At 41.3% G+C, this 230686-nt stretch carries 249 protein-coding genes, 1 pseudogene, 7 riboswitches and 1 other annotated feature (2 of these 258 cut by a window edge); of the genes and pseudogenes, 63 read left to right on the top strand and 187 right to left on the bottom strand.

Annotated elements, in window-relative coordinates:
- Window positions 1-257, bottom strand: the start of a protein-coding gene (locus C6Y06_RS08130) for a 2-dehydropantoate 2-reductase (RefSeq protein WP_106036769.1). 643 nt of this gene lie to the left of the window's left edge; 257 of the gene's 900 nt are visible here — the first part of the coding sequence; the start codon lies at window positions 255-257; the stop codon falls past the left edge of the window.
- 210 nt (window positions 258-467) lie between these two features.
- Between C6Y06_RS08130 and C6Y06_RS08125 the strand changes: the two genes are divergently transcribed.
- The gene (locus C6Y06_RS08125; protein WP_106036768.1) at window positions 468-947 is read left to right on the top strand and encodes an N-acetyltransferase; all 480 of its coding nucleotides are present in this window, start codon (window positions 468-470) and stop codon (window positions 945-947) included.
- A 46-nt stretch (window positions 948-993) separates the two neighbouring features.
- Here the strand turns inward: C6Y06_RS08125 and gerR are convergent, their stop codons facing one another.
- The 3 genes from gerR to C6Y06_RS08110 form a co-directional block, all read right to left on the bottom strand.
- Window positions 994-1533, bottom strand: a complete 540-nt coding sequence (gene gerR / locus C6Y06_RS08120) for a sporulation-specific transcriptional regulator GerR (protein ID WP_060596186.1) — start codon at window positions 1531-1533, stop codon at window positions 994-996.
- A gap of 138 nt (window positions 1534-1671) precedes the next feature.
- A complete protein-coding gene (gene rpmF, locus C6Y06_RS08115) occupies window positions 1672-1845 on the bottom strand; it encodes a 50S ribosomal protein L32 (protein ID WP_008354700.1) in 174 nt (57 codons plus the stop codon).
- Between the two features lie 26 nt (window positions 1846-1871).
- Window positions 1872-2390 (bottom strand): YceD family protein, encoded by a 519-nt coding sequence (locus tag C6Y06_RS08110; RefSeq protein WP_034662575.1) that lies wholly within the window; start codon window positions 2388-2390, stop codon window positions 1872-1874.
- Between the two features lie 206 nt (window positions 2391-2596).
- Between C6Y06_RS08110 and C6Y06_RS08105 the strand changes: the two genes are divergently transcribed.
- Window positions 2597-3841 (top strand): nucleotidyltransferase, encoded by a 1245-nt coding sequence (locus C6Y06_RS08105; RefSeq protein ID WP_060596400.1) that lies wholly within the window; start codon window positions 2597-2599, stop codon window positions 3839-3841.
- Between the two features lie 38 nt (window positions 3842-3879).
- Here C6Y06_RS08105 and C6Y06_RS08100 read toward each other — a convergent pair whose 3' ends face one another.
- Both C6Y06_RS08100 and C6Y06_RS08095 read right to left on the bottom strand, forming a co-directional pair.
- Window positions 3880-4908, bottom strand: a complete 1029-nt coding sequence (locus tag C6Y06_RS08100) for a SepM family pheromone-processing serine protease (RefSeq protein WP_060596185.1) — start codon at window positions 4906-4908, stop codon at window positions 3880-3882.
- 4 nt (window positions 4909-4912) lie between these two features.
- Window positions 4913-5692 carry a patatin-like phospholipase family protein gene (locus tag C6Y06_RS08095; protein ID WP_034662583.1) on the bottom strand — a complete coding sequence of 260 codons (780 nt, stop codon included), beginning with the start codon at window positions 5690-5692 and terminating at the stop codon, window positions 4913-4915.
- Window positions 5693-5850: 158 nt separating this feature from the next.
- On the opposite strand from C6Y06_RS08095, the gene ylbJ reads away from it, so the two are divergent.
- Window positions 5851-7059 carry a sporulation integral membrane protein YlbJ gene (ylbJ, locus tag C6Y06_RS08090; protein WP_106036766.1) on the top strand — a complete coding sequence of 403 codons (1209 nt, stop codon included), beginning with the start codon at window positions 5851-5853 and terminating at the stop codon, window positions 7057-7059.
- A gap of 13 nt (window positions 7060-7072) precedes the next feature.
- On the opposite strand, the gene coaD is transcribed toward ylbJ, so the two are convergent.
- The 9 genes from coaD to C6Y06_RS08045 all read right to left on the bottom strand — a co-directional run bounded on the left by coaD (window position 7073) and on the right by C6Y06_RS08045 (window position 12131).
- Window positions 7073-7555: a pantetheine-phosphate adenylyltransferase gene (coaD, locus tag C6Y06_RS08085; protein ID WP_106036765.1), complete on the bottom strand. Its 483-nt coding sequence runs from the start codon at window positions 7553-7555 to the stop codon at window positions 7073-7075.
- A gap of 3 nt (window positions 7556-7558) precedes the next feature.
- Complete coding sequence (gene rsmD, locus C6Y06_RS08080; protein ID WP_258182064.1) at window positions 7559-8146, bottom strand: 16S rRNA (guanine(966)-N(2))-methyltransferase RsmD; 588 nt, start codon at window positions 8144-8146, stop codon at window positions 7559-7561.
- Between the two features lie 280 nt (window positions 8147-8426).
- Window positions 8427-8699: a YlbG family protein gene (locus C6Y06_RS08075; protein WP_003212137.1), complete on the bottom strand. Its 273-nt coding sequence runs from the start codon at window positions 8697-8699 to the stop codon at window positions 8427-8429.
- A gap of 66 nt (window positions 8700-8765) precedes the next feature.
- Window positions 8766-9215 carry a regulatory iron-sulfur-containing complex subunit RicF gene (ricF, locus tag C6Y06_RS08070; protein WP_007499807.1) on the bottom strand — a complete coding sequence of 150 codons (450 nt, stop codon included), beginning with the start codon at window positions 9213-9215 and terminating at the stop codon, window positions 8766-8768.
- A gap of 57 nt (window positions 9216-9272) precedes the next feature.
- The gene (locus tag C6Y06_RS08065; RefSeq protein WP_060596181.1) at window positions 9273-9680 is read right to left on the bottom strand and encodes a hypothetical protein; all 408 of its coding nucleotides are present in this window, start codon (window positions 9678-9680) and stop codon (window positions 9273-9275) included.
- A 72-nt stretch (window positions 9681-9752) separates the two neighbouring features.
- Window positions 9753-10001 carry a YlbE-like family protein gene (locus C6Y06_RS08060; RefSeq protein ID WP_034318044.1) on the bottom strand — a complete coding sequence of 83 codons (249 nt, stop codon included), beginning with the start codon at window positions 9999-10001 and terminating at the stop codon, window positions 9753-9755.
- A gap of 19 nt (window positions 10002-10020) precedes the next feature.
- A complete protein-coding gene (locus C6Y06_RS08055) occupies window positions 10021-10434 on the bottom strand; it encodes a YlbD family protein (RefSeq protein ID WP_034662600.1) in 414 nt (137 codons plus the stop codon).
- Window positions 10435-10542: 108 nt separating this feature from the next.
- Window positions 10543-11586, bottom strand: a complete 1044-nt coding sequence (locus tag C6Y06_RS08050; RefSeq protein ID WP_060596180.1) for a CAP domain-containing protein — start codon at window positions 11584-11586, stop codon at window positions 10543-10545.
- Window positions 11587-11708: 122 nt separating this feature from the next.
- Entirely contained in the window at window positions 11709-12131 is a 423-nt protein-coding gene (locus C6Y06_RS08045) for a CBS domain-containing protein (protein ID WP_034663862.1), read from the bottom strand.
- A 161-nt stretch (window positions 12132-12292) separates the two neighbouring features.
- Here C6Y06_RS08045 and C6Y06_RS08040 point away from each other — a divergent pair, with 161 nt between their 5' ends.
- Window positions 12293-12658, top strand: a complete 366-nt coding sequence (locus C6Y06_RS08040; protein WP_060596179.1) for a YugN family protein — start codon at window positions 12293-12295, stop codon at window positions 12656-12658.
- 79 nt (window positions 12659-12737) lie between these two features.
- On the opposite strand, the gene ctaG is transcribed toward C6Y06_RS08040, so the two are convergent.
- The 6 genes from ctaG to cyoE all read right to left on the bottom strand — a co-directional run bounded on the left by ctaG (window position 12738) and on the right by cyoE (window position 18905).
- Window positions 12738-13616, bottom strand: a complete 879-nt coding sequence (ctaG, locus tag C6Y06_RS08035) for a cytochrome c oxidase assembly factor CtaG (protein WP_060596178.1) — start codon at window positions 13614-13616, stop codon at window positions 12738-12740.
- 30 nt (window positions 13617-13646) lie between these two features.
- Window positions 13647-13976: a cytochrome c oxidase subunit IVB gene (gene ctaF, locus C6Y06_RS08030; protein ID WP_003211520.1), complete on the bottom strand. Its 330-nt coding sequence runs from the start codon at window positions 13974-13976 to the stop codon at window positions 13647-13649.
- 2 nt (window positions 13977-13978) lie between these two features.
- The gene (ctaE, locus tag C6Y06_RS08025; protein ID WP_034662610.1) at window positions 13979-14599 is read right to left on the bottom strand and encodes a cytochrome c oxidase subunit III; all 621 of its coding nucleotides are present in this window, start codon (window positions 14597-14599) and stop codon (window positions 13979-13981) included.
- A complete protein-coding gene (ctaD, locus tag C6Y06_RS08020) occupies window positions 14599-16470 on the bottom strand; it encodes a cytochrome c oxidase subunit I (RefSeq protein WP_106036764.1) in 1872 nt (623 codons plus the stop codon). The genes ctaE and ctaD overlap by 1 nt, the downstream gene beginning before the upstream one ends.
- 170 nt (window positions 16471-16640) lie before the next feature.
- Window positions 16641-17708, bottom strand: a complete 1068-nt coding sequence (coxB, locus tag C6Y06_RS08015) for a cytochrome c oxidase subunit II (protein WP_034662616.1) — start codon at window positions 17706-17708, stop codon at window positions 16641-16643.
- Window positions 17709-17987: 279 nt separating this feature from the next.
- Window positions 17988-18905 (bottom strand): heme o synthase, encoded by a 918-nt coding sequence (cyoE, locus tag C6Y06_RS08010; protein ID WP_003211774.1) that lies wholly within the window; start codon window positions 18903-18905, stop codon window positions 17988-17990.
- Between the two features lie 394 nt (window positions 18906-19299).
- On the opposite strand from cyoE, the gene C6Y06_RS08005 reads away from it, so the two are divergent.
- Window positions 19300-20223, top strand: coding sequence for a COX15/CtaA family protein (locus tag C6Y06_RS08005; RefSeq protein WP_060596176.1), 924 nt, complete (start codon window positions 19300-19302; stop codon window positions 20221-20223).
- Between the two features lie 40 nt (window positions 20224-20263).
- Here the strand turns inward: C6Y06_RS08005 and C6Y06_RS08000 are convergent, their stop codons facing one another.
- From C6Y06_RS08000 to glsA, 5 genes are all read right to left on the bottom strand, one after another.
- On the bottom strand, window positions 20264-21697 hold the full coding sequence (locus C6Y06_RS08000; RefSeq protein WP_106036763.1) for a cryptochrome/photolyase family protein: 1434 nt from the start codon (window positions 21695-21697) through the stop codon (window positions 20264-20266).
- Window positions 21698-21796: 99 nt separating this feature from the next.
- Entirely contained in the window at window positions 21797-25243 is a 3447-nt protein-coding gene (gene pyc / locus C6Y06_RS07995) for a pyruvate carboxylase (RefSeq protein ID WP_106036762.1), read from the bottom strand.
- 80 nt (window positions 25244-25323) lie between these two features.
- Window positions 25324-26535: a putative lipid II flippase FtsW gene (gene ftsW, locus C6Y06_RS07990; protein ID WP_034662626.1), complete on the bottom strand. Its 1212-nt coding sequence runs from the start codon at window positions 26533-26535 to the stop codon at window positions 25324-25326.
- Between the two features lie 210 nt (window positions 26536-26745).
- Complete coding sequence (locus C6Y06_RS07985) at window positions 26746-27027, bottom strand: Fpa/YlaN family protein (RefSeq protein WP_003212509.1); 282 nt, start codon at window positions 27025-27027, stop codon at window positions 26746-26748.
- A 122-nt stretch (window positions 27028-27149) separates the two neighbouring features.
- The gene (gene glsA, locus C6Y06_RS07980; RefSeq protein ID WP_106036761.1) at window positions 27150-28079 is read right to left on the bottom strand and encodes a glutaminase A; all 930 of its coding nucleotides are present in this window, start codon (window positions 28077-28079) and stop codon (window positions 27150-27152) included.
- A 120-nt stretch (window positions 28080-28199) separates the two neighbouring features.
- Here glsA and C6Y06_RS07975 point away from each other — a divergent pair, with 120 nt between their 5' ends.
- Window positions 28200-28682: a hypothetical protein gene (locus C6Y06_RS07975; protein WP_034662633.1), complete on the top strand. Its 483-nt coding sequence runs from the start codon at window positions 28200-28202 to the stop codon at window positions 28680-28682.
- Window positions 28683-28697: 15 nt separating this feature from the next.
- Here C6Y06_RS07975 and C6Y06_RS07970 read toward each other — a convergent pair whose 3' ends face one another.
- The gene (locus tag C6Y06_RS07970) at window positions 28698-30020 is read right to left on the bottom strand and encodes a PhoH family protein (protein ID WP_106036760.1); all 1323 of its coding nucleotides are present in this window, start codon (window positions 30018-30020) and stop codon (window positions 28698-28700) included.
- Window positions 30021-30160: 140 nt separating this feature from the next.
- On the opposite strand from C6Y06_RS07970, the gene C6Y06_RS07965 reads away from it, so the two are divergent.
- Together C6Y06_RS07965 and C6Y06_RS07960 are read left to right on the top strand one after the other, a co-directional pair.
- Window positions 30161-30778: a YhcN/YlaJ family sporulation lipoprotein gene (locus C6Y06_RS07965; RefSeq protein ID WP_034662638.1), complete on the top strand. Its 618-nt coding sequence runs from the start codon at window positions 30161-30163 to the stop codon at window positions 30776-30778.
- Between the two features lie 101 nt (window positions 30779-30879).
- Complete coding sequence (locus C6Y06_RS07960) at window positions 30880-31110, top strand: YlaI family protein (RefSeq protein WP_012009835.1); 231 nt, start codon at window positions 30880-30882, stop codon at window positions 31108-31110.
- A 31-nt stretch (window positions 31111-31141) separates the two neighbouring features.
- On the opposite strand, the gene C6Y06_RS07955 is transcribed toward C6Y06_RS07960, so the two are convergent.
- On the bottom strand, window positions 31142-31423 hold the full coding sequence (locus C6Y06_RS07955) for a YlaH-like family protein (RefSeq protein ID WP_044334035.1): 282 nt from the start codon (window positions 31421-31423) through the stop codon (window positions 31142-31144).
- Between the two features lie 96 nt (window positions 31424-31519).
- A complete protein-coding gene (gene typA / locus C6Y06_RS07950) occupies window positions 31520-33358 on the bottom strand; it encodes a translational GTPase TypA (RefSeq protein WP_106036759.1) in 1839 nt (612 codons plus the stop codon).
- A 113-nt stretch (window positions 33359-33471) separates the two neighbouring features.
- Here typA and C6Y06_RS07945 point away from each other — a divergent pair, with 113 nt between their 5' ends.
- Both C6Y06_RS07945 and C6Y06_RS07940 read left to right on the top strand, forming a co-directional pair.
- The gene (locus C6Y06_RS07945; RefSeq protein WP_034662648.1) at window positions 33472-33651 is read left to right on the top strand and encodes a DUF5325 family protein; all 180 of its coding nucleotides are present in this window, start codon (window positions 33472-33474) and stop codon (window positions 33649-33651) included.
- A gap of 275 nt (window positions 33652-33926) precedes the next feature.
- The gene (locus tag C6Y06_RS07940; protein ID WP_106036758.1) at window positions 33927-34562 is read left to right on the top strand and encodes a hypothetical protein; all 636 of its coding nucleotides are present in this window, start codon (window positions 33927-33929) and stop codon (window positions 34560-34562) included.
- Window positions 34563-34603: 41 nt separating this feature from the next.
- Here the strand turns inward: C6Y06_RS07940 and C6Y06_RS07935 are convergent, their stop codons facing one another.
- The 6 genes from C6Y06_RS07935 to C6Y06_RS07910 all read right to left on the bottom strand — a co-directional run bounded on the left by C6Y06_RS07935 (window position 34604) and on the right by C6Y06_RS07910 (window position 38839).
- Window positions 34604-34900, bottom strand: coding sequence for an anti-sigma factor family protein (locus C6Y06_RS07935; RefSeq protein WP_060596170.1), 297 nt, complete (start codon window positions 34898-34900; stop codon window positions 34604-34606).
- Window positions 34897-35415, bottom strand: coding sequence for a sigma-70 family RNA polymerase sigma factor (locus C6Y06_RS07930; RefSeq protein ID WP_060596398.1), 519 nt, complete (start codon window positions 35413-35415; stop codon window positions 34897-34899). Before C6Y06_RS07930 ends, C6Y06_RS07935 begins: the two co-directional genes overlap by 4 nt.
- Entirely contained in the window at window positions 35415-35678 is a 264-nt protein-coding gene (locus tag C6Y06_RS07925) for a hypothetical protein (protein ID WP_060596169.1), read from the bottom strand. The genes C6Y06_RS07930 and C6Y06_RS07925 overlap by 1 nt, the downstream gene beginning before the upstream one ends.
- Window positions 35668-37599 (bottom strand): hypothetical protein, encoded by a 1932-nt coding sequence (locus tag C6Y06_RS07920; RefSeq protein ID WP_106030792.1) that lies wholly within the window; start codon window positions 37597-37599, stop codon window positions 35668-35670. Before C6Y06_RS07920 ends, C6Y06_RS07925 begins: the two co-directional genes overlap by 11 nt.
- Before the next feature lie 111 nt (window positions 37600-37710).
- Window positions 37711-38517, bottom strand: a complete 807-nt coding sequence (locus tag C6Y06_RS07915; protein ID WP_060596168.1) for an inositol monophosphatase family protein — start codon at window positions 38515-38517, stop codon at window positions 37711-37713.
- 133 nt (window positions 38518-38650) lie between these two features.
- A complete protein-coding gene (locus C6Y06_RS07910) occupies window positions 38651-38839 on the bottom strand; it encodes a hypothetical protein (protein WP_003211901.1) in 189 nt (62 codons plus the stop codon).
- 288 nt (window positions 38840-39127) lie between these two features.
- On the opposite strand from C6Y06_RS07910, the gene C6Y06_RS07905 reads away from it, so the two are divergent.
- The gene (locus C6Y06_RS07905; RefSeq protein WP_106036757.1) at window positions 39128-39763 is read left to right on the top strand and encodes a DUF1054 domain-containing protein; all 636 of its coding nucleotides are present in this window, start codon (window positions 39128-39130) and stop codon (window positions 39761-39763) included.
- Between the two features lie 230 nt (window positions 39764-39993).
- On the opposite strand, the gene C6Y06_RS07900 is transcribed toward C6Y06_RS07905, so the two are convergent.
- Complete coding sequence (locus C6Y06_RS07900) at window positions 39994-40263, bottom strand: UPF0223 family protein (RefSeq protein ID WP_060596166.1); 270 nt, start codon at window positions 40261-40263, stop codon at window positions 39994-39996.
- Between the two features lie 190 nt (window positions 40264-40453).
- Here C6Y06_RS07900 and C6Y06_RS07895 point away from each other — a divergent pair, with 190 nt between their 5' ends.
- Window positions 40454-41926, top strand: a complete 1473-nt coding sequence (locus tag C6Y06_RS07895; protein ID WP_106036756.1) for an aminotransferase class I/II-fold pyridoxal phosphate-dependent enzyme — start codon at window positions 40454-40456, stop codon at window positions 41924-41926.
- 43 nt (window positions 41927-41969) lie between these two features.
- On the opposite strand, the gene C6Y06_RS07890 is transcribed toward C6Y06_RS07895, so the two are convergent.
- On the bottom strand, window positions 41970-42089 hold the full coding sequence (locus tag C6Y06_RS07890) for a GapA-binding peptide SR1P (protein ID WP_003212464.1): 120 nt from the start codon (window positions 42087-42089) through the stop codon (window positions 41970-41972).
- Between the two features lie 316 nt (window positions 42090-42405).
- On the opposite strand from C6Y06_RS07890, the gene C6Y06_RS07880 reads away from it, so the two are divergent.
- The gene (locus C6Y06_RS07880; RefSeq protein ID WP_223251442.1) at window positions 42406-42786 is read left to right on the top strand and encodes a hypothetical protein; all 381 of its coding nucleotides are present in this window, start codon (window positions 42406-42408) and stop codon (window positions 42784-42786) included.
- Between the two features lie 118 nt (window positions 42787-42904).
- On the opposite strand, the gene lpdA (C6Y06_RS07875) is transcribed toward C6Y06_RS07880, so the two are convergent.
- The 5 genes from lpdA (C6Y06_RS07875) to C6Y06_RS07855 form a co-directional block, all read right to left on the bottom strand.
- Window positions 42905-44317, bottom strand: a complete 1413-nt coding sequence (gene lpdA / locus C6Y06_RS07875; protein ID WP_106036755.1) for a dihydrolipoyl dehydrogenase — start codon at window positions 44315-44317, stop codon at window positions 42905-42907.
- Between the two features lie 4 nt (window positions 44318-44321).
- Window positions 44322-45662, bottom strand: coding sequence for a dihydrolipoamide acetyltransferase family protein (locus tag C6Y06_RS07870; protein WP_024426891.1), 1341 nt, complete (start codon window positions 45660-45662; stop codon window positions 44322-44324).
- A gap of 107 nt (window positions 45663-45769) precedes the next feature.
- Complete coding sequence (gene pdhB / locus C6Y06_RS07865; RefSeq protein WP_012009824.1) at window positions 45770-46747, bottom strand: pyruvate dehydrogenase complex E1 component subunit beta; 978 nt, start codon at window positions 46745-46747, stop codon at window positions 45770-45772.
- A 3-nt stretch (window positions 46748-46750) separates the two neighbouring features.
- A complete protein-coding gene (gene pdhA / locus C6Y06_RS07860; RefSeq protein ID WP_060596162.1) occupies window positions 46751-47866 on the bottom strand; it encodes a pyruvate dehydrogenase (acetyl-transferring) E1 component subunit alpha in 1116 nt (371 codons plus the stop codon).
- A gap of 411 nt (window positions 47867-48277) precedes the next feature.
- Complete coding sequence (locus C6Y06_RS07855) at window positions 48278-48946, bottom strand: YkyA family protein (protein WP_066030955.1); 669 nt, start codon at window positions 48944-48946, stop codon at window positions 48278-48280.
- Window positions 48947-49180: 234 nt separating this feature from the next.
- Between C6Y06_RS07855 and C6Y06_RS07850 the strand changes: the two genes are divergently transcribed.
- Together C6Y06_RS07850 and def are read left to right on the top strand one after the other, a co-directional pair.
- Window positions 49181-49369, top strand: coding sequence for a YjcZ family sporulation protein (locus C6Y06_RS07850; protein ID WP_034663866.1), 189 nt, complete (start codon window positions 49181-49183; stop codon window positions 49367-49369).
- 112 nt (window positions 49370-49481) lie between these two features.
- Window positions 49482-50039 carry a peptide deformylase gene (def, locus tag C6Y06_RS07845; protein ID WP_034662672.1) on the top strand — a complete coding sequence of 186 codons (558 nt, stop codon included), beginning with the start codon at window positions 49482-49484 and terminating at the stop codon, window positions 50037-50039.
- A gap of 39 nt (window positions 50040-50078) precedes the next feature.
- Here the strand turns inward: def and C6Y06_RS07840 are convergent, their stop codons facing one another.
- Window positions 50079-50858, bottom strand: coding sequence for a Cof-type HAD-IIB family hydrolase (locus C6Y06_RS07840; protein WP_034662673.1), 780 nt, complete (start codon window positions 50856-50858; stop codon window positions 50079-50081).
- Window positions 50859-51253: 395 nt separating this feature from the next.
- Here C6Y06_RS07840 and C6Y06_RS07835 point away from each other — a divergent pair, with 395 nt between their 5' ends.
- Window positions 51254-51463 (top strand): DNA-dependent RNA polymerase subunit epsilon, encoded by a 210-nt coding sequence (locus C6Y06_RS07835; RefSeq protein WP_003211882.1) that lies wholly within the window; start codon window positions 51254-51256, stop codon window positions 51461-51463.
- Between the two features lie 5 nt (window positions 51464-51468).
- A complete protein-coding gene (gene rnjA, locus C6Y06_RS07830; RefSeq protein WP_012009818.1) occupies window positions 51469-53136 on the top strand; it encodes a ribonuclease J1 in 1668 nt (555 codons plus the stop codon).
- 104 nt (window positions 53137-53240) lie between these two features.
- Here rnjA and ade read toward each other — a convergent pair whose 3' ends face one another.
- The 5 genes from ade to abhA form a co-directional block, all read right to left on the bottom strand.
- Entirely contained in the window at window positions 53241-54971 is a 1731-nt protein-coding gene (gene ade / locus C6Y06_RS07825; protein WP_106036754.1) for an adenine deaminase, read from the bottom strand.
- Window positions 54972-55233: 262 nt separating this feature from the next.
- Window positions 55234-55902, bottom strand: coding sequence for a potassium channel family protein (locus C6Y06_RS07820; protein WP_034662681.1), 669 nt, complete (start codon window positions 55900-55902; stop codon window positions 55234-55236).
- 37 nt (window positions 55903-55939) lie between these two features.
- Entirely contained in the window at window positions 55940-56776 is an 837-nt protein-coding gene (locus C6Y06_RS07815) for a gamma-glutamylcyclotransferase family protein (RefSeq protein ID WP_106036814.1), read from the bottom strand.
- Between the two features lie 4 nt (window positions 56777-56780).
- On the bottom strand, window positions 56781-58091 hold the full coding sequence (locus tag C6Y06_RS07810) for an ATP-binding protein (RefSeq protein WP_034662683.1): 1311 nt from the start codon (window positions 58089-58091) through the stop codon (window positions 56781-56783).
- Window positions 58092-58235: 144 nt separating this feature from the next.
- Window positions 58236-58514 (bottom strand): transcriptional regulator AbhA, encoded by a 279-nt coding sequence (gene abhA, locus C6Y06_RS07805; RefSeq protein WP_034662686.1) that lies wholly within the window; start codon window positions 58512-58514, stop codon window positions 58236-58238.
- A gap of 276 nt (window positions 58515-58790) precedes the next feature.
- Between abhA and mreBH the strand changes: the two genes are divergently transcribed.
- From mreBH to C6Y06_RS07795, 3 genes are all read left to right on the top strand, one after another.
- The gene (gene mreBH / locus C6Y06_RS07800) at window positions 58791-59798 is read left to right on the top strand and encodes a rod-share determining protein MreBH (protein ID WP_034662688.1); all 1008 of its coding nucleotides are present in this window, start codon (window positions 58791-58793) and stop codon (window positions 59796-59798) included.
- Between the two features lie 74 nt (window positions 59799-59872).
- On the top strand, window positions 59873-60004 hold the full coding sequence (locus C6Y06_RS20070; protein WP_003210922.1) for a protein YkpC: 132 nt from the start codon (window positions 59873-59875) through the stop codon (window positions 60002-60004).
- 106 nt (window positions 60005-60110) lie between these two features.
- A complete protein-coding gene (locus C6Y06_RS07795; protein WP_060596159.1) occupies window positions 60111-61343 on the top strand; it encodes an aminopeptidase in 1233 nt (410 codons plus the stop codon).
- A gap of 236 nt (window positions 61344-61579) precedes the next feature.
- Here the strand turns inward: C6Y06_RS07795 and C6Y06_RS07790 are convergent, their stop codons facing one another.
- Window positions 61580-63199 (bottom strand): ABC-F family ATP-binding cassette domain-containing protein, encoded by a 1620-nt coding sequence (locus tag C6Y06_RS07790; RefSeq protein ID WP_034662692.1) that lies wholly within the window; start codon window positions 63197-63199, stop codon window positions 61580-61582.
- A gap of 143 nt (window positions 63200-63342) precedes the next feature.
- On the opposite strand from C6Y06_RS07790, the gene C6Y06_RS07785 reads away from it, so the two are divergent.
- A complete protein-coding gene (locus C6Y06_RS07785) occupies window positions 63343-63618 on the top strand; it encodes a hypothetical protein (protein ID WP_060596158.1) in 276 nt (91 codons plus the stop codon).
- A gap of 65 nt (window positions 63619-63683) precedes the next feature.
- Here the strand turns inward: C6Y06_RS07785 and lepB are convergent, their stop codons facing one another.
- From lepB to yknW, 8 genes are all read right to left on the bottom strand, one after another.
- Window positions 63684-64256: a signal peptidase I gene (gene lepB / locus C6Y06_RS07780; protein ID WP_034663870.1), complete on the bottom strand. Its 573-nt coding sequence runs from the start codon at window positions 64254-64256 to the stop codon at window positions 63684-63686.
- A 211-nt stretch (window positions 64257-64467) separates the two neighbouring features.
- On the bottom strand, window positions 64468-66363 hold the full coding sequence (locus C6Y06_RS07775) for a PTS fructose transporter subunit IIABC (protein ID WP_106036753.1): 1896 nt from the start codon (window positions 66361-66363) through the stop codon (window positions 64468-64470).
- A gap of 13 nt (window positions 66364-66376) precedes the next feature.
- Window positions 66377-67288 (bottom strand): 1-phosphofructokinase, encoded by a 912-nt coding sequence (gene pfkB, locus C6Y06_RS07770; RefSeq protein WP_060596156.1) that lies wholly within the window; start codon window positions 67286-67288, stop codon window positions 66377-66379.
- The gene (locus C6Y06_RS07765; protein WP_034662703.1) at window positions 67285-68040 is read right to left on the bottom strand and encodes a DeoR/GlpR family DNA-binding transcription regulator; all 756 of its coding nucleotides are present in this window, start codon (window positions 68038-68040) and stop codon (window positions 67285-67287) included. Before C6Y06_RS07765 ends, pfkB begins: the two co-directional genes overlap by 4 nt.
- A 320-nt stretch (window positions 68041-68360) precedes the next feature.
- A complete protein-coding gene (locus C6Y06_RS07760; protein ID WP_106030782.1) occupies window positions 68361-69554 on the bottom strand; it encodes an ABC transporter permease in 1194 nt (397 codons plus the stop codon).
- Window positions 69541-70242, bottom strand: a complete 702-nt coding sequence (locus C6Y06_RS07755; RefSeq protein ID WP_106036752.1) for an ABC transporter ATP-binding protein — start codon at window positions 70240-70242, stop codon at window positions 69541-69543. Before C6Y06_RS07755 ends, C6Y06_RS07760 begins: the two co-directional genes overlap by 14 nt.
- Complete coding sequence (locus tag C6Y06_RS07750) at window positions 70239-71345, bottom strand: efflux RND transporter periplasmic adaptor subunit (RefSeq protein ID WP_106036751.1); 1107 nt, start codon at window positions 71343-71345, stop codon at window positions 70239-70241. The genes C6Y06_RS07755 and C6Y06_RS07750 overlap by 4 nt, the downstream gene beginning before the upstream one ends.
- A gap of 9 nt (window positions 71346-71354) precedes the next feature.
- Complete coding sequence (yknW, locus tag C6Y06_RS07745) at window positions 71355-71981, bottom strand: YknW family membrane protein (RefSeq protein ID WP_106036750.1); 627 nt, start codon at window positions 71979-71981, stop codon at window positions 71355-71357.
- A 516-nt stretch (window positions 71982-72497) separates the two neighbouring features.
- Here yknW and C6Y06_RS07740 point away from each other — a divergent pair.
- Window positions 72498-72875, top strand: a complete 378-nt coding sequence (locus C6Y06_RS07740) for a Rok-like winged helix domain-containing protein (protein WP_003211488.1) — start codon at window positions 72498-72500, stop codon at window positions 72873-72875.
- Window positions 72876-72921: 46 nt separating this feature from the next.
- On the opposite strand, the gene moaD is transcribed toward C6Y06_RS07740, so the two are convergent.
- From moaD to C6Y06_RS07710, 6 genes are read right to left on the bottom strand one after another with little or no spacing between them, the layout of a single operon-like run.
- Window positions 72922-73155 (bottom strand): molybdopterin converting factor subunit 1, encoded by a 234-nt coding sequence (gene moaD, locus C6Y06_RS07735; protein ID WP_060596152.1) that lies wholly within the window; start codon window positions 73153-73155, stop codon window positions 72922-72924.
- Complete coding sequence (locus C6Y06_RS07730) at window positions 73148-73636, bottom strand: molybdenum cofactor biosynthesis protein MoaE (RefSeq protein ID WP_223250461.1); 489 nt, start codon at window positions 73634-73636, stop codon at window positions 73148-73150. Before C6Y06_RS07730 ends, moaD begins: the two co-directional genes overlap by 8 nt.
- Window positions 73636-74160, bottom strand: a complete 525-nt coding sequence (mobB, locus tag C6Y06_RS07725) for a molybdopterin-guanine dinucleotide biosynthesis protein B (protein ID WP_034662725.1) — start codon at window positions 74158-74160, stop codon at window positions 73636-73638. Before mobB ends, C6Y06_RS07730 begins: the two co-directional genes overlap by 1 nt.
- Window positions 74142-75419, bottom strand: coding sequence for a molybdopterin molybdotransferase MoeA (locus C6Y06_RS07720; RefSeq protein WP_060596150.1), 1278 nt, complete (start codon window positions 75417-75419; stop codon window positions 74142-74144). The genes mobB and C6Y06_RS07720 overlap by 19 nt, the downstream gene beginning before the upstream one ends.
- A 9-nt stretch (window positions 75420-75428) precedes the next feature.
- Window positions 75429-76445, bottom strand: coding sequence for a thiazole biosynthesis adenylyltransferase ThiF (locus C6Y06_RS07715; protein WP_060596149.1), 1017 nt, complete (start codon window positions 76443-76445; stop codon window positions 75429-75431).
- Between the two features lie 29 nt (window positions 76446-76474).
- Window positions 76475-77056 carry a molybdenum cofactor guanylyltransferase gene (locus tag C6Y06_RS07710; protein WP_060596148.1) on the bottom strand — a complete coding sequence of 194 codons (582 nt, stop codon included), beginning with the start codon at window positions 77054-77056 and terminating at the stop codon, window positions 76475-76477.
- Window positions 77057-77140: 84 nt separating this feature from the next.
- Here C6Y06_RS07710 and C6Y06_RS07705 point away from each other — a divergent pair, with 84 nt between their 5' ends.
- Complete coding sequence (locus tag C6Y06_RS07705) at window positions 77141-78058, top strand: sigmaE regulated sporulation protein (protein WP_106036748.1); 918 nt, start codon at window positions 77141-77143, stop codon at window positions 78056-78058.
- A gap of 49 nt (window positions 78059-78107) precedes the next feature.
- On the opposite strand, the gene C6Y06_RS07700 is transcribed toward C6Y06_RS07705, so the two are convergent.
- From C6Y06_RS07700 to ahpA, 3 genes are all read right to left on the bottom strand, one after another.
- A complete protein-coding gene (locus C6Y06_RS07700) occupies window positions 78108-78689 on the bottom strand; it encodes a Rok-like winged helix domain-containing protein (protein WP_034662739.1) in 582 nt (193 codons plus the stop codon).
- A 481-nt stretch (window positions 78690-79170) separates the two neighbouring features.
- Complete coding sequence (locus C6Y06_RS07695; RefSeq protein ID WP_034662741.1) at window positions 79171-79629, bottom strand: TlpA family protein disulfide reductase; 459 nt, start codon at window positions 79627-79629, stop codon at window positions 79171-79173.
- An 82-nt stretch (window positions 79630-79711) separates the two neighbouring features.
- Window positions 79712-80254, bottom strand: a complete 543-nt coding sequence (gene ahpA / locus C6Y06_RS07690; protein WP_034662744.1) for a biofilm-specific peroxidase AhpA — start codon at window positions 80252-80254, stop codon at window positions 79712-79714.
- Window positions 80255-80526: 272 nt separating this feature from the next.
- Between ahpA and C6Y06_RS07685 the strand changes: the two genes are divergently transcribed.
- The gene (locus tag C6Y06_RS07685; RefSeq protein WP_060596146.1) at window positions 80527-81336 is read left to right on the top strand and encodes a mechanosensitive ion channel family protein; all 810 of its coding nucleotides are present in this window, start codon (window positions 80527-80529) and stop codon (window positions 81334-81336) included.
- Between the two features lie 26 nt (window positions 81337-81362).
- Here C6Y06_RS07685 and C6Y06_RS07680 read toward each other — a convergent pair whose 3' ends face one another.
- The 15 genes from C6Y06_RS07680 to fadH all read right to left on the bottom strand — a co-directional run bounded on the left by C6Y06_RS07680 (window position 81363) and on the right by fadH (window position 92455).
- Window positions 81363-81605 (bottom strand): YkuS family protein, encoded by a 243-nt coding sequence (locus C6Y06_RS07680; protein WP_003211408.1) that lies wholly within the window; start codon window positions 81603-81605, stop codon window positions 81363-81365.
- A gap of 50 nt (window positions 81606-81655) precedes the next feature.
- Window positions 81656-82786 (bottom strand): N-acetyldiaminopimelate deacetylase, encoded by a 1131-nt coding sequence (locus tag C6Y06_RS07675; protein ID WP_106036747.1) that lies wholly within the window; start codon window positions 82784-82786, stop codon window positions 81656-81658.
- Between the two features lie 84 nt (window positions 82787-82870).
- Entirely contained in the window at window positions 82871-83581 is a 711-nt protein-coding gene (dapD, locus tag C6Y06_RS07670) for a 2,3,4,5-tetrahydropyridine-2,6-dicarboxylate N-acetyltransferase (protein ID WP_034662753.1), read from the bottom strand.
- 109 nt (window positions 83582-83690) lie between these two features.
- Window positions 83691-84149 (bottom strand): flavodoxin, encoded by a 459-nt coding sequence (locus tag C6Y06_RS07665; RefSeq protein WP_081311417.1) that lies wholly within the window; start codon window positions 84147-84149, stop codon window positions 83691-83693.
- 16 nt (window positions 84150-84165) lie between these two features.
- A complete protein-coding gene (locus C6Y06_RS07660; RefSeq protein ID WP_060596393.1) occupies window positions 84166-85059 on the bottom strand; it encodes a WD40/YVTN/BNR-like repeat-containing protein in 894 nt (297 codons plus the stop codon).
- Complete coding sequence (locus C6Y06_RS07655) at window positions 85049-85525, bottom strand: flavodoxin (RefSeq protein ID WP_060596144.1); 477 nt, start codon at window positions 85523-85525, stop codon at window positions 85049-85051. Before C6Y06_RS07655 ends, C6Y06_RS07660 begins: the two co-directional genes overlap by 11 nt.
- Window positions 85526-85711: 186 nt before the next feature.
- Entirely contained in the window at window positions 85712-86134 is a 423-nt protein-coding gene (locus tag C6Y06_RS07650) for a DUF4275 family protein (protein WP_066030966.1), read from the bottom strand.
- A gap of 118 nt (window positions 86135-86252) precedes the next feature.
- Window positions 86253-87134, bottom strand: coding sequence for a transcriptional regulator CcpC (ccpC, locus tag C6Y06_RS07645; RefSeq protein WP_003211236.1), 882 nt, complete (start codon window positions 87132-87134; stop codon window positions 86253-86255).
- A 95-nt stretch (window positions 87135-87229) separates the two neighbouring features.
- The gene (cbpB, locus tag C6Y06_RS07640; RefSeq protein WP_034663872.1) at window positions 87230-87673 is read right to left on the bottom strand and encodes a cyclic-di-AMP-binding protein CbpB; all 444 of its coding nucleotides are present in this window, start codon (window positions 87671-87673) and stop codon (window positions 87230-87232) included.
- Between the two features lie 146 nt (window positions 87674-87819).
- Window positions 87820-88011 (bottom strand): antirepressor AbbA, encoded by a 192-nt coding sequence (gene abbA / locus C6Y06_RS07635; protein WP_003210802.1) that lies wholly within the window; start codon window positions 88009-88011, stop codon window positions 87820-87822.
- Window positions 88012-88160: 149 nt separating this feature from the next.
- Entirely contained in the window at window positions 88161-88676 is a 516-nt protein-coding gene (locus C6Y06_RS07630) for a ribonuclease H-like YkuK family protein (protein WP_034662766.1), read from the bottom strand.
- A gap of 145 nt (window positions 88677-88821) precedes the next feature.
- Window positions 88822-89064 carry a YkuJ family protein gene (locus C6Y06_RS07625; RefSeq protein WP_003212254.1) on the bottom strand — a complete coding sequence of 81 codons (243 nt, stop codon included), beginning with the start codon at window positions 89062-89064 and terminating at the stop codon, window positions 88822-88824.
- 184 nt (window positions 89065-89248) lie between these two features.
- Window positions 89249-90145, bottom strand: coding sequence for a manganese catalase family protein (locus tag C6Y06_RS07620; protein ID WP_060596142.1), 897 nt, complete (start codon window positions 90143-90145; stop codon window positions 89249-89251).
- A gap of 260 nt (window positions 90146-90405) precedes the next feature.
- Window positions 90406-91626: an EAL domain-containing protein gene (locus C6Y06_RS07615; protein WP_060596391.1), complete on the bottom strand. Its 1221-nt coding sequence runs from the start codon at window positions 91624-91626 to the stop codon at window positions 90406-90408.
- A 64-nt stretch (window positions 91627-91690) separates the two neighbouring features.
- On the bottom strand, window positions 91691-92455 hold the full coding sequence (gene fadH, locus C6Y06_RS07610; protein ID WP_034662771.1) for a 2,4-dienoyl-CoA reductase: 765 nt from the start codon (window positions 92453-92455) through the stop codon (window positions 91691-91693).
- A gap of 137 nt (window positions 92456-92592) precedes the next feature.
- Between fadH and C6Y06_RS07605 the strand changes: the two genes are divergently transcribed.
- The 5 genes from C6Y06_RS07605 (at window position 92593) to C6Y06_RS07580 (ending at window position 97169) form a co-directional block, all read left to right on the top strand.
- On the top strand, window positions 92593-93450 hold the full coding sequence (locus C6Y06_RS07605) for a metallophosphoesterase (RefSeq protein WP_106036746.1): 858 nt from the start codon (window positions 92593-92595) through the stop codon (window positions 93448-93450).
- Between the two features lie 156 nt (window positions 93451-93606).
- Window positions 93607-94104, top strand: a complete 498-nt coding sequence (locus C6Y06_RS07600) for a L,D-transpeptidase family protein (protein WP_060596140.1) — start codon at window positions 93607-93609, stop codon at window positions 94102-94104.
- 73 nt (window positions 94105-94177) lie between these two features.
- A complete protein-coding gene (locus C6Y06_RS07595; protein ID WP_034662784.1) occupies window positions 94178-95455 on the top strand; it encodes an MFS transporter in 1278 nt (425 codons plus the stop codon).
- Window positions 95456-95775: 320 nt separating this feature from the next.
- Window positions 95776-95991 (top strand): hypothetical protein, encoded by a 216-nt coding sequence (locus C6Y06_RS07590; protein ID WP_003211341.1) that lies wholly within the window; start codon window positions 95776-95778, stop codon window positions 95989-95991.
- 716 nt (window positions 95992-96707) lie between these two features.
- Window positions 96708-97169: a YkyB family protein gene (locus tag C6Y06_RS07580; RefSeq protein ID WP_012009774.1), complete on the top strand. Its 462-nt coding sequence runs from the start codon at window positions 96708-96710 to the stop codon at window positions 97167-97169.
- Window positions 97170-97202: 33 nt separating this feature from the next.
- Here the strand turns inward: C6Y06_RS07580 and C6Y06_RS07575 are convergent, their stop codons facing one another.
- From C6Y06_RS07575 to C6Y06_RS07565, 3 genes are all read right to left on the bottom strand, one after another.
- A complete protein-coding gene (locus tag C6Y06_RS07575) occupies window positions 97203-98111 on the bottom strand; it encodes a chemotaxis protein (protein ID WP_034662787.1) in 909 nt (302 codons plus the stop codon).
- A gap of 73 nt (window positions 98112-98184) precedes the next feature.
- Entirely contained in the window at window positions 98185-99495 is a 1311-nt protein-coding gene (locus tag C6Y06_RS07570; protein ID WP_181185446.1) for an MFS transporter, read from the bottom strand.
- 125 nt (window positions 99496-99620) lie between these two features.
- A complete protein-coding gene (locus C6Y06_RS07565; RefSeq protein WP_060596139.1) occupies window positions 99621-100160 on the bottom strand; it encodes an RDD family protein in 540 nt (179 codons plus the stop codon).
- 301 nt (window positions 100161-100461) lie between these two features.
- Here C6Y06_RS07565 and C6Y06_RS20065 point away from each other — a divergent pair, with 301 nt between their 5' ends.
- Complete coding sequence (locus tag C6Y06_RS20065; RefSeq protein ID WP_162839369.1) at window positions 100462-100614, top strand: hypothetical protein; 153 nt, start codon at window positions 100462-100464, stop codon at window positions 100612-100614.
- Window positions 100615-100676: 62 nt separating this feature from the next.
- Here the strand turns inward: C6Y06_RS20065 and C6Y06_RS07560 are convergent, their stop codons facing one another.
- Window positions 100677-101561 (bottom strand): cation diffusion facilitator family transporter, encoded by an 885-nt coding sequence (locus C6Y06_RS07560; protein WP_106036745.1) that lies wholly within the window; start codon window positions 101559-101561, stop codon window positions 100677-100679.
- A 292-nt stretch (window positions 101562-101853) separates the two neighbouring features.
- Here C6Y06_RS07560 and C6Y06_RS07555 point away from each other — a divergent pair, with 292 nt between their 5' ends.
- Complete coding sequence (locus C6Y06_RS07555) at window positions 101854-103023, top strand: aminotransferase A (protein WP_106036744.1); 1170 nt, start codon at window positions 101854-101856, stop codon at window positions 103021-103023.
- Window positions 103024-103048: 25 nt separating this feature from the next.
- On the opposite strand, the gene C6Y06_RS07550 is transcribed toward C6Y06_RS07555, so the two are convergent.
- Both C6Y06_RS07550 and C6Y06_RS07545 read right to left on the bottom strand, forming a co-directional pair.
- Window positions 103049-104878, bottom strand: coding sequence for a PAS domain-containing sensor histidine kinase (locus C6Y06_RS07550; protein ID WP_106036743.1), 1830 nt, complete (start codon window positions 104876-104878; stop codon window positions 103049-103051).
- A gap of 155 nt (window positions 104879-105033) precedes the next feature.
- The gene (locus C6Y06_RS07545) at window positions 105034-107160 is read right to left on the bottom strand and encodes a peptidoglycan D,D-transpeptidase FtsI family protein (RefSeq protein ID WP_095285084.1); all 2127 of its coding nucleotides are present in this window, start codon (window positions 107158-107160) and stop codon (window positions 105034-105036) included.
- 336 nt (window positions 107161-107496) lie between these two features.
- Here C6Y06_RS07545 and C6Y06_RS07540 point away from each other — a divergent pair, with 336 nt between their 5' ends.
- Entirely contained in the window at window positions 107497-108297 is an 801-nt protein-coding gene (locus tag C6Y06_RS07540; RefSeq protein ID WP_034662807.1) for a CAP domain-containing protein, read from the top strand.
- Window positions 108298-108535: 238 nt separating this feature from the next.
- Here C6Y06_RS07540 and C6Y06_RS07535 read toward each other — a convergent pair whose 3' ends face one another.
- From C6Y06_RS07535 to C6Y06_RS07490, 11 genes and pseudogenes are all read right to left on the bottom strand, one after another.
- On the bottom strand, window positions 108536-109408 hold the full coding sequence (locus C6Y06_RS07535) for an NAD(P)-dependent oxidoreductase (RefSeq protein WP_034662811.1): 873 nt from the start codon (window positions 109406-109408) through the stop codon (window positions 108536-108538).
- A 13-nt stretch (window positions 109409-109421) separates the two neighbouring features.
- Window positions 109422-110207, bottom strand: coding sequence for an SDR family oxidoreductase (locus C6Y06_RS07530; RefSeq protein ID WP_034662815.1), 786 nt, complete (start codon window positions 110205-110207; stop codon window positions 109422-109424).
- A gap of 75 nt (window positions 110208-110282) precedes the next feature.
- Window positions 110283-111230 (bottom strand): methyl-accepting chemotaxis protein, encoded by a 948-nt coding sequence (locus C6Y06_RS20625; RefSeq protein ID WP_370876305.1) that lies wholly within the window; start codon window positions 111228-111230, stop codon window positions 110283-110285.
- A pseudogene (locus C6Y06_RS20620) lies at window positions 111222-112244 on the bottom strand (cache domain-containing protein); the annotation flags it as partial. The pseudogene C6Y06_RS20620 and the gene C6Y06_RS20625, both read right to left, overlap by 9 nt.
- 115 nt (window positions 112245-112359) lie before the next feature.
- Window positions 112360-113388, bottom strand: a complete 1029-nt coding sequence (gene splB, locus C6Y06_RS07520; protein ID WP_034662821.1) for a spore photoproduct lyase — start codon at window positions 113386-113388, stop codon at window positions 112360-112362.
- An 82-nt stretch (window positions 113389-113470) separates the two neighbouring features.
- The gene (locus tag C6Y06_RS07515) at window positions 113471-113713 is read right to left on the bottom strand and encodes a transcriptional regulator SplA domain-containing protein (RefSeq protein ID WP_044331928.1); all 243 of its coding nucleotides are present in this window, start codon (window positions 113711-113713) and stop codon (window positions 113471-113473) included.
- A 97-nt stretch (window positions 113714-113810) separates the two neighbouring features.
- Window positions 113811-115529, bottom strand: a complete 1719-nt coding sequence (gene ptsP / locus C6Y06_RS07510) for a phosphoenolpyruvate--protein phosphotransferase (protein ID WP_034662824.1) — start codon at window positions 115527-115529, stop codon at window positions 113811-113813.
- Complete coding sequence (locus C6Y06_RS07505; RefSeq protein WP_003211078.1) at window positions 115529-115795, bottom strand: phosphocarrier protein HPr; 267 nt, start codon at window positions 115793-115795, stop codon at window positions 115529-115531. The genes ptsP and C6Y06_RS07505 overlap by 1 nt, the downstream gene beginning before the upstream one ends.
- 93 nt (window positions 115796-115888) lie before the next feature.
- A complete protein-coding gene (gene ptsG / locus C6Y06_RS07500) occupies window positions 115889-117988 on the bottom strand; it encodes a glucose-specific PTS transporter subunit IIBC (RefSeq protein WP_034662827.1) in 2100 nt (699 codons plus the stop codon).
- Between the two features lie 202 nt (window positions 117989-118190).
- On the bottom strand, window positions 118191-119045 hold the full coding sequence (glcT, locus tag C6Y06_RS07495) for a glucose PTS transporter transcription antiterminator GlcT (RefSeq protein WP_034662832.1): 855 nt from the start codon (window positions 119043-119045) through the stop codon (window positions 118191-118193).
- 55 nt (window positions 119046-119100) lie between these two features.
- Window positions 119101-120090 (bottom strand): LacI family DNA-binding transcriptional regulator, encoded by a 990-nt coding sequence (locus C6Y06_RS07490; RefSeq protein ID WP_034662836.1) that lies wholly within the window; start codon window positions 120088-120090, stop codon window positions 119101-119103.
- Window positions 120091-120183: 93 nt separating this feature from the next.
- Between C6Y06_RS07490 and C6Y06_RS20060 the strand changes: the two genes are divergently transcribed.
- Complete coding sequence (locus C6Y06_RS20060) at window positions 120184-120327, top strand: hypothetical protein (protein ID WP_162839370.1); 144 nt, start codon at window positions 120184-120186, stop codon at window positions 120325-120327.
- Window positions 120328-120380: 53 nt separating this feature from the next.
- Here C6Y06_RS20060 and C6Y06_RS07485 read toward each other — a convergent pair whose 3' ends face one another.
- The 6 genes from C6Y06_RS07485 to C6Y06_RS07460 form a co-directional block, all read right to left on the bottom strand.
- The gene (locus C6Y06_RS07485) at window positions 120381-121475 is read right to left on the bottom strand and encodes a M24 family metallopeptidase (protein ID WP_106036742.1); all 1095 of its coding nucleotides are present in this window, start codon (window positions 121473-121475) and stop codon (window positions 120381-120383) included.
- A 104-nt stretch (window positions 121476-121579) separates the two neighbouring features.
- Entirely contained in the window at window positions 121580-123499 is a 1920-nt protein-coding gene (locus C6Y06_RS07480) for a heavy metal translocating P-type ATPase (RefSeq protein ID WP_034662843.1), read from the bottom strand.
- A gap of 294 nt (window positions 123500-123793) precedes the next feature.
- Entirely contained in the window at window positions 123794-124282 is a 489-nt protein-coding gene (stoA, locus tag C6Y06_RS07475) for an endospore biogenesis thiol-disulfide oxidoreductase StoA (protein ID WP_060596125.1), read from the bottom strand.
- A gap of 54 nt (window positions 124283-124336) precedes the next feature.
- Window positions 124337-125653 carry a polysaccharide biosynthesis protein gene (locus C6Y06_RS07470; RefSeq protein ID WP_034662848.1) on the bottom strand — a complete coding sequence of 439 codons (1317 nt, stop codon included), beginning with the start codon at window positions 125651-125653 and terminating at the stop codon, window positions 124337-124339.
- 115 nt (window positions 125654-125768) lie between these two features.
- Complete coding sequence (locus tag C6Y06_RS07465) at window positions 125769-126422, bottom strand: cell wall hydrolase (protein ID WP_095285075.1); 654 nt, start codon at window positions 126420-126422, stop codon at window positions 125769-125771.
- A 307-nt stretch (window positions 126423-126729) separates the two neighbouring features.
- Complete coding sequence (locus tag C6Y06_RS07460; RefSeq protein WP_024424688.1) at window positions 126730-126924, bottom strand: hypothetical protein; 195 nt, start codon at window positions 126922-126924, stop codon at window positions 126730-126732.
- A 167-nt stretch (window positions 126925-127091) separates the two neighbouring features.
- Here C6Y06_RS07460 and C6Y06_RS07455 point away from each other — a divergent pair, with 167 nt between their 5' ends.
- The gene (locus C6Y06_RS07455; protein WP_003211747.1) at window positions 127092-127280 is read left to right on the top strand and encodes a YkvS family protein; all 189 of its coding nucleotides are present in this window, start codon (window positions 127092-127094) and stop codon (window positions 127278-127280) included.
- Window positions 127281-127403: 123 nt separating this feature from the next.
- Here the strand turns inward: C6Y06_RS07455 and C6Y06_RS07450 are convergent, their stop codons facing one another.
- The 6 genes from C6Y06_RS07450 to C6Y06_RS07420 form a co-directional block, all read right to left on the bottom strand.
- Entirely contained in the window at window positions 127404-127622 is a 219-nt protein-coding gene (locus C6Y06_RS07450; RefSeq protein ID WP_034662856.1) for a hypothetical protein, read from the bottom strand.
- 271 nt (window positions 127623-127893) lie between these two features.
- Entirely contained in the window at window positions 127894-128391 is a 498-nt protein-coding gene (gene queF, locus C6Y06_RS07440) for a preQ(1) synthase (RefSeq protein WP_003211403.1), read from the bottom strand.
- A 15-nt stretch (window positions 128392-128406) separates the two neighbouring features.
- Complete coding sequence (gene queE, locus C6Y06_RS07435; RefSeq protein ID WP_106036741.1) at window positions 128407-129138, bottom strand: 7-carboxy-7-deazaguanine synthase QueE; 732 nt, start codon at window positions 129136-129138, stop codon at window positions 128407-128409.
- The gene (gene queD, locus C6Y06_RS07430; protein WP_060596123.1) at window positions 129131-129571 is read right to left on the bottom strand and encodes a 6-carboxytetrahydropterin synthase QueD; all 441 of its coding nucleotides are present in this window, start codon (window positions 129569-129571) and stop codon (window positions 129131-129133) included. Before queD ends, queE begins: the two co-directional genes overlap by 8 nt.
- A complete protein-coding gene (queC, locus tag C6Y06_RS07425; protein ID WP_024424683.1) occupies window positions 129572-130228 on the bottom strand; it encodes a 7-cyano-7-deazaguanine synthase QueC in 657 nt (218 codons plus the stop codon).
- A 158-nt stretch (window positions 130229-130386) separates the two neighbouring features.
- Window positions 130387-130431: riboswitch (PreQ1 riboswitch) on the bottom strand.
- Between the two features lie 72 nt (window positions 130432-130503).
- Entirely contained in the window at window positions 130504-131547 is a 1044-nt protein-coding gene (locus tag C6Y06_RS07420; protein WP_106036740.1) for a YkvI family membrane protein, read from the bottom strand.
- A gap of 243 nt (window positions 131548-131790) precedes the next feature.
- Between C6Y06_RS07420 and C6Y06_RS07415 the strand changes: the two genes are divergently transcribed.
- The 3 genes from C6Y06_RS07415 to motB all read left to right on the top strand — a co-directional run bounded on the left by C6Y06_RS07415 (window position 131791) and on the right by motB (window position 135820).
- Window positions 131791-133893: an ATP-dependent Clp protease ATP-binding subunit gene (locus tag C6Y06_RS07415; RefSeq protein WP_106036739.1), complete on the top strand. Its 2103-nt coding sequence runs from the start codon at window positions 131791-131793 to the stop codon at window positions 133891-133893.
- 375 nt (window positions 133894-134268) lie between these two features.
- Window positions 134269-135063: a flagellar motor stator protein MotA gene (motA, locus tag C6Y06_RS07410; protein WP_003212085.1), complete on the top strand. Its 795-nt coding sequence runs from the start codon at window positions 134269-134271 to the stop codon at window positions 135061-135063.
- Complete coding sequence (gene motB / locus C6Y06_RS07405; protein WP_060596120.1) at window positions 135056-135820, top strand: flagellar motor protein MotB; 765 nt, start codon at window positions 135056-135058, stop codon at window positions 135818-135820. Before motA ends, motB begins: the two co-directional genes overlap by 8 nt.
- A 29-nt stretch (window positions 135821-135849) precedes the next feature.
- On the opposite strand, the gene mhqR is transcribed toward motB, so the two are convergent.
- On the bottom strand, window positions 135850-136305 hold the full coding sequence (gene mhqR / locus C6Y06_RS07400) for a MarR family transcriptional regulator MhqR (protein ID WP_034662884.1): 456 nt from the start codon (window positions 136303-136305) through the stop codon (window positions 135850-135852).
- 205 nt (window positions 136306-136510) lie between these two features.
- On the opposite strand from mhqR, the gene kinD reads away from it, so the two are divergent.
- A complete protein-coding gene (kinD, locus tag C6Y06_RS07395; RefSeq protein ID WP_066030978.1) occupies window positions 136511-138016 on the top strand; it encodes a sporulation kinase KinD in 1506 nt (501 codons plus the stop codon).
- Between the two features lie 46 nt (window positions 138017-138062).
- Here kinD and C6Y06_RS07390 read toward each other — a convergent pair whose 3' ends face one another.
- The 6 genes from C6Y06_RS07390 to C6Y06_RS07365 all read right to left on the bottom strand — a co-directional run bounded on the left by C6Y06_RS07390 (window position 138063) and on the right by C6Y06_RS07365 (window position 143110).
- Complete coding sequence (locus tag C6Y06_RS07390; protein WP_034662891.1) at window positions 138063-138305, bottom strand: aspartyl-phosphate phosphatase Spo0E family protein; 243 nt, start codon at window positions 138303-138305, stop codon at window positions 138063-138065.
- 301 nt (window positions 138306-138606) lie between these two features.
- Window positions 138607-139137, bottom strand: coding sequence for a 1,2-dihydroxy-3-keto-5-methylthiopentene dioxygenase (locus C6Y06_RS07385; RefSeq protein WP_060596118.1), 531 nt, complete (start codon window positions 139135-139137; stop codon window positions 138607-138609).
- Window positions 139138-139153: 16 nt separating this feature from the next.
- Complete coding sequence (locus C6Y06_RS07380; protein WP_060596117.1) at window positions 139154-139792, bottom strand: methylthioribulose 1-phosphate dehydratase; 639 nt, start codon at window positions 139790-139792, stop codon at window positions 139154-139156.
- Window positions 139756-140451 (bottom strand): 2-hydroxy-3-keto-5-methylthiopentenyl-1-phosphate phosphatase, encoded by a 696-nt coding sequence (locus C6Y06_RS07375; RefSeq protein WP_060596116.1) that lies wholly within the window; start codon window positions 140449-140451, stop codon window positions 139756-139758. The genes C6Y06_RS07380 and C6Y06_RS07375 overlap by 37 nt, the downstream gene beginning before the upstream one ends.
- Window positions 140452-141702: a 2,3-diketo-5-methylthiopentyl-1-phosphate enolase gene (mtnW, locus tag C6Y06_RS07370; protein WP_189288351.1), complete on the bottom strand. Its 1251-nt coding sequence runs from the start codon at window positions 141700-141702 to the stop codon at window positions 140452-140454.
- A gap of 71 nt (window positions 141703-141773) precedes the next feature.
- A riboswitch (SAM riboswitch) is annotated at window positions 141774-141875 on the bottom strand.
- A gap of 44 nt (window positions 141876-141919) precedes the next feature.
- Window positions 141920-143110 (bottom strand): pyridoxal phosphate-dependent aminotransferase, encoded by a 1191-nt coding sequence (locus C6Y06_RS07365; RefSeq protein ID WP_106036737.1) that lies wholly within the window; start codon window positions 143108-143110, stop codon window positions 141920-141922.
- A 163-nt stretch (window positions 143111-143273) separates the two neighbouring features.
- Window positions 143274-143432: riboswitch (SAM riboswitch) on the top strand.
- 79 nt (window positions 143433-143511) lie between these two features.
- Between C6Y06_RS07365 and mtnK the strand changes: the two genes are divergently transcribed.
- Together mtnK and mtnA are read left to right on the top strand one after the other, a co-directional pair.
- Window positions 143512-144705 carry an S-methyl-5-thioribose kinase gene (gene mtnK / locus C6Y06_RS07360; RefSeq protein WP_066030982.1) on the top strand — a complete coding sequence of 398 codons (1194 nt, stop codon included), beginning with the start codon at window positions 143512-143514 and terminating at the stop codon, window positions 144703-144705.
- 6 nt (window positions 144706-144711) lie between these two features.
- Complete coding sequence (mtnA, locus tag C6Y06_RS07355; protein ID WP_060596112.1) at window positions 144712-145773, top strand: S-methyl-5-thioribose-1-phosphate isomerase; 1062 nt, start codon at window positions 144712-144714, stop codon at window positions 145771-145773.
- A gap of 25 nt (window positions 145774-145798) precedes the next feature.
- Here mtnA and C6Y06_RS20440 read toward each other — a convergent pair whose 3' ends face one another.
- The 3 genes from C6Y06_RS20440 to C6Y06_RS07345 all read right to left on the bottom strand — a co-directional run bounded on the left by C6Y06_RS20440 (window position 145799) and on the right by C6Y06_RS07345 (window position 148713).
- Window positions 145799-145933, bottom strand: coding sequence for a hypothetical protein (locus C6Y06_RS20440; RefSeq protein ID WP_258182057.1), 135 nt, complete (start codon window positions 145931-145933; stop codon window positions 145799-145801).
- Window positions 145934-146024: 91 nt separating this feature from the next.
- Window positions 146025-146516, bottom strand: coding sequence for a methylated-DNA--[protein]-cysteine S-methyltransferase (locus tag C6Y06_RS07350; RefSeq protein ID WP_066030983.1), 492 nt, complete (start codon window positions 146514-146516; stop codon window positions 146025-146027).
- 1 nt (window position 146517) lies between these two features.
- Complete coding sequence (locus tag C6Y06_RS07345) at window positions 146518-148713, bottom strand: PAS domain-containing sensor histidine kinase (protein WP_060596110.1); 2196 nt, start codon at window positions 148711-148713, stop codon at window positions 146518-146520.
- A 293-nt stretch (window positions 148714-149006) separates the two neighbouring features.
- On the opposite strand from C6Y06_RS07345, the gene C6Y06_RS07340 reads away from it, so the two are divergent.
- Entirely contained in the window at window positions 149007-150026 is a 1020-nt protein-coding gene (locus C6Y06_RS07340) for an acyltransferase family protein (RefSeq protein WP_106036736.1), read from the top strand.
- A 27-nt stretch (window positions 150027-150053) separates the two neighbouring features.
- Here the strand turns inward: C6Y06_RS07340 and C6Y06_RS07335 are convergent, their stop codons facing one another.
- The 5 genes from C6Y06_RS07335 to htpX form a co-directional block, all read right to left on the bottom strand.
- Entirely contained in the window at window positions 150054-150236 is a 183-nt protein-coding gene (locus C6Y06_RS07335) for a hypothetical protein (protein ID WP_034662925.1), read from the bottom strand.
- Window positions 150229-150393, bottom strand: a complete 165-nt coding sequence (locus C6Y06_RS20055; RefSeq protein ID WP_189288337.1) for a hypothetical protein — start codon at window positions 150391-150393, stop codon at window positions 150229-150231. The genes C6Y06_RS07335 and C6Y06_RS20055 overlap by 8 nt, the downstream gene beginning before the upstream one ends.
- Window positions 150394-150399: 6 nt before the next feature.
- Entirely contained in the window at window positions 150400-150918 is a 519-nt protein-coding gene (locus tag C6Y06_RS07330) for a DUF421 domain-containing protein (protein WP_034662926.1), read from the bottom strand.
- A gap of 97 nt (window positions 150919-151015) precedes the next feature.
- Window positions 151016-152362 carry a TrkH family potassium uptake protein gene (locus C6Y06_RS07325; RefSeq protein ID WP_081311421.1) on the bottom strand — a complete coding sequence of 449 codons (1347 nt, stop codon included), beginning with the start codon at window positions 152360-152362 and terminating at the stop codon, window positions 151016-151018.
- A 143-nt stretch (window positions 152363-152505) separates the two neighbouring features.
- Window positions 152506-153405, bottom strand: coding sequence for a protease HtpX (gene htpX / locus C6Y06_RS07320; RefSeq protein ID WP_034662931.1), 900 nt, complete (start codon window positions 153403-153405; stop codon window positions 152506-152508).
- A 280-nt stretch (window positions 153406-153685) separates the two neighbouring features.
- Here htpX and C6Y06_RS07315 point away from each other — a divergent pair, with 280 nt between their 5' ends.
- The gene (locus C6Y06_RS07315; RefSeq protein WP_060596106.1) at window positions 153686-154414 is read left to right on the top strand and encodes a DUF1836 domain-containing protein; all 729 of its coding nucleotides are present in this window, start codon (window positions 153686-153688) and stop codon (window positions 154412-154414) included.
- A 105-nt stretch (window positions 154415-154519) separates the two neighbouring features.
- Window positions 154520-154714: an alpha/beta-type small acid-soluble spore protein gene (locus C6Y06_RS07310; protein ID WP_003211343.1), complete on the top strand. Its 195-nt coding sequence runs from the start codon at window positions 154520-154522 to the stop codon at window positions 154712-154714.
- 39 nt (window positions 154715-154753) lie between these two features.
- On the opposite strand, the gene C6Y06_RS07305 is transcribed toward C6Y06_RS07310, so the two are convergent.
- The 4 genes from C6Y06_RS07305 to C6Y06_RS07290 all read right to left on the bottom strand — a co-directional run bounded on the left by C6Y06_RS07305 (window position 154754) and on the right by C6Y06_RS07290 (window position 158579).
- A complete protein-coding gene (locus tag C6Y06_RS07305) occupies window positions 154754-155935 on the bottom strand; it encodes an anti-sigma factor domain-containing protein (protein WP_066030986.1) in 1182 nt (393 codons plus the stop codon).
- Window positions 155932-156687, bottom strand: coding sequence for an RNA polymerase sigma factor SigI (gene sigI, locus C6Y06_RS07300; protein ID WP_034662939.1), 756 nt, complete (start codon window positions 156685-156687; stop codon window positions 155932-155934). The genes C6Y06_RS07305 and sigI overlap by 4 nt, the downstream gene beginning before the upstream one ends.
- A 215-nt stretch (window positions 156688-156902) precedes the next feature.
- Window positions 156903-157694, bottom strand: coding sequence for a TerC family protein (locus tag C6Y06_RS07295; RefSeq protein ID WP_106036735.1), 792 nt, complete (start codon window positions 157692-157694; stop codon window positions 156903-156905).
- 31 nt (window positions 157695-157725) lie between these two features.
- Window positions 157726-157896: riboswitch (yybP-ykoY riboswitch) on the bottom strand.
- Between the two features lie 68 nt (window positions 157897-157964).
- A complete protein-coding gene (locus tag C6Y06_RS07290; RefSeq protein ID WP_060596104.1) occupies window positions 157965-158579 on the bottom strand; it encodes a DedA family protein in 615 nt (204 codons plus the stop codon).
- A 245-nt stretch (window positions 158580-158824) separates the two neighbouring features.
- On the opposite strand from C6Y06_RS07290, the gene C6Y06_RS07285 reads away from it, so the two are divergent.
- Window positions 158825-161248: a bifunctional diguanylate cyclase/phosphodiesterase gene (locus C6Y06_RS07285; RefSeq protein ID WP_060596103.1), complete on the top strand. Its 2424-nt coding sequence runs from the start codon at window positions 158825-158827 to the stop codon at window positions 161246-161248.
- 30 nt (window positions 161249-161278) lie between these two features.
- On the opposite strand, the gene C6Y06_RS07280 is transcribed toward C6Y06_RS07285, so the two are convergent.
- The 3 genes from C6Y06_RS07280 to C6Y06_RS20050 all read right to left on the bottom strand — a co-directional run bounded on the left by C6Y06_RS07280 (window position 161279) and on the right by C6Y06_RS20050 (window position 162461).
- A complete protein-coding gene (locus C6Y06_RS07280) occupies window positions 161279-161743 on the bottom strand; it encodes a MarR family winged helix-turn-helix transcriptional regulator (protein WP_088004396.1) in 465 nt (154 codons plus the stop codon).
- A 359-nt stretch (window positions 161744-162102) separates the two neighbouring features.
- On the bottom strand, window positions 162103-162267 hold the full coding sequence (locus C6Y06_RS07275; RefSeq protein WP_034662950.1) for a hypothetical protein: 165 nt from the start codon (window positions 162265-162267) through the stop codon (window positions 162103-162105).
- Between the two features lie 38 nt (window positions 162268-162305).
- Window positions 162306-162461, bottom strand: coding sequence for a hypothetical protein (locus tag C6Y06_RS20050; RefSeq protein WP_164847173.1), 156 nt, complete (start codon window positions 162459-162461; stop codon window positions 162306-162308).
- Window positions 162462-162652: 191 nt separating this feature from the next.
- Between C6Y06_RS20050 and C6Y06_RS07270 the strand changes: the two genes are divergently transcribed.
- Window positions 162653-162982 (top strand): MerR family transcriptional regulator, encoded by a 330-nt coding sequence (locus tag C6Y06_RS07270; RefSeq protein WP_012009715.1) that lies wholly within the window; start codon window positions 162653-162655, stop codon window positions 162980-162982.
- Window positions 162983-163101: 119 nt separating this feature from the next.
- Here C6Y06_RS07270 and C6Y06_RS07265 read toward each other — a convergent pair whose 3' ends face one another.
- Entirely contained in the window at window positions 163102-163473 is a 372-nt protein-coding gene (locus C6Y06_RS07265; protein ID WP_080869519.1) for a cupin domain-containing protein, read from the bottom strand.
- A gap of 188 nt (window positions 163474-163661) precedes the next feature.
- Here C6Y06_RS07265 and C6Y06_RS07260 point away from each other — a divergent pair, with 188 nt between their 5' ends.
- Window positions 163662-164525 (top strand): LysR family transcriptional regulator, encoded by an 864-nt coding sequence (locus C6Y06_RS07260; protein WP_066030989.1) that lies wholly within the window; start codon window positions 163662-163664, stop codon window positions 164523-164525.
- A 110-nt stretch (window positions 164526-164635) separates the two neighbouring features.
- On the opposite strand, the gene C6Y06_RS07255 is transcribed toward C6Y06_RS07260, so the two are convergent.
- From C6Y06_RS07255 to C6Y06_RS07225, 7 genes are all read right to left on the bottom strand, one after another.
- Window positions 164636-165034, bottom strand: coding sequence for a hypothetical protein (locus C6Y06_RS07255; protein ID WP_106036734.1), 399 nt, complete (start codon window positions 165032-165034; stop codon window positions 164636-164638).
- Between the two features lie 101 nt (window positions 165035-165135).
- Window positions 165136-166494: a magnesium transporter gene (mgtE, locus tag C6Y06_RS07250; RefSeq protein ID WP_034662959.1), complete on the bottom strand. Its 1359-nt coding sequence runs from the start codon at window positions 166492-166494 to the stop codon at window positions 165136-165138.
- Window positions 166495-166702: 208 nt separating this feature from the next.
- Window positions 166703-166866, bottom strand: a riboswitch (M-box (ykoK) riboswitch).
- 132 nt (window positions 166867-166998) lie between these two features.
- Window positions 166999-167139 (bottom strand): hypothetical protein, encoded by a 141-nt coding sequence (locus C6Y06_RS20045; protein WP_003212346.1) that lies wholly within the window; start codon window positions 167137-167139, stop codon window positions 166999-167001.
- Window positions 167140-167215: 76 nt separating this feature from the next.
- Window positions 167216-167734, bottom strand: a complete 519-nt coding sequence (locus C6Y06_RS07240) for a PepSY domain-containing protein (RefSeq protein ID WP_034662966.1) — start codon at window positions 167732-167734, stop codon at window positions 167216-167218.
- Window positions 167735-167827: 93 nt separating this feature from the next.
- Window positions 167828-168517, bottom strand: a complete 690-nt coding sequence (locus C6Y06_RS07235) for a PepSY domain-containing protein (protein ID WP_066030991.1) — start codon at window positions 168515-168517, stop codon at window positions 167828-167830.
- 67 nt (window positions 168518-168584) lie between these two features.
- Window positions 168585-169934 (bottom strand): HAMP domain-containing sensor histidine kinase, encoded by a 1350-nt coding sequence (locus C6Y06_RS07230; RefSeq protein WP_060596099.1) that lies wholly within the window; start codon window positions 169932-169934, stop codon window positions 168585-168587.
- Window positions 169935-169937: 3 nt separating this feature from the next.
- A complete protein-coding gene (locus C6Y06_RS07225) occupies window positions 169938-170624 on the bottom strand; it encodes a response regulator transcription factor (RefSeq protein WP_060596098.1) in 687 nt (228 codons plus the stop codon).
- A 445-nt stretch (window positions 170625-171069) separates the two neighbouring features.
- Here C6Y06_RS07225 and C6Y06_RS07220 point away from each other — a divergent pair, with 445 nt between their 5' ends.
- The 3 genes from C6Y06_RS07220 (at window position 171070) to guaD (ending at window position 175384) form a co-directional block, all read left to right on the top strand.
- On the top strand, window positions 171070-172029 hold the full coding sequence (locus C6Y06_RS07220; RefSeq protein ID WP_060596097.1) for a S8 family peptidase: 960 nt from the start codon (window positions 171070-171072) through the stop codon (window positions 172027-172029).
- Between the two features lie 112 nt (window positions 172030-172141).
- Window positions 172142-172333: riboswitch (cobalamin riboswitch) on the top strand.
- Between the two features lie 153 nt (window positions 172334-172486).
- Window positions 172487-174775: a 5-methyltetrahydropteroyltriglutamate--homocysteine S-methyltransferase gene (gene metE / locus C6Y06_RS07215; RefSeq protein WP_106036733.1), complete on the top strand. Its 2289-nt coding sequence runs from the start codon at window positions 172487-172489 to the stop codon at window positions 174773-174775.
- A gap of 138 nt (window positions 174776-174913) precedes the next feature.
- The gene (gene guaD, locus C6Y06_RS07210; protein ID WP_034662982.1) at window positions 174914-175384 is read left to right on the top strand and encodes a guanine deaminase; all 471 of its coding nucleotides are present in this window, start codon (window positions 174914-174916) and stop codon (window positions 175382-175384) included.
- 59 nt (window positions 175385-175443) lie between these two features.
- Here the strand turns inward: guaD and ohrB are convergent, their stop codons facing one another.
- On the bottom strand, window positions 175444-175860 hold the full coding sequence (gene ohrB / locus C6Y06_RS07205) for an organic hydroperoxide resistance protein OhrB (RefSeq protein ID WP_034662985.1): 417 nt from the start codon (window positions 175858-175860) through the stop codon (window positions 175444-175446).
- 161 nt (window positions 175861-176021) lie between these two features.
- On the opposite strand from ohrB, the gene C6Y06_RS07200 reads away from it, so the two are divergent.
- Window positions 176022-176468, top strand: coding sequence for a MarR family winged helix-turn-helix transcriptional regulator (locus C6Y06_RS07200; protein WP_034662988.1), 447 nt, complete (start codon window positions 176022-176024; stop codon window positions 176466-176468).
- Between the two features lie 32 nt (window positions 176469-176500).
- Here C6Y06_RS07200 and C6Y06_RS07195 read toward each other — a convergent pair whose 3' ends face one another.
- The 6 genes from C6Y06_RS07195 to purU form a co-directional block, all read right to left on the bottom strand.
- Entirely contained in the window at window positions 176501-176929 is a 429-nt protein-coding gene (locus C6Y06_RS07195; protein ID WP_106036732.1) for an organic hydroperoxide resistance protein, read from the bottom strand.
- 198 nt (window positions 176930-177127) lie between these two features.
- Entirely contained in the window at window positions 177128-177262 is a 135-nt protein-coding gene (locus tag C6Y06_RS07190; RefSeq protein ID WP_034662996.1) for a hypothetical protein, read from the bottom strand.
- Window positions 177252-178388, bottom strand: a complete 1137-nt coding sequence (locus C6Y06_RS07185) for a Rap family tetratricopeptide repeat protein (protein WP_060596094.1) — start codon at window positions 178386-178388, stop codon at window positions 177252-177254. The genes C6Y06_RS07190 and C6Y06_RS07185 overlap by 11 nt, the downstream gene beginning before the upstream one ends.
- Window positions 178389-178517: 129 nt before the next feature.
- Window positions 178518-179765, bottom strand: coding sequence for a glutamate-5-semialdehyde dehydrogenase (locus tag C6Y06_RS07180; RefSeq protein ID WP_106036731.1), 1248 nt, complete (start codon window positions 179763-179765; stop codon window positions 178518-178520).
- Between the two features lie 12 nt (window positions 179766-179777).
- A complete protein-coding gene (gene proB / locus C6Y06_RS07175; protein ID WP_106030749.1) occupies window positions 179778-180875 on the bottom strand; it encodes a glutamate 5-kinase in 1098 nt (365 codons plus the stop codon).
- Between the two features lie 55 nt (window positions 180876-180930).
- Window positions 180931-181149 (bottom strand) — a binding site (T-box leader).
- A gap of 43 nt (window positions 181150-181192) precedes the next feature.
- Window positions 181193-182095 (bottom strand): formyltetrahydrofolate deformylase, encoded by a 903-nt coding sequence (gene purU, locus C6Y06_RS07170; RefSeq protein WP_034663009.1) that lies wholly within the window; start codon window positions 182093-182095, stop codon window positions 181193-181195.
- 162 nt (window positions 182096-182257) lie between these two features.
- Between purU and C6Y06_RS07165 the strand changes: the two genes are divergently transcribed.
- Window positions 182258-182443 carry a hypothetical protein gene (locus C6Y06_RS07165; RefSeq protein ID WP_060596091.1) on the top strand — a complete coding sequence of 62 codons (186 nt, stop codon included), beginning with the start codon at window positions 182258-182260 and terminating at the stop codon, window positions 182441-182443.
- Window positions 182444-182475: 32 nt separating this feature from the next.
- On the opposite strand, the gene C6Y06_RS07160 is transcribed toward C6Y06_RS07165, so the two are convergent.
- Both C6Y06_RS07160 and C6Y06_RS07155 read right to left on the bottom strand, forming a co-directional pair.
- Window positions 182476-182790, bottom strand: a complete 315-nt coding sequence (locus C6Y06_RS07160; protein WP_034663013.1) for a DMT family transporter — start codon at window positions 182788-182790, stop codon at window positions 182476-182478.
- Window positions 182787-183116, bottom strand: coding sequence for a DMT family transporter (locus C6Y06_RS07155; RefSeq protein WP_034663015.1), 330 nt, complete (start codon window positions 183114-183116; stop codon window positions 182787-182789). Before C6Y06_RS07155 ends, C6Y06_RS07160 begins: the two co-directional genes overlap by 4 nt.
- Before the next feature lie 66 nt (window positions 183117-183182).
- Window positions 183183-183290: riboswitch (guanidine-I (ykkC/yxkD leader) on the bottom strand.
- Window positions 183291-183569: 279 nt separating this feature from the next.
- Between C6Y06_RS07155 and C6Y06_RS07150 the strand changes: the two genes are divergently transcribed.
- Complete coding sequence (locus tag C6Y06_RS07150; RefSeq protein WP_060596089.1) at window positions 183570-184613, top strand: bifunctional transcriptional activator/DNA repair enzyme AdaA; 1044 nt, start codon at window positions 183570-183572, stop codon at window positions 184611-184613.
- A gap of 17 nt (window positions 184614-184630) precedes the next feature.
- On the opposite strand, the gene C6Y06_RS07145 is transcribed toward C6Y06_RS07150, so the two are convergent.
- The 5 genes from C6Y06_RS07145 to C6Y06_RS07125 form a co-directional block, all read right to left on the bottom strand.
- Window positions 184631-185176 (bottom strand): GNAT family N-acetyltransferase, encoded by a 546-nt coding sequence (locus C6Y06_RS07145; protein ID WP_106036730.1) that lies wholly within the window; start codon window positions 185174-185176, stop codon window positions 184631-184633.
- Window positions 185177-185194: 18 nt separating this feature from the next.
- Window positions 185195-185683, bottom strand: coding sequence for a small multi-drug export protein (locus C6Y06_RS07140; protein ID WP_106036729.1), 489 nt, complete (start codon window positions 185681-185683; stop codon window positions 185195-185197).
- A 120-nt stretch (window positions 185684-185803) separates the two neighbouring features.
- Window positions 185804-186556 carry an HAAS domain-containing protein gene (locus C6Y06_RS07135; RefSeq protein WP_106036728.1) on the bottom strand — a complete coding sequence of 251 codons (753 nt, stop codon included), beginning with the start codon at window positions 186554-186556 and terminating at the stop codon, window positions 185804-185806.
- A gap of 4 nt (window positions 186557-186560) precedes the next feature.
- On the bottom strand, window positions 186561-186887 hold the full coding sequence (locus tag C6Y06_RS07130; RefSeq protein WP_060596085.1) for a PadR family transcriptional regulator: 327 nt from the start codon (window positions 186885-186887) through the stop codon (window positions 186561-186563).
- A gap of 114 nt (window positions 186888-187001) precedes the next feature.
- Complete coding sequence (locus C6Y06_RS07125; RefSeq protein ID WP_060596084.1) at window positions 187002-187523, bottom strand: acyl-CoA thioesterase; 522 nt, start codon at window positions 187521-187523, stop codon at window positions 187002-187004.
- Between the two features lie 179 nt (window positions 187524-187702).
- On the opposite strand from C6Y06_RS07125, the gene C6Y06_RS07120 reads away from it, so the two are divergent.
- Window positions 187703-188584, top strand: a complete 882-nt coding sequence (locus C6Y06_RS07120) for a dimethylarginine dimethylaminohydrolase family protein (RefSeq protein ID WP_060596083.1) — start codon at window positions 187703-187705, stop codon at window positions 188582-188584.
- A gap of 39 nt (window positions 188585-188623) precedes the next feature.
- On the opposite strand, the gene C6Y06_RS07115 is transcribed toward C6Y06_RS07120, so the two are convergent.
- The 10 genes from C6Y06_RS07115 to proG form a co-directional block, all read right to left on the bottom strand.
- Window positions 188624-189592 (bottom strand): ABC transporter ATP-binding protein, encoded by a 969-nt coding sequence (locus C6Y06_RS07115; RefSeq protein ID WP_106036727.1) that lies wholly within the window; start codon window positions 189590-189592, stop codon window positions 188624-188626.
- On the bottom strand, window positions 189582-190499 hold the full coding sequence (locus C6Y06_RS07110) for a C40 family peptidase (protein WP_106036726.1): 918 nt from the start codon (window positions 190497-190499) through the stop codon (window positions 189582-189584). The genes C6Y06_RS07115 and C6Y06_RS07110 overlap by 11 nt, the downstream gene beginning before the upstream one ends.
- On the bottom strand, window positions 190499-191578 hold the full coding sequence (locus tag C6Y06_RS07105; RefSeq protein ID WP_106036725.1) for a mandelate racemase/muconate lactonizing enzyme family protein: 1080 nt from the start codon (window positions 191576-191578) through the stop codon (window positions 190499-190501). The genes C6Y06_RS07110 and C6Y06_RS07105 overlap by 1 nt, the downstream gene beginning before the upstream one ends.
- Window positions 191575-192516: a S66 peptidase family protein gene (locus C6Y06_RS07100; RefSeq protein ID WP_106030742.1), complete on the bottom strand. Its 942-nt coding sequence runs from the start codon at window positions 192514-192516 to the stop codon at window positions 191575-191577. The genes C6Y06_RS07105 and C6Y06_RS07100 overlap by 4 nt, the downstream gene beginning before the upstream one ends.
- Before the next feature lie 111 nt (window positions 192517-192627).
- On the bottom strand, window positions 192628-194250 hold the full coding sequence (locus tag C6Y06_RS07095) for a peptide ABC transporter substrate-binding protein (RefSeq protein WP_066030996.1): 1623 nt from the start codon (window positions 194248-194250) through the stop codon (window positions 192628-192630).
- Window positions 194250-195260 carry an ABC transporter ATP-binding protein gene (locus C6Y06_RS07090; RefSeq protein ID WP_034663040.1) on the bottom strand — a complete coding sequence of 337 codons (1011 nt, stop codon included), beginning with the start codon at window positions 195258-195260 and terminating at the stop codon, window positions 194250-194252. The genes C6Y06_RS07095 and C6Y06_RS07090 overlap by 1 nt, the downstream gene beginning before the upstream one ends.
- 7 nt (window positions 195261-195267) lie before the next feature.
- Window positions 195268-196230 (bottom strand): ABC transporter permease, encoded by a 963-nt coding sequence (locus C6Y06_RS07085; protein WP_044138912.1) that lies wholly within the window; start codon window positions 196228-196230, stop codon window positions 195268-195270.
- Window positions 196227-197162: an ABC transporter permease gene (locus tag C6Y06_RS07080; protein WP_034663045.1), complete on the bottom strand. Its 936-nt coding sequence runs from the start codon at window positions 197160-197162 to the stop codon at window positions 196227-196229. Before C6Y06_RS07080 ends, C6Y06_RS07085 begins: the two co-directional genes overlap by 4 nt.
- Before the next feature lie 18 nt (window positions 197163-197180).
- Entirely contained in the window at window positions 197181-198005 is an 825-nt protein-coding gene (locus C6Y06_RS07075) for a M55 family metallopeptidase (protein ID WP_066030997.1), read from the bottom strand.
- Window positions 198006-198194: 189 nt separating this feature from the next.
- Window positions 198195-199019 carry a pyrroline-5-carboxylate reductase ProG gene (gene proG, locus C6Y06_RS07070; protein ID WP_060596078.1) on the bottom strand — a complete coding sequence of 275 codons (825 nt, stop codon included), beginning with the start codon at window positions 199017-199019 and terminating at the stop codon, window positions 198195-198197.
- A 167-nt stretch (window positions 199020-199186) separates the two neighbouring features.
- Here proG and C6Y06_RS07065 point away from each other — a divergent pair, with 167 nt between their 5' ends.
- Entirely contained in the window at window positions 199187-200503 is a 1317-nt protein-coding gene (locus C6Y06_RS07065; RefSeq protein ID WP_106036724.1) for a S1C family serine protease, read from the top strand.
- 32 nt (window positions 200504-200535) lie between these two features.
- Here the strand turns inward: C6Y06_RS07065 and C6Y06_RS07060 are convergent, their stop codons facing one another.
- Window positions 200536-201492 carry a ring-cleaving dioxygenase gene (locus tag C6Y06_RS07060; protein ID WP_066031000.1) on the bottom strand — a complete coding sequence of 319 codons (957 nt, stop codon included), beginning with the start codon at window positions 201490-201492 and terminating at the stop codon, window positions 200536-200538.
- A gap of 318 nt (window positions 201493-201810) precedes the next feature.
- Here C6Y06_RS07060 and C6Y06_RS07055 point away from each other — a divergent pair, with 318 nt between their 5' ends.
- Complete coding sequence (locus C6Y06_RS07055; protein ID WP_060596076.1) at window positions 201811-203136, top strand: APC family permease; 1326 nt, start codon at window positions 201811-201813, stop codon at window positions 203134-203136.
- Between the two features lie 11 nt (window positions 203137-203147).
- Here C6Y06_RS07055 and C6Y06_RS07050 read toward each other — a convergent pair whose 3' ends face one another.
- The 14 genes from C6Y06_RS07050 to ggt all read right to left on the bottom strand — a co-directional run bounded on the left by C6Y06_RS07050 (window position 203148) and on the right by ggt (window position 216963).
- Window positions 203148-203477, bottom strand: a complete 330-nt coding sequence (locus C6Y06_RS07050; protein ID WP_008358910.1) for a hypothetical protein — start codon at window positions 203475-203477, stop codon at window positions 203148-203150.
- Between the two features lie 63 nt (window positions 203478-203540).
- On the bottom strand, window positions 203541-204497 hold the full coding sequence (locus C6Y06_RS07045) for a sugar-binding transcriptional regulator (protein ID WP_034663059.1): 957 nt from the start codon (window positions 204495-204497) through the stop codon (window positions 203541-203543).
- A 93-nt stretch (window positions 204498-204590) separates the two neighbouring features.
- Window positions 204591-205376: an SDR family NAD(P)-dependent oxidoreductase gene (locus tag C6Y06_RS07040; RefSeq protein WP_066031001.1), complete on the bottom strand. Its 786-nt coding sequence runs from the start codon at window positions 205374-205376 to the stop codon at window positions 204591-204593.
- Window positions 205354-206055 (bottom strand): SDR family NAD(P)-dependent oxidoreductase, encoded by a 702-nt coding sequence (locus C6Y06_RS07035; protein WP_223251439.1) that lies wholly within the window; start codon window positions 206053-206055, stop codon window positions 205354-205356. The genes C6Y06_RS07040 and C6Y06_RS07035 overlap by 23 nt, the downstream gene beginning before the upstream one ends.
- A 25-nt stretch (window positions 206056-206080) precedes the next feature.
- Window positions 206081-207463 (bottom strand): dihydrolipoyl dehydrogenase, encoded by a 1383-nt coding sequence (gene lpdA, locus C6Y06_RS07030; protein WP_106036722.1) that lies wholly within the window; start codon window positions 207461-207463, stop codon window positions 206081-206083.
- Between the two features lie 12 nt (window positions 207464-207475).
- A complete protein-coding gene (locus C6Y06_RS07025) occupies window positions 207476-208798 on the bottom strand; it encodes a dihydrolipoamide acetyltransferase family protein (RefSeq protein WP_106036721.1) in 1323 nt (440 codons plus the stop codon).
- Window positions 208799-208815: 17 nt separating this feature from the next.
- Window positions 208816-209796 carry an alpha-ketoacid dehydrogenase subunit beta gene (locus C6Y06_RS07020; protein ID WP_034620051.1) on the bottom strand — a complete coding sequence of 327 codons (981 nt, stop codon included), beginning with the start codon at window positions 209794-209796 and terminating at the stop codon, window positions 208816-208818.
- A gap of 31 nt (window positions 209797-209827) precedes the next feature.
- Complete coding sequence (locus C6Y06_RS07015; RefSeq protein WP_106036720.1) at window positions 209828-210811, bottom strand: thiamine pyrophosphate-dependent dehydrogenase E1 component subunit alpha; 984 nt, start codon at window positions 210809-210811, stop codon at window positions 209828-209830.
- 180 nt (window positions 210812-210991) lie between these two features.
- Window positions 210992-212023 (bottom strand): alcohol dehydrogenase catalytic domain-containing protein, encoded by a 1032-nt coding sequence (locus C6Y06_RS07010; protein ID WP_106031538.1) that lies wholly within the window; start codon window positions 212021-212023, stop codon window positions 210992-210994.
- Complete coding sequence (locus C6Y06_RS07005) at window positions 212020-212466, bottom strand: hypothetical protein (RefSeq protein ID WP_003211419.1); 447 nt, start codon at window positions 212464-212466, stop codon at window positions 212020-212022. Before C6Y06_RS07005 ends, C6Y06_RS07010 begins: the two co-directional genes overlap by 4 nt.
- 61 nt (window positions 212467-212527) lie before the next feature.
- Window positions 212528-212806, bottom strand: coding sequence for a PTS sugar transporter subunit IIB (locus C6Y06_RS07000; protein WP_003212259.1), 279 nt, complete (start codon window positions 212804-212806; stop codon window positions 212528-212530).
- Window positions 212807-212825: 19 nt separating this feature from the next.
- Window positions 212826-214199 carry a PTS galactitol transporter subunit IIC gene (locus C6Y06_RS06995; RefSeq protein ID WP_060596069.1) on the bottom strand — a complete coding sequence of 458 codons (1374 nt, stop codon included), beginning with the start codon at window positions 214197-214199 and terminating at the stop codon, window positions 212826-212828.
- 54 nt (window positions 214200-214253) lie between these two features.
- On the bottom strand, window positions 214254-214721 hold the full coding sequence (locus tag C6Y06_RS06990; protein ID WP_060596068.1) for a PTS sugar transporter subunit IIA: 468 nt from the start codon (window positions 214719-214721) through the stop codon (window positions 214254-214256).
- A 490-nt stretch (window positions 214722-215211) separates the two neighbouring features.
- Window positions 215212-216963 carry a gamma-glutamyltransferase gene (gene ggt, locus C6Y06_RS06985; protein WP_106036719.1) on the bottom strand — a complete coding sequence of 584 codons (1752 nt, stop codon included), beginning with the start codon at window positions 216961-216963 and terminating at the stop codon, window positions 215212-215214.
- A 227-nt stretch (window positions 216964-217190) separates the two neighbouring features.
- Between ggt and C6Y06_RS06980 the strand changes: the two genes are divergently transcribed.
- From C6Y06_RS06980 to C6Y06_RS06960, 5 genes are all read left to right on the top strand, one after another.
- Window positions 217191-217649 (top strand): ASCH domain-containing protein, encoded by a 459-nt coding sequence (locus C6Y06_RS06980; RefSeq protein ID WP_106031535.1) that lies wholly within the window; start codon window positions 217191-217193, stop codon window positions 217647-217649.
- A gap of 206 nt (window positions 217650-217855) precedes the next feature.
- The gene (locus C6Y06_RS06975) at window positions 217856-218473 is read left to right on the top strand and encodes a DUF47 domain-containing protein (RefSeq protein ID WP_003212390.1); all 618 of its coding nucleotides are present in this window, start codon (window positions 217856-217858) and stop codon (window positions 218471-218473) included.
- 15 nt (window positions 218474-218488) lie between these two features.
- Window positions 218489-219487, top strand: a complete 999-nt coding sequence (locus tag C6Y06_RS06970; RefSeq protein ID WP_034663089.1) for an inorganic phosphate transporter — start codon at window positions 218489-218491, stop codon at window positions 219485-219487.
- Between the two features lie 146 nt (window positions 219488-219633).
- A complete protein-coding gene (locus tag C6Y06_RS06965) occupies window positions 219634-220404 on the top strand; it encodes a type II toxin-antitoxin system SpoIISA family toxin (protein WP_106036718.1) in 771 nt (256 codons plus the stop codon).
- Complete coding sequence (locus C6Y06_RS06960) at window positions 220373-220549, top strand: type II toxin-antitoxin system SpoIISB family antitoxin (protein ID WP_080869520.1); 177 nt, start codon at window positions 220373-220375, stop codon at window positions 220547-220549. Before C6Y06_RS06965 ends, C6Y06_RS06960 begins: the two co-directional genes overlap by 32 nt.
- 220 nt (window positions 220550-220769) lie before the next feature.
- On the opposite strand, the gene C6Y06_RS06955 is transcribed toward C6Y06_RS06960, so the two are convergent.
- Window positions 220770-221669, bottom strand: coding sequence for an N-acetylmuramoyl-L-alanine amidase (locus tag C6Y06_RS06955; RefSeq protein ID WP_106036717.1), 900 nt, complete (start codon window positions 221667-221669; stop codon window positions 220770-220772).
- Window positions 221670-221979: 310 nt separating this feature from the next.
- Here C6Y06_RS06955 and C6Y06_RS06950 point away from each other — a divergent pair, with 310 nt between their 5' ends.
- Window positions 221980-222528 carry an ImmA/IrrE family metallo-endopeptidase gene (locus tag C6Y06_RS06950; RefSeq protein WP_060596065.1) on the top strand — a complete coding sequence of 183 codons (549 nt, stop codon included), beginning with the start codon at window positions 221980-221982 and terminating at the stop codon, window positions 222526-222528.
- A gap of 24 nt (window positions 222529-222552) precedes the next feature.
- On the opposite strand, the gene C6Y06_RS06945 is transcribed toward C6Y06_RS06950, so the two are convergent.
- Window positions 222553-223176, bottom strand: coding sequence for a poly-gamma-glutamate hydrolase family protein (locus C6Y06_RS06945; protein ID WP_034663100.1), 624 nt, complete (start codon window positions 223174-223176; stop codon window positions 222553-222555).
- A 247-nt stretch (window positions 223177-223423) separates the two neighbouring features.
- On the opposite strand from C6Y06_RS06945, the gene C6Y06_RS06940 reads away from it, so the two are divergent.
- The gene (locus C6Y06_RS06940) at window positions 223424-223795 is read left to right on the top strand and encodes a DUF5412 domain-containing protein (RefSeq protein WP_034663103.1); all 372 of its coding nucleotides are present in this window, start codon (window positions 223424-223426) and stop codon (window positions 223793-223795) included.
- 36 nt (window positions 223796-223831) lie between these two features.
- Here the strand turns inward: C6Y06_RS06940 and C6Y06_RS06935 are convergent, their stop codons facing one another.
- The gene (locus C6Y06_RS06935) at window positions 223832-224656 is read right to left on the bottom strand and encodes a methyl-accepting chemotaxis protein (RefSeq protein WP_106036716.1); all 825 of its coding nucleotides are present in this window, start codon (window positions 224654-224656) and stop codon (window positions 223832-223834) included.
- A gap of 331 nt (window positions 224657-224987) precedes the next feature.
- On the opposite strand from C6Y06_RS06935, the gene C6Y06_RS06930 reads away from it, so the two are divergent.
- Window positions 224988-225125 (top strand): hypothetical protein, encoded by a 138-nt coding sequence (locus C6Y06_RS06930; protein WP_189288326.1) that lies wholly within the window; start codon window positions 224988-224990, stop codon window positions 225123-225125.
- A gap of 32 nt (window positions 225126-225157) precedes the next feature.
- Here C6Y06_RS06930 and hag (C6Y06_RS06925) read toward each other — a convergent pair whose 3' ends face one another.
- The 5 genes from hag (C6Y06_RS06925) to C6Y06_RS06905 form a co-directional block, all read right to left on the bottom strand.
- Window positions 225158-225979, bottom strand: a complete 822-nt coding sequence (gene hag / locus C6Y06_RS06925; protein ID WP_044141245.1) for a flagellin Hag — start codon at window positions 225977-225979, stop codon at window positions 225158-225160.
- Window positions 225980-226269: 290 nt separating this feature from the next.
- Entirely contained in the window at window positions 226270-227136 is an 867-nt protein-coding gene (gene hag / locus C6Y06_RS06920; protein ID WP_060596061.1) for a flagellin Hag, read from the bottom strand.
- A 232-nt stretch (window positions 227137-227368) separates the two neighbouring features.
- Window positions 227369-228946: a Kelch repeat-containing protein gene (locus C6Y06_RS06915; protein ID WP_106036715.1), complete on the bottom strand. Its 1578-nt coding sequence runs from the start codon at window positions 228944-228946 to the stop codon at window positions 227369-227371.
- Between the two features lie 118 nt (window positions 228947-229064).
- Window positions 229065-230246, bottom strand: a complete 1182-nt coding sequence (gene alr, locus C6Y06_RS06910) for an alanine racemase (protein WP_106036714.1) — start codon at window positions 230244-230246, stop codon at window positions 229065-229067.
- A 165-nt stretch (window positions 230247-230411) separates the two neighbouring features.
- Window positions 230412-230686, bottom strand: the 3' end of a protein-coding gene (locus C6Y06_RS06905; protein WP_106036713.1) for a hypothetical protein. The gene runs 367 nt beyond the window's last position; only the last 275 of its 642 coding nucleotides appear in the window; the start codon falls outside the window, past its right edge — the gene reads right to left on this strand; it ends in the stop codon at window positions 230412-230414.

Here is a 230686-nt window from a genome sequence, read left to right as displayed (position 1 = left end):
GATAATTCATCGAGCACATCTTGCAAATGATGATATTTCACTGTCACGATGAGCAAATCAAATACTCCTGTTATTCCTGTCTGTGCATGAACAGCCGCCTGACATGTTTCTCCTTTTACTGTTCGCTGAATGCCTGATGCTCGAATCTCTTCTGCCTGCTCTTTTCTTCTTGTAAAGACCGTGATGTCATGATGCTGTGATAAATAACTAGCACAAAGCAGACCAATCGCACCGCCGCCAATGATTCCAATGTTCAACTGCCGCACTTCCCTTTTTCTGTTTACTTCATTATATCAATTATTGTAACAGGTTCTTGTCGTGATGCAAAAAGCAGATGGCGCGCTATGATTGAATTTTTTTAATTTAAAAACTATAATAATAAGTGTAAAAACTTTTCGAGGCGGGTGGGATGAAAACGCCTTCAATGACATCACTGTCGACATTATGTGTGTAAGGGGGAAGATCATATGGCACAAGTAAAACGACTTCTAATTAATTACAAAACTTTAGAGGAATTTAAACAATTTAAGGAATACGGCATACAAGAGCTATCCATGCTTGAAGACCTTGAAAGCAATATGATTGAAAATGACAGCAACTCTCCATTTTATGGGATTTATTTTGGAGATAAGCTAGTGGCACGTATGAGCCTTTATCAAGTGGACGGCTCAACGACAACGTATTTTAACCACAACCATGATTATTTAGAGCTGTGGAAGCTGGAAGTGCTTTCTGGGTATCAGCGCAAAGGGTACGGCGAAGCACTTGTTGAATTCGCCAAATCGTTCGGATTGCCAATTCGGACCAATCCACGCGTCAAATCTGCCGGTTTTTGGGATAAAATGGGCTTTGAAGCAGTAAAATATGATATGGAGCGCGATAAGGGTGAAAATCCACTCATCTGGGAGCCCGCACATATTCAAAAAAATACAGGTGAATCCGCTTAAAGACTGATCACAAAACGCCCCTCCTTTCTCTGTGAGGGGCGTCTCTTTATTTAGCATATTCTTTTAAGCTGATATTCTGTTTGACTCTTTCAACAATACCAATGAGTGCCCGGTAATCTTCTTCTGTCATTTTTAATTGCCGCTTTAAGTGTTCATTTTCTTCTGTAAGTGACTTCAATTGATGCTGTGCATCTGCCAGTTCCTCGCGTAAATGAGCAGGTCCATCAGGTTCTTTTTCAAGCTGCTCTAAAAACTGAATCACTTCTCGAAGGGTCAATTCAGCCTGAATTGAAGATGTCTTCTCTTCTATGGTTAACGCATGCTGTGGTAAACCAGAGGAATGAATACCGATTTTTTTACGCAGTTCTTTCCGCTGTTTTTTCGCCAGCTCTATGCCTGCCTGATATTGTTTTCTAACGTATGAGTTCCACCTGAAACCACATGCTGCAGCTGTTCTTGACAATGCTTTCCCGACTTCCTCAAATGCGGAAAGCTGCGTTCCTCCATCTCGAATGTGCCTTAAGACGACTTCTGCTAAAAGTAAATCTTCATCTTGTGTCCATGCGTCCTGCCTTGTAATCGTCAATTGATCATCCCCCCTGAATCTGAATACCACATCATATGCGCCTACTAGAGTAGATAGACTATTTGCAGGAGAGAAACCTAAAAAATAGACAAATAAAAAAACGCAAGGGAAGATTCCCTCACGTTTTTTTATCAAGCATTAGTTACTTTTTACGTCTTTGCCTTTGTATGTTCCGCAAGATTTGCAGACACGATGAGAAATTTTCATTTCACCGCATTCTGGGCAAGCTACCATACCAGGTACTTGTAGTTTGAAATGCGTACGACGCAATCTTTTTTTCATTTTAGAAGTTCTTCTAAAAGGTACAGCCATTATTCCCACCTCCTTAAAGAGTTAAGTTAAGATTCATTATTTTCTTCTAAGAGCTTCTTCAAGCCTTCCAGACGCGGATCAATTCGGTTTTGATGTGCATCTTCCGAAATGACCGCCCAGTCATTCCCTTCTTGTGGTGCAGCACCTTTTACATCCGTTTGGTCGCAAAAGATTTGCATCGGCACTTCAAGAAGAATTTCTTCCTTGACTATAGGCGTTAAGTCGATGATGTCGTCTTCTACAATAGAAACGTCTTCATCTTCTATATCGTCTGTCTTATGAAGTACAAATAGTTCTTTCGTTGAAATCGCAAATGGATAATTTACATCAACAAGCGTTCTTGAACAAGGCAATGTCATTTCACCTGTGATGGTTAAATCAAATGCGACTTGCTTTGATTCGATCACTCCAGTCCCTTTCACCTCTACCGGTGAAATGCGACGTATATCTGAATGAAGGCTAGTAAGTTCATTTAAGTCAACCGTCTCATGAAAATCGAAGCTGTTTTTAGCTTTTTGATGTAACTGATAAACTGTCCATTTCAATTGTATCACCTCTAAGAGCAACAAACATGATTATAGCTTTCATCATGTTATTTGTCAATATTTTTTCTTTACAGTCCTTTGTGATGTCAGAGGGTTGTTTGACATCAGTTCGCGGAATGCCTACACTGAAAAAAATGGGCTTCATTTTTCCCTTATGCTACTTTAGCATAGACCATTTAACCATAGCAAGAAAGGCGGAACATCTATTGAAAGCAACAGGAGTCGTTGTCGAGTATAATCCATTTCATTATGGACATGCCTATCATGTTCGTCAGGCGAAAACACATACCTCCTCAGATGTTGCCATTGCCGTCATGAGCGGTTCCTTCCTCCAGCGTGGTGAGCCTGCCATCGTCTCAAAATGGGCGCGGACAAAAATGGCGCTGCAAAACGGTGTAGACATTGTGTGTGAGCTTCCATACATATACGCAGTGCAAAAGGCAGAAACCTTTGCAAACGGTGCTGTGGCGATTCTAGATGCTTTAAAATGCCGCTCCCTTTTTTTCGGCAGCGAGGATGGTGACATTAAAGCATTTGAGCGAACGGCTCATGCTTGGCTTGAGAAAAAAGGAGAAATTGACCTTTTCACAAAAGAAAAGGTGAAAGAAGGCCTTAGTTATCCAGCAGCTGCAGCAGCTGCGTTTCAAGAGGTGATTGATCCTAAGCACTTACTGGATCTGTCCAAGCCAAATAACATTTTAGGTTTCCATTATGTCAAAGCCATCTTGGAGAGATCCCCTCACATGCAGCCCTTTACCTCTCAAAGGATTTCATCTGGTTATCATGATGAAGAACTTCCTAAAAATCAGAAAATCGCAAGCGCAACAAGTATACGAAAAGCCTTAAAAGATCACGGCACATTTGAAACAGTCGCCCCATATCTCCCAGAAGCTACGCTCAAGCAATTACATGACTATCATTCTTCTTATGGTCTTTTACATACGCAAGAAGCCTACTTTAGCTTCTTAAAACAAGTCTTTCACACAATGGATACAGCAGAACTAGAAGGCATCTATGAAATCGAAGAAGGCATCGAACACCGCATGCAAAAGGCGATTTCACATGCGTCCTCCTACGAGGAATATCTATCTCTTGTGAAAACAAAACGATATACGTGGACAAGGCTGCAGCGGATGAATACACATCTCTTAATGAGGGTGAAAAAGAGTGCCATGCATGAGCTGCTGAAAGAGAGAGAAGCGCCTTACATTCGTTTACTTGGTATGTCAAAGAAAGGGCAGCAATACTTATCTCTTGTGAAAAAAGAATTGGACGTGCCGCTCATAAGCAAGCTGTCTGCCTTTTCACATCCCGCACTTGATCTTGATATTCGCGCGTCCCGCGTCTTCAGCCTGCCCGTTAGTGAGCCAATGCAAACGGACTTAACGGAAGCGGAGTTTAAAACCTCACCGATCCGATATGATGAAGAGACTGGTCTCTTCCAGTCTTAACAAAAAGAGCAGCCTTGATGAAGGCTGCTCTTCTTTGATTAAGATGCTTTCTCTTTTAATTTGTTTAAATAGTTCAGGGCATCTTGCATCGTATCTACAGGCACAATTTTCATATCACTTTTAATATCTTTCGCTGTTTTGACAGCATTTCGGTAGTCTGAATTTGAATCACCTTTATCGTTTGGTGCAAAGAATATATCTTTTCCGGCTTTATCTGCCGCCACGACCTTTTGATCGATTCCGCCAATTGGACCGACCGTTCCATCGGCGTCAATCGTCCCCGTTCCCGCAATCGCATAGCCATGTGTTTCGTCTTCTTTTGTGAGCTGGTTATAAATTTCAAGTGACATCATGAGACCTGCTGATGGGCCGCCGATATTTTCAATATCCACCTTAATGGAAGGCGAGACTTTCACATTTCGATCTGTAAATAATGATACACCGATTCCAACTCGATTCGGCTCTTCTTTAAATGGTTTTAACGTCACTTTCTCCGTGATGTCTTTGCCATTTCGTTCAAGGACAAAACGGACAGATGTACCTGCTTTTTTGCTGCTGATATACGAAACCATTTTATCAGCAGAATCATAGGTCTTGCCATCAACGCTTTTGATTCGGTCGCCCACTTCAATTTTGCCGTAAGCAGGCATTCCTTTCATCACGTAGCTAGCATATACCCCGTTAAACGTATAATCTACTTTTTTGCCTGCTTTTGTATACGCTGCAATCATGGCATTTTCTTGAGAGCTTTTCATCAGCTGAAGCTGCCTTTTCATATAATCTTCATCCGACTCCCCGTCCGCTTTAATATTTTCTTCCGGGACGATCTCGTCATATTTATTCATTTTCGCAAGCAAATACGTATACGGATTGGCTGGACCTACTTTTATCGTCATAAGTGAGAAGCTGCCCTTCTCGTCATATCCGCCGTCTACTTGAATGTGGGGAGCAATCTCGGTTGCATCACCCGGCTTTGTCACGTAATATGGCAGTTTGACAAAGGTTAAGCCAAATAATACAAGGATAACGACAAAAAAGCTGAGCCAGCGAATATTCAATTTTTTCATTCGATTAACACTCCCATTTATCAATGACATCTTTCAGTTTACCTGTTAGTTGATCTGCGGCGAGCTCACCTGCTTCAATCATCTCCTGCACCTGTGTAAATGCACTCGAGCTAAATGTTTCAAGCCTCGGCCGGATCATGACATCAGCGTGAATGGTTTGATGGCGGACCAATTCATTTTGAAGGATGTCCAAACTTTGCATAATCACATCCGATAATCTCGTCGCCTTTTCTGTTTTTTTCACCCTTGATACATCAGAGGCGATAATGAGGTCTGCGCCCATTTCTTTTAAAACAGACACAGGAATGCGGTCAACAACCGCTCCATCGACTAGCTGTCTGCCGCCCATTTCATGAGGAACAAACACGCCCGGAATGCTGATGCTTGCTCTGACTGCTTGTGAAACAGACCCTTTTTTAAACACGACCTTCTCCCCTGTCTCGAGGTCACAGGCAACCACCGCAAGGGGCATTCTTAATTCTTCAAATTTCTTCCCATATGTAAACGTGTGAATCAGCTGCAACATTCGATTCCCTTTTAAAAGACCGATTTTTGGCAGTGTATAGTCAGCATAATACTTTCTTCTGAAGACAAGTGCAAGTTTTTTCATTTTTTCTACGTCTTGTCCTGCCGCATAAAAGCTCCCAACAAGTGCGCCAATACTGCTGCCAGCGATCATATCTACCTGAATTCCTTGTTTCTCAAGACTAGATAAAACTCCGATATGCGCCATTCCCCTCGCACCCCCGGAGCCTAACGCAAGTCCAATGACTGGTCGCCTCATGAAAATCCACCCTCCTCTTTTCTATGCATATATACGAATCTATTGGTCTAAACATGCCCCTTCTGCTCGTATAGTAATAGAAGACAGGCTCGGCTAGTGTCTTTCTTTTTTGATCACGAGCTCGCCAATAGATCATAACAGCAAGGGGCGAAATCTCCATGAAAAAATGGAACACTCTGTTCATCGCTGCTTTTTTTATCTTTTTAACAGCCACTGTGATTACACATCCACAAGCCTCTTTGCAAGCGTCTAAAAATGGACTTGCAATGTGGTGGGAGGTTGTATTTCCATCATTGCTTCCTTTTTTTATTTTGTCCGAGCTATTAATTAGTTTCGGGATTGTCAGATTTGTCGGGGTATTATTAGAGCCATTTATGCGCCCCATCTTTCGAGTGCCTGGTGTAGGGGGATTTGTCCTAGCAATGGGAATGGCATCAGGCTTCCCTTCTGGTGCGAAATTAACCACAAGACTCAGGCAGGAAGGACAACTGACACAAATCGAAGCAGAGCGCCTCGTTTCTTTTACAAATTCATCGAATCCATTGTTTATTTTCGGTGCGGTGGCTGTTGGTTTTTTTCATCATCCAGCTTTAGGGATTGTTTTGGCATGCGCACATTATTTAGGGAATCTCGCTGTTGGTGTGACGATGCGGGGATATAAAGCGCGGCATGATGCACATCTGAGAAGCCGTAAGCGATTTTTATTTCCATCGTTTCAAGAGGCATTCAGCGCTCTTCATACAGCAAGACTCGCAGAGAAAAGACCGCTCGGCCAAATTTTAAGTGATGCGGTGATGTCATCAGTCCAAACTCTCTTTATGATTGGCGGCTTTATTATCTTATTTTCTGTATTTAGTAAAATGCTGTCAGTTGTTCATGTGACGGACCTCTTATCCATAGGGATCGGATATATGCTGCAAACGATGCATCTTCCGCCAGAATTAGATCTTGCGATGATTGCCGGTTTATTTGAAATCACATTAGGAAGTCAGCTGACAGGGTCACAGGAAGTCACCCTTCTTGCTAAAACGATTGTCGTCAGCTTTATATTAGGATTCAGCGGGTTTTCTGTTCAAGCTCAGGTCGCTGGCATTCTGGCGGCAACAGATATACGCTTTAAACCGTTTTTCTTCGCTCGTTTGCTTCACGGAATTTATGCAGCTGTTTTTGCCTTTTTATTGTTCAAGCCTCTTTATGTCTCTCGATCTGACATGGCTCTCCCAGCAGGTGCCTTTGAAGCAAGCCAGCAGGTCGTCGTGTACAGCAGTGTGCTTTGGAATCAGCTTGTGACAGCTGGCCCATTGATCACGCTATGCAGCTTGATCTTGTATATCGCGCTATACTATCAGAAATTTAAAAAAGGATGAGTGCACGGTGCACTCATCCTTTAAATTTTTCTTTCAGCGCTGCTTCTACCTCTTTTGGGACAAGATCTTTGACTGATCCATGATATTTCGCTACTTCTTTGACAATGCTGGAACTTAAGAAGGAATATTGATTGTTGGTCATCATGAAAAACGTTTCAATTTCATCGTTTAACACTTTATTCATTGATGTGCCTTGCATTTCATATTCAAAGTCCGTCACAGCTCTTAATCCGCGTAAAATAACTTTGGCTTCTTTTTGTTTCGCATAATCAATAAGCAGACCGTGAAAGGATTCAACTTTGATATTTGGCAGATCCTTCGTCGCCTGGCGAATGAGCTCACACCGTTCTTCAACGGTAAATAACGGTTGTTTGGATGAGTTATTTAGTACACATACATACACTTCATCAAAGATATTTGCACCTCTTTTGATGATATCCAAATGGCCCAATGTGACTGGATCAAAGCTACCCGGACAAACGGCTATGTTTCCCATGCTTTAATTTCCCCGCTTTCTATAGATCGTAATACCAGTCAACCCGTACAGTTCCTGTCTTGATATGTAAAGCTGTCCAGCTTCCTCTGGCAGTGTGACGTCCTTATCATGCTCACACACGATCACGCCGTCATCTGTTAATAAGGCATGCTCGTCAATCATTTCAAGAAGTGCTTTCAGCTGTTGATCTTTATAAGGCGGATCAAGAAAGATCGCTTGAAAGGATTCCTCTCGTTTCACAACGGCTGAGAGTGCACGCTTTGCCTCGTTTCGAAACACTTCACTTTGATCGAGCAGCGACAATTGGTTGAGGTTTCCTTTAATCGTCTGAATTGCCTTCATATCTCGATCAACGAAAATGCAATGATCGAATCCTCTGGAAAGCGCTTCAATTCCTAAACCACCGCTTCCCGCAAATAAATCAAGGGCCCATCCGCCATCAAAATACGGGCCGATCATATTAAATATAGATTCTTTTACTTTATCTGTCGTCGGTCTTGTTGATTGACCTGGTACCGCTTTAAGTGTGCGGCCTTTTCTCGTTCCAGAGATGACTCTCATTTTCCCACCACTTTTTCTGCTTGCTTCTATTGGTTATTGTTTATGACAAAAAATTCAACATTATCTTACCACAACACTCCGCAGGGGACAATGCAAGGATTTTCATTCATTTTCTATGTATAGATCAAGGAATGCGGGGTCATACTATTTATAACAGCATCTGATGTGGTGCTGTTGCCAACCGCGGAGAAGACTTACGTTTCCCCATAAGTTCTTCCTCCGGTTTCTCCTCTCCCTTTGCCTTCTCCTTAATGAATCATTAAGAATAGAAGGACCCCGCGGGTGATGCCGCGGGGATTTTTTTGTGTCTTTAAAAGCCCACTTTATAATCATACTCTTTTGCTTTGTCCAATTTGGATTCGTACTCTAATTTAATAAAAGGTTTATATGAAGGCTCAACACGCTTCACAAATGGCAATGAGCTGAGCTTAGCCATATGACGCTCGAGATCATTCATATCACAATAGATCACTGCATACTTCATTTTCCTTGAAATATAGTGAACATTTCCAAATTTTCTTAGCGCCTTTGACTGCTTTAACGAATGCAGCCAAACGACCATCCCTTGACGTTTGGTTTCCATCTTTTCACCTGCCGCTTTTTCAATTCTTTTCAGTCATTATGTAAAAGACGAGACATTCAAGTCTCGTCAAGATACTTTACAGCCACAGCTGCCACCTGATCCACAGCCACCGCCGCATGATGATAGACCATCAAAATATGGGTTCCCTGTTGGAACTTTGATATATGCTGATACAGCTTGACCGATTTCAATACTAATCTCATCTAAGATGGATTGAATCGCTGTTTCTGCTTTTTTGAAATCAACCACTGTATCGTGAAGATCTAACTTTCTTTTGACCTCACGCATTTCCTTTGAGATCGTTCTATAGTCCGGATGGTATTTGCCGAACCGCTGCACATCCTCATATTGCTCTTTTACTTTTGTAAAATGGGCAATAATTTGTTGGGCTTCTTCGTCTTGCTGGAGACGCTTAAAGCAGTTGCGGTAATGTTCAGCCTCCTCCGACTGAAGAATCATGGCAGCCAATTGATTCGCTTCCTCTTGGAGCTCCACAGATTCGATTGTCGCATACATAAATGTTGCACCTCCAATTCATAGTTTACCACGAAACCTATGGATCAGAAAATGCTTTTACGTGACAAATACATCCCATGTTTCTCTTTTCTGCTTATATTCTGGATGACGAGAATTGAGCACAACGGTCATTTTATGCTTTCCTTTTGAAAGATGCTTGACCACAAATGCAGCAGTATACTCATTGCCTGCACGTTTTCCGTCTACATACACTGTAAAATATCCCGTCTTCTCATTCTTTTTTAGACGCGAAGGTTCAAGATGAAAATCTTGTAGTGTACTTTCTATATAGACAGAAGACCCCTGCACTTTGTATTTTAAAAAGCCTTGCTGCTTCATTTCGCTTTCGGCTTGCTGCATCACTGGTACAGCTGGATCTTGCTTCATGACTTGCTTCTCTCCATGTTGACTTTGACACCCGGTGACAAGAAAAAGCAATGCGCATATTGACAGCATCCATTTCATCTTCTGATTCTCCTTTCATCTACTTTTATAGGATGCTCAGGAAATAGACATCTTAATCAACTCAAAAAAGCCTCACCCGGCTCCATTTTGATTGCGCATTGCTTGGAACATTTGAATCATCATTTCAGCCATTTGAACACTGTTGCTCAACTGACTCACACGATGAGGAATGGTTTTTTCGTAAAAATTCATTTTATCTAATTCAAAGGACGATAGCTTTTCAGGATGTCGAGTCAGCTGTCTGTACCAGAGAGGACGCTGTCTGATGAATTTGATTCGATCCTCTTCGGCCATGACAAACTCCTGTACTTCTTTCCGCACCAAAAGCATCCCCTTTCAATTAATCTTTCCTGAAGGAGAATGGGTGCTGACTGCCTCCAGATGAACCTTTCTTTGAGCCATTTGATGAAAATTGTCCGAGTAAGCTTTGTAAAGAGGAAATAGACTGGCTCATTTTGTTGATTTGTTCATTCATTTGATCAGCGTCCATTTTTTTCACGGCAGAAACCATTTTAGACATAAAATCTGCTTTTCCCAATTCACTTGGCTTAGAGGCTTTTTCTTCTTTACCGCCTTCAGATTGCGTTTGCCGGTAAGGAGACCACATCTCGTCTTCTTCACCAAACATGATCCAATTTTCGTATACACTTTGCCAGCTTTTTTCTTGCGTTTGCACTTCTTGAATTAACTTCGGATGGCGTCTGACGAATTGTTTAAATTCATCAATGGATGTTTGTTTTTGTTTGTTTGTCATATCCTCACCCCCCATACAAATGCCTACTATACTATATACACCAGCAGCTATTTTGGTGAGCCTCTTTTTCAATCAAAAAAACAGCTGCGATTGTGCAGCTGCTTTCGTTTAAGATGTTTTCTTGATGAAGTTTTGAGTGTAGTATTTTTCTTTCACACCTACGCCAAGGTGTGTGTAATCTTTATTTAATAACGCCTTCCTATGACCTTCACTATTGAGCCAGCCTTCTACCGCTGCAGGTCCATCTACATAATTATAGGCAATGTTTTCACCTGCGAGCTGAAATGCCACCTCGCCTCTTTCTAACCGATCTTTCAGCGTACCGTATTTTTTTGATTCATGGGAGAAATAATGATTCTCTTTCATGTCCTCACTATGCATGAATGCCACTTCAGAGGTTTCATCATCCCACCTTAAGGTCGGCAGTTTGTACTTATGACGGATAATATTGGTCATATCAAAAATTTGTTTTTGACTGGAAGCTTCGATCTCTTTCCATTTTTCACCTGATATTGCCTCAGGTTCTATCAATTGACCACGATAGACGACCTCATATGGCTTTTGTTTCACAAATGTATCTGCGTTAAACGCCCTGATACTTGAAAGAGTGCTTTCAAACTTATCCATGTAAAGCTGAACATACACATCATCTCCCACTTTCACAGTGGGTCTTGTATTCATATCATCTTCTGAGAATTCAAAGCGGTATGAATTTTGTTCATCCTCTACATGAATGTAAGGTGCAATTTGTGTTTTTTTAAATACTTCACTTGTGGCTTGACCGATTTTAAACGGTTCGACATTGAGCCCGTCTCCTGTTGCAAACAGGGTCACCACTTTACTATCCTTTACCCCTACTTGAATATAGTGCTTCTTCGATTGGTTGTATATCCACCAGTCATAATCATATGCGGAAGGATCAATGCGATCTGGTTCTCCCAGCTGTTTAAGCACTTCGTTTGAAGATTTCCCCATAAAGGACATGAGCCCCTTTTTCGGGATGTTGATCGGCTTATCGCTAGATGTTTCTTCATTAGACACCTTCGGTTCATTGCTGTTTTCTTTTTCTGGTGAAGATCCATATTGAATAAACAGAACGTACGTTCCAGATATAATCAGGAGGATGAGGAGTGTTTTGAGCACAGTTTTCAAATAAACACCTCCGTTAAATTGGCAAGGTACAAAAAGTACCTTCTACTGTCATTTAAACAAAACTCGCTTCATTTATCAACGACAATACAGCCTATTTAACACGAATTTAAAATATGCCCCTCTTAATGAAGAAATCCTTGCCCGTGATCTTGATCCTGTTGAGAGATTTCTGTCAGTGCATCTCCCGCGCGATCATTTGATAAATCTTCGACTGATAAATCTCCAAGAGCGACAATCCCTGTTAATGCGCCATTTTTCACAACAGGAATGCGGCGGAGCTGGTGCTCTGACATCAGCCGGACAATTTCTTCAAGCGTTGCATCTTCTTCAGCTGTCAGTACTTCCTTCGTCATCAGCGAGCCCACTTCCTGTGAGTTTGGCTTTTTTTCTGCAATGCCTCTGAGTACAAGGTCACGGTCTGTCACTATGCCAACGAGCTGATCTCCGTCAACCACCGGAATGGCCCCAATGTCCGCGTCTCTCATTTTGACTGCCGCTTCATACGTATTGTCGTCTTGCTGACATGTCACTACTTTTTTTGTCATAATATCTTTGATTTTTTTCGTTTTCACATCGATTCCTCCATCTATTATTTTCTTTATTACTGTAACCAGGTTATAAAAGAACATACCTTTCACAGTTGAAAGTTTAACGCTTTCATACTATGATTGTCAGTAAAGGGAATTTTTATAAGGAGGGGTTTTGGGTGAAGTTTGAAGGTACGGGGATTGAAAAGGTAGCAGCTGACTTAAATAAATTAGATTTCATCATGGAAAGTGAAGGATTTGTACGAGCCGATCAATGGGATTATGAGCGTGTGACGTACGACAGAAAGTATAACATGGTAGAGGGAACCTTTTATTTACGGATTTCCGGCTACGCCACCGAAGGAGATGTTGGTTCCAAAAGAGCACACATACAGCTTCTAACACCTTTACTTGGAAAACATTATTATCCGCACGGTGTTGAATACGGCGAAGGCGAAGATTTCCCTAAATCTCTCATCCAATCAAGCAAGAAAACGCTTGAACAGCTGAAAGATAAACTAGAAGCAATGACTGCTGAAGCATAAAAGAAGACAAAGGGCTAAAATCAAGATCATTTTAGCCCTTTGTCAACAATCTGAGCACAGCCATACGGCTGTGCTTTTTTCATTCATATTTCGGAATCAGCGCATCTGGTACGGCATCTTTCGCTCTTTCTTTTCTTGCCCAGTCAAAGAACACAACAGCAAGGATCGAGCCGTACACAATCTCCTGAATAATTTTCATCAAAATCGCGCCTAGCTGCTGGTCCTCTAGCAGAGGCAAGGTATGGAACATTTCAGGACCTGTGAGCGCAAGGCCTGCCAGCATATCACTTGGCACGCATAAGTGCAGTGCCTGTATCCAAGCGCCAGCATCAGAATAGGTTGCATAGATCGGTGCCTCACTAAACATGATGAGAGCACACGCAGGAGTCATCAATATTCCGTCTGCCATGATATAACCAAGCTTTAAAATGCCTGTAATCTGCGGCTGACTTTGGACTTTATGAACGAGCGGCCACCACATGAAAAAGGCAGCGATAAAAATGACCACCGTCATCAACGCATGATAAAACGGATCTGTTTTCACAAAATCAAACACAAGCGGAATGTGATACATCGAAAACAATCCGTTAAATCCAAGCAATGCAATTAAAGGCTTGGAAAACAAACGAAAAATTTGCTGAATGCCTGGTGTTTGTATGATCCGCTCCCAAATGGCCGCAGGTAATCCTGTAATAAGGAGAGGCGGAATGACTAAATAGAGCACCGCCATTTGCGCCATATGTGCACTAAACATAATATGCCCCATTAAATCAATTGGGCTTCCTTTCACGGCGTATAACAGGACAAGCCCCGTCAGAAACAACGTTTTCTCTTTCACCGTCGCACGGTGCTTTCCCTTTGTCACAAGAAGCAGATAAAGAGCAGCTGCTATGACAATACTAGTCAAATAGTAAGGGCTCCATAATGCCCGAAATCCGAATATTTCTAAGTTCTCCATTGCTGCGCCTCCTTCAAGGGCAAAGCGGGCTTACCACCAAATAATGGTCAAAAAGGCTAATACGGTAATAAACGCGACAAACACACCTGAGTAAAGAAACAATGCGGGTGTTTCATGCCCTTTTTGGTTCATGTGCATAAAATAATAAAGCTGAAAAGCCACCTGAATAACTGCAAGCAATAAAATAAATGGTACTGCGAACCAGTTCCCAACGTCTTCTGAAGCAATTGTTAAAAAGGCAACAAAGGTTAATCCAATCATCAAGCCGAAAGAAATGAGCTGATGCTTCATTTCTTCGGCATTTTTCTTTTTACGGTATACAAGATCGACTTTAGACTGATTTGTGTTTTTATTTCCCATTCTTATCCCACCATTCCCATTAAATATACAACGGTAAAGATGAAGACCCACACAACATCAATGAAGTGCCAATACAGACTTGCCACATAATATTTCGGCGCATTGTATAAATCGAGTCCGCGTCTCATATTTCGAATCATAAGAGCGGTAATCCAGCAAAGTCCGAAGGCGACGTGAGCCCCGTGAGTTCCGACAAGTGTATAGAAGGAAGAACCAAGAGCTGAGCTGGTAATTGTAAATTCATACGCATGCACATAATGATAGAACTCATAAATCTCAACCCCTAGAAATGAAGCACCTAATAGCACAGTCACGCCAAGCCAAAGCTGCATCTTTTTAAAGGCAAAGTTTTTCATATGATACATTGCATACACACTCGTTAAACTGCTCGTCAGCAGAAGCATCGTGGCAATAAAGACAAGTGTGAGATCAAACATATCAGTTGTTTTTGCTCCGCCTGCATTAGAGTTTTTCAGCGCCAAATACGTGGCAAAGAGCGATGCAAACAGAACGGTTTCTCCCCCAAGAAACAACCAGAATCCGACGAACTTATTCTTTCCTTCTAACGTGGCTTTCTCAGGAGAAGCCGGAAAGGTTTCTGCTGTCATTTTTTGTGGTTCCATTATGCTTTCACCCCTTTATCATCGTCATCGGTCAAATCTTCTTTGTGAATATGGTACCCATGATCATCTTTAAGAGAGCGAACCAGCATGGTCGCAAATGTAATGCCAAGACCAATGAAAATCACTGGAAGTCCCCAGCTGTGCTCTTGACGATACATGAAGCCAAACGCTGAAACAAATAGACCGAATGAGATAATGACAGGTAAGATGGAATTATTCGGCATGTGAATATCATCGAGCGGTTCAGATGCTGTCATTCCTGTTTTACCATCCATTTTTTCAATCCATAATGGATCTAGTCCTCTGACAAGCGGAAGCTGTTTAAAGTTGTATTCTGGCGGAGGTGAAGACACTGCCCATTCAAGCGTTCTTCCGTCTCCCCAAGGATCGCCCGATACACGCTCTCCTTTTGCTGTAGTCCAGATGATGTTAATCAGCATGATGACAACAGCTACAAACATAAACAGTGCCCCAATCGTACTGATCAAGTTCCCAAGGTCTAGCCCCTGACCTGGCAGGAATGTAAAGACTCGGCGCGGCATGCCCCAAAGCCCGAGAAAATGCTGGATAAAGAAGGTTAAATGGAAACCGATGAAAAACAGCACAAAGCCAATTTTCCCAAGCTTCTCATTCAGTATTTTTCCAAACATCTTCGGCCACCAGTAATGCACACCAGCTAAAATACCGAATACGACCCCGCCAATAATGACGTAGTGGAAATGCGCCACGACAAAGTACGTATCATGGAACTGATAATCTGCTGCAGCTGCTGCAAGCATGACCCCGGTTACCCCGCCAAGTAAAAACGACGGTATAAAGGCAACGGAATACAGCATCGGCGTTGTAAACTTCACATTACCGCCCCATATGGTGAGCAGCCAGTTGAATACTTTAATTCCTGTAGGCACCGCAATCGCCATTGTGGCTACAGCAAAGATCGCATTGGCAATCGGACCAAGTCCTGTTGTGAACATGTGATGCGCCCATACCATGAATCCAAGGAAACCAATCAATACAGTAGCGAACACCATGGACGAATAGCCAAACAACCTTTTTCTTGCAAACACTGGAATGATTTCAGAGAATATTCCGAATGCTGGCAGGATTAAGATATATACTTCTGGGTGTCCGAAAATCCAGAACAAATGCTCCCAGATGATTGTATTTCCGCCGAGCTCTGGATTGAAAAAGCTCGTATCAAACATTCTATCAAGCATCAGCATCGCAAGCCCTGCTGTAAGTGGCGGGAATGCGAATAAAATCAGTGCTGAGGCGACAAATGTCGTCCATGTAAAGAGCGGCATTCTCATATACGTCATACCAGGCGTTCTCATATTAATAATCGTTGCAAGAAAGTTGATCCCGGCAATCAGCGTACCAATACCCGCTATCTGCAAACCTAAAATATAGAAATCCATGCCGTGCCCTTCTGAATTCAGCGTGAGCGAGGCGTATGCAGTCCAGCCTGCATCAGGTGATCCACCCATAAACCATCCAAGGTTTAAGAAAATTCCTCCGAAAAAGAACAGCCAAAAACCAAGTGAATTCACAAACGGAAACGCTACGTCACGTGCACCAATTTGAATGGGTACAACCGCATTCATTAATGCAAATAAAAGCGGCATTGCTGCAAGGAAAATCATCGTTGTTCCATGCATCGTCATGACTTCATTGTAAAACCCTGCACTTACAAAATCATTTTCAGGGATGGCTAGCTGAATACGGATAATCATCGCTTCCAGGCCGCCAATTAAAAAGAAAAATCCCCCTGCCACTAAATATAGTACGGCAATTTTTTTGTGGTCAACCGTCGTCAAGTAATCCCATAAGACAGCGCCAAACCCCCGCTTTTTAGCTATTGTACTCACCATGAAATCCCCCTCTTATCTCCCATTTGCCCCTTTTCATATAGATGTCTATCTTAACTTTACACAGACTGTGTCTGACAGATGGCTACTTCTCGGTTGTAGAGACATATTCGGGAGCTCTTAACAAAAACTTCACATCGATCACATACCCTCTTGCACATTCGCGTTAGAAATTACTCGATTTTAAGTCCTTTTAAATACTCATAAAGTGCATCTGCTTCTGAGTCATTTAATTTAGGGTACGTCCCTGTCATTTTATTCCCTGGTTTAAAACTCTCTGGATCTTTCAGCCATGCTTTCACATTTTCTTTGTTCATATCTTTGATTCCAGCTACTTTCGTTCGGTCTCCGAAGGTCGCAAGGTTTGGTGCCGTCCTTGCCGCTTCCGGCCGTTCGTCACCAGGCTCTACTGCATGACAGCTCAAGCAGTTTTTCTCTTTAAATAATTTTTCACCTTCAAGTGCGAGATCTTTTGTGGATGTAGGCTTCTTGTAATCAGCCATTTTTTTCGTCCATCCCAAAAACTCATCTTGAGAAAGCGTTTTAACTTTAAAGTCCATTAAAGCATGCGAGGGACCGCAAAGCTCTGCACATTTCCCGTAGAAATATTCTCCTGCATCTTTCGTTCGTTTTGAATCAAATGTTAAATAAAACTTGTTTTCATTTTCTGTGTTTGTATCAATTTTACCGCCAGCCGATGGAACCCAGAAAGAGTGTTTCACATCGGATGCTTTCAGCTTAAAGTACACCTTTTGATCTGTCGGTACAATCAATTCCTGACTTGTGACAATCCCATAATCAGGGTATTCGAATTCCCACCAATATAAACTGGCTCTTACATTGACAACAAGTGTCTTTTCAGGATCTCGTTTTTTCTTATCCATAGCGCTTGTATCCCCAAGCTCAAGCGTGTATGCCACAACAGGCACAACGAGAATAATGAGGAGAAGAATCGGAATCGCTGTCCACGTAATTTCTAGGTTACGGTTCCCTTCCACCTGCTTTGGAATCGTATCTTCTCCCACTTTAGAACGTTTGAATTTAATGATGACGTAAAAGAAAATGATCGATACAACAATGACGACAAGAACCATAATGAGTGTACTCAGTACCGTTAGGAAAAACTGTTTATCTGCTACTTCCCCAACTGGTTTGAGTGTTGATAAGTATGGTTCACCACAGCCCGCCAAAACGAGCGTCAGTAAGAGAAACAGTGAATAAACACGCCATTTTCTTATCATAATTTGTCCCAACCCCTTTTGCTTGATCTCCTTTGCCTTTCGCTTTTTACCTCTTATTTATAAAATCACTTTTCACCCATTCATAACCCCCGCCTCTTATAAAAGCACTTACATTTCCTCTTTTCATAAAAAAATGATGTTTTTACTCAAAATACCATCTATGTATAAACAGAAAGCCGCCTAAATAGAACTGAATATCAGGCGGCTTTCATAGTTGTTAGAAAATGTTGTGTTATAAGATATAGCCATTGTTTTGATGTGATCAAAGTGTATTTTACTCTAGAATAGTGTAATGATAATCATCGCGACGAAAAAGATGGTTAAGTAGTTTAATGAATAAACGAACATGAGCGTTGACCACTTCATGACGTCTTTCATTTTAAAGCCCATAAGGCCAATGACGAGCCATCCAATATTCAGCAATGTGCCAAGTGCGACAATCGGCCATCCTAATCCACCTAAGAAAAATGGAAGTGGAAGAAGACATGCTGTCCAAATGATAATTTGGCGTTTCGTGACTTCAAAGCCATAAACGACTGGCAGCATTGGAATACCTGCCTTACGGTAATCTTCCGTTTTCTTAATCGCAAGTGACAGGAAGTGGGGGATTTGCCAAATGAACATAATCATAAACAAAACCCAAGCCGTTGTGTCAATTGTACCTGTGACAGCTGTCCAGCCGATTAATGGCGGCACCGCACCAGATACACTTCCAATAACGGTATTGATGGTGTAATGACGTTTAGACCACATGGTGTAAAGAACTGCATAAGTAAAGACTCCGATAAAACCAATCACTGCTGATGTTATGGTTGTCATCAGAAGCATGATGAGTCCAAGTACAACAAGCAAAATACCAAATGCATACGCTTGCCCCGGCTGAATCTTACCTGTAACCGTCGGTCTTGTTTTTGTTCTTTCCATTAATATATCAATATCACGGTCAAACGCATTATTAATGGCGCATGAACCGGCAATAATAAGAGAAGAACCAATCATTGTTAACAGCACAATATCAAGATTCCCAAGGAAACTCATACCTGTAAAATAAAAAGCAAGCCACATTCCAGTAAATGTTGTAATGAAGTTGGAATTGACGATGCCCATTTTAATCAGAGCAAGAAAATCTTTCCAAGCTGTTGTTTCTTCTATTTGTCCATGAATAGCTGCTTCCGCGGCTGTTTTGGAATTTGCCAATGTGTATAACCTCCCTTGCCCAAACCTTCAAACGAACAAATGAAACGTAAATTCGTTACAACTCTATCATACAAGATAAACAGCTGTAAAAAAACATCCTATTAAATAATAAACGACAATCTTGAAGTTATTTGTGAACTTTTCGTGAATTTATAAGGATTTATGTGTGTTTCAGAAGGCGGTGCAAAATGAAATATTCTCTCCTCTATTTCTATCAGACTGTCAAAGAAAGATCAAGCACTCTAAATCTGTAAACTTTGTGAACTAACATATCATTTTTTTGTGAACTTTGGTCATTATGAATTGCAACAGAACACGCATTTGGCTTAAACTTGAGAGCATATGAGGTTTTTCATTTAGATCAGAAGTTTTTTAGAGAAGGTGAAATAATTTGATGAAATTTGCTTTAAGGTTATTGAGCGTGATCACAACGTTTGTGATGCTGATCGTTTTGATTGGCGGTGCGCTTGTGACGAAAACCGGCTCGGGTCTTGGCTGCGGCCGGCAGTGGCCCCTTTGCCACGGACGTTTCTTCCCTGAAATGAACCCTGCTTCCATCATCGAATGGAGTCACCGCATGTCAACAGGGGTTTCCACCATTCTTGTTCTGGCACTGGCGGTCTTATGCTGGAAAAAGATTAGTCCAGTATTCCGTGAAACCAAATTTTTGGTCATCATGTCGATTATATTCTTACTGCTTCAAGCGCTTTTAGGAGCTCTAGCCGTCGTGTTTGGTTCTAACGCCCTTGTGATGGCACTGCACTTCGGTATTTCACTCATTTCTTTTGCTTCAGTGTTACTGCTTGCGCTTCTTGTATTTGAAGCAACCAGATCTGAAACAAAGCTTGTGAAGCCGCTTCATATCGGCAAAAAAATGCAGTTCCATATTTATGGTTTGATCACCTATACGTATATCGTGGTGTATACGGGTGCTTATGTGAGGCATACAAAGTCAAGCCTTGCTTGTTCTGTCTTCCCGTTTTGTTCAAAAGACGGTGCACTTCCAGCGTACTTTAATCAGTGGGTGCAAATGTCTCACCGAGCAGCAGCACTTCTTTTATTCGTCTGGATATTTGTTGCGATGTTCCATGCCATGAAACATTATAAAGAACAAAAGCAGCTGTATTATGGATGGATTATTTCAGCCATTCTGATTACACTTCAAGCCATTTCAGGTGTGATGTCTGTTTATTCTCAGCTTGCACTTGGTTACGCGCTGGCTCATTCATTCTTTATTTCCGGTTTGTTTGGGATACTTTGTTACTTCTGCTTACTCATTGCCCGGTTTAAATATGAAAGCAAAGAACCATTCAAATAAGAATTTGTATCCCCCTTTCATGCGGAATGGGGGATTTGTTTTATTGTTGTTTTGCTTCTTCAAATAGCGAAATGGCTTTTTTGCGTCTTTCCTGATGATCAACTGTCGGCAGCGGGTATGTATCACCTAGCACACATTCCGATTTCAGTTGTTCATCTAATGGCATTTTAATTGGTTCATGTATCCACTTTTCATCGACATGCTCTAGCTCTGGTACATATCTTCTAATATATTCCCCGCTCGGATCAAATCGCTTCGACTGGGTCGTTGGGTTAAAAATACGGAAGTACGGCACGGCATCTGTCCCGACAGAGGCAGCCCACTGAAATCCTCCGATATTTGACGCCTCATCATAATCCACAAGTTTTTTTGCAAAATACGCTTCGCCCTTTCTCCAATCAATCAAATAATCCTTTGTTAAAAATGAGGCTGTGACCATTCGCAAGCGGTTATGCATCCAGCCCTCCTCATTTAACTGTCTCATCCCTGCATCAACGAGCGGAAAGCCTGTTTCCCCTTTACACCAAGCTTCAAACAGCGCCTCATCTTCATTCCATTTCATTCCTTGAAACGCCGAATTGATTTCTTTTTCTTTCATCTCTGGATAATGTGCATAAATCATATGGTAAAAATCGCGCCATGCCAGCTCTTTGATAAAGGTCTCTCTGCCCTCGTCTTCAAATAGTGCTTCTTCATACATCGCATGAAAAATCGTTCGGATCGAAATAGTGCCTGTTTTTAAGAAACGCGACAGCTTGCTCGTTCCAAAAAGAGACGGAATATCTCGTTTCTCATGATAACGCGTTAATCTTTTTTGGATAAAGTGATGCAGCGTGTTCATCGCTTTGTCTGAGCCGATTTGTTCAAACTTCCTTGAGCAGCCCTTTAACAAGTCTCGCAGTTTGTCATTTCCTTTTTGCGAAAGTGACTCATCACAAATCGTATGCTCGCTGCTGAAAAATGATTTGTCAACTTTTATCACAGGCTGCTTCTCTTGCTTCCGCCATGATTGATAGTATGGGGTAAACACTTGATAATGTGAGCCATCTGCTTTTAAAATATCTCGTGCCCCGTGAAGATGTGTATCTTGCCACGTTGACACATGAATGGCCTTCTTTTCTAAAAAATCGGTTACTTGCTGGTCACGCCTTTGGCCGATACCCACTTCATCTTCATTAAAAAAGACGGCTTTGATGTCATACACATCCATGACCTGCTGAAAGGCGCGCAGGACATCATCATGGAGAAGGTGAACATAAATTTGAGATTCTCTCGCTTCCTTGACGAAATGCGCCAAGTTTTGAAAGAAATGTTCGTTGTTTATATCCAGTTCCATTTCAGTAAAGAATGGATCTAGATGATAAAGAGCCAATAATTTGTACTCGTGTTTTTTTGCATATGTGATCGCTTTTGATAAGGCGATATGATGATCCAATCGCATATCTCGGCGAAACCAAATCACGACAATTTCCAACTTTCTTCACCTCACTCTATAGTGTAATTACTCTCGCAGGCTGCTGCACATTTTAATGCGCTCAAAAAAAGACACATCACGACGGATGTGTCTCACTTATTATTCAGGCCTTAACACAATCAGCAGATCACCGGTTTGAATCGGTTCTCCATTTGTCACATGTATTTCATCTACGACCGCAGTGAATGGCGCTTGTACAGTCGTTTCCATTTTCATGGCTTCATTGATCATCAAATGCTCACCTTGCGAGATTTTCTGTCCTTTTTCCACGAGCACTTTGATGACAGTGCCTGGCATTGATGCGGCAATGTGATTTGGATTTGAACGGTCCGCCTTCATTTTTTCTTGAACGGAGGATTTGATGCTTTCATCCTTAATCACCACTTCACGCGGCTGGCCATTTAACTCAAAGTAAAGAACTCTTGTGGCATCTGGATTCGGTTCTCCAATCGACACGAGTTTGACAATCAAGGTTTTTCCTTTTTCGATTTCTACCTCAATCTCTTCACCGAGCCTCATCCCATAGAAGAACGTTGGAGTGTCAAGAACAGAGATGTCCCCATAGCTTTCTGCTGTTTGGACAAATTCAGAAAATACTTTTGGATATAAGGCATACGCAATCGCGTCTTGCTCTGTCAGCGTCAGGTCATGAGATTCTTTGAACTGCTGCTGAATAGCTTCAAAGTCCACTGGCTTCAGCTTCTCACCAGGTCTGACAGTGAGCGGTTCTTCTCCTTTTAAAATCAGCTTTTGTAATTTTTCAGGGAATCCGCCATGCGGCTGGCCTAAATAGCCTTTAAATAATTCCACAACAGAATCCGGGAAGTCTAATGTTGCTCCTTTTTCATAGACATCTTCCTCTGTTAAATCATTTTGCACCATATAAAGTGCCATGTCTCCAACTACTTTAGAGGAAGGTGTGACCTTCACAATATCACCAAACATGTCATTCACACGTCTGTACATTTCTTTTACTTCGTTCCAGCGGTCGCCAAGGCCAACACCTTTCGCCTGCTGCTGCAAGTTACTATACTGACCGCCAGGCATTTCATGCTCATAAATTTCTGTATGAGGTGAGTTCATGCCGCTTTCGAATTCACGATAGTATTTTCTGACAGAATCCCAGTATTGAGAAAGGTGTTCGACAGATTGGACGTTCATGTATGGCTTTCTTTCATGTCCATCTAAAGCATAGTACAGTGAGCTTGCACTTGGCTGCGATGTGAGTCCTGCCATAGAGCTGACGGCCACATCCACAATATCAACGCCTGCATCAATCGCTCTTGCATAGGTGAACAGTCCATTTCCACTCGTATCATGCGTATGAAGATGGATAGGGATCGTGAGCTCATCTTTTAAAGCAGAGACTAACTCATAAGCTGCCTGCGGCTTTAATAATCCCGCCATATCTTTAATACCTAAAATATGTGCACCGGCAGATTCAAGCTCTTTCGCAAGAGATACATAATACTCAAGATCATATTTCGGACGAGATGGATCAAGAATGTCCCCCGTATAACAAATGGCTGCCTCTGCCACTTTGCCTGATTCACGAACAGAATCAATGGCAAGCGTCATGCCTTTGACCCAGTTTAAGCTATCGAAAATACGGAAGACGTCAATGCCTGCTTCGGCCGACTCCTTTACAAATGCTTTAATCACATTATCCGCATAGTTTGTATATCCGACAGCGTTTGATGATCTTAAAAGCATTTGGAACAACGTGTTTGGCACTTCTTGGCGAAGCTCTTTTAATCGTTCCCAAGGATCTTCTTTTAAGAAACGGTACGCAACATCAAATGTAGCACCGCCCCACATTTCCATACTAAACAGCTCTGGCCATAAACCTGCTGTTGGCTGGGCAACTTTCTTTAAATCATGTGTTCTGAAGCGTGTCGCAAGCAGAGACTGATGCGCATCCCTAAAGGTTGTATCTGTTAAAAGGACGCTATTTTGTTCTTTCACCCAATTGGCAAGGCCCTCAGGTCCATGTGTGTCTAACAATTGTTTTGTCCCAGACGGAATCTCTTGATGAAGAGGAAGCTTCGGTACAATTGGCTTGTCAAAATGAGGCTTCTTTTTCTCCGCTATACCAGGGAATCCATTAATGGTCACGTTACCAATATAAGTCAGCATCTTCGTTCCACGGTCTTTTTGCTTAGGGAAATTAAATAGCTCTGGCGTTGAATCGATAAACGACGTATCGTATTCCCCTTTTAGAAACTTCTCATGCTTTGCCACGTTTTCAAGAAACGGAATGTTTGTTTTAATCCCGCGAATCCTGAATTCCTGTAAATTTCGGACCATTTTAGCAGCCGCTTGGTCAAATGTGAGCGCCCATGTGGACAGCTTGACCAATAGTGAATCGTAATAAGGTGTAATGACTGCACCTTGAAAGCTGTTCCCTGTATCAAGTCGTACACCAAATCCCCCGCCTGAACGGTAGGCCATAATTTTTCCTGTGTCTGGCATAAAATCATTTAAAGGATCTTCTGTTGTGACCCTTGATTGAATGGCAAAGCCATGTGTAAAAATATCTTCTTGCTTTGGTATACCGACTTCCTTGCTGTGAAGGTCATGACCCTTTGCGACAAGAATTTGGGTTTGGACGATATCGACACCTGTGATCATTTCAGTGATCGTGTGTTCTACCTGTACCCTTGGATTGACTTCAATAAAGTAAAACTCTCCATTTGCGACAAGGAATTCTACAGTCCCTGCATTAATATACGATACATTCTGGGCCAACTGAACAGCCGCTTCACAAATATCTTCACGCAGTTTATCTGTAAGAGACACACTTGGCGCCACTTCAATGACCTTTTGATGCCGCCTTTGAACAGAGCAGTCACGCTCATATAAATGAATGATATTGCCGTGATTGTCACCAATCACCTGCACCTCAATATGTTTCGGATTTTCAATCAGTTTTTCAACGTATACTTCGTCATTTCCAAAAGCAGCTTTTGCCTCTGACTTCGCACGGTCATAGGCTTCCTTCAGCTCCTCTTTCGTTCTGACAATCCGCATACCTCGGCCGCCGCCGCCTAGTGAAGCTTTAATAATAAACGGGTAACCGTATTCTTCACCGAATTTTTCGACTTCTTTGACCGAATCAACTGGTCCGTCACTTCCTGGAATGACTGGAATTCCAGCTTTTTTCGCTTCATCTCTTGCCTTTACTTTATCTCCAAACATATCTAAATGCTGAGAAGTTGGACCGATAAATTTAATGCCTTCCTCTTCGCATCGTCTTGCAAAATGAATATTTTCAGATAAAAATCCGTAACCTGGATGGATCGCATCCACGTCATTTCGTTTTGCAATTTCGATGATCCCCTCGATATCAAGGTAGGCATCAATCGGTTTTTTCCCTTCTCCAACTAGATATGCTTCATCTGCTTTATAGCGATGATAAGAGCCCGAGTCTTCTTTGGAATAAATGGCCACTGTACGTAAATTGAGCTCCGTACAGGCCCTGAAGACTCTGATAGCAATTTCCCCTCTGTTTGCAACTAGAACCTTTTGAATTGTTCTCTGTGACATTTCTCACTCCTCCATATCCCTTAAAATTTTATATGTACTCTATAATAAAGGAAGAAATGAAAACTGTACACTTTTGTTTTCTAAAGATTCAAAGTTTTCTGCAATCCATTTTTTTGAACTGATGGCTTGCTCATTGATTTTTTCTTTTTGTAACGCTCTTTATATTCAGTAAACATGCTGATATTCAGCAATATTCCCATACAGCCGCTCAGTAAAATGATAGACGATCCCCCGTAGCTGATAAACGGAAGTGTGACCCCAGTAATCGGAATCAGACCTGAAACACCGCCTAAATTAATGCATGTTTGGATCGCAATCATGGAGGAAATTCCTATTGCAAGCAAACTTCCAAATGGATCTTCACACTTTCTTGCAATATAAAAACCTTTCACGACGATGAAGCCAAGGAGAGCGAGCACAAAAAATACTCCGAAAAAGCCAAGCTCTTCTGAAATGATTGCCATGATAAAATCTGTGTGCGGCTCTGGAAGATACCCGTACTTTTGAACGCTTTCTCCTAGACCCAGTCCAAAAAAGCCGCCTGATCCAATAGCGTAATAGGAATTAATCAATTGATGTCCAGTCGCCCCTGCATCTTTAAATGGATCTTGGAAACTCTCAAAACGCCCGAGACGATTTTGCGTGAAAATTTTATCCCAAAAAAGAATAATAAATGGGGTCACGACGACCATCACGGCACTAAATAGCGCCAGCAGCTTCGCAAGTGTTTTCCCGCTAAAGCCTGAGCATAAAATCATCGCAAGGGCAATCATTCCAATGATAAAGGCTGTCCCATAGTCTGGCTGCAAAATGATAAATCCGCATAAGATCGAGACAATCACGATGGGAGGTGTGACTCCTCTTAAAATATGATCAATATAATGCTGCTTTTTTGCATACACAGCAGCAAGATAGATAATGACGACAATCTTCACAAATTCCGCTGGCTGAAGACTAAATGGGCCTATTTTGATCCAGCTTCTTGCGTTCCCTGCAATATGACCGCCAAAGTACACATAGATGAGTGAAAACACTGATAGCAGCAGCATACCGATCTGGAATTTCTTATTTGAAAACAGCTGATATGGAACTAGTGCTGTAAAGAACAAGATGACCGCTCCAACGATCATAAATAAAAGCTGTTTCTTAAAAAAATTATCTGGTGCGGCATCGTATCTGATCACAGATGTAATCATACTTGAGCTATACACCATGACCAAACCGAATGCGCTAATTAAAATAATGGCGAACAATAATGAGTAGTCATACGATTTTAGCATTCTCTTTAACATATAATCCTCTTCCTAACGTCTGTTTCTACTGCTTGATATCCTCTTAGCTGTTTTTATTCTACTACATTTTCTCCGTTTGATCTCGTTTTACCTCTTTTATATTGTTCGTCATTCATGAAAGAATCAAGTCCGTTTGACATCAATCAATGAAAAGAAAATAGAGGACAAAAAAACTCAAACTTATGTTGAGGAAGTTTGAGTTTTCAATCATTATTTTTTTGTGAACGCATCATGAAGTGCGGAAAGCTCTCTCTCAAGTTTATCGAGTAGTTTCTTACCTTCATGTTGATCAACTAATCCAAGCCGGACAGCAAAATCAATTTCTCTCGATAATCCGAACATTTGAGTATCTAAAACCTCTTCATAAAGAGGACATTGCGGCATCGTTAAGTTGTCCATTTGCACTTGGATCAATTTTAAAATTTTATCTGCATCCAATTTTAATAAAGCCAGTGCTTTTTGCCGATGATCGACTAAAATTTCTGACGCCAAAAGTATCCCTCCGTTCCCCAGGCGAGTACCTAATTCTTCTATTTATCATAAAGCGAAACGCCCAAAATTGCAAGCAGATTTGTACAGTTCGCTTTGTAAAAATAAAAAGAAGCCTTCCTTCATTAAAAGATACTCATCTCATATTTTTCACTCATCAGCTCAAGCAGCTTAATCCCAGCAATACTATTCCCTTTTTCATCCAGAGCTGGACCGAAGATACCGATCCCGAATTCATATGGTGCCGCCCCCATAATCCCGCCTGAGACACCGCTTTTAGCAGGAATTCCGATGTTAATGGCAAATTCTCCGCTCGCATTGTACATGCCGCACGTCACCATAAAGGTTTTACAAATTCTAGCGACATCTTTCGAAAGAACCTGCTTACCCGTCTCTGGATGTCTGCCGTCTAATGAAAAAACACAAGCAATTTTCGCCAAATCCAAGCTGTTCATCATGATGGCACATTGTTTCGTATAGACGTCCATGACTTCTTCTACGTTCCCTCTAATAATATGATATTGCTTCATATAATAGCACATCGCCCGGTTAATCATGGATGTCTCAAATTCGGAGGCAGCTGTTTCTTTGCAGTATGTAATGCTTTTGTCATTTGCCAGCTCTCTAATGAAGCCAAGCAAACGGCTCAGCTGATCTTGCGGAGTCGCTCCTCTGATTAAACTCGTGACTGCGAGCGCCCCTGCATTAATCATTGGATTCAGCGGTTTATTCGGGCTCGCTGTTTCCAGTTTGATCATCGAATTAAACGGGTCACCTGTTGGTTCTTGTCCAACAAATTGAAATACTTTTTTTGGTCCTTCTTCTGAGAGCACGAGCGCAAGTGCTAATACTTTTGAAATGCTTTGAAGAGTAAACCGTTTATCTACATCTCCTGCCGAGTGGCACGTATTACTCACATGATACACAGCCACAGATAAATCCGTCTGATCCGCTTTGCCGAGTGCGGGAATATAGGATGCTACTTGACCATCTTTGGCCACTTTTTTTGCTTCTTCTACAAATCGCTGAAGCTCTTCATTGTCGCGACATGCCATGCCTAATATCCTCCCTATCCTTCATGTAAGATTAGTGTGTACAAGGAGACGCATGTTTATGAAAGTGACAAAGCGGGGGAAAACTTCTATAATTTATGTTGGAAAGGGGTTGTCTTGAACATGAGCATCATTCAAATCAAGGGGAACGTACAGTACAAGATCACCATTGATCCAAGTGTATGGATTTTTGATGACCGTAAATTTTTAATGGATTCATTCTTTGAAAAAAGTGCAGAAAGTGAAGAGAATCAGCTAGATCAGGAGCTTGACCAAGAGCGGGTCATAAGAGAAGGTCAAACACTTCCACCCACGTTAAAAACAGAGAAGAAGTACGAAAAGGAAAGACTCGTCACAGGCAGCTTCGGGATGAAGCTTGGCGATATGCTAAAAAATGCTGAGCCGCTTGAACATGCGGATACATGCGAATTTGTCACAGAAACAGGTACAATTGCTGTGCCGCTTTCTCAGGCAATGGAGAGCATTGCTCATTTCAGTCAAAATGGTAAGCCAATCACAGAAGAAGGACCAATCCACGTCTATTTCGCGGATCAGTCCAACCTCACTCAGCCGATAAAAGGTGTCAAAGAGCTGATGATTACATAAGTCAGAGGGTCTGGACTATAGCAAATCAGCGGCAAGCTGTGCAAGTCCAGACCTTTCTCCTTTGACAAGCTTGACATGTCCAGAGATTTGCTGTCCTTTGAACCGCTCGATCACATACGTAAGCCCATTATTTAAGCTGTCTAAATAAGGATGATCAATCTGCTCTGGATCTCCCATCAGCACAATTTTACTTCCTTCTCCGACTCGCGTTAATAATGTTTTCACCTCGTGCTTTGTTAAATTCTGTGCCTCATCAATGATGATAAATTGATCAGGTATACTTCTTCCCCGGATATACGTTAATGCTTCGACTTGAATAGATCCAATTCCCGCCAAAATCGCATCAAGCTCACCTGGTTTTTTTGTATTAAATAAAAACTCTAGGTTGTCATAGATCGGCTGCATCCATGGTCTGAGCTTTTCTTCCTTTTCTCCTGGCAAGTAGCCTAAGTCTTTCCCAACAGGCACGATTGAGCGCGCCACGATCAACTTTTTAAACATACCGAGATCCTCTGTCTGCATTAATCCGGCAGCAAGTGCAAGCAATGTTTTACCAGTCCCTGCTTTTCCGATCAGCGTCACGAGCGGAATGTCACGGCGCAAAAGCAGCTCGAGTGCCATCGTCTGCTGGACATTTTTTGGACGGATTCCCCAAATATACTCTTGATCATAAACGAGACGTTTCATATGCTCTGCCTTTTGATCAAGCATTCCTAAAGCAGAACCGCCTTCATTTCCCTTCATGATGACAAATTGATGAGGGTTAAATGGTGCACTTGTGACCTCTTTTATTGGTAATTGATTGTGCTTATAAAATGTATTCAATTGCTCAGTCGGAATGTAGAGCTCATGATAGCCATTATCGATGTCTTCATTTTGCAGGACACGGTCACTTAAGAAGTCTTCTGCTTGAAGCCCTATAGCATCTGCCTTTACCCGCACTAACACATCCTTGCTGACCAAAATGACAGGCCGGCCATGAGGCTTTGTTTCTTCCTCTAAGCTCAAATTTTTCGCGACTGCCAAAATCCGATTATCGTTCGTTTTTTCAATAAAAATTTCTTGAAGCTCATGGAAGGAGCGGTGATTCAGTTCAATGCGCAGCGTCCCTTTTGATTCTAGTGTAATTTTTTCATGCAGTTTCCCTTTCGATCTTAAACCGTCGATTAAGCGTGAGACACGCCGGGCATTTTGCCCAACCTCGTCCATATATCTCTTTTTCGAGTCTACTTCTTCTAACACAACGGCTGGTATGACGACCTCGTTGTCTTCAAATGAAAAGATTGAATTCGGATCCTGTAATAACACATTTGTGTCTAATACATAAATTTTACTCAGGTCCTTCGCCTCCTGATCGGGGTTTCATTCATCCTTGTCTTTCCCAAAACGATTGTTAAAATATATGTTTTCATGAATAAAGTTAGAAGGTTAATTCAACAATAAAATAAATCATGCAGTTTGTGAAGGAGGGAATATAGATGCGACTATTTATGACATTATTCATGATTCAAGCCATCATTCTGTTGGGCGCTTGCCAGCAGCAGGAAAAGCCAGAAGCACTGGACAAGCAAGATGGACGCCAGCACGTAGTACGGGTGTCAGACTCAACAAAGAAAAAGACCAATCAAGCCCGGTCATCCACAGATGTTGCGCAGCATCTTGTCAAAGTGACAGAGAACGTAGCAGATGTCAATGATGCAACGGCGATCGTCATCGGCCGCTATGCTGTTGTTGGTATTGATGTAAAAGATGATTTAGATAGAAGCAAAGTAGAAACCATTAAATATTCAGTTGCAAAAGCGCTGAAAAATGACCCAGAAGGTGCGAATGCTGTTGTAGTCGCTGATCCGGATACAGTCAGCCGGTTAAAAGAAATGGGCAAAGAAATACAAGCAGGCCGTCCTGTAAGTGGGATTATGGATGAACTAGCTGCCATTGTCGGCCGCGTGATGCCAGAGATGCCGAGAAATGAAATCGATCGTCACGAAAAAGACCCGACGAATGAGCCAAATGATCAGCTCAAACAAAACGATCAAAAGCAGTTAGACAAACATCAAAATGATCAATCAAACCATCATATGAATCAGAAGAAATAAAGAGAACGGCTTATATCTCCTGTGATATAAGCCTTTTTCTACGCTGATTTCAAGTGCTTGGAAAACATGCTATAATAAATGCAATAAGTGAGGTGAAAATGATGAGAGTGAAGTGCTCATTATGTGAGAAGCTTGAAACAATTGATGATGATACACTCGTTGCTAAGCGGTTAAGAAATCGACCGATTCATACATATATGTGCGATGACTGTCAGGAACGCATTAAAGTAAAGACAGAAGCACGCATCAAAACTGGCAGATTCTCTCTTTATCAAGATCCTGCGACGAAAGAGAAAAAGAAGAAAAAAGGAAAAAAAGAACAAAAGACATAAAAAAGACCTGACACATGTTCAGGTCTTTTTTTTACGTATTCACTGTTCCTTCTTTTTTTGCACGATGCAGCCGTATTTTATAAATAATCAAAATGGCAGCTGCCACGACTAGGCCTTCCGCTACTGGCAGAAAGATTCCTAGAAATGTGAGAAACGTGCAGCCAAAAATCAAAAACAAGTAAATCACGAGTGCTTTTAAAATCGGTAAACGTCTAGCAAAGCCGAGCTTAAAAACAATAATCGCTAAAACAAGGATGGTACCATATAGGAGCCACATCCCTGTTTGCGGATTTTCATCGACACGAAACAGCATCGCGAAAAAGGATAGATTTTCACTTACTTCCTGATCATTCAAAAAGATTCCCTCCCCTTATCTTTCAGGGTTCTATCTTTTTAATTCTTCATGGAATTACGATAATCCTGCTAGCTTTTTCTTCTTCGCTGCTTTCTCACGTTCGTTTTTATCTAAAATTTTCTTTCTTAAACGAATCGATTCAGGTGTAACCTCACAGTATTCGTCTTCATTCAAGTACTCAAGAGATTCCTCAAGTGACATAATACGTGGTTTCTTCATGCTCACCGTTTGATCTTTCGTCGCTGAACGTACGTTTGTTTGTTGTTTCATACGGCTAACGTTGACAACAAGATCGTTCTCACGGTTATGCTCACCAACAATCATTCCTTGGTATACTTCAGTACCCGGCTCAACGAAGATCACACCGCGCTCTTCAACGCCTTGGATTCCGTAAGCAGTCGCTTTACCTGTTTCCATTGAAACAAGTACACCTTGACGGCGTCCGCCAACTTGGCCAGACTGCATTGGCTGGTAGCTGTCAAACGTATGGTTTAAAATACCAAAACCACGAGTTAATGAAAGAAATTCAGTTGTATATCCGATTAAACCACGTGATGGCACTGTAAAGATCAGGCGAACTTGACCGTTACCATTATTGATCATGTCAATCATTTCACCTTTTCTTGCGCCCATTGATTCCATGATAGAGCCAGTGTGCTCTTCTGGCACATCAATTTGAACGCGTTCAACAGGCTCACATCGAACACCATCAACTTCTTTTACAATAACTTCTGGCTTCGATACTTGTAATTCAAATCCTTCACGTCTCATATTCTCAATAAGAATGGATAAGTGAAGCTCTCCGCGTCCAGATACAACCCAGGCATCAGGTGAATCAGTTGGATCCACACGAAGACTGACGTCTGTTTGAAGCTGCTGCTCTAAGCGCTCTTCAATTTTACGTGATGTCACGTATTTTCCTTCACGGCCTGCAAATGGGCTGTTGTTTACAACAAACGTCATTTGAAGTGTCGGCTCATCAATACGAAGGATTGGCAGGGCCTCTTGGTGTTCTACCGGACAAACCGTTTCACCTACGTTGATGTCTTCCATTCCCGATACAGCAACAAGATCTCCTGCTTTCGCTTCGTTGATTTCCACTCGTTTTAACCCTTGGAAACCAAAAATCTTTGTCACACGGAATTGTTTCACACTGCCGTCAACTTTCATTAAGGCCACTTGCTGTCCTACTTGCATTGTTCCTCTGAAGACACGGCCGATCCCGATTCTTCCAACATAATCATTGTAATCAAGTAGTGCCACTTGGAATTGAAGCGGCTCTTCATGGTTATCAACTGGGCAAGGGATATGGTTAACAATGGCTTCAAACAAAGATTCCATGTTTTCATCTTGCGTGCTCGCATCGTTACTTGCTGTACCATTGATTGCTGATGCATAGACAACTGGGAATTCAAGCTGTTCTTCTGTTGCATCCAATTCAATGAACAAGTCAATTACTTCATCGACTACTTCAGCCGGACGAGCAAAGTCGCGGTCAATTTTGTTGACAACAACGATTGGTGTTAAGTTTTGCTCAAGTGCTTTTTTCAGCACAAAGCGTGTTTGAGGCATACAGCCTTCATAAGCATCCACAACGAGAAGTACACCATCTACCATTTTCATGATACGCTCAACTTCACCACCGAAATCGGCGTGTCCTGGTGTATCTAAAATATTAATGCGTGTATCTTTATAATGGATCGCAGTATTTTTAGCTAAAATCGTAATACCGCGCTCTCGCTCTAAATCATTTGAATCCATGGCTCTCTCAGCGATATTTTCATTCGCACGGAAAGTACCAGCTTGATGGAGCAATTGGTCAACAAGCGTCGTTTTACCATGGTCAACGTGGGCAATAATTGCGATGTTGCGAAGATCTTTTCGAAGTTTCACATTTTCATCTCCTAAAATAATTAGATAACTTTCATATTATATCACAATCCCCTTTAAATGCCGATCGTTTTTCTGTAAACTTATATTAACTCTAAAAAAAGGGATGGAGACAAATGAAACAAATCAAATGGCTTCTATTATTATGTGCATTACTTGCAGTTGTCAGTATGGCGTTTATTGGGGTATCTCTTGCAGAAAAAAACGTGCTGGGTATTTGTCTAAGTATTATGTTCGCCATGATTTTCATGGGTACAGGATTTACATTAAAAAGAAAATTAAACGTGCAATCATAAAATTCCCCAAAAGCCTTTTACATTCTACATGTAGAAGGCTTTTTATTTTGAGTAAAAATAAGACCAACCACCTATGAAAGCTCGAGTGTAGAGACAAAACATATCATATAGAATTGGCAAAAGTAAGCAATCTGAACCTCTTCATTTTTCGACAATAACGTTTATAGTTCTCCAAAACCAAACATAAAGTTACAATTTTCCTATTCTTCCACAAAGTTTCTCATGGTATGCTGTTCTTGCAACAAAATTTAACAGAAAAGGGAGAGAAAAGAAGCATGAAGAAGTTTTTGAGTAAATCGCTCAGCTCTGTTGTATTTTTCGCTTTAGCTATCATCCTTACTTTCACAACAGTAGCTCCTGGGCAAGCAAGTGCTGCAACTTTCAAAGGGATTCCTTTTGAACAGCAGCAAATCATTAAAGAATTATTGGAGAAAAACGAGCGCGTCATCAACATTCTCATCAATTCATTTGTTGAAGAAGACAACAGCTACACATTTGATGTGAAAAAAGCTGTTGAGCTCGGACTAACTGAAGAAGAAGCGGCGACTGCTGAGAAATTCTTAGATCGCGCAGCTGTTCTTACAATCGTTTTCAGTGAAAGCATCACTAAAAACGAAAAAGGGAAATTGATCTTTGATGCAGCAAAAGCTGTTGAACTTGGTCTTACGAAAGAAGAAGCTGCTAAATTCGAAAAACTTTTCAAATCAGTGATCAGACTTGCTGATCTTGCTGGTGATGCACTTGTTCTAGACAAAAAAGGAAACGTTGTAATTGATTCAAAAATTGCAAAAGGTCTTGGATTCAGCTCTACTGAATTACTTGTTTTCAACCAAATGCTGAAGAAAATTCCTCAAGAGCAATTAAAAACGTTCTATGATGCAGTTCAAATTGCGAAAGAAAAATTAAGCTAAGCTCGAAAACCCCCCACCTGGTTCGCCCAGATGGGGGGTTTTTATTTCAGCCAATAAAGAATGATCATCATGACGTACCCTAAACCAAACACGATGCTTGCTCGGAATATTAACTTGCCATAGTAGCGCTTCTCGAACCTTCTTTTTTCTTCCTTTTCATTTATATATGGCGTCCGATCAGGTGTCTGTATAAGAGTGATTGGTTCTTTCATTTCTTGATAAAGTTGCCGGCAGCTCTCGCAAGATTGTAGATGCTCGGCTATTATTTTATTGGTTTCTGCACTTGTGTCTCCCTCTATATAAAGTGGTAACAATTCTTCGATCAAATAACAGCTCATTTATTGAACTCCTCACAATGTAGCATTCGCTTCAGCTCTAATCTGGCTCGATGAAGGGTTGTTTTGACTTTAGATAAAGTCCAATTCAAAATTTCAGCTACTTCTTCATATGACAATTCCTGAATATCTCTTAAAATGAGGACCTCTCGGTATGAATCCTTCAGCTGATTGATATGATGCCACAGCCTTTGAATGTCAGCTTGTGTTTCGATGTGGTCCTCTGGTGTCATAAAGGACTGCTGCTCTAAGTAATCAACATCTTCTACATTCGTAAATGTCCATTTGATTTTCCGGCGATAGTCATTCACAAATGTATGATAAGCAATGGTATAAAGCCATGTTTTCATACTAGAGTGTCCTTTAAAAGAGGATAATCCATGTAAAGCCTTCATAAAAACATCCTGCGCAAGATCCTTGGCCGTTTCCATATTTCCTGTCCGCCGATATAAATATTTGGTGATTTCCTGAAAATATTCTTCATAGATTTTTTCAATTTGATCAGCTGGTCTGGACATTAGAAATAAAACCACACAGTCATCCAAATCGATAAGACAATGAAAAAGAAGTATAACGAGTAAATAAACCCCTTCATGCGCTTTAACTCATTATAGTCATTCTGATCTTCAATCAGCGCTGAACCCTGTTCATTCCCTATGACAACATGCTGAAATTGCTGTTCATGTGTCTTCATCCAGCTGGCTGCCTCGTCACCCAGCTCCCCTTCTTGATACAGTTCATATAAGTCTTGAAAGATGGCTTGTTTTTCTTTATCTGTCAAAACGGTGCACCTCTTTTGTTCGTCCATTTACTTCATAGATTTTACGCTCATTTGATCCGAAGGTTTGAATGATGACAAGCCATGAAATGTCCATGTCCCCTTCTTCGTTGATCATTCTGACTGGTTTTATTTGTTTTTTATAAATCATAGATGGTTTTTCACTTTTCAATACTTGTTGATAGACTTCATCACGATCTTTATTCGATACGGCATCCGGTATAAAGGACACTGGTTCCAGCCTCAGTTCAATTCCATCATGATCTCTAAACACACGCAGTAGATGAGAGGATCGGTTAAATGTATACTGTTTGGTTTCATTAGTGCCTGTCTTTTTCTTCACGTCTTCTGGCTTTTTCTCTATGAGCTTTAACAAATTCTCATCGCTGATTTCCCCTTTTTTCTGTTGAAGAAGCGATTTAGACAGCTTTAAATTGATAACATCTTTTGTGGAGCCATTAAACCGAAACTCCGATTGATCATTTGTTGTCACATTCACTTCATGCTGCCAATCCAAATAAAAATCATCAATACCTGTGATTTGATAAACTGGCGGCTTTAGATGTAAGTTTTGATACAGACTGTTTATTGTGTTTTTTATCTCAGTTTCCGTTATATTGATTCCGTCAATATCCTTTAATTTAAAGATGGCATTTCCATATTGCGCTTGTCGAAGTGTCCCCTTTTTCCAAGTAGCAAACGCAAAGCTTTCACTCTCGTTATGAGACATTTTTACTTTTGGCAGAAGAAGAACACTCGTCTCCCCGCCCTCTTTTTTGACAACTACTTGAATGCGATTGAGATCTATTGACCGTCCGCTTCTTTCAAAAAATTCAATTGTTTTTTTTCTATATTCTTTATCGGTCAGTTCCTTCCCCTCTACACGGCCTCGATAAGAATAACCGCTCAATTCGCCCGTAAATGCAGAAATGTTAACTTCATACTGATCAGCTGCAAACACATATTGATAAGGAATAGGCTCAGAACTAGCATTTAAATATAATTTCTGATCAGCTGGTACAAATTTTGAAGCAAGTTCTTTTGCACTTATGGCAGATAAAGGGCGATATTCTTCTGAGAAAGTATCGACCAATTCCGTTTTGGTGAATTGGAACATGGTATGAGGGATATTAACGATCGGGTTGAGTAATAGTAGAAAAAAGACAGCTATACACCCAGCACCCCACTGCCTTAGCCTCACCTTGTCTCGTAGTAAAGCACATAACAAATAAATCATCATAAAGCTTCCTGCTGCTGCAGCTAAAATCACAATCGATTTAAATGAAGATTGAAGCTCATACTTCGTGATAGAAGGATAAAAAATATAAAGCAGGGCAGCGAAAATCAGGCCATAAAACAACAGCGATTCCTTCCACTTCTGCTGCCAAAACAAACGGAAAAAAAGGTACAGTACCAAAACGGCAAAGCCAACCATGATCACTACAGTGATAAGGTCTCTCCATACTAGCCCTGTATCACCGCTGAGAAAGAACTTTTTACTTTCAGCAAAAAGGATAAACACTGTCTGACATAAAGGCAGAAGCAAGACAGATAAATCAAATGCAAAAAACATGCCTTTATTCTTTAAATAAGGAAGAGAGATCACATAATAAAGTGATGCAAGCAAGACATACCCATAGATGAGAAATTGCATGAAATCCGTCAGCACTTCAAATGTTTCAATCGTATACTGTCTGGCTAGGACTTGGTGGCTCATTTCAAGTGTCATTCCGCCTAGCAGGACTACTCTTAATACAAGCCCAGCATAAAATACATAATCACTTTTCTTTTCTTTCCATATAGGCAGTGTAATAAAAAGGACAAATAGTCCAAGTACACACCATTGAATGATGTGGATACTGTACTCATTTAAAATAAAATATCTTTCAAAATGGAGGGATAAATCACTAAACAAATCTAACATTAAAACACAATCCTTTACATCAAATTAAGGCCTCGTTCGTATAGACATTTCTCCTACCAAAAAGTTTCATCAAACACAAAAAATCACTTCATTCTCATGAAGTGATTTGGTTTATTTTTTATTTCCTCTGCCTTTTATGTAATCGTGTAAAATCTTTTCACAAACGGATCGATTTCCGGCGACGATACTGTTTTTCTCTAGAAAAGTTAGGCGTTCTCCATGTATATTTGAGTAGACAGCCCCTACTTCATCTAGAATCACACACCCTGCTGCATAATCCCACGGCGCAAGCCTTAACGTAACGTATGCGTCACTTCTGCCGCTTGCGATATAAGCGAGCTCAAGGGCAGCTGATCCAATCGTTCTCGTCCCTCTCACATCACGCACGAGACGGGCAAACGGTTTAGCATCAAAATAAGGGCTTTCGATCGCCCAGGTCGGGTTAATGCCGACAATGGCTTTTTCAATCGCTACATCTTTTAATGGCGGAAGCAGGGTATCATTCATATAGGCCCCTTCCCCTTTGACCGCATGGTAAAGTTCGTCATGAATGACGTCATAAATGAGACCGATTTTCCCTATGCCATTTTCAAATATCCCGATTGAAATGGCAAAGTTGCGTTTTTGATGGACAAAGTTCATTGTGCCATCGATTGGATCAATGATCCACACGATCCCATCCAGTGAGGTCACCTCTTCCCCTTGTCCCTCTTCTCCTAAAATGTGATGATCTGAAAATGTCGATTGTATCTTTTCAATGAAAAAACGTTCTGTTTCTTTATCGATATTAGTGACAAGATCATTTGGATTTGATTTTGTTTCAATTGATAGACCTTCCTGCATGGACGCTTTAATACGGCTTCCTGCTTCTTTTACCCAAAGCTTTGCAAGACGGTCAATTTCCACCCAGTTTGTCATCAGACTGTAAACCTCTTTTCTATGTAATACCTATTTGTATTAGCATACTGATATTATGTACGTAAAAGCAAGAAAAAAGCAGCTTCATACAAAAACGAACCGATGAATTGGTTCGTTTTTACCTCACCTTGTTTTACCCTTTAAGCTGCTCCCATTCTTTTCTTAGGCGCTCAAGCTTTCGTTTGCTGCGTTCGATTTGGATGTCATCTTTTTGCTCGATGGCTTCATGAAGCGTAGAAAGCTCATAATCCACCTCTAATCTCCACACAGCGATGCGATTCTTCTTCTCCTGTCTATACCCCTGCTTCACGATTTGCTTCATTTGGTCAACGCCCCTTCCAGAGAATGATTCATTCCTTGTCAGTTTTCATTGATAAAAAATTCAATCGATAAGAGAATTGGTTCTTGCTTATATCGTATGAAGCGATCGCATAACCGCAACGACATTCTAAAAATTGTGTCTTTACCTATTTATTATGTACCACAAAATCGTTGTTTTTAAACGCTGTCCTACTTCCTCTACAATCTTTGATCTGACAGTGCATCTTTTTTTGAGCTTGACCCAAGCTATGATAAAATATGATCAGCTAAAGAATACAGGAGGCATAATATGAGTGAAATGCGTTTTAGAGATAAAGATTTTGAGACATTTACAGTTGACGGTTTAGATGAACGAATGACCGTATTAAAAGAAAGAGTCCGTCCAAAGCTTGAGGCACTTGGTGAACACTTTGCACCACTTCTTTCTTCTATTACAGGAGACGAAATGTTTGTACATGTCGCAAAGCATGCTAGAAGATCAGTCAATCCGCCAAATGATACGTGGGTTGCTTTTGCAAACAGCAAGCGTGGGTATAAAAAACTCCCTCATTTTCAAATTGGGCTTTGGAAAACACACGTCTTTGTATGGTTTGCGCTCATTTATGAATCTCCTGTGAAAGGCGAGTATGGTCAGCTGTTCGAAAAAGAACTAGATACCATTCAGAAGAAAATACCACAAGATTTTGTTTGGTCTAAAGATCATATGAAACCAGATGTCATGCGTCACAGCGAGCTTGATGCAGAACAGCTGAAAACGCTGTTTGAACGTGTCCAAACGGTGAAAAAAGCTGAACTCCTTTGCGGCATTCAGCTGCCTAGAGAAGAAGTCGTTCAAATGAATAATGAAGAATACTTATCAAAAATCGAAGATGCCTTCCGCACGTTGACTTATCTATACCGCTTTACACAAAAAGAATCTGTATAAAAAAAACGAGCCCATGCAGGCTCGTTTCTGATTGTTGACAAAAGGCTAAAATGATCTTCATTTTAGCCTTTTGTCTTCTTTTCAGCGTGATAGAAAACCTTTGCAGTCTAGGAAGGACGAGTACCGGAGCGGAGCGAATTTGACATTCGTGAGCACCGGCACGCAGGACTGACACCGAATGCGAGGGTTTGTCTACACGCTGAAACGAGCCCATGCAGGCTCGTTTTTTCTTACATACGTATAACGGCTGTCTCTTCTGCCTCTCTTGCAGATTTCACTGTACGATAAGGAGAATACCCGCTTTCCTTTTCAAACGCTGCACAATGCGTCTTTTCCTCTGCTTTTGATGGCACAACCTCTTTAAATCGTTTATAAGTATCTAATAACTCCTGCTTCGCAATTCCTTTTTCATAGGCTTTTTCAACAGCTTGAAAAAACGAAATAACGGCAATCTTTTCCTCTGTCGTCCAGTCGACATCCATTGGATATTGATATTCCATTTACTTGTCCCTCACTTTAACACTCATTTCTTATTTGAACTTTTATTATAGCATCTGTTCGATCAGAAACCGATTGATTTTATGCTTTACATTCCGATCAGTTCATAATATAATTCTTTTGTTTTATGCAATGAAATCTGCCATTATTGGCACAATAATAGCAGGTATTTCGATGAAGGTGGGAAAGCAATTGTCACAACATGATACACCCTTATACACTGGACTAAAAAAGCATGCTGCAACCAATCCAGTCCAATTTCACATTCCAGGCCATAAAAAAGGAGCCGGGATGGACCCTGAATTCAGAGCATTCATTGGCGACAATGCATTAAGCATTGATCTCATTAATATAGAACCTCTCGATGATTTACATTCACCTCGAGGGATGATAAAAGAAGCACAGGAGCTCGCTGCTGAAGCATTCGGTGCTGACCATACATTTTTCTCTATTCAAGGAACAAGCGGCGCCATCATGACAATGGTGATGACCGTATGCGGACCTGGAGATAAAATCATCATTCCGCGCAACGTCCATAAATCGATTATGTCCGCCATTGTATTTTCTGGCGCAGTTCCTGTTTTTATTCACCCAGAAATAGACAAAGAACTTGGCATCTCTCACGGCATTACACCAGAATCAGCGAAAAAGGCGCTCACGGAGCACCCAGATGCAAAAGGTCTGCTTGTGATTAATCCGACGTATTTTGGGGTTTCAGCAGACTTAAAATCGATTGTAGACATTGCCCATTCATTTCATGTGCCTGTCCTTGTCGATGAAGCACACGGCGTGCATATTCATTTTCACGATGAGCTTCCACTATCTGCGATGCAGGCAGGTGCCGACATGGCAGCAACGAGTGTCCATAAACTCGGCGGTTCCCTTACCCAGAGCTCTATTTTAAATATGAAGGAAGGGCTTGTCTCAAAAGATCGCGTACAATCGATTTTGAGCATGCTGACGACAACGTCTACTTCTTATTTGCTCTTGGCGTCACTTGATGTCGCTCGAAAGCGATTAGCCACTGAAGGAAAGGCACTTGCAGATGAAGCCATCCGTTTGGCTGAATCAGCGAGAAACCGTTTGAACCAAATTGATGGCATTACGTGTATTGGCAAGGAAATACTCGGTTCAGCTTCTACGTACGATTATGACCCAACGAAATTAATTATCTCAATTAAAGACCTTGGGCTAAATGGCCATGATGTCGAAAAATGGCTGAGAGAAAGCTACCGGATTGAAGTGGAGCTCTCTGACCTTTACAACATTTTATGTATTGTGACCCCTGGTGATTCTGATGAAACAATCGATACGCTTATAACGGCTATGAAGGAAATTGCCGCAACCTCTACAAGTGAGAGCGGCACACAAGCGGTCACAGAAGTCCTGCTGCCTGAGATTCCATCGCTTGCCATGACGCCCCGTGACGCCTTTTACGCCACAACAGAAGTGGTTCCGTTTAAAGAAGCAGCGGGCCGTATCATCGCAGAGTTTGTTATGGTGTACCCGCCAGGCATTCCTATTTTTATACCAGGAGAAATTATCACAGAAGAAAATATCTCATATATCTTTAAAAACATTGAAATTGGTCTCCCTGTCCAAGGACCAGAAGATTCAACGCTTGAAATGATCCGCGTGATTAAAGAACAAAAACCAATTTTATAAAAAAGAAACATGCAGCCCCAAATGGAGCTGCATGCTTTTTTATTTATTCAGAGGCTTCATCACAGCAATGACAGTGACCACACGTTCCGTATAGCGTTGTCACTTTTTCATTTTCAAATTGATCAATGGTTTCATTGCAATCTTGACAAATAATTGTACCCACGTACATTCCCCTTTTCTTCATTCATAATTTGAAAGCGTTTAATCTATTTCATATCTCTATAATATGATGTCACATTTAAGTTGTCAACGGTTAATTGTATGACACATTTAAATATTTTTTATGAATATGTGCTTTTTTCTCATCATATTGAGGGAACGTTTCAATTGTATTTTGCTTCATATCAATTCTGTAACAATTGAGTAACAATCGAAAATTGTCAAAAAGGACATGATACACTAGAGTGACTAACAGGTAACCAGCTCCTAAAAATGTTGGGACAACCCCAAAGGATTTTGAGGTGAATAGATTGAATTTTATGAGGTCACTTCTCATTATATTCCCCATGCTCTTTGTACTTAGTTCATGCTCATTTGCGTATATCATACCGAATCAGACCGACCAAGTCAGTCATATTCAGAAACCAAGAATTCTCTTTTTTACAGATGCAGAAAATCTTGATAAAGAAAGTCCTTATTATGATGCAGTCCTCGATTTAAAGAATGAATATCCGAAGGAAATGTCAAAGATGATTGTGAAAGAAGATCGTAAAGGCTGGAAAAATGAAGTAGACGAATTGCCGGCTATTTTACTTGTAAATAATGAAAAAGTCATTGTGAAGGTTGAAGGAAATGTCAGCAGCAAAGAGGATATTTTATCGCCCTTGTGCCACGCTTTAGACCGCGTGAATACAAATTAATGGCCTACCCTTGCACTTATATATCCATATGAAAAAGCCCCTCATCTCATGAGGGGTTTTTCATATGGGAGCGCTCAAAAAAACCCTCTCCATCAAGGAGAGGGTTTTAATAGGTTCATTATTTTACGATATGAATTGGGCTTCCAATTGCTACTTCAGCCGTTTCCATTGTAATTTCACCTAAAGTTGGATGAGCGTGAATTGTCATTGCGATATCTTCAGCAGTCACTCCAGCTTCGATTGCAAGGCTAAGCTCTGAAATCATATCAGAAGCGCCAACACCTGCGATTTGTGCACCGATAACAAGACCATCCTCTTTACGAGTGATCATTTTCATGAAGCCATCAGTTGCATCAAGAGAAAGTGCACGTCCGTTCGCTGCGAATGGGAATTTCGCTGCAACGATTTCGATTCCTTCTTCTTTTGCTTCTGCTTCAGTGTACCCAACAGTTGCAAGTTCTGGCTCAGAGAATACAACAGCAGGAATACCAAGGTAATCAATTTCAGCTGGCTCTCCAGCGATTGCTTCAGCTGCAATTTTACCTTCGTAAGAAGCTTTGTGTGCAAGTGGTGGTCCATCAACGATGTCACCAATTGCATAGATGTTAGTTACGCTTGTACGGCATTGTTTGTCTGTTTTGACAACTCCGCGATCAGTCAATTCAACACCAACTTGCTCAAGACCAAGCTCATCCGTGTTTGGACGACGACCAACTGTAACAAGTACGTAATCAGCATCAACTGTTTTTTCTTCACCTTTTACTTCGAAAGTAACAGTGACACCATCAGATTTTTCTTCAACGCCTTTTGCAAGAGCGTTTGTATGGATTTCAACGTTTCCTTTTTTCTTCAGGTTACGTTTAACCAATGAGCTCATTTGCTTTTCGAAACCTGGAAGGATTTCGTCTCCACCTTCAAGGATGACAACTTCTGTTCCAAAGTTTGCATAAGCAGTTCCAAGCTCAGTACCGATATACCCACCACCGATAACAACTAACTTTTTAGGTACTTCTTTAAGCGCCAAAGCACCAGTTGAGTTGATCACGCGGTCTGTGTATTTAAAAGTAGGCAATTCAATTGGACGAGATCCAGTTGCAAGAATTGCATTTTTGAAAGTGTAAGTCTGTGCTGAATTTTCATCCATTACACGTACAGAGTTGCTGTCTACGAAATAAGCTTCACCTTTAACGATGTCTACTTTATTTCCTTTAAGAAGACCTTGAACTCCACCTGTTAATTTGTTAACAACAGAAGCTTTCCACTCTTGAACTTTTGTGAAATCAACTGTTACGTTTTCAGCTTTGATACCCATGTCTTCAGAATGCTTAGCATTTTCGAAACGATGGCCAGCATTGATTAATGCTTTTGAAGGAATACAGCCAACGTTTAGACATACGCCGCCAAGTGTTCCTTTTTCAACGATTGTTACTTTTTGTCCAAGCTGTGCAGCACGAATAGCAGCTACATATCCACCAGGACCTGCACCGATGACAAGAGTATCTGTTTCGATTGGGAAATCTCCTACTACCATGACATTACGCCTCCATTAAAATTAATTGTGGATCATTCAATAAACGCTTGATGTGGTTAAGGGCATTTTGCGCAGTAGCTCCGTCGATCATACGGTGGTCAAAGCTTAGGGAAAGAGCTAAGACTGGAGCTGCAACGATTTCGCCATCACGAACAACCGCTTTTTCAGCGATACGGCCAATACCAAGGATCGCTACTTCTGGGTGGTTGATGACTGGAGTAAACCATTGTCCACCAGCAGAACCGATGTTTGTGATTGTGCAAGATGCACCTTTCATTTCAGCTGGAGCCAGTTTACCATCACGTGCTTTTGTTGCAAGCTCATTGATTTCGTTAGACACTTCGAAAATTGCTTTGCGATCTGCATTTTTCACAACTGGAACGAGCAGGCCTTTTTCAGTGTCAGCTGCAATTCCGATGTTGTAGTAATGCTTTTGAACAACTTCATCTGTTTTATCATCGATAGAAGTGTTAAGTACTGGGTACTTTTTCAAAGCAGAAGTTAGAGCTTTTACAACGTAAGGCAAGTAAGTTAACTTGATTCCTTGATCAGCTGCAACTTGTTTGAATTGTTTACGATGTGCAACAAGGTTCGTTACATCAACTTCATCCATTAATGTTACGTGAGGAGCTGTATGCTTAGAGTTCACCATTGCTTTCGCGATCGCTTTGCGGATGCCGCTCATTTTCTCGCGAGTTTCTGGGAATTCTCCTTCAAGAACTGGAGCTGCTGCCGCTTTTGGAGCTGCTTCTTCTTTCGCACTTTCAGCTGCTTGAGGTGCTGCTTCTTGAGCTGCAGAACCACCATTAACGAAGCTGTCGATATCTTCTTTTAACACACGGCCGTTTTTACCAGAACCTGCAACTTTGTAAATTTCAACGCCTTTTTCGCGAGCATATTTACGTACAGATGGCATAGCGATGACGCGTTTGTTTGGGTCAGCATCTACTTGCTCTTGTGCGCCTGCACCAGTTGCTGCTGCCGCTTCTTCTTGTGCCACTTCTTTCTTCTCTGGCTCGTTACCAGCTTCAGCAGTACCTTGTACTTGAGCTTCAGTTTTTGCTTCGCCTTCTTCTTCGCTGCCTTTAAATTGAAGATTTTCGTAACCAGGTGCATCAAACGTAATGATTGTTTGTCCTACAGTTGCAACTGTTCCCTCTTCAACTTTTAATTCTAATACTTTTCCTTTAACAGGTGAAGGAATTTCTACAACTGCTTTATCGTTTTGTACCTCTGCTAAAACGTCATCTTCATTAATTTCGTCGTTTGGTTTAACAAACCACTTAACGATCTCACCTTCGTGGATACCTTCTCCGATGTCCGGAAGTTTAAATTCAAATGCCACTGTTTTTCGCCTCCTAGATTTTGTTGAATCCTTGTTGTGTATGTTTACACGGTCTTGTAATTGATAAAGGGGAAGAGAAATAAATTCTTTTCCCCTCTGTCATTTAATTAAAATTCAAGAACTTTCTTAGCTGTTTCAAGCACGTCTTTATGGTTTGGAAGCCATACGCTCTCAGCTTGAGAGAAAGCAAATACAGTATCAGGTGCAGCTACACGAAGTACTGGTGCTTCTAGGCTAAGGATTGCTCTGTCATTGATTTCAGCTACTACGTTTGCAGCAATACCAGCTTGTTTTTGTGCTTCTTGAACAACGATCGCACGACCTGTTTTTTCAACAGAAGCGATGATTGTTTCAATATCAAGCGGGCTTACTGTACGAAGGTCGATCACTTCAGCAGAAACGCCTTCTTTTTCAAGTTCTTCAGCAGCTTTAAGTGATTCGTGAACCATTGCACCATAAGTGATGATTGAAAGGTCAGAACCTTCACGTTTCACGTCAGCTTTACCGATTTCAATTGTGTACTCTTCTTCAGGAACTTCCTGACGGAAAGAGCGATAAAGTTTCATATGCTCAAGGAACACAACCGGATCGTTGTCGCGGATTGCAGAAATTAATAGTCCTTTTGCATCGTAAGGTGTTGAAGGAATGACAACCTTGATACCAGGCTGTTGTGCGATAAGACCTTCTAAGCTGTCAGCATGAAGCTCAGGAGTATGAACCCCTCCACCGAATGGAGAACGGATTGTCACTGGAGAATGCCAGCGTCCGCCAGAACGGTAACGCATACGAGCCATTTGTCCAGAAACAGAATCTAATACTTCGTAAACGAATCCGAAGAATTGAATTTCCATTACTGGGCGGAATTCTTGTAGTCCAAGGCCAATTGCAAGACCGCCAATACCAGATTCAGCAAGTGGAGTATCGAATACACGATCCTCACCAAACTCTTTTTGCAATCCTTCAGTCGCACGGAATACGCCGCCGTTTTTACCAACGTCTTCTCCGAAAACGAGAACGTTTTCGTCATTTTTCAGTTCTGTGCGTAACGCATCAGTGATCGCTTGAATCATTGTCATTTGCGCCATGGCTTACTTCGACTCCTTCTGTTTGTAAATTTCAAGCTGTTCAACTAAGTTGAATGGTTTCACATCGTACATGTTTTCAATCAAGTCAGTGACTTTTTGCTTAGGCTGTTCGTCAGCTTCTTTGATCGCTTGTTTGATTTGTTCTTTTGCATCTTCGATGACTTTATTCTCTTCTTCTTCAGACCATAGGCCTTTGTTTTCCAAGAATCTGCGGTAGCGTACCAATGGATCTTTTTGCTCCCACTCATTTTCATCTTCTTTTGTACGATATCTTGTTGGATCGTCACCAGCCATTGTATGTGGACCGTAACGGAATGTAAGAGTTTCGATTAATGTTGGACCTTCGCCATTTACAGCACGCTCACGAGCTTCAGCAGTTGCTGCATATACAGCTAATGCATCCATACCGTCAACTTGTACGCCTACGATACCAGCTGCAGCTGCTTTTTGTGCAATTGTTTGTGCAGCAGATTGCTTTTCAACAGGTGTAGAGATTGCATATCTGTTGTTTTGGACAACAAAAATCGCTGGCGCTTTGTAAGCCCCTGCAAAGTTGATACCTTCGTAGAAATCACCTTGTGAAGCTCCGCCATCACCAGTGTAAGTGATTGCAACAGCATTTTTACCGCGCTTTTTCAAACCAAGAGCTACACCAGCAGCTTGAATGATTTGTGCACCGATAATGATTTGTGGAGAAAGTGCATTCACATCTTCAGGCATTTGGTTACCAACAAAGTGTCCACGAGAGAACAAGAAAGCTTTTGTTAATGGAAGGCCATGCCAGATTAATTGTGGTACATCACGATATCCTGGAAGAATGAAATCTTCTTTCTCAAGTGCAAAGTGAGTTGCAAGCTGAGAAGCCTCTTGTCCAGCTGTAGGCGCATAGAAGCCAAGACGTCCTTGACGGTTCAATGAAATTGAACGTTGATCTAATACACGTGTAAACACCATACGGCGCATTAATTCTTTTAATTGGTCATCTGAGAGATCCGGCATTGCCGCTTCGTTTACGACTTCGCCTTTTTCGTTTAAAATTTGAAACGTTTCAAACTGCTTTTTGATGGCATCAAATTGCTTTTTGCTATCAACAATTGCTTTTTTTGTTTTTGCAGCCATTCTAAAGTCACCTCTTCCTTTCTTTTAACAGTCAATTTGTCGTGAATCCATTTATACATACAGATATAGGATAACCCAAAATACTCATATGACTCCTGTATTTAATAGCCACTAGGATCGTTGTCGAAACATTAGATGATCGCTCGTTTTTGAGTTCTTCTAACTGTATTAACGATAGTTCACAAAAAACTAATACAACTTCTGTTAACAAGGACTAGTTTACAACAAGAAAAATAGTCCGTCAATTGATTTAACGGCTTTATTTAAATAAATGTATTCGCTTTACTTTTTATAGTGAGCTGTATCAATCTGTTTAACAAACACCTCGAACTGTACTAGTATAGATTGTACTACTGTACTACAATAGAAAATGTTTGTTTTTGTCGAAAAATAAAAAAAGAGCTGTTTTTTTCAGCTCTTTTGGGATTCTTGATCTGCCGCTTTAGACAAAGCCTGTTTATGCTCATTCAATTGCTTTGTATATTGATTGAACTTCTTACCTTCTTTTCTGACTTTGCTATAAGAACGGTTCACCGTCTTCAGCTTGGATTTCAACTCTTCATATCCCAAGTCCTTCTTCTTTAAAGATTGATACAAATGCTGATCTTGTTTCAGCGCCTTTTGATATTCCTTGTAAAGCTGGTCATACGACGCATATCTTTTCTCAAGCGATTTGACCGTTTCATCTGCTTTTTCTTTTAAATCCGTATCTTTTATACGTCCGGCAGATTCCTTTACCGTTTTCAATTCTTTTTTCGATTCATCCATGCTGTCTTTTTCTGTTTTTAAATGTTCTTTTCGTTTCGCTGCAGATGCTAACGCCTGATCAGAAAGGCTTGACACTGTTTTTGTATGATCTTTTGTGGTTTGAATCATTTTTGTATAGAGCTGCTGCTCTTTTTTCTCATAGCTTTGCAGTGTACCTTGCTCTTTTTCAAAGGATGCCTCTTTTTCGCTCATTTTCGTCATCGCATCTTGCATGTCATGAAATGGACTTTGACCTCCGCATCCCGCCAGCAAAAGGGTACATATCCCCGCTAAAGCAGCACATGCTTTCATGCTTCTTCTCATCTGTCTCATCACAAGGTTCCCCCTTTACATCTCCACATACCACTATAATTTTTATAGGCGCTTGTGACAAGGAAAGAGGTCATCCTGATGAGCCGGAGAAGATTTTTTTCAAGTGATAGGCGCATGACTATACAAATAGTGCATTCATACATAGTTTATATTACACGCTTCGCCTTCACTTATGAGAGGCCGAGTGTATTTCCAAAGGAGGTCAAAAGTATGTCTAATTATAGTCATGGAAGTATGTATGGTGGATACGGCGGTCACGGGTATGGATACGGTGGTGGATATGGCGGTGGCTGTTGTTACCCAAGTTATGGCGGTGGCTACGGATACGGCGGAGGACGGACATTCGCTTTAATCGTTGTCCTTTTCATCCTATTAATCATCGTTGGCGCAGCATTCTTAGGCGGCGGTGGCGGCTGCTGCTAATGGCTGTTTAAGCCTCTGACCGGTCTCATAGGACCGGTCTTCTTTATTTCATTGCATATGTTGTGTATCATTTTATATACTTTACATACAAAGGAAATAGGAGTGAAGATTTGTGATTACCATGGAAGATATCGTACGGGACGGACATCCCGTATTAAGACAAACAGCTGAAGCGGTCGAGCTCCCGCCGACAGAAGAGGAAAAACAGCAATTAGCTGACATGATTGAATTCGTCAAAAATAGTCAGGATGCTGACATGGCTGAAAAGTATGGACTCAGACCCGGCGTTGGACTAGCAGCTCCGCAAATTAATATCAGTAAACGGATGATCGCTGTTCACTGTGAGGACGAAGATGGAGAGGAATACAGCTATGCCCTTTTCAACCCGCGCATTGTCAGTCACTCGGTCAAAAGAGCTTATTTAGCAACTGGTGAAGGCTGCTTATCTGTTGATGAAGCCATTCCTGGATTTGTCCCTCGATATCAAAAGATCAGGGTGAAGGCCACAACGCTTGAAGGAGAAGACATTGATATTCGCCTAAAAGGGTTCCCGGCCATTGTTTTTCAGCATGAAATCGACCATTTAAACGGCATTATGTTTTATGATCATATTCAAAAGGATCAGCCCTTCGCTGAGCCAGACAACTCTGTTGCGATCGGCAGATCATAAAATAAAAAGAAGACCCATTAGCCTAAGGGTCTTCTTTTTTTACTCTTCAATGAGGCCTAGATGAGTCACTGCATGGAATATGCCGTCTTCATCTACTGGCTTTGTCACAAAATCAGCCAAATCTTTTAATTCATTCACAGCATTACCCATGGCAACGCCAGTTCCAGCAAATGAAATCATCTCTCGATCGTTCAGACCGTCTCCAAAGGCAACGGTATCCTTTTGATCATAAGGCAGCCTTTCGATGACTCGTTTAATGCCTTCAGCCTTCGACCCGCCTTTTGGCAGGACATCTGTTGACAGCTCGTGCCATCTGACAAGATCAATTTCTTCGCGGAACGCCTCGTATTGGACTTCCTCTTCTGCCTTACAGAATAACAGCATTTGAAAAATCTCGTTTTCTTTAAAGTAAGACAAATCATGCTCAGGATGCTCTGTTTTTAAAGTCCCAATCCCCTCATGGATAAACGGATGATTTGGCACAGAAGCCTTCATCGTTTTTTCCCCCATAAAAACAAGCGGATGATCATGACGATCCGCCGTTTCATAAATTTGCTCCATCAGCTCCAGTTTCAGCGGATTGCCGTAAATGACCTCTCCCTCATACATGACATACTGACCGTTATAAGCAATAAAGGAGTCAAGCCCTAATTCCTCTAAAATAGGCTGAATCAAAAAAGGCGAACGCCCAGATGCAATAAAGAGATGATGACCTTTTTCTTTTAATAAGCGAACCGCTCGCTTCGTTGATTCAGGTATTTTTTTATCATGATCATATAAAGTACCGTCGATATCAAAGAAGATGACTTTTTTATTCATATCCCGTCTCCTGTCTCTTGTTATGTATACCCACTCCCTTTCATCATACAGAAAGATTCCCTCTTTCGAAACCACTTCCTATGAAAACGCCTATTTCCCACATATAACCATGTAACATTCAATGGAATCGTCATATAATACAAGTATAAAGAGAGAACGGAATACATGGTCTAATCTGACTTCAAACCGAAAGGAGGCGACCTGTGATGCTTCGTCGTCTGCGCAAGAAAATTAGAAGACAATGGAAGGACATGCTTCGTAAAAAATCGATTGCTTAAAAGGATCTTCCGCACATTTGCCGAAGGTCCTTTTTTCTCAGAGACTTTTCTTATGCGCGTTTTTTTAATATAATAGAATTAGCGAGTGTAACATACGGTATTTAAGGAGAGATTTGGATGATATATAAGGTATTTTTTCAGGCAAGTACTACTGAGGTACCTGTAAGAGAACACACAGATTCACTATACGTTGAAGCGGTTTCTGAAAGAGACGTACGCGATAAGTTGAAAAAACATAGCTACAACATTGAATTCATTCAGCCTGTAGACGGTGCTTTTTTAGACTATGAACGAGAAAGTGAAAATTTTAAAGTATTGGAGCTATGAGAGGAATGAAATTTGTTAAAAACGATCAGGCGGCAGTTTTTGCGCTCGGCGGTTTAGGCGAGATCGGTAAAAACACGTATGGCGTTCAATTTCAAGATGAAATCATTTTAATTGATGCTGGTATTAAGTTCCCTGAAGATGAGCTTCTTGGAATTGACTACGTCATCCCTGACTATACGTACTTAGTTAAAAACGAAGATAAAATCAAAGGTCTTTTCATCACTCACGGACATGAAGACCACATCGGCGGTATCCCTTACCTTCTCAAGCAAGTGAATATTCCAGTTTACGGCGGCAAACTCGCAATCGGCCTACTTCGTAATAAATTGGAAGAGCACGGTCTCTTGAGACAAACAAAACTTCACATTTTTGAAGAAGAAGATACCATTAAATTTAGAAAAACAGCTGTGTCTTTCTTTAGAACAACACACAGTATTCCAGATTCTTATGGAATTGTCGTGAAGACACCTCCTGGTAACATCGTACATACAGGTGATTTCAAGTTTGACTTTACGCCTGTTGGCGAGCCTGCCAACTTAACAAAAATGGCTGAAATCGGGAAAGAAGGCGTTCTATGTCTTTTATCCGATAGTACAAACAGTGAAATTCCAGAATTTACGATGTCTGAAAGACGCGTAGGCGAAAGCATTGATGACATCTTTAGAAAAGTCGACGGACGTATCATCTTTGCTACGTTTGCTTCAAACATTCACAGACTTCAGCAAGTCATTGAGTCCGCTGTTGCCAACGGCCGAAAAGTTGCTGTGTTTGGACGCAGTATGGAGTCTGCCATTGATATTGGACAAGATCTTGGCTACATTAAATGTCCGAAAAACACGTTTATTGAACATAATGAAATCAACCGTCTACCAGCAAACAAAGTGACCATTCTTTGTACTGGGAGCCAAGGTGAACCGATGGCTGCTCTTTCACGTATTGCAAACGGCACTCACCGCCAGATTTCGATTAATCCTGGAGACACTGTTGTCTTCTCATCTTCACCGATTCCGGGTAACAATATTAGTGTAAGCCGCACCATTAACCAGCTTTATCGTGCTGGCGCTGAGGTCATTCATGGCTCACTCAATAATATTCATACATCTGGTCACGGCGGACAAGAAGAACAAAAGCTGATGCTCCGTTTAATTAAACCCAAATTCTTTATGCCGATTCACGGTGAATACCGCATGCAAAAAACGCATATTAAACTTGCGAATGATTGCGGAATTCCTGAGGAAAACTGCTTTATCATGGATAACGGTGAAGTTCTTGCACTAAAAGGTGACGAAGCAAGTGTCGCTGGCAAAATTCCATCAGGTAACGTGTATATCGACGGAAGCGGAATTGGCGATATCGGGAATATCGTCTTAAGAGACCGCCGCATTCTTTCAGAAGAAGGTCTTGTCATTGTGGTCGTCAGCATGGACATGAAAGAATTCAAAATCTCTGCTGGTCCTGATCTCATCTCAAGAGGCTTTGTCTACATGAGAGAATCTGGAGACCTCATCAACGACGCACAAGATTTGATTTCAAAGCATCTTGAAAAAGTAATGGAACGTAAGACAACTCAGTGGTCGGAAATTAAGAACGAAATTACGGACACACTTGCACCTTTCCTTTATGAAAAAACAAGACGCCGCCCAATGATCTTACCGATTATTATGGAAGTGTAATAACAAAAAGAGACACGAGCCGACTGGCTGTGTCTCTTTTTTTCATCAAGCATTGAAAAAAACCGCACATATAATACAAGGTATACATGCAGTTTCTCATTCTTTTATGATTGAATTGGGAGGTGCTGAAAGCTTCTGACATCAAACAAGCCCTTTGTCGTCATTTTCACATCAGGAATGACTGGAAGTGCCAAGAAGGACAGCGTCAAAAACGGATTAAAGTCTAAGGAAAAACCAGTTTCTTTTAGTGCTTCATGGAGTTCATGGAGGCTTTCATTGACGAGATGTACCGGCTGATCTGACAATAAACCGGAGATCGGTAATGGCAGCGTATGAAGAGACTGGCCTTCTTTGACAACGGTCAAACCGCCGCCTGCTTCTTTTAACGCCTCAATCGCTTTAATAATATCGGCATCATTTGTGCCAACTGCAATTAAGTTATGTGAATCATGTGCAACCGTTGTTGCAATCGCACCCTGTTTGATGCCGAAGCCGCTGACAATCCCTACCCCCATTTCAGATAAACCTTGATGACGTTCGACAAGCACCATTTTTAATACATCTCTGTCTGTATCACTTGTAAATTGTCCGTTCGTTTCTGAAGGAGTGACTTGTTCTAATTTTGTTTCAAGCTGATTCGGAATAATACGGATGACATTCATTTTTTGATCGTCTGTGATAGGCAGTGCAATATCTTGCTCTTGAACGTCTACTGCATGAACAGATTGTAATAATGCTGAGCTCGGTGCGATCTTTTCGACACTCGGTTTGTACACTCCATGCTGCGCAACCAATTCTCCCGCAATAAATACGCTTGAGATGTCTACATGATGAAGGTCTGAGACGAGCATAAAATCAGCATCATAGCCTGGTGCAATGGCTCCCTTTGTTTTAAGACCAAAACACTCTGCGGCATTTAAGCTTCCCATTTGATAGGCTAAAAATGGATCTAAGCCTGCTTTTATGGACATCCGTACTTGCTCATCAATACTTCCCTGCGCCATTAAATCATCTAAATGTTTATCATCTGTACAAAAGAAAAAACGTCTCGCATTCTTCTCATTCACAGCAGGTAAAACGTTTTTCACGTTTTTGGCAACAGATCCCTCTCTCAGCATGACATACATGCCTCGTTTTACACGTTCAAGGGCTTCCTGTGCTGTTGTCACCTCATGGTCTGTTTGGACATTGGCCGTGCGGTAAACGTTTATTAATCGGTCTGTTAAGCCTGCTAGATGGCCATCAATCAGTTTATTCTCGTTTTGAGCATCAAGCAGCTTTTGAAGCATATCTTCTTCTGCCTGCTCCACACCGACATAGTCCATCACCTCAGCAAGACCAAGCACTTCCTTCTCTTGATAAAGGGGCTTTAAATCTTTCGCTTTTAATGTAGCACCTGATCGTTCAAAACTGACTGCCGGTACACAGGATGGCAGCATGAAATAAATATGTAAGGCAGCTTTTCTCGCTTCTTCAAGCATAAAACGGATGCCTGTTATACCTGACACATTGGCGATTTCATGCGGGTCTGTTACGACAGTTGTCACACCGCGCGGAACGACAGCTTTGGAGAATTCAGCAGGGGTAACCATAGAAGACTCGATATGAACGTGGCCATCAATAAAACCAGGTACAAGCATTTGACCTGCTGCATCCAGCTCCTGTTCTCCCTCGTACTCCCCTAACCCGACTATTTGTCCATTTTCAACAGCGACATCAGCGTCTATCCATTCCTGGTTAAACACATCCATGACTTTCGCATGTTTAATCACGAGGGCTGCTTTTTTTCTCTTTGCTGCTACCTCAATTTGATGTCTGAAAAGCTCCTTATCCAACGACACTGCCTCCTCCAAGTAAACAATATAATGTTTCTTATCGTAAACGAATCTGTTTGCCCAGTCAATGACATTTAGAGAAAATCAACCATATCAAAACACTGTTTTTTATTTCTGAATAGTGATAATTGCAAGAAAAATATGATGACTCATTTTTGAGGTTATACATGAACAAAGCAACCCTTTTCAGTGTCTATTTCCTTCTCAATGTCCACCTGTCATGTACACATTCATATAAAAAAACACCCCGTCATCGGAGTGTTTAATAATCGTTCTGCATTTCTCGTTTTTCAAAGCGTCCTATATCGGCTACTGCCCCTATGACAATGAGGATATCTTCTTTTTGAATCATTTCATCTGCCAGAGGGGAAACGATGACTTCTTTTCCGCGCTTAATCGCCACAATGTTGATGCCGTATCTTGCCCGAATATCAAGATCTAAAAGAGAATGCCCCGCAAGCCTGTTGTTTGCAACAATCTCAATCAGGCTGTACTCATCTGACAGCTCGAGGTAATCGAGCACGTTATTTGAAATAATTTTATGTGCAATCCGTCTGCCCATATCTCGCTCTGGATGAACGATGCGATCCGCTCCAATTTTGTTGAGCACCTTTTCATGGTAGTCATTTTGCGCTTTCACGGTGACCATTTTGACGCCAAGCTCTTTCAGCATAATCGTTGTTAAAATACTTGCCTGAATGTTTTCGCCAATTGCAACGATGACATGATCAAAATTACGAATACCAAGATTTTTTAAAACGGATTCGTCGGTCGAATCGCCAATGACCGCGTGTGAGGCAATTTTCGCGTATTCGTTCACTCGATCTTCATTCATATCCATGGCCATGACTTCAAGTCCTTCTTCGCTCAGCGCCTTGCAAATACTTCCGCCAAAGCGTCCAAGACCAATGACTGCATATTCCTTTTTCATGTTCAGACTCCTTTTATTTCACTTATCATGTATTTTACTACGGTTTGATTAATGAATCCATATGCGAACGAATTTTTTTGCGGAACGCTTCACTTAAGTAGAGGTCTGCTCCTTTTTCGATTTCACTGCGATAATGAGCTGGCGGAGCGATTTCTTCGCTCTTTTGAAGCACAAGAAAGGTTAAACAGTCCTCATAAATTTGATCACCTATTTTGACATCGACATAAGCCGGACGATATGTGCCCTCATATACTCCTTCTCGTTTATACAAATAACGAATGACATCAAAAGGAACCTCATATAAAACACCCTCTGTTTCGCCGCCGTCTTCTACCATATCAGCCCTTGATCCATCAGGCCTCACCAATGTAAATCTCGTGGTAAAACCGTTTAGTACACCGCCGCCGATGATTTGTTTGAAGTGATGATCGACTTCTGCCAGCTTAAATCTAGCATCGTCCATACAGGAGCCATAGGCAAAATAATAGAAGGATGACGGCTTCTGCTGCCACAGTCTATAAGCTTTCCAGCACCCTCTCTTTATTTCTTTCAGAGCTGATGTCTTCTGCTCTGGCAAAGTGTATGTCATGGCCTCTACCTGACCTTGATCCGTCATGACATTAATTTCCTGCTTGTCATACCCTTCCTCTAGTACGTCTATCTTATTCAACGCATCAGCGGTCACCTCGTACAATTCCCCGTATACAGTGCCTTTTCCTGCGGGAACGCACGCTGGGTATCCTTGACCTGTATCATAGATCCTTCCACTCATCCAAGCTGATTTAGCTAAAAGCCTGCTTTCCTTCATGTACGCTTCGTGGTGCTCTTCATGCAGCAATAGCGTCCCATATACAAATAAAGCTTTCATCGTCATGACATCACGTCCTCTCAACTTGCTGCTGCCTGCTTTTTTGACACACAGGCAAATAGATTTGAAAAGCTGCGCCTTTTCCAAGCTCACTGGATACGTCCATTCTTCCGTGATGATCTTTTAAAATCGTCGCACAGATGGTCAAACCAAGCCCTGTCCCTTCTTTTTTCGTGGAAAAGAAAGGATCATATATTTTTTGAATATCCTCTTCAGACATCCCTTTTCCTTCATCTTGAATGGTAATCTTCCATTCATTCAATACTTTTTCTGTAGATATGTATATGCTGCCACCTTCAGGCATTGCCTCAATAGCATTTTTAATTAAATTAATGAACAGCTGCTTCATTTGATTAGCGTCTGCTAGGATAGCACCGGCATCCTGCTTTTTAAATGGCTGTTTGAGATCAATATTTGAAAGAACTGCATTTGTTTTTAATAAGGTAATCACCTGTTCTAGGAGCTCATGAAGCTGGACTTCTTGAAAATGGACCGCTTGAGGCTTAGCCAATACAAGCAGCTCACTTAAAACAAAATCAATCCGTTTAATTTCGGAAAAGATAATGTCAAAATAATCGGTTCTTTCAGGATATTGTGTCTTCATCAGCTGCAAAAAGCCATTTACTGATGTCAGTGGATTTCTGACTTCATGGGCGATCCCAGCAGCTATTTGTCCAGCAACAGCCAGCTTTTGCGCCTGCATTTGCAATTGCTGATTGGATCTTTCAAGCTCAAGCTTTGCCTGCTTTTGTTTCGTAATATCAGCAACCGTCCCAATCCCTCCGGTAAACTGGTGATGCTCATCAAAATAGAGCTTGTAATGAACGTCTCCCCATACCTTCTTTCCCTCTTTATGGAGAAGCTGCAGTTCTACCCGCCCCGCATCCTTATGTTCCTTGATCACAGATAACAAATGCTGGACCACGCGCTCCTCTTGATCAAAGTACTGATTGTACATGGTGCCTAGACATTCATCTATGTCATAGCCTGTCATTTGTGTCCATGCTTGATTTAAGAAAATAATTTCACCTTTCTCGTTTGTTTCAAAGACGATTTCTTGCAAGTTATCTGTGATTCGATTCAGCCGCTCTGTCAGTTCGTGTGCTTCTTTTTCTCTCTTATTTAAGTCTGACACAAGTAGATTTAAGCGGTCTACATAGCCTGAGACAACCCAGATCCCTGTTAAAACCAAGACTGTAAAGGCTAGATCGAGCGGCCAATTAATTTGATAGCCGCCTAGATAATAAAAGAAATCCCAGCTTAAGATTAAAATAAATGCAAGAACAGATAACACGATCCGCACTTGATATGTTTTGTTCAAATGATTCCACCTGCCGCCCTGAGATTCTTTGTCAATTGTACCATTTTCCACTTATTTTTTGAGGGTGATGGGGCATTTTTAAGGAACTTTTTCAGAAAAAAATAGCCTGTTCTCAGCACAAAGGAAGAGAGCAGGCTATTTTAATTACTGCTGAAGAGCTTCTTGCAGCTCTTTTAACAGTAGTTCTGCGCCTTCAGCGCTTAATGTAATTTGACCATTTCCATAATCATGGTTCTCCGATGTAATCTCACCAGTCATGAGGCAAACGCCCTCTGGCTGGTATTTTTTCAAGACGATTTTCTCCCCATCTATAAAAAATTCCATACTGTCTTTAATAGCAATATCAAGTGCTCTTCTTAATTCGATTGGCATCACAATACGCCCTAGTTCGTCTACTTTTCTTACGACTCCGATAGATTTCAATTTCGTTCCCTCTTTCTTTCATTAGCTCAAGATCAATCTGTTTTGCACCAATTGATATATCGTAGACGTAAGAGATTCTCAAAAGGTTTCTCCTCTATAAAAATTTTTTTCATAAAAGAAAAAACAAAGGGAAAATTTATTGTGATTGTCAAAATGATACTTGAATTTTACAAGTTCATTTCAAGGTCATCACAAACCCCCACAAATGACATCAACCCTCTGAACTTTTAAATGTAAAATTGTTTAAAACAGCAAAAATAGAGATTGGGTGAAAACATGTTTCAAAATGCCGAAATTGGAATTGATTTAGGAACAGCTAACATATTGGTTTATAGTAAAAATAAGGGAATTATTTTAAATGAACCGTCCGTCGTGGCAGTCGATACAGAAACAAAAACTGTACTTGCAGTCGGAGCAGAAGCAAAAGAAATGATTGGGAAAACACCTGGTAAAATTGTGGCGATCCGTCCGATGAAAGACGGTGTCATCGCTGATTATGATATGACAACAGATTTACTCAAACAAATCATGAAAAAAGCAGGGAAAAATATCGGGTTTACCTTCAGAAAACCAACGGTCGTGGTATGTACACCTTCTGGTTCAACAGCTGTTGAACGCCGTGCCATCAGCGATGCTGTGAAAAACTGCGGAGCAAAGCACGTGCATTTAATAGAAGAACCTGTTGCAGCCGCAATCGGCGCTGATCTCCCGGTAGATGAGCCTGTTGCAAACGTCGTGGTCGATATTGGCGGAGGAACAACGGAAGTTGCAATTATTTCGTTTGGCGGCGTTGTCTCTTGTCATTCCATTCGAATTGGCGGAGATCAGCTGGATGAAGATATCATTACGTTTGTCCGAAAGAAATATAATCTATTAATCGGCGAGCGGACAGCCGAGCAGGTTAAAATGGAAATTGGTTATGGTCTCATTGAGCATGAGCCGGAATCATTAGAAGTACGTGGACGTGATCTGGTGACAGGTCTTCCAAAAACGATCACACTTAAATCTCATGAAATTCAAGGTGCCATGCGAGAATCACTTCTTCATATTTTAGAGGCGATTCGTGCCACATTAGAGGACAGCCCTCCAGAGCTTAGTGGTGACATTGTAGACCGCGGCGTGATCTTAACTGGCGGCGGCGCTTTGTTAAATGGGATTCAAGAATGGCTCTCACAGGAGATTGTCGTTCCAGTTCATATTGCAGCAAATCCACTTGAATCTGTCGCAATCGGAACAGGTCGTTCACTAGAAGTCATTCATAAGTTGCAAAAAACATTAAAATAATCTTCTTGTTCTACTTCTTTTTTTATCATTTCGATCATATCGTGAGAAATGGATAAACGTGAAGGAGGAAGAACATGTTGCTTGATTTAGGTAAACGAGTCGTTGTCACAGTTATTTTAACGGGTATTATTTTAGGAGGAATGAGCCTGTCGTTTTCACATATGCCCCCTTCTAATGCACAGCCTGTGAAACAACTGAACCGCTAAAAAAGCCGCACGAAAGCGGCTTTTTTATTTTGGCTTTAAGCATGCTCCCCATTTTCCTTTTCGGTCTTAAATCTGATATGATGAACATGACTAAAGGAGGGTTTTTATGAGTTCATTTGAAAAACAACTAGATCAATATGCTAAGACCATTGTTGAAGTCGGTGTGAATGTTCAAAAAGGACAAGAAGTCGTCGTATCTGCATCTACTGAATCTGCAGACCTTGTTCGTCTTGTCGCGAAACATGCGTATGAGCGCGGGGCGAAAAACGTACATATCCGCTGGAGTGATGGTGTTCTTGCCCGTTTAAAATATGAACATGCACCGCAGGATGTGTTTGACCAATTCCCAGAATGGGAAGCACAGATGATGGAAACCATCGCAAAACGCGGCGGCGCTTTTATCACGATCTTGTCAGAAAGCCCTGACCTTCTGCGAGGCATTGATTCGAAAAAAATCGCTGCACAGCAAAAGGCCGCAGGATCAGCCCTTCATACATATCGCCAATACGTTCAATCAGACAAAGTTGCTTGGACGGTCGTAGGCGCTGCATCAAAAGAATGGGCAAAAAAGATTTTCCCTGACCATACAGATGAAGAAGCTGTCGCTTTATTATGGGATCAAATCTTTAAAGTCGCACGCGCTGATCAAGCAGATCCTGTTGAGGCTTGGAAAAAGCACGATGAGTCACTAAATGAAAAGGTCAAAATACTAAATGAGCGCCACTACCACAAGCTTCATTATGATGCTCCTGGCACAGATTTAACGATTGAGCTCCCAGAGCAGCACATTTGGGTAGGTGCCGGCAGCGTGAGTGAGCGCGGCGTCTCTTTCATGGCCAACATGCCGACAGAAGAAGTATTTACCGTACCTAAAAAAGACGGTGTAAATGGGACTGTCTCAAGCACAAAACCGCTCAGTTATGCAGGAAATATCATTGATGAATTTACATTAATATTTGAAAATGGTCGGATTGTCAATGTGAAAGCGAAGGAAGGCGAAGACATTTTAACTTCGCTCGTTGAAACAGATGAAGGCTCCCATTATCTAGGTGAGGTTGCTCTCGTACCAGACGATTCACCAATCTCAAACTCGAATATTCTCTATTACAATACCCTTTATGATGAAAATGCATCGAACCACCTTGCCATCGGCAGCGGGTATGCGTTCAATATCGAAGGCGGAAAAGAGATGAATCGTGAAGAATTGGATGCAGCTGGTGTGAACAACAGTATTACACACGTCGATTTCATGATTGGTTCAAAGGAAATGAATATTGACGGGATTACAAAAGACGGGAAACGCGAACCGATCTTCCGTAATGGAAACTGGGCGATTTAATCGAAAAAAAGACATCCACTTATGGATGTCTCAGATTGTTGACAAAGGGCTAAAATGATCTTCATTTTAGCCTTTTGTCTTCTTTTCAGCGTGATAGAAAACCTTTGCAGTCTAGGAAGGACGAGTACCGGAGCGGAGCGAATTTGACATTCGTGAGCACCGGCACGCAGGACTGACAACGAATGCGAGGGTTTGTCTACACGCTGAGACATCCACTTTTGGATGTCTTTGCTTATTTATGCATAAAGCTCATCGAGTCTCTTTTGAATGTCTTGATCTGATAAGAACTCATCATATGTTGTTTGTTTATCGACGATGCCATTTGGCGTCACTTCGATGATACGGTTTGCCACTGTTTCAACAAACTGATGGTCATGAGATGAGAAGAGCATAGCTCCTTTAAAGCTCATTAAACCGTTATTCAGCGCTGTAATGGATTCTAGATCCAAGTGGTTCGTCGGCTCATCCAGCAGCAGAACATTCGCTCCTGACAGCATCATTTTCGATAACATACAACGAACCTTCTCTCCTCCTGATAAGACGCTTGCTTTTTTCTTTACTTCTTCCCCAGAGAAAAGCATACGTCCTAAGAACCCGCGTAAGAAGCTTTCACTTTGATCATTAGGAGAATATTGACGAAGCCAATCCACTAGATCGACATCGTTTCCTTCAAAGTATTCACTATTGTCTTTCGGGAAAAAGGCTTGAGATGTTGTAACGCCCCATTTAAACGTCCCGCTGTCTGGCTCCATCTCACCAGCAAGAATTTTAAATAAAGTGGATACAGCAAGCTCATTACGGCTTAAGAACGCAATTTTATCCTCGCGATTCATGATAAAGCTGACGTTATCAAGTACTTTCACACCATCAATTGTTTTCGATAGACCTTCTACTTGAAGGACATCATTTCCAATTTCGCGCTCTGGCGCAAAATGAACGTACGGATATTTACGTGAAGATGGCTTAATGTCGTCTAAAGAGATTTTATCAAGCAATTTCTTTCTTGAGGTCGCTTGCTTCGATTTAGAAGCGTTCGCACTGAACCGGGCAACGAACTCTTGAAGCTGCTTAATTTGTTCTTCTTTTTTCTTATTCGCATCTTGGCTGAGCTTCAGCGCTAGCTGGCTGGACTCATACCAGAAATCATAGTTACCGACATATACTTGAATTTTTCCAAAGTCTAGGTCCGCAATATGTGTACATACTTTGTTTAAGAAATGACGGTCATGCGAAACGACAATCACGGTATTTTCAAAATTAATGAGGAACTCTTCCAGCCACTGGATTGCTTGTAAGTCCAAGTGGTTCGTTGGCTCATCAAGAAGAAGAACGTCAGGCTTACCAAATAAAGCTTGGGCTAGTAGTACTTTTACCTTTTCAGAACCACCAAGCTCAGACATTTTCTTCGATTGAAGGCTCTCTGGAATGCCAAGACCTTTTAATAAGATCGCTGCTTCACTTTCTGCTTCCCAGCCGTTTAACTCAGCGAACTCACCTTCAAGCTCTGCTGCACGAATCCCGTCTTCATCTGAGAAATCAGGTTTCATATAGATCGCATCTTTCTCCTGCATCACATCATATAGACGTTTATGACCCATCATGACGACTTTTAATACTTCAAATTCTTCGTATTCAAAATGGTTCTGTTTTAAAATCGCTAAACGCTCACCAGGGCTCATATGAACATCGCCCGTCTGAGCTTCAATTTCACCTGAAAGAATCTTTAGAAACGTTGATTTACCAGCTCCATTGGCACCAATTAGACCGTAGCAGTTGCCAGGAGTGAATTTAATATTTACTTCTTCAAATAGTTTACGATCAGCAAAACGCAAACTAACATTATTTACTGCAATCATTTATTAATCCTCCATCACTCATTCATCATTATGAAGTATAACATGAATAACGTTTGATAGAAACGTCTCTCGCTAAGAACGAAGGCAATTTGTCCATTATGGTATAATAAATGGGAATGATTTATTGAAGGAGTTCGTGCGATTTGAGATTACTTACACTTATGGAATACTGTTTATTGATTTTCTTTATGGGTATTTATTTATCTGCAACAGGCTTTAATGCAAGGGATTTTGGCCTTTATATTGGGCTTGTGCTTATTTACACACTGGTACACATCTTTTCGAAACGCTTTTTACAAAAGCGAGGGAAAGAAAATCAAAAGGTCGGATTGTTTCGGTCCGTTTTAGCCATTACTGGGTCTGTCTTCGCTTCTGTGTTGGCGATTGTGATCATTGTTACGGTGCTCACGCCAAATTAAAACGACCCTTCTTTTAAAGGGTCGTCCATTCAAGCACTTTTCTCACACACCTGAGAAGGGTGCTTTTATTTTGTTTGCCGAATGTCGCCAAATGGGAAGAAAACAAATTCTGATGTCCCGACAACCCGATCCTTTTCAATGAGTCCAAGTCCATTTCTGCTGTCCATGGAATTGAGTCTGTTGTCCCCCATCACAAAGTAATCGTTTTTCGGTACTTTCACTGGACCAAAATCCCCTGTTAAATGCACTTCATACTCTTTCGCATGTGCCTTGTTCTCTTTTAAATAAGGCTCATCAACTTTTTTACCATTAATGTAAAGCGTATCATCCTTCATTTCAATCGTGTCTCCCGGAAGGCCGATCAATCGTTTTACATAATGAATCTTCTGGCCATCTTTTCCATTAATAATCACGATGTCACCTCGTTTGACACCACCTAGATAGTTAATGGTTTTGTTGACAAACAGCTTTTCCCCATCATGAAGAGTCGGTTCCATTGACTCTCCTTCCACCACATACGGCTCAAATATAAACGTACGGATGAGCAGGACGAGCGCAAGTGCAATTAAAATGGCTTTGATCCATTCAAACAGTGAACTTTTCTTCTCTGTTTTGTCTTGCTTTGCATCAGATTGAATATCATTTTCGTTTTGTTTGTTTTCTTCGTTCAAAATACTGCTTCCTCCTAAGACTTTCTGCTAAAAGACTTGAAACGTGAATTGAATAACTTTACTTTATCACATGTCATTTAAAAATTCACAAGACAACCATTCAATTAGATATTTTTTCCTAATTTGTTCATGATTAAACAAAAAGAAGCACCGCTCTTCACGATGCTTCTCTTCTGAATTACGCTTCTAGTTTGACTGGTTTTTTCAAAATACCCAGTAAAATCGCTGTTACAACGGCACCGATTAAGATGCTGATGATATAAAGAACCGGATGATTTGTTACCCAGAAAACGAATAGTCCGCCGTGCGGCGCAGGAAGCGTGACTCTAAAGAATTCCGTTAATCCGCCAGCCACTGCTGCTCCAATAACAGCTGAAGGAATTACGCGCAGAGGGTCAGCCGCTGCAAACGGGATCGCCCCTTCAGTGATGAAGGCAGCTCCCATGAAGTAGCATGTAATCCCTGCTTCTCGGTCACGTTTTGAGAATTTATTTCTAAAGATTGTTGTAGCAAGTGCAATACCTAATGGTGGTACCATTCCGCCTGCCATAATGGCAGCATGCGGTGCATAGTTTCCAGCAGCAATCATCGCAAGACCGAATGTGTAAGCCGCTTTGTTAATTGGGCCCCCCATATCAATCGCCATCATACCTGCCAAAATAATGCCCATTAAGACAAGGTTTCCAGTACCTAAAGTTTCAAGCCAGTGAGTTAATCCATCCATCACCATTTTTACCGGTGTGTTAACAATGTAATGCATGATGATGCCTGTGAAGAAAATACCGAACAATGGATACAGCAGAACCGGTTTAATCCCGTCGAGTGACTGCGGTACGAATGTGAATACTTTTTTAAGTAGCACAACGACATAACCTGCAAGGAAACCGGCAATTAGTCCGCCTAAGAATCCTGCACCTGCTGCCGACGCCATAAATCCACCGACCATACCTGGCGCAAAACCTGGACGATCTGCAATACTCATTGCAATAAATCCGGCTAAAACAGCAACGATTAAGGCAAGCGCATTATCTCCGCCAATTCCTTTTAATACAGCTGCAAATGAATTAAATGAAGGGTCCTTAGGATCTGCTGAGTTAATTCCCCAGAAAAATGAAATTGCAACAAGGATACCGCCCCCGACAACAAATGGAAGCATGTTGCTTACACCACTCATTAAGTGCTTGTAGAAACCACTTCTACCTTTGCCAGATGACTCATTTTCGTCTTTTGAAGAACTGCCGCTTGAGCCTTTATAAATCGGCGCATCTTGATTGACTGCTTTTTCAATTAATTCCTGAGGACGGCGGATTCCAGCTGTCACAGGTACTTCAATGACATGTTTGCCTTTAAAGCGTTCCATTTCAACTTGCTTGTCCGCTGCCACAATGATGGCTGGTGCTTCTTCGATTTCTTTTGCCGTAAGGGCGTGTTTAATACCGCCAGAGCCGTTTGTTTCGACTTTAATGTCAATGCCCATTTCTTTTGCTTTTTCTTTCAAAGCATCTGCTGCCATAAATGTATGCGCAATACCTGTTGGGCAAGCTGTTACTGCTAAAATCTTAGCTGGTTTACCTGATACAGCCGGCTCTTCTTGAACTTCCTCTTCTTCTTCATCATCGTCCTTGTCATGCGTATTGATGATATCGATGATTTCATCTTCAGTAGCCGCTTCAAGAAGCTGCTTTCGGATTTCTTCACGCATGAGAAGTGTTGATAAACGAGAAAGTGCTTCTAAGTGCGTGTTGTTTGCGCCTTCAGTTGCTGCAATCATAAAGACAAGATGACTCGGCTGCGCGTCCAGTGATTCATAATCTACACCAGCTGTCGAGCGGCCAAATGCAATGGCAGGCTCTTTTACACTTGCTGTTTTAGCGTGAGGGATAGCAATTCCTTCGCCAATACCAGTAGAGCTCTGTTTTTCACGGTTGATCACTGCTTCTTTGTAGCCCTCTTTATCATTTAGCTTGCCTGCTGTATCTAAAACAGTGACTAGTTCTTCAATGACTGCTTCTTTCTGCTGGCTGTCTAATTGAAGCTTAATTGTCTGCTTTGTGAGTAGTTCTGTAATTTTCATGATGACTCCTCCTTTAAATGCGTGTGACTTTTACTTGTGGTAATAGTGTGTCGACAAGCTCTTTTGTTCCAAGCTCCTCAGAAAATGCTGTAGCGCTGCCTGATGTGACGCCAAGCTTAAATGATTCTTCAATCGAAAGGCCTTTCGAAACGCCGGCTAAAAATCCTGCAACGACTGAATCCCCTGCACCAACTGAATTAACAAGCGTGCCCTTTGGAACATTGGACTGATAAACCCCTTCCTTACTGAATAAGAGAGCTCCATCTCCAGCCATTGATACGATGACATGTTCAGCACCTTGTTCTAACAGCTTCTTCCCATAAGGAATGGCTTCTTCCGCAGATGAGATGCTCGTCTCAAACATTTCACCTAGCTCATGATGGTTTGGCTTCATTAAGAACGGTTTCAAGCCTGCTGCTTTTTTTAGTGCTTCCCCGGAAATATCAAGGACAACTCTGACACCTTGCTTTTCGCACACCTCAGCAATACGTTCATACGTGTTATGAGGCAATGAAGAAGGAATGCTGCCAGCTAAGACAACGACATCTCCTTCAGTCAATGAAGAAAATTGAGACAGAAACGACTCAAATTGCGCTTCAGTAATAGATGGGCCGAGTCCGTTGATTTCGGTTTCTTCACCTGTTTTTAGTTTCACATTAATTCGTGTATCTTCTGACACCTCGTGAAAGGCTGTTTGTAATTGTTCGTTTTGTAAAAAGTCTTGAATATATTTTCCTGTAAATCCGCCTATGAATCCAAGCGCTTTTGATTCAACACCGTGACGTTTTAAAAGCCTTGAGACATTGATCCCTTTTCCACCTGGATATTTTTTGTCATAGGTTGAACGATTCAAACCGCCGACTGCGAAATCCTCCACGTGTACGATGTAATCAACTGATGGGTTTAAAGTAACTGTATAAATCATGTTTTCACTACCTTTATAACCGTTTTTTCATGGTAATTATCGAATGAATCCTCTTTTGCGTCGTTTGTGATAATGGTGGCTTCCTGTAAACTAGCAAAGGCTGAAAACGATATTTCGCCAAACTTAGAGGCATCTGATAAGATATAGGTTTTTTTCGCCTGCTTCATGGCTCTTTTTTTCATGAGCGCTTCCTCTGGATCAGGTGTTGTAAACCCCGCCTCGGGATGAATGCCGTTCGTCCCAACAAAGCTTTTGTCAAAACGGTAATTTTCCATCGCTGTCAAAGCTGCGGCTCCCACCATGGCTCCTGTTCGATGTTTCACTGATCCGCCTATCAGGTAAAAAGAAATTCCTTTTCTCATGAGTGCTTCAATGTGCATAACACCGTTTGTCACCACAACAATATCTTGATCGGGATCGATATATTCAATCATTTGCTGTGTGGTCGTACCAGCATCTAAATAAATACAATCGCCTTGTTTTAAAAGTGAAGCAGCTGCCTCTGCAACCAATGACTTTTCTTGAAGGTTTTTGGCAGATTTCTCAAATACATCTGGTTCAAGACGGATACTTGATATCTTGGCTGCTCCCCCATGGACTCTTTTAAGAAATCCTTTTTCTTCAAGGGCTGATAGATCTCTTCTAATTGTAGATTCAGACGCATCTGTCATAATCGTTAAGTCCTGTATTTTGATGACATCATTTTCTTCTAAACAGTCGATAATGAGTTGATGTCTTTCCGGTGTCAACAAGAAAACACCCCCTTTTGAAAACGTATTCATTTTGCGCGCACCTTTATTGTAATCGCTTTTTTCAACATTATCAATACAAAACAATCAAATACATTCAATAACTATCAAAATCTTTCACAATGGTCATCTTACCTTTATATGTACCATTTGTAAACTGAAAAATATGTGACATTAAGATGAAAGTCATGATCTTAGCATTTCTATCATTTTTCATTTCATTCAATGGAACTAAAAAAAGCTTTTATGCGATGTGCATAAAAGCTTTTGATGGTGGATTACAGGCGAATTCACACTGTTTGTATGCTTTTGTTCTTCTCAAATTATTCATATCTAAGAGAATCAATAGGATCTAGTCTTGCTGCTTTATTCGCAGGAATTAACCCAAAAACAATCCCAATAAGCATACTAAACAGCACACCGCCACAGATGACTTGCCAAGATACTAAGGACGGCCAGCCGGCAACTAGTGATACTAGCGCGGCGCCACCTAAGCCAAGTGCGATCCCCATCAACCCGCCGATCAATGTTAAGACGACAGATTCAATTAAAAATTGAACGAGTATTTGAGCCCTTGTTGCCCCAATCGCCTTTCGGATACCGATTTCCCTTGTCCTCTCTGTCACAGAAACAAGCATGATATTCATCACACCGATACCGCCGACAAGCAAAGAAATCCCAGCTATTGAGCCAATGATTGTTGTCATAACAGATGTGATTTGACCAATGCCTTCTGCGATTTCTTCCATATTGATCATTTCATAAGCATCTTCTGTATGATGATTTTCATTTAATAATGCAGCCGCATTCTTTCCTACTTCCTTCATTTGATCAGCATGTGCGACTTGAATTGACAACTTATCATATTCATTGATCCCAAATGTGGAGGTGAGCATAGCAAACGGGACAAATATTTCGTTCATATCAAATGAAAACATCCCTTTCTGTTTTGCTAAAACACCGATGACTTCAACAGGTTGTCCGTTCATCCAAATCATTTCGCCTAATGCCTTCTGTCCATTAAATAATTCTTTTTGTAAGCCTTCAGAGATGAGAGCGGCTCTTCTGCCGCTTCTAAAGTCAATATCTCTTAAATTCTGTCCTTCTGCTATTTGTAATGAATGTACATTCGTATACCCTTCATTTATACCGTTAACTGTCGCATCCACTGTCGTATCTTGAAATCTCAGCTGCATTCCTTGTGCAGTCGAAGAGGCAACCTGATTCACCCCGTTGATTGTCTTAACGCTTTTTATGTCTTCCTCAGTAAATGTGGCGTCGAATAAAGCGTTTGGATTTGCATTTAACTCTTCGTCAGAAGGCGTATATGTCATATCAATGGTATTGTTTGGACCTGAAATCGACCCTTTTAGCATTTGCTCGCCGCCTTGACCGATAGCCACGACCGCAATGACCGATCCAACACCAATAATAATCCCAAGCATCGTTAAAATAGAACGTAATTTATGAGCTAAAACAGAATTCATCGCTATTTTGATATTTTCAAAGAGTTTCATTCATAGCGTCCCCTTGTGTCAATCTATCTTCAACGAGCCGTCCATCTCTTACAACGACCGTCCGATTTGTATACGCAGCCATTTCTTCTTCATGGGTGACAAGCACAATCGTTGTCCCCTCCTCATTCAGCTTAGTAAACTGTTCCATGATTGAGAAGCTTGTTTTTGAGTCAAGAGCGCCTGTTGGTTCATCTGCTAAGATAAGCTGCGGCTTATTGACAATTGCACGAGCAATTGCCACCCTTTGCTTTTGCCCTCCCGACAACTCACTTGGCATATGTTTCATTCGGTCTGCCAAACCAACCTTTTCAAGTGCCATTTCTGCGCGTTCTTTTCTTTCCTTTTGACTGATACCAGCGTAAATCATCGGAAGCTCAACATTACGCCTCGCATTTAACCTCGGCAGCAGGTGAAATTGCTGAAAGACAAATCCAATGAATTGATTTCGAATCACTGCAAGCTCTTGATCCTTTGCAGCTGACAGCTCTCTTCCTTGAAAATGATATTGTCCTGTGGTTGGCCGGTCTAAACAGCCAATGATATTCATTAACGTCGATTTTCCAGAGCCTGACGGGCCCATAATGGACATATACTCGCCTTTTTCAATGACAAGATCGATCTCACTTAATACATCAAATGCTTCTTGGGCGACCTCATAGCTTTTTGTCACGTTTGAAAGCTGAATCATTCAGCATTCACTTCCATTCCGTCATGCATGTCATCTGATGGATGAGCAATGATTTGATCCTCTGCCTTGACACCTTTTGTCACTTCAAGGTCATTACCTGACGTTTCCCCTAGCACCACTTTTACTTTTTTAAGTACATTCTTTTTGACAACATAAACGTATTGTCCATCATCCTCTTTTTTTACAGCTGATTCAGGAATCGTTTGGGCTTGACGCTTATCTGTTTCAATTTCCATGATCATTTTAAAACCAGGTTTCGCTTCAGGTTTTTTTCCCTTTATTTCGATTTCAACAGGATATTGTACCGTTTGATCACCTGCAGTTGTTTCGGATGCTGCCTGAGCAGGTACAGCCCCCACTTTTTTCACGACCCCTTGCCAGCTCTTTCCGCGAATGACATCAGATGTAACCTTTACTTTTTGTTTCTTTTTCACTTTTATGGCGTCATACTCAGAAATCAATCCTCGCACAATCATTTTTTTCTCATTGCCAATATGAATGATCGGCTGTCTTTCTTCCGGCTTTCCTGCCCCTTCTTCTTGCTCAATGGAAATCACTGTACCGTCAATTTTACTATGTACGGTTAAATCTTCTATTTGTGCTTTTACTTTTTCTTGGCTGATCTCTGCTTGTTTTTGTTCTAATTCAGCCGCTTTCAGCTCTAATTCGAGCTGGTCTCGCTCGTTTTTAGGATGGGCGACTGAGTCGCCTGCTTGTTTTTCATCTAATTCGCTCAGTCTATTTTGTAATTGTTCGCGTTTTAGCGTACTTGATTCAGCCGCAAGAGCTTGCTGCTGCTCTTCAAGCTCCAGCTCCCTATTTTCATATGTAAGAAGCGGCGTTCCAGCCTTTACCTTTTCTCCTTCTTTCACAGAAATCCCCTTCAAGTGTCCTTTTTCCTCTTCTGCATAAATGAACTGCTCTTCAGAGAATGAAAGTGTCCCTGGCGTCATTACCGTAGTGGTGATTTCTTTTTGTGTGGGTTTTACTGTTTTAATAGCTGCTGTCGAAGCAGGCTTTGATTGATTTTTCGCAATGTTAAAGCCAATAAATAGACCGATGACAATAATAAAAATGGATCCGATGATGATTTTCTTTCTCATAAAGACATTCTACCCCCAGCTTACTGATATGTTGATTGCGGTTCCTACATATTGAAGAATGAAAGAAATGACATAAAAGACTCCTATCATGATCCAAGATATTCTTGGAGATATATGACCGACTTTGATCAATAAAAAGCCTGTTAAAACAAGATTCCAGATCACAAAGAGATCAATATTAGCAAACACACCGAGCCATGGACCAGAAGTTTGAATGAGTGCATTTAAAGAGGTGATTGTGATGTTTTTTGGCACATGGAACAGGATGACGGACAGATGAGAAATAATCGTACCAATGATCGTAACTGGTGTAATAAACAGGACCGCTGAAAACAGCTGCTGAAACGATGCATCACCCTTTGCTAAAAATACGATGAACTTATATATAGCAGCATTAATCACAAGTCCGAGAATTAGACCAATTAGCGTCACCACATAAACGACCGATACCGGCAAGCTTAAATCTGCCCACATTCCTTCATTCACTAGCTCTGACAAATAAGTCACAATCACTGTTAAAAGAAGCACACAGGATAAAGGCCACCAAACCACCGGGCTTTCCCATACTCTTTTCAGGTGCTCTGAAGGTCTTGTGCTCACTCCAATGATCGTGGGCTTTTGCATATTTTCTTTCATCAAATGTCTCCTCTCTATGTCATGCAAGTATGCAAACGCACATGTTCTCTCTTGTTCTTTCTATTTTATCAAAAGATTGCCAATAAGTGATGGATGATTTGATTTTCTTATTTTCATTGAGGAAAAAATTTATCTATTATTCTATTATCACGAATGACATCCTCCAAATGACACCATGACCAGACCATATTCATATCAAAAAATAGAGGTTTTACTGACCTAAAAACATTTTATCAAAAAACCACATGTCTTTCGGAATAAATATCCTTTTCCTTTGAATTCGGATGGTCTTAGTTAGACACAACAATTTTTTGTTAAAATAATCCTAGTAATTTCGACAAATCCCGGCTTTATAGGACTATGATTGGTTTCTTTTATAGAACAAATGAGCCTTTAGTATCAATACTTTCATATTAAAAAATGAAAAATATAAGGTTTTTACTTGATCAAAAGTTATTTTTTCATATAATGTAAAATAGAGGTAGGTTAAATGATAGTGGAAATGGAGTCAAGTGAATGTTAAGAGAAAAATTGAAAACACAATTGATTTTACTTTATGAAAAGGAACAAGAAGCATGGCAATACTTTCGAAAGGAAAGAGAACTGATTTATCATGAGCTCAAATTACTTGATATGAAAGAAAGCAGACCCTCTAATGACAAAATATACTACGCTGCTAGATGCGTAGATATTATTAAAGAGAAAAAGGGAAGCATTGTGAGTACAAAAGAATTAAAAGAACAGCTTCAAGCCCAGACAGATTTCAATGTGAGACGAATTAGCGAATTGTATGATCTGATCCAGCAGCTCGACCCTCACATTTCTAAAGCACGAAGGGGATGTTTTATTTACGAAGATCACACCCAAATACCTCTACAATCTTTTCACACATAAAAAATTGGTTACAGCCGCTGGCCATAACCAAATCCTCTAATATCTATTATCCACCGCTTACAGGAGGAATGAATGCAACAGTGTCCCCGCTACGCACTTCAGCGTTTTCCCTCGTATATAGTTCGTTGACTGCAACCATCACGTTTTGTGCAGCATCAACACCATATACCTCCTGTAATTCTAATTTAATCTCATCAACCGTTGTTTGATCTTTTTGAATGATGATTTGTTGTTTACCGGCCTTCTCAGCAAGGCCGGCGAACAATAATACACTAATCAAGCTGATCACCTTCTTTCTTTGCAAGTTGAAGATCGCTAGGTTTCCCCTCTGGATATGAAACCGTTTCAAGCTGATCACCTATCCAGGCTTCCCCGTCTTCCCAATATTCTTTTTTCCAAATTGGAACGATTTCCTTAATTCGCTCAATGGCATATTCGTTCGCTTCGTATGCAGCCTTCCTATGAGGAGATGAAACGGCTATCACAACAGCAATATCCGTTATATCAAGTGTCCCGATCCGGTGCACAATGGCTGCTTCAGTTTCAGGCCACTGTTTCTTGATTTCTTGTCCAATTTGACTTAGCATGCTTTCAGCCATTGGTATGTATGCTTCATAAGTTAAACGCAATGTTTTTTTGCCGTTTGTCCACTCTCTGACCGTCCCGATAAACGTCGTAATGGCCCCTGCCTTTCGCCTTGTCACATGCTGAATCAATTCGTTTACATCAATCGGCGTTTTTGTTATTTTAAAAAATTCAATCAAGCAGAGACGCCTCCCTTCAATAAGTTAAAACCAAATGTGACTGCGCCCTTTTCAAAGGCTGAAAACACTGGAAACGAGTAATTTTCGATTAATTGAAACTCTTGAGAAAAATAAATAGCTGCTTGTATATTGGAAAGAGTTGAAAGATCAATGAGCTCCTCTTCATTCTTTACACAAACGATTTTGCGGTATGGTGCCTGTTTATACCCTTCTATCAAGACAGCGTCTAATGGAAGATGCTGACACATGTTGAGCAACTGCTCTAACGTGATGTGCTGCATTGAAAAGTGAAATTCACCCTCTCCTTCCACGCCAGCGGCAAATGCACCTGCTTGAACATATCGATCGGTGTCTTTTTCTTTCAAAAGACGATCTGGTTTACCGCCATGTCCATGGTGTTTAAAGCAGCCTAGCTTCAGCCCGTCAAGTACAGCCAGCTGACAGAGCTTTTCAATCAACATAGTCTTGCCGCTGTTTTGATAACCGACCACCTGTAATATGCTTAATGTGTCATCCAGCATGGGGAACCCTCTCCTTCGTGCTGAAACAGCAGAACATGGACCTGATCACCGGCCTTAAAACCTCTTGTTCCTCCGGGCAGCACGATGAAACAGTTAGCATCTGCAATAGAGGTCACGGCACTTGATTTATCAAGACCTGTTGGGGTCACACTGAGCTGACTGCCCGTGAATTGTAGTGCCGCTCTGACAAATCGAGTGAACGGATTGGCTTTTGGAAAATCGTGTGTCAGCTTCGCCTCAGCAAAAGCAGGAAACGGCTGCTTCTTCAAAGACCATTTATAGATCATCGGTTTCACAAATAATTCAAAGCCAACAAAACAGGCAGCGGGATTTCCTGACAGCCCAAACAGCAGTTGACCATTTGGCATTGCAGCAACCGTCGTCACACTTCCGGGTCTCATGGCCACTTTATTAAACAGCACCTCAGCTCCCAGCTTTTCATAAATCGCAGGGAGAAAGTCAAAATCACCTACTGACACACCGCCTGTTGTGATTAAGAAATCTACCTTGCTTAAGGCTGCTTTGACTGCATGATAGCTTTTGTCAAAATCATCAGACACACCGCCTAAATCAAGCGGCTCTCCCCCGGCCTCAAGTATCTGGGCATAAACCATACTAAGATTACTGTTTCTAATCTTACCGTCCACCATCGCATCACTCACTTGAAGAAGCTCTGTACCTGTTGAGATGATGCCGATCACTGGCTTTTTGACAACTGGCACTACACCATATCCAAATGTCGCCAATAGGGCCGTAACGCCCGGAGTTACTTTGGTTCCTTTTTTGACCATCACATTTCCTTCAAGTACTTCTTCTCCTTGACGAGAAATATTGTCCCCTTTTTTCAGCGGTCTTTTAAGTGACATGTATGATTTGCCGTCTTTTTCGAAGGTCTTAGTCAGCTCAAGCATGATGACGACATTTGCTCCATCCGGGATTTTTGCTCCTGTCATGATACGGATGGCTTGAAAGGGACCGATGGTTTTTGCTGAGACCATTCCTGCACCAATATGGTCAATGACCTCAAATTCAACCGGATGCTCGCTTGACGCTTCTTTTGTATCTTCTGCCCGAAGTGCAAAACCATCATACGGGGAACGATCAAATGCAGGAACATCATGATCTGCTAAAATATCTTCTGCAATGAACCTTTCAAGGCTATTTTTTAAAGGCACCCATTCTGCTTCTCCATGCTTTTCATATTGATGGACTTTCTGAATGGCTTCTTCTACTGGAATTGGCTGACGTCTTTCCATCACACTTCACTCCTATATCCCTAGCAGTCTTGCTAGTAATGAATTGGCTGCTTTTTCATCATTCGTCCCATGGATTAATGCACGTCCACCTTTGAAAAAGACAATACGATAAGATTCATAGCGGACATGGATTAAGAAGTCATTCACTTCCACCTCACAAATAGATGACAGCCTCTCTTTCATATGCTGAAATGATAGATTTGCTAAATCTTTAGATACAACTTGAACTGTATCCCGTCCGCAAAGAATCGTCGTTTTTTTACGCTGCTCATGTAAATAAGGATAGGTTCTTTCTTCACCGCAGGATGGGCAGTTCTTCTGCTTAGTACGAGACAAATCCATTTTAAACGATGTCGCCTGCCAAAGATCAAATGTGACAAATTTCCGTTCGATTTGATCTTCATGTCCTGTTAAATATTTTAGCGCCTCTGTTTGCTGATAAGCAGAAACCATTTGAACTGCTGGAGAAATAATCCCCGCTGTATCACACGTCAAGCCGCCAACAGGCAGTTCTGTAAAGACACACGATAAACACGGCGTTTTATCCGGCAAAATGGTCATATACATCCCCTGGCTGCTCACACAAGCGCCATATATCCACGGCGTCTTCGTTTCCTGCGATAAATCATTCATCACCATTCTCGTCTCAAAATTATCCGTCGCATCAATGACAATATCTGCGCTCTGAAATAACGGTCTTAACAGCCTCGCGCCTGCATCTTCAATCAGGGCGTGTATGATCACTTCATGATTGATCTCTTGGAGACGTTTTTTTGCCGCAGCTGCTTTTGGCACATGTGCCTTTGCATCATGTTCTGTGTACAGCTGCTGCCGCTGTAAATTTGAAAACTCTACATAATCACGATCAACAATCGTCAACGTGCCGATCCCAGACCGGACAAGCCCTTCAGCGGAGGCAGTTCCAAGTGCACCGGCTCCAACGATCAGAACATGACTGTCAGCAAGCGCACGCTGACCCTTTTCCCCAACCGGAGGGAACAAGATTTGTCTTGAATATCGGTCATTCAATGCTGTTCTCTCCTCACCATTTTTATGTATCATATCATACCGTTTTCAGGTAAATCGCTTCTTTTATTGATATTTCGAAATTCATTTGGTGTTACGTTCAGTTCCTCCTCTGGGACGATGCGCACCTTAAGCCTTTGAAGTAACTCTTTGATGGCTAATTGATTCTCTTTTAAACACGCATCAATGGACGGCAGACAGCGGCGGTGATAAAGCGCAAATAAAGGCTGTAATCTGCCCTGAACAAGCGGGATGATAGCATCTACGTGCTCGCTGCAATAGGACGATAATGCTTCGGCGGTCTCCCTCCGTATGAAGGGCATGTCACATGCCATCACCAAATACCATGCTGCTTCTTGCTTTTGCATCGCCGTATACATGCCGGCAAGCGGCCCGCATCCGCGCACCTGTTCATCATCTAACCACACACTTCGTTCACCTCTTTCTTTAAAAAAGGGCAGAAGTGATGGATGGCTGATGATGACCGTCTGTCCTTTCAAAAGCTGATTTTTCACATGCTCATATAGTGGTTTTCCTTGATACATATAACTTGCCTTTGGCTCTCCAAAACGTCTGGAAGCTCCTCCAGCTAAAATGACATTCACTACATCCATTCTCTCACCCTCCTTGGATATGGTTGTTCTAATCGCACTCATTTCGCATACTTTATTGGTAACATGAATAAGGAGGGTCTATCTATGAACAGGCGCCATGCTTCTCCCCTATTCCATGACCTATCTCAAGAGAATTTATACTTAAAAGCTGAAACAGCCAAATATCAACAAATGATCTCTGATTTACAGTCCTCATATACGTATTCTAAAAATAAGAAGTTAACTCAAGAATATCATGAGATGAAAAAGGATTACACGCTATTAAAACAACAATTGGATGAAATGACCATTGATCAAGACGATGCAGCCTCAAAAATACAGGATCTCTCCTACAGCAAATCTGAATTATTACATAAAATAGTCCTTCTTCATGAAATGTTGCAAAAGGAAACCTTTCATAGAAGAAAAGAAACGGAAGAAAAACACCGGCTGCATTTAAAAGTGATCAAATATAAAGAAATCTCTCAACAATTAAATGAACGGATGCAAGATCAAGATCAACGGCTTGCAAAAGAGGAGAAAAAAGGAAATACTTTATCCGCTGTGATTGAGAAACTGCAGCAAACATTGGGTGATAAAAACTCAGAGCTCCATTTATTACAGGAAGGCGTCAGACATCTTCAGGAGCGTTTTTATGAAACACAAGAGAAATTACTGCAAATTGAAAAAGCAAAGGAAACGATTTTTTATGAAACGCTCACAAGCTATCAAAAGCAGTTAGCAGAAAGTGAGGAATGGATCGCATCTCATTTTGCTGATATTGACCAGTCAGCTCAAACAAATTCACAGCCATTCTCTCGAGACAGCTTCCTGCAAACAACGGAAGAAATCGAACCCATCTTGAAAAAGCTGAACGAACAAGTTCAAATACTCCAGGCACAAGTCGATGCGGTGCAGCGAAATGGAGAGGTCATGACAGTGAAGATCGATGGCTTCAAAAAACAGCGTGATCAACTGTCAAAGGAACGAAAAATTGTCTATACAGTTGACCAAAAAAAGTAATTCTCGCAATAAAAAACTGCTGGCTTTTACGTCAGCAGTTTCTTTTTATTTATTCGTCTTCTGTTTGAATGTCGCCTTCTAAAATATACTGTCCGCGATATGGCTTTTTCACTTCAGGATACATCTTAATTAAGCTTTGCATAAACGTTGTCATATTTGGAATTTCAAGACCGCTCTCTTTTTCAATCTCTTTTTGAAGCTCAGAGCTTTTAATCGCCGCATTATGACGCTTTAACGTTTTAATCGCAGCTTCACGAAGCTTAGCTGCCTTTGAACCAGGGCGGGCTGTGCCTCTTCTGCGTCTAGTAGATCCTTCAGGAATACCTACAGGTACACCGTTTAGCTGTCCTGTTCCTAAAGATGATGCAGGATTTGATTGTGATTGTGCCGGCGGCTGGTAGCTTCTCATTTCTTGTGCAGCCAGTTCAGCTAATACAGGCAGCGAATCCGTCTTTCTTTCTGTACGCACTTCTTTTTTTGTATCTGACACTAGACCTGTTCCTTGACGGTCTAATTCTCTTAATTTTGCATAAATCGCATCTCGCTCAATTTGATATTCACGGATGACCTTTACTTCTGCTTCGTTTAGTTGTTCCAATCGTAATCGTAACGCTTCCCTCTCATTAAACAATGGATTTCCCCCTCATCATATAAAAAATATTCTATAGTAAATATTAGATTAGAAAACTAATTTTATCAACTATTTTTTTATCATTTTACAGTTTGCTATCAGATAGGTATTTTCAACTAAAATTTTGCCAAAGAGGAACAATCGGCATCCATTTCATTGCCACTAAAGGCTTTTGACAAACTTTAAAATATTGTAAAAAATTTGAATAAACACTTATACTACTTGATTTACATCGTTATTTACCAAACTGAAATTTCTTTTGTGCAAAAACGTTCTGAATAGTAAAAAGTTAAAATCTTTACATTTTCATTTCAAAACAAAAAAGTAAATAGGTCTTAATGCCCTTTTGTTTCAGGAATATTTTTTAATAAACTCCCTCAATTTCTCTTTTCTTAGGAATGACACGTACATAAAAAGTCCATTCCGTGCAATAGGTCGCCTATTTTTGTCCATGAAAAAACCCCCATTTATGGGGGAAAGCCTATTCTGCAGCCTTTTCAGACTCAGAAAGCACTCGATTGACACGTTTCTCAAGCATTTTCATTCCGCTTCCGCCAGCTTGGAAGTGGCGCAGAGCACCTGTTTTATCAAATACATAATATGCTGGTACATATTCATTTTCAAAGGCTTCTGTTAAGTGATGATCACTGTCCACAAAAATTGGCTGCGTGATTTCATGCTCTTTCGCAACCTCTTTGATTTTATCTAGATCTAGGTCATCCTCTGAACGCGGCATATGAACGGCTACAACGTTTAGTTGATCCTTGTATTCATCACGGAATTGATTGACTTGAGGCATGGCCTCTTTACAAAGATGACAGCTGACTGACCAGAAATGAATCAATGTTGGTTTGTCACCAATTAGATCTTCTTTTGTTACTTCTCCATTTAACCATTCTTTTGCACCAGTTAGTTCTGGCATTGGTTGACGTAATTTCATTTTGAAGCGCCTCCATCCATTGTATGTGTCGAAACAAAAAGGTCTAACATCAGTTAGACCCTCCTGTTTCTTCAGCTATCAATTAAAGTGTTTTTTGACCAGGCTTCCAGTTAGCTGGGCAAAGTCCACCAGTTTGTAATGCTTGAAGAACACGTAATGTCTCATCTACATCACGACCGATATTGTTGTGGAATACTGTTTGATATTGAAGTTCGCCTTCTGGGTTGATAATGAATAGACCGCGAAGTGCAATACCTTCTTCTTCAATTAAAACGCCGTATTCTCTAGATACTGTGTGGTTTGTGTCAGCAGCTAGCGGATATTTCAATTCACCTAGACCATTTTCTTTACGGTCTGTGTTGATCCAAGCAAGATGCGTATGGATTGTATCAGTAGATACACCAATGATTTCTGCATCTAAATCTTCGAACTCATCATAACGATCGCTCATTGCTGTAATTTCAGTTGGGCAAACAAATGTGAAATCCATTGGATAGAAGAAAAGAACTGTCCATTTGTCATTCTTCATGTTTTCCTCTAAACTCACTTTTCCAAATTCCTTGTTAGCAAGTACTGCTTCCATTTCAAAACGTGGAGCTTGTTTTCCTACAAAACGCTCTGCCATATGTAAATCCCTCCAAAAAATAATATCTTTATACAGACTTCTAAGCTGTATATAAAATGAGAATCAAAAGTTGAAATTCTCATTTAGTTAATAACTTCACAATTACAATTATAATACTTAAGCGGTTTTTAGTCAATATTAATTAATAATAAATTTAATTAACGATTTGTCACAATCTCTTGCTCCACTTAACAAAAGTTTAACATGTCTTGCATAAGGGAACAAATGATTAGCTTCTCTATTAGAGCATACATAGAAAGGTTTTGAAGAACATGAAAGCATTTGAACAAGTAGATTGGGTTTCCATTATCCTCAATAGCAGTATGATTTTGCTAAAATTAATCGTTATTTTTGCGATTTATTTTATCATCAGAGTCATCGGAAACAAGATGATTAGGCGTGCCTATTCCACATTCTCTGAAAAGCATGACGTCTCTTTATCAAGAGCTCAGACGCTGCAAAGTCTCACGTTAAATATTTTCGCCTACATATTGATTTTTATTCTAGTGGTCATGATCCTCGACTTATTTCATTATAACCCGACCGCTTTGCTAGCTGGCGCAGGCGTTGTGGGGCTTGCGATCGGTTTTGGCGCTCAAGGACTAGTGAGTGATATTGTGACAGGATTCTTTATATTATTAGAGAAACAATTCGATGTGGGAGAATATATAACAGTTGCTGGCTTTGATGGGATCGTAGAACAAATTGGACTTAGAACCACTCAGCTTCGAAGCTTTGACGGCACCCTTCATTTTATCCCAAATCGAAGTATATTGAACGTGAGCAACCATTCAAGAGGGACGATGCAGGCACTCGTTGATATCGAGTTATCTCCAGAAGAGAATGTGGATCAAATGATCACAGCCCTTCAAGCTGCGTGTGATGAGGTTCGGGAAGAAATCCCTCAAATTATCGAAGGACCTCAAGTTGTCGGCGTGGAGGCGTTCGGCTCCTCTTCCCTCGTACTGCGCATCATAGCTAAAACCGAAACAATGGAGCAATGGCGGGTAGAACGAATCTTGCGCAAAAAAATGAAAGAAGTACTCGATATAGAAAAAGAGCAAAAAGAACCGGGATTATAATCTACCGGTTCTTTTTCTTGTTTGTTTTATTGAACACGCTGTTCTACTTCTTGACAAATTTCATCAGCCGTCATACCTGACGCAGTAATCACAGATGCTTTTGTCGTTGTGTCTGAAATGCCAAGAACATTTGAATCCAGCCCTGTGACCACATAGCAGTCACACTGATCCATTTGCTGTTCATTTTGAATACGTACGACGTCATACCCTTTTTGCTTCAGTAGTTCTTCTACATCGGATAAAGATGGTTCTACACCAATTCTTGTCATAATCAAGAACACCTCCTGTTCATAAGGTGTACAGGAGGCAGCTTGATTATTCATTCACCTGCTTGCTTTTTGAAATAAGCTGTCATAACGTTTACAGCTGTTTCTATCGCTTTTTCATCAGGCATGAGTTTTGCATGATGCAGGCCATATTCTGAATCGACCCCTAACCAAAACATGAATCCAGGGTATTTTTTCAACATGTAGCCAAAGTCTTCTCCTGTCATGGCTTCTCTGCATTCAACCACATTCGCAAGCCCTTCTCCGGCAACATATGACATAAATTCCTCTGTCAGATCCTTTGAATTGTCCACTTCGTAATAAGATGAAGGGTATCGCACGGTTGCCTTGCATTCGTAGCCAATTTCAATCCCTTTTGCTAGTGCTTCAATTCGCTTTCTCACCTTATCCATAGACTCTGGTGAAAGTGTACGAATAGTGCCGTCAAGCTTTGCATGCTGGGCAATGATATTTTGAGCCGTTCCGCCGCTAATCGTGCCAATCGTAATGACCGCACTATCAAGAGGATCGACATTACGAGAAATAACCGATTGCAGTTGACCTACAAGTGCACTCGCAGCCACAACCATATCATTCGCTAAATGAGGGTAAGCAGCGTGTCCGCCTTTTCCTTCAAGATCAATCACAAGCTCACTCGTATTAGCAAATAACAGCCCTGGCTTTGTGGCTATCGTTCCGACAGGATATTCAGGTGCAATATGCAGCGCTGTAATAAAGTCTGGCGTCCACTTTTTCAGCACATCGCTTGTAAGCATCGGTTCAGCTCCGCCTGGACCTTCTTCTGCCGGCTGGAACATAAATAATAGATCTTCTTTGATTGGCTCATGAACGAAATGATCAATGATTCCAAGTGCGATGGTCATATGAAGGTCATGTCCACATGCGTGCATGTTCCCTTCATGTACTGATTGAAATGGATACCCTGTCTCCTCAGGAATAGAGAGGCCGTCCATATCTGCACGATAAGCAAAAACGCGCTCAGGATTTGTTCCCTTTACTTTAACAAAAAGTCCAGTGCGCCACGTTTCCATCTCAACTCGATCTTTTGAATAAGCACCAAGATGCTTGATGAGATACGCTTGTGTTTTGAATTCCTTAAAACCAAGCTCAGGGATTTGGTGTAAATCTCTTCGAATGGATATTAATTGCTCACGATTTAACAAGTGAACTCGCTTCCTTTCCTCTATACGAATAAGACGTGGATATATATCATCCACGTCTATGTCTTCAACTGCGAATTATGTGAATTAAAGCTGACGCAGTTCTTGTTTGATTTCCGTTTTACCTTTTGTTTTTTCATCAATGTCTTTGATTTTCTTTGCAGGTGTACCTGCTACAACTGTGTAAGGCTCCACATCGTTCACAACGATCGCACCAGCTGCTACGACTGCACCTTTACCAATTGTCACACCTTCTAGAACAACAGCGTTCGCACCGATGACAACATCATCTTCTACAACAACTGGTTTAGCAGACGGCGGCTCAATGACACCTGCAAGAACAGACCCAGCACCGATATGACAGTTCTTACCTACTGTTGCACGGCCACCAAGCACCACGTTCATGTCAATCATCGTACCTTCACCGATCACAGAACCGATATTAATAGAAGCTCCCATCATGATGACTGCATTATCACCGATTTCTACTTGGTCACGAATGATAGCACCTGGCTCAATACGTGCTTTAATGTTCTTTAAATCTAACATCGGGATTGCAGAGTTGCGGCGGTCATTTTCCACGACAACATCTTCAATTTTGTCTTTGTTCGTTTCCAGCGCTTCTTGGATTTCGCTCCACTCACCGAAAACAACTCCAGTGTTTCCTGTGATGAACGTTTTTGCATGTTCACCAAATTTAATACCTTCTAAATCACCTTTGATGTAGACTTTCACAGGTGTTGATTTTGTACTATTTTGAATAAATGAAATAATTTCATTAGCGTCCATTTGTTTCATGTATGTATGTCCTCCTCTTAATTTATACTTCATTACTGTACCAAAGGAGAGTTTTAATGACAAGTGAAAGAGTTGACTCTTCAATGGAAAATAAAACAAGCGGGACCGATTACCCCGCTTCCTGCTGGTGAAGATGAACAAATTGTTTGCCAAAAGAAATCAATTTCTCTTCTTCTTCTCCTTCTGGATTCAGCTCAATCTTGACTGATGGCAAGACAATGTCACCGCCAAGTTCCTTCACTTTTTCTTCGATTAGGTCAACAGCTCCGCAAAAATGCTCATAAGATGTATCCCCAGAACCGAATATAGCAAATGCTTTTCCCGTTAAATCAAGCTCTTCCATTTCTTCATATAAATCAATAAAATCATCAGGAAGGTCACCATCTCCCCATGTGTACGCACCTAACATAATGTGCGTGTAATCATTGAGAAGCTCTGCATCAATATCCATCGCTTCATGCCGGTCCACGCTAGCTCCCGCTTCTGTTATTCCTTTTTCAATTAAATCTGCCATCGCTTCTGTATTCCCAGACATCGTGGCATACACCAATAAAACCTTTTCTGTCACTTTTTCTTCCTCCTTATCAATGAATCAATGCCGGCTCCTCATATGGCCTCACAAACTTGCTTTCATATAAACCAGCACAGAAAAAGTTTTCATTTTGATTGGCTACACGAAAACCGTGTCCTTTGATCGTATCAAACCATTTGAGCTCTTTTTGCTCAATATCAAGCTGATACACTTTAGAAAATCCGTGTTCATCTTGTGAGGTGGTCACATATACAATTCCATTATCCTCTGACACATCCAAAAATGATTCCTCTCTAGCAAAGGCCTGTGATTGAATATCATGCAGCATATTTGTATGTAAATCTAAAATTTGAACAGACCCCTTTTTTCCTTTTTTTGATCCTAATGCGCAAACAAGAAGATGTTCCTGACAGAGCAGCATAGAAGCTGTCATCCGGTGCTCCTCTCTGTTTAGGAGGAAAACCTGCTCACTCTCCAAGTCATACATCCATATTCCTCCGTGAACCTCATGAATCTGTGTTCCAATATAAAGGTGATCACCTGCAGCACATAAAGAACGAATAACAGGCGGGTGGTTCACATGAGCAAATGGCTTCATAATTTCCCAGGAAATCCCGAAATCATTTGACACATAAATACTATGTTTTCCATGTGCACACACAAACCCGTCTTTGCGTCCTGTAATAGACCAAACGACTGCATTTGTTGGAAATGATGATAGCGCCCATGTATTGCCTTCATCTCCTGATCTAATCACTGTGCCATTTTCACCAACACCGAATAAATAAGGTCCGATATAGCTGATGGCATGAATTTTATGCTTGAGCTTAAAGAGCTGCTGCCACCCGCTCTCCACACTGTAGTGAAAAATACCTTCCCGTTTTACAGCGACAAAGTATCCACCACTTTTAGAAGCAGCAACAGCTGTCGCTCCTTTATGAAACATGATTTTCAACTCGTTTCTCAGATAACGCCGCCCACGTTAAGAAGCTCGTAGCAAATTCCTGACAGCACGCCACATCCTCATCTGTATCTGGCGCAAGCTCCATTTTCAATGTTTCAGGAAATACGGATGCACCGGTTGATTTGAGCATGTTATGAAATGTATGGACAGCCTCACAAAACTTCGGGTAGCTGTAATCTCCAGATCCGAACACAGCTGCTTTGATGTCACTTAGTTCAAGCGTAGAGACCTCTTCATAAAAATCCTCAGCTTCATAAGGTAAATCACCATCACCCCATGTATAAGAACCGATGAACACATAATCGTATGAAGAAAGGTCCTCTGCATTCGTATCATCAAATTCCATCATCTCCGTATCTATCCCTTTTCCTTCAAGTGTTTGCTTTATGATTGCTGCCATATCTTCTGTATTACCAGACATACTCGCAAATGCAATTAGTGCTTTCATCTATCGGTCACCTCATCTAAATGATAATCATTTTCAATTATTATATGTACACTTTAAATGATAATGATTTTCATTGTCAAATGATTTTATGAAAAAGCTTTGACCAATCATTACTATAACCCAATGAAAAACCCGCTCATTCCAATTGGAAGGCGGGTTTTTCATATCGAAGAGATCATCGGTTCCTCATTCGTTCAATTCATCTATTCGAATAAAATATGGACCATAATCCGTTTCGTGCGTCATCACAAATGTCCATTTTTCATTCCAATCCATCACATACATATCGTTATAATCCATATTATTAGACTCATATCGTAAATCATTGATTAAAAGAGAGCTGGCATTTTCGAAAAGATACGCCTCGTCAACAAATTGATAAAAAACAGTACACTTATCCTTTGATTGGTGAAAAAATGCGTCTATCGCTTCAGCCTTTTCAAGGCATGTAACCATTCCAAAACTGCATAAATGCCATAAAAAATCATCTATTGATATCTCGTTTTGTTCTTTAATTGAAAGATGACTAGCAAAACGTTCACGCCACCTCACGCGCAAACGATCTCCCCATTCAGGTTTGTTCATTTTGATTAATTGATTGTTTTTCATAAGATCGAAGTCTCCTCTATGATTCGCTCCATCTATCTATTGGATATGCGTGCAATAAGTAAATTTAATCAAACTGATTATTTACCTAAAAAAGCACCTTCCTCTTCCAAGAAGGTACTTACACCGCATCACTTTCAAGCATTTCTTTGACCACACCGACAAATGCTTGCACCTGTTTTAATTGAAAAGAAGCTTCATAGCCTAGCAGCCATGTGTCACGTCCGATTTGCTCTCCATTCACGTCAACAAGCGGTGTTTTATGAACACTTTTTTCGTGGTCATATAAGGTGACTGAAGGCAAAATGGCGTAGCCGATGCCGTGGTAGGCCATTTGTTTACATGTCTCAATCTGGTCCACTAGAATCGTCTGCTTTGGAGACACTTTAAATTTTTGGTGCCACCAGTGCTGGATTTCCTGATAATACGTGCTGTCACTTTTAAATTGAATAAACGGGCGTTCTGTCTCGATTAACTCGTCCACGTCTTTGATGACAGAATCGACTAAATATAAATGATCTGTCATCAAATATTCCTTTGTTCCCTTCCAATCAGGGTTTCCGCGAATAATTCCAATGTGCACGTGGTCCTCGTATAAGCTTTTGAGCATTTCACTACTCCAGCCGGTCACAAGTGATACCTTCGCATTTGGATATTTTTCGACATACCGCTTTAACACTTTCGGCAACCAGTGCTGTCCAATAATGGATGCAACCGCAAGCTTTAGTGTACCGTGAATTTCCCCTTCAAGTTCATCGATTCGTTCTCTCACTCGATCTTGCTCAACCGTCACCTCTTTTGCAAATTGAATGATCTGTTCACCTGCCGAAGTCACGGTGAGCCCTTTCTGAGAACGAAAAAAGATTTTGGTTCCCCACTCTTTTTCGATCGTCTGCAATCTTTGGGATAAAGCAGGCTGAGAGACAAAGAGCCGCTCCGAAGCCTTTCTCATATTCAATTCTTCACTAAGCACAACAAGCATATGTAACTCCTGAAGCTGCATGGGCGTCCCCTTTCTCTCTATAAGATTTTCTTATTCCATATGGTCATTATATAAATTATAGCTTATGAAGGCAAAAAAATAAGCTGGGCTTCAGCTCATTTTTTCGCGGCATGAATCACTTCATTTAAGCGCTTTAATACAACACGTCGTGTAAATATTCCTTCAAAGACTTGCTCCTCATTTTCTACACAAACAAATCCATTATTCGTCACAGCGTGAACGCCTTTTAGCACAGGGTCCGTTGTTTTAAGTCTTGGAATATCAGTCAGCATGACCTCTTCTACCTTCAGTTGGTCCAGCTTTTCGAATTCAATTCGTTCTAAACCAAAGATCTTATCCATGATCATATTCGTTCCAATTAACCCATGCAGATGATAAGAAGGATCTAAAACCGGGATGGCTGTATATCCTGTTTTTGTTAGTACCAATAAGGCATGCTCAAGGTTATTTCCAATTTGAACATGTGCCACTTTATCTGCATCAATCATATGCTCGGCTATTGTTGACTCAAGCAATTGAGTTGGTTCTATCTCTATCATGTTTCTTCGACCCCTTTTCTCTCGATCATCAATCATACATTCCCCTTTACCATTAAGCATAAACTAAAACGAAATTTGTCGAAAGATTTTTTCTGCATAAAAAAGATACTCAGCTCCCGAGTATCTAATAGAATGTTAAATCAATATTAATTCTCAAACCTTACTCTGTCATACAATGTGATCAATTGCTTATACGTATTGTCATCGACATTTTTTGTTCCACATTCTATATCATTGATCTCACTGCTTAGTAATTCGACAGCATATTCCTGATTCAGCAATACGTTTAATAATAGCTTTTTCTCTTCTTCATTAAAACGATTTTCGATGACGCTCATCCAACATCAGGCCCCCTGTTTCATATATGCTTTTATATTGATTAGCAGGCTTTTGAATGTCTGCTTCCTCTCTATACAGCTAGAATAAGGAACTAGAATCGAATCGTCAACCGCACGTTTCGACAAGGTTTGGAGAAAAATGACGGAATTTATTTTGTGTATCGATTGGCATAGCAAAATGCTGCGTATGAGTCGGGTTTTATTTTAGCTTCAATTCCCATAGCTGTGATCATTCCGGTCATTTCCTGGATCAGCTCTTTCGTACTTCCTTTTTTTCCAATATCTAGATGGGCTTCAAACCGGAGGTCTGCCCCTTCCTCAGCAAACGGAAGAAGCAAATCCATCAGTTCTGTTAAAGGTCCCTCAAGGATGTCTGCACATACCTTTTGGCTAAACGCTGTCTCTAATGAAATTTTTTCTCTAAGACTTTGCACAGGCCTGCTGATCACTTGTTGTGTGAGGCAGCCCCAAGCCCCTTTGCCAATCCGGTGGAGATGAATTGCAGTCATAAATCTTGTGACATTTTGATTGACCTGAGAGTCCGTACCAATTGATAACACATAGGCGGATCTAGGGTCTTTTCGAATAAAGTCTTTCATTCTCATGACGACATCAGAAAACGCTAAATAATCTTCAGAAAGATTGTAGTAAAAAGAATCACTCACAGAAAGGAACTCCTTTTTAATGGTCTCTTATCCGAAATATGCGCTGATTGATCATCTTCCATTTGTACACAGCCAATAATGACACATGTATATTGCCGCAAATAAACGAAGGAATCCTTAGAAAAAACATTTCATACGATTCAGCTTAGGATTGTAGAAGCTCAAAAATCTCAATCGAAATCATATCAATGTTGTCAAATGGGAAAGTATTTGGCTTATCCCCTTGTTGAAAAACAGTCAATTCAAACGTTTGATTCTTTTCGAAATACTTAACACTACAGATTTTCTCACCGTTCACTTCGAAATAACGCTGTGCCGGTTCGTTTGCAGCTTCTGCTGTCTCTTGAAGACTTTGCAGCCTTGTAATGATACCCATTAATTGTGACATTCTAAAAAAAGACTCCTTTCAAAAAAACAACTCAAGATGAACCCGTATTGATTATACACAAGTCCTACAAAGCATCATACCATAAAGTGTTCTCAGATGATATTTTTCCTCTTGAATTCAAAAAAAGAAAAAGAATCTGTTTTTTTAGTTTGAGTCTTTTTTCTGATCTCATGCGCCATGTTTTTTATAAACCCGCAGATCTCATCAGCCGTTTGGCAATTTCGTCAAAATCCTCTTTGGAAATGCCTGGGGCAAACTCTTCCGGTAATTCTCTATAATCTGGCACAGGTGCTCCTTGAGGCGTACCCTCAATCACTGTGAGCGGCTTTCCATCAATCGGATGGTTGCCTTTCCAAATCTTATTAATGTCCTTGTAATCCGTATCACTAAATGTGTACAGCTTTGTATGGACATTTTGGTCTTCAAATTTCCTCGCTGAATCAAAGTATTTGTTGTCGAGGTTTGGGATCGGCAACATCTTTCCTAGATCTACACCCGTGGCTACCTCAAGCGCCTTTGCATATGCCACAACATGCACTCCGCCCCTGACGAGTAAATAACCGATCATCTCTCTTGCTGTAGGATGATCTGTCATTTCATATACGCGCATTTTGTGTGTACGAGCTCCGCATTCAAGGAAGAAGTTATGAAGGAGGTCAAGAATCAGGTTGCCGCTTGAGAACACATTCTCCCCGGTCCAAGGTTTTGCCATGGAATCAAACGGATAGCCTGTTTGAGCCGTTTGAATAAAATGCTGTGTATTTCGTTTATCGACAGCCGCTTTCATCGGTGTCGTATCTGGATCTCCGCCATGGGTGGTCCCTGTAATCATAAGATTCACAGCTGTGGTCACAAGTTCTACATGACCGAATTCTTCAGCCGTAATACTGGATACGAGGTCATAAAACGGTTTGAGTTTTCGTTTTCCTCTAAAGTTAAAGGATTGAAACATGTAATTATTTAATGTGGACATTTCACCGAATTTTCCGCCGAGTAATTCTTGCACAGCAGCAGCACCATTTGCATCTGGGTGATCTGGTCTTGGCAAATCAATCAGCAGCCGCTTGTCGCGTTTGATCATGACGTTCCCTCCTACCGTCTAACTATCATCACTTAAGATGTATGGAGGGATTGGGATGTCCTATGCATGAGGAGAAGATGAAAAGCACAAAAAAAACTTGGCGGGGGTAGCGCCAAGTTTTTTGGATCTTGATCTGATAGAGGGGTTGGGGAACAGAGAGTAGCTTCTCTCTATAACTAAATGATAATGATTATCAGTTTCATTGTCAACCATTTTTTATTTCTTTTTTCTATTTAAAAAAACAGCCTAAACGGCTGCTTTTAAATTAATCCATCTTGCTCATATAAATAGGCATACGGAAGGTCTATAAACAAATACATGTCTCCCTCTAACGGATAAGAAAACGTACGTATCCTCTCACCGGTTTCTAAATCGCTGTAAATATCACTGAAAAATCCTTTCCCGCTCATTCTCATTTGGAGAATATTCGCTAGGAAATAAGGGCGCCAGCTCCAGTTTTTCTCGATATATTCAGGCTGAAACAGCCATTCTTTTTCTTTTTTAAACACATTACCAGTGATTTGAAAGCCTTCTTCATTACACATATAAATCCGAAAGCTGCAATCCGTTAATTCTAATGCCAGCTTTTGGATGAGTTCATCATTTGTGCTGCATGATTTTTTTAATGTCGTGACCGCTTGATGAATTCGCTTATAAAATGTTTCAGAATGTTCGTAGACAGTTTGAAGTTTCTTTTTCTCATGGGCAATAAATTGCTGGAATTCTTCTCTCAGCTGATCTTTTCGTTTATTGCGGTCGATTAATTCCGCCACCGGCTCGTGAAGATAGAACCCTTGAAAGTATCTGCCACCATTTCTCCAAGCATATTGCAGCTGAAAATTTGCTTCAATGTCTTCATAAATTAAAGCCGCCCCTATTTTTCTCGCAAGCAATGAAATGCTGTACAAGACATATTCATAGGAAGGAGAAGGAGCCGATGCCCTTAATGCGTGTAAATCTATTTTTAATAGATCGGGTGAGAGCAAGGCAATCCGGTCAAGATTGCTGCTTTCTTTTCCAATATTCGAGATGGCGATTTTAATACCATATGTACGAAAATACGTTATCGTATGGTAAAGCTGTTCAATATCGCCGCTAAACGTATGCTCTGTAAATTCGATAACAAACCGATTAAGCTGAATGCCCCTTGCTTCATATTCCTTCAAAAGTTCTAAAAAGCTTTCACCATGATCAAGCATCAGGATATTTGCATCATGATTAATAAAAATGAGCAAATCATCATCTGCTGTTGTGAAAAGATCGAGTGCTTGCGTCAGTACTTTATGATCTACTTCCACTTTATATTCGTCAGGAATAGATGAATCCGTAAAGAAGGAGCCTAGGCTAACTGTTTCAGACTCAAGCTTCATTCTTCCTAAAATCTCATAGCCTATCACTTTTTGCTCTTCCGCACTGAATATGGCTTGATAGTGCGGGAAAACATCTTCAATATTCGTTAAAATATCCAATGGATCGACCATTTTCATCACCTGCTTCTCTCTTTGTGTGATTATAACACATCAAAAGCAGGTCTTACATCGTCATTCAAAATGGGGATTGGTTGAGCCATTGACCCCCATCCATCGTGATACAATCTCCATTTATATATGAGGCTTGCTCAGATAATAAAAAGCTCGCAAGCTCTGCAATTTCCTCTGGTGTGCCCAGTCTGCCAAGAGGAACACTATCTAATGTTCTTTGCGCTGCCTCTTCCGATTCCCACAGTTTATCCGCACCGCCTGTTCTCTCGATTGGTCCTGGTGCGATGGCATTGACGCGAATTCGATATTGCTTTCCCCATTCCACTGCAAGCGTTCGAGTGAGAGATAAAACACCTGCCTTTGCTGCCGCTGAATGCGCCACACCTACACCAGCACCCCATGCATAGGTAGCCACCATATTGATCATACTTCCCCTTTTCTTTTGACGAATCCAGTAATTGCCCACTGCATGACTGCAAAAAAATGTTCCATTTAATACAATATCTATGACAGCCTTCCAGCCGTTAGGAGACAGTTTTTCTGCTGGAACCAAAAAGTTTCCTGCAGCATTGTTAATCAGAGCGTCCACATCACCAAATGTATCTACCGCAAACTTGACCATTTGATCGGCATCCTCTGGATTTCGCACATCCATTTGGAAGTAAGCGATCGAGCCGCCATTCTGCTTTATTTCATTTGCCGCCTTTTCTAACGTTTCTTCCGTTCTTCCAGTAATCACGACATTCCAGCCTCCGTGTGCCAAATGGGCAGCCATCGCCTTCCCCATTCCGCTTGATCCCCCTGTGACAATCACTGTTTGTTTCGTCATTTGTTCTCCCCCTCTGTGGTTTTGAATGACTATTCATTCATTATTTTCTATCATATCATGATTGACCCTAGATGCACCATATGGGAGATTCATCAAATATGATGCTATACTTAATTTTATTTATAAAGGAGTCTTATATGAAGCAACTTTCTCGGAGACAGTTTTTAAAAGGAGCAGCTGGCGCGAGCATTCTCGGTTTTTTAGCTACAACATGTGGATACGGATATGCCAGATACATCGAACCACGCATGATCGATACCGTGTCACTGATCATTCAGGATGCTCAACTTCCAGCTTCATTTGACCAGTTTAAAATCGCTCAATTTAGTGATGTTCATTTAAGTGATACATTTCCTGCGAAAGAATTAGAATCCGTCGTCCAGCAAATCAACGCTGAGTCTCCAGACCTCATTGTGTTCACAGGTGACCTCGTTGATTTTCAAGCATCGATTGAAGAGCATGAAAAAGCGAAAGCATATTTGACCAAGCTCCATGCCCCGTTTGGTAAGCTCGCGATATGCGGAAATCATGACTACGGACCATTTGGCGTTGATCTTTATGAGAAAACGATGAAAGCTTGCGGTTTTACAATATGTAAAAATGATGTGTTTCAATTAGAAAAAGAAGGGGCGCATATTCAGATTGCTACATTGGATGACCTGATGATGAGTGTGCCGGATTATGACCTGATTAAGCGGGAAGTATCCTCTGATTTATTTACGTTACTGCTCGTACATGAGCCTGATGCAGCATTGGAGTTAAATACAACTCCCATTAACTTGCAGCTTTCTGGACATACCCATGGCGGACAGGTGCAGCTTCCTTTCTATGGCCCCATTCTCACAGCACCTTACGGCCATACATATGTGGAAGGTTTATACGGAAGTTATCAGCACCGAATCTATGTCAACCGCGGACTTGGGACAACAAGACTGCCACTTCGATTTTTAGCCAAACCTGAATTAACCTTTTTCACCCTCTCCTCTCGCATTTAGACAGAAGCCAAATTGCTCCTTTTTGCATATGTATAATCAAAGATCTTTCTCATGACAAATGTTAGGAGAAACCTTCCTTCGCCTGATTCCGTCCATATATATATCTAGTGACGGACATCATGGCTTCTTTTATTTGAGTGAAAGGAGTGTCCTTTGGTGCTGCGATATACGGTGAAAAATGGAGAAACCCTTGCTTCTATAGCACTTGATTTCCGAACAACAACAGATGCTTTAAAGGCTGCAAATCCGTCACTTCAAGGTCAAGAGCCTGTACAAAATGAGGTCATCATCATTCCTGGTCTGCCCGATCCTAGTTCGATCCCTTACCGCATCTCTGTTTCGATTTCAAGGAAACGTCTCGTATTGTTTTCTGGATCACAGCTTATTCGGTCGTATCCGATCGCAACAGGAAGAATTTTAAATATGACACCGACAGGTTCTTATTATATTGTCAACAGACAGCCAAACCCAGGAGGTCCCTTTGGCGCCTATTGGCTGAGCCTATCGAAAATTCATTACGGCATCCACGGTACGAATAACCCGTCTTCAATTGGTAAAGCTGTGTCTAGAGGGTGCATTCGTATGTATAATCAGAATGTCATCGAACTTGCTTCAATCGTTCCAAACGGAACACCTGTGACCATTAGCCAGTAGGAGAAATTAATTGTATGAATGCTTAAAATTTTATATGATATAAAGTGGGATCTTCAGGTTAAGGAGCGTATTTATGGATATTTTTAAAAACAGAAATTTTGTTCGTCTCTTTTTTGCAGCACTTGCTTCGCAAATGGGGACAACAGTAGGCAATATGGCGTTTGCCTTTTATTTGCTCGATCATTTTAGTCATCAGCCCGCCTATGCCACATTAGCAGAGCTCATGTATTCACTTCCAACGATCTTTGTCTTTTTTATGGTCGGTGTAGTAGCAGATCGTTTTGATCGTAAAAAAGTCGCAGAGAATTGCGATTGGATACGAGCTGGGCTGACGATTGTTTTATTCATTGTGATTTATTTCAATTCACTTCCACTTATTTTCTTGATCTTGTTTATACGAAGTGCCATTACGAAGTTCTTCTATCCAGCTGAAGCCTCTCTCGTTCAGGCGATTTTAAATAAAGATCAATATGCCAAAGCCGCTGGCTTAAATCAAATGCTGTTTAGTTTATTCATGGTATTTGGTGTTGGAATCGGTGCTATTATGTATAAGACAATTGGACTTCACGGTGCCATTACCATTGATTTGATCAGTTTTATTGTTTCAGGCATCCTGATTCGTTCATGTAACATTCCAATTGAAGCACGTCAGCCAAATGGACAAGCAGGCTGGAGAGGCATGACCATTAAAACGTCTCTAAAAGATTTTAAAGAAGGCATTCTTTACATTATAAAAAATAAATTATTGGCTTCTTTAATTTTTGGCTTTTTTGTTTTTGGTCTAGTCAATGGCGCATTTGCTGTACTTCCAATGTTTACAATGAAATATGGCCTTTCACCGGACCATTTTGAACTGCATACATCCTTCTTTACAATCGCGATCGGTGCCGGTCTACTTGTTGGCAGCTTAATGGGCTCTGTTCTCGCTAAAAAAGTAAAGATGCAATATCTCATGTCGCTTCCGATTTTGGTTGCAGGCATTCTGATTTTTGTACTTGGTTCCACCCATACACTATGGTTGTTTTATGTCACATCATTTGTCATTGGTACATGTATTGGACCGGTCAACATTGTCATTGGCGGCTGGCTGCCGAGAATCGTCCATCCTCGTCTGATGGGACGTGTGTCAGGATGGGTTGATCCACTTACCATGTTTGCTCAATCCATGACATTAGGTCTGATTGCGGTACTATTTCCAAAACTCATTACAAACGTTTCTTATATTTATTACGGAATGGGCGTTATTATTTTACTCGTTTTCCTTTTTTACTTCATTACACTGCCGAAGTTCAGCAGAGAAGCTGCCGACTTAGACGTGCAGCGAGAACTAAAAGGCCAGGGAGCGCAATAATTGAACAGGAAAAAGGGCTTTCTTTAAAAGGAAGTCCTTTTTTTCATAGCTGAAACGCCCTACGACGTTATTTACTCTGTTGATTGAAGCTATTTGAAGCAACATCAACCAATAGAGGAGTCAACATACCCTTCAATCGATCCATTCTTCTTTTTTAACTTTTACCTCTTACATCCATTCTATCAATCCCTTTCATTATTTAGCCTTTATTTCTTTTTTTCAAAAAACAGGAACGTGTATAAAATTGCAAAAATTTTTATAAAATTTCTTTACATCTTTGGAAGTTTTATAGTAGGATAGTCAGGTTGGAGGTGAGGGGTATGCTAAAAAGTTATTATTTTATTCATACAAAAGATGATCAAGGACAGTATGTTGTACATACAGAAGATTGTGCATTTTTAGGTGATGCTGCAAGCCGTAAATTGATTGGTCTGCACATGAGTGGCGAGAGCGCCATTGATGAAGCTAAACAAATGACGAATGAAACTGATTTTAATGGTTGCTTCTATTGCGCTTATTCAAGTCATAAGAAATAGACCATGTTGTTAAACCATATGTTCGACATGTTGTCAGGCATATGGTAAAGTTTCAGACGCAATATGTAAAAATGAATCCAAATTGAGAAACTACCCATTTATTTAAAATAGGTAGTTATCATGAACTAATAGTTCACTTCATATATATTTCATTCAGTCAATTCTTCTGCCCTTCTTGCAATGAACGTCTCTTCTCCTTTGCCCACCAATGACACCGTCAGCAATGGATTTGCCAACATTATCGAAAAAGTGCTTCTTCAAGATATCGCTCGTGCAAGTCAGCTACCGCTCTGTATGCTGCAGATCCTTCAATTAAAGAAGTTTATAGAAGTTACCTCCTCATTATGTGAAAGTTCAACAAAGCCTCATCCTGCTTCAAAAAACGGACTTCAATACAGAAATTGCTTACCAATGCAGCTTCAACTATGCTTAAAAGAATGAATATACAACACCTTTAGCATATAGAAAATGAAATGCGCCGCATTCTTTCCACCTGAAACAGATAGAAGAAAAATCATAGTGAATAGATGCTGTGTCTTTGCTGATCATTCTGCCATTTTTATATTCAACCACGTTTTAGAACCCTCCTGAATGGCTATTGTAGATAAGAGAGCTAGGAATCCTATCGCTTTTACAATAACTCTATTTGCAATTTACTAATAAAAACGTATAATTTATACTAAGCACAGGAAGACGAAAGACAAAGGAGAGAAAAAATGGACGATTATGCTCATACTAAAGACATAGAACCTACAGCAGAAAACATCGCAAAAGCCATTTATACCGTTAACCGCCATGCTAAAACCGCACCAAATCCCAAGTTTCTTTATCTTTTGAAAAAACGTGCGCTGCAAAAACTATTGCAAGAAGGTAAAGGAAGAAAAGTGGGCCTACATTTCTCTAACAATCCCAAATATAGTCAACAACAGTCCGACGTGCTGATTGAAATTGGAGATTATTATTTTCACCTGCCACCAACCAAAGAAGACTTCGAATTTTTGCCACACTTAGGAAATTTAAATCAATCATATCGCAATCCGAAAGCGAATATGTCATTAAACCGAGCAAAGCAACTACTTCAAACGTATGTCGGTTTAAAAGAAAAACCTACCGCCACAAAACAAAAATCACATTACACAAAGCCCGTCTTCAAACGACTCGGGGAAAGTTATTTTTAAACAAAAAACCACTCATGCCGAGTGGTTTTTTGTTTAGATAATAAAGTGATCGACTTTTTCAATCAGCTGATGAATTTCTGGTTTACTAATTTGATCATCTGCACCGATTGTTTCCCCTTTATGCCGCAAATCTTCAGTGATTAACGAAGAGAAGATGAGAATCGGAATGGAACTCGTTAAAGGATTTTCCTTCAACAGTTTCGTTAATCGGTGACCATCCATTTTTGGCATTTCAATATCCGTAATAATCATATCAATTTCTTCTGTCACACTGATTCCTTTACTGACAAGGTCCATGACGTGGTCATATGCCTGTTTGCCATCTTCAAAGGTCACAATGTTTTTATAGCCTGCTTCGGTTAATTCATTTGTTAATAAACGCATGAGAAGCGGAGAGTCTTCAACGACATAAAGCTTCTTCCCTGTTCTTCTCTCGTCTTTCTCACCGTCAAACATATGATACGTTTCTACTCCAGAAGCGGATTCAATATCATAAATGATTTTCTCGTAATCTGGAAGGAAAATCATTTTTTCATCAAGCTTAATGATGCCCGTTAAATGACGGTCCATCCCTTGATTGAGTGCAGTTGGCTTTTCAATTTCTTCCCAGCTGACGCGGTGAATTTGTGATACCGTTCCTGTATGGAACACAAATTTCCGTTGGTTGAATTCAGTCACAATATATTTCTCTTGTTCTGACTGATCTGACTCGACATTAAAAAAGGAAAATAGATTGATGACTGGTAAAATCTCGCCTCGTAAACTAATCATCCCTTCTACATCTTGATGAGAGTGCGGTACAACCGTCACCTCAACCGGCTGAATGATTTCTCTTACTTTCATGACGTTAATGCCGAATTGATTTGAACCAATTTCAAACTTCACAATTTCCAATTCATTGGTACCAGAGTCAAGTAAAATTTCTTGTTTGTTTAAAGCCACGGAAATCCCTCTATTCTTCAATATAAGATTGTACTTTTTATATCGGCAGCATAGGTAAAAAGTTGACGTTTCTTTACGCTTTCTCTCGTACGAATTGATGAATCACAAGTCCTATCGCTGCAAGAATGAGTAAAGACCCTAGTGCAAGGCGGCTTGCGAGATTTCCGTGCTCTGCAAACAGCAGAGTGACTGAGCCATAAATGATGGGTCCAATAATGGAAGACACCTTCCCTGAGAATGCAAAGAGACCAAAGAACTGTCCTCTCTTTTCCTTAGGTGTCAGCTCAATTATCAATATTCGTGATGCCCCCCAGCTTGCGCCGAGTGAAATTCCGAATAAACTGCCGGCCACCCAGAAAACCCATTCCGTTGTGGCTGTCACAGCCAAAATCAGGGCCACGATCAAAATCACATACACGACTGTAATCGAGCGCTTTGCCCCAATCGCCTTTGTGATATATCCAAATAGAAAGGAGCCAATGATACTTGAAATGGTCGACACCAGATAAAGCAGAATAAATTGCCCAGCGGTAAAGCCAATGATGATTTTGGCATAAACAGCCATCATCGCAATCGCTGTCTGTAAGGCATCATTCATAAAAAAGAAAGCAATCATAAAGATAAAAGCCGGCTTGAATTGCTTCATCTCTTTAAACGTGCGAATAATTTCTTTATACCCGCTGAAAAATGACGCCTTTTTCTCTTGCTGCGGCAGCGGATGAGGGTCTTTTACAAAAAAGAGAAAGGGCAGGAAAAAGAGAAAGAATAAAAGCGCTGTCGGAATAAATGCTTCATGAAATTGGTCATTGCCGACAAGTAAATAAACTGAGAGACCGACAAGCGTCCCTAAATAACCAACGGCAATGCCAAACCCAGAAATAAGCGGTATTTCATCCTTTGTCCCAAGATCGGGCAGAATGGTGTCATAAAACACTAGGCTCGAGTGATAGAAAAATTTTGCGATCACAAACAAGGTGACCACTACTAATAAGGAGACAGGCAGCCCAAACCATTCGCTTGAGAAATCAATTCCAGCAAAGATCCCCATCAAAAACGTACAAGTTATACATATTAAAGTAAACACTGTGATGTAGCGCTTCTTTTTTCCTGTACGATCGATCAGAACCCCGTATAATGGTGTAAAAATGACGAGAAAAATGCTGGCTAGTGCGTTTGCATAAGAAATAAACGTACTGGCGATCTGATCCATTCTCGCACTTTCTCCAATCGTTTCCTGCAAGTAGAACGGGAAGAAAATGGTGATCATATTGGATGAAAATATCGTATTTGCAAAGTCATACAATGCCCAGGCCAAAACGGGTGCTGTCAAAAACAACCCGAAGCCTGCCCCTTTTTTCTGCATGGTCTTTTTTCCTGTTCTCAATCGTTTGTCTCCCTTCCCTGCCTGATTTTTCACTATCATTCTATTTTATGTTATGCTTCACTCTTCCATACAAGCAATCTATACAAAAAGCACCCCTTACTATTGAGCAGAGGTGCTTTTTTTCTTTATTTCTTCACAACAATCGTACTTGCAATTAAATCGTGAAGCGCTTGTTTTTTCTCTGTGAAAAAGGCAATGATGTACCCAATACATAAGATTGGAGACAAAAAGACTTTTGCAAAAAAGCGGCCAGTTGCTCGTCCGAATGTTACTTTTTCGCCTGTTACTTTTGTCACTTTGATCCCAAGAGCCATCTTACCAAGAGTTCCTTGCAGTTTTGATGCTTCCATAATAGCGTAATAAAGCCATGTCAACACGATACCGATTAAGATCGATGCTACGTAGAAAAAGATAAGTCCCATAATGACAGCCCATTCTTCATCCGTCATGACGGTTGTGGAATAGTAATAGCTGTCATCCTCTAGCATAAATGCTGCCTCTGGGCTTGAGACAAAAAAGAGTGTGAACAAAATAAACATAATGAAGGCATAAGGAACACTGATAATGACGCCGTCCAAAAGGTGGGCAAGAAAGCGGTAGCCCACGCCTGCTAGCTCAGGATGCTTCTTTTCTTGAATGTGTGGTTCTGTTATGTTTGTTTCCATCCTATTTCTCCTTTATTATGTATGTTTTCTATAAATTTCTTATAATCATTCGTTATTATATCTTATGAATATAGTAAGATCAATGGAGCTGTACACTTTTACATATATTTTAGATCAGTTTGTTCTTAATGTTTTATGTGAATAAATACTGAAAATTTGTGAAAATCATGGCACTTCTAGTTCTTTTACCTCCTGATTTTTTAACATTTTGTGATTTTTTCGTCTTGTTTCCATTCTGCTGTTGACAACCGTTCTTCACATGGTACAATAGTCAAGGATTTTTTAAAGAAAGGTGTTCATGATGGGAACTGTCGTACTATTAAAGAACAACGAAATGACTGTAATTGAAGATATTTGCGAAGCTGATTTTTTGGACATGAAGCATGATTTGTCAAATGATGACGCAGCTTATATCTCTTGGTATGAAGATTACGATACTGCTTATGGATATTGATTTCATTTCATAGATGAAGCGTAAAAAAAGGCGATACAACCTAAGTTGGTTGATCGCCTTTTTTACGTTTGTGATGTTCTTTCACTTTCAGGCTCTACATGAATAAAGATTTGTGCATGCGGAAATTCTTGCTGAATCTTCTCTTCAATTCGATCACATAATTGATGAACATCTTCAATGGTTGTCTTGCCATCTACAATTAAATGGAAATCAATATATTCCTCTGCTCCGGATCGTCTTGTTCGAAAGTCATGATATTCGATGAACTCTTGACTGAATCCTTGAATGATTGCTTCTATCGATTGTTCTTCCTCGGGTGTTAGCCGGGCGTCTACAAGCGGCGGGAAGGCTTCTTTCATGAGTTTAAATGCTTCACGCATAATAAAGAGAGCGAGTATCATTCCAATGATCGGATCTAAGAAATACCAATCGGTTAATGCTACAAGCAATAAACTGAATGCGACCCCTAGTGACGTATACACATCTGTTAACAGGTGCAATGCATTCGATTTCATGGCAACAGAATGCACTCGCTCCGCCTCTTTGTTCACAACCTTCGATACGATAAAATTGATGAGCGCGCCTGTCAGCATCACCACAATGCCAAGCACAGGCAGCTTGACTGGCTCTGGGTGCATTAATTTGTGAACACATTCGTATATGATCCAAATGCCAGCAACGAAAATCAGCAAGGTCTCAATCGTTCCTGAAATATTTTCGACTTTTCCATGTCCATAAGGATGTTTAGAATCTGCTGGCTTTCTTGAAATACGAACAGAAATAAATGCAATAAAAGATGCCATTAAATCGAGAAAAGAATGAATGGCTTCTGATAAAACCGCAACAGATCCAGTGAGCAGCCCCACAATGATTTTTAAGATGACAACAAATGTGTTACTCATCACGGATAGAAACGCGATTTTCGATGTCTTCGCTGATTGTTCCATCTATCGTCCTCCTTTAGGAGATCGTATGTCTATGAAAGCAATTCCCATGACCTGATTCTCACGTTCTTTCAGTTTACACAGTTGTGACGTTTTCTAATCCTGTTCACCGCAGCCTGTATTTTCTAGTGAGGTTACGCTATAATAAATGTTGCTCTTTCTTCAATATATCACTCATGCTGTGATGAATAGGAGAATAGACTACAGATAATGATATCCAGTGCCTTTCGCGGGTGACATTTATGCAGTGAATGGTAAAATAGGATAAAAACATAAATTTTTAAGGTGATGAGAAATGGAGCATTTGCTGAATCCAAGAGTAAAGGATATTGAAATTTCAGGCATTCGAACATTTTCAAATCTCGTATCGTCATATGAGGATGTCGTTTCTTTGACGATAGGCCAGCCCGATTTTTATACGCCGCATCATGTCAAAACAGCTGCCAAAGCAGCCATTGACGAGAATTTCACCTCGTACACTCATAATGCTGGTTTCCTAGAGCTAAGACAAGCGATCCAGCACTACATCAAGAAGAAAGTCAATCTTGATTATGATACAGAGTCAGAAATCATTGTGACGACAGGTGCAAGTCAAGCGATTGATGCTGCGTTTCGAACCATTTTGTCAGAGGGTGACGAGGTCATTTTACCTGGACCTGTCTACCCTGGCTATGAACCGATCATTCGAATGTGCGGCGGGAAGCCCGTACATATCGACACAACGAATGCTGGCTTTAAATTAAATGCCAAACTGATTGAGGATGCATTAACGGAAAAGACAAAGTGTGTTGTACTTCCTTATCCTTCGAATCCAACTGGTGTCACGCTTTCGGAAGAAGAATTGAAAGAGATTGCCCAGCTCCTTGAAGGAAAAGACATCTTTATTTTATCAGACGAAATCTATAGCGAGCTGACATTTGACCGGCCGCATCATTCAATTGCCTCTTTCTTAAAGGAACAGACCATTGTGATTAACGGACTGTCTAAATCTCATAGCATGACCGGTTGGAGAATTGGCTTTTTATTTGCTTCAGCTCCAATTGCTAAACATGTATTAAAAGTACATCAATATAACGTGTCTTGTGCCTCGGCTGTCTCACAAAAGGCGGCACTTGAAGCTGTGACAAATGGTGTGGATGATGCACTCATCATGAGAGAGCAATATAAGAAAAGACTCGATTATGTATATGATCGGCTCATTTCAATGGGGCTTCCGGTCATTAAGCCTTCTGGCGCTTTTTATATTTTTCCATCCATTGAATCGTTTGGGATGAGTTCCTTTGATTTTTGTATGGAGCTGTTAGAAAGTACAAGACTTGCGGTTGTACCAGGGTCTGCTTTCTCTCCACTCGGCGAAGGGTATGTGCGTCTGTCCTATGCTTATTCACTTGAAACACTGAAAGAAGGACTTGACCGCCTAGAACAATTCGTCCTTGAAAAACGTTCCATTCATTTCACAGACTGAAACAACGGCTCTCTTGCCGTTGTTTTTATTTTGCAGGAAACATGATGTGAAATACGGTGCCCTTTTCGGGATGACTATCCACACGGATCGTCCCGTTGTGATTTTCTAAAATATTAAATGTCACCATGAGGCCAAGTCCAGTGCCTTTTTCCTTTGTCGTTAAAAAGGGCTCTCCTATTCGCTTCATGACCGATTCAGGAATGCCGACCCCTTCATCACGAATGGTAACGAGAATCCCATCTCTTTCTGCTTTGGCCGTAATGTCAACCTTACCTCCGTCCGGCATGGATTCGACGGCATTTTTGATTAAATTGATAAACACCTGCTTGAGCTGATTTTGATCCCCGTTCATCAGGAGATCCTCTTCTATCTCACTTGTGTTCATTAAAATACCATTTAAGTTCGCTTGTGTTTCTAATAGAGCCGTGACTTCGCTGATGATTTTTTTCAAATCAAGTGTCTGCATCGATGCCGTTTGCTGCGGTTTTGCCAGCATGAGCAACTCGCTTAATATAATCTCTATCCGGCTCAGCTCAGAGAAAACAATCTCGAAATATTGATCGCGATCTTTTGTTTTCGGTTTAATGAGCTGCAAAAAGCCTTTGATAGCGGTCAATGGGTTCCTGATTTCATGTGCAATGCCAGCTGCCAATTGACCTGCGATCGATAATTTTTCAGATCGGAGCATGAGCTCTTCTGTCTGCTTACGTTCCGATATATCTCTTAAAATAATTTGAACGGCTGTTTCCCCAAAGAATGTGGTTGGGATACACACCATTTCAGTATAAATCAGCTTGTGTTTAAATGTATGACAGCTCATCGTGACAATCTCGGAATCTGATGCTCTTTCAATAATACGCGACAAGCTCTTTTTCACTTTTTGCTGGTCACAGGAATGGATCTGGTGGAAAATATCCTTTCCTATTAATTTATCGTAATGCTCGGCTTCAAATAATTTAATGCCTGATTCATTCATAAACACCCATTTATGATCATGAATGACCGCAATCGTATCAATGGAGTTTTGGATGAGCAGCTGATACCGCTCCCGGCTTTTTTGAAGAACGGTTTGGAATTTCTTACGGGATGAGATGTCTACTAACAGCAAAAGCTCTGCCTGCTGATTTTGATAGATCGTAGGTGATGACTTCACTTCGATATGAATGCTGCTTCCATCTTTCCGCTTCCAAATCTGTTCAATCATTCCGACTGGAAGACCTTGCTGCAGCCTCGTAATTCGGCTTCTCACAATGTCATGGTACTCCTCAGCAATAAAGTCAAATGCAGATTTGCCGATCATGTCATCTCTTGTACATACCCCCATTAATTGAAGCATCGCATCATTCGCATAAACAATTTCCCCTAATATCGTAATACACAACGGATTTGGCAGCATGGCAATCAATTGTTCAGCTTCACTGACATGTTGGAAAGCCGGCAGACTGCCTAACGACTGTTCTGACACTTCTGTTGTTGTTTGAAACGCTGCTTTTTGCGGTTCAGCGTCCAGCACCCTCATTTTTAGGATCATTTCTCTACTTAATTCGCTGTCTAACTCATCACAAGCAACAAAATCAATACTTGCTTCAATCCATACAGCTGTTAGATCACTTCTAAGCAGCCTAAAGTGGCAAATCTCTAGCATGTGCTGATTGTAGAAATAACTCTCGACGAGAAATTGATCTTCGGTATGAACATAGTCTTTCAAAAAACACCCTAGTAAATCCTTTTGTTCATAGAGCAAAAGCTGCTTACAGTTAGAAGAAATGTAGAGAAAGCGGCCATTAGAAGAAAGAACGGCATGTAAATCGATATTCGAATAAAGCTGATTCGAATCTTTCATTTTTTGTTCCATCGTCGTCCGACCCTCCTTTTCATTTTTTAGGGTTGTCCTTAGATTGATGTATAAAAAAGATTCGCTAGAAAACCCGTATTTTCCTTCCGTCATCGAGGGAAACGTCCATATTTTCAACAAAAAAGAGCACATTCTCTTGCTGTGCTCTCTGCTGTTTACTGCTTTTCATATTTCTTTTGTAATTCAACGTACTTATCAATAATTTTACTTGGGATGGTTTTAATGACGGAATCTTTATCTGAGACATAAGGTGTCACGACACTAAAAGCCACCTTCGGATTGGACGACGGATAATATCCCCCAAAGGTTAAATTGTATGTGGGATTTCCCCACCAGCTGCGGTTGGCACCATAGTAAAAGGTTTGGGCCGTCCCTGTTTTTCCAGCGACATCATGCTGACCAAAGCGGCCAGCGGCAGTACCGCCGGTCGATGTGACCATTTTCAGCCCCATTTTGACGCGGTCAATATCTGCTTTCGAGTTGTTAATCGTGTTCAGCACCTTCGGCTCATATTTTTTCACGACTGGGCCTACTTCATCCTTCTTCGTTGGAAGGTGAACGCTTTTCACCACTCTTGGCTGAACGCGATTTCCTCCATTGGCGATCGTCGACATGTACTGGGCAACTTGAAGCGGTGTATACGTGTCATACTGGCCAATTGCTTCATCGAGCAAAAGTCCGCCGACCGTCTTAGGATGTGTCTGCATCCCGCTTGATTCCTGCGGCAGGTCGATCCCTGTTTTTACGCCAAGACCGAATTGCGCATAATAGTTTCTCATTTTTTGCAGGTGCTCAGGTCTTGCCGGTAACGGACCATCCTTTTGATAGGTGATGCCCGCCATTCTCATCGCTACTTGGAACATGTAGACGTTGGAACTTTTTTGGAGAGCCTGAAGGTCATTGACCCATCCAAGAACTTTGTAAGACTGTTTCGGCTTTCCATTACTTCCTGCAAAATAAAGCGGTGTATCCATATAGGATTGGTTGTGTGACATCCCGTCCTGATAACCGCCAAGTACTGTGGCTCCTTTGACAACAGAGCCCATTTCGTACTGGGTCGTAAATGTTCCGATGGCATAATCTGTGACGTCTCTGCCATCCATTTTCTTGCCAGACATTGCGAGAACATCCCCAGTGTTAGGGTCCATCATCACGACAAATGCGCGGTCCATCATATAGTTTCTCGCACTAGCGGATCTAAGCTCTGATTCGACGATCTTGTCGACTTCCTTTTGCAGCTCCATATCAAATGTCAGTGCAAGATCAAGTCCTCTTCGTCCCTCTGTCCGCTTGATTTCATCGAGCAGCTTCCCGCCAACCTGTGTATATTGAACAGTCGCTTTCTCTGGATTCAGAAAATCTTCGTATTGATACTCTAAATAGCTCTTCCCTACCCGGTCATTTCGCGAGTAGCCTCTTGCCATATAGTAATCTTCACGCTCTTTTATAATGCCTTGCTCTGGTGTGGTCACACCGCCAAGTACATTATAAAGGGTCTTTTCATACGGATATTTTCTTGTCCAATCATTGATGACATTTACACCATGCAGTTCATCCAGATGCTCTGACACAAGTGAAATCTCTTCATATGTCAAACTCACGGATGATGTCTGCTTTGACTCTTTTGTTTCATCGAGTAAAGCAACTTTTTCGTCCCCTTTTTTCTCTTCATTTGGGTCCATTGCTTTCACGATTTGAGGCTCAAAGGCATATCCGCCTGTAAATCTACGATAGATCGCTGCAACTGCTTTTTCCTCTGCATCCTTTTCGATCGCCTTGACTTCTTTCTTAGGCACACGCTCTACTTGAAGCGGATAGACATCCTTTGCTTTAAGATCCTTTTTCTCTGCTTTTGAAATGAGCTTATCCGCTTCTTTCGGATGGCTCGCCAGCCAAAAATCTCGAATGTCACGCTCTCTCAAAAAATCAGTATCCATTTTTATATAAGTCGCAAGTTTTCTTGCTACCTTAATCTTATCCTTCGCTTTCACACCGCTTTCTGATGTATAAACGATGGCAGGTACACTTTCGTTATCAACGACGACTCTTCCTCTCGCGTCATACATTTTTCCTCTTGGGGACGGGTATGATGCTGTTTTGACCTCTGTTCGGTTTGCTTGCTTTTTATAATCCTCACCATTGACGATCTGCAGCACACCAAGCTTGATCACAAGTCCAGCAAATAAACTAAAGACAGCGAAGAAAAAGAGATTAATCCTCCAGGCGTTCCGGCGCTTGATTTTTTTCTGCTCGGCACTACCTTGATGCTGTTTCTCTCCCACTTATGTAGCTCCTCTCATCCTTTCAATCTTTTACAATTACCACTCATTATTGTAACACTTTTGTAATAGTTGTTACAGCGAAACAAGTGAAAAAAAGCTGTCAATCCCTATTATGCAAAAAAATATACTAACACTTTAAAATATTGGTATGTTTATGTCGTTTTCTTTAAATGGAAGAATTCCCTATCCTTTGATATGAGGCGGCTTTTTTTATGACTTTAACAAAAATGACAAACAGGCATTGTCAATGGAGGATGCTGGTACGTTTATAACAAAAAGTCCATGTTATGATTTTCTGTGAGAAAACAAAACAAAGATTTTAGGAGGAGTTACAATATGAAGAAGAAATCATTCTTTTTTTCAGCGCTAACGGCTGCTGCACTCATCACGTTCACTGGAGGACATTCAGCTGATGCGAAGGAGCTTAACCTGAAACAAGTGATACATGTACAGCATCAAACCATTGATCTTCATACATTAGCTGCAAAATTACATATCTCTTCAGATGTAAACAAGCTAAGCAAGTCGAATCAAAAAGAGATCGAAGCTCTTTTAAACAAGCTGATCAAAAGCGGTCAACCTGTTACTGGCACAAAAGTGGTGAAAGAAGTAAACAAAGCAAAAAATGAACAAAAACAAGAATCAGTGAAAAAACCAACTGCTTCTAAACCAAGTACGCCAGCTAAACAAAACACAAACAACAATAACAACACAAAAGCTGACCAAAAAGACACAACGGCAGCAAAAGCAGATAGCAGCTTGAATGCATTTGAAAAAGAAGTCGTTGAGCTTACAAATAAAGAGCGTGCAAAACAAGGGTTAAAAGCACTTTCTGTTGATTCAAAACTAAGCAAATCTGCTCGCGCAAAATCTCAAGATATGAAAGATAAAAACTATTTCTCTCATACAAGCCCAACTTACGGATCTCCATTTGATCAAATGAAGCAATTCGGTATCACTTACAAAACAGCAGGTGAAAACATTGCCCAAGGTCAAAGATCTCCTCAAGAAGTTGTGACTGCATGGATGAACAGTGAAGGCCACAGAGCAAATATCTTAAACAAAAACTATACACATATCGGTGTTGGTTATGTGAAATCTGGCAACTACTGGACGCAGCAATTCATCGGAAAATAAGATATCTAAAAAACCTGTCCCTAAGTGGGACAGACCAGATTGTTGACAAAGGGCTAAAATGATCTTCATTTTAGCCTTTTGTCTTCTTTTCAGCGTGATAGAAAACCTTTGCAGCCCTAGGAAGGACGAGTACCGGAGCGGAGCGAATTTGACATTCGTGAGCACCGGCACGCAGGACTGACACCGAATGCGAGGGTTTGTCTACACGCTGACCTGTCCCTAAATGGGACAGGTCTTTTTATTTTACCCATAATTTATATATACTCTGTGTGCCGCTGTTTTCTTCGCCCTGTTCGCTCAGTTTTTCATAAAGTGACTTTGCAAGCGCGAGTCCTGGCATTTCTTCTCCCATCAGTTCTGCTTCCTCAAGTGCAATGCCCATATCCTTGATAAAATGCTTCACGTAGAACCCTGGCTCGAAATCACCTTTCAGCATTCTTGGTGCAAGGTTTGACAAGGACCAGCTTCCTGCCGCGCCCGTTGTAATGCTTTTGAGCACATGCTCTGGATCAAGTCCTGATTTTTCGGCATAGGCCATGGCCTCTGCAACGCCTACCATACCTGCTGCGATCGCAATTTGGTTACACATTTTGGTATGCTGACCGCTTCCTGCAGGTCCTTGATATTGAATGTTTTCGCCCATTTGCTCAAATAAGGGCAGGCACGCTTCATAGGCTGATTTTTCTCCGCCAATCATAATCGCAAGCGTTCCATTTTTTGCCCCTACGTCTCCGCCAGAAACTGGTGCATCTAATGCAAACAACCCTTTTTCTTTTGCTTTCATTTCAATTTCTTTTGCCAGCTGAGGCTTCGATGTAGTCATATCAATCAGATAGGTACCAGGCGCAGCATGTGCCACAAGCCCTTCTTCACCTAAATAGATTTCTTCTACATCTGATGGATATCCTACCATTGTGATGACAGCATCTGCATGTTCTGCAATCTCCTTCACTTCCGGCTTCCATGATGCGCCTTTTTGAATGAGTGCATCTGCTTTCGCTTTTGTTCTTGTATAAACGAGAACTTCATATCCGGCATCCATTAAATGTCCTGCCATACTGCGTCCCATTACACCGATTCCAATAAAACCAACTGTTTTGATTTGTGTCATCACTTGTTCCTCCTTAAAGAGACTTTGTCAGTCCACCATCAATGATGAGTGTTTGACCTGTCATATATGTATTGGCTTCAGATAAAAGAAAAGCTGCATATGCTGCAAATTCCTCTGGCTGTCCGTAACGGCCAAGCGGAATCGCACGTTCAGCCTGTGCTTTGATTTCTTCAACTGTTTGGTGCTCTGCCTGTGCGCGGTGCTTGTCCAGCTGTTTGACGCGGTCTGTTTCAATTTTCCCTGGGGCTAACGTATTGATTAAAATGCCATCCTTTGCAAGCTCCTGAGCGGCTGTTTTTGTCCAGCCGGCAATAGCCGGTCTAAAAGTATTTGACAGCATCAAGCCTGGGATCGGTTCTTTCACTGACATAGACGCAATGTTTAACACGCGTGCGCCGTGTTTTTTCAAATAAGGCAATGCCTCTTTTAATAATCGAATATAACTGAGTAAATGAAGCTGAAATGATTCCATCCAGTCTTCATCTATTAAGGTTTCAAGCGTCCCTGTTTTAGGCCCGCCTGTATTGTTCACAAGAATGTCTAGACACTTCTCATCACCAGCTGCCGCTTGAACTAGCGCCTTGATTTGCTGCGCGTCAGACACATCACATACTTGATAAGTCAGCTTTCCTTTTACAAGCGGAGATAATTCTTTGACTGTTTCTTTCAGCGTGTGCTCATGCCTTCCTGAAAGCATCACATCTGCTCCCTCTTTTGCTAGAGCAAAGGCAATGGCTTTTCCAATACCTTGACTGCTTGCAGCGACCAAGGCTTTTTTTCCAGATAGATTGACATCCATGTCAACACCTCCTCTACTCTTATTTTATCATACAAAAAGAACCTTGCTCACGTCGCAAGGTTCCTTTCCGCTTGATTACAGCTTAAACCGATCAACCGCCTGACGTAATGCCTGGCTTGATTCGTTCAGCATTTCAGTCGAAGTTTTCGTTCTTTCTAAAGCTTGGACTTGTTCATCTGTAGACGCATGCACTTCCTCAGCTGAAGCCGCAGATTCTTCTGAGATCGCAGCAATGCTTTGAATGGAATCATTCATTTTCTGCTGTTCGTCTGTCATTTCATTGATCTGTGTATGAATGCTGTCAATTGAGCCGACAAGTGCCTGCATTTCCATTGTGATGCTGCTCAGTGCCTCGCCTGTTGCATTAATGGCTTCACCTTGTTCCTCATTCATCTTACTTGCTGCCGTCATCGCTTCAGCCGCCTTTTTCGATTCATCTTGAATGAGTTTGACGGTTTCACTAATGTGTTTGGTTGATTGCGCAGATTGTTCAGCAAGCTTTCTGACTTCTTCTGCAACAACAGCAAATCCTCGTCCGCTTTCTCCGGCTCTCGCTGCTTCAATGCTTGCATTCAGTGCAAGTAAATTCGTTTGATCAGAGATTTCAGAGATGGCGGTCACAACGTTTTCAATATTTTTCGTTTTATGTTCAAGGTCAAGCAGCATTTGCTCCACTTTCTTCGATTCCTCGTTCGCTTGTGTTGATTTTTGAACGAGCATACCTAGTGCATCGAGCCCTCTATAGCCTGCATCTTCAGATGATTTTGAGTTGGCTTGCATTTGCGTGGCAAGCTCACCCATATGACGTACTTTTTCATATAAATGCTCTGATTTCTCATTAATCGTTTCTGCTTCTGAAGCCTGCTTAGACGCACCTGTTGCCACCTCTTGAATGGCCGTTGCAATCTGTTCGCTCGACAGTAAGGTTTCATTTGAAATTTGCGTGACTTCATCCGTTGATGTCACTACTTGGTCTGAAGCCCCTTTTACTTTTTCAATTAACTCTCTGATCCCCTCGGTCATTTGATTAAAGCTCTTCGTGAGGAAACCAATCTCATCTTGAGATTTCGTTTCAAGTGAGCTGGTTAAATCACCTTCAGACACCTTACGCACATGCTCGATCAGACGCTTGATTGGCGTTGTGATGCTTCTTGCTAATAAGAAACTGAGAATGATCGCAAGAACAATAGCAATGACTGAAATCATGATGCTTGTCTGATTCATTTGTTCTGTGATCCAAAGCAGTTTCTTTTTCTCAAAGCTGACACCTATTGTCCAATCGGCCTCTTTGATTTTAGATATGACCGTCAGTTCTTTGTTATCATCAAGACCGGAATTGTCGATCGCTTTTTTTACAGAAGCGACTTTTGATATGTTTTTTCCTTGCTCAGTTGGATGTGCCAAAATCGTTCCTTTGCCATCAACTAAAAAAGCGTTTCCCATATAAGGAATCTTTTGTTCCTTTATATACGATTGAATGGAAGACAGCTTCAAATCAAGTCCTGCGACTCCAACAACCTTTCCATTTCGCACAATTGCCTTGGTGGCTGAGACAACCATTTCATTCGTTGCTTTATCAATATACGGATCTGTCCAGATGACTTCATCAGGCTTTTCAGCCGAATTGATAAACCAATCTCGCTTAGTTGGATCATATCCTTCACCAAAATCAGACTCTGGGAAGGCAAACATTTTACCGTCACTTGTTCCTATATAGGCAAGTGAGATGAGTTCATCCTGCTCCTGCAAGACTTTTAGTTCATCGTTTTCAAAGGCTAATGTTTGTTTTGTTTGCTTTTGTGCAAAATCTTCAGTCAGTGTACTTGTTGCCAGTTTGTTAATTGTACCCCCGTAATTATCAAGCTTTTGTGCAATAATATCTCTCATGCTTTCTGCTGTTGCCGCTGTGGTGGTTTTTGCATCCCGTTCAATGAGTGGTGTTAATACTATGTTGGAACCCACTTGAACGGCCACGACGGTTAAAATTAAAATAACTGAGATGAAAACAGCTATTCTCACTTGAAGTTTCTTAAACATCTCATCACCCCTACATCCTACTTTCGCATCTTATTTTGTATATCGGCAAAATTGGTACCGCATTCAATAGTTGTAAGAAAATTTAAATAGAAAAAACAAGCCATAAAGGCTTGCTTTAAGTAAAATATTCAATTTTTGCAGACGGAAAGTACTGATCGATATATGATTCTAACGTCTGTCTTAGTTCTTGTTCCTCATCTTTTTGGTAGATATATTTCCCAATTCCATATCTACCCCATTTGTATCTTCTTTTTTCTTCATCCAATTCTAATTTTGATTTCGGATAGTTTTTTTGGATCACACGCTTCGCTGGTTTTGTAAAACGATGCTGAATCATTTCAAAGGTGATATCGTGCCTGACATCTTCAGTTAGGGCTGCATCGAGCTTTTCAAAAAGAACTTTATATCCTTCCTGCCAGCCTTCGTGAATGTAAATTGGGGCAATAATAAAGCCAAGAGGATAGCCTGCTTTTGCGACCTTGACAGCTGCTTCAATCCGCTGATCTAACGGTGATGTTCCGGGTTCGAAATATTTAATGACATAATCCGCATTGATACTAAAGCGGAATCTTGTTCGGCCATTATGCTTTGCATCAAGTAAATGATCGACATGATGAAATTTGGTGACAAAGCGAAGCTTACCAAGATCAGTCTGGCCGAAGTATTCAATCGCTGCCTTTAGTGTATGTGTCAAATGGTCAATTCCTACAATATCTGAAGTACAAGAAGCTTCAAATCTCGTGATTTCAGGCGCACGCTCGTTCATGTACTGCTCCGCCTGATCTAATATTTCTTCAACATTCACATATGTTCGAATGTACGGCTTACTTCCCATTGTCGTTTGCAGATAGCAATAATGGCAATGCCCCATACATCCTGTCGCAAATGGGATCGCATACTCTGCAGATGGTTTAGACGTATCAAACTTCAACGTTTTCCTCACACCAACGACAAGCGTTGATTTCGCATTACGATACTTTTGCAAGTCATTTTTACCCGGAATATTTCTTACTTGGTTATGTGAAGTCGTTTCTCTTATTTCAATACCCATACCCTCGAACTTTTCCTTCAGCTCTCGTCCTAACGGGTACTCTAACGCCCTTGGTTCAATGTAAACAAGCTGGGGCACAAAAGGTTTGATCATATTTAGCACATCCTTACCTTATAGGTTTTCATACGGTTACTTTAACCGCGCAGGATGGCTTTTATCCTTTCTAAAATCTCCCTTATTCAAACAAATCTTGATAAAGAGCTTCTGCTTCTTCATATGTCGGAAAGACCGCATCATCTGGAGCTAAAGGATGATACGTTTCAAGTAAAAATAGGGCAAGCTCCTCTTCGTTATATGGATGTGAAACAATTTCTGCTTCTTTGATTTGTGCTACGTTTGCAGCATGTGGATTTCGATAAATCACATATACTTGATCACCCGGTTTATAGTCTGAGAAAGGCAATCTGGTCACCTCCATTTTTCTTATAGGATGCCCTTCTCTCTGCCGGATATGACCCAATATGATAAAATTCGACAAAAAAACCAGACAGGGTTACTGTCTGGTTTGAATTCACTTAGTGATGTTGAAACGTTTTCTTCACGAAATCAACCACTTCTTCTGTTGTGCTAAGTGATAAAATATGCTCTTTAAATGATGCAGCTTCTTCCTTAGAAAGCTTGCTTAGCTGTGTTCTTGCTGGAAGAATAGATGTTGCACTCATTGAGAATTCATCTAATCCTAATCCAAGTAGAAGTGGGATTGCGATTTCATCTCCTGCCATCTCGCCGCACATGCCAACCCATTTACCTTCTTTATGCGCTGCTTCAATAACAAGCGTAATCAAACGTAAAATCGCTGGATTGTAAGGCTGGTAAAGATAAGACACTCGTTCGTTCATTCGATCAGCAGCCATTGTGTATTGAATCAAATCATTTGTTCCAATACTGAAGAAATCAACTTCTTTTGCGAATTGGTCTGCGATGACAGCGGTTGATGGAATTTCTACCATTATACCGATTTCAATGGAATCGGATACGTCTGTACCAGCGGCAACCAATGCTTCTTTTTCTTCAAGTAAAATGGCTTTTGCTTCTCTAAATTCTGATAATGTCGCGATCATAGGGAACATGATTTTCAAGTTTCCATATGTACTTGCACGAAGTAAGGCGCGTAGTTGTGTTCTGAAAATCTCCTGTTCTTCGAGGCAAAGGCGGATCGCTCTAAAGCCAAGGAACGGGTTCATTTCTTTTGGAAGCTGCAAGTAAGGGAGTTCTTTATCGCCACCAATATCAAGTGTGCGGACAACAACCGCTTTACCTTCCATCTTCTCTAACACTGTTTTATAAGCATTGAACTGTTCTTCTTCTGTTGGAAGCTGATCTCTGCCCATGTATAAAAATTCTGTACGGTACAATCCGACTGCTTCGCCGCCATTTTCAAGTACACCTTTTACATCTTCAGGTGTTCCGATATTTGCAGCTAGCTCTACGTGAACGCCGTCTTTTGTGACCGTTGGCTGGTCCACCAGTTTCGCCCATTCCGCTTTTTTAGCTAAGTAGTCTTCATGCTTTTTTTGATACGCTTTCACTTCATCTTCAGAAGGCTGAATGATGACGTCTCCGCTAATACCATCGACAATGATCAGATCATTGTTTTTCACCGTTTTTGTTGCTTCTTTTGTTCCAACAACTGCTGGAATCTCCATAGATCTTGCCATGATCGCTGAGTGAGAAGTACGGCCGCCGATATCTGTCGCAAAACCTTTGACGAATTGTCTGTTCAGCTGAGCAGTATCAGAAGGTGTTAAATCTTCAGCGATGATGATGACTTCTTCAGAAATCATGCTTGGATTTGGAATGTCAACGCCTAGCAAATGTCCAGTTACACGTTTTGTTACGTCGCGAATATCCGCTGCACGTTCCTTCATGTATTCATTGTCCATTGCTTCGAACATGGTGACAAACATTGTCGCTGTTTCTTTTAAAGCAAATTCAGCATTTACTTTATCAGAGTTGATTTTATCCTTTACTGGGTTTAGCAGCTCTGGATCACTTAACACAAGAAGGTGTGCAGAAAAGATATCTGCTTTGTCTTGGCCAAGCTCTTTTAGCGCATGTTCTTTAATTGCTTCAAGTTCTTGTTTAGAAACATGAATTGCTTCTTCAAAACGCTTCACTTCTGTCTCTGGATCGTTGATGTCTTTTTGGTGAACTGTTAAATCTGGTTCTTCCAGACGGTATGCTTTTGCAATCGCAACGCCTGCTGAAGCACCGATTCCTTTCAGTTGTTGCATTACTCGCCTAGGCCTTCACTTTTCATTGTGTCTTTAAGCGCAGCAAGTGCATCATTTTCATCAGAACCAGAAGCAGAGATTGTGATTGTAGCACCTTTCGCAATTCCTAGAGACATTACACCCATAATAGATTTCAGGTTCACTGTTTTACCATTATATTCTAAGTTGATATCAGCATCATATTTACTAGCAGTTTGTACAAGAACTGTTGCAGGACGTGCGTGAATTCCAGAATCTGCAGTTACTTTGAATGTTTGTTGAGCCATTTTTATCAATCTCCTTTTTATACAATTAATACATCCACAATATTATATCATACTGCCGAGCTTGTCATCTAACAAGAACGGCAGTTATGAAAATTATTTTGAAATTTTCATGATGTTTTCTTGACCAGCTTTGATTTCACCGGATTCTTGAAGGTCAATAAATTGTCCTTCACCTAAGTTGGTAAATACAATTGGTGTCATCAAAGATGGTACTTCAGACTTAATTTTATCAATATCAACCTCTAAGAGTTTTTGACCGATTTCTACTTGATCTCCCTCTTGTACAAATGCTTCAAATCCTTCTCCTTTAAGGCTGACCGTATCAATACCGAAGTGGATTAAAATTTCAAGTCCACCGTCAGATTGCAGGCCAATTGCGTGTTTCGTTGGGAATACATTTAAGATCTTCCCTTTCACCGGTGAAACCACCGTTCCATCTGTTGGCAAGATGGCGAAACCGTCACCCATCATTTTCCCTGAGAATACTTGATCTGGTACATCTGTAATCGGATGAAGCTCCCCTGTAATTGGTGAAGCAAAGATTTCTTCACCTTGCTCGTTTTGAAGCGGTTTTGCAATGACTTCTTCGACCTGCTGGCTGACTTCTTCTTTTGCAGAAGGGTCTTTCGCTGGACGAGGCGTGCGGCCTGCAATGATGTCCTGCATTTGTGTTTTTAAATTATCAGAGCGTGGTCCAAAGATGGCCTGGATGTTGTTTCCTACTTCGAGAACTCCCGAAGCACCAAGCTTTTTCAAGCGGTCCTTGTCCACTTTCTTCTGATCATTGACAGTGACACGTAAACGCGTAATACAAGCATCAAGGTGTTTAATGTTTTCTTGGTCACCCATTGCTTCAAGAATTTCATAAGGTAAGTCATTACCCTTTTCAGACTTAGCACTATCTGCACCGTCAGCTGCTTCATCCTCGCGGCCTGGCGTTTTCAGATTAAATTTGCGAATGGCGAATCTAAATCCGAAGTAATAAATAGCAGCAAGTACGAGACCAACTGGAATCACAAGCCACCAAGCGGTTCTGTTTGGCAAGATACCGAATAAGAAGAAGTCGATTAATCCCCCTGAGAAGGTCATACCGATTTTCACGTTTAGAATATCCATAATCATAAAGGATAATCCAGCAAATACACAGTGGATTGCAAATAACACTGGTGCAACAAACAAGAATGAGAATTCAAGCGGTTCAGTAATCCCTGTTAGGAAAGAAGTCAGGGCTGCTGATCCCATAATTCCAGCGACAAGCTTTTTATTCTTTGGTTTTGCTTCATGGTAAATCGCAAGTGCTGCTGCTGGCAGACCAAACATCATGAACGGATATTTCCCTGTCATGAATGTACCAGCTGTCAGCTGAACACCATCTTTGATCTGTGCCATGAAGATACGCTGATCACCACGGACAAGCTCACCTGATAAGCTCTTATAACTAAAGAACTCATACCAGAATGGCGAGTAGAAAATATGGTGCAGACCAAACGGAATTAATGAGCGTTCAATCACACCGAATACAAAGGCAGCAAGCGGCTCATTCGCTGCGAGCAGTCCTGTTGAAAACGAGTTCAGTGCACCTTGAATTGGCGGCCAAATGACTAGCATCAAAAGCCCTAAAATAAGTGCTGAAATAGATGTAACGATTGGAACAAAACGTTTACCAGCAAAGAAGCCGAGATATTGCGGGAGCTCAATTTTGTAAAATTTATTATACATATAAGCTGCTAATACCCCGACAATAATCCCGCCGAAGACGCCGGTAGACAAGGTCGGAATGCCGAGCATATTAATATACGCTGGATGGCTTTCCTTAAAGAACTTAGCCAATTTGATGGAATCGGATGGAATCGATCCATTGGCCATTAATACGGCACTCATTGTCACGTTCATGACAAGATAACCGATAATTGCGGCAATCCCTGCCACACCGTCTCCATTAGCAAGACCGATGGCAACCCCTACAGCAAATAAGAGCGGAAGATTCGAGAAGACAATGTTCCCCGCATTTTCCATGACACTTGCAACAAGCTGAATTGTATCATTGCTTAAAAATTGAGCCACATCAATCAGCTGCGGATTTTGCATCGCATTCCCAAGTGCTAGTAAAATACCAGCAGCAGGAAGGATCGCAACTGGAAGCATAAGTGCTCGTCCAATTTTTTGCAACACACCAAAAAGTGATTTAAACACTGGTTGAACCTCCTTTTGTTTTCGCTTACAACATACATGTGGGACGCTCCCTGACGTACATTTCATAATTAACCGTTTACATTTCACCTTCAAACACAAAAAAAGGCATGGTGATATAAGGTTGCGCAAATAACAGGATCTTATCCTGTATTTACCTTAAGTCACTCATGCCTGATCGAATCAGTTACACGTTTCAAGGAAACTATGAAATTTTATTTGTCAATCTGTACAGATGAAGTGTCAGGTAGACAGCCTCCGCATCCTGTACAGGCTTTTTCAATGCATGTTGTAATATTTTGATCATTTTCCAAGCAGTATTGTAGCATAAAGGATATTCATTTTTCAATAGATGAAGCAATTTTTCTGGCTCCTCTAATGATTCTTCCCGTTTAATGCGCTCAATCGAAAATGTAATATGGCGCAATAAGCGTAAATAATGAATACTTTCACGGTCTACTTTCATATGAAATGAATCTTCTATGACTTGGACCATCTGCGTAATAAGCTGCGAATGACGGTTCACCTCAGATAAGGGCCGATTCGTCAAAGCCGAGTGAATATGGAGCGCAATAAAACCAATCTCTCCTTCTGGCAGCTTTGTTTCGACATCTGAACGCTCGTTAATCAGCTCAACGACTTCCTTTGCGACCTCGTATTCTTTTGGATACAGCGATTTAGTCTCAAGCATAAAGGGATTGGTGATATCATATCCTTGCTGCACCCGCTTAAAACTAAAGGCAATATGGTCAGTCAGGGCAATATGAATATGCTCATTCAAACGGTGCCCCATTTTTTCTCGTATATGATAAATGACGTCATTGGCAAGCTCGATCATGTTCTCATCAATGTGGTGAAGCAGCTGTTTATATTCTGTTTGTTCTTTTGTATTTTTAAGGACAAACATTTTTTCAAATGTGTCTTGATCGAGAACATCACCCGATTTTTTCCCGAAGCCGATTCCTTTCCCAATTAGAACCACTTCGCCCCAAGAAGGGTGTCTTGCGATGATGACATTATTATTTAACGCTTTATCAACGGTGAAGGATTCCATGAACATCCCCACCTCCTTCTTATTCAATCCCTCTTATCGTACAAAACAGATGAAACGTGCGTCAACGATTGTTTTTGAAAACGGTAGTTGAACGCTCGATCAGGCGAAATGGCAGCATTCTTTTTTCTGGTGCCTCTCCCTTTACGGCCCGGTCGAACAAGTCAAACGCTTCCTGACCCATACGTTTAAGCGGAATATCAATGCTGGAAATCCCCAAAGCCTCACTCAATTGATCATTTTGAAAGCCGAGTATGGCTGGAGATTCTCCTGCTTTTATATCATGACGCTGCGCCTCTAATAAAAAGCCTGCTGATACGTCGTCATTTGTGATGAATAATGCTGTGGGGCGATTCTTCATCTCCTGCCACTCTGTGAATAATTGTTTTCCATCAAAAAGTGTGAGCTTCCCTTCGATGATCCATTCTTCATCAATCTCCTGCCCGAGCGATTTCATCATATCTTGATAAGCTTGAAGTCGTGACTGGCTGTTTGCGCCTTCTATTCTGGCTAGTACAATCGCGATTCGCTGATGCCCGCATGCTGCTAAATGATGCAGCCCTTCTTTAAATGCTTGATCATGTGCGATCGACACCGTTGAGCAGTCTTCAAAAGGCGCCGGATGGCAAAAAATAATAGGCCCGGATTCCTGCCACCTTAAAATGTCTCGATCACTTAACGCATTTGAGCAAAAGATTAACCCATCCACGCGGCGCTCTTTTAAACTCATCAATGCTTCTTTTTCTTTTAAAGGATCATACCCTGTTTGAAACAAAGCAAAATGCATACCGCACGCCTGTGCTTTCTCGGCAATCCCTGTGACAAGTCTGCTGAAATAAGAATGATCAATCGTTGGAAGAACGATGCCAAGCATATTTGAATAGCCCTTTGCTAAATGTACAGCCTGAATGTTTCTCGTATATTTGAGCTCTTTCATCGCATGTAGCACTCGTTCTCGTTTTTCTTCTTTGACATAAGGATGATCATTCAACACACGTGATACAGTTGTCACAGATACGCCCGCTCTTTTCGCAATCTCCCTTATGTTTGGCATTTTTTCTCCTACTTTCTCTTGATATGGTAAGCGTTTCATACTTTAAGATGTATGTGAGCTGAACAAATCACTGGATGGAAAGGGGAATTCAAGATGGGTATCATCATATGGATTATATTATGTATGACTGTTTTGTTTTCTGCTCGTTTTGCACTACATCCTTTAGGAAAAGAACATAAAATCAAACCGTTTGAATCAATTGATGATTTTTTTGTTGATAAGGATCGAAAAGAGTGACAAAAAATCACGATGACACTTCCAAGACATGGACGTTCATCGTGATTTTTTTATTACTTGATGATCGTCAGCTCTTTCGGATAATTGGTTAAAGTGACTGGACCATCTGCTGTGATCAGTACATCATCTTCAATTCTGACGCCGCCGACTCCTGGGACGTAGATCCCCGGTTCGATCGTATACACCATGCCTTCTTGGAGAAGATCATCATTTGCCTGGCTCATAGAAGGAAACTCATGAACAGACACCCCTAGACCATGCCCAAGGCGGTGAGGGAAATAGTCCCCATATCCAGCTTCTGTGATCAGCCCGCGTGCTTTTAAGTCCAGGTCTCCAATTCTCACGCCCGGCTTACTCATTTCAAGTGCCGCCATTTCTGCGTTCAGGACGGTTTGATAGATGTTCTTTTGCTTATCAGAAGCTTCCTGGTAGATGAATGTTCTTGTAATGTCTGAACAATATCCATCAACAATGACACCAAGGTCAAATAACACAAAGTCGCCTTTTTTTAAGGCTGTCTGCCCTGGATTTCCGTGAGGCTCTCCTGATTTTTCGCCAAAGAGAACCATCGTCGAAAAGGACATGCCTTGAATGCCTTTTTTCTTTAGCTCATATTCAATGACAGCGAGCACTTCTGTTTCGGTGATTCCTTCTTTTAAGGCGTCCACCCCAATTTTTACACCTTCATCTGCCAATTGAGCGGCTTTTTTCAGTGTAGCAATTTCAGATTCATCTTTAATCAGTCTTAGCTGATTGAGCTCTTCTTCTGCCCGGACAAAAGTTTCTGCCCCAGTGGCAGCTTTAAGCTGCTCTGCTCTTTGAAGCGGAATCGACTCTTTTTCAATTGCAAGTTGAGTTGCTCTTACACCGCGTTTTTCTACTGCTGACTGAATGAAATCAAATGGATTCTCATGGTCTTCATAACCAATGATATCGCCTGACCATCCAGCATTTTTCGCCTGCTCGACTTCCATTTTAGGCAAAACAAAAAATGGATCTGCCTCTTGAAACACAAACAGCCCCATTACTCTTTCATGCGGCTCTGTGAAGTATCCAGATAGATAAAACACATTTTCCTTTGTATGTATAAATGCACCTTGAATGTCTTTTTCCTTTAGCCAAGAAGACAAGCTCTTCATTCGGTTCATCGTGATCCTCCTCACACGTTTTTCTACTGATCTATTGTATCAGTTTTTGCTATATTTCGCACAAAAGCGCACTGGCAGAAGCCAAGTGCGCTATGATGATTCGCTTAAGATGCCCGAAGAAGACGCAGTCCATTTAAAATGACCAAAATCGTACTTCCTTCATGCCCGATGACGCCAAAAGGCAAATCAAGCACTTGTAAGAAATTCGCACAAATTAACAAACAAATCACCGTTAATGAGAAAATAATATTTTGCTTAATGATTCGATTCATCTTTCTTGAAAGACGGATCATCTTTGTTAAGTTATTTAAATTGTTCTTCATTAAGATCAGATCTGCTGTTTCTAAGGCCACGTCTGTGCCTCCGCCCATCGCAACCCCTACATCTGCTGTGGCGAGTGCCGGTGCATCATTTATTCCGTCTCCTACCATGATGATGGAATTACCTTGTTTTTTAAGTTGATTGACCTCATGTACCTTTTCATCTGGAAGGCACTCAGCGACAACCGTTTGGATGCCGGCTTCCTGCGCAATGGCTTCAGCCGTTTTTTGCTGATCTCCTGTCAGCATAACGGTTTGGATGCCTAAATCATTCAGCTCTTGAATCATTTTTTTAGCTTCAGGTCTAATTTGATCCTTAAGACCAAGGCAACCAACGACTTCTTGATCCTTTTGAACATACACCACTGTGTATCCTTTTTCAGAAAGATAATCTTCCTTCTCTTCGATCTCGCGGTCCATTGAAGCCTTGCCGGCAAAGTCTTTCTTCCCAATCCGCCACGTTTCTCCATTCAATTGTGCCTTTACACCAAAACCAGAGGTTTCTTCAATGGTGACATGAGCTGATCTTTCTATGTGGTGCTCTTTTGCCATATCAGAGATCGCTTTCGCTAACGGGTGGTTTGATTGACTTTCAATTTGATAAAGCGCCTGATAAAAAGCAGCTTCCTCTTGTCCTTTAGCTATCACAACTTGATCTACAGCCGGCTTTCCGCTTGTAATCGTCCCCGTTTTATCAAAAGCTATCATGCTGCTTGTGCCTAGCTTTTCTAAAAAGACGCTTCCTTTGACAAGCATTCCGTTTCTTGCGCCGTTTGAAATCAGTGACAAAGCAGCTGGCATAATGGATGCAACAAGCGCACAAGGTGATGCAACAACCATAAATACCATGGCCCGGTAGAAGGTTTCACTCATGCTCCAGCCTAGTACAAAATGAGGCAGAACCATTAAAATCGCGACGGTGATCAGTACACCTTTTACATACGCACCTTCGAATTTTTCAATAAATGCCTGGCTTGGCGACACACTTTCTTGAGCCGATTCGACAAGCTTAATAATTTTATGGAAAAGCGTTTCTTCATTATGTTTGGTGACTTCTACCGTTAAGGAACCATTTAAGTTCACTGTTCCTGCAAACACGTCTTCGCCCTGCCCTTTTTCTTGTGGTACAGACTCGCCAGTGAGCGCAGATTCATCTACACTTGTTCTCCCGCTTAAAATCACACCATCTGCTGCAATACGTTCCCCAGCTTTGATCATGATACGGTCACCTGGTGTTAAAGATGAAGCAGAGATTTGAATGGTCGTGCCATCTTCTTCAATTAAAGTCGCTTCATCTGGTGCGATGCTCATTAAAGCTGTTAAATCCTTCTTGCTTTTATTTGACGTATACGTTTCAAGCGCACCACTTAGTGAGAAAATAAAAATTAAGATAGCGCCCTCTGCCCAATATCCAATGATAGCTGAGCCTATGGCTGCGAAAATCATTAAAAGTTCAACATTCAAGCTTTTAGACGAAATGGTTTCTTCAATTCCTTCCTTCGCCTTTGCAAAACCTCCAATTATAAACGCAAGGATAAATAAAGGAATACTCCACATGCTCTCATCCTTTAGAATCCATCCAATCAAAATGAGAATCCCCGAGATACCTGCTGCTATTAATTCTCCGTGCTGTGCCCATTGATGAAGGGACCATTTCGATTCCTTTTGATTTGTTGTTTGATAAAGTGCTGTATTCTCATTCATGATTGTTTTCTCCTCTCTAATTGATAATGGTTTTCACATCATCAATCGTTGCCCGTTTCCTTTTTTCATCTATATTTTCTGCTATTTCAAGCTTTTTATAGGTCTGTCATTCATTATAACAGGTTCTGATCAATTTTCAATTAATAATTATTATAATTTCTTTTTGATAATAATTATCATTATTGATGTGGACCATTCCGTCTCTTCTGAGCACAGTTTATTCAGATGAAAAGCAATTGAACACAAAAAAGAACCAAAGGAATGAGCCTTGGTTCTTAACAATAAGGTTTCGTTCTAAAAATCCGTCCACTCTTTGATTTGTTTTTTCGTCAGTGGACCTACATGATTTTTCACTATTTCCCCTTTTTCATTTATCAAAAAGGTGGTTGGAATGGTGATGATTTGGTATTTCTTCATCATTTCTCCGTGCTCATCTAGAATGACCGGGAATGTAAACTTTCTGTCTTTCACAAATTGGGCAACCGCATGTTTACTTTGTTCAGCCCCTAGTAAATTCACGGTTAAGATATCAACATCACTCTGATTTTCTTTCACGATTTGGTCAAATACGGGCAGCTCCATTTTACAGGACGGGCACCATGTTGTCCAAAAATGCAGGATGGTCTTTTTTCCTTTCGGCGGAATCATCTGCGTATCACCAGTTAATGTAGAAGCCTCTATCCTTGGCGCCATAACGGATTCTTTTGCTTCAGCATCGTTGCCTATGAGTAATAGAAGCAGGGTCATCATGAGAAGCCTGGCGGGTAGACATTTACGATTCATCAGGATCTTCCTTCCCAGTTTTCTTATAGCTTGCCCTCTCGATCACAATGACATTCAAGCTTTTTTCATTCTAAGAAACATGGAAACGCCGAGCTCCTTACATATTGTCGCATAATGCAGTGCAGTCAGCAGCAGCATCCCCGTATTCATCCCTAATATAACCCCCATCATATTTAAGCTTTCAATTGAACCAAGAAAATAGACCATAGAAAACGAGACGACATGCACCCATATATTATGTAGGAACACATCTTTAATGAGCCCCATACCGATTAAACACGCTTGAAATGGCATCACAAACAGATGGCATAAAAAGTACGGCCAAAGCAGCTGTAAATAGACAGCAGCTTGCGGTGAATCAAAAAAGAGATGTGTGAGCGGATAAGCAAAATAATACATCACCATCACTGCCGGCACCCCGTACCCAAACGTAATGAGTATTGCCTGCCTGACACGTTTTTTCACAAGATCATACTGACCTAATGCATAGGCTTCAGATACATTGGGAATCATCACAATCATGATGGAATGGGCGATAAACGCTGGGAAAAAACCAATCGACATCGCGACACCAGCCAGCATGCCGTAATGATCAACAGCAAGTGTGCCAGAGATGCCTGCTGCAATAAGCGCTCCTTTGATTAAAAACGGTTCAACCGCATTGGCGATCGCATGAAAAATCCGCATGCCCGTTGTCGGAATGGAGACGGCTAAGAGGCGCTTTCTCACGTCAATCCCTCTTAATTCAACAGACCTGACATTGACAGCATTTTTCGCCATGACGTATTGGGAGTATAAATAAATAAAGACGACGAGATCACTCGCGACAATGACACCGATGGCAATGAGTACCGCTGTTTCAATATCAAACGAATACCAATGAAAAAACAAAAACAAGCAGATAAGCTGGATCGTTTTCTTCAGCATATTGGCGAGAGCGATCCTGCCCATTTGCTGCTTTCCCATAAAATAGCCGCGTGCGATAGAGGTAAACGCAATAATCGGAATAAGAGACAGCACCAGCCCTTTCATGAGCGGATGATATGACTGAAATACAGGAATGAACGGCAGTACAATCGCTGCGATCCCCGTTGTTGTACATGTCACCACAAGCGTCATTTTAAACGCATGGCGGAGCATACTTTTGTGGAGCCGCTCATGCGATTCTGCAATGAATTTAGAAATGGAGACTGGCAGCTCTAAGCTGGCGATCACAAGGACAAGCATGATGATTGGAAGGATACTCATATATAGACCCATTCCATGTTCTCCAAGCTCTCTCGCTAAAATCATATTGACTAAAAACTCTATACACTCCGCAATGAAAGCTGCGACAGATAGCAGAATGACCCCTTTTACAAATCGATTCATGTAGCCTCCCCTTTGTCTAAAAGCAAATTCTTTTCACATTCTATGAGACAAGTCCTGAAAATATTTTGATAATTGAAGACAAAAAAAGAGCGATCTGATTGATCGCTTCTTTTCTTTATACGGCAAATACGTGACGACCGATACGTTCTACAATTTTGCGGGAACGAATCCAGTTATCTGTTGCCGTTTTGGGATTATAAAAATAGATGGCCTTTGTTGTTCTGTCATGTTCTTTCACTACCTGTTTCACAGCTTTAACAGAATCTTGATCTGCTTTATCATGAATACTTCCATTCGATACTGGCTGGAAAGCATTTCGCTGATAAATAACACCTTTGACACTGTCAGGAAACGAGCGATGCTCCACCCTGTTTAAGACGACGCTTGCCACAGCTTTTTTACCTGCGTAAGATTCACCTTTCGCTTCAGCGTGTACCAATCGTGAGAGTAGCTCCATTTCTTCATTAGAATAGCGTTTGGCGCTTTCCTCATTCGTCGTTTCTGATTTTACTCTTTTCTTTTGCTTCGTTTTTGAAGACTTTTCTTCTGTAGACGTACTAAGCATTTTGACTTTCGGCTGACGCTTCTCCTCTGAAAATGCTGGGATGACTTGATCGTGATCATCTTGATCTATATATGAAAGCTCATGCTTAACAGGTGCTTGTGAAAGTTCGTGACTTAATGTGCCTTGCTGCTCTTGTAGGTTGTCCATCTTCATGGCTGCGACCAGCATAAGGATGACAAAAAGAGCTGTATGAATTTTCATCATTCGCCTCATTCCTCCTTTAATCAAAATAGGCGGTAAGATACTTGTCCACTCTAACAAGAGCTCCTTCTATTTTCACGCACAAAGATTTGCATGCCTGTCCAAATTCCGTCATTAAATGGAATTTATTAGTTTGATCGCTTATAAACTGGCATTGTTAGCGCTTAAAAAGGTCCTGTTTCCGCCTATAATCATCCTTATGCACCTGATTATGGGTTATTACATTTTCTTTTCAGATGTATCAAGCTCGTTTGAAGTGTGACAAAAGAACTAAAATAAAAAAGCTTTCTCTCATTCATGAGAAAAAGCTTTAGCTTCTTGCTTCTGTAAGATATTCAAAAATAACATCTCCACCATGTTTCGCAATCCCGCGAAAATGCTTAAAATCATCTTGATTCACCAAGACCGAACGAAACGTTAAAAAATCATCTTTTTGGATGGTCACTTGCTTTTCCGTCCCATTCCGTAACGATTCAAGGATTGTGAGGATTTGTTCTTCAGTCAAAAAAACCGCTCCTTTACAGCCATCATCAAATATTAAATATACCATCCGTTAGGAAAGCATACAACGAAAACGAAACAAAAACGTCTTTATCCTTTACATTGGTATGAAAATATTGCAAAATACTTTTTAATAGGGAATGAAATCTGTTTTTAAAGGAGAGGGATCGGTTGAAGATTGCAAAAATTGGAAATGTGATCGAATTTAGAAATGGTTTAACAGGTGTAGTTGAAAAAGTGAATGAAAACTCTGTCATTGTGGATGTCACCATTATGGACAACTATAGAGATTTAGAACTGGATTCACTAACAGTCGTTAATCATAAAAACTATAAAATCATCAAAGACTCCGTACATTAATTTGCAATCCTCAATTCAGACTATCGTTACATACGTAAATACGAAGCAAAGCTGCTCTCGTTTGACAGTTTAGCTCTCTTTGACAATCACATATGAAAAAGACTGACACTATATGAAGCGGTGTCAGTCTTTTTGCGTATGAAAGGTTTGCATTTCCGCTTTCGTCTTGTACATGTCAACTTCCTCGGGGGTGATAACGCCTTTATCAATCAAAAGTGCAATCACTCCAAGCAATGTGGAGGCACTCCATTTATATCGTTCTTTGTTTTGATGTTCGAGCATTTGAAGCTCTTCTCTTAGCTCCATCAGCAGCTTCTCTGTCTTTTCTTCTTTGTTTGCCAACTCAAACGCCTCCGTTTTCCGTTCATTGCCCCCTATTTTATCTCAAAGCAAATAGGATAAGCAAAAAAACACGATTTACCTTTACAAACATACGTTCTGTCATATATAATATGTTTACGAGCTGGTAGCCCCCAGCCGTCCTAGCAAGTTCTATTCCCATTTGTATGAGAAGAGCGACATGACTCTTCTCTTTTTTTATAAGTTCAGCCTGATTGATTCATTTTAACCCCGTAAAAAAAGACATGTCATCAGGCATGTCTTTTCCTATTGATTAGCGATTATCAATCGTTTCTGGATACATATCATGGTTCATCATACGATATGATGCCATTTCTTCATATTTGGTACCAGGTTTTCCGTAGTTCGTATACGGGTCAATTGAAATACCGCCTCTTGGTGTAAATTTGCCCCACACTTCAATGTATCTTGGGTCCATCAATTCAATGAGATCGTTCATAATAATGTTCATACAATCCTCATGAAAGTCACCATGGTTACGGAAGCTGAACAAATATAATTTTAGTGATTTACTTTCGACCATGATTTCATTTGGGATATAGCTGATATAGACTGTCGCAAAATCCGGCTGACCTGTTTGCGGACAAAGTGACGTAAATTCTGGGCAGTTGAATTTCACAAAATAATCTCTATTTGTATGTTTATTCGGAAACGTTTCAAGCACTTGTGGTGCATAATCAAACAAATAATTGGTCCCTTGATTTCCTAGTAAAGTGACACCTTCTAATTCTTCTGGTTTTCTTGTCGTCATGTCTTCTCTTCCTTTCTATACGCCTCGTTTATTTCCCCACAATAATGTGTGCAGCTGCGGCAGCACTCTTACGCGATTTAAGTCTGGATCTAGCGCTACTTGATCGACAAGCGCTTCATATCTCTTTAATAAATGCGTCAATAAGTACGCATCATCACCTGTTGTCGTGTCATCATTTCCTACCTGCAGATAAAAAGGAAGCTCTGGATATTTCGCATGAACATCCTTTGCATAGGCTAGATCATGATCGTCAAAGATCACGACCTTCAGGCTTGCATGCTGCAATCTATTTCCGCTTTTCAGCTCATCTATGATTCGTGTTAGTTTCGTAAAATCTGTTTTCATATTTGAGCTTGGCGGCTTCGGAGAAATGGTTAAATCATCGATTTTCAAAAACCAGTCCTGATACATCGTCCCTTGTGTTTCAAGCGCTGTATCAATTCCTTCTTCGTGCAGCAAATCAATAAGTGATTCCATTTGTTTTAAAAGCGCAGGGTTCCCCCCTGAAATGGTGACATGAGAAAAAGCCTGTCCGCCTATTCTTTTTAAATCTTTGACAATGTCTTCTGCGTGAAGCCACTGAATGTCATGCTTCGCTGAGCCATCCCATGTAAAGGCGGAATCACACCAGCTGCAAGAGTAGTCACAGCCAGCTGTTCTGACAAACATGGTTTTTTGTCCAATGACCATCCCTTCTCCTTGAATGGTCGGACCAAAGATTTCTAATACAGGAATCGCTTTAGCCATTGTTTTCAACTCGTTTCGGCCGGTAAATGCAGTAGCTTGTTGGAGTCTCCCTCACAAAGACCTGAACACATACCGGTTTGTTCGCTAAAGTCGATAAATACGCTGCTACTTTGTCATGGACTGTCTTTGCCACAACCTCTGTAGTAGGCATCGCGTATGGATCGGTTGACGAGAACTCTTCATGATCATTAAGCAGTGTGTGATCATACTGACCATGAATGAGCTTCTTCAATGTACTGAAATTGACAAGGAAACCCGATTCATCTAGCTCGTCTCCCGCAATGGTTATATTGATGGTGTACGTATGACCATGTACGCGGCTACAAGCACCTGCATCTTCTCTTGGGATGAAATGGGCAGCCGATACATGCATATCTTTGTTCAATTCAAATGAGTATGGATGATTCGTTTGTGGATAGATTTGAGAAAGCACTTATTTTGCCTCCTTCATTTCCATATAAGTGTCATAGCCATTTTTCCGAAGCTTACACGCAGGACATTCCCCGCAGCCATCAGAAATGATGCCATTATAGCAAGTGAGCGTTTCATTTTTTACAAAATCCAGCGCATTCAGCTCATCCGCAAGCTTCCATGTTTCTGCTTTATTGAGCCACATGAGTGGTGTATGGATCACAAATGGTTTTTCCATCGCCAAATTCACTGTGACATTACAAGACTTTACAAACTCGTCACGGCAATCTGGATAGCCGCTAAAGTCTGTTTCACATACACCGGTGATAATATGTCTTGCTCCGATTTGATACGCAAGAATAGAAGCGAAGGATAAGAACACTAAGTTTCGTCCTGGTACAAATGTGGAAGGCAGCTCTCCTTCTTTTTCCTCAATGTCAATGTCATCTCTTGTTAAAGCATTTGGTGCCAGCTGATTCAAAAGAGACATATCTAATAGATGATTCTTCACACCTAACTTGTCAGCAATTCTTTTGGCGACATCAATTTCTTCTTGATGACGCTGATTATAATGAAAGGTCACGGTTTCTACCTCTTCGAATTGTTGAAGTGCCCATAATAAACATGTCGTACTGTCTTGTCCCCCGCTAAAGACAACGACTGCTTTTTCATTTTTCATTTTCTGTTCTCCTCCTTTTGCAGATCTATACAATCGTACAAAGCTGCATCTGAAAGGCTCTTGAAAACCCCTATTTTCTCAAAAGAAAAGACACCTTTACAAGTGTATGAGGTGTCCCAGCCATAAAAAATAAAAAATGCCACATCCAAGGATACGGCAAGTCCTTAGTTTTTTATAGAGGGTTTTGCTAGAACCTCTCCCGTTTTACACGGATTTTTGTTCAATTTTCACAGAGGATAGTGTACCACATATTTTTCATGCAGGCTATCCCTTCTTTACTTATCAAGAGATGCAGGCACTTTTTTTAGACAAAGAAAGAGGATAAAAAAGATGCTCACATAGCCAAAAATAGGATAAACCGTTGATATCAATGTACCGTAACCGATTTTACTAATCACATAGCAGCATAAGAGAATAAGGGATATTGTCAAGACACTGTTCATCCGAATATACGCCCTCACTTGTCTCTCGAGTCCATATAAATTGCCTATGACGGATGTAAAGACTTCGCCGAAGATCACAAATAAATAAATGAGGTGGATGGAGTTTGCTACTTGATACACTACCTGAGCCATTGGAATATCAAACGCCTCCAGCATATTTAATGAAGAAAGAGATAAAAAGCATGCCAGTAAAATAAGGGTCAGCATGACGCCCCCAAGCACAGCTCCCTTTTTAATCACCGCTTCAGAGGTCATTTCATTTGCGACGGGCACTAACACTGCTTGAGAAAGTGCTAAATTAAAAGCTCCATATGAGATAGCTGATAAAATCCACTCTCCCTCACCCATTTGAAGCGCAAGAACATAACTTTCACTACTGCTAAAAACGAATGAATCAAGAAATACGATCAATGAAAAGAAAATAAGCATTGGGACGACGAGAACATTGACACCAAATAATCCTTTTGAACCTTTCAAAAGCACAATGACGCTCAGAATGATCGTCAAAAAGATTCCATATTCCTTTGATATGCCAAGCTGCTCTTCAAAAATAGCCCCTGCGCCAGAAATCATCACTGAAGTGACGCCTAGTAAAATAAAAAACATGACGACATTAATATACCTGCTTGCAGCTGTGCCAAATAGAAACCGGTTCATATCTTGATAAGACTCTGCTTCAATTCGTTTAGAAATGAGCATCATTTTTGCACCAAGTCCAGTAAAAATAGCGCCGCTAATCAAGATTCCGAATAGTCCAATCCAGCCAAAACGAACAAAAAATTCTACGATTTCTTTTCCTGTCGCAAACCCAGCTCCAACCACTGTTCCTACATATAAAAAGGCAAGCTGAAAAGCGGATTCATTTGAACGTTTCATGTGACCCCTCCGCACCCATCACTTTCGATTGTCTTTTTTTATCCTATGAGACGAGTTCCTTGAAAAGAAGGACAAACCATGATTAAATGCAAAAAAGGATTTTCAACTGCCTTTGAGCAAAACAGTTGAAAGTCAAAATAGGTCAGAGTATACTATAGTCAAAGATGGTCAAACAACAGACCATTTTCTTTAACATTCATTGGTCAAATAAAGTCAAACTTTATTTTAAGGAGGTTATGGCAAATGCGTTGTCAACATTGTCAAGTAAATGAAGCAACTATTCGCCTGAATATGCAAGTAAATTCGTCCCGGAGCCAAATGGTTTTATGTGAAGACTGCTACACCTCTTTGATGGAGCAATCAAAAATGAAAATGGGACCTCAATTGTTCGGGGGAAGCTCATTCTTCTCTGAGCAAGCAGGACATGCACAAAGCGTAGAGCAGCCAAAGCAAAAAGGCTTACTCGATGAACTTGGCCGGAATTTAACAGATGGCGCAAATGCTGGTTTAATTGATCCAGTCATCGGCCGTGATGAAGAAGTCGCAAGAGTCATTGAAATTTTAAATAGAAGAAATAAAAATAACCCTGTTCTGATTGGTGAACCAGGTGTTGGGAAAACAGCGATCGCTGAAGGACTCGCACTGAAAATTGCAAGTGGCGATGTACCAAATAAATTAAAGAACAAACAAATCTATTTATTAGATGTCTCCTCCCTTGTAGCGAATACGGGGATACGTGGTCAATTTGAGGAAAGAATGAAGCAGTTAATTAAAGAGCTGCAAAGCCGTAAAAATATTATCTTATTTGTAGATGAAATCCATCTTCTTGTAGGCGCAGGATCTGCCGAAGGGTCAATGGATGCTGGAAACATCTTAAAACCAGCCCTTGCACGAGGCGAGCTTCAGCTAGTAGGTGCGACGACATTAAAAGAATATCGTCAAATTGAAAAAGATGCCGCCCTTGAACGACGCTTCCAGCCCGTCATTGTAGATGAACCAACACAAGATGAAGCGGTCGAGATTTTAAAAGGCATTCAAGATAAGTACGAAAGTTATCATGGCGTCACTTATTCAGACGAAGCTATTCAAGCGTGTGTTCAATTATCTTCCCGGTATATTCAAGACCGTCATTTGCCGGATAAAGCCATTGATTTAATGGATGAAGCAGGTTCAAAAGCGAACCTCTCCATTGATGCAGCAAGTGAAGATGAACTAACGAATCGTCTGACAGAAATTGCTGCTGAAAAACAAGCTGCTTTAAAAGAAGAACAATACGAAAAAGCAGCGAAGCTTCGAGATGAAGAAGAAGCCATTGAAGCAAGACTTCAAAACAAAACAAATGACAAAGAACATGTCGTCACAGCAGAAGCCATTCAAGCCATTGTGGAACAAAAAACAGGCATCCCTGTCGGCAAACTGCAAGCAGACGAACAAACCAAAATGAAAGAAATGGACGTCCGCTTAAAAGCACGAGTGATCGGTCAGGAACATGCGGTTGAAAAAGTGGCGAAAGCTGTGAAAAGAAGCAGAGCCGGCTTAAAATCGAAACATAGACCAACAGGCTCCTTCCTATTCGTTGGACCAACAGGTGTCGGGAAAACCGAATTGTCAAAAACGCTAGCTGAAGAATTATTCGGTTCAAGAGATGCGATCATCCGTTTAGATATGAGTGAGTACATGGAGAAACACTCAGTATCCAAGCTCATCGGTTCTCCTCCTGGTTATGTTGGACATGATGAAGCGGGTCAGCTGACGGAAAAAGTGCGCAGAAAACCATACAGCATCATTTTGCTGGATGAAATCGAAAAAGCACATCCTGATGTGCAGCATATGTTCCTTCAAATCATGGAAGATGGCCGGTTAACAGACAGCCAAGGCAGAACCGTCAGCTTTAAAGATACGGTCATCATCATGACAAGTAACGCAGGCAGCACAGATAAAACGGTCAAAGTCGGCTTCCAGTCTGATCAGGAAGAAGCGATTGAGGAACAATCACTCATTGATTCACTCAGCGCCTATTTCAAGCCAGAATTCTTGAACCGTTTTGACAGCATCATTCAGTTTGACTCATTAGATAGAGATGATTTAGTGAAGATTGTGGATCTTCTGCTCAATGAGCTGTCAGAGCAATTAAAAGAGCAACATTTAACAGTCCATGTGACAAAAGAAGCGAAAGAAAAAATTGCAGAACTTGGATATCATCCTGCATTTGGTGCTCGTCCACTGCGAAGAACCATTCAAGAGCATGTTGAAGATCAAATGACGGAAATATTGCTTGAAGAAGAAAAGCTTTCAGGATTTACTGTAGATGTTGAAGATGACGAAATTGTAGTAAAAAAAGGATAAGTACATCCTAAGAAGGATCTACAGCTCCATCATGTTGCGGTGTCTAAGTTCCATCCGCACGCCGACGCCCCATCCGCCTCTTTTCCTTTACGATAAAAGAAAAAGAGGTGGATCACATGATGAATTGGAGCTATGATCTTGTCAAAATTATGTATGAAGAAAAATTAAAAGAGCTGCTTTTAAATGAAACTGCTCAAAGAAATTAAAAAGAAACTCCCTTTATATCAGAGGGAGTTTCTTTTTTAAGGTAATAGAAAGCGCTTTCGTCAAAATTTCTTCACAGAAACTGCCTTAATTTTATATTCAGACTAAAACCCTTCTAGAAAACACCGATATTAACTATAGAAAAAGATAGTTAAAGGATTTGGTGAGATAATGGACAAAACATCGTTAATAGGTATTATTTTAGCATTTATTGCACTGAGTGTCGGTATGGTTTTGAAAGGTGTAAGTCTAACCGCTCTTATCAACCCAGCGGCTATATTGATCATTGTGGTTGGGACGATTGCAGCTGTTGTCATCGCATTCCCATCTAGTGAAATTAAGAAAACACCAAAATTGTTCGGCAAAATTTTCAAAGACAACAAACTTCCAACGATTCAAGAAATGATCCCTCTTTTTTCAAACTGGGCACAAATTGCGCGTCGTGAAGGTCTTTTGGCATTAGAAGCTAGCATTGAGGAAGTAGATGACGATTTCCTTAAGAACGGCTTAAGCATGGCGGTTGACGGTCAAAGTGCAGAATTTATTCGCGACGTCTTAACAGAAGAAGTTGACGCCATGTCTGAAAGACATCAGTCAGGCGCATTAATCTTTACACAAGCCGGTACATACGCTCCGACGCTTGGTGTACTTGGCGCCGTTGTCGGACTTATTGCCGCACTTGCAAACATGGGAGATATTGAAGCACTTGGACATGCAATCAGTGCAGCCTTCGTTGCCACACTGCTTGGGATTTTTACCGGGTATGTGTTATGGCATCCATTTGCCAACAAGCTGAAGCGTAAATCAAAGGAAGAAGTAAAACTTCGTCTGATTATGATCGAAGGGATCCTTTCTGTTCTTGAAGGTCAATCTCCAAAAGTGATTGAACAAAAACTTCTCATGTACTTACCAGCGAAAGAACGTGCAAATCTTGTCATTGAAGAAGGAGAAAAACAAAATGGCTAGGAAACGTAAAAAACATGATCACGATGACCATGTAGATGAATCTTGGCTGATCCCTTATGCCGATCTTCTGACGCTTCTACTCGCTCTCTTCATTGTGCTATTTGCATCTAGTTCGATTGATGCGGCAAAATACGAACAGATGGCAAAGTCTTTTAATGTCGTCTTTACGGGCGGTACTGGTGTCATGGATCAAACCAGCATGCAGAGCACTGAAGAAACTGAAAATAGCAACCAGACCAAGAAAGCAGCCGAAGAAGATGAAGAAGCCAAAGCGAAAGCTCGAGACCATGCCGTTCTCACAAAGGTCAAAAAGCAAGTGGATTCCTTCATTGCCAATAAGAAACTTGGAGCTAAGCTCGAAACAAAGCTCACGGACGAAGGTTTGCTCATTACGATAGAAGACAGTATCTTCTTTGATTCTGGACGGGCGGTTATTCGCCCTCAAGATGTCCCGTTAGCAAAGGAAATCTCAAAACTACTTGTCATAAACCCCGCTCGTGACATCGTCATTAGCGGACATACTGATAATGTACCGATCAGAAATTCAGAATTTGAATCAAACTGGTATTTAAGTGCCATTCGTGCTGTAAACTTTTTGAGTATTCTACTTGAGAACAGCAATTTAGACCAAGAGAACTTTAGTACAAAAGGTTTCGGTGAATTCAAGCCGGTTGCTTCAAACGATACAGCAGAAGGCAGAAGTAAAAACCGACGCGTAGAAGTACTCATTTTACCGATTGAGAAAAAAGCGAAATAAAAAAGGGAGCCCTCGGCTTCCTTTTCTATTTATTCTGTATGATCATATAAATGCTTTGCACGCAGTCCCACATGTTTGAGCATATCAATGCAGGCATCCTTCTCTTCTTCGCTCAGGACACTGATCATCTCATGAATTTCTTTCGCATGATCCGGGAAGATATCATCAAGCAAAGCTCGTCCCTGCTTGGTAATATGCGCAAATGTCACCCTGCGGTCTTCTGCACAGGCCCTACGACTGAGGAGTTCTTTCTTCTCCAATTTATCGACCACATACGTGATGCTGCCGCTTGCAAGTAAAATCTTATCACCAATTTGCTGAAGCGGCTGATCCCCTTTATGATACAGCAATTCTAATACTGCAAATTCAGTCGGATTCAGCCCGTGCTTCACAATATGTTTGTTCATGTGATGATTAATCGAGCGATAGGCACGTGATAATACAATAAATAATTTCAAAGATTTCTCAACATTATGATTTTCCATTTTTTTATCATCCTTTATGAAATGCAACCCACTAATGTGACATTAATAAACAATAAGTAAAATGTCAACATCTTGATCCATCTTTAGCATGAAAATGAGACCAGAACGAATCACCTAATTTTTTAAAAATCACACAAGTCATCGTAATAAAGATAGGTTCAATGCTATAATAAGTCTATTAGGTAATACGTTGGAGCGATGAATGATGAGTATACTGAAAGGGTTCTGGAAGAAGATCAGGCTGTACCTTATTTTGGTCATGATTCCAACCCTAATCATTAGTTATTTTATCTACGAAAAAGAAACGGAAAAAATCGACTTAAAAAACAAACAAACTGCTACACTTATGTTAAATATTCACAAAAACCAAATGAATTATTTAATTAGTGAAACAGAAGCGAGATTAACTTCACTTGCCATGGGATTTGACCAGCCTCTTGAGACGAAAAAAGTACAAAACATCCTAGAGAAAATCTATAAACAAGAACCTCGTTTTTCAGGTCTGTATCTCCTAGACAAAAAAGGAAATGTATCAGTAAGCACCACACCGTTAAAGGAAAAAATCAACCTGTCATTTAGAGATTACTTTAAGCGCATTCAAGTGACCAAGCAGACGGTGATCACAGATAACTATGTGAGCCGAATTACAAAACAGCGGATTCTCTCCATTTGCGTGCCTGTGCTAGATGAAAATGAAGAAGTCACCAATGTGCTAGTCGCCGCCATTCAAATTGATTATTTAAGAAATATTATGAATGTATTGAACCCTGATCTTCATTTTAAGATGCTGAATCAAAATGGACATGTGGTGTTTACAAGTGGTCCGCAGCCAGCATCAGAAAATGGCAGCACCGTGTCTACATATTTAGATGAAAACAGCTGGAAGCTGGAGGTCTTTCCGCAGCGCGCGTCTACAGGTGAAGTGCTGTCTGTTATGCTGATCCCTTTATCCAGTGCTTTTATTTTATTAAATATTTTATTCACACTTGTTCAATATATCATTTTAAGGCGTCAAACCCAGCAGGAGCGTCACCAAAATGAAGCGCAAAAGCTTGAATTAATCGGAACCCTCGCAGCAAGTACGGCACACGAAATTCGCAACCCATTAACAGGGATCAGCGGATTTATACAGCTTTTGCAAAAGAAGTATCATTCAGAAGAAGATCAGCTCTATTTTTCTGTCATTGAAGAAGAAATTAAACGAATCAACCAAATCGTCAGTGAGTTTCTTGTATTAGGGAAACCAACAGCAGAAAAATGGCAGAATAACTCTGTAAAAGAAATTGTAAGTGAGATCATGCCGATCGTTTTCTCTGAGGCGAACCTTTATAATGTTGAGGTTGATTTGCAAATTAATACGATTCAAGATGTTGGGGTATATTGCACAAAGGATCACATTAAACAAGTCGTATTAAATGTAGCGAAGAACTCGTTAGAAGCGATGCCAAATGGCGGTCATTTGAAGATTTTGATTGAGGCTGAAACAGAACATGTCATCATTAAAGTGAAAGATACGGGTGAAGGCATACCAGAAGAAATGTTAAAGCATATCTTCCTTCCTTTTATTACGTCGAAGGAAAAAGGTACAGGTCTTGGGCTTGTCGTGTGTAAACGAATTATTTCGATGTATGGCGGGACAATTGATATTCAAAGCGAAGTGAATAAAGGAACAACCGTCATGATCATGCTTCCTTCTGCTCACTCAGCATAGTTGAAACATTCAGCCGGTTTTGCTTAGGCAAGACCGGTTTTTCATGTCAATAAGAAGGGCGGTTCACAGATAGAAGACTCATTTGAGATACAAGATCATGAAAGGAGGGGGCAGATTGTTTCTCATGAAAAAGGAGATACTGATACTCATTCATCAGGTTGTCTAGTTCTTGACTATATTTAATTGTCGTCTCACCAGTGTAGCCTTCCGCTTGAGCAGCTTCTACCATCTGTTTTCTCTTCTCATCAATGGACATCAGCAATTGTTCTTTCCTTACATAAATATTCATGATCTCAGCTCCCGCAATGAATTCGACTGTCTATGCTCAAAATGATCCGACACCAAAATTATACTTTATTTGTAAATTAAATTAAATATGCTTATTTTATTTAATTTTTTACAGCCTAAAGACCTCTTACCCAATCTAATTTGGGGGTAAACTTCAAATTTGGACAGGACTGACACATGGATTAAACAGAATTTTATCCTATGCAGAAGATCAAAATCAACTATTTTCTTTCTCATTTTATGCCTATTTTCCTAAAAAAAAGCTGATCATCCGCCTCATGCGGAATGATCAGCTCCTGTCATTAAACCGTTTCTTCCTCGTAAATTGGCACCCAGCCCTCAGTTGTGACAAATATGCGAACTGCGACCACTTTGCGATCCTCTTGAAGTGTAAAGTAGTGGCGAATATGTGGCGGGACAGAAATTAAATCGCCTGGATTCAGTCTCACATCAAAAAAGACGCCATCCTTACCCTGAATGGCAAAGATTCCATGCCCGCTTACAATAAAACGTACTTCGTCATCTGTATGATGATGCTCACGCTTAAAATTTTGGAGCAGCTCATCTAGATTTGGTGTGGCGTCAGATAATGAAATCACATCCTGCGCTTTGTACCCTCGTTTTTCAGATATACGCTGGATTTCCTTTTGAAAAACAGTCAAAATCTCTTCCTTTTCCTCATCTGTTAAATCATACTTTTCTGATAACCGGTTTGGCAGCTTTGCAATATCCCAATGTTCATAAATGACCCCCTGCTTTTCTAAATATGCTGCTACCTCTTGCTCGTTTTCAAGTAATGTGTTCTCTTCGTTATGAATCAAAATCGTCGCCATGTGCTTTTCCTCCTTTTTATCTGACAAGCTGCTTTTGATAAAGCGTTAATTTTAAGTGGTAGCTAAATAAAAATTCATACGCCTCTAATACTCGTTTTGCTTCAAAGGCTGTTTTTCCCCAGACAGTGATGCCGTGATTTCGAATGAGCACCGCACCTGATTCTGACTCTTCAGTGAGATGCTTTGCAAATTGTGCTGCAAGATGCGGAATATGGGCTGGATTTTCAATAATCGGTATCGACACTTCTGCATCCTCTTCCCAGTAACCAAGCGCCTTGATGATTTCGTTTCCTTTCAAACGAACCTCGCCCTTACCCCCATACAGCTCAGACATCACATTATTATCGATTGTATGGACATGGAGGCAGCAACCTGCTTTCGTCCGCTCATACACGTATGTGTGAAGCAGTGTTTCGGCTGATGGTCTAAGCTGTTCGTTCGGATCATCAGGCTTGCCTGCTGCGTTCACTAAAACAAAATCTTCATCCGTTTCTTTTCGTTTATCTTTACCGCTTGCCGTCACCAAAAACGTGATTGGATCATCCGACACCTTGATCGATAAATTGCCGCTTGTTCCGTAAAACCAGTCTCTTTGTGCCAGTTCACGTTTGACGTCTGCTAGCTCCTGCCAGCGCTTGCTCTTTGCGTCTGCCATTCCTTCACTTCCTTTATTTGTTCAAATTGCGCTTTAAGATCAATAAATGTTTCATACTCTTTATATACAAGCCCAAGCTCCTTACATTCATTCAGCAAGTAGTCGCGCGCAAATGTGAGATCCGCATGCTTTGCCGCCTCCACATCGGTGACTGAATCTCCGATCATGATGATGAAGTCCTTCTCATGGGTCAGCTCTCGAATGATTGACGGCTTGCAGCATCCGCAGCCATTTTGACATTGCGAATCGCAGACATGCGGCCATTCAATCTGAATATGATCTTCCCCAAATGAGGCATGATTGCAATAAATATTGTCTCTGCCCACAATGCCCTCGAGTATGGGATAGACAAAAAAGTCCATCCCGCCGCTTAGCACATAGAAAGGAATATCAGCCTTTTTCACATAATCAACAAATTGCCTGAATCCTTCTCGAATCTCTGTATCTTCTAAAATAAACGACTGAATAGCTTCTTTTTGATCACTCGTCAGTAATTGAAACATCTGCCCGACGCCTTCTTGAATGGTGATCTCCTTTGTGAGAACATCATCCTTCAGCTTCGTCCATTCACTTGGTGCAAAGTGTTTCATGATGCGAATGATATTATCATTTTTTGTAATTGTTCCATCAAAATCACAACATACAATTGGTTTTTTCATTTATTCTGCTACCCTTCCCCATAGTTCAAGTGCTGCTTTTAAGTCTTGGCAAGAAGCTGCCTTCTCTTGGATCGACTCTCCATGTATCACCGCATCAATGATCGATCGAAATGCTTTCCCTCCACCGATGGCTCCACGCGGATGTCCGTGAATTCCTCCACCAGCATTAATCACATGATCGAGTCCAAAATCTTTAATCAATACTGGAACCATTCCAGGATGAATGCCTGCTGACGGGACTGGGAACGTTTTTTGAACCAAATCCTCTTTTACACAAGCTTCATAGATTCCAAAGGCATCTTTTTTCGGAAGTGCAACCGACCCATAAGGTGAGGGAAAAAGACTCAAATCAGCGCCAGCATATCGATTTAATTTACCTAAAAGAAGAGAATGCGAAAATCCATATTCAGGCGATGATGTCAAAGCGCCGCTTACTGCGGGATGGGCCATAATAGGCAATGGAATATCTGGATCCTCAGCTAAGCTTTGCATGACATCTAGTCCGTAGGCAAAGACATTGAATAAGAGTGCATCCGCTCCGAGTTCAGCTGCCTTTCTTGCTCGATCCTTCAGTTCAAAGGTTCTGCCTGTTAAATTAACGGCATATAACGTTCGGTGCCCTGTCTCTTCATATGTTTCTTTTAATATCTTTTTTCCTTCTTTGATTCGTTCTTCAAAAGGGGCTAGCGGGCTCTCAAATAAAATTTCATCGTCTTTGATAAAGTCAACGCCGCCTAATGCTTGTAAACGGAGCTGCTCTTTTAAATCCGCCATATCACGGCCAATGACACCTTTAAAAATACTCATCAACAACGGACGATCAAACACGCCTGCTTTTTTGCGTATGCCATCAATTCCAAATACCGGTCCTGGCAGGCTTCTTTTAAATCTATCCGAGAATTGTATGTCGACTAGCTTCACTTTTCCATCAAGTGAAAACTTTCCAAAGATCGTCGTCAAAACGGCCGGTATATCAGCTGAAAAGTTAGCCTCAGGATAAGCAATGGTCACCTCAGATTGATATACGCCATTTTCGGCTGAAGCAACCTTTTCTGATACTTTTTCTACCCGCCCTTTATGTTTTTGAAGCTGCTCCTTTTTGAGCTGCGGCAAATCTGTCCATGATCCCACTGTTAAACCAAGTGCGATCTGCTCTGCTTTTCGGTTCACTTGTTCATCCTCTCGATGTGTTAATACGTATGTTGCCAGTAATTCACTCACTAGGAATCCCCTTTCAATTTCGTCATGCATATGGTCAATAAAAAACCTCTTCAAGTGCTTTGTCAGCGCCTTAAAGAGGTTGTTTCGTGTCATTCATCCGAATCTTATCTCTCAGCGCTTGCTGCAAGAATTAGCACCGTGCTTCATGGAAGTCGGTTGCCGGGCTTCATTGGGCTAGTCCCTCTGCCTACTCTTGATAAGAATATTCAATTTTCTTAAATATTGTCTGAATTATCGCACCATTTTTTTATGTTGTCAATGGCTTATTTTTAAACAGATTCAAGGCAGCGATACGCCGAGCGGCTTCTTGTAACCGCTCCTCACTTGTTAAAAGCCCAACTCTCACGTACCCTTCACCGTGAGTACCAAACCCATTCCCCGGAGCCACAACAACATGTGCTTTCTCTAATAATACGTCAGAAAAAGATTCAGATGTATATCCTTCTGGCACCTTTAGCCAAGCAAAAAATGACCCCTTTGGTGCTGTGACCTCCCAGCCAATCTCCTTGCAGGCAGCGATCCACACATTTCGCCTATTTTCATATCGATCATTTTGCACCTGTACGCACGTTTGGTCGCTTAATAGGGCTTCCGCTGCTGCATCTTGAGTTGCTTTAAACAGTGAAACAAACAGGTGATCCTGATAAAGCTCAATCGCTTCAATAACAGACGGATTTCCTGCTGCAAAACCTACTCTCCAGCCGGCCATATTATACGTTTTAGACAATGTATAAATTTCAATACCCGTCTCTTTCGCTCCATCTGTTTGCAAAAAGCTGATCGGCTTTTTCCCATCAAACCCAATGCCGCCATAGGCAAAATCATGGACAACACAGAGTTTGTGATCTTTCGCAAACGTAACGGTTTCTTCAAAAAATGCACGACTTGCCGTGGCACCTGTCGGATTGTTAGGATAATTTAAATACATCAACTTTGCTTTTTTCTTATCATTCTCAGGCAATCGATCATAGTCAGGTAAAAAATCATTTTGTTCAAGAAGCGGCATCGTCACCATCTGAGCTCCAGCAAGCACGGCACCTGACCAATAATCAGGGTAACCAGGGTCTGGGACAAGGAGTGTATCTCCAGGATTCAGCAGGCATTGCGGCAGCTCAACAAGTCCCGCTTTCCCGCCAAATAAAATCGCAATCTCCTTCATCGGATCAAGCGTGACACCATATTCTCTTTCATAAAAGGCGGCGGCAGCCTTTTTTAATTTCGCTGTTCCGCGGAATGACGAGTATTGATGATTTTCAGGTTTTAATACCGCTTCCTGCATGGCTTTTACAATATGCGAAGGGGTTGGCTGATCAGGATTTCCCTGCCCTAAATTAATGATATCTGCCCCTTCCTGCACCTTTTTCTGCACCTTTTGGACAAGAGACGCAAAAAATTGTTTCGGTAATTGTTTCAATACATCTGATTGCTGGAATTCCATTTCTTCACCTTCTATTCAAGTTACGTAACAATACAAACACTGTAATGGATTGTTTTATGAATTGTAAAGCAATTTTGAAAAAAGATTGACATGTGAAGCGCAGCTCTGATAATATCTTGAATTAAGAAATGCAAACAGGCACGAAATAATTACATATTGATTTCTCTTATCGAGAGTTGGGCGAGGGATTTGGCCTTTTGACCCCAACAGCAACCGACCGTTAATACCACTGTGAAGTGGGGCGCAGCAAGTAAGCGCCAAGACAATTGTCTTATAGGGCACGGTGCTAATTCCATCAGACGTATGTGCTGAGAGATAAGAGAGGCTTTGAGCATACACGCCATCAAGCCTCTTTCTCTCAGGAGAAAGAGGCTTTTTTATATGATTTGGAGGGATAGCAATTGGTTACACTTACGGCATCATATGAAGAATTAACAGAAAGCTCGGCAGTTGCACTCGCAATTAGACTTGGCTTGATCCAAGAAAGCAGTCATTTGACATGTACGGAAATTGGTGACGGGAATTTAAATTACGTCTTTCATATTTTTGATCACAAACAAGAAAAAGGATTGATCATCAAACAGGCCCTGCCCTATGCCAAGGTGGTCGGAGAGAGCTGGCCGCTTACATTAGACCGCGCGAGAATTGAAAGTGCTGCCCTGATCAAGCAGTCAGAATATACGCCGCACCTTGTACCTGCAGTCTATTATTCAGATACAGCTCTTGCTGTGACGGCAATGGAGGATCTATCACACCTGGAAATCGTCAGAAAAGGGCTAATTGCCGGAAAACAATATCCGCATTTATCCGATCATGTAGGAGAATTTTTAGGAAAAACACTTTTTTACACTTCTGACTTTGCCACAAATCCTAAAATCAAAAAACAATTTGTGAAGCAATTTACGAATCCGGACCTTTGTGACATTACTGAAAAACTCGTCTTCACAGATCCTTTCTTTGATAGCGGCACAAATGATTTCGAAGAAGAATTAAGAGAAGCTGCCGAAGCGCTTTGGGCAGATCTTGAAGTGCAGGCCAAAGCAGCCGAACTGAAGCGTATTTTCCTGACATCTGCTGAAACACTCGTTCATGGAGATCTTCATACAGGCAGTATTTTTGCAAATGAGACGGAAACAAAAATCATTGATCCAGAATTCGCCTTTTACGGTCCCTTTGGATTCGATATTGGCCACTTTATCGCTAACCTGTTCCTCAATGCTTTGTCTCGTGAGAATGAACACGATCAGCAGCACCTTTTTGACCATGTCATCAATGTATGGGCGACATTCAAAGAAGTGTTCGCAAAAGCTTGGAAAGAAGACAGCATTGAAGCATTTAGTGTATCTGACAGTTTTTTAGCAACAACCTTTGACCGTATTTTAAAAGAAGCTGCAGGCTTTGCGGGCTGTGAGCTTGTCCGCCGAACAATCGGCCTTGCTCATGCCGCTGATCTCGATGCGATTCCATCACCATCTAGAAGGATTCAGCAGAAAAAAGCAGCACTAACGCTCGGAAAAACAATGATCAAACAATATCATGCAGTGGAAGCAGCGTCTGACCTCGTCGCATTATTCCATCAATCTGTAAAGGAGTGACGGGTTTTGTCTAAAGAATTTGAAGTCCCCCGTTCTGTCGAATGGGAAGAAAACCATATTAACATTTTGAATCAGCAAAAATTACCGGCCGAAACTGAGTTTGAGCATTTATATACAAAAGAAGACGTGTATGATGCCATTGTCACGTTAAAAGTGCGGGGAGCACCTGCCATTGGCATTACAGCAGCTTTTGGACTGGCGCTCAGTGCCCAAGACATTGAGACAGAAGAAATTGATGTTTTTAAACAAGAAGTCATTCAGATAAAAGAATATTTAAACAGTGCTCGTCCAACCGCTGTGAATTTAGCCTGGGCTTTAGAGCGATTATTGCAGCGCATTGAGCGTGCAGCTTCGGTCAATGCAGCCAAAACAGACCTTGTCCATGAAGCCATTCAAATTCAAATTGAAGATGAAGAAACATGCAGACAAATCGGTCAAAATGCACTCCAGCTCTTTAAATCGGGTGATCGTATTATGACCATTTGCAATGCAGGCTCCATCGCCACAAGCCGGTACGGAACAGCCCTTGCTCCATTTTATTTAGCCAAAAAGAAAAATCTCGATCTTCACATTTATGCCTGTGAAACACGCCCTGTTCTTCAAGGGGCTAGGCTGACAACATGGGAACTCATGCAAGGCGGCGTAGATGTGACGCTCATCACAGATAACATGGCAGCCCATACGATGAAAGAAAAGAAAATTTCTGCTGTCATTGTCGGAGCTGATCGTATTGCCCGTAATGGAGATACGGCGAATAAGATTGGAACGTTAAGTCTCGCCATTTTAGCTAAGCATTTTCAAATTCCGTTTTTTATAGCTGCACCGCTTTCCACCTTTGATGTATCAACCCAAGACGGGGCAGATATTCCAATTGAAGAGCGCGATCCGCTGGAAGTAAAGGAATTAAACGGCGTCCAAATTGCACCGCCTGATGTTCAGGTATTCAATCCCGCCTTTGATGTCACTCCTCACCATCTCATTTCAGGTATCATTACAGAGAAAGGGATTATCACATCGAACTATACAGAAGAGATTGATACTCTGTTCGCTGAAAACATCTCACTCTGATCATAAAAAAAGCGCCGTGTACTTATTATTTAAGAGCACCGCGCTTTTTTATTTCACTCGTTTTTGCTAAGATTTCTTTTTTCTGTTCTTCTGTCAAAACGTTCATTTTGACACATAGTGATGTGACGGCATACATTTTATTTTTTTTGCCCCAAAACATTCCCTAGCGCCCTCCTTTTTCCCTCAACCAACTTTTTTAGCTTAATAAAAGGATATGTCGCTTGACAAACATTTGGAACAGGTCAATCGATTTATTTTTGAACAAATGGGATACCTTCTAATTCTAGCAGGACCGCTTTCATGTCTGTTTTTGTTCCTGCATAGCCCGTCAGAGAGCGGTCTTTTCCAATCACTCTGTGACAGGGAATAAAAATAGGTAATGCATTGCGTCTGTTCGCTTGTCCAATCGCTCTTACAGCTTTTGGGTTGCCAATCGCTTCTGCAATGTCTGCATAGCTTTTTGATTCACCATATGGAATAGTCGAAAGTGCTTCCCACACCTGCTCTTGAAACGGAGATCCCTTTTGCTTGAGCGGGAGATCGAATACTTGGCGCTCTCCCTTGAAATATTCATCTAGCTGCTTTTTCGCTTCTTGTAATACAGGCGTTTCTTCTTCTTTTAGATCGGCTTTCTGCTTTTTTACTAAAAATGGCTCATCATCAAACATCACCTCGATGATGGCATCGTCTTTTTCTAGTATGTATAATGCCCCAATTGGTGCGTGATAGACGGTATAATACACGTTAGTGCTCTCCTTCTTGTTTCTTCTGCCTCAGTGGAAGCGTGAGATGGAAGACGGTTCCTACCCCTTCCTCACTTTCTACCTCAATCGTTCCTTGATGCTCTTCAATAATTTTATAACTAACCATTAAGCCAAGTCCAGTTCCTCTTTCTTTTGTCGTATAAAATGGTTCCCCTAGACGCTTGAGCTTGTCCTCTGCCATTCCGCAGCCTTCATCCCGCAGTGAAATGACAATATGCTCTTCGCCCTTCCGCTGAATGCTCACATAGACATTTCCTTTTCTCGGCATGACTTCAATTGCATTTTTTAAAATGTTAATAAAGACCTGTTTTAATTGGTTTTGTTCACAATAAATGAGCGGAATCTCATCCAACACATTGAGATGCATTTGAACGTTGCCGAGGTTCGCCTGTGCGTGCAAAAGATCCATCGTGTCTTTCATAATTTGCACCACATTTTTTTCTTCATATACGATGGCTTGCGGTTTCGCTAAAATCAAAAATTCGGTGATGATGGATTCAATTCTTTTCAGCTCAGATGTGATGACATTGAAATAGAGCGAATACTCCCCTTCTATATTCCCTTTTAACAGCTGAATGAAGCCTTTTAATGCTGTCATCGGGTTTCTAATTTCATGCGCAATTCCAGCGGCAAGCTCTCCCACCACATGAAGGGTATCTGATTTTCTCACCCGCTCTTCTAATTCCTTCCGCTCTGTCACATCTCTAAAGATCGCCAAATTCATATTATGAATAATGTTGCGTTTAAAAGAGAATTCCAATATACGCTGATCTGGATGGTTCAGCACAAACGGAACTTCATTGTCCATTTCATCTAACGACATCGCCTGAGCAGGCTGTGCCAAATGTTCAATTTGATAAGGCGCAAGGATATGGAAAAGGTTCATTTCCGTTAAATGATCGTCTTTCAATCCGAGCAGCTCGCTTGCGGATGGATTGACTTCGATAATGCGGTACTGGTTATCAAAAAGAACAATGCCGTCCATTGATCCATTAAATACTTTACGGAATTTGAGCTCACTTTCGCGCAGCTCCTCTTCCATTCTTTTTCGATCACTCACATTACGTAAAATGGTTAAGTGCTGTCCTTCTAATACCGCATGCTTTGATGTAAACTCGAGCTCTTTAAACTGACCATTTGCCATTCTGAACAACAGCTCTTCCCTTATTTCATGATTCCGAATATAACGTCTTCTAGTCGGCCTATATCTCTGATCAGATTTCACGAGAAAGTCTGTGAGTTTCTTGCCAATCAGTGAGTGCATAGGCAATTCAAAAATTCGGCAGGCTGATTCATTGGCTCTCACAATCTCTCCATCATCTGCCCATATGATGATCGCATCCATTGCATTTTCGAAAATTTCTCTAAAGCGTTCCTCACTTTTTAACAGCTTTTCTTCCATTAACCTTTTTTCTGTAATATCCCGCATGATGGACATATAAAAACCGCTCATGACATTTGATGTAATGGTGAGCTCGAATAATTTTTGCTGGCCAGATTGAAGGGTAACGGGAAGCTCTCCCTTGGCTTTCCCTGTTTCTTTAAGTGACGTTAAAAGGTGCTGCAAGGCTGGAAGATTTTCATCTTCGACAAATTCATTTAAATAACGATCGGTTAAATCGGTCTTTTGCAGCTCAAAGCTCTGACAAAAAGAGTGATTGGCGTCGATCATGCAGCCATCCTGATCAAAAATGACCATCCCGTCAATGGCTCGGTCAAACAAATCTTTGAACAGCTGCTCATTCATGGAGCGTTCTCGTTCTAGTATTTTCTTTGAGGAAATATCTCGCATGACCACGATATATTGCTGATTCACGACGTCATGCTCTGCGACAAATTCAATGTATTTTGTTTCCCCGTTTTCAAGCTGAATGGAGATTTCTCTTCTTAACTTTCCTTTTCGAAAAAATAAATCAAGGGAGCATTCAATTTTGTCTTTCGGGATGCCGTATAGGAAATCTAGAACGGATTTATTGAGGAGGTCTTCTTTCGATGTCTGTACAAGCCTGCATGTCGCTTCGTTGGCTTGGATAATATTGAGGTGCTGATCAAATATGAAAATGGCATCTAACGTCTTATTTAACAGCCTCTTTTGCTGCATCAACTCTGTTCGCAAATATTCGTTCTCTTTTTCTAATTTTCTGATATCTTCTGCGCCATCGAGCGTTTCAGTCATTCTCTTACACTCCTTTTCCAGCCTCATTCCTCTACAATATTTCTACAATATTTTCATTGTTCCTTCATTCGACTCATAAAAAAAAATAACTTTTTACACGAAGACTGTCTCATTTATTTCATTTGGATGACAGGATCGAACTGCGATTCTCTTTTCTTACGCTTCTTTTACAACCATTCTACAATTTCACATCAAATAGCGAAATGAGCCAAAATGTATTTTAAAATGGGGCAAATACGGGAACAGTGCACATAGAACATTTATGTTTGAAATCAAGCAGGAAAGGTGATGTTATGGCATCTTCACGAGATAGTTATTTTGATAATGCGAAATTTCTTCTGATTTTTCTAGTTGTTTTTGGTCATTTGTTACGATCATTCATTCATGATAATGATTGGATGCTCTATTTATACAAGTTTATTTATACTTTTCATATGCCCGCCTTTATCTTGGTTTCCGGCTTCTTTGCAAAAGGCTTTAGAAAGCCAGGTTTTATGAAAAAAGTCGCCGTTAAGCTGATCATCCCATATTTAATTTTTCAGGTGATCTATTCAGTTTACTATTATCTCTTGCAGGATCAAAGCATGGCCAATTTAAATCCAATTGATCCGCAATGGTCTTTATGGTTTTTAATTAGTTTATTTTTTTGGAATTTGCTGCTCATTCCTTTTTCTAAACTTCCGTTTCACTGGGCGATGATCGTCAGTTTGTCAATTGCGTTACTTGTCGGTTACGTGGACAGCATCAGCAATACGCTCAGCTTATCGCGTACGTTTGTGTTTTTGCCGATGTTTTTAGCTGGCTTCTATTTAAAAAAGCAGCATTTTGAATTCATCCGTACAAGCAAAGGAAAGCTGGCAGCACTTCTTGTATTAATGGCTGTATTTTTATTTTGCTATTTCTATGAATTTGATTATTCCTTCTTATTTGGATCACAGTCATATGCTTCTCTTGGAGATGAGGGATTGATTGCGGCAATGAAACGAATGGCATGGTACATGCTTGCATTTGGCGCTACATTCAGCTTCTTTGCATTAGTGCCAACACGCCGTTTCTTCTTTACAAAATGGGGCACAAGAACGTTATATGTGTATTTACTACATGGCTTTGTGATCAAGCTGCTTAGAACGACTTGGTTTGACGACTGGGCCCTGAATGCAGCAAGTGTACTGATGTTATTGCTGCTGACCATTCTGTTAACCTTTACCCTGTCTAGCACCTTTGTTAAAAACGTTGCACAGCCAGTGATTGAGCTCAAAATGAACAATCTTTTGCGTACAATCACCGGCAGGCAAGGCAGTTATATCAAATAAAAAACGATCCCGCGAGGATCGTTTTTTCTATTTTTCATCCATGTGTCCATTGTGACATTCAGCATCTTTCTTAGGTTTTACAAGAGTATCAATCCATTTGCTGCTGTTGATATCTCCAAGCTCACTGCCAAATTCCTCTTCTAAGATATCTGGGTCCATTGGCCTCTTATGGTCTTTCATGTCCTTGCTCTTCACATGCTTTTTAGTCACGAGATCCTCCCCCTTGTTTCCCTTTGTGAGAATTTCGGTTTGCCTGACGATCTCTTGATTGTTCATCAAATTGGGTTTGTCCTTGATCATGTACCATGCTTTCTGTCGGTGTCATATTATTTGTCAGTGCTTCATTTTTCGCTGCTTTTCTTTTCATCTGAAATCAGTCCTTTTTTAACATATTTAGTTCTTCTCTTAATTGGTCTAGGAGTTCCTTCATTTGTTTGACCGTCACGGGCTTTTCTTCTGGCTTTAACTCATAGCCAATTTGTCCATTGGCTTCTAGGGTGGCTTTTTTGAGACAGCTGATGTCTGTGATGCCTTGCTGCTTTAAGCGCATTTTGAATTCATCCCTTGTGAGCCTCGTTTTCTTCAGCTTGTGATCAAGCATTTCTCCATCCTGCAAAATGACCACAGATTTCCCTGAAACCAATTTTTCAAAGAAATCAGATTGGATAGACAATTTTTCCATGATGACGAGTGCAATGATAAATGTAGCAGCGGCATAAATCGTTTCAAGTAAATTGTGCTCAATAAAGGGTTGGATAATAATCGATCCGATTGAAATCATGATCACTGTTTGTTGAACAGTTAATTGACTAATGGATTTAGGCCCTGCTATTCTCAGCAGCAAGGTACCAACTAGCAGCATGACAATTGCTTTCCATATTACATCCAGCACGTCTCGTTCACCTCTTACCTATAGATTGCGAACATCTCACGTGATTTAGCCAGTTAGATAATGGAAATAAAAAAACAGCATTCGCTCGGAATGCTGTTTAGCCAATGATGACACGCTCTTTCGGATAATGGTAATTCGCTTCGCTTTCTCTTCGGCCAATTAAGTACAAGAAGCTTGGAATGCCGATCCGTCCAATAAACATGACCATCATAATGATACACTTACCGAAAACAGAGAGCTCAGAGGTAATCCCTAGTGATAGCCCTGTTGTTCCGAATGCAGAACAGACTTCAAATAAATTTTGAAGAAGCGTATTTTGCTCGGATAAGGTTAATAAGAATGTAGCGCCAAACACCAATATAAAGGCCATCATCGTCACCATTAGAGATTTGTTTATATCCGCTTGATGCAGCTCTCTTTTGAAGATTTTAATGGACTTATTTCCCCGAGCAAAATGAAACAGTGCGAGTAAATTAAGGGCAAAGGTGGTTGTCCGAATTCCGCCCCCAACCGAGCTTGGAGATGCCCCGATAAACATGAGCAGACATAAAAATAACAGCGTCGGTTCTGTCAATTGAGTAATATCTAATGTGGAAAGTCCACCACTTCTTGTGGCGGTCGATTGGAACAATGAATAAAACAAAACTTCGTGCCAGCTCTTCCCTAAAAACGTAAACCGGGCTTCAAGGGCATAAATCCCAATAGCGCCAACAATGACTAAGCTGCCAAACGTAATCGTTGTGATTTTTGTAAACAATGAGAACGATGCGTGCTTTCGGTCCTGATTAAATAAGTAATCCTTTACTTCTACGAGGACAGGAAAGCCAATGGCTCCAAAGATGATCAGCAGCATCGTAATAAATTGGACAAAATAATCATCTTTGTAAGGGATGAGCGAGTTCCCTGTAATATCGAAGCCCCCATTGGTGGTCGCACTAATACTTGAGAAGAAGCCATGTAAGAATGCTGCCTGCACATCGTAATATTTGAGAAAATACATGCTTAAAATCAGACCGCCTACAAACTCAATGAGCAAAATTAAATATAAGACCTGCTTCATTAATTTCACAATTCCTGATAAATTGCTCTGGTTTTGATCTGCCATGATGAGCTTTCTTTCTTTAATCCCGATCCTTTTTCGCATGACAATCCACACAAAGGTACCGAGCGTCATAATGCCGATACCTCCGATTTGCAGGACAAACGCAAGGATCCACATACCTGCCACACTAAATGTTTGGGAGGTATCAACAACGGTGAGTCCTGTGACACTTACCGCACTCACTGCCGTAAATAATGCATCGATAAATGTCCACTTCACCCCATCTTGATGAGCGACTGGCAAACTTAGAAGAATAAATGAGACGGTCACAGCGAGAAAATAATAAAGGGCAATCAGCTGGAAAGCCGATAGCCGGTCAATTAGCTTTTTAATTGGGTTCATTGTCATTCCTTCTTTTAACTTTCATTTTTCAATACTTATCATTTTAATGAAAAGAGACATGATTTTAAAGGTATTTTATGCTTTATTTACTTTTTCATCAAAAAAGAAAAGACATCCTGTAACAGAATGTCTTTTCGTCTCTCTTATTTTGCTTCTAGTCTTCTGATTCTTTCGTTTAAATCAGGGTGTGTGGAGAAAAGAGAAGCTTTTCGTTTACCACTGATTTTAAGCGTAGCAACTGCTGTTTGATCATCATCTTTGATTCTTGACGTATACGCCTCAAGTGAGCGAAGCGCATGAATCATTTTATCTTTACCGGCAAGGTCAGCTCCGCCGCGGTCTGCATGGAATTCACGGTGTCTAGAATATGCAAACACGACAAGGCTTCCTAAGATAGAGAAAATGATTTGGAAAACAATCACTGCGATAAAATGAACAATCGGCACAAGCTCTTCACGCGGAACAAAGCGGCTTGCGATCCATGCCGCAATTCTTGAAAGGAAGACAACGAACGTGTTGACGATCCCTTGAAGCAGCGTCATTGTCACCATATCACCGTTCGCAACGTGAGCAACTTCGTGAGCGATTACACCTTCAACTGCTGCATCATCCATTTCATGAAGCAATCCAGTGGAAACCGCAACAAGTGATCTTCTCTTAGAAGGACCTGTCGCAAAAGCATTTACTTCAGATGATTGATAAATACCAACCTCAGGCATTTTAGAAAGGCCTGCTGCTCTTGATAATCTGTGCACGCGGTCAACAAGCTGCTGCTCATCATATGTTAATGAATCCTTTTCAGGGTTTAACACGCGCACACCCATCATCATTTTTGCCATCCAGCGAGACATTGCAAGTGACATGAACGAGCCAACAAAACCAACAACTGCACTGAATACTAGCAATGCCACAAAATTAATTCCACCATCTGCTCCTATATAAGAACCAACACCAGTTGCTGCACTAATAACCGATAGTACAATACCAATCGTAGTGATAACAAGAATGTTCGTTAATATAAACAGAAATATTCTTTTACCCATACATAACCTCCGCTGTCATATTAAGTTCATTTGAACTTATTAATAAAATTATAAAAATAAACGTCTCAAATTGCAAGGAAAAAGGAATCATTACTTATGTTTATCATAACGGCTTAAGCCCCGTCACTTCAATATTTACGACATTTGCTACAGCTGAAAAGTGAACAAATTGTGACGCCGCTTTCTGGATTTTAGTTTATTTTGCATTTTCATCAAAAAGAGATTATGATGTTGAATTAGATCAATTATGACGTTTTTGACGTACAAACGAGGTGGAATAATGGGTGCTTTTAAATTAACGAGAATTGACATGACAAGTCTTCTCTATTCTCTAAAAGGAGAGGGAGATCTGACTCCGCTTCAGCTATTAAATTTATCTGTAAAAAAAGACAAACATCACGAACATGACGAGCTAAAAATCCCTTCTTTTTTTGAGAGGCTTGAACGTCGGAAACACAAATCAGAGCATGGACTCTCCACAAATGAAATTGTAGAATTAGGAAACCTATGCGAACTGACTTCTCTTAAATCGACAGCGATTCAAAACTGGATCAAACGTGATATTAAAGATATGATTGGCCACCCTGAGCTTGGAAAGAAGTACTCAATTGATCAGGTCGTTATTTTATTAATTGTTAGAGATTTAAAATCAGTTTTTGACTTTGATGCCATCCGTACCATCTTATCTGCCTTATTTAACACAATTACGGATCGAACTGATGATATTATTAGTCCACTGCGCTTTTATGAAGCATATGCGCATGTCCTTGATTTTATTTATCATCATACTCATTTTCCGTTAAAAGAAACAAACTTACGGGAAATCACAGAGGAACAGACAGATAAGCTCCGTGAAGAATTTTCTGAATTGACACAGCACCAATGGCATTTGATCAAAGGCATTATCAGTTCAACCGTTTTTTCTGTCTTTACTTCACACTTGCAAAGTACGGCACAAGAAATGATGTTTCATACACTGCAGCATCAGGATAAAGAAGAACCGAGGTGAATCATCACCTCGGTTTTTTGTGCAGCAATTGCCAGCATAATTGTACGCTGTTTTCTTCAAAATAAGAAGGCGCAACAAACATGAGGTGAAAGGAGGAATATGGACATGGCAAACCGAAATCAACTTCTTGTTCCTGGAGTAGAACAAGCATTAGATCAATTTAAATACGAGATCGCTCAAGAATTTGGCGTGACTCTCGGTTCAGATACAGTCGCACGTGCAAACGGTTCTGTTGGCGGTGAAATTACAAAAAGACTCGTTCAACAGGCTCAATCACAAATGGGCAATCAATCTAAATAAAAACATGGTGAAATACGCCGGAGCTATTCTGGCGTTTTTTTATTGTTCATATGTGTGCTCGCCCCGGTTCTCACGATAAGGGGACGGTACACCTTTTCCTTGCTTCATATGTTCTCTTTTTCGTTCAGCGGACGGCCGTTTCTGATCCCTGTCGTTTTTTTTTGTGTGCTTTTCAGCGCCATCACGTGATGTGCCGTTTGGATTTCTTTTATCATCAGGTTCCGTTGAGTGATTTTTTTTTTGTTCTTTATCGAAAGAGCGATCCTTTTCTTCCTTTATTTGATTGTCTTTGCTTTCATCATCAGGTTTTGTTTGGTGAGGCTTTTGAACAGATCCTTGCTCTTCCCTCTCTTGATCCTTCTGCTCTTTGTCTTCAGCTTCAGGAGCCTCTTGATCTGGCTTCATCTCTTCGCTATCGTCTGTCTTGACGTCTTCTTGTTTGTCTTTGTCTGTTTGATCTTCATCATCTTTGTTAGGCTCTTCTTCTTTGACAGCATCACTCTCTGCTGCGTCTTCATCCTTTTGAATGTCTTCTTGATCTTTGTCTTGCATTTCTTGATTTCTGATATATGTGCCTGTTGAAATGCCTGCCTTTTGAGCTTTTTCTCTTGTTTCCAGGTCACTTTCTACAGTTTCTAGCTTGTAATCGCGCTTTTGATATTCACCAGAGATGGTGTTAATTTTACTTTTGACGTTGGTTTTATATGTATGGTCCTGCTTGTTTTCATAAACCGTTGAAATATAAATGCTCTTAGAGTGGTTCACGTAACCTTTTTTGTCACAGTCATCTATGATTTCCTGCACGACTTTGGTCATGTCGTTTTTTTCTAAATCCTTCATACTGGCCAGTACTTGTTTCGCATCTTTATTCAGTGGTGTGACACCGATCACTTGATAATCGTGATCAAGCTTCAGTTCAAAGCTTGGGTTAATGTCAATTGTCATATATGCATATGCTTTTTGACTTGAGAAAGATGGCATCATAGTAAAAATCACGACAATAATCGCTGCGATTGATAGGATTCCTGCATTTAACGGACGTAAACGAAGCAGGTCAAAAAAACCGGCTCTTTTTCTTTCGAGACGTGATTCATTCGGAAATGTCACTTCTTGACCGATTTCATAGTCTTGCTGTTCATATTTTGTCCGCAGAAATTGTCCATCAGGGGTCAGCAGCGTGACATATTTTTTGTTTTTCTCTACTATAATGCCTCTTCTCATGAATTAAGCACCCCTTTAAGGTAATCTTTCAAATACACATAATCACCCGTCATAATGATCGCCATCGCAATGATGTATTTTCTATTTCTCTCAATCGTTTTGCGGCTGACTTCCACTAGCTTTTCAAGCTGTTTGACCGGCAATTGTTTTTTCTGAAATAAAATGGTTCTGAGCTCATCGTGTTCAACGAGTGTGTGAGCTACTTTAATAGCATTTTGCCTGGCATCTGCATGCTTTGGTGAATGTTCAAGCAGCTCTTGAAACGTGAGACCGTATACTTTTAATCGTTCTTTAAAATGTTCTATTTCTTCTCTTCTATGTTCTTGTTCAATTAAACGTCTATATTCATTTGTAGACAGCTCTGCTTCAATCATGCTTTGAGAGTACTCGCCATTTTCACTTTCTTGCAGGTCCATTTGAACCGTTGGCGCATTTCTCGCTTCTTTTCGAATATAGTCGATCACTTTTCTTTTAATAATTAATTCTGCGAAAGCAAGGAGTGAGTTTCCTTTTTCGGCAGAGTACTTTTCTATCGCTTCATTAAAGGCAATTAAGCCTATGCTGAATTCATCATCTTTTTCATCTATATATCGTTTACAAACGGATGAAACCGTCTTAGCGACAAATGGTTTGTATTGCTCTATTAATGCATTTTGCAGCTCGATATCACCTTGTTGAATACTGATAGCCGACTGCTCTAATGTTTGCTTTTTCTTTCCTTTTTTAAACAAAAGGCTAAGCAATGGTTTCACCTCAGTTCTCCCTATATTACTCATTTATGATAGCTAATTTATGAGGGAAGCGCAAAGGAAGAAATGAGGAATTCATTTCCTGTTACTCAATTATGACATGTATATCATCATCTACTTTACAATGTTTCGTCTAAAAGCAAAGAAATAAGGGGGTATCTCCCCCTTATTTGTAATATACGTGTTATGAAAATGAAATGATATTTCTTTCAAAAAACCTACTCTTCTAGGCGTCCCTCTTGTTTTTCCTTGTTTTGTTGCCCGCCTTTTCTTGATGGGCTTGATAAAAACCAGCCAAATGCTGCAATTGCGAGAAGCACTGTCCAGAAAATGACTTTCCATAATGTTGAATGAATAAAATGAGACGATACGACGCCAATAGCTGGATGTGACAGTGTATAAAGCGTGAGCTTCACACCAACCCATCCGACAATGACAAAGGCTGCTGTTTCTAGGCTCGGTCTTGTTTTGAGCAGTTTCACAAAGACAGTAGCTGCAAATCGCATGATGATAAGACCGATGATACCACCTAAAAAAATGACAATAAATTGACCGCCATCGAGTCCGCCGATTTGCGGAAGACTCGTTTTCGGCAATGTCACGGCTAATGCGACGGCCGCTAAGATGGAATCTACAGCAAAAGCGATGTCGGCAAGCTCGACTTTTACGACTGTTGCCCAGAAGCCGCTTTGCTTCATGTTTGTGTCTGATTCCTTTTTCTTAAATACGTGCGATTTTAAAATATGGTGAATGGAAATATAAAGAAGATAAATTGCACCAATGGCTTGAACTTGCCACACATCCACTAAAAACGAAATAAGAAACAGGGAACCAAATCGCATGACAAACGCACCCGCAAGTCCGTAAAACAATGCCTTTTTTCTTTGCTTTTCAGGAAGGTGTTTAACCATCACAGCCATGACCAGCGCGTTATCAGCTGCTAAAATCCCTTCTAATCCAATCAGTACGAGAAGAACCCACCCGTACTCTAAAATAATTGCTGCATCCATCATCATTCCTCCTTGTTTTTATCTATTGTCCCACAACAGACAAAGGCTTATGAATACAAAAAAGACCTTTGCCTGTAATGGCAAAGGTCTTGCTAGACATGTGATATGTAGAATCATGCCAACAAAGCCGATGGAACGTAAGTCCATGTAATGACGACTTTGTTTCCGGTAAAACCGGACGCTACTCCCCTTTGGTGGGATTTAAGAATATTTAGATTACTTATATCATAATCAATACACACTGTATTGTCAACAGGTGACTTTCAGTGATTAGGCCGTTGGTGTTTCTGTTTTTCTTTTTCTACGTTTCAGCCATATATACATCATGAACAACAACACAACCCCGATCCCAATCGGTAAAAGATATGGATCTAACATAGCGCCAACCTCTTTCCAGTTCTCCCCGAGCACAAACCCAAGATACACATACACAAATGTAATGGGCGTAATCGCCAAAAACGTATACAAGCAAAAGACCCACACATTCATCTTGGCAATACCGCACGGGATGGAAATAAGCGTTCTGACCCCTGGAATAAACCGGCCGCTAAAGGCGACGAAACCACCATGCTTTTCAAAGAAAGCATCCGATTTATCAAGCGACTCAGGTTTGACAAAAAAGTACTTCCCATATTTATTTAAAAAGGGTCTTCCGCCATAACGTCCTAACCAGTACAAGGTCAAAGGGCCAGCCACGCCGCCAATGGAGCCGGCAGCCACAACACCGATGAAGGCCATGTCCCCTTCTGAGACCCAGTAACCCGCAAGAGGCAGAACCACTTCAGCAGGAACAAATTCAATGCATAATGCGAGGAAGATGCCAAAGTACGACAAGTTCTTAAAAGCATCAGCTAAAGAAATAATAAAATCTTCGATGTTTATCAATCCCTTTCACACATAATCGTTTGACGATTCTATCTCTTTTAGAATCACACCATATATTAAACGAATAAAACCGAAGAAACGATTCACTTTTCGTCGTTTTTTTACATTAAATTTGATTTTACTATAAAAGACACGTGAAAAAAACGTTGATTGTGGTATTTAAGTGAAGGAAAAGTGAACACAGAAGCCATTCGATCCGATATATTAAGTATATGTCTGTTTTAAGATACTGGAGGTTTTCTCACATGACCCAATTAACAGGAAGCTACAACGGATGGCTTGTCTTTCTGTCAGTCGCTGTCGCCGCTGTGGCCTCCTACTCAGCTCTTCAGTTAGCCAGCCGAGTGATACAGTCAAGCGGTGCAAAGAAAAAGGTATGGCTGGTCATTGGTGCAATGATCATGGGGATGGGCATATGGTCGATGCATTTTATTGGCATGATGGCATTTCACATGCAAACCGGCATCACATATGAAACTCCCTTACTGATTTTATCGATTTTGGCGTCTTTTGTCGGTTCTTTGATCGCATTCTCGATATGCATTCAAGAGCAGCTCTCCATAAGACGGCTGCTCATTAGTTCAATCACCATGGGCTCTGCTATTTGCAGCATGCATTATCTTGGAATGGAATCAATGGCCAATGTCTCAATCAGCTATGATCCAGTCCTCTTTTTTCTTTCGTTTTTCATTGCTGCGCTGGCATCTTTCTTTTCACTGCATCTCTTTTTTCGGCTCCATCGATCCGAGAAAAAAAAGGAGGATCATCTGTTAAAAATAGCTGGTGCACTCGTGATGGGTGGGGCTATTTCTGGCATGCATTATACTGGTATGGCTGCTTCTACTATGTTTTTTCATTCAGATGGACAGTCCGCTGCAGGCGGCTCTCTTGAAATGTCGCCATTCAGTCTGTCGATTTTCATCGGCTTGATGACACTGATTGTCCAAACACTGATGATCTTTGGTGCCTATATAGATCACCGAATCATGAAGCAGTCAGATCAGTTAAAGGAAAATGAACAGCGGTTTCAATCGCTCATTAAACATAATATCGATGGCATTATCGTGTTATCTGTCGATCGAAAGGTGCTTTCTGCGAACGACTCAGGTAAACAAATCTTAAAAATGTGCAATTCTTGGATTGGTGATGATGTCAGTCAATACGTGATGCCGACTGAGATGTGGGAAGAATTTATTTCCCGGTCAAAAAAAGCCATCACACGTGAAGCAGAACTGAAAGCAGCAGATCGTTTTTATTATTATCATGTCACTTACATACCTGTTCATGTCAACAATACACTTGACAGTATTTATCTTGTCTTAAAAGATTTAACGCAGCAGCGGATTGCAGAAAAAGAAATTCATGTCATGGCACATTATGATGCGTTAACTGAGCTTCCTAATCGGCGCCACGCCATCAACCATTTAAATGATGTTCTCTCCGCTCAAGAAGAGACAGGAACATCAACGGCTGTTCTGTTTCTTGACTTGAATCGTTTTAAAATTATTAATGATGCACTTGGTCATAACATAGGAGACTTACTACTTAAAGCAGCTGCAAACAGACTGACGCAATGTTTACCGGACAATGGCTTTATTGCAAGACTAGGCGGGGATGAATTTTTAATGATCTTCCCTCACATGGGACATGACACACACAAAATTGAGCAGCTTTCTCAAAATATCATTCGTCAATTTGAACGTCCTTTTTTCATCCAGAATCATCAGCTCATTACATCTATCAGCATTGGGATCGCCATCTCACCTCAAAATGGCAAAGATGGGATGGAATTGATGAGGAAAGCCGATATGGCGATGTATTTATCCAAAAAACATAAGCAAAGCCGGTATGAGTTCTTTACCGAATCAATGGAAAGATCAAGTGAAGACAGGTTAAATCGAGAGCTTGAGTTGCGGGATGCCATTCAGAGAGAACAGTTTGTGCTTCATTACCAGCCGCAAGTCAGTGCGAAAACAAGAAAGATGACTGGCGTAGAAGCTCTTCTAAGAATGAAGGCACCAGATGGTTCCTTAAAATCACCTGAGGCTTTTATTGAGCTGGCAGAGGAATCAGGGCTGATCATTGATATTGGCAGATGGGTCATTGATACCGCATGCAGGCAGGCTAAAACGTGGTATGACAACGGGCTGAAAATTCCTGTGGCTGTCAATTTATCTGCGAAACAATTCAATTCTGAAGACTTAATTGATTTGATTAAGTTGACACTGAAAAAATACAACCTGACATCGTCACTGCTCGAGCTTGAAGTGACAGAAAGTATGACAATGGACAATATCAAGCAATCAAAACAGGTGCTGACGTCGCTGAAACATCTGGGCGTTCGCATTAGTATTGATGACTTTGGTACAGGTCATAGCTCCTTAAGCTATTTAAAGGATTTGCCCATTCATCGACTGAAAATCGACAAATCCTTCATTGAAGATATTTTAAATGATTCGAAGTCTGAACAGATTACAGGTGCCATTATCGCGATGGGACATCAATTATCTCTCGAAGTCATAGCAGAAGGTGTGGAAACCTTTGCGCAGGCGCAGCTTTTATCTGCGCAAGGATGTGACGACCTGCAAGGTTTTTATTATGCAAAGCCCCTTCCAGCAACCGATATCGAAAAATTCATTGCCTATCCGGCGCATCAGCTGGACACATAAAAAAGGTGCCAATCATGGCACCTTTTCGTTCTATCTAAATAATAAATGTTGACTGTGAATGCCTGCTTTTTTCAATAGACTAATCAATTGTTCTTGTTCTTCACGCGAGAGGCCAGAGAACGCACGCGCAATCCGAAGAGAATGAATCGGGTAAATCTTATCAAGATAACTGCGCCCTTTATCCGTTAAATGGGCATAAACCGACCGTTTATCCTTTGGGTCCTGCTCTCTTTCAATGAAACCATTTCGTTCTAATTTGTCAATTACGTACGTCACATTCCCGCTGACAAGCAGGAGTCTTGAGCCGATTTGCTGAAGTTTTTGAGCACCTCTTGTGTACAGCAATTCAAGAACGGCAAATTCAGTTGGATTAAATCCATGCTCTTTGCTGTCTCTAATGCTGTGTTCTGAAACGCTTTTAAATGCTCTTGCAAATACCTTGTAAAGTGTCATTGAACGTTCTACTTCTTCTTCATTAAACGATAGTCTCATCACATATCTACCTCTTATAATATTTTTTTAACTTCAAGGCTTTCTTGCGGTGCAGTTGGAGCCTTTCGTAAAAAATAGAAGTACGTTTTTGAAAACCCTTTCAACCACATAAGTGACTCCATTCGTGTTATGTATAAGATTTCGATATAAACTTTTAAAATCCTTCTTATTTTTCACAATCATCTCGAAAAAAAGCTTTTTTAGCAAACCATCAAGATGCGACATAGTTTAACATAATCTGTAAAGGAACTGCGTTTCCTTACACTGTATTCGTCAAATTTCTACAAAATTCAATATTGCTATAATATTAAGCACGCAAAAAAAGAACCCTTTATGTGACATACGCACATTTCAAGGGATTTTCACAAATTACGCTCTGTTTTGTTGAAAAAGAAGTGATACTCTTTTTTTAAGTCACTAATTGTCATGTTCTTGGCCGCATCAGGGCTGTAAACTCCTAATGAACAGAGCTGCTTCGTATAATAATGTCTTTCCTTTGCTAAAGCTTCTGTTAAGATACGCCGCACCGATTATCCCCTCCTATCAAGTGATCTGGACCAGGTGCTTATGAAGATCTTTTATACAAATCATTTTGTACGGCTCTTAGAAGAGCATGTGCATTCTGACCTGCCGCCTGCATGAATCGCTCCAGTAATTCATCCCTCTTCATATCTAATGCGATGATTTCTTTTGCCATACAGATGATCTGTGTTTGCTCCATCATTTGCTCCTCCTCCTATTTCAACTCATCATCATTATATGCACGCACAACACTCATTTCACATTTGTTGTTATCTTTCCTTCCATGGTTTTTTCGTTTTTTCGTTTATGTGTTATATTTTCTGACAAATGATAGGTTTTTTTCCTTCTCGTTCTGTATAATATGAAGAAAAGACTTGCAGGGGTGAGTATATGACGCAGGAAGATGTATCTTATAAAGATAAAAAAGTCATTTCAATCGGGATTGTCAGTGAATTAACAGGGCTATCCGTCAGGCAAATCCGATATTATGAGGAACGCAGACTCATCTACCCCCAGCGCTCAACAAGAGGCACGCGTAAATATTCTTTTTCTGATGTAGAACGTTTAATGGACATCGCCAACAAACGAGAAGACGGTGTGCAAACAGCCGAGATTTTGAAAGACATGAAGAAAAAAGAACAGGCATTAAAAAGCGGACAATATAAGAAAAAAATGCTGGAAGGCCAGATTAACGCACACTTCCGGTACAAAAATCGATAAACAAATAAAGATTCGCTTACTCTTTAAAATTAAAGACAAGTGAATGTATGATAACGTAGTAAAAAGAGACAGCGATTGCTGCCTCTTTTTCAACTAAAGCACCTGTTAAGTGCAACGATCTAGTGTTCATCCATTCGTTCAGGAATCGAAACAGTTCGTTCATTGACCACATTCCCCGTGTTTAGAGTCGTTTTGGGCTCAATTAAGAGCAAATGAACTTCTTCTTCAGCAATTGGCTGATGTTCAATTCCTTTAGGAATCACAAGAAACTCCCCTTCATTAAGAGCTATTTCTCTATCCCTAAAACGGATGACTAGATTCCCTTTACATACAAAGAACATTTCATCCTCGTCATCATGGTGATGCCAAATGAATTCACCCTTAATTTTTACCATTTTAATGTATGAGTCGTTCAACTCTCCACTTATTCTAGGATTCCAATAATCATTTATTTGCAAAAATTTCTCTTGGATATTAATCTTTGAAATCAATAGATTCCCTCCTCATTTAATTGGAAACGCCTGTTTTATCTTTTCCTAGTTAAAACTCTCTACCTTTCAATTCTCCTCCTCATGATAAATCTCTTATATCATTAAGTTTACTTATTCTATTGGATCACGTAAAATCAAAAAATAGTGTATAGTTCATCACAATTTATGATGCAAAAAGGAGCGTTATTTTGGATATTAAATCTTTGGAAATATTTAAAGCAGTAGCTATTGAACAAAGCATTACAAAAGCTGCCGAGAAATTAAATTATGTGCAGTCGAATGTCACTGCACGAATCCAACGTCTTGAACAAGAATTAGGTGTTCCTCTTCTCTATCGATATCACAAGAAGATATCCTTAACGCCTGCAGGACGTGAACTGTTGCCATATGTAAACAAATTACTCTACGATTTTGAAGAAGCGATAGAAGCAGTAAAGCTTTCCTCTACTCCGCGGGGAACTTTACACATTGGATCTATAGAGTCAACCGCTTCTACAAGATTGCCAATCATTTTTACAGAATATCATAAGACATTTCCACAAGTAGAATTGAGCATGTATATGGCACCTACTGTAGATCAGGTTAGTGCTATTCTTAACTACAAGGTAGACGGTGCATTGGTTGATGGGCCAATTCTTCATCCGGACATTATTGAGTACCCTGTATTGGAAGAATCACTTGTTCTGATTACAAGCTACTCCCGGGAGGAATTCCAGGTAGAATCAATCTTACATGAACCATTGCTTTCGTCATTTGCGCATTGCATCTATTTGGGGCGTTGGCAGCGATGGTTAGAGAGCAATGGCTACCCTCCTATGAAGGTAATGGAATATGGCACTTTAGAGGGCGTGCTTAAATGCGTTGAAAACGGGCTTGGAGTCACCGTATTACCAAAATCTATGGTTGAATCTCGGATGCAAGGCAGATTTACCTGTCATCCATTACCGGAACCACATAGAATCGTGCCCACTGTGTTTATAAGGCGTCGCGATTCGTACATGACCAGTGCCCTCTCACGATTTATGGAGTTAATGGGCATAACTCATATGTGATCAGGTCATTTGTGGTAAAAAAGAGGATAGATAGAGCGAAGTTCTTTCAGCTCTTCTATCCTTTTAAATAAAATCATTTTAGATTATACCTTGTCTTCTAATAAAATTTTTCATTGAGAGGAAGCGTCAGTTCCTTCAACGACCCCTACAAAGTCAATCCGTACACCGCCTTTTTCAGGATCTTCTATTACCCGCATGGCAAGTGCCTTTTTCTCCCCTGTTTTTTCATCTTCGTAATTCGCATGAAAGACGTGAATGCTGGCTTCTTCCAATTGAAAATCTTCATAAGAAAGCGTCTCTATGCCCCATTCCTTTTTCAGCTTTAGAATGTCATTTGGGCTTGGGACAGCACCTTCAACATAGATGTTTTCTATTTTTCGTTTATCTCCTTCGGTAATCGCTTCAATCATATACTCTGCTGCCACAAGTCTTCTGTCTTTCCCCTCGTCTTCCCTTGAACATGCACCTAGCAATACCATGCACATTAAAATGAATAAAAACTTCTTCATTTTTCTCTCCCACCTTCTCCTTAAAATGTAAAGGATGGAAGCGCTATATGCAATCTTTATTCAAAAAAGACTGTAAAACGTAACGTTTTACAGTCTTCTTGCTACATCAGTGTATGAAGGAATGCTGTTGCAATTCCAAAATAGATCAGTAAGGATAGAATATCATTCAATGTTGTGATCAGCGGGCCAGATGCAATGGCTGGGTCCACGTTTAATCTGTGTAAAATAATCGGCACGACCGTACCTGCCATTGTCCCAATAATCAGTGTTGCAAGCAGTGAGGAGCCGACAACAAAACCTAAAATCATATTGCCCTGCCACACCATTGCGACGACTGTAATAATAATGGAACAGACGATCCCAATGTAAATACTTGTTCTCAGCTCTCTAAAAATAAGACGCATAATGGTTTTTTTCGTTAATTCTTCTTTTGAAAGCCCTCTAATCACGACGGCAAGAGACTGTGTCCCTGTATTCCCTGTCATCCCGGCAATCATCGGCATGAAGAACGCTAAAGCAACGACTTGCTGAAGGGTATCTTCAAAATAATTTAAAATACTGCCTGAAATCAGCCCAATGAACAAGAGCAGAATGAGCCATGGAAGACGGCGGTATGCCGCCACAAATGCCGGCGTGTCGAACGTAATATCTTTACCAGAGGCAGCAAACTTCTCATAGTCTTCGCCTGCCTCTTGAATGACAACATCAATGATATCATCGACTGTAACGATTCCGACTAGGACATTGTTCTCTTCCACAACAGGAATGGCAAGAAAATCATACCGTTCAATCAGCTTTGCGATTTCCTCCTGATCTTGAAAGGCTCCAACGGCAATGACTCTTGTAAACATGAGATCCTGCACCTTTTCATCCGGTTCACCTAAAATGAGATCACGGTATGAGAGAACGCCTACAAGCTGTTTTTGATCATTAATCACATATAAATAGTTGATTGATTCCGCAATTTCTGCAAAGCTTTTCAGCTTCACAACGGCATCCTGCACCGTATAATGCTGAGGAATCCAAACGTACCGGTTGGTCATGATCCGTCCCGCTGTCTCAGCAGGGTAATTCATAAGAAGCTGGACGGCCTTTGATTCCTCTGCTTCCATGTTAGATAAAAGCTGATCCTTTAGCTCATCCTCCATCTCATCAAACAAGTTGGCTAGATCATCGTTATCCATTTTGTTTGTGACGAAGGTAGCTTTGTCTTTCCCTACTTTTTCAAGAACGATTTCTTGGTATTCCCGCTCCAGCTCACCCATCATTTCTGTCACGTCATCGACTGGTAAAAAGCTGAGGAAGCGGCCGCGGTGTTTTTCTGGAAGCTCTTTAAATAAGTAGGCCATATCATATGGCTGAAGTTCTTCCATGATGTTTTTAAATTCTTTGCGTTTTCCATCTCTTAGTAAAATAATGATGCGTAAAATGAGTTCATCGTACGTAATATTTTGTATCATCGCTGTTACCTCCCCAAAGTCAGGAGATACCCGAATCCCTTAGAATGTGCGGGGGTCAGGATCTCCTCTATCTGATGTCTCAATCTGATCTTTTGACATATTCTCTATGTGTCTCGAATCGGGATGATCCATCCCCACACCTCCTTTTCCCATAAAAAAGCACCTTCAACCGAATGAAGGCGCTTTGTAAGCATAACAAAATAAACACTTGCTCCTTCAATCGTAGAGCTTTAGCACTGTATGGCATAGGAAAAATCCAGCTGCATTAAAAATCACCTTATGTCGATGATTTCTGTTGACCCATTGGCGTCTTTGGACATTTTTGGGCAGCAGCGTATCTCCATACAGGAGCCTCACCTAACGAAGTCTCATATTGTTGACACACTGAGATTACAGAAAAAGCGCAGTGATGTCAATAAGCAAGATGCCAAGTTTCCTCATGTATTCGCTTACTTTTGAAAAAAAGAGCGATAGACAAAGTTGACCATCGCCCTTTCATGTCTTTTATTCCTCTTCTGGCTGATTCATATCCTCTTGGGAGAGGAGATGAAAGGAATCATGCAAAAACAAAGCATATCCTTCTCCATCAGGATGCGGAACATATTCCGCATGGTCCATTGTCTGCTCTTCTTCTTTTTTCTTCATATTCTCTCGCCTCCTTTCCCGTAGTTTGTCCCAATGAAAAAACCTTACACATGAAAGTGTAAGGTTTGGTGATGGCTTAATCATCCCATTCTTGCTTCAGGATTTTGCCTGTTTTAGCGGAAATCTCAAAATCAACTTCCTCGCCGTTTGGTGTGGTGATTTCGACTTCATACAAGTACACACCATTTTCTTTATCTAAATCAGAATCTGTGACTGTTCCTTTTACTTTTGCAAGGGCAATTTTTTCAGCCTGCTTTTTAGTGATTTTCACATTCTGTTTCTTTTCTTTGACTGGATCGTTCAGCGCTTTTCCTGTTTTCGCATCGACATATACTTTATATTCAAAGCCGCCTTTTTTAATCTCGACCTCATACACCCATTTTCCTTTTTTACGCTCAAGATCCACATCGTCCACATACCCTTTCACGACTTTTAGGGCTGCTTTTTCAGCTTGTTTCTTTGAGACAAACGATGATTTCTTTTGCACCACCTGCTCGGCGTGTGCTGTTTGATTTGTATTTTGCGCTTGAAGTGTGAAACCACCTGCGACAAGAGTTCCTGTTAATGCTGTAGCTACTAGTACTTTTTTCATCATGTTCATGTCCTCCTCTATTTGATTTCTCCTTTATCTTAAAGAAACAAGATGATAAAGAAAGGAAAGAAACATGAGAAAATCATGAGAAAAGGATTAGTTTTCGTACGTAATACCTTCAATGTCTCCTGTATATGCGTTCACAAGCACCTCTGCCTCACGCCCGTCAGGCAAATCCAGCTCCACCTCAAAGACGAGCATACCGCTAAATGTTTCAAGATCTGCATCATCCACTGTCCCTCCGACTTCTTTTACCGCAATTCGGATGGCTTCTTCAACCGTGATTTTCGTCAGTTTCTTTTCTTTAGAGGTTGGTTTTTTCTTTTCTGCTTCAAGCACCTTAAACGTTTGCTTGTCGACATCGACTTGATATAATTCTTTTTTTGATTGGATCGTAAAGATAAAACGATCTGACTTTTCTTTCTTTTGGATGACAGTACCGCTTACTTTTTTAACAGCCGCTTCCTCTGCCTGGAGCTCAGCATTTTTTTCATTTGGCTTTTGATAGCTTTTGGTCTGTCTGATTTCTTTCATTTGACCGCTTGCAGAAGATGCAATGATTTGATAGATGCCATTTGCATTTTCCAGCGTCAATGTATAGTCCTGTTTATGATTGATTAAATCAATATTTGTAATGTTTCCATTGTAGTCTTTTGCGATGATTTTTTTGATTTCTGCTTCACTTAATATTTTTTGATCAATGGTTTGAATCATGAGCATTGCAAAGGCAGCAAGAACGACGAGACATCCTGCGAGCGCAAGCACCATTTTCGTTTTTCTAGACATGCAGCGCCTCCTTCCTATTTCCTATTTTATAAGGAGGAAATGAGAAATTGATGAGAAAAGACCTATTTTATTTCCGGAAAAGAATGGTCATGGTTGTCCCTTCGCCGATTCGGCTGTCTACCTTCAGCTCAGCTCTATGCTCTTCTGCAATTTGCTTCGCAATTGAAAGACCAAGACCCGTTCCGCCCGTCTCACTGTTTCTTGCTTCATCCACACGGAAAAAGCGGTCAAAGATTTTCGGCAAATCCTCTTCTTTTATGCCAATCCCATGGTCAACGACTGAAATAAACGGCTTCTCTCCCGCCCATCCGCATGTCACATCAACTGGCTCTGTACTATATTTGACCGCATTATCAATCAAGATGGTCAAAAGCTGTTTGATTTTCTCTTCGTCTCCTTCCACAATAAGCGGCTGATCTGTTTGCACATGAGTTTGAATGGTTCGATTGGTGGCCACTTCAAGTGTATGGCATATCTGCTTGCACAAATGACCAAGATCGACTGGCTTCATATCCACATATAGAGGCTGACCATTTTTTGCCAGTGTCAGCAATTGATCTGTCAGCCTTTTCATTTTTTTCGCTTCATCATGAATCGCTTGGGAGGATTCTTCAACAACCTCTGGACGTGTTTGCCCCCAGCGCTTCAGTAAATTACTGTAGCTCATAATGACGGTAATCGGTGTCTTCAATTCATGAGAGGCATCATGCAAGAATTGCTGCTCTTTCTCATAATGCTTCTCGAGGATTTCTGACATTTCATTAAAGGTTTGTCCCATTTGATACAATTCATCCTTTGAATCGCCTGCTAGTTTGATTCGTTTAAACGCCTTCTCCTTCATACTTGCCTTCATGGTGCTCGTCATTCTACTAATAGGGCGTACGATTTGTTTTGTTAAAATGTGGCCAGCAAAATAGGAAAGCACTATAATTAAAACGCCAGCAGCGATTAAAATCATTCTTAATAACGCCAAATTCTCTTCCGTATTTTCGATTTCTTCATATACTTGGAGCGACACAATCTCTCCATTTGTCCAAATAACCGGGATCGCAGCGAACGCAGTCATATGCTTGTTGTATTCTTTGATTTCTGCTGTCTGCCCAGATTCATATGTGAAAGGCAGTGAACTAAACGTTGACTCCTTTGTGACAGTCAGCTTTGATTCACCCGTTTCTGTCACGACACGGATCATGCCATTTTGGGGCAAGTACGCTTTCAGAAGCTCCGAAGATGGAAGACCTTCTTCTTCTGATTTTTTTAAAGCAATGGCGATATTTTCAGCCACCTCAGACAGCCGGGACATATCTTTTTGCGTCAAGGTTATCGAAAAAATAAAATAAATGGCTGTATGAAATAAGAGCACCATTAAAAACAAAGACAACGACGTATAAAGCTGGATCTTATTTTTTAATCTCATTCTTTATCCTTTCATCACATAACCCACACCTCTCACTGTGTGAATCAGCTGTTTTTCGAATGGGTAATCGACTTTTTTTCTTAAATAACGGATATAGACATCCACCACGTTCGTATCACCAAAATAATCAAAACCCCAAACGGCTGTTAAAAGTTGATCTCTTGTGAGCACTTGCTGCTGATGCTTCAGCAAGTGGACAAGCAGATCATATTCTCTCGGTGTGAGTTCAAGCATTTGGCCTGCCCTTTGTATGTCTCTTGTTTTCTCGTTGACAGTCAAATCTGCTATGCTCAGCTCTGTCTCCATCTCTTCTTGCGCATGAATATTCAACCTTAGCTGCGCGCGAATTCGTGCTAATAATTCTTCTATGTCAAAGGGCTTTGTAATATAATCATTCGCCCCAAGATCGAGCCCGCTTACCTTATCAGGAACACTTCCTCTTGCTGTAATCAACATAATAGGTGTCGCTGTATTTGTCTTTCGAACCCTTCTCAGCACTTCAAGACCGCTTAATTCTGGAAGCATGACGTCAAGCAGCACCAAATCGAAACTTTCTTCTTCAAGAGCCTGAAGTCCATCCATTCCAGTCTCTTTGACTGTCACCTCATATCCTTCATATTCAAGCTCTAGTGACAGCACCCTTGCAATTTTCTTTTCATCTTCGACTACGAGTATCTTCCCTTTATTCATCTCTATCTCTCCTATCTGAAAGGCAAGCTTGTCTTTTCATTATTATATGTTGCCTTTCGCATTTGGAACAGTCACAATCTTCATGTCTATTTTTTATGAAAGAAACATTTATTTTTGAACAAAAACATTATACATACTTTTTATATCGCATTTATTGCATGATTTCCTTGTTTTTTAGTCTGCCTCTTTTAGTCCTTTTCACCCATTTTCATCTGTACAGGTGCAAGCTCACTATGCAGCATATCCTCCTTTTTCATATGATATCAAGAGTTTTCCTCAAAAGCTGAGTTCTTTCGTCAAGAAGTGAGGAGAACTGCACTTTTGATAATAGATTGATTATTTGAAAAATTATTACAATTGACCCTTTCCGATCAAAAGTTTCTTTTATACAATAACATTACGCAGCCTGAATCTACTTTGAAAACAAAATAAGGAGGGCTTTCTTATGAAAGGTGAAATTCGCTTAATTCCGTATGAAGTAAAAGCCAATGTGATGGAAGCGAAAGAGACGCCGGAAAGTATTCAGGAGATTAAAGCACCCGAACTTTGGTCAAGTGGCTTCAAAGGAAAAGGCATAACCATTGCTGTCCTTGATACAGGTTGCGACACGGAGCATCCCGACTTAAAAGATCAGATTATCGGAGGCAAGAACTTTACCGATGATGACAACGGAGATGCTGAAAATGTGAAAGACTACAACGGACATGGCACCCATGTAGCAGGGACGATTGCAGCAACAGATCAAAATGGCGGAATTCTAGGGGTTGCCCCTGAAGCCAAGCTGCTGATCGTGAAAGTTCTTGGCGGTGAAAATGGCAGCGGGAAATACGAATGGATCATTAATGGCATCAACTATGCCGCTGAGCAGAAGGTGGATATTATCTCCATGTCTCTCGGTGGTCCAAGCAATGAGCCCGCCTTGCAGGAAGCCATTCAAAACGCGGTGAAAAGCGGTGTACTTGTTGTGTGCGCAGCAGGAAATGAAGGGGACGGGGACGAGCGTACAGAAGAGTTCTCCTACCCAGCAGCATACAATGAAGTCATTGCCGTCGGCTCTGCCTCTCTTGCAAGAGAATCCTCTGAATTCTCCAATGCCAATAAAGAAATCGACCTCGTCGCTCCAGGAGAAGACATTTTATCCACTCTCCCTAACCATAAATACGGCAGACTCACAGGCACCTCAATGGCCGCCCCTCACGTAAGCGGTGCACTAGCCATTATTAAAAATGCCGAGGAAGAAGCGTTCCAGCGCAAGCTGACAGAGCCTGAGGTCTATGCTCAGCTTGTCAGAAGAACCCTTCCACTGAAGCAGTCGAAAGCCCTCGTCGGAAATGGATTTTTATATTTAACTGCGCCTGATGTCCTTTTAGAAAAAACATTGGAAGCAGATCTTTTATCTCTATAGCTTGAATAGAGATCCTGAGAATAGATTGAATTTTCTCAGGATTTTTTTAATTAAAATTATTCAAAATTTACTTTGACGAAATGAAGTGGACGTTATATAATCGAACACAATAAATTCATAGTTTGAGAGTCGGTAATTCGATCACACGTCGAATTTTAATTGGGAAGACCGGTGAAAATCCGGCGCGGTCCCGCCACTGTGAGTGAGGAGAGCTTTTCTCATGAATCCACTGTCATAAGGATGGGAAGGATGAAAAGCTTGCAGATTCACCAGCCAGGATACCAGCCGCTCTATCACATCAAACCCCCTACGGTTGATAGGAGATGTCGGAAAAAGCGTCAGTTATGCTCACGCCTTATTTCGCACACACATTTTGTCTTTTTAAACCAGACATTTGCCCTCATCAATCTTCGCCATGAGTGTAAATGTCTTTTTATATTTAGAGGAGGAATTGGAATTGACAATTGTTAAAACAAGTAATCTAGGTTTTCCGCGAATTGGTTTAAACAGAGAATGGAAAAAAGCACTTGAGTCTTATTGGAAAGGTCAAACAGACCGCGAAACCCTCTTAAGCACACTGGATGAACAATTTTTAACGGCCATTAAAACGCAAATTGATCAACAAATTGATGTTGTTCCTTCTGGAGATTTTACCTTCTACGATCACGTGCTCGATACTGCTGTCATGTTCAATTGGATTCCAGAGCGCTTCCGCAGCTTAAAAGACCCGCTAGATACATACTTTGCGATGGCAAGAGGAACAAAAGATGCTGTCTCAAGTGAAATGACAAAATGGTTTAATACAAACTATCACTACATCGTTCCAGAATACGAAAAAAGCACCGAATTCAAACTCACACATAACAAACCGCTTGAAGCTTACGAAAAGGTGAAAACGGCGTTTGGTGTTGAAACAAAACCTGTTGTACTTGGTCTTTATACATTTGTCTCACTTTCTAAAGGCTATGAACCAAATGAAGTAAAAGAGATTCAGCAGCGTCTCGTGCCGCTTTATACTCAGGTTTTAAAAGAACTTGAAGAAGCTGGCGTCAAATGGGTTCAAATTGATGAGCCAGCACTTGTCACCGCTTCATATGAAGACGTGAAAGCCGTAAAAGAAATCTATCAAGCGATTAAAGAAGCCGTACCTGCCTTAAACATTCTTCTTCAAACATACTTTGATTCAGTAGATGCCTATGAAGAGCTTGTCACATATCCTGTTGAAGCCATCGGTCTTGATTTTGTCCATGATCAAGGGCGCAATCTTGATCAAGTGAAAAAGCATGGCTTCCCGAAAGATAAAATTTTAGCAGCAGGCGTCATTGATGGAAGAAATATTTGGAGATCAGATCTTGGAGAAAGATTGTCATTCATTTCTGAGGTCATTGCTGACGTTCAGCCGAAGGAAGTATGGCTGCAGCCATCAAGCAGTTTGCTGCATGTACCAGTTGCAAAACACCCAAGCGAACAGCTTGAAGAGAAACTATTAAACGGACTGTCTTATGCCACTGAAAAGCTGGATGAATTAACAACATTAAAAGAAGGCTTAACAAAAGGAGCCGCAGCGATTGAAGCCGCCATCAATGAAGCCACGCAAGCACTTCTTACTTTAAAAGAATTTGCAAAAGGAACCAATGCGGATTTCACAGCAGAACGCAACAATCTTTCATCGAAAGACTTTAAACGTCCAGCTGCCTTTGAAGAGCGCCTTCGTATCCAAAACGAATCTCTTGAACTGCCGCTTTTGCCAACAACAACCATTGGCAGCTTCCCGCAGTCTGCTGAAGTGCGCAGTGCTCGTCAAAAATGGCGTAAAAATGAGTGGACAGATGCAGAATATGATGAATTTATTAAGAAAGAAACAAAAAGATGGATTGATATTCAGGAGGAAATCGGTCTGGACGTTCTCGTACATGGAGAATTCGAACGTACAGACATGGTTGAATACTTCGGTGAGAAGCTAGCCGGATTTGCCTTTACGAAATTTGCTTGGGTACAATCCTACGGATCACGCTGCGTGAAGCCGCCAATCATTTATGGAGATGTCGAGTTTACAGCGCCAATGACCGTGAAAGAGACGGTTTACGCACAAAGCTTAACGGAGAAAAAGGTCAAAGGAATGCTGACAGGACCTGTCACCATTTTAAACTGGTCTTTCCCAAGAACAGATATTTCTCGGAAAGACATTGCCTTCCAAATCGCTTTCGCATTACGTAAAGAGGTAGAAGCGTTAGAAGAAGCAGGGATTCAAGTTATTCAAGTGGATGAACCTGCGCTAAGAGAAGGTCTTCCACTCAAAGAAAGTGATTGGGCAGAATATTTAAACTGGGCAGCAGAGTCGTTCCGACTATCAACATCATCTGTTCAAAATGAAACGCAAATTCATACACATATGTGCTACAGTAACTTCGAGGATATTGTCGATACGATCGAAGACCTTGATGCCGACGTAATTACGATTGAACATTCACGCAGTCATGGCGGATTCCTCGATTACTTAGAAAAGCATCCGTATTTGAAAGGACTTGGACTTGGTGTATATGACATTCATAGCCCGCGCGTTCCATCTGTCGAAGAAATGAGTCAAATCATTGATGATGCGCTGAACGTATGTCCGACAGATCGCTTCTGGGTGAATCCTGACTGTGGTCTAAAAACGAGACAAGAGCCTGAAACCATTGATGCTTTGAAAAACATGGTGACGGCTGCTGAAGTCGCTCGTAAAAAGCTGGCGCAGCATGCATAATTGATTCCCTCTCCCCTGCCGAACATGGCGGGGGTTTTTATGCGCAGATTGTCCTGTTTGACCATCTACTAGGATGTTTCCTTTTCTAGCATGATTCGTTTATACTAGAGAAGTCAGTCGAACAAAGGGAGGAAGACAATGAATCACGAAGATTTTTTACAACGCGCAATTGATCTTGCAGTAGAAGGAGTCAATAGTGGTACTGGCGGCCCTTTTGGAGCAGTCATTGTCAAGGATGGACAGATTATTGCAGAAGGAAGCAACAATGTGACAACAACGAATGATCCAACTGCACATGCAGAAGTCACAGCTATTCGAAAGGCGTGCCAGACGCTACATACATACCAATTAGAAGATTGTATTTTATATACAAGCTGTGAGCCTTGCCCGATGTGCCTTGGCGCTATTTACTGGGCTAGACCAAAAGCCGTGTATTTTGCTGCTGGACATCAGGATGCAGCGACTTCTGGTTTTGATGACTCGTTTATTTATGAAGAAATCAACAAGGATTACGAATCAAGAAATATTCCATTTTACCAGCTGACACTTCAAAAAACCCTTGCACCGTTTGAAGCTTGGGAAACATACGAACAAAAGAAAGAATATTAAAAAAAGACACCTGCTTACCAGCAGGTGTTTCTTTTTTTCAGCGTGATAGAAAACCTTTTTTATTCAGCCACTTCAAGCTCTACTTCGATGTTCCCTCTTGTTGCTTTTGAATATGGACAGAATTCATGCGCAGCCTCGACAAGCTCTCTCGCTTTGTCATGGTCAAGGCCTTTTGCAGACACAATCAGCTTGACACCAAGCTTAAAGCCGCCATCACTTTCATCTTTTAAAAGACTGACATGTCCTTCTACTTCCGATTCAATGTCTATCCCTTGCTTCTTCGCTACTTGTTCAAGTGCCCCTCCGAAACAAGCTGCATAGCCGGCTGCAAATAATTGCTCTGGATTCGTACCAGTTTCTCCGTCTTTCTTAGCATTAGGCATGACAATGTTATGATCGAGTACACCATCTTCTGAACGAACATGTCCAGCTCTTCCATGCTGCGCCTTTACTTTTGCTGTGAATAATGGTTTCATCTTCATCTCCTCCTTTATCTATTTATTCTTTTCACGTTCTATCCATTTCTCAAACATTTATCGCACATTAAAGAATTTTTCATTTTTGGGCTGTATTTATTTTAAAAAGGAAGAAAATCTTATACAATAATAAGTATGACAAAAAATAGTTGGTGACTGACATGACAAATGAATTCGAGCATATGAAGCTGGAAAATCAGCTTTGTTTCTTGTTATATGCAAGTTCAAGAGAGATGACGAAGCAATATAAACCGTTATTAGAAGAGTTAGACATTACGTATCCGCAATATTTGGCACTGCTTTTATTGTGGGAGCATGGGACATTAAATGTGAAAACGATGGGAGAGCTTTTATATTTAGACTCCGGTACACTCACACCTATGCTGAAACGGATGGAGCAAAACGGACTCATCATCCGCGAGCGCTCGAAAGAGGATGAACGTTCTGTGCAAATTCGTTTAACGGAATATGGCGAACAACTAAAAGAGAAGGCTACTGCGATTCCATTTCATATGCTGTCTGGGACAGGCAGATCGGAAGAAGAGTTAAAAACGCTGCGCGCCTCTTTGCATGAGCTTTTGCAAAAATTAACACAACCAAAAGGCTGAGGGAACATTCCCTCAGCCTTTTATGATGTCAATTATTGTGCGACAGCTACTAGTTCTACTTCGATATTTCCTTGAGTTGCTTTTGAATATGGGCATACGCCATGTGCTTTATGAACAAGCTCATCTAATGCTGATTGCTCGATTCCAGTTCCTTTTACTTCTAGCTTAACGCCTAGTTTGAAGCCGCCATCTGAACTATCTTTCACTAAGCTCACATGTGCTGTTACTTCACTTTCAAAACGGATACGCTCTTGTCTCGCGACCATTTGAAGGGCTGAATCAAAACATGCAGAGTAGCCTGCTGCGAATAATTGCTCTGGATTTGTTGCTTTTTCAAGTTTTTTCGCTCTTGGTGTTCCAGGCATTGCTACATCATGCTCAAGCACACCATCGGTTGAAACAACCTTTCCTTCTCTTCCTCCGACAGCTGATACCGTTGCAGTAAATAAAATATCTGACATGAATATAACCCTCTTTCTCTCTAATAATATTTTCTACAATTGAATTGTACACAATTTAAATTCAAGAGTCAATGAATAAACACTCTTTTTCTAAGATTTCCTTCTCACTTCTATTTTATGAGCATGTCACGCAGATTCATTTTTAGACAGTAAAAAAAAGCCCTTGAATAAGGGCTTTCAGATTGTTGACAAAAGCTTTTAGATGATGTCATGCTGCGCATTTGGTTGTTCTAGCGTATGGTTTCTGTTATCCGGGTCGGCATTTGCTGCTGCCAGCCATAACGCCAGGATGGTGATGCTTGTACAGACGACTGCCCATTTTTTAAAATTCATATAAACAATCCCCTCTCTGAATATAGATTCGAGCATGTTCCGCTTCTCCGTAGAACATGGAAGATTTTTCATAATCTCCCATTTCATTATAATACTTTGCGGTGTCTAATGCCAGCTCCTCTATATCTGGATATGCATAGGCAGACTCTAAAAAATGAAAAATTCGTTTAATATGCTCCGCATCTTGCTTTAAATACAATGCTTCTAAAAATATCGTCTTCTGAATATGAATATCATCCTGAAGTGCTTCTGCTCGCTTCATACATTCTTCTCTGTAGTGTAAGGCTTCTTCGTGTTTACCTTGTTTGTATAATATCTGAGCGGCGGTATAAAGAGGGTCTATAGATCGACGAAGGTGATCGGATTGATTTTGGTCAAATAACGAGATGGATTCTTTCATTAGTTCGAGTGCGCGGTCAAGATCTCCCATTCGGTAATAACTGTTGCCCATATTAAACAAAGAGGAAGCAATAAAACGCACATTCTGAAAGTCTCTTGATCTCGCAAGCGCTCTCTCGAGATGTGGTAATGCCTTTTCATGCCTTCTCATATCATCATAGTTACCGGCCACAATAAATTCGCATTGGATCGTGCGAAGCGCATATAGCTCATGTTGAATATAGACATCCAGCGCCAGTTTGGCATGGTGCATCGAGATATGTGTTTGTTTCATGTGATAATATATTTCTGACATTTTAAAATGAAATTCCGCACGTTCAATATCATCTGACACAAAAGAAAGCTTGTGCTCTGCCTTTTGATAAGACGAGATGGCAGCAATATACTGCCTACGGCCAAATTCATACATGCCTCTGAAAAAATGATAGTAGTATTCAAGCATGCCTGTGACATGTGTTTGATGCTCATCTATTTCTTTCGAAAGCTCGGAAAAGTTGGCGCGAAGCTTTCCTTCCTTTAATGGCTTTAAGTAATCGAGCATGACCTCATGCCTGAATTCCATTAAAGAAAAATAGAGAAGCAAATTCTGATCTTCTTCCATTGAATCAAGAGAGGTGCGAATTTCCTGCTTTAATTGTTCTGCTTGTTCTGAATCAAATCTGCGGATTAATTCATACCACTTGTTGATTTTCACTCCAATATCCGAAGAGGGAATGATTTTCGCCATACGTTGCCTTCTCCAATCTTCTCAAAATATAAAACATTACCATATTTTATCATACTTGACCGAAGAAATACAAAAATGAAATGAAAGGAAAAAGAGAGCCTGCTGTCACAAGACTCTCTTTTGAATTCGTTATTCTCTTATTTGTCCTTGACCACGAATGACAAATTTTTCAGAGGTTAAAGCCGGCAGACCCATCGGCCCTCTTGCATGCAGTTTTTGTGTGCTAATCCCTATTTCTGCTCCGTAGCCAAATTCAAAGCCATCTGTGAACCGAGTAGAAGCATTATGATAGACAGCGGCAGCGTCGACAGCTGTTAAGAAAAGTGAAGCATGCTGATCATTTTCCGTAATGATCGCTTCAGAGTGCTTGGAGCTATACGTTTGAATATGCTGAATCGCTTCTTCTATGCTCTCTACGATTTTAATACTGACAATCGGCGCTAAAAACTCTGTTTCATAGTCCTCTTTTGTCGCTAATGAAGCACTAGGCGCAAGGGCACATACGGCTTCATCGCCCCGTATCTCTACCCCATTTGCATGCAGGGCTTCAAATAACGAAGCGCCATATGTTTTTGCCCATGTTTCATGAATGACAATGCTCTCAATCGCATTGCAAACAGATGGCCTTTGGGTTTTAGCATTCAGCACAATCTGCTCAGCCATTTCGTTTTTCGCTGTTTCATCAATATAGATATGACAGTTCCCTGCACCTGTCTCAAGCACTGGCACGGTAGACTCTCTCACGACAAGATCAATTAAATTTTTCCCGCCGCGCGGAATAAGGACATCCAGATATTCATTTAAAGTGAACAGCGTTTTCGCCGTTTCACGGCCTGTATCTTCAATCAATTGCACACTGTCTACGGGAATATCCGTTGTCTGAAGCGCTTCATGGATCACCTTGACAATCGCTTTATTACTATGAATGGCAGAGGAGCTCCCGCGAAGAATAACAGCATTCCCAGTTTTGAGGCAAAGGGTGGCAGCATCTACTGTCACGTTTGGCCTTGCTTCATAAATCATTCCAACCGTTCCGAGAGGCACACGCACCTTTTCGATGAACAGACCGTTTTCTTTTTGAATGGTTTCTAATGTTTCACCAATTGGGTCTTTTAAGTGAATCAGCTGAAGAGTAGCGTCTGCAATGGCGTCAATTCTCTCTTCTGTGAGTGTAATCCGGTCAATAACAGAAGGCGTGAACTGATTTTCCTCAGCAGCCTGAACATCCTTTTTATTCTCCCCCAATAAATAAGCGGAAGATGCTTTAAGTGCAGTTGCGATGGCATGTAAAGCTGCATTTTTTTGCTCCGTCGTTTTTAGCAGCAGCTGATCTTTGGCTGTACTTGCTTTTTTTGCTTTTTCAAGAACTTCATTCATCGTATTCCCTCCTCAGTTTTGTACATGCTGTACCCAGTGATCTCTGTGTATAACCTCAGGCTTCTCATTTGAAAGCTCATCACTTCGCATCCCTTTAATGCCGAGAAGCTCATCGGATGCGTACAAGGTTTGTCCTTTACCTACTAGTCCGTTCGGACCGACGACTTCAACGACCTCTCCTTTAGAAAAGTCACCAGCGACATCAATGACGCCAGCTGGAAGAAGACTTCTGCCATGATGCAAAATCGCCGCTTCTGCTCCTGCATCTATCATGATTTTGCCAGAAACGGGTGAATGGAATTGAATCCATTGACGGCGGTTGTTGATCGCTGATAAGTCCTGTTCTCCGATATACGTTCCGTCTCCTTGACCCGCTAGAATATGAAGCAGCTTATCTTCACCAGTACCTGTGCCAATGAAGACTTTCACGCCTAGTGAAAGTGCCGTTTGTGCAGCAGACAGCTTTGATTTCATCCCGCCTGTTCCCACCTTTGAGCCTGTGCTCTTCGCATATGAAAACAATTCTTCTGAAATGTGTGTTAGTACATCAAAACGCTTCGCCTCAGGATGCTCATTTGGATTTGCATTATAAATTCCATTTATGTCTGTTAAGATGATCAATTGGTCTGCATGAATTAATCCACTGACAAGAGCTGACAGCATGTCATTATCCCCAAAGGTAAGCTCCTCGATCGAAACTGAATCGTTTTCATTGATAATTGGTAAAATTTTTCTTTCCAGCAGCTCCATCATCGTTGCGTAAGCATTTCGATATCTTGTTCGATCTGAAAAGTCATTACGGGTTAAAAGCATTTGTGCAGGTGTCATGTGAAACTGTGAAAATAGCTCTGTATATTTCTGCATTAACAAGCCTTGACCAACGGCAGCTGCTGCCTGTTTCCCCTTTAAGGTCACAGGTCTTGATGGATACCCTAAGCTGCCAAACCCTGCTGCAACGGCTCCTGATGAAATTAAAATGATTTCATGCCCAGCCTCTTTCAGTTTTGCTATCGCTTTCACATGATCCTGCATTTTTTGTTCATCAATGGCTCCTTTTTGCTCTGTTAATGAACTGCTGCCAATTTTGATGACGATCCTTTGCTTTTTCATTATTGATTCCCTCCGCTATACCTTTAGGCACAAAAAAATCCCTTTTTCTCCTTGTTTAAAGGACGAAAAGGGATTTTCCGTGGTACCACCTTCATTGAATAAGCATACATCTAGCTTATTCCACTCAACTCCTGTAACGCCAGGCACGCGCTTAGATTTTTCCTCTAAGGCTCAAAGGGCAGGTTCAGCAGCTGTCTGCGGCAAATGTTTCAGCATGTCATTTGCTCTCTTTACGCATCAGTTCCTGCTTACTATTCCTTTTCAACGCTCGTTAATTTTTTTATATTATCACCAATTGCTCAGGAAAAGTCAAGCCGTCAATTAAATACAATCGTTTTATTCTCATGCACAATTATTCGATCTTCTAGATGCCATTTGACGGCACGTGCTAGCACACTCCGCTCAATTGTTCGGCCAATATTTTTTAATGCTTCTGCATCATCCCGGTGATCTACACGCTCAATATCCTGTTCAATGATCGGTCCTTCGTCTAAATCATTGGTCACATAATGAGAAGTCGCGCCAATTAATTTGACTCCCCGTTCATATGCCCGCTTATATGGATTTGCACCAATAAACGCTGGCAGAAAAGAATGATGAATATTAATGATTTTGTTCGGGTGCTGTTCAATAAATTCAGGCGTTAAAATTTGCATGTATCTAGCAAGCACAATGGCATCAATATCATACTCTTCTAATAATGCGAGCTGCTGTTTTTCCGCTTCTTTGCGAATGTCTTTGTTCGCCTTCACAAAATGGAACGGGATTCCAAGCGATTCTACTGTATCTTTTGCCGTTTCATGATTGCTGATCACGACCGCAATTTCAGCCATGACATTTCCACTTTGCCATTCCCATAGCAGCTCATGTAAACAATGAAGCTCTTTTGACACAAAGATCGCCAGCTTTTTAAGCTCACTTGCACGCGACATGCTCCACGTCATTTGAAATGATGCTGCAATTGGCTCAAACTGATGCTTCAGCTGATCCATATTTGCCGAGATGTCTTTCCAATCAAATTCAATTCTTAAAAAGAACCGGCCGCTTTCATGATCTGTTGTGTATTGGCTGGATTCAATGATATTCGCTCCGTGCTCAAATAAAAAGGAAGAAACAGCTGATACAATTCCAGGCTGATCCGGACAGCTGACAAGCAACCTTCCTTTTTGCTCATGCTTTTGTCTGTGTAATTCAAGTTTCTCTGTTATCAAAGTTCTCATGTATCATGACCTCATTTACGTTTTCATTCTAATGAAATATTATACTGGACTGGAAAGAGAAAAAGCAATGTAGAGTCCTGTTTTTTATTGAATATTCATTCAATTCTGCACCTGGCATGATATAATGTGAATAGACCTTTTATCATAAAAGGAGTGATGGAGATGAAAAGTATGACCTTGTTTGGTAAAGTGAGCTTTTGGCTCGGCATCGTTTGTCTGATCACAGGTATTTCCCTTTTTATAGCCGGTGAAAGACTCATTCCTTTTCTCACATTTGGTGTGTGTTTTCTGCTTGCGAGCCAGCTTTACCGCAAAAATGAAAACGATTCCAATCATCATTCAATGTAACAAAAGGCTGGCATCTATCTGCCAGCCTTTTCTTATTCAATGATTTTCAATCCTACTGCCGCAGATAAAATCAGGGCGATGAAGAAAATACGTTTTGCGTCTTTCGACTCTCCGTAAAACAGCATACCGACCATGGCGCCTCCAGCAGCTCCGATTCCAGTCCAAATAGCGTACGCCGTTCCCATCGGAATCGTATTCATCGCAAGAGACAGCATCAGAAAGGACATCGAAAAGCCAGCTGCAATGAATAAAATCCATTTGACATGCCGGTCTTTTTGGAATTGATTCATCATGGTCACACAAAGCATTTCTAAGATGCCTGCTCCAATGAGTAAAAGCCAGCTCATGATTCAGCCTCTCCCTTCTTTTCACCTGTTGTCAGCTTCAGTCCTAATACACCGCACAAAAGCATGACAATCAAAAGCAGTTTGACAAGCTGAACCGGCTCACCAAGCACCATGCCTATGAGGACGGTACCTGCTGTCCCAAGCCCGGTAAAAACGGCATAAAGTGTGCCAACTGGCAGTACACTTGTTGCTTTCATGAGTAAATAAAAGCTCACGATAATACAAACGATGGTTGCGCCCCATTCTATGAGCGAGTGGGCATATTTCAGCCCCATCACCCAGCCGACCTCAAAGATGGCCGCAATAAAGACATTTCCCCATTTCATCTGATCTTCTCCTTTCTGAACGATTCCAACCAACAAAAAAAGCCTGGAAATCGATCGTTTGATCAAATCTCCCGGGCTTTTATCCCTCCGTGTCCATATGGCCTCTTCTAAGACCCTATGTGTTTTCTCTCGGACCAGACTGCACCAGCGCACGGAACCCTAGAAAACCAATTCATGATATACAGACCTGACTTAGAGCAGATTCTGTATTAAAAATCTTATCACACCCCGATATGCCGGTCTACCAGTTTGCTCTCCCTCTTCAAATATACTTGTTCATTTTTCGAAAGAAATGATATGAGACCGGCGTATACTAAATGATAGACAGAGAAATGATCACATCGCTGATATAATGAAATAAGATTGATGTGATGAACGATCCAAGATGACGCTTTGTTTACCAGCCCAAAGTACGCTGAATCACATTTTATAGGAAACCAAGAGGTGGATCGTATGATGATAACCGACGAACAGAAACATGAATTTTATCAAGCACTGGTTGACAAGAACCCGCAATATGACGGCACATTCTTTGCCGGCATTAAGACCACTGGTATCTTCTGCCATGCCACATGTACCGCTAGAAAACCAAAATATGAGAACTGTGAGTTTTTCTTTACAGCAGAAGAAGCACTGCTTGCAGGATATCGTCCGTGCAAGCGCTGCACACCATTAACATATCCTAACAGCATTCCGGAAGAAGTCAAAACACTCGTTTCTGCAGTTGAAACACATCCTGAAAAACGCTGGAAAGAAGAAGACTTTCATCAATTAGGGATTCACTCTGCAACGGCACGGCGGAAATTCAAAGAAATCTACGGCATGACCTTTGTTCAATATGCGAGATCACGCCGAATGGGACTTGCCTTTAAAGAAATTCTGAATGGAAAAAAAGTGATTGATCAGCAGGTCGCCTTGGGCTATGAATCTTCGAGTGCCTTCAATGATGCATTTACGAAAATTATGGGAAATCCCCCTAAAAAGACGCAAACCAAGATTCTCCACGCTAATTTTATTTCTACACCGATCGGGCGGATGATCAGCGTGACAGATGCGACGCATGTGTATTTACTGGAATTTGTGGACAGGCGGGGACTCGAAAAGGAAATTGAAAACATGAGAAAAAAGCATCAAGCCCGTATTTTAGTCGGGGAAACAAACGTCCATCAGCAATTAGCAAAGGAATTGACCTTATATTTTGAGAAAAAACTCACGCAGTTCTCGGTACCACTTTCCTTACATGGCACCCCTTTTCAAATGAAGGTGTGGGACCTGCTCACACGCATTCCATCAGGCGAAACAAGTTCTTACCGCGAGCTTGCTGTGATGCTGGGCGATCCGCATTTGGTCCGGGCGGTAGGGAATGCAAATGGTGCCAATCAATTGGCGATCATCATTCCATGCCACCGCGTCATTCAAACAAGTGGTGAGCTCGGCGGCTACGGCGGCGGGATAGAACGGAAGAAATATTTACTTCAGCTAGAACAGCGGATATAAAATAAAAACGGCTCTGCTTATTTTGTAAGCGAGCCGTTTTCTTCGTTGCGGGTGATGCTGTAGACATCAATGATTTGGTCCCATTTCGAAATGGTTTTTTCTTTTTTCATGCCCATTTTTAAAGCGACCTTTACCGATGCTTCATTGTCTGGGCGGATTAAGCTCACCATTCGTCTGACTTTCATTTCATCAAAGCCATAGGTGAGACAGCCTTTTGCGGCTTCAGCAGCATAGCCATTTCCCCACGCTTCTTTCTTTAGCATGTAGCCGATTTCAAGTTCGGTTTGTCCTTCAATGTTTTGCAGAACAATGCCGCTTTGTCCAAGTGGTTCATTCGTTTCTTTGTCTTCAATGATCCAGAGGGAAGTATGATACATACGGTCATTCTTTTGATTCCATGCAATCCACTCTTTCGTCTGCTGCTCATCCTTCAAAGAAGGATAATACTTCATCACTTCTTCATCTTGGAACAACATATCATATAAAAATGGCGCATCATGTTCATTCATCGTTCTTAGCCTGAGCCGATCTGTTTCAAGCACTGTCCGTGTTTGAAGTTTCATTTATGATCCTCCCCTCACTTACTTACTAAAAATATCTCCGAACAATCCATTTGAATCTGGGGCAAAGTAATGGATTCCCGCACCGGTTAAACTAGCTGCCAGCGCTGTCCACATCATTAAACTGACTGTCATCCACACTGCGACTTGCTTTCTTTTCGTCCCGAAGCTCATGCACATAAATGCCGCTAGATGACTGCCGATGATAAAAGGTCCGACGAGCGCTAATCCCGGGAGACCATATCGTTCCCAAATTCTTCTGGCCCGCAGCTGCTTTTTCTCTCCTTTTTCATCACTTTTGTCCTCTTTTCTCTTCAACCGCCATGCTTTGAAGCGGTCTACGAAAACAATGAGAAGGAAAACGGTAAAAAAATTGCCGATGAATCCAATGACCGCAGTCGGTACAGGATGCATGCCACTTAAAATGGCCAACGGAACGACACCTACCACTTCAAAAAAAGGCAAAGCAGCCAATACAAACACAAGTACATATCCCCATAAAATATCCAAGCACAGAACCCCTTTTCATTTTTGTCCTCTTCCCATTGTAATGAAAAACACGATACCATTTCTACATTTTTTTAGAAAAAGAAAAGCACATCTTATAGGATTATAGATGTGCTCTGTTTTTTACAATGTATTTTCATTTTTCTTATTCGTCCGGCGTAAAATAATGAGCATCAGCCCGATTAAGATCACAATAGATAATAGACTTTGCAAGAAAAGCACGCTTGGTGATGTCCAGCCAATCCACTCGAATATGAGCTGCGGTCCGAAGAAGATAACTGGTATCAATGAAACAACATTCGCCTTCATGATCGCATTAAAGACAATGATACATAGCAGCATAAGCAGGATGACGCCCCATCTTTGACCTGAAGTCAGGACAAGTAATGGTGTGCCGAGTTTTTGATCCAATAGTTTGATTGTGACCATCGCGGTCAGCTGAAAGATTCCTAAGATCCAAAAGTAAAGAAATGCCCGGCGGCTTGTCTGAAAGGCAGACGCTCTAAACATCACAATGATCATGATGACATTGGCCACTAAAACGAGCGGATAGCCAATCAATGCATACCAAGAATAGGATAAGCTTTGACTGATCGAATCTGATAAAATCATGTAGAAGAGAGACCCGATTAAGAAGGCACTGATGAATGGAACCCAGTCTTTATGGTGTCCTGACAGCTCTTTTGCGAGTTCATCAGCATAGCTCCGCGGATCTCCGCCAAACACAGCCTCCCCTGTTTTACCATCTTTTTCAGCCTCTACCGCGTGTGTCGTCAATTCATCCATCAGCTCATCAATTTCGTCCACATTTTTTCCCTTTGATATGAGATATAATTTCAGCTCTAGTAGGATGTGTCTTGTTTCTTTTGATACCATAATCTCACTTCCCTTTTTGTAATAAGCGGTTTACATTTTTTGAAAGCTCACTCCAGCGGGTCATAAACTCTGTGAGCGCTTGTTCTCCAGCTTGTGTGAGCGTATAGTATTTCCTTTTCGGTCCGCTCGCTGATGTTTTTGTGACAGTAGTCACCAGCTGTTCCTTTTGCATACGCAGCAGGATCGGATAGATACTTCCTTCACTAATTTGATCAAACCCGTAATGCGCGAGCTTCTTTGTCATTTCATACCCATAAATCTCACCCTCAGAAATAATCGATAGCAGGCAGCCTTCCAAAATTCCTTTTAACATTTGTGTGGATGTTGTCATCTTTGTTCCTCCGATTCCAGTACCTTGCATCACAAGATAGCATCATCTTACCACACACTATCTTGTCATGCAAGATACTATCCTAGAAAAAAATCACCGCTGAAAGGGTGATTTTTACGCCCATGGTTTATCTGTTCCAAGTGCGTCAGCCAGTGCCTTGCTATGCTTTCGGCGGCTTTTTCTTTCTTCTGCCCGCTGCTTCGCTGTTTGATGCAGCATGATTTCTTCCTCTGTTTCCGGTACGACTTGTGGAACTCGTTTTGGCTTTCCGTTTTCATCTAGCGAGACAAAAGTCAGAAATGAAGTCGCTGCAAGTCTGCGCTCTCCAGACATCAAGTTTTCTTTCATGACTTTGACGAACACTTCCATGGAAGACGTGCCGACCCACGTCACATAGGATTCCAAGCATACTGACTCTTTTTGTCCAATCGGCTCTAAAAAGTCAACAGAATCCATCGACGCCGTGACCGTTTCACTGCGGCTGTGTCTTGCTGCCGAGATGGAGGCAATGTCATCTATATAACTCATTAATTTCCCGCCAAATAAGGTTTGGTGGTTATTCGTATCGAGAGGGAATACCCTGCTGGTTTTGACAACTTTCGATTCCTTGCAGTATTTGAAATTTTCTTCACTCATCATCATAGCTCCTTCTTGCTGTTTTCGTGAATGCGGAACGACTTTTATTAAACACTATTCTTTTAGGTTTGTCTAAACTTTTTGCTTTAGTCTCTTGTGAGAGATTTTCTTTCGGAAATGTTTCAACTATGACTAGAACGAGGAATAATAGAACTATGAACAAACAAGGAGGCCATTTGATGGATTCTATGAGAGCAGAACAAATACACAAAATGCCGCAATGCATGAGTGAATATGACGATTTACAAGAAGTCCTTTTATGCAGTCCCATCTATATGGAAATCAAACAGATCATCAACGAAACCCAAAAACATTTTGCAAGAGAAAATATTTCTCAAATGAAAGCCATTGCTCAGCATAAGCAATTGATCCAAACACTAAAAGACCATCAAGTACGCCCCATTATGCTTCCTGCAAATGACCGCTTTCCTGAGCAAGTCTTTACTCGGGATATTGGGTTTACGATTGGACATACACTCTTTGTTTCAAGCATGGCCGCTCCAGTTCGGCAAGGAGAAGAACAATTATTAAAAGAGTGGGCACAGGGAAAAGGCTGGAAAACTGTCACACTGACAAATGGAACGATTGAAGGCGGCGATGTACTTGTGGATCAAACACGCGTATTTGTCGGAACGAGCAAGAGAACAAACCCAGCCGCTATCCATGAGCTCAAAAAAGGACTGCCTGATCATGACATCATTCCCATTCATCTTCCTCCTCACATTTTGCATCTCGATTGTGTGATGAATATTCTCTCTCATGATGAGATATTGATTTATCCTGAAGCGTTCAAAAAAGAGGATCTTCACCTGCTTCAAATGCATTATCATCTAATTGAAATAAGCGAACAAGAGCAATTCACACTCGGACCAAACGTTTTATCCCTTGGACAGAAAAAAGTGATCAGTTTGCCCATCAATCAACAAACAAATGCTGCATTAACCGCTCACGGGTACACTGTCATTGAAGTGGATTTTTCAGAAATCATTAAATCTGGCGGCTCTTTTAGATGCTGCACATTGCCGATTCGGCGTTCATCCACTAAAAAAGCCAGCGTGTAGAACAGCTTGTCTACTTGCTGGCTTTTTTTCTGTCTATTTTTATGTTCGATCGTATAAATGACAGGCGACATCATGTCCTTCTTCTACTGCTTGTAATGTTGGCTTTTTTTCAGCACACACATCCATCGCTGCAGGACACCTTGTTCGAAATACACAGCCGCTTGGCGGGTTCACTGGACTTGGAATTTCTCCTTTTAAAATGAACCTTTTGCGCTTGTCCTCCACGTCAGGATCTGGAATGGGGATCGCTGACAGCAAGGCTTGTGTATATGGGTGCAGCGGTGTTTGATATAACATATCACTGCTGGTCAATTCGACGAGATGACCTAAATACATGACACCGATTCGGTCGCTGATATATTTGACCATCGACAAGTCATGCGCAATAAAGAGAAATGTCAGCCCTTCCTCCTTTTGCAGTTTCTTCAGCAAATTCACAACCTGCGCTTGAACGGAGACATCTAGTGCAGAAATTGGCTCATCTGCCACAATAAATTTCGGCGCTAAGGCGAGGGCTCTTGCAATACCGATTCTCTGCCTCTGCCCTCCGCTGAATTCATGAGGATAGCGAGTCGCAAAGTCATAGCTAAGTCCAACAGCTTCAAGTAGTTCTTTCACCCGGACAACTCTTTTCTTTTGACTCCCGTAAAGGTTGTGAATCTCCATTGGCTCCAGCATAATATCTTTTACAGACAGCCGCGGATTTAAGGAGGAATACGGATCTTGAAACACCATTTGAATTTGCCGATTAAAATCAAATGATTCTTTTTTAGAAAGGTGATGAAGACTTTTCCCTTCATATAAGGCTTCCCCATCTGTCGGTTCATAAAGACGCATAAGCACTTTTCCAAGTGTGGATTTTCCGCAGCCAGACTCGCCAACAAGGCCAAACGTTTCGCCTTGTTTCAGCTGAAAGGAGACACCGTCTAGCGCTTTAAGCGTTCTTCCTTTCGATAGATGAAAATGTTTTTTGAGATTGTTTACTTGTAAAAGTGGTTCAACTGCCATGACCATTCCTCCTCTCGCTTGGCAAATACCGTCTTGCACCTGCCCATTCTTTTTCATATGAAGTGCCAGAAAGGGAAAGAAGTTCAATTTCTCTGCCGGTTTTAGGCGAATGAAGCATCATACCGTCACCTGCGTAGATCCCAACATGGCGGACAGCTCCCTTTCCGTTGTCATTGGCAAAAAACAATAAGTCGCCTTGTTCTAAATGGCTTGATGCGACCGGTGTTCCTTGCACTGCTTGGTCACTTGCGTCCCTCGGCAAAAGATATCCGCACGCTTTATACATGCTGTAAGCAAAGCCTGAACAGTCATAGCCAAAGCTGCTCATGCCGCCCCATAAATACGAAAGACCAATAAATTGTTTTCCCTTCTCTACAACATCTTTGCCGGTCATAGAAGAAATGGATGAAACTGACTGCACATCTACTTTATTGATTTTTCTCGTCCCTGCTGGTGTGACAACGCGAAAGCAATCACTCGTTTCTTCTACAGCTGCGAGCTCTGTTAAAAAACTAATTTTCATGTCCGCTTGCCCATTTCGATAGAGCATGGCTTTTTTCTGACAAACGATATGAGATATAGCTGGCGCACTTCCTTCTGTCACTTGCTTTAGATGGTTCGTAGGTATATAGCCAGGATAGCCTTGCGGATGTTTCCGGCTGGCCTGCTGCGGAATGACGACTTTCATCCAGCCGTCTGTCTCTTCTAATCCAATGACTCGTTCGCCGAGCAGTACTTGCGATTGGATCAGATTTTCTTCACATAAAGCCAGTTTTTCTTCATATGTTTGCTTGTCAATCCACTCTTTGATTTTGAAGGAGCCCTGAAGTACCTTTTGATCGATTTCTCTCGGTGACTGCGGCGCTGTCCATACGTTCGCAACTGCAACCTTTGATTCAAATATCATCATGAGACTCCTTTCACCCCTTGAATGCCTAACCCATGATGCGGCGGGAAAAAGATATCTTTTCCTTTGTACACGATTCCTCCGTCTACCATGTCCTCTTTTAGCATCAGCGGGGCATCAAAATCATAGCGGGTGATATTCGGCTGGCTGGCGGCGAGATGAGCGGCTGCTGTAATGCCAAGTTTTGACTCAATCATACTGCCAACCATGCACTTTACGCCGTATGCTTCTGCTAGAGCATTGATTTTTAGGGCTTCTTTTATGCCGCCTGATTTCATTAATTTTAAATTGATCAGATCACAGCTTCTCGTTTCAAGCACCTTGATCGCATCATGAAAACTGAAAATGCTTTCGTCTGCCATAATCAATGTATCTGTTGCTTCTGTCACACGGCGCAGGCCTTCGATATCTTCTTTCGGAACCGGCTGCTCTACTAGTTCGATATTCAGCGCCTCCATTTTCCGAATGGCTATGATCGCTTCCTTCCACGTCCATCCTTGGTTCGCATCGAGTCTGATCTGAATATCCGGCCCGACCTTTTCTCGAATTCGCTTGATACGCTGAATATCCGTATCTATGTCATCTTTTCCTACCTTGATCTTTAACGTCTGAAAGCCTTCAGCTGCGTATTGCTTCGCATCTTCCGCCATCTCAAGCGGACGGTTTACACTGACCGTATAATCGGTTTCAAGCTGACTGCGATATCCGCCAAGGTATTGATAAAGCGGAAGTCCTGCCTGCTTCGCTAAGCCATCATAAATGGCCATGTCAACCGCTGCCTTTGCGCTTGTGTTGCAAGCGAGCACTCGGTTCATATGAGAAAAAATTTGTTCATATTCTGACAAGGAAGCTCCAAGCAAAATCGGTCTGATCACTTCGCATATGGCATAGTCGATGCTTTCCAGCGTTTCACCTGTAATCACCGTTGTCGGGACTGCTTCTCCGTAGCTGACGTCACCTTGATCATATGCGATGATAACGATCAGAGATGCTGCGTCATACACCGTTCGTAAAGCGGTTTTGAAAGGCTTTTTTAGCGGTACACTCATTCTGCATGTACGAACATCGACGATTTTCATTTGATCGCCTCTTTCGCTGCAACGCCTGGAGAAATGTGCAGTTTTTTTCCTGTCGCATCTAATGCAGCCTGCGTGCCCATTGGAATAGCAAAGTTCGGCGAAGAATGACCGATCCGGAAGCCCCCAAGTGCAGGTTTCTTTTGCGGGACAATATAGGTGCCCCATACTTGATTCAATGTAAGGGACTGATCTTTCTTTTTTGGCTCACATTGATGAAAATCTCCAATGATGAATCCAGCCGCATCATCCAATTTCCCAGCAGATGTGAGGTGCTGCATCATTCGATCAATTTTATAGGGCTCTTCGTCAATATCTTCAATGAACAAAAGCTTTCCCTTCGTATCGATTTCAAAAGGTGTACCAAGTGTTGTCACGATGAGGGCAAGATTTCCTCCTACAATCTCACCTGAAGCGGTGCCCGGATAGAAAGTATGAAGGGGTGACAAGTGGTGCGCATACGTAAAGGCTTTCGGTGCAAACAGCTGTAAAAAGGTATCTTTCGTATAAGGATGAACCTCCTCAAGTCCCACATCAGAGGAAAGCATTGGACCATGAAAGGTCACAAGACCAGTCTGCTGCTGGATGGCCGTATGTAAAAACGTAATATCACTATAGCCCCAAAAGATTTTTGGATTCCGGCGAATCAGGTCATAGTCAATGACTTCCGCAAGTCTTCCAGTCCCATATCCTCCGCAAGCACAAATAACCGCCTTCACTTCTGGATCTTGAAACATGCGATGAAGATCCTCCACTCTTTCATGATCATAGCCTGCTAAATACCCATACCGGCAGTCGATATACTTTCCTTTTTTCACCTTTAGCCCGAGGCTTTCTAAAAAGGCAATCCCTTTTGCTAATTTCAGCTCATCAGGCGGGCTTGCTGGTGCAATAATCCCCACCGTATCCCCTGTTTGAAGTGCCACTGGCAGCTGGCTCATGCCATATCCCCTCTTTCTCTTTGTTTCTTTCAATCTATGGGCTTCTGCTTCATAACATGAACGAATAAAGGAACAGACGCTTTTATCTAAAAGCGTCTTTTGATCCTAATATCACTCTCCATCTACCTGTGCCCATTTCAAATCGATATACCCAACGGGGTGGCGGACAATTCCCTTCACGCCTTCTTTTTGTAAATGGACTTGGTTATAAAAATGAATCGGAATGATCGGTGCTTCTTCAATGAGAAGTGCCTCTGCATCATGAAGGAAGCTGTTTCTCTTTTGTTCGTCTGCTTCCTGGCTCGCTTTTTTGATCAGCTGATCATAGGTATCATTAGACCATCCTGTCCGGTTCATGGCATTCCCTGTTTGGAAGCTCTCTAGGAAGTTGATCGGATCTGCATAGTCTGCTAAAAATGAACTTTGTGAGAATTGGAATTTCAGCGCCTTTTGATCTTCTGCAAATACATTGGCTTCCATGTTTGCAAGCTTCACATCTACACCTAACGCTTCTTTCAGCTGCTGCTGGATGGCTTCCGCTTTTTTCTTGTTCTCAGGCTTTGTACTATATGTTAATGTGACGGCTGGCAGTTTCGAATAGTTCTCTTCTTTCAGCCCTTTTTCTAATAGCTTCGCAGCTTCACTCTTATCATTCTTCACAAGATCACCGCCAGCTTCTCTGAAATCCTCACCCTTTGAATCTAGGATGCCTGGCGAGACGAAAGCGCGTGCTGGCTTCTCTTCATTTTTCGTCACATAATCCACAATATCTTGCGGGTTGATCGCCATTTGAAAAGCTTTGCGAATGTTCTTATTTTGAAAAGGTTCTATGTTCACATTCAGACGATAAAAGAACAATCCAGCCTGGTCTTCAATTTGTACATCTTTATTTTTCAGCAGATTTTCACTTTGCTCTGCTGGAACAAAGGCAGTATCTAAATCTCCTGATTGATACATTTGATAGTCTGTGTTTCGATCACTGATCATCAGCCACTTCACTTGATCCAGCTTGACTGTTTTTTTGTCCCAATACGTCTCACTTTTTTCCATTGTGAAGCTCTCATCATGCTTCCACTCTGTCAGCTTGAACGGTCCATTTCCGACAAAGGTTTTGGCGTCTTTTGCCCAATTTGGGTCCTTCTTAGCTACCTGTTCATTGACTGGGAAAAAGGCAGGGTTTGCGGTCATATTTAAGAACGATTTCTGCGGATAAGCCAGTGTGACCTTAAGCGTTTTGTCATTTACAGCGCTGACTTTCACGTCTTCTTTCTTGCCTTTTCCACTGTTAAATGCCTCTCCGCCTTCAATCATGTACGCTAAGAACGATGCAGAAGAGCCTGTTTTCGGATCAAGCAGCCGCTTCCACGCATATTCAAAATCACTCGCTTTCACTGGATCACCATTTGACCACTTGATGCCATCTCTTAAATGAAACGTGTACGTTTTTCCATCCTCTGATATCTCCCATTTTTCCGCCATTGCAGGAGATGGTTCGTGTTTTTCATTCAGTCTTGTTAATCCCTCCATTAAGTTATTGAGTCCTTGCCACGATACATTATTAAAACCAATCGGCGGATCAAACGACGTCGGTTCATTTTCGTTATTTAAGGTTAACACTTTCTTTTCACCTTTATTGCTTGATGATCCTTTCCCTGCTTGCTCATTGGCTGTACATCCTGCGAGCAGCATGATCGTGAACAAACATACACTGATGATCCACCCTTTTTTTCTCATCAAAAACTCCCCCTTTGTGTTGAAGATAAAACCGTTTGATTCGCTCGCTCATCTTGGAGCCAGCAATGCACTGTATGGGTAGGTGACCGCTGCGTTTCATGCGGCATGATATGATCACACACCTTCATGGCGGCCGGACAGCGATCTGTATACGGACAGCCCTTTGGTGGAGCAAATAAATCAGGCGGGCTTCCTTCAATTGGAATGAGTTCATCTTTCATATCAAGTCTTGGAACGGATTGTAGAAGTCCTTTTGTATAAGGATGCTGCGGACTGTAAAAAATATCTCGCCTCGTTCCGACCTCCACCATTTTCCCCCCGTACATGACCGCCACTCGGTCTGCGACTTGGGCTACGACCCCTAAATCATGTGTGATTAAAATAATGGTGACACCTGTTTTTCTCTGAATCTCTTTAAACAGCTCTAATATTTGTGCCTGTATGGTCACATCCAGCGCGGTCGTCGGTTCATCTGCAATCAGCACTTTGGGCTCGCAAATCAGTGCCATGGCAATCATGAGCCGCTGCCTCATTCCCCCGCTGAACTGGTGAGGGTATTGCTTTAACCTTTCCTTCGGCTGCGGAATGCCGACCAAATCAAGCATCCGAATGGCGGCTTCTTTCACTTCTTTTTTCGTCAGCTTTTGATGCTCCTTTGCAGCCTCCATGAGCTGGTCCCCTATTGTCAAGGTTGGGTTCAGTGCGGTCATTGGATCTTGAAAGATCATCGAGATATCGACACCTCGTATGGCGCGCATTTCTTTTTCAGATAATGACAGCAAATTACGGTCTTCAAACCAGATTTCTCCCTGATCGACATGAGCGCTGTAAGCTGGCAGCAGCCTCATAATGCTTTGTGAAGTCACACTTTTCCCGCAGCCTGATTCTCCCACAATGGCAAGGGTTTCTTTTTCATATACATCCACATTCACTCCGCGTACCGCTCGAACTGAGCCGCCATATGTCCGAAAGCTGACGTGCAGATCGATGATTTGTAGAACTTTTTTCAAAGCGCCATCACCTCTTCATCTTTGGATCAAGCGCATCTTGCAAGCCATCACCTAAATTGTTAAAGCAAAACATCGTGAGTGAAATAAAAAACGCAGGGAAAAATAAACGCCACCAATGTCCGTTATCTGACAGTACTGTCGGCAGCGCATCATTGGCCATCACGCCCCAGCTTGCAAACGGTGCTTGAATGCCTAAACCAAGAAAGCTTAAGAACGCTTCAGCAAATATCGCGGTCGGCACAGTCAAGGTCATCTGAACGATAATCGGCCCCATCGTATTCGGCAGCAGGTTGCGGCGAATGATACGCAGGCTCTTTGCACCAAAGGTTTTTGAGGCAAGGACATATTCCTGGCTTTTCAGCTGAAGAACTTGACCTCTTACGATTCTTGCCATTCCAATCCATCCGGTGACAGTGAGCGCTACAATAATGGTGACAAGCCCTGGCCCCATCAGGACCATTAATAAAATGACAACGAGTAAATAAGGAAGACCGTAGAGCACCTCGACAATTCGCATCATGACATGGTCATATCTCCCGCCCTTATAACCGGCAATTCCTCCATAAATCACGCCGATGGCAAAATCAATAAGGGCTGCCATGACGCCTACGAATAACGAAATACGCGCCCCGTACCATGTACGCGTAAACACATCTCGTCCAAGCTCATCCGTTCCGAACCAGTGAGCAGCTGATGGAGGCAGATTTTGCATCGAAAGACGTTGCTCTGTCACACTATTAGGCGCAAGCAATGGGCCTAATAGCGCCATGATAAAAAGAAAAATCAGTACCGATAGACTAAACATCGCAAGCTTATTTTGCTTCAGCCGTCTCCATGTGTCTGCCCAATACGAAAGAGAGGGTCTTTTAATGGCATGGGCCTCCGTTTTCTTTTGCTCTCTCGGAGAAAACCATTCGTCTGGCACTTCATGATGCGGATTCGGTTGATCCTGCTGTAGGTGTATACTCATGCCTTTCCTCCTTTCTGATGCAGCTGAATCCTTGGATCAAGCAGGCGATACGCCACATCGACAATGAAAAGAAGTGTGATTAAAATAATGCTGTAAAAAACAGTGGTCCCCATGATGACAGGATAATCACGGTTGTTAATACTCTCGACAAAGTATTTTCCCATTCCAGGAATCGCAAATATTTTTTCAATGACAAAACTTCCTGTTAAAATGCTTGCGACAAGTGTCCCAAGAATGGTCACAACGGGCAAAAGCGCATTTCGAAGCGCATGTTTAAATACAATTTTAAAGGGAGAAAGTCCTTTTGCCTTGGCAGTGCGAATATAGTCCTGCGACAGCACTTCAATCATGCTCGATCTTGTTAACCGGGCAATAATGGCCATTGGACCGACAGCAAGAGCGATGGTTGGCAGCACCATGTGCATCGGACTTGTCCACATCGCTGTAGGAAAGAGTTTCAAATTCACAGCAAGCTGCTGAATTAATAAGGTAGCAAAGATAAAGTTTGGAATGGATATACCGAAAACAGCAATGGTCATGGCGATATAATCAATCAAGCCATTATGCCGGAGGGCAGCCATGACCCCGAGCAGGATGCCGGAGATGACAGCAATCAATATTGAGATAAGACCAAGTTCTAATGAGACTGGGAAGCCTCTTGCCAATAGATCATTGACACTTTCTGAAGGCTTTTTAATGGAAGGACCAAAATCAAAGGTAACGATGGATTTTAAATAGATGACATATTGAACATACAGTGGTTCATCTAAGTGATAGTAGCTTTCGAGGTTTCGCTGGACGGTTTCGTTTGTATTTCGTTCTTCATTGAAGGGCGATCCTGGGATGACCTTCATTAAAATAAACGTTAAAGTCGTAATCGTTAAGATCGTGGCAATCATCGCAATAAAACGCTTGAGCAAAAAGCTGGTCATCTGCCGTCTCCCCCTCGCTTAACAAAATGTTGTACGTGCGGCAAGCTCTGTCATGACAAGCATCGCTTGGTAGGCTTCTAATATATTCTCTGCTTGATACGTCACCGTTGTTGTTCCTTCTATGATGGCAGTACCCGGCATTAAATTCGCCCATTCAGCTTGTCCATAATTGGCAAACTCAATCTTCAGCAGCGGCTGATCAGGAGGCGTCAGCGGCTTGATGTGATGAATCTGTTTCATTGCGGCTTCCACTTGCTGCGAGATTTGTTGATTGACTTTGGCAGGCGTGAAACATTTCACAGCAGACCTTGATATGGTCTCTTTCACTGCTACTGTTTTCACACCAGGCATCAGCTTTTCCGCTTCAAGTGCTGCTTGGTCATCTCCGCAAACAAGAATCACCGGCACACCATAGTAGCCTGCAACATACGCATTAAAGCCCATTTCACCAATTGGGTGATCATTTATGTAAAAATGTCTGACACCAAAAATCATACTGTGAGACATCACGCCTTTCATAGATGCCCTCGCATGATAGCCTAAAAAAACAGCAGCGTCATAGGTTTGATCTAATCCTTGCACCATGGAATAAGGCTTGACGTCACCAGATATAAGAGCAGCCTCTTCATGCAGCTCTTCGATCAACAGATTATTCATTTTAGAATGACTGTCATTGACCAAAATATCGGTTGCGCCATGCTGAAGAAGTGCCTCTACACAGGCATTCACTTCACCTGTCATGATCTTTCTGCCCCGTTCATAATTGTGCTGACGGGCATCGACAAATGTATGATCAGCTAGACCAGTAATCCCCTCCATATCAACAGATACATAGAGTTTCATCCCCATCCCCCTTTAATTAAACTTAAAATTTGTGTATATTTTTCTAAATTTTCTAAAAAATTATATGATTACTTGATTGATTTTTCAATACAATGTCTGAAAATAAGGAAATTAGACTCAGTTATTACAGGTCAAAAGACTGTATGACAAAGGATTTTTTTAACAAATAAAACACCACTAACTATGTCTTTAGTGGTGTTTGTCAGCTTCGTTAATCTGTGATTTCAGCTGTTCATATTTCTTCATGGTTTGTGTAAATAGATCATCAAACATCTGAGGTGCCTGCTTTTGAATGACCTCAGCACCTTCACCTGTAATGCCCCCTTTTGTCGCCACTCTATTGACGGTTTCAGCAAAGGTGAGGCCGCGTTCTACAAGGACTTGACCTGTGCCTAAGAGGGCATACGTTAAAAATTCATACGCTTCCTCTAAGGAAAGCTCACTATTTCTCACAGCCGCTCTCGCCATTTCTTCAAAAAGAGCAGCGATAAAACCAGGAGAAGAGCTCGTCAAATTACTCGCCGCATCAAACCGGTCTTCCTCTACTTCACGGACGATGCTAAAAGCTGAAAGGAGACGGTGCAAACGCGCCTTTTCTTCCTGACCTGCGGTTTCACCATGCGCAACGAGGGATACGCCCGTTCCAACAGCTGACGTGAGCGTTGGGATGTATCTGGAAACTGGTTGAGTCGTATGCTTTGATAACTTGTCTAACGTCACAGCCGCGGCTACTGACACAATATGTACCGATTTGGCTGCTGAAGGCAGTTGATCGAGCACATCAAGTACAACAAGCGGCGGCACGCAGACAAAAAGTACATCACATGAGGCAGAAAGTTCGTCTAATGAGCAGATATTTATTTCTTGATGCTTGTCTTTGAGCTGATGCAGGCGGTCCGTTTCACTTCTTGTATGGATCATGATTTGATGGGCATTGAGTACCTCTTTTTCCAGCCATTTTTGCACCATCATATCAGCCATGCTTCCATATCCAATCATTCCAATTGTCTCCACAGTTTAATCTCCTCTATTTTGCTTAGATTCACTACTTATTTTAACAATTTCCCACAATGTTTTCATTTTTATCCCACACTTTTTTCTTACGATATAGTCAGTATCCACCACATAAGGTAAAATCCCTCGAACCATACATGAAAAATTGAAGAAAGAGAGTGATTCGAATGACACATCACAAAAATGAAAAACACCCTTCTCATGAACTTCAAACAATTGAACAGCCACAAAAACAAAAGAAGAAGCCCAGTGGCTGGTTCAAGCCATTCGTCAGCGGCATTGTGGGTGGTACGCTAGCATTAGGTGTCTACGTCCTTACGCCATATGCCCAGCACGCATCAGACAACACAGCAAACGATTCAGCAGCAAAAACAGAAGCTGTATCGACAAATGATACGAGTGCCAATTCGTCAAAAACAACCGCCGTCCAAACATCACATTCATCGAGCAGTATCTCAAGCATGGTCGAAAATATATCACCAGCCATTGTCGGCATTACAAACTACCAAGCGCAAAGTCAAACAGACATGAGCTTTGGCGATTTCAATACGCCTTGTGATGAATCACAGCAAAACAAAAACAGTCAAGAGGAAAAAACAGGTACAGGCTCAGGGGTGATTTTTAAAAAATCCGGAAGTAAAGCCTATGTCTTAACAAACAACCACGTCATTGAAGGGGCAAATAAACTAATGGTTTCCTTGCACGATGGCAAAACTGTTGAAGGAAAACTGGTCGGAGCTGACCCCCTGACTGACCTAGCGGTTGTAGAAATTAGCAGCAGTCATGTGACAAAGGTCGCGGCATTAGGCGATTCCTCCTCGCTGCGTGCTGGGGAAACCGTCATCGCAATTGGAAACCCGCTTGGTGAAGATCTATCAAGAACGGTGACCCAAGGAATTGTCAGCGGTGTCGACCGAACAGTCTCTATGAACACATCAGCAGGCGAAAGCAGCATTAATGTCATTCAAACAGATGCAGCCATTAACCCAGGTAATAGCGGCGGCCCGCTTCTTACGACAGACGGAAAGGTTGTGGGGATCACGAGTATGAAAATATCTGAAACAGGTGTTGAAGGCATTGGATTCGCACTTCCAATCAATGATGTCAAACCAATCGCCGATCAGCTTCTCGCAAAAGGAAAGATTGAGCGTCCATATATCGGCATCAGCATGCTGGATCTCGAACAAGTCCCGGACGTGTATCAGAAAGAAACACTCGGGCTCAAAAATAGTCAGCGGGATAAAGGTGTGTACGTCAAAGAAATCGCCGCAGGCTCACCTGCCGCCAAAGCTGGCTTTAAGTCAGAGGATGTCATTACCGCCATCGATGGGAAACAAATCAAAACCGGAAGTGAATTACGTCATGAGCTATACACGAATACAAAAGTAGGAGACACCGTGAGCATCACACTCATTCGAAACGGAAAAGAAGAAACAAAGAAGGTTACATTAATACAATCTGAATCTAAGCAGGTAAGTTCCTAAAGCAAAAAGCAGCTCATGAATGAGCTGCTTTTTTATGATGACTGAATTGGCGTTAATCTTTGTTCTATTTCTGCTCGTTTGTGCTCTAGAAATGGCGGAAGGGCTAATTGATCACCAAGCTCATCTACCCCTTCATCGACTGTAAACCCAGGGCCGTCTGTTGAAATTTCAAATAAGATACCATTCGGCTCTCTAAAGTAAAGGGCTTTAAAGTAGAAACGTTCCACAACACCAGAGTTCGTGAAGCCTGCTTTTGATATTTTGTCATACCATTTTTCCAGCTCCTCTGCATCTTCCACGCGAAAAGCTACGTGATGCACACTTCCTCTGCCGGAACGCTCAGAAGGTCCTTCAGCTTTTTCGATCACATGAATTTCTGTTCCAGCACCGCCATTTCCTGACTCAAAAATGGTCACGATCTCACCATCATTTGATTGTTCACGCGCTCTTTCAGTGAAGCCAAGGATGTCTGTTAAAACACGGATCGTTTTGTCCGCTTCTGCAACGGTTAATTCAACTGGACCCAAGCCTCTAATTGCAAACTCTGCCGGAATATCGTCATGCACTGGCGGTGAGCCCGCTTCTTGTGCGTTCGGTTCTACTGTTAAAAATAGCTGCTGCCCTTCTGGATCTTGAAAACGCAAGGCAGGTCTTCCGCCTCTCAAGGAAGCCGTTTCTTGCTGCACACCTGTCTCATCAAACCGCTTTTCCCAAAATGAAAGTGCTTCTTCAGAAGAAACGAGAAGGCCTGTGCTTGTGATGGCGTTTGTTCCTTTCAAACGACGGGCAAGCATTGGAATTTCAAAGAAGGTGAGCTCCGTACCCGGTGAAGCAACCTCATCTCCATAAAACAAATGATACATAGATGGGTCATCCTGATTGACAGTTTTCTTTACAAGTTTTAAGCCAAGAATCTGGCGGTAGAAATCAACATTTTTTTGAGCATTGGCTGTTAATGCAGATACGTGGTGAATCCCATTGATTTTCATTACGTTCACTCCTATTTCAAAATATCTCGAATTCAAGATAATACCCTTATGAATAAAATAGGTCATTTTTCAAGAAAAGTCAACCATTTGGCTAGAAGTTCGGTTTCTGACGATAAAATTAACATTAAATCAAAAATAATCTTTTATCGTTCGTTTTTTAAGCAACGTTCATCCTGATATCTCCAATAAACGAACACTTTTAAATACAAATGCGAAAATCAGAAAATTTTTTTAATTCTTGTTTTCCTAAAATCGTATTACAATGAACAAAATACATGTCACAGTAACGTACGAAAGTGATGCAGGAGGTCGTGTGTAATGAACAAAGAACAACCAGCGTTAAAACAGGACATCGGCTTATTTTTTGCCCTATCTCTTGTCATCGGGACCATTATCGGGTCCGGCGTCTTTATGAAGCCAGGCAACGTCCTTTCCTATTCAGGAAGCTCAGACATCGCCTTATTTGCTTGGCTGCTAGGTGGAATTTTAACCCTTGCAGGCGGACTGACTGTTGCTGAAATTGGCACACAAATCCCTCGGACTGGTGGATTGTACGCTTATCTTGAAGAAGTGTACGGTGAGTTTTGGGGCTACTTATGCGGCTGGGTGCAGATTATCATTTACGGACCTGCCATCATTGGTGCGCTCGGTCTTTATTTTGGTTCATTGTTAGCCAATTTATTTTCTCTTTCTTCTTTATGGTCGACAACAATTGGCATTATCACTGTTTTATTTTTATGTTTGATCAATATTATGGGAACGAAATACGGCGGTTTTGTACAAGGGCTGACCACCATCGGAAAGCTTGTTCCGATTGCCGCTATTATTGTGTTTGGCTTATGGAAAGGAAACGAAAATATCTTTATGGCTGTCAACGATAGTATCGCTCAAATGAACTTCGGTGCAGCGATTTTGGCTACGTTGTTTGCCTATGATGGCTGGATATTGCTTGCAGCACTTGGCGGTGAAATGAAAAACCCAGAGAAGCTGCTTCCTCGTGCAATGGCAGGCGGGATTTTAATCGTCACGGCTTGTTATCTCTTTATTAATGTCGCTCTTTTGCACGTGTTACCAGCAGATCAAATCGTCCAGCTAGGTGAAAATGCGACAAGTACTGCTGCGACAATGCTCTTTGGACCAATCGGCGGTAAGGTCATTAGTATCGGAATCATCATTAGTATCTTTGGCTGTTTGAACGGAAAGGTTCTTTCATTCCCACGTGTGATTTTCGCGATGGCTGAACGAAAGCAAATTCCTTTCGCAAACGCGATTTCGCGTATTCACCCTACCTTCAAAACACCTTGGATTGCTGTATTTGTGCAAATTTTGATCGCCATTGTGTTTATGATCGTCAGTAATCCAGAAAAGCTGTCAGAGGTTTCGATCTTCATGATCTACATCTTTTATGTCATGGCCTTTTTCGCAGTCTTTAAGCTGAGAAAACAAAATAGCGGAATGGAGCGTGCTTATAGCGTACCACTTTACCCGCTCACACCGATCGTTGCGATTATCGGTTCTTTATTCGTCTTAATCAGCACCATGATCACCGACTGGAAAAGCTGTCTAATCTCCATGCTGATCGGGATTGCTGGACTGCCTATTTATTATTATATGAAAAAAGCACAAAAAAAAGCAGAGCGCTAAACAGCGCTCTGCTATTTTTTATATTGCTTGATCACTTTGTATGATTCGTTTAAATATCTCATGAGCCGGTATGGCTTACTAAGCACGCGGATTGGGAGTCTTGAGATAAATCCATTCAAATTCGCCTTATATTCCTGCGTCATCCGCTTCGGCTTTGTCGCAATTTTTTCGTATACTTCTTTGTAAAATTCCTTCATGATGTCGACTTGCACACTGATCTTCTGATGACACTCTGTACACTCAACGCTTTTCATCTGATCATTCACATAAACGATGCTGTGGAGGGTCTCTTCTTGGCACCGAGTACAATGTAGGTTTGCTTCCATTTCGGTTTTCTTCAAGATACACAGCTCCTTTCTCGTTTGATGTTGCTCTTTTTATACAATTCGATTGCTATCAGCCGTTTATTGGACGGAAGCTTCCTTTAAAATGGCTGCCGCCGTTAGTTCGTCTGTCACCAGCACTTGTATGAAGCCGCCATTTAAAGCCCCTAAAATACTTTCAGCTTTATGGGTTCCTTCTACAACAGCGATGACCGTTTTGACGCTCTTTAACTGTTCCAGTGATAAACCAATGACCTTTTGATTCAGTTCATCTTGGACAGGTTTGCCTTGACCGTCAAAGAAACGAAAGCCAATATCACCAACAGCCCCTGATTGCCTTAAACCAGATAAATCCTCTTCCTTTAAGTAACCAACTGTTTTTAACGTTGAACCTTTATGCGGGTTGCCAATACCGATGAGGGCAATATCTACATTTCTACCTTCTTCAAGCACAGCTTCTATATCCTGCATTGCCATAAGCCGCTCTTTTAATTCTTCTGTTTCTAAAATCGCCGGAGCATATAAATAGGAACACGTGCCATTCATTTTCTTTGCCAGCTCATATGCCAGCTGATTGGCATGAATGTCAACTGCCTGCCTGCCCATTCCGCCCTCTAATGGAATGACCTTCACATCGTTTCTTCGCTCAAACGGGTATTCCTTTACAAGCTCAGCCAGTGTGGTTCCCCATGAAATGCCGATTTTCTCCGCATCTTTCATGTTTTTAGATAGATAATAGGCACCTGCTTGACCGACTGCCCGTTTCACCATCTCAGACATTGTCCCGACACTTGGGACAACGACAGCATCTGTTAATTGAAATGTTGTTTCTAGCTGCTTTTCCAGCTCCACCGTATGAATACTTTCGTCCTTAATGTACACCTCAACGATTCCCACATCTTTTGCTTTTTGTAAGAGCTTTGAAATGACTGGTCTTGAGACATTGAGCTTTTTTGCGATTTCCTGCTGCGTCCACCCGTCTGTATAATAAAGATGAGCAACTTTGACGAGCTGTCGTCTTTCTTCCCAATTCAGCATGTGACATCATCCTTTTAATATACTATGATTCCCAGTATACCAAACATTCGTTTCTAATTGGAACAATTGTTACGAAAATGACAAAAAGAGCGATTACCTCTTCGCTCTTTTTCCCTCCGTATATTTTGGCTGATACGTTCTCCCGCCGTCTAGCAGGATAATTTGTCCGTGCAAATAGCTTCCCTCGTCACTTGTGAGAAATAAAGTGAGTCCTGCGATATCCTCAGGTCTTCCTAATCTCCCAACAGGTATAAGCGATTGCAGCTGCTTTTTCTCCTCCTCAGTAGGATAGAGCGTATCAAGCATTTGAGATTCAATCACACGGGGTGCAATCACATTGATACGCACCTGGTGTGCCCCTAATTCCTTTACAAGCGAACGCATCAGGCCAAAAGCACCTGCTTTTGAGGCGTAATACTGAATTCCGCCGCCTGAGCCAGTTATAGCAGATCCTGATCCAATCATGACAATGCTTCCTTCTTGCCGCTCACATATATAAGGTGCTGACGCTTTGATGCAATAATAAAGACCATACAAGTTCACAGCCAGTGTCTTTTTCCAAAGTGAAAAATCGACTTCTAAAAAAGGAAGTGATTTTGTCATCCCTGCTGAATACACAAGATGAGCAATGCCGCCTAGCTCCCTTTCAGCTGCTGAGATCATCTGCTGAACACTTTCCCACGATGAAACGTCAGCTTGAAATGTCAGCAGCTCAGAGTGCTGTTTTTTTAAAAGTGAAAGTCCTTGTTCATCTATATCGGACACAGCCACTCTGTATCCTTCTTTTAAAAAACGCTCGGCAATTTCCTTTCCAATCCCTTGGGCACCGCCAACGATGAGAACTGGTTTTTGATCATTATCCAGCACTCTCACCCCCATCAAGCATAATCGCTGCACCATCTGTAAATGCGCCATATGATGTACTTAAAAAGACCGTCATATGGGCCACAGTCTCCTTGGTTTGCTCTGTGTCAGAAACCAAATGGAGAGGAGGCGGCAATAGGGCGAGCACACGGATACCTTTGTCTTTAAATTCTCGCGCCAGCCCTTTTGTCATGGCATTCAGCATAGAATTCGATGTAGCATGTGAGATCCCGCCATCACCTGTAATACTGCCTGATGACGATATATTAATAATACAGCCTTGCTTCTGGTCCACCATGTGCCATACGGCGGCTTGACTGGAAAGAAAGACAGTATTCACAGCTGATTCCACTTCGTCCACCCATTTATCAGGGTGAGCGGCATCAAGCTCCGCTTCCGCTCCTTGCGCTGCTTGATTGACCAAAATATCTAGTTTCCCGCATGTATCGATCACTTGCCTCAGCATACGCGTGGCATCACGCGGTGTTTCTAGCGGGTTCATGATGATACTCGCCTGACCGCCCATTTTTTGAATGTCTTCATAAATGGATCTAGCCTTTGATTCATCATAAAATGTGTGTAAAAAAACATGTGCACCTGCCCGGGCTAAAGCCAGGCAGATGGCTTCTCCAAATCCATCTGTGCTACCTGTCACAAGTGCCGCTTTCTGATGAAGCTGGACGTGCACATGCATCTCCTCCCTATCCCTTGTTTGGCATTTATTTTCTCAGCTTACTCACGATATCAAGAGCTGCTTCATAAAAACCTTCTGAGATGGTCGGATGCGGATGAATCATTTTCGCCATCTCTTCTGCTGTTCCTTCTAAATACATAAAGGAGGAAGCTTCTGAAATCATCTCTGTGACATGCGGACCAACCATCGTCGCGCCGATCACTTCACCATATGCTGTATCGTACAACAATTTAATAAAGCCTGATTGAACACCTGCCGCTAGCGCTTTACCGCTTGCCGCTAAATCAAATCGTTCTGTTTGTACGTGAAGCCCTTTGGCTTTTGCCTCTTTCTCCGTAAGACCGACACTTGCTACCTCTGGTAATGTATAAATACATCTAGGCATAATATCAGCATTCATTTTTTCATGCTCACCACAAATATTGCTGACTGCAACGGCTGCCTCTGCCATCGCCGCATGAGCCAGCTGATAGCCGCCAGCGACATCCCCAACTGCATATACACCCTCAGCACTTGTCTGCATCTGATCATTCACCTTGATAAACGGACCATCCAGTTGAAGATCAAGCTGGCTAACAGCTGATACATTCGGTCTTCTTCCAACGCAGACAAGCAGTCTTTCCGCCGTAAAGATGTGTGTCTCCCCTTTATCATCTGTTGCATGAACCGCTTTGACTCCTTCGCTTTCCGTTACCTCTGTCACAGTGGTTTTCTTCGCGATATGGATGCCCTTTTTCTTCAATTCTCTTTCTAGCAGCTTAGATGCTTCTTCATCCTCTTGCGGAATAATGGACGGTGCTGCTTCAATAATGGTGACTTTTGATTGAAGACTCTGGAAAATACAAGCAAGCTCAAGCCCAATGACACCTCCGCCAATGATGACGACAGAAGCTGGGATATCTGAGATGTCAAAGATCGTATCACTTGTATCAAATTGAATGTCTCTAAGCCCCGGTATTGGCGGAATGGCCGGTGTAGATCCGGTGGCAATGATCAGTTCTTTCGTTTCAATCGATTGTGATCCACCTTGTTTTTCAATCTCAATCCGATGCTTTGTCACAGCTGTGCCTCTGCCATTATACACATCAATCTTTCCTTGCTTTAATAAAAAGGCGATTCCGCCTCTGAGCTTTTCAATGACGTCATCTTTGCGCTTTCTCATTTTATCGAAGGAAAGGATCATGTCACCTGTTTCGATTCCCCAGCTTTTCGCCTTTTCAATGGATTCAATCACTTCTGCATGTTTCAGCAGGGTCTTTGAAGGGATACAGCCTCGATTTAAACAAGTACCGCCTAAAAAATCCTCTTCAATCAAAGCAACCTTCCGTCCGCGCTCAGCTGCTTGAAGGGCGGCAGTATACCCGCCAGGCCCTCCGCCAATGACTGTCAGATCATACGTTTTCGTCATCCGATTCATCTCCTACATTAGCAATTCAAATGGTTGTTCAAGCACTTTCTTAAGGTCTGTTAAAAAGGCAGCCGCTGGTGCGCCATCTACGACTCGGTGATCAAACGATAAACTGACCCCCATCATTGGCCGCACCTGAATTTCTCCATCCACTGCAACAGGTTTATCTTGAATCCGTCCTACACCTAAAATCGCCGCTTCCGGCTGATTAATAATCGGGGTAAAAGTATCAATGGCATACATGCCTAAGTTACTAATCGTAAAAGTGGACCCTTTCAGCTGGTCTGGCAGCAGTTTTTGATCACGTGCGTTTTTGCCAATTTCTTTCGCTTCTTTTGTCAGTTGTTTTAATCCTTTTTGATTCGCATGAGAAATGACTGGTACCATCAAGCCGTCTTTCACCGCAACAGCGAGACCAATGTGTACATCTTCATGGAAATGGAGCTCATTTTGTTCAAATGTCATATTGATATGCGGGTGGCGCGTGAGTACATGGCTGACCGCATGAATGATGATTTCTGTAAACGACAATCGGTAGCCTGTCTCTTTTTCAATCGCTGGTAGTAGCTGCTGACGCACTTCTTTCGCTTTCGTCATATCAATTTCACTTGTTAATGTGACGTGCGGTGCTGTAAAGGCACTTTGTGACATGCGATCAGCAATCACTTTTCTCATCCCAGCTAGTTTTTGTGTTTTCACAGGCGAAGCCTCTGCTGTTTGTGCTGCTGCTTTTACATCACTCTTCATGATTTTGCCATGAGCGCCAGATCCAGAAACTGCTGCTAAATCGATTCCTTCACGAGCAGCGACTTTTTCTGCAAGAGGTGAGACGCGCTGGTCTTTCTCGCTAGAATGAACGACTGCCTCGACGTCCCGCTTTTGGACTCTGCCTTTTGGCCCTGTGCCAGATACCTCTTGAATCGCCACATGATGATCCTTTGCCGTTTTTCTCGCTGCGGGCGTGGCACGTACTTTTTCATCAGATGTTTTTGGGGCTTCAGTAGAACTGGATGAAGCCGTGTCTGGTGAAGACGATTCGCCGCTTTTTGAGGAATCTTCATCTGCCTGTGCTGGCGGCTCGCTTGGTACCTGTTCATTTGCCTCTCCGATATATCCAATGACAGCATTGACTGGAATTTGATCATCAGCTTCGTAGTATTTCTTTAGAAAAATGCCGTCATCATAGGCTTCCACCTCGATGTTGATCTTGTCTGTCATAATTTCAAAAAGAGGCTCACCGATTTCAATCGAATCTCCTTCTTCTTTAAACCATTGAAGCAAGGTTCCGATCTCCATCGTACTGCTTAGCTTCGGCATAAATATCTCTTTTGGCATGATCTTCTCCCCTTTATTTAAGAGCGTACAAGCTCTTTTGCTGCTTCAATAATATCTGGTACTTGTGGAATGACCGCTTTTTCCAGTGTCGGGTTGTATGGTATTGGGACTGCAAGACCGCCAAGTCGTTTAATCGGCGCATCTAAGTAGTCAAACGCTTCACTTTCCGCTATCATACTTGCAATCTCTCCGCCGTAGCCGCCTCGTTTGACCGCCTCATGAACCACGATACATTTACCTGTTTTCTTCACAGATTCGATTATGGTTTCTTCATCTAATGGGACGAGTGTTCTTGGATCAATGATTTCAACATCGATTCCCTCTGCTTCTAGTTCCTTCGCCGCTTCTAACGCTTTGTGTACCATAATCGCTGTTGCTACAATCGTGACGTCCTTCCCGCTTCTTTTCACATCAGCTTTCCCTAAAGGAATCGAATAAGGCTCTTCAGGCACTTCGCCGATTGTTTTATATAAAAGCTTATGCTCGTAGAAAATGACAGGGTTGTCATCATCCATTGCTGCTTTTAAAAGTCCTTTGGCATCATAAGCTGTTGAAGGCTGAACCACCTTTAGTCCCGGAATATGAGCCATCCACGCTTCTAAGCTTTGTGAATGCTGCGCTGCGGCACCCGTCCCTGATCCTGCTGGTGTTCTCACAACGAGCGGCACTTTTCCTTTTCCGCCAAACATGTATCGTGTTTTGGCCGCTTGGTTTACAAGCTGATCCATCGCGATTGTAATAAAGTCAGAGAATTGAAGTTCTAAAATCGGACGCATACCGGTCAAAGCCGCTCCGACTGCGCCTCCTGCGATGGCTGCCTCTGAGATCGGTGTATTACGTACACGCTCTGGACCGAATTCTTCAATCATGCCGCGCGTGACCCCAAAAGCGCCGCCATATACGCCGATATCCTCACCTAAAATGAATACATCTTGGTTCTCTCTCATTTCCTGACTCATAGCCTCTCGAACGGCTTCTAAATATGAAATCTCTCTCACTGTTGTTTTTGTCACGTGATTCCCCTCCTAATTAGGCGTATACATCCTCTAATAGTGTATCGATTGACGGTTCTTTACTGTTTTTGGCGAATTCAACAGACGCTTCAATTTCCTGTTTCGCTTTTTCCTGTAAAACCGCTGCCTGCTCTTCTGTCAAAACATTCAGTTCAATCAAGAGAGACTTAAAGCGTTTGATTCCGTCTTTTTGTCTCCACTCTGTTTCTTCTTCACGTGTACGGTATTTTTTCGCATCACTCTTAGAGTGACCCTTCCAGCGATACGTTTTCATTTCAATAAGTGATGGACCTTCTCCAGCTCTTGCGCGTCTGACTGCTTCATCTACTGTGTTCATAATCTCGACCATGTCATTTCCATCAATCGATTTTCCTGGTATTCCGTAGCTTTCTGCTCTTGTTGAAATGTCTTCAATGTTGATCATTTCTTTTACAGGGCCAGACATGCCGTACTGGTTGTTTTCACAAATGAACACAACAGGCAGATCCCAAATGGATGCAAGATTTAGCGCTTCGTGAAAGCTGCCTTCATTTGTGGCACCATCTCCGAAGAAACAAAGAACAACAAAGCCTTCCTGTTTCATTTTAGATGTAAGTGCCGCGCCTGTTGCCAGCGGGATACCGCCGCCAACGATTCCATTTGCGCCAAGGTTCCCTTTTTCTAAATCAGCAATATGCATCGAGCCGCCTTTTCCTTTGCAATAGCCAGTCTCACGTCCGAATAGTTCTGCCATCATTTTATTGACCTCTGCACCTTTTGCAATACAGTGACCATGTCCACGGTGTGTGCTGACGATCTTATCTTCATTCTTTAATACGGCAATCGATCCAACAGCTGACGCTTCCTGTCCGACACATAAGTGAGTGGTTCCATGGATAAGTCCTTTGGCAAAGAATTGATCGACCTTTTCATCAAAATATCTCACTAACCACATTTGTTTATATAAATCTGCTAATCTCTCATGACTAATCTGTTCAGGCAAAGTGATTTGTTTTTGCATTTCTTCTCTCCCCTTTACATTTGTTCTTATATGTTACATTTGTAATTATCATACGTTTAAGTATCATTGAAGTCAAGCAATTCTCTTTCATTTTTAAGCGTTTTCATTTTTTGTCAGAAAAAAGAGAAAGGCAAGCCCTTTTCTAAAGAACTTCTCTTTCTCTTCCAATCTCCCATGTTCTCATTCATCTGGATACATCATGATTTTGACACTTTCTCCTTCAGGGTGCCTTGCACATTCTATCGCTTGAAGCAGCTGACTTAACGGATAACGGTGCGTCACCATATTTTCTGTGTTGACTACTTTTGCCCTTAGAAGCTCAAGGGCTTCACGATAGTGATAAGGATGCGAGGAATAGGCTCCTACGACTTTCACTTCATCATGGAAAAACCGATCAGCCGGAATGGAGACGTCTCCCTTTGGAAAATGAGCAAACACTAAAATCGTTCCACCTCTCGCTACCGCTTGAAACGCTTCTTTTAAAAGTGCACTGCTCCCAACAGATATCATGACGAGGTCTGCTCCCTTTCCATTTGTTTCTCTCATGACCCGGTCTTCCACCGGCTCAGAGGCTGGATGAAAAGCAACATCTGCACCTAAATTTCTCGCTTGCAGCAGCCGGTTCTCATTCACATCCGTTATCATCACTTTTCCAGCCAAGTAATGTTTGGCGAGCTGTAGTTGGATACAGCCAATTTGCCCTGCTCCAAGGATCAGCACAGAATCTCCTGGATGAACAGGTGCTCGTTCAAACCCGTGGAGACAGCAGGCGACTGGCTCCACCATTGCCCCTTGCTCATATGAGACGTCCTTCGGGAGCTTGCCCATTGTGTGCTTGACATGCAATGCAGGTACGCGGATATACTCTGAAAACCCGCCCGGCTCTACATTAGTGGCCGCAAACTGCGGACACATTGTATAAAATCCCTTTTGACAAAAGTCACAGGTAAAGCAAGGCACATGGTGCGCAACATAAACCCTGTCTCCCGTTCGGATATTTGTCACATGCTTTCCGGTTTCAACAATATCACCAGCGATTTCGTGCCCTAGCACCGTTCCAGAGGGTACCGTCTCATGTGTTGCCTTGTAAATATCCGTGCCGCATAAGCCGCAGGCACGCATTCTTAATAGCACTTCATCATCACCAATCGCAGGCCGGTTCCGCTCCTCATACCGAATGTTCTCTGAAGAATAAAAGACAGCTGATTTCATGTAGCTGCATCCTCCTTTTCATCACCCTTCGCAAAATCCTGCAACGTTTGCACAAGCTGCTTGTACTCACTCATCTCACTGGATATCCAGTAACGTCCTCCGAATATGCGCGATGGGCCCACCCTGACATAGACTTTCCCGATATGAGGATACGGCTTGATAAAAAGCTTTCCTTTAATATCAGAGACCGCATATGTGTGCCATCTGCCAAAAGCTCCGATTTTCAGCTTATCTTCACTAATGATGACGTTTGTCGGCTGGTTCAGTCCAGTAATACTAGAAAGCATGAGGATAGGCAGCGTATAAACGCCTAACACAGCTAACGGCTCAGGTCCTGCTGACATTAACGTATAAAGAGACCAGAGGAAAAACAGACAGATGAGCACGGCTGGAAGAAAAATAGACAACACTGCAGACGTTCGGCTATAAGCATGATGCTGCATGAGACGTCCTCCTTTCAGGTAAATGGAAGGAGCCGCGAAAGCTCCTCAATGGAATGAGTGTTTACTTAATATGATCTATGATTTTTTCAATATCATCTTCAATGCCAAATCCGGTTAAAAAGGATAATGTTTGAATCACAGGCGTTCCTTTTGTGTCACTCACTGGCGTGGTCGTCACGATTAAATCGGCGCCCTCCGCTTTTTGCGGGACTTCAGATGCCTTACACTGTTCCACCACGACATCATATCCTTTTTCCTTTAACGTCTCTTCGACCTTCTTTGCAACAACCGTCGATGTGGCAACTGCCGTTCCGCATGAAACCAATATTTTCTTTGCCATGAGAATCCCTCCAGCTCGTTTATTGTTCTTTCTGATCTAAGCCCATTTCTTTCGCATACTGCTTTTTAATATCATTTCGCACCCAGTACCATAGAAGCGCATAAGCCAGAGCACAGATGATGGCTGCAATAAAGTACGGGTTGCTCGGATCAAGAAGTCTCACCATGATCCAAGGAATGACGTGGGAACCAAGGTCAATACCTGAAATCATGTTGGCCCCTTCTGGGAAATCAAAGCCGACTGCTTTCCCCATTGTTGTCGCAAGCGGTGCGAGATTCGTTGCGATAAAGAAGACAATCATCAATGTAAAAATGCTGTTAATAAGACCGCGAATAATATTTCCACGAGCGGCTGCTACTGCCCAAACAACTGTAAATGGAAGAACCGATAAGTCTGCAAACGGGAGCATGCCATTGTAAGGCAGAACGACAGCAAGTAAAATCGTAATCGGCACCATGAGAAGGGCTACCGCCATATTCGCCGGATGACCAATCACAATCGCTGTATCTAAACCAATATAGACATTTTTCCCAGGGAAACGCTTTTGAATATAAGAACGAGCGCCCTCAGAGATTGGAATAAGACCTTCCATTAATAACGCAACCATTCTTGGCATTAGTACAAGAACTGCTGCCATTTGAATACCAAGCGTCATGACGCCTTTCGCATCATAGCCGCCTAGAAGACCAATAATGATACCAAGTATGAGACCCATCACAAGCGGTTCGCCAAAAATGCCAAAACGTTTCTTCAATGTTTCTGGATCAGCATGAATTTTGTTTAAGCCAGGGATCTTGTCAATGATACGGTTGGACGCATACATAAGCGGCGCGAAGTTGACCGTTTCAGCATGAGCCATCGATACGCCTTTTAATCCAAAATGGTGTTCGATTGTCGGTGCCGTCCAATCGGCTAATTTAAGCGTGATAGCAGAGACGATTAAACCAACAGCAAGGGCCAAGAACATATTATGATAAGCGTAGTAAGTCACGGAGGCTGCGAAAATCAAATGCCAGAAGTTCCAAATATCCACATTCAGCGTTTTCGTAAAGTTAACGGACAATAAGATGACATTTAACAAAAGCACAAGAGGAATCATCAAAGGGGCAACGGGTGTACCAAAGGATATAGCAGCTCCAATCGGCCATCCAACATCCAAAATATCGAGCTTTAGCCCAAGGGAATTAACCATGGCTTTTGCTGCTGGCCCAAGGCCGCTCACAAGCAAATTAATGACAAGGTTGACGCCGACAAATCCAATTCCGATCGTAATACCGGCTCGGAAGGATTTCTTAAAGCCTTGCCTTAAAATCATACCGAAAATCGTCATAATAATCGGAAGCATAATAGTTGGCCCAAGGTCTAATATAAAATCGACAACTTGCTTGATCATACATCCACCTCCTGGATTTCTCAAATAAAGCGCTTACATTATTTTTGTGAAAGGCTATTGGTTTAATTCTTGCTCAAGCACGGCAACCGCTTCTTCATACGATGTCATGTGAGACAGCCTCGTCATCACCTCTTCTTTTCTAAAAAGTGTCATGAGCTTCTCTAACATCACGAGCTGCTTACTAGGTTCAGAGATTGCTAGGACGAACACAATTTTGGCTAGCACAGTTTCATCAGGGCTCCCCATCTTGTGAAAGATAACAGGTTCCTTTAAAGTGGCTACACTAATCGCAGGTTTGTTCACATGCTCAGGATCTGTATGTGGAATCGCTACCCCAAAGGTCGCAAGTGGAAGGCCCGTAGGATATGTTTTTTCTCTTTCAAGTACCGCTGGTAAAAAGCTCGACTTAATATATCCTCCCGCTTCTAATCGCTCCGCTAAATATGTGGTCACCTCCTCTCTCGAAGATGCATCGTACTGCAGCTTGATCAGCTGTTCATCTAACTCAAACAAGTTGTTCAAACAACCACCCCTTTCATTTGGCATAAATATGAACACATGTAACAAAAAGAAAGAACATTTTGGAATAGAACCTTTTATAAAGCGCTTACAAATATAATTACCGAAAAATGTTCAATGTTGTTACCTTTGTAAAGATATTATAATATTCTAAATTATAAGTCAATGTTCCTAGGAAAAATTTTATAAAAAAAGATGCAGTCTTTTTTGCATCTTTCTTCAACTATGCTCTACTTCTTATTAAATGTGACTTCCTCTCTCTAAAAGCTCATGTACTTGCTCTTTGATGTCAGCAACAACCTTGTCATTCATACGCAAAAAAGGCCCTTAGCCATTGAAATACATCACAGTCCTGTACTTCAAATGGCCAAGAGCCTTCGGTTGTCTGATCAGCTATGTATGATTCAAACTATTCTCAGTTTTCTACTGTTTTCCTTATATTTAGACAAAAAAGAAACGCCATAAGAGGCGCTTCTTTTCCCGGGAAATGTTCTTATTGGGCAGAGAGCTTTAAATTGACGCCAACAGCAGTCCCGTTTCTCGAGGAGTCAGCCACTCCAGTAAAGGTTCCTGCTTTTCGATCAATGAGTAGAGCTTGAACATTTCCTATATCAATAGGCGAGTTGCCAAAACGATGCCCCATATCATTAAGCTTTGTTCTCACATCGAGAGGGACACCTACTTCATAACGATAAGAAGTTGGGCTGTTTGTATAAATCCTTGGTTCTTCAACTGCATCCTGAAGCTCCATGTCATATTCAAGCAAATTCAATATGGTTTGTGAAACAGAAGCAATGATGGTCGTTCCTCCCGGTGAACCTACTGTCATGACAGGCTCGTTATCTTTGAATATGATGGTCGGTGTCATACTGGATAATGGACGTTTATTCGGCTGAACTTCATTTGCTCCGCCAGGTCTTGCATCAAAATCTGTTAGTTCATTGTTTAAGAAAAATCCATATTCCGGGACGAGAATCCCTGTACCAAATAACTGTTCAATGGTTGTTGTGAATGACACAACATTTCCCCACTGATCGGCAACAGTAAAATGTGTGGTCTCACCAATGGTTTTATCTTCTGGCTGCGGGACAATAGGGGATGGGGTTTTTTCATCCTCATACGCCCATGGATCTCCTTCTTTCGGGTTACGATTCATTTGATCTAATTCAATAAGAGAGGCTCTTTCTGAAATGTAATCATCGTCTAATAGTCCTTTTAGTGGAACATCTACGAATTCGGGGTCGCCGGCATATGCAGCACGGTCAGCATAGGAGAGATGCATCGTTTCAGCAAGCAGCTGATATTTTTCGAATGATTTGGGGTCATATTGAGATAGGTTAAAGTGATCAAGTATTTTGAGCATTTGCAGCATAAACACCCCGCCTGAGCTTGGTGGAGGCATACTTGCAAGCTGATATCCTTTATAGTCTCCCCAGATAGGCTTGTCAGTCTTGACCTCATAACGATCAATGTCATCAGTTGTCATCGTTCCGCCAAAATCTTGGACTGTATTTGCAAGTGCCTTTGCTACTTTTCCTTCATAAAATGCTTTGCTTCCTTTTTTCGCAATGAGCTTAAATGTTTTTGCAAGACCTGGCTGAACTAGGAGGTCCCCTTCTTTGAGCGGCTGATCATCTGGAAGAAAGATTGGCGCTGCGGCCGTTTTTTTCAATTTTCCTTGATGATCATCAATGGCTTTTGCCAGGACAGAATCGATTTCAAATCCATCCTCTGCAAGCTGAATGGAAGGCTTAATCAATTCCTTCATCGAGCGGGTCCCCCACTTATCTAATGCCGCCTCAAGACCTTTTACAGTCCCTGGAACACCAACAGCATTACCGTGTGTGGATCGCTCAGCGAACGGGATGACTTCCCCCTCATCTGTTAAAAACATGTCTGGTGTTGCGCCTTGTGGTGCTCTTTCTCGACTATTGATGATGGATGTTTCTTTAGTCTTCCCATCATAAACCATCATAAATCCTCCGCCGCCAATTCCAGACATCATTGGCTCTGTCACATTCAGTGCGTACTGGATGGCAACAGCAGCGTCAACAGCGTTTCCACCTTTCTTTAATACATCTGCACCCACTTCTGATGCGAGCGGATGGGCAGTAGCCACCATGCCATCCTTCCCAACAGCTACTTTATTCCCATGAGTTTCGTTTGCAGTGACCTGACTGACAGGCAGAAAAAACGAGAAAACCAACAGACATATGGACAAAATAGTTAGAGAAATGCGTTTCATACACAACACCCCTTCCATATTCTTACTTTGACCTTACCGACTTCTTGACCAGAATACAATAGATTATTCTAAAATTTCTAAATTTTTCATTCTATCATCCTATATTCATCAAATATAAAGCGGATTTTCAAAACATATGACATACTTACTCAGTAGGGATAAAGACACTATACTTCCATGTATTTGATTTCACGGTATAATAAACACATCACAAAGGGGGAAGAATGATGAATCAGAAAAGCACCTTATTTTGGGAAACATATTGGGAAGAAAAATCAGAAAGTGCACCAATTGACGCGTCTGTTTCCGCTTGGGCATTTGGAGCAGACCCAGATCAATTGCTTGACCTTGTTCTGCAAGGGAAAAAAACAGCGACTTGTTCTGGACACCTTTTTTACGAAAAGGAACAGGAGCCGCTTCCAAAGGCAGGACAATATGCGGTCATTTTGGACAGCCATGACGAACCAAAAGCCATCATAGAGATCACGCATGTAGATGTCATGCCAATGAATGAGGTTCCAGAATCATTTGCACAAGCAGAAGGTGAAGGCGATCTTTCATATAACTATTGGTACAGAGCCCATCAAGAATTTTTTACAGAAGCACTCAAACCGTACGGATTAGAATTCAAAGAAGACATGCTCCTTGTTTGCGAGCGATTTAAACTTATTTATTCAGCTTCTTAAGCTTTAAGCGGCGCCAAAAATGGACCGCTTTTTTCATTTCTTTTCTCCTTTCTGAAAAAGGTGTGTTGAGAACACATCTTTAGGTCAGAATAAGATCAAATAGAAAAAGTGAAGAAATTTTCGACTACACCTGTTTTTTTTCGACAAAAGAATATATAATTATTTGATGTGTGCATTGTCTCATTTATACAATGGAGGGTTTTTACATGTTAAAAAGGAAAAAAGACAAGTTTTCCGTCTTGTTAACGGAAATTGCTAAAAATTTAGATGAAACTGCTGAGTATTTTGTTAGCTATAAAGTAACAAATCAAACCACTCTGAAAGAATTTTCTGACACATTGAAGGAATATGAGACAAAAGGTGATAATCATGTTCATACTATGATTAAAGAGCTGAACAAAGCCTTTATTACACCGATTGAACGTGAAGACATTCTTCAATTGACGAATAGCCTCGACGATGTTTTAGATGGAATTGAGCATTTTTCAGCGACAATGGAAATTTATTCAATGACAAGCTCTGACGAACATATCGACAAATTCAGCCACTACATCAGAGAATGTGCAAAGGAAATTTTAATTACAATCGATTTACTGGCTGAAAATCGCTTAAAAGATATTCAACCACACGCAATCAAAATCAAAGAGATCGAGCATAATTGTGACAATCTTTATCGTAAATCACTAAAGAACTTGTTTGGAAAAGAAACTGATCCAATCAAGGTCATTCAATACAAAGAAATTTACGAAACACTTGAAGAAATCGCTGATTCCTGTCAAAGTGTTGCCAACAATCTAGAAACAATCATTATGAAGAATGCGTAACGGGGTTAGTTAAACATGGACACATTACTCATCCTTACCATATTTATTGTCATTTGTGCACTTGCTTTTGATTTCATCAACGGATTTCACGATACAGCAAATGCCATTGCCACTTCGGTTTCAACAAAGGCGTTAAAGCCTAGACATGCTATTATTATGGCAGCGTTCATGAACTTCTTAGGAGCAATGACATTTACAGGTGTGGCAAAGTCCATCACAAAAGACATCGCAGATCCTTTTACACTTCAAAACGGTTCTGTTGTCATTTTGGCTGCTTTAATTGCGGCCATTACTTGGAACTTGCTTACTTGGTATTACGGGATTCCGAGTAGTTCTTCACATGCACTGATCGGATCAATTGCAGGAGCTGTTATTGCCTCTGCTGGTTTTGGCGCTTTAAACTATTCGGGATTCATTAAAATCATTCAAGCACTATTGCTTTCACCTATCCTAGCTTTCGTATTGGGATATATCGTGTATACCATTATCAAATTTGTATTCAGAAACAACAATCTCGCAAAAACAAATAAACAATTCCGACGTGTTCAAATTTTAACTGCTGCACTGCAATCGTATACCCACGGAACAAACGATGCGCAAAAAGCGATGGGAATTATTACGATGGCTTTAATTGCAGGTAATTTGCATACAACAGACGACATTCCTTTCTGGGTACAATTCTCTTGTGCGCTTGCAATGGGACTAGGTACTTCTATTGGCGGCTGGAAGATTATTAAAACAGTCGGCGGTAAAATTATGAAAATTCGTCCAGTAAACGGAGTATCTGCCGATTTAACGGGTGCAGCGATTATCTTCGGTGCGACATTTATTCACTTACCTGTTAGTACCACTCACGTGATCTCATCTTCTATTCTAGGTGTAGGTTCTGCACACAGAGTAAAAGGAGTAAACTGGGGTACGGCAAAACGCATGCTTGTCACTTGGGTGATCACATTACCGATTTCAGGAACTCTAGGGGCTCTTATATACTTTGTGTTAAATGCGATTATCTAATATCAAAGACCTGTCTGACAGGTCTTTTTTTATTTGCCCGCACACTTCAACACCTTGTTCCTACAAGCCATTTTTTCATGAAGCAGGGTTTCCAATCATATCCATAGAAATAAATAAGTATCCATCTGTCTATGGGAGAGAAGAACATGCTATTATTTTTTCAATTGACCGTGTGGTTATTGCTAGGTGCCCTTGCTGTATATGTATTTGCCGTATGGCGTTTTGAACAAAAAGTAAAAGAAAAGATGTTTGCCATTCGAAAAACGTGGTATTGGATTTATGTAGCTGGTGCTGTTGTGTACTGGACAAATGACCCTTCTTCAATCTTCACCGATTGGATGCACTACTTGATTATTGCTGTTTTTTTTGCATTAACCGATGCATTCATCTTTCTCAGCTCCTATATTAAAAAACTCGGAAATCACGAACTAGAAACCGACACCCACCAACTCCTAGAACAAAATAACGATCTACTTCATTCTTACCTCAACAAACTAAAAACGTACCAATACCTATTGAAAAACGAACCGATCCATGTATATTATGGAAGTGTAGAGGCATATATAGAGGGAATTGAACGGCTCATTTATTCTTTTGCCGACAAGATGAATATTCAAGCGGTTCTTTGTCCATACGATACGCAGGAACAAAAAGATGACCTGCTGCGGACACTTGACCAGCGAGCTCTTATTCAGGCGAAGCTTGACAGGCAGGAAGTCTATTACGATGATTTCGGCAAATTGGTGCTCATCCCGTTTTCTGTAGCAGATGATCACTTCGTCATTAAGCTTACCTCTGATGACATTGTCACTGAGTTCGACTATTTATTAATGACGTCACTTACAACAATTTATGACCTAATCTTGCCTGACGAAGAGGAAGGTGATGAAGATGGACCACGCACTTCAAGGGAATAACAACAATCGCAAGAAAAACCCTTTTAAGATTTTAAAGAAAAAGCACCATATCAGTATGGCGGATTACAAAGTAAGCCCCCATACAGAGCGTATTTTCAAAAAGAATGAACAGCTCTTGGATGAGTATAAAAATAAAAGGGCTTGATTACACTAAAGGACGCGGAACAAAATCCGCGTCCTGCTTCCATTTTTACATAGACTTGCATACAATAATCTATACGTTGCAACGATTGAGGTGCCAATAAATGAAAAAGAAAATCAAACAATTGAGATATGTTCAGTTTGCTGAATATAAGTCGTCGCCTTATATGCGTCGATTAAATGAGCAAAGTGAAGCAGTCATCCAATCATACAAACAGAAACACTCACTTACTTAACAGCTTCAGAAGTTTTTCCTTCGTTTTAGGTCCGTATACCCCATCACTTGTCAGACCATTTACCAGCTGAAAACGCGCTACGGCGTTCGCCGTTTTTTCTCCGTAAACTCCGTCTATTCCTTTATTTGCAGCTGCTTTATCAGGATAAAAATAAACAGTAGCAAGCGCCTGTTGGACGAGGCGTACGTGCTCTCCCTTTGTCAATGGAGACGTCACCTTTAAAACCCCATCTGGCAGCTCATACGTGCTCTTTGCATCGTTACGATAAATTTTGAGAACCTGTCCAATTTGAATCTTATTCGGATCACTAATGTCATTCCACTTCTGTAAATCTTGAACTGTGACCCCATGAGCTTTCGCAATACTCGTTAACGTATCTCCGCTTTTCACGACATACGTGATGACCGGCTCCGGATCTTCTGCCGTTTCAATCCCTTTTTTAAATTCATCCCATGTAGAAAGAAGCTGGCGTGGACATGCTTTTCCAGACCAGTACTGATGTGTGACCACGTTTGCTAGCGGAATGTGATGTTCTTTTAATAGCTTTTGAATAAGCCATTGTGCATGTTTGACCGCTTGCTGAAAATTTCCATCTTCATTCTCACAAATTTCAATTCCGATCGACTTCCGGTTACCATTCCCATGTCCATCCCCTGCATGCCAGCCATTTTCATTTAACGGCAGATGCTGAAAGATTTCATGATCATCCACTGTAAAATGCCAGCTCACCTCTGTCGCTGGGCGTTTTACATAGGCCGCATGACTTTTCGCATCCGCTCCCTTTGACGTGTTTGCTGTGTTATGCACCGTCACATACTCTGGTGTCATCGCATATCCTGGGCGGTTTCCGTTTCCAACTGGAATAAAATCTTGATAAATTTGTACCATGTTCTGCACTCCCTTTTGCTAGATTGAATTGATCTTTCTCATCAATCGGTGGCGTTCGTAAGACAATACTTGTTTGTTTTCATGAGAAGACTATGGTAAAATTTGAATTCAATCACTCTTTTTAGTAGTGGAAAGTGCAAAAATACAGAAAAAAACAGGAATTACTTCCATTTTTCCTTGAATTTATGTTAAAATTGTTAAAAATAAGCCGATATAAAAAGTAAGTAATAGCTCAATTAGCTATTTAGTCCTATATGGGCTTTTCTTTTACGCCAAAAATAGAACATACGTTTGTATGGAGGTTTTTTAAATGACTGGTTTTTTAACCCATTTAGAAGAAGATATTAAGCGGTTATATGCTCAATTACAAATAAGCGGTCCCGCTTATAGAGAGATGCAAAGGATCGCTTCTGAATTTCATGTATGGGTCCACTACGAGGAGACTGGCAGCATGATGATCCAACATCAAGGTCTTTACAGTATTATATTAAACAGATCCCTATCACCTGAAGAACAATGGCAGGATTTTGCCCACGAGCTTTGTCATGTGCTAAAGCATACAGGCAATCATTTCAAAATGAACAAACTTTTTCGAGAACTGCAGGAGTTTCAGGCAAAACAATTCATGTATCACTTTTGTGTTCCAACCTTTATGCTGCTGCAAATGAAGCTTCCAACCCTTCGGCAGCAAGCCATTTTGCATATTGCTCAAACGTTTCACGTCACCAGAGCTTTTGCTGAAAAGCGGCTTGCCTTATTCGAACAGCGAAAAGCAGGCATTCGCTTTCAACAGGAGTTTACGTCTTATTTAATGAAAGCAGAAAAGGTCGCAGAAAAAGAAGCTGTTTATCAAACGTAAATCATCACATAAAACGATAATAGTTTATTCATAAAGGGCTAATACTTGTTTGAGTACATTTGTGTACCGATAAAATTGTTCAGTTTGTGTATCACGCCGGTAGCGACGCCTAAAGTCTTGAAAAAATGCTCTTCTTTGCGCCTGACTAATTTCAAGTTGTACACTTTTTCCCGTCAGACATTGGTTATTAATATTATCAGGATGTGTTCCAGAAAAACGATCAGATTCAGATAGAAGCAATGCGTGAAAGCCATTTAGCGTTAAACGTTTCACAGTTTCTGCCGCTCTTTCTCTGTCCGTACCTCCCACTAACGTTTGAAGCACCTCTGTTTCTCCGTAACCATGGAGTGCAAACGTATAATGATGGGTATGCACCTGTGAAAGGCAAACCGGCTCATCAAAACGTGTACTTGTAATATGAAGAACATGATTGCCTTTTACTTTAAGGCCTTCAAATAAATACATAGAATAATCACTAGATATTTCATGAATGAGCTCACTCACGCCGGATTCAATTCCTCCGGCATGAGGCGACAAAACCAGAAGCTGGTCACCTTTCCGCTCGTGAAGAATTCGATAATCAATTCCTATTCTTTCATGAGCGGAAAGCTCTTCATAACTTTGATACGTATCGATGATTTGTCTCATGTCATCTGCCCCATTTCTCTATATGAGCATAAGTCTACTGATCCCTTATTCTTTTGTAAAGAGGTTTCGAATCAAATACACCACTTGAATTCTTCCTTAAATTTTCCTTACATTTACGGCTTTCTGTTGAATTTTGAGAAAAAATGACCGATAATTGAAACGAATAGAACTTTTGGACTATATGAATCTTTTTGTATTCTCTCTCATAAATTAGAAATATTGTGATCTACATCTGGAGGAATTTTTCATGTTAAAAAAGAAAACCACCCTCATCCTTATCATCTTACTCCTTAGCTTCGCTGGCATTATTTATTGGAAATGCTTCTCTCTTCAAGGCGTGTCTCACGGAACATTCATCCGCTCGATGTCATCACCTGACGGAATGTACATCATCAACACCTATCAGCATAGCGGAGGAAAGCTAAAGGAAAACGCAGTTAGAGCAGAAATTGAAAACAAACTGACCCACCGTAAGAAGACGATTTACTGGAAATACCCTGACAAAGACCCTCTCATCAAATGGAAAAACGGACAGCTTGTTCAAATTGGACATGAGTTTTTAAATGTGGTGAAGGGCGACACGTATGATTATCGCTTTGATCAGAACAAGAGAAAATAGCGCATCAAAAAGACGAATCCCTCTTGGATTCGTTTTTTAAGTTGACATCACATGCTGCATGAATTCTTTCATTTCTTTACTTACGATCGTCAATCGTTCCACAATTTCGCTAAACTCCGTCACAAGTAAAGCCTGTTCAGATGAAGAACCTTTCATATGGCCCATACTCTCAAGTAATGTATGTATATTGGAGGAAATCCCTTGCAATGAGCTTTCGATGTTTTCTGTTGCACGTGAAGTTTCACTTGAAAGCTTTTGAACCTCACTTGCTACAACACTAAAACCAGCTCCCTCTTTTCCTGCCCTGGCCGCTTCAATTGACGCATTCAATCCTAGCAAACTCGTTTGTTTCGAGATGCCTTTAATCATTTTTGTAATATCGGCTGTTTGTTTCGAGCTTTCAAGTGTTTGCTGCGTTTGTAAGGTCATCTCCTCACTTGTAGCAGAAAGCTCCTCTGAATGTGCCGCCACCACGTGCACCTTTTCTTGAATACTTTGAATGATGTCATTTAATGACTCCATATATGCTTCAAGCTCTATTTGATTTTTGAGCGGAAATCCTAAAGCGAGGGCACCAATCACTTGCCCATTTTCATCATAAATTGGCAATCCCATTGCATTTAATGGTACTCCATACACTGATTCAGGTACAAACATACTTGATGTCTCACCTCTCAGCGCTTTTTTCATATTCAGATCATCTGCTTTAATATGTTCACCAGCTCGAATTTGAAAATCAACATCTTTCGATGGCAAATACAGCAAAAATTTCTCTCGGTCAATGATACCCATCGTCACTTCATTTTTTAAAATCTGCATCATATAAGGTGCTGCTGTCACAATACTCTGTAGTATATCCAATTTCTCTACCCCCTTATGTTATTTATCGGTAGTCCTTCTTAAAATAATAGTTATTTTTTAAAAATAATGATGATGTTTAAAGTTATTTCTCATATGTACGAGTAAAAAGAAGGAGATTCCCTCTCTATATTCAACAAAACGCAAATTTGCTATAATTTAAGCATCAACATATGATGAAATGGTCATGTAATCATTTTGTATATTCATTGGAGGCGCATGTTGTGAGACAACCTATGACATATGAGCAGGCGATCGCCATTGGCGGCGGTATGACGGGAATGCTCGCTGCAAAAGTTTTATCAATGTTATCAACTTAGAACAGCTGCATGACATGATTCAATCCGACGCCTCTGGAGAAACTGCTGAATGGTGGAGTCAGTGGGATAAAGAGGATGATGAAGACAATCGAGCTTTTTTCCATGAAGCGGTTCCTGACTTTCGTTTGCAGCACTTACTTTCATTAGATTGAAACAAAAAAAGCCCCTTCATGGGGCTTTTTCATTAACGTAATAATTGAAGTACGTTTTGCGGCTGTTGGTTTGCTTGAGCTAGCATCGCTTGAGACGCTTGAGAAAGAATGTTGTTCTTTGTGAACTCACTCATTTCTTTCGCCATGTCCACGTCACGAATACGAGACTCAGCAGCTGTTAAGTTTTCAGCAGAAGCACCAAGGTTGTTGATTGTATGCTCTAGACGGTTTTGTACTGCACCAAGTGCTGAACGTTGTTTAGATACTGCGCCGATTGCTTCATCAATTTTTGCTACTTCGACGTCAAAGTCAAAACCATCTTCATTCACTTTAATATCTTTGACAGTCAAGGTTTCAGCGTCCATTTTGCCGATCTGTACGTTGATATTTTGCTCAATGTTTGCGCCAATTTGAAATTGGAATCCATCTTCTACGCTACCATCCAACAGATTCTTTCCGTTAAATGCTGTACGCTGTGAAATCCCATCAATTTCATCCACCAAAGCAGTGAGTTCTTCTTGAATCGCTGTTAAATCTTCTGTTTGTTGAGTACCAACGTTACCCGCTTGAACAGTTAGTTCACGCATACGTTGAAGAATCGCATGTGTTTCTGTTAATGCACCTTCAGCTGTTTGAATAAGAGAGATACCATCTTGTGCGTTTTTAGATGCCATTTCTAATCCGCGGATTTGTCCACGCATTTTTTCAGAGATTGCTAGACCTGCTGCGTCATCTCCTGCACGGTTGATGCGAAGACCAGAAGACAGCTTCTCCATGTTCTTTTGCCCTGCTCCATTGTTTGCAGACAAACGATTCAATGTGTTAAGTGCTGCGATATTGTGGTTAATTCTCATTTCCTATTACCTCCATGTGTTTGAACCAATTGAACATCCTTGTCCAAAAGTTCTAAATTAGAATTTTTTTGTAAGCCTTACAATCCATTTATCGAACACTGATGGAATTTGTTTAACAAAAAAGGGATAAATAAGGAATAAGTCTCATTCATTATGATCGTTTCGCTAGAGTATGCCAAATTTAAAGGTCATTTTTCATGATTTATCAGAGGGATTTAAGAATCATAAGACTGGAGAAAATGAGAAGAAAAAAACAGCATAAAAAAAAGCCCCATAAAAGGGGCTCTTCATTAACGTAGTAATTGAAGTACGTTTTGTGGCTGTTGGTTCGCTTGTGCAAGCATTGCTTGTGAAGCTTGAGAAAGAATGTTGTTCTTTGTGAACTCACTCATTTCTTTCGCCATATCAACGTCACGGATACGAGACTCAGCAGCTGTTAAGTTTTCACCAGAAGCACCCAGGTTGTTGATTGTGTGCTCTAGACGGTTTTGTACTGCACCAAGTTTAGAACGTTGAGCTGATACTTGGTTGATAGCTTCATCAATTCCAGCAAGTTGGTCATCAAAAGATGTAGTTGCAAAATTAGTTACATCAATATTACTAATTTTAACTGTCGCACTTCCTAAATCAGCTGCTTTCATGCTGTCAATGTTTACAGTCAGTTGTTGGCCACCGTTAGCTCCAATTTGGAATACTAAATCAGCTGTACCACTAGCAAAAGAACCATCTAAAAGGTCTTTACCGTTGAATTGAGTACGATCAGCAATACCTTTACTTCCAGTTTCGCCACCGACTTCTTCAACTAAAGCTTTGATTTCTTCTTGAATTGCACCAAGGTCTGTATCATCTTGTGTACCAGTGTTACCTGCTTGAACAGTTAATTCACGCACACGTTGAAGGATTGCATGTGTTTCAGTTAATGCACCTTCAGCTGTTTGGATAAGAGAGATACCGTCTTGTGCGTTTTTAGAAGCCATTTCTAATCCGCGGATTTGTCCACGCATTTTTTCAGAGATTGCAAGACCTGCTGCGTCATCTCCTGCACGGTTGATTTTAAGACCAGAAGAAAGTTTCTCCATGTTCTTTTGGCTCGCACCGTTGTTTGCAGACAAACGGTTCAATGTGTTAAGTGCTGCGATATTGTGGTTAATTCTCATTTCCTATTACCTCCATGTATGTGGGACCTGACAGACGTCCTTGTCTGAAAAAAGTCCTTTATTCTAGGGCTTATCAACCCTGACAATTCTATTATCGGATGTTGTTATAGGATGTTTAGCAGTTTTTTAAAAAAATATCGCATTTTTCTCATGACGTTAATCCTAATTTTAACAATCCTATAAAAACAAAAGCTGCTGATCTATCATCAGCAGCTTTACAATTTTATGAATATCAGTATTGCTTGATATCAAACATTAAGATATTTTGGTACACCACGTAATCTTTCTTACTAGTGAATGGTCCTTTATTATGTTCATCATTGATTTCATAGAAGTTCATACCAATTCCAAAGCTTCTCTCTTTATACCAGTTTAGAAAATCGTTGATTTCTTTCATTGAAAGCAAATAATCCTTTTGCAGCCCGTTTATCATGGTAATTGAAAGTATACCTTTTGTTGCTTCTTCACCAGGTTTTGTTCCATCCTGATCTTTTGGTTCTTCGGTTGACCCATCACCAGGCTTCGTTCCATCCTGATCTTTCGGTTCTTCGGTTGACCCATCACCAGGCTTTGTTCCATCCTGATCTTTTGGTTCTTCGGTTGACCCATCACCAGGCTTTGTTCCATCCTGATCTTTTGGTTCTTCGGTTGACCCATCACCAGGCTTCGTTCCATCCTGATCTTTCGGTTCTTCTGTTGACCCATCACCAGGCTTTGTTCCATCCTGATCTTTTGGTTCTTCTGCTGAACCATCATCTGGTTTTGTTTCATCCTGATCCTTAGTGACTTTTTGCAGATCTTTTAATGGAATTGAGATAACAGATTTAAAAGTGTTTTTGACAGAATGACTACCAATTGACTCAGCATAATCTCTTCCACCAATGACATATAATTGATCATCAGTAATAACTGCTACAGATCCAACTCTACCTTCAGGAATTTCATATAAAGAATCTTGGACTTGTCTAGTTTGTGGATCAAATATCTGAACTTGTTTTAATAACTTACTTGATCTATCTCCAATTTGCTGACCGCCAATCAAAAATAATTTATGATTGTATGTCGCATAAGCAGCTTCATATGCAAAAGAATTTAACTGAACATCCTTTAACCGTTGCCACTTCCCTAGCGTCATATCATATTCTAATATATCTTTATCATTCGCTCGGCTAACGTTAGCCTCACCACCAGCAATATATAACTTTCCATTTATCTCTGAAATACTTCTACCCTGACGAGAAGCTAATTGAGAATTATCTAAACTTTCCCACTCTCCACTTACCGTATCATAGGAATAAAAATTTACTTGAGAGCTTGATAAAGATGCTACTATATAAATTTTTTCTCCAACTGTAACTGCTCTTAAGGAACCCGTTATATATGATGTATATATAAATTTCTCAGGCATCTTAATTGGTTCTTCTGTCCATTGATCTAGTTCTGTATCATAAACATCGATGGTTTTGTGAACTGTTTTAGTTGTATCAGTAAGGCCGCCAATGACATAGATTTTTTTACCTACTGTTGCGTAGGTAGCTCCTGTTCTTAATCTAGGCATACTTGTTTTTTCTGACCACAAATCAATTTTAGGATCATACATATATGTTGAATTGTTGAATTTAGACTGTTGACTTGCTCCACCGAATACATATATTTTCCCGTCAACTACTCCTACACTTGCTCCGATTCGCTCTTCCGGTAAGTCTGCTCGCTTCGTCCACCCATTTGTCTCAGCTGCATGAGCTTTTAACGGATGAATTGTGACCATCATAAAAATAGTCAAAAGCACTAAAAATAAACCTTTTTTCATCGTTTCTTTCCTCCATATCTTAAATATCCCTCCTTTTATCGACATATTTGTAATAAAATTTAATTTTTATCATTGTACACCAGAACAAATATCCTCAAATTGCACCTGTTATTTACTCTCACACATACATCACCGGTGTCGATATTTTAATAATCTTCCCTCCTCGACGATAAAACCTTGGGACGCGGCGGCTTAAGGTGGCGATGACTTCGTAGTTGATCGTATTGAGCATTTCGGCGATTTCGTCGACAGAAATTTCTCCGCCTTTTTGACGGCCGTAAATGACAACTTCCTCTCCTTGCTTTGCTTTCATTTCTCCTAAACTGATCATCGTCATATCCATTGTGACTCGGCCAGCAATCGGCATTCGTTTTCCGCGGAAAAGCATAAATCCTCTATTGGATAAAGCACGTGAGTACCCATCTGCATAACCGATTGGTATGGTTGCTATAACTTCATCAGGTTTTGCTACATAGGTTGCACCATAGCTGACGGTCCTTGGCTTTGTCACCATTTCTTTCACGAACGCAATCCTTGCTTTTAAACTGAGAGCGGGCTCTAGCTTAACAGCGTCTAAACTCTCAATGTATTGCGAGGGGTACAGTCCATATAGCCCGATGCCGAGCCGAATCATATCTGCACTAAATTCAGGAAACGCGATGGCAGCTGCTGTATTGTTCATATGTACCGTAGGCAATGTAATGCCTTGTTTTTTTAAGAAACGAAGAAAATCAATAAAAATGCTGTGCTGAAGCAGTGTGAAATCAGGGTCAGGCTCATCCGCAGTGGAGAAATGCGTAAAAATCCCGTCCCATCTAAGGTTTTCACTCTTTTCAAGGGCTTCCACCACTCTTAACAGCTCTTCCTTCGTTCGTACACCTAATCGCCCCATACCTGTGTCGACATTGACATGAATCCCAAGCCGGCGCTGACTTTCTTCTTCCGCTAAGATCTCATTTGCTTGAACAATCCAGTCTTCACGAAGGCCTGAAAGGTCAATTCTCCAGGCTGCAGCCCTTTTCACACAGTCAAGCGGCGTAAATCCAAGGACCAGAATCGGTGCTTCAATTTTTGCTCTCCTCAATACAATGCCTTCTTCCAAGCTAGCAACTGCGAGCTCCGTCGCACCGCTCTCCAGTGCCTGCCGCGCTACCTCCACTGAACCGTGTCCATAAGCATTCGCCTTCACGACAGCCATGATCTTACTTTTCCTCGGAATATGCGCTTGAATGGCCCCGATATTTCTTTTAATCGCGTCAAGGTTGACTTCGATCCAAACTTCCCTACAAAGCTTTTTCATTTATTTTTCCTCCTCATCACATGAGAGTTCTTTCTATCTCCATGTTCGCTTTCGCGTCTAGTCTATCTTTATTCATTTTTGAGAAAAACATTCAACTACAATGACTGGACCTGCTTTGTCTTGTTACACATAAAAAAAGAAACCACATCAACTGTGATTTCTTCTCTATGAGCGATGATATTCAATTTCATCCGCAGATTTCATCATTGCATCAATATCATGATAAATCTCATGCAAATTTTCCCGTTCAGTTAAGTATTGAGCATTGCTCTTACGAACAGGCACATCAAATTGCAGGAAGTTGATTGTAATCGTGGATGATTCTTGGTCATTGTCATTCATTGTTAACCTTAATTCAAGCGTCGAGACCTCTTCTTTATCATCACTCTCAGCTGAATAATCAATAATCGGCACACCATCTTCTAATATCTCAACTTGTT

It is taken from the genome of Bacillus sp. MZGC1 (assembly GCF_002998605.1).
In the GTDB taxonomy this organism is placed as follows: domain Bacteria; phylum Bacillota; class Bacilli; order Bacillales; family Bacillaceae; genus Bacillus.
Note: the sequence above shows the minus strand (reverse complement) of the source record. Positions and strands in the feature narration are given on the sequence as shown.

Bases quoted from the DNA above. Each gene is read 5' to 3' on its own strand.
- C6Y06_RS08125 (WP_106036768.1), top strand. From the start codon at position 468: ATGGCACAAGTAAAACGACTTCTAATTAATTACAAAACTTTAGAGGAA.
- rpmF (WP_008354700.1), bottom strand. From the start codon at position 1,845: ATGGCTGTACCTTTTAGAAGAACTTCTAAAATGAAAAAAAGATTGCGT.
- C6Y06_RS08100 (WP_060596185.1), bottom strand. From the start codon at position 4,908: ATGAAAAAATTGAATATTCGCTGGCTCAGCTTTTTTGTCGTTATCCTT.
- C6Y06_RS08095 (WP_034662583.1), bottom strand. From the start codon at position 5,692: ATGAGGCGACCAGTCATTGGACTTGCGTTAGGCTCCGGGGGTGCGAGG.
- ylbJ (WP_106036766.1), top strand. From the start codon at position 5,851: ATGAAAAAATGGAACACTCTGTTCATCGCTGCTTTTTTTATCTTTTTA.
- coaD (WP_106036765.1), bottom strand. From the start codon at position 7,555: ATGGGAAACATAGCCGTTTGTCCGGGTAGCTTTGATCCAGTCACATTG.
- C6Y06_RS08075 (WP_003212137.1), bottom strand. From the start codon at position 8,699: ATGGAAACCAAACGTCAAGGGATGGTCGTTTGGCTGCATTCGTTAAAG.
- ricF (WP_007499807.1), bottom strand. From the start codon at position 9,215: ATGTATGCGACAATCGAATCTGTGGAGCTCCAAGAGGAAGCGAATCAA.
- C6Y06_RS08065 (WP_060596181.1), bottom strand. From the start codon at position 9,680: ATGAAATGGATGCTGTCAATATGCGCATTGCTTTTTCTTGTCACCGGG.
- C6Y06_RS08055 (WP_034662600.1), bottom strand. From the start codon at position 10,434: ATGACAAACAAACAAAAACAAACATCCATTGATGAATTTAAACAATTC.
- C6Y06_RS08045 (WP_034663862.1), bottom strand. From the start codon at position 12,131: ATGACAAAAAAAGTAGTGACATGTCAGCAAGACGACAATACGTATGAA.
- ctaG (WP_060596178.1), bottom strand. From the start codon at position 13,616: ATGGAGAACTTAGAAATATTCGGATTTCGGGCATTATGGAGCCCTTAC.
- ctaF (WP_003211520.1), bottom strand. From the start codon at position 13,976: ATGGGAAATAAAAACACAAATCAGTCTAAAGTCGATCTTGTATACCGT.
- ctaE (WP_034662610.1), bottom strand. From the start codon at position 14,599: ATGGAACCACAAAAAATGACAGCAGAAACCTTTCCGGCTTCTCCTGAG.
- ctaD (WP_106036764.1), bottom strand. From the start codon at position 16,470: ATGGTGAGTACAATAGCTAAAAAGCGGGGGTTTGGCGCTGTCTTATGG.
- coxB (WP_034662616.1), bottom strand. From the start codon at position 17,708: ATGATAAGAAAATGGCGTGTTTATTCACTGTTTCTCTTACTGACGCTC.
- C6Y06_RS08005 (WP_060596176.1), top strand. From the start codon at position 19,300: ATGAAATTTGCTTTAAGGTTATTGAGCGTGATCACAACGTTTGTGATG.
- pyc (WP_106036762.1), bottom strand. From the start codon at position 25,243: ATGTCACAGAGAACAATTCAAAAGGTTCTAGTTGCAAACAGAGGGGAA.
- ftsW (WP_034662626.1), bottom strand. From the start codon at position 26,535: ATGTTAAAGAGAATGCTAAAATCGTATGACTACTCATTATTGTTCGCC.
- glsA (WP_106036761.1), bottom strand. From the start codon at position 28,079: ATGGCATGTCGCGACAATGAAGAGCTTCAGCGATTTGTAGAAGAAGCA.
- C6Y06_RS07975 (WP_034662633.1), top strand. From the start codon at position 28,200: ATGAGCATCATTCAAATCAAGGGGAACGTACAGTACAAGATCACCATT.
- C6Y06_RS07965 (WP_034662638.1), top strand. From the start codon at position 30,161: ATGCGACTATTTATGACATTATTCATGATTCAAGCCATCATTCTGTTG.
- C6Y06_RS07960 (WP_012009835.1), top strand. From the start codon at position 30,880: ATGAGAGTGAAGTGCTCATTATGTGAGAAGCTTGAAACAATTGATGAT.
- C6Y06_RS07955 (WP_044334035.1), bottom strand. From the start codon at position 31,423: ATGCTGTTTCGTGTCGATGAAAATCCGCAAACAGGGATGTGGCTCCTA.
- C6Y06_RS07945 (WP_034662648.1), top strand. From the start codon at position 33,472: ATGAAACAAATCAAATGGCTTCTATTATTATGTGCATTACTTGCAGTT.
- C6Y06_RS07940 (WP_106036758.1), top strand. From the start codon at position 33,927: ATGAAGAAGTTTTTGAGTAAATCGCTCAGCTCTGTTGTATTTTTCGCT.
- C6Y06_RS07935 (WP_060596170.1), bottom strand. From the start codon at position 34,900: ATGAGCTGTTATTTGATCGAAGAATTGTTACCACTTTATATAGAGGGA.
- C6Y06_RS07930 (WP_060596398.1), bottom strand. From the start codon at position 35,415: ATGTCCAGACCAGCTGATCAAATTGAAAAAATCTATGAAGAATATTTT.
- C6Y06_RS07920 (WP_106030792.1), bottom strand. From the start codon at position 37,599: ATGTTAGATTTGTTTAGTGATTTATCCCTCCATTTTGAAAGATATTTT.
- C6Y06_RS07915 (WP_060596168.1), bottom strand. From the start codon at position 38,517: ATGACAAACTGGGTGGAAATTGACCGTCTTGCAAAGCTTTGGGTAAAA.
- C6Y06_RS07910 (WP_003211901.1), bottom strand. From the start codon at position 38,839: ATGAAGCAAATCGTGAAGCAGGGGTATAGACAGGAGAAGAAGAATCGC.
- C6Y06_RS07905 (WP_106036757.1), top strand. From the start codon at position 39,128: ATGAGTGAAATGCGTTTTAGAGATAAAGATTTTGAGACATTTACAGTT.
- C6Y06_RS07900 (WP_060596166.1), bottom strand. From the start codon at position 40,263: ATGGAATATCAATATCCAATGGATGTCGACTGGACGACAGAGGAAAAG.
- C6Y06_RS07880 (WP_223251442.1), top strand. From the start codon at position 42,406: ATGAGGTCACTTCTCATTATATTCCCCATGCTCTTTGTACTTAGTTCA.
- lpdA (WP_106036755.1), bottom strand. From the start codon at position 44,317: ATGGTAGTAGGAGATTTCCCAATCGAAACAGATACTCTTGTCATCGGT.
- pdhB (WP_012009824.1), bottom strand. From the start codon at position 46,747: ATGGCGCAAATGACAATGATTCAAGCGATCACTGATGCGTTACGCACA.
- pdhA (WP_060596162.1), bottom strand. From the start codon at position 47,866: ATGGCTGCAAAAACAAAAAAAGCAATTGTTGATAGCAAAAAGCAATTT.
- C6Y06_RS07855 (WP_066030955.1), bottom strand. From the start codon at position 48,946: ATGAGACAGATGAGAAGAAGCATGAAAGCATGTGCTGCTTTAGCGGGG.
- C6Y06_RS07850 (WP_034663866.1), top strand. From the start codon at position 49,181: ATGTATGGTGGATACGGCGGTCACGGGTATGGATACGGTGGTGGATAT.
- C6Y06_RS07840 (WP_034662673.1), bottom strand. From the start codon at position 50,858: ATGAATAAAAAAGTCATCTTCTTTGATATCGACGGTACTTTATATGAT.
- C6Y06_RS07835 (WP_003211882.1), top strand. From the start codon at position 51,254: ATGATATATAAGGTATTTTTTCAGGCAAGTACTACTGAGGTACCTGTA.
- rnjA (WP_012009818.1), top strand. From the start codon at position 51,469: ATGAAATTTGTTAAAAACGATCAGGCGGCAGTTTTTGCGCTCGGCGGT.
- C6Y06_RS07820 (WP_034662681.1), bottom strand. From the start codon at position 55,902: ATGAAAAAGGAATATGCAGTCATTGGTCTTGGACGCTTTGGCGGAAGT.
- C6Y06_RS07815 (WP_106036814.1), bottom strand. From the start codon at position 56,776: ATGACGATGAAAGCTTTATTTGTATATGGGACGCTATTGCTGCATGAA.
- mreBH (WP_034662688.1), top strand. From the start codon at position 58,791: ATGTTTCAAAATGCCGAAATTGGAATTGATTTAGGAACAGCTAACATA.
- C6Y06_RS20070 (WP_003210922.1), top strand. From the start codon at position 59,873: ATGTTGCTTGATTTAGGTAAACGAGTCGTTGTCACAGTTATTTTAACG.
- C6Y06_RS07795 (WP_060596159.1), top strand. From the start codon at position 60,111: ATGAGTTCATTTGAAAAACAACTAGATCAATATGCTAAGACCATTGTT.
- C6Y06_RS07790 (WP_034662692.1), bottom strand. From the start codon at position 63,199: ATGATTGCAGTAAATAATGTTAGTTTGCGTTTTGCTGATCGTAAACTA.
- C6Y06_RS07775 (WP_106036753.1), bottom strand. From the start codon at position 66,363: ATGAAAATTACAGAACTACTCACAAAGCAGACAATTAAGCTTCAATTA.
- pfkB (WP_060596156.1), bottom strand. From the start codon at position 67,288: ATGATTTATACAGTTACTTTAAACCCATCAGTTGATTACATCGTACAC.
- C6Y06_RS07760 (WP_106030782.1), bottom strand. From the start codon at position 69,554: ATGAAACTCTTTGAAAATATCAAAATAGCGATGAATTCTGTTTTAGCT.
- C6Y06_RS07755 (WP_106036752.1), bottom strand. From the start codon at position 70,242: ATGATTCAGCTTTCAAACGTGACAAAAAGCTATGAGGTCGCCCAAGAA.
- C6Y06_RS07750 (WP_106036751.1), bottom strand. From the start codon at position 71,345: ATGAGAAAGAAAATCATCATCGGATCCATTTTTATTATTGTCATCGGT.
- yknW (WP_106036750.1), bottom strand. From the start codon at position 71,981: ATGAAAGAAAATATGCAAAAGCCCACGATCATTGGAGTGAGCACAAGA.
- C6Y06_RS07740 (WP_003211488.1), top strand. From the start codon at position 72,498: ATGTTAAGAGAAAAATTGAAAACACAATTGATTTTACTTTATGAAAAG.
- mobB (WP_034662725.1), bottom strand. From the start codon at position 74,160: ATGCTGGATGACACATTAAGCATATTACAGGTGGTCGGTTATCAAAAC.
- C6Y06_RS07710 (WP_060596148.1), bottom strand. From the start codon at position 77,056: ATGGATGTAGTGAATGTCATTTTAGCTGGAGGAGCTTCCAGACGTTTT.
- C6Y06_RS07705 (WP_106036748.1), top strand. From the start codon at position 77,141: ATGAACAGGCGCCATGCTTCTCCCCTATTCCATGACCTATCTCAAGAG.
- C6Y06_RS07695 (WP_034662741.1), bottom strand. From the start codon at position 79,629: ATGAAATTACGTCAACCAATGCCAGAACTAACTGGTGCAAAAGAATGG.
- ahpA (WP_034662744.1), bottom strand. From the start codon at position 80,254: ATGGCAGAGCGTTTTGTAGGAAAACAAGCTCCACGTTTTGAAATGGAA.
- C6Y06_RS07685 (WP_060596146.1), top strand. From the start codon at position 80,527: ATGAAAGCATTTGAACAAGTAGATTGGGTTTCCATTATCCTCAATAGC.
- C6Y06_RS07680 (WP_003211408.1), bottom strand. From the start codon at position 81,605: ATGACAAGAATTGGTGTAGAACCATCTTTATCCGATGTAGAAGAACTA.
- dapD (WP_034662753.1), bottom strand. From the start codon at position 83,581: ATGAAACAAATGGACGCTAATGAAATTATTTCATTTATTCAAAATAGT.
- C6Y06_RS07660 (WP_060596393.1), bottom strand. From the start codon at position 85,059: ATGTTTCATAAAGGAGCGACAGCTGTTGCTGCTTCTAAAAGTGGTGGA.
- C6Y06_RS07655 (WP_060596144.1), bottom strand. From the start codon at position 85,525: ATGAAAGCACTAATTGCATTTGCGAGTATGTCTGGTAATACAGAAGAT.
- C6Y06_RS07650 (WP_066030966.1), bottom strand. From the start codon at position 86,134: ATGAAAAACAATCAATTAATCAAAATGAACAAACCTGAATGGGGAGAT.
- ccpC (WP_003211236.1), bottom strand. From the start codon at position 87,134: ATGCAGCTTCAGGAGTTACATATGCTTGTTGTGCTTAGTGAAGAATTG.
- cbpB (WP_034663872.1), bottom strand. From the start codon at position 87,673: ATGATAGAGATAGAACCAACTCAATTGCTTGAGTCAACAATAGCCGAG.
- abbA (WP_003210802.1), bottom strand. From the start codon at position 88,011: ATGAGCGTCATCGAAAATCGTTTTAATGAAGAAGAGAAAAAGCTATTA.
- C6Y06_RS07625 (WP_003212254.1), bottom strand. From the start codon at position 89,064: ATGTCACAATTAATGGGTATCATTACAAGGCTGCAAAGTCTTCAAGAG.
- C6Y06_RS07620 (WP_060596142.1), bottom strand. From the start codon at position 90,145: ATGATCAAACGCGACAAGCGGCTGCTGATTGATTTGCCAAGACCAGAT.
- C6Y06_RS07615 (WP_060596391.1), bottom strand. From the start codon at position 91,626: ATGGTCGATCCATTGGATATTTTAACGAATATTGAAGATGTTTTCCCG.
- fadH (WP_034662771.1), bottom strand. From the start codon at position 92,455: ATGACGAAACAAACAGTGATTGTCACAGGGGGATCAAGCGGAATGGGG.
- C6Y06_RS07605 (WP_106036746.1), top strand. From the start codon at position 92,593: ATGAAGCAACTTTCTCGGAGACAGTTTTTAAAAGGAGCAGCTGGCGCG.
- C6Y06_RS07595 (WP_034662784.1), top strand. From the start codon at position 94,178: ATGGATATTTTTAAAAACAGAAATTTTGTTCGTCTCTTTTTTGCAGCA.
- C6Y06_RS07590 (WP_003211341.1), top strand. From the start codon at position 95,776: ATGCTAAAAAGTTATTATTTTATTCATACAAAAGATGATCAAGGACAG.
- C6Y06_RS07580 (WP_012009774.1), top strand. From the start codon at position 96,708: ATGGACGATTATGCTCATACTAAAGACATAGAACCTACAGCAGAAAAC.
- C6Y06_RS07565 (WP_060596139.1), bottom strand. From the start codon at position 100,160: ATGGAAACAAACATAACAGAACCACACATTCAAGAAAAGAAGCATCCT.
- C6Y06_RS20065 (WP_162839369.1), top strand. From the start codon at position 100,462: ATGGGAACTGTCGTACTATTAAAGAACAACGAAATGACTGTAATTGAA.
- C6Y06_RS07560 (WP_106036745.1), bottom strand. From the start codon at position 101,561: ATGGAACAATCAGCGAAGACATCGAAAATCGCGTTTCTATCCGTGATG.
- C6Y06_RS07555 (WP_106036744.1), top strand. From the start codon at position 101,854: ATGGAGCATTTGCTGAATCCAAGAGTAAAGGATATTGAAATTTCAGGC.
- C6Y06_RS07550 (WP_106036743.1), bottom strand. From the start codon at position 104,878: ATGGAACAAAAAATGAAAGATTCGAATCAGCTTTATTCGAATATCGAT.
- C6Y06_RS07540 (WP_034662807.1), top strand. From the start codon at position 107,497: ATGAAGAAGAAATCATTCTTTTTTTCAGCGCTAACGGCTGCTGCACTC.
- C6Y06_RS07535 (WP_034662811.1), bottom strand. From the start codon at position 109,408: ATGACACAAATCAAAACAGTTGGTTTTATTGGAATCGGTGTAATGGGA.
- C6Y06_RS07530 (WP_034662815.1), bottom strand. From the start codon at position 110,207: ATGGATGTCAATCTATCTGGAAAAAAAGCCTTGGTCGCTGCAAGCAGT.
- C6Y06_RS20625 (WP_370876305.1), bottom strand. From the start codon at position 111,230: ATGACCGAGGGGATCAGAGAGTTAATTGAAAAAGTAAAAGGGGCTTCA.
- splB (WP_034662821.1), bottom strand. From the start codon at position 113,388: ATGATCAAACCTTTTGTGCCCCAGCTTGTTTACATTGAACCAAGGGCG.
- C6Y06_RS07515 (WP_044331928.1), bottom strand. From the start codon at position 113,713: ATGGAGGTGACCAGATTGCCTTTCTCAGACTATAAACCGGGTGATCAA.
- ptsP (WP_034662824.1), bottom strand. From the start codon at position 115,529: ATGCAACAACTGAAAGGAATCGGTGCTTCAGCAGGCGTTGCGATTGCA.
- C6Y06_RS07505 (WP_003211078.1), bottom strand. From the start codon at position 115,795: ATGGCTCAACAAACATTCAAAGTAACTGCAGATTCTGGAATTCACGCA.
- glcT (WP_034662832.1), bottom strand. From the start codon at position 119,045: ATGTTCATGGAATCCTTCACCGTTGATAAAGCGTTAAATAATAATGTC.
- C6Y06_RS07490 (WP_034662836.1), bottom strand. From the start codon at position 120,090: ATGCCAAACATAAGGGAGATTGCGAAAAGAGCGGGCGTATCTGTGACA.
- C6Y06_RS20060 (WP_162839370.1), top strand. From the start codon at position 120,184: ATGGGTATCATCATATGGATTATATTATGTATGACTGTTTTGTTTTCT.
- C6Y06_RS07485 (WP_106036742.1), bottom strand. From the start codon at position 121,475: ATGAACCGAATGAAGAGCTTGTCTTCTTGGCTAAAGGAAAAAGACATT.
- C6Y06_RS07480 (WP_034662843.1), bottom strand. From the start codon at position 123,499: ATGAATGAGAATACAGCACTTTATCAAACAACAAATCAAAAGGAATCG.
- stoA (WP_060596125.1), bottom strand. From the start codon at position 124,282: ATGAATCGTAAATGTCTACCCGCCAGGCTTCTCATGATGACCCTGCTT.
- C6Y06_RS07470 (WP_034662848.1), bottom strand. From the start codon at position 125,653: ATGAATCGATTTGTAAAAGGGGTCATTCTGCTATCTGTCGCAGCTTTC.
- C6Y06_RS07465 (WP_095285075.1), bottom strand. From the start codon at position 126,422: ATGATGAAAATTCATACAGCTCTTTTTGTCATCCTTATGCTGGTCGCA.
- queF (WP_003211403.1), bottom strand. From the start codon at position 128,391: ATGACGACAAGAAAACCAGAAGAATTAGAAGGTGTCACTTTACTAGGA.
- queE (WP_106036741.1), bottom strand. From the start codon at position 129,138: ATGGCTAAAGCGATTCCTGTATTAGAAATCTTTGGTCCGACCATTCAA.
- queC (WP_024424683.1), bottom strand. From the start codon at position 130,228: ATGAAAAATGAAAAAGCAGTCGTTGTCTTTAGCGGGGGACAAGACAGT.
- C6Y06_RS07420 (WP_106036740.1), bottom strand. From the start codon at position 131,547: ATGAAACGTTCAAATGAATCCGCTTTTCAGCTTGCCTTTTTATATGTA.
- C6Y06_RS07415 (WP_106036739.1), top strand. From the start codon at position 131,791: ATGCGTTGTCAACATTGTCAAGTAAATGAAGCAACTATTCGCCTGAAT.
- motA (WP_003212085.1), top strand. From the start codon at position 134,269: ATGGACAAAACATCGTTAATAGGTATTATTTTAGCATTTATTGCACTG.
- motB (WP_060596120.1), top strand. From the start codon at position 135,056: ATGGCTAGGAAACGTAAAAAACATGATCACGATGACCATGTAGATGAA.
- mhqR (WP_034662884.1), bottom strand. From the start codon at position 136,305: ATGGAAAATCATAATGTTGAGAAATCTTTGAAATTATTTATTGTATTA.
- kinD (WP_066030978.1), top strand. From the start codon at position 136,511: ATGAGTATACTGAAAGGGTTCTGGAAGAAGATCAGGCTGTACCTTATT.
- C6Y06_RS07390 (WP_034662891.1), bottom strand. From the start codon at position 138,305: ATGAATATTTATGTAAGGAAAGAACAATTGCTGATGTCCATTGATGAG.
- C6Y06_RS07385 (WP_060596118.1), bottom strand. From the start codon at position 139,137: ATGGCGACGATTTTGATTCATAACGAAGAGAACACATTACTTGAAAAC.
- C6Y06_RS07380 (WP_060596117.1), bottom strand. From the start codon at position 139,792: ATGGCAGACGCAAAGAGCAAGCGCTGGCAGGAGCTAGCAGACGTCAAA.
- C6Y06_RS07375 (WP_060596116.1), bottom strand. From the start codon at position 140,451: ATGAAAAAACCAATTGTATGTTGTGATTTTGATGGAACAATTACAAAA.
- mtnW (WP_189288351.1), bottom strand. From the start codon at position 141,702: ATGCATGACGAAATTGAAAGGGGATTCCTAGTGAGTGAATTACTGGCA.
- C6Y06_RS07365 (WP_106036737.1), bottom strand. From the start codon at position 143,110: ATGGAATTCCAGCAATCAGATGTATTGAAACAATTACCGAAACAATTT.
- C6Y06_RS20440 (WP_258182057.1), bottom strand. From the start codon at position 145,933: ATGTTTTGGGGCAAAAAAAATAAAATGTATGCCGTCACATCACTATGT.
- C6Y06_RS07345 (WP_060596110.1), bottom strand. From the start codon at position 148,713: ATGACTGAAACGCTCGATGGCGCAGAAGATATCAGAAAATTAGAAAAA.
- C6Y06_RS07340 (WP_106036736.1), top strand. From the start codon at position 149,007: ATGGCATCTTCACGAGATAGTTATTTTGATAATGCGAAATTTCTTCTG.
- C6Y06_RS20055 (WP_189288337.1), bottom strand. From the start codon at position 150,393: ATGAAAAGAAAAGCAGCGAAAAATGAAGCACTGACAAATAATATGACA.
- C6Y06_RS07325 (WP_081311421.1), bottom strand. From the start codon at position 152,362: ATGAACCCAATTAAAAAGCTAATTGACCGGCTATCGGCTTTCCAGCTG.
- htpX (WP_034662931.1), bottom strand. From the start codon at position 153,405: ATGGGTAAAAGAATATTTCTGTTTATATTAACGAACATTCTTGTTATC.
- C6Y06_RS07315 (WP_060596106.1), top strand. From the start codon at position 153,686: ATGGGTGCTTTTAAATTAACGAGAATTGACATGACAAGTCTTCTCTAT.
- C6Y06_RS07310 (WP_003211343.1), top strand. From the start codon at position 154,520: ATGGCAAACCGAAATCAACTTCTTGTTCCTGGAGTAGAACAAGCATTA.
- C6Y06_RS07305 (WP_066030986.1), bottom strand. From the start codon at position 155,935: ATGAGAAGAGGCATTATAGTAGAGAAAAACAAAAAATATGTCACGCTG.
- C6Y06_RS07295 (WP_106036735.1), bottom strand. From the start codon at position 157,694: ATGGATGCAGCAATTATTTTAGAGTACGGGTGGGTTCTTCTCGTACTG.
- C6Y06_RS07285 (WP_060596103.1), top strand. From the start codon at position 158,825: ATGACCCAATTAACAGGAAGCTACAACGGATGGCTTGTCTTTCTGTCA.
- C6Y06_RS20050 (WP_164847173.1), bottom strand. From the start codon at position 162,461: ATGGAGCAAACACAGATCATCTGTATGGCAAAAGAAATCATCGCATTA.
- C6Y06_RS07270 (WP_012009715.1), top strand. From the start codon at position 162,653: ATGACGCAGGAAGATGTATCTTATAAAGATAAAAAAGTCATTTCAATC.
- C6Y06_RS07255 (WP_106036734.1), bottom strand. From the start codon at position 165,034: ATGAAGAAGTTTTTATTCATTTTAATGTGCATGGTATTGCTAGGTGCA.
- mgtE (WP_034662959.1), bottom strand. From the start codon at position 166,494: ATGATACAAAATATTACGTACGATGAACTCATTTTACGCATCATTATT.
- C6Y06_RS20045 (WP_003212346.1), bottom strand. From the start codon at position 167,139: ATGAAGAAAAAAGAAGAAGAGCAGACAATGGACCATGCGGAATATGTT.
- C6Y06_RS07240 (WP_034662966.1), bottom strand. From the start codon at position 167,734: ATGATGAAAAAAGTACTAGTAGCTACAGCATTAACAGGAACTCTTGTC.
- C6Y06_RS07235 (WP_066030991.1), bottom strand. From the start codon at position 168,517: ATGTCTAGAAAAACGAAAATGGTGCTTGCGCTCGCAGGATGTCTCGTC.
- C6Y06_RS07230 (WP_060596099.1), bottom strand. From the start codon at position 169,934: ATGAGATTAAAAAATAAGATCCAGCTTTATACGTCGTTGTCTTTGTTT.
- C6Y06_RS07225 (WP_060596098.1), bottom strand. From the start codon at position 170,624: ATGAATAAAGGGAAGATACTCGTAGTCGAAGATGAAAAGAAAATTGCA.
- C6Y06_RS07220 (WP_060596097.1), top strand. From the start codon at position 171,070: ATGAAAGGTGAAATTCGCTTAATTCCGTATGAAGTAAAAGCCAATGTG.
- guaD (WP_034662982.1), top strand. From the start codon at position 174,914: ATGAATCACGAAGATTTTTTACAACGCGCAATTGATCTTGCAGTAGAA.
- ohrB (WP_034662985.1), bottom strand. From the start codon at position 175,860: ATGAAACCATTATTCACAGCAAAAGTAAAGGCGCAGCATGGAAGAGCT.
- C6Y06_RS07200 (WP_034662988.1), top strand. From the start codon at position 176,022: ATGACAAATGAATTCGAGCATATGAAGCTGGAAAATCAGCTTTGTTTC.
- C6Y06_RS07195 (WP_106036732.1), bottom strand. From the start codon at position 176,929: ATGTCAGATATTTTATTTACTGCAACGGTATCAGCTGTCGGAGGAAGA.
- C6Y06_RS07190 (WP_034662996.1), bottom strand. From the start codon at position 177,262: ATGAATTTTAAAAAATGGGCAGTCGTCTGTACAAGCATCACCATCCTG.
- C6Y06_RS07185 (WP_060596094.1), bottom strand. From the start codon at position 178,388: ATGGCGAAAATCATTCCCTCTTCGGATATTGGAGTGAAAATCAACAAG.
- C6Y06_RS07180 (WP_106036731.1), bottom strand. From the start codon at position 179,765: ATGAATGAAGTTCTTGAAAAAGCAAAAAAAGCAAGTACAGCCAAAGAT.
- proB (WP_106030749.1), bottom strand. From the start codon at position 180,875: ATGAAAAAGCAAAGGATCGTCATCAAAATTGGCAGCAGTTCATTAACA.
- purU (WP_034663009.1), bottom strand. From the start codon at position 182,095: ATGAGAACTTTGATAACAGAGAAACTTGAATTACACAGACAAAAGCAT.
- C6Y06_RS07165 (WP_060596091.1), top strand. From the start codon at position 182,258: ATGAAAAGTATGACCTTGTTTGGTAAAGTGAGCTTTTGGCTCGGCATC.
- C6Y06_RS07160 (WP_034663013.1), bottom strand. From the start codon at position 182,790: ATGAGCTGGCTTTTACTCATTGGAGCAGGCATCTTAGAAATGCTTTGT.
- C6Y06_RS07155 (WP_034663015.1), bottom strand. From the start codon at position 183,116: ATGAAATGGGGAAATGTCTTTATTGCGGCCATCTTTGAGGTCGGCTGG.
- C6Y06_RS07150 (WP_060596089.1), top strand. From the start codon at position 183,570: ATGATGATAACCGACGAACAGAAACATGAATTTTATCAAGCACTGGTT.
- C6Y06_RS07145 (WP_106036730.1), bottom strand. From the start codon at position 185,176: ATGAAACTTCAAACACGGACAGTGCTTGAAACAGATCGGCTCAGGCTA.
- C6Y06_RS07135 (WP_106036728.1), bottom strand. From the start codon at position 186,556: ATGGTATCAAAAGAAACAAGACACATCCTACTAGAGCTGAAATTATAT.
- C6Y06_RS07130 (WP_060596085.1), bottom strand. From the start codon at position 186,887: ATGACAACATCCACACAAATGTTAAAAGGAATTTTGGAAGGCTGCCTG.
- C6Y06_RS07125 (WP_060596084.1), bottom strand. From the start codon at position 187,523: ATGAGTGAAGAAAATTTCAAATACTGCAAGGAATCGAAAGTTGTCAAA.
- C6Y06_RS07120 (WP_060596083.1), top strand. From the start codon at position 187,703: ATGGATTCTATGAGAGCAGAACAAATACACAAAATGCCGCAATGCATG.
- C6Y06_RS07115 (WP_106036727.1), bottom strand. From the start codon at position 189,592: ATGGCAGTTGAACCACTTTTACAAGTAAACAATCTCAAAAAACATTTT.
- C6Y06_RS07110 (WP_106036726.1), bottom strand. From the start codon at position 190,499: ATGATATTTGAATCAAAGGTTGCAGTTGCGAACGTATGGACAGCGCCG.
- C6Y06_RS07105 (WP_106036725.1), bottom strand. From the start codon at position 191,578: ATGAAAATCGTCGATGTTCGTACATGCAGAATGAGTGTACCGCTAAAA.
- C6Y06_RS07100 (WP_106030742.1), bottom strand. From the start codon at position 192,516: ATGAGCCAGCTGCCAGTGGCACTTCAAACAGGGGATACGGTGGGGATT.
- C6Y06_RS07095 (WP_066030996.1), bottom strand. From the start codon at position 194,250: ATGAGAAAAAAAGGGTGGATCATCAGTGTATGTTTGTTCACGATCATG.
- C6Y06_RS07085 (WP_044138912.1), bottom strand. From the start codon at position 196,230: ATGAGTATACACCTACAGCAGGATCAACCGAATCCGCATCATGAAGTG.
- C6Y06_RS07080 (WP_034663045.1), bottom strand. From the start codon at position 197,162: ATGACCAGCTTTTTGCTCAAGCGTTTTATTGCGATGATTGCCACGATC.
- C6Y06_RS07075 (WP_066030997.1), bottom strand. From the start codon at position 198,005: ATGAAACTCTATGTATCTGTTGATATGGAGGGGATTACTGGTCTAGCT.
- C6Y06_RS07065 (WP_106036724.1), top strand. From the start codon at position 199,187: ATGACACATCACAAAAATGAAAAACACCCTTCTCATGAACTTCAAACA.
- C6Y06_RS07060 (WP_066031000.1), bottom strand. From the start codon at position 201,492: ATGAAAATCAATGGGATTCACCACGTATCTGCATTAACAGCCAATGCT.
- C6Y06_RS07055 (WP_060596076.1), top strand. From the start codon at position 201,811: ATGAACAAAGAACAACCAGCGTTAAAACAGGACATCGGCTTATTTTTT.
- C6Y06_RS07045 (WP_034663059.1), bottom strand. From the start codon at position 204,497: ATGCTGAATTGGGAAGAAAGACGACAGCTCGTCAAAGTTGCTCATCTT.
- C6Y06_RS07040 (WP_066031001.1), bottom strand. From the start codon at position 205,376: ATGGGGGTGAGAGTGCTGGATAATGATCAAAAACCAGTTCTCATCGTT.
- C6Y06_RS07035 (WP_223251439.1), bottom strand. From the start codon at position 206,055: ATGCATGTGCACGTCCAGCTTCATCAGAAAGCGGCACTTGTGACAGGT.
- lpdA (WP_106036722.1), bottom strand. From the start codon at position 207,463: ATGACGAAAACGTATGATCTGACAGTCATTGGCGGAGGGCCTGGCGGG.
- C6Y06_RS07025 (WP_106036721.1), bottom strand. From the start codon at position 208,798: ATGCCAAAAGAGATATTTATGCCGAAGCTAAGCAGTACGATGGAGATC.
- C6Y06_RS07015 (WP_106036720.1), bottom strand. From the start codon at position 210,811: ATGCAAAAACAAATCACTTTGCCTGAACAGATTAGTCATGAGAGATTA.
- C6Y06_RS07010 (WP_106031538.1), bottom strand. From the start codon at position 212,023: ATGAAATCAGCTGTCTTTTATTCTTCAGAGAACATTCGGTATGAGGAG.
- C6Y06_RS07005 (WP_003211419.1), bottom strand. From the start codon at position 212,466: ATGCAGCATCATGCTTATAGCCGAACGTCTGCAGTGTTGTCTATTTTT.
- C6Y06_RS07000 (WP_003212259.1), bottom strand. From the start codon at position 212,806: ATGGCAAAGAAAATATTGGTTTCATGCGGAACGGCAGTTGCCACATCG.
- C6Y06_RS06995 (WP_060596069.1), bottom strand. From the start codon at position 214,199: ATGATCAAGCAAGTTGTCGATTTTATATTAGACCTTGGGCCAACTATT.
- ggt (WP_106036719.1), bottom strand. From the start codon at position 216,963: ATGAAACGCATTTCTCTAACTATTTTGTCCATATGTCTGTTGGTTTTC.
- C6Y06_RS06980 (WP_106031535.1), top strand. From the start codon at position 217,191: ATGAATCAGAAAAGCACCTTATTTTGGGAAACATATTGGGAAGAAAAA.
- C6Y06_RS06975 (WP_003212390.1), top strand. From the start codon at position 217,856: ATGTTAAAAAGGAAAAAAGACAAGTTTTCCGTCTTGTTAACGGAAATT.
- C6Y06_RS06970 (WP_034663089.1), top strand. From the start codon at position 218,489: ATGGACACATTACTCATCCTTACCATATTTATTGTCATTTGTGCACTT.
- C6Y06_RS06965 (WP_106036718.1), top strand. From the start codon at position 219,634: ATGCTATTATTTTTTCAATTGACCGTGTGGTTATTGCTAGGTGCCCTT.
- C6Y06_RS06960 (WP_080869520.1), top strand. From the start codon at position 220,373: ATGAAGATGGACCACGCACTTCAAGGGAATAACAACAATCGCAAGAAA.
- C6Y06_RS06955 (WP_106036717.1), bottom strand. From the start codon at position 221,669: ATGGTACAAATTTATCAAGATTTTATTCCAGTTGGAAACGGAAACCGC.
- C6Y06_RS06950 (WP_060596065.1), top strand. From the start codon at position 221,980: ATGACTGGTTTTTTAACCCATTTAGAAGAAGATATTAAGCGGTTATAT.
- C6Y06_RS06945 (WP_034663100.1), bottom strand. From the start codon at position 223,176: ATGAGACAAATCATCGATACGTATCAAAGTTATGAAGAGCTTTCCGCT.
- C6Y06_RS06940 (WP_034663103.1), top strand. From the start codon at position 223,424: ATGTTAAAAAAGAAAACCACCCTCATCCTTATCATCTTACTCCTTAGC.
- C6Y06_RS06930 (WP_189288326.1), top strand. From the start codon at position 224,988: ATGATTCAATCCGACGCCTCTGGAGAAACTGCTGAATGGTGGAGTCAG.
- hag (WP_044141245.1), bottom strand. From the start codon at position 225,979: ATGAGAATTAACCACAATATCGCAGCACTTAACACATTGAATCGTTTG.
- hag (WP_060596061.1), bottom strand. From the start codon at position 227,136: ATGAGAATTAACCACAATATCGCAGCACTTAACACATTGAACCGTTTG.
- C6Y06_RS06915 (WP_106036715.1), bottom strand. From the start codon at position 228,946: ATGAAAAAAGGTTTATTTTTAGTGCTTTTGACTATTTTTATGATGGTC.
- alr (WP_106036714.1), bottom strand. From the start codon at position 230,246: ATGAAAAAGCTTTGTAGGGAAGTTTGGATCGAAGTCAACCTTGACGCG.